Source organism: Xanthomonas sp. NCPPB 2632 (assembly GCF_041228075.2).
Taxonomy (GTDB): Bacteria; Pseudomonadota; Gammaproteobacteria; order Xanthomonadales; family Rhodanobacteraceae; genus Luteibacter.
This window is the reverse complement of record NZ_CM192979.1, coordinates 3834541-4060052: the sequence shown is the minus strand read 5'-3', so window position 1 is coordinate 4060052 and position 225512 is coordinate 3834541. Positions and strand designations below refer to the sequence as shown.

Sequence of the window (225512 nt, the reverse complement as noted above, 5' to 3'; positions counted from 1 at the left end):
CGTCGATCTTCACCGTGCTTACCTCGGCCAGCGACACGCCCGGCACGGCCAACATGGACTTCGTGATCTTCCCGCCGCGCTGGCTGGTGGCGGAGCATACGTTCCGCCCGCCGTATTTCCATCGCAACGTGGCTAGCGAGTTCATGGGCCTGATCGATGGTGCCTACGACGCGAAGGCCGGCGGCTTCGTGCCCGGCGGCTCCAGCCTGCACAACTGCATGAGCGGCCATGGCCCCGATGCGGCCAGCTTCGAGAAGGCCTCCGCGGCGGACGTATCGCACCCGGACCACATCATGGGCACCATGGCCTTCATGTTCGAAACGCGCAAGGTCATCCGGCCGACGCGACAGGCGCTGGCATCCGGCGCGCTGCAAGGCGACTATTACGCCTGCTGGCGCGACCTGAAGAAGCACTTCACGCCGCCCACGGTCTGATCGTTTAAAGGAAACGCATGAAACTCGCTTCGTTGAAGGAAGGCGGCCGCGACGGCACGCTCATCGTCGTCAGCCGCGACCTGTCGCGCGCCGTGAAGGCCTCGGGCATCGCGGCTACGTTGCAGGCAGCGCTGGACGACTGGAACACCCTGGCACCGCGCCTCAACGCGCTGTCCGAAGACCTCAATGAGGGCAGGGCGGACGGTGCCTTCGCGCTGGACATGGCGCGGTTGGCCGCACCGCTGCCGCGTGCGTATGAGTTCGTGGATGGCAGCGCCTACCTGCCGCACGTGGAGCGCGTGCGTCGCGCCCGCGGCGCCGAGGTACCCGCGTCTTTCTATACCGATCCGTTGATGTACCAAGCCACCAGCGCCGGTTTCCTCGGTCCGCGCGATCCCGTGGTCGTGCCCAGTGAGGATTTCGGCATCGACCTGGAAGCCGAGGTGCTGGTCGTCACCGACGATGTGCCCATGGGCGTGACGCCCGCGCAGGCCGCCGGCCATATCCAGCTGGTAGGGCTGGTCAACGATGTTTCGCTGCGTGGCCTGATTCCCGGCGAACTGGCCAAGGGCTTCGGCTTCGTCCAGTCCAAGCCGCGCTCCGCGCTGTCCCCGGTGTTTGTCACTCCCGACGAGCTGGGCGACGCCTGGAAGGACGACAAGCTGCACCTGCCCATGCGCACCTGGATCAACGGCCAGTGGTTCGGCGAGGCCGAGTGCGGCGTGGACATGCAGTTCGATTTCTCGCAGCTGGTTGCGCATGTGGCGAAGACCCGCCCGCTGACCGCTGGCACGCTGGTGGGCTCGGGCACCATCGCCAACGAGGACACCGGCAAGGGTGCGTCCTGCCTGGCCGAGCAGCGCACGGTGGAGACCCTGCGCGACGGTAGCCCGAGTACGCCGTTCCTGTCGTTCGGGGATACGGTGAAGATCGACGTGGTCGACCAGGCTGGCGTCAGTATCTTCGGGGCGATCGAGCAGGTGATAGAGCAGCGCTGATACTTGACATATTCAAGCTTTAATCACGGAAACGCCCCACAAGTTCTAAGGTGTAACTTGTGGGGCGACTTTCAGGTCTGGTCGATACTGTATGCCGAGTAGCAGGATATGCGGCGCATATGACTGCTTACCCGCAAGGGTATCCGTGCCATCTTCAGTGATTTATGAGCAGTGTTTGCGAGGTGTCGGTTCCCAACGCACCTATCGGGGTTGCGGCATGAACAAGATATTCCTGGAATGCCGAGCCCTTGAGTACATGAACCTCTGCACCATTCGTACCCACTTTGTTTAACCCAAACAGGTCTATTTTTCCGTCGTTGTCGTAATCTTTGACACCGAATACCCACTTCGAATCCGTTCCGGTAAGGCCAAGTGCTGTTGCGGTTTCCAATGAATAAGCCGTGTAACCACTCGAGCCACTGACGACGTGCACCTCAGTGCTAGCACCATTCTGCTTTGCGATGGCAACGATATCTGGCTTTCCATTGTTGCCTGCGTTAGCGGCCACGTGGAACTCCCAGGCATCGTCTGATCCGGTCGGCGCCATTGGCATAACTGCATCTAACAATCTGGTCGAGAAGCCATCGGCTCCATTGAAGATATGTACCTCTGTGTGCCCGCTTGCCCCTCCTGCCTTCTGAAAAACATAAAGGTCGGGCTTTCCGTCGTTGTTGTAGTCGCCAATGTCGAACGTAAAGGCAAGTCCCCCTTGGACTGCACCGAGTCCGGTGGAGTAGTGTCCGAGGAAAGTACTGTAGTTAGTCGACCCGTCCAGAATATGTACTTCAACGTTCGGTGTGCCGTTGCCGTACCTGCTTATTGCATAGACGTCGGTTTTTCCGTCGCCATTTGCATCCCCAAGGGCGAACGACCACTGATCGGTGTTGCCTAGTGCAAGTGCTGTCGCTGCATGAAGTTTGTATGTCGTGTAACCCGATCCAGCGTCGAGGACATGCACCTCCGTTCTGCCCGAACCCGTGTTGACTGTGTTTATCCAGTAAAGATCGGCAGGTTTCTGAGCCACGGGGGTGGTTGCAAGATATTGGCAGGTCAATCTTGCAGTTGATGACCAAGCGAAGCCGGATCCAACGGTTTGAAATGATGGGAAGCCGGTCGCCATGCCTTGGTTCAATGACCGGCACGCAAAGCCCGCTAAGGATGCGGCATTTGACTCTGCCGACGATGGTGAACTGCCACTCGCACTGGCGGAGACGGTGGTAAATGAAAGTGTCTGTGCGTTCGCAGAGCAAGCTACAGCAAGACCGATCAAGCCTGTCAAGAGAGAATGCTTCACTTAGTGCCCCTGATTCGAAAGCTCGCGTGGCGCGAGCTCAACGATCATCCTGCGACTTTTGTGTCAAGTCTGTCGGTAGATGCCGATTTAGCTGTAGGGGAATCCCTACAAAGTCGAAAGTTTTTAGGTTCATCGCGGATTACCGGCGAAGGCAGCTCGGATCTTCAGAAGGAACTGTCGACCCCCCGCTAATCAGTTCCACTGATAACTGGAATTTCCTGAAGTGTGACGTCGTCCCATTTTTCATACACGTTTAAACTAGAGTCGGGCCGCTGTTGACGTTGCTTCCTGACCTTTAAGTGCGTACTCGCTCGGGGTCATATGGCCAAGCGATCCGTGGGGTCGATGCTGGTTGTAGTCGTTGCGCCAGGCTTCCAGTTTGTGCCGCGCATCCTCGATCGATTCGAACGCATGGACGTTGAGGCATTCGTCGCGCAAGCGACCGTTGAATGATTCGATCATACCGTTCTCCGTCGGACGTCCCGGGCGGATAAAGTCCAAGTGGATGCCGTGGTTGAAGGTCCATTCGTCAACGACCTTGCAGGTGAACTCGGTCCCGTTGTCCACCGTGATCGCCCGGGGCAGCGGATGCTGCGGACCGAGCCGCTCGAAGGCCTCGATGAGACGTCGACCGTTCAACGAAAAATCGGCCTCCAGCAAGATACTCTCACGACTCCACTTGTCGATCACCGTCAGCACCCGAAACGGCTTTCCGCTGACGAGCTGGTCATAGACGAAATCCATCGCCCAGTATTGGTGAGCGGCCGTCGGCCCCCGATGCAAGCTGATGACCTTGCGCCGGCGACGACGCATGCGCAGCTGCAACCCTTCCAGGCAGTAGAGTCGATGCACGCGCTTGCGGCCGACGGCCCAGCCCTCGCGACGCAACATCACCGTGATGCGCTCGTAGCCGAAGCGAGGTCGGGCCTGAGCCAGGTCCCGGATGCGCATGCGCAGTGCCGACTGGTCCTTGGCCTGGCTCTTGTAGTACCACGTCGCGCGCTGAATCCCGGCCAGTCCGCATGCGCGTCGGGCGCTCACCTGAAATTGCTCATGGACCCAATCAGCAACGTCCCGGCGGCGGCCTGGCCTTAGATTTTTTTTCGAATGACTTCCGACAGGATTTGTTTGTCCAGGGTCAGGTCGGCGACCAGTCGTTTCAGGCGGCCGTTCTCCTCCTGCAGCTGTCTCAGTTGGCGAAGCTCGGCCACGCCCAGGCTAGCGTACTTCTTCTTCCAGACGTAGAAGGTGGCCTCGCTGATGCCCATCTGCCGACATACGTCCGTGACCAGCGTTCCCGACTCCGCCAGGCGCAACGCGTAGATGACCTGTTCTTCGGTAAACCGCGACTTCTTCATCGCTGCTCCGGGGCCCGATCGGGCCGGTGGGTGAAGCGACCTTACCTCTAGTTATGGGCTGTGTCGAAAAAGTGGGCCCACGTCAGGACCGAGCGCATCACTGACCCGCTTGAGGTCGTTTGCGTGGTCCTCGTCGGATTTGCCTGGATGCAAAATGTTCTCGGTGAATCCGCGGCCAAGGAGCAGGTCGTAACACACTGCGCGATAGTTGTTCACAAGCGACACGTTCGCAGGCATCCCTCGCACGGTGCGCCCCGCGGCATCACGGCTATACGCCTGGGAAACGACCGGATAGGCGTGTTCCATGCGCTCGAGCATGATGTCCAGCGGCCCCGCCGGAAGGCCAGCCTCTCGCTTGATCCGACCGGCCAGATAGATGGGGCTGAACGGTCGAGTCGGCAGGTCCATGCTTGCCCCGACATTGCTCCACACCAGCAACGGTACGCTGTGCATGTGCTCCTCGTCCAGGTCGCTCCACGCGCTCTGATTGCTACTGCCCAGCAGACCTGCCTGACGGTAGACCATGTAATGGTCGCCGAGGCTCGGCAGATGGTCGCCGAACATGACGACCATGGTCTTCCTACGGGATCTCCTGGCGTGGGCCACCACTTCATTGAACCCCTGTACGGCATCCCTGACACCTGACGCATACGTACTCAGCTGATCGATTGCGTCGTCGCTGAGGTGTCCGGTGTCGTCGTGCACGGCGACACGGCTGGCATAGCGATACATCCCGCCTGTGTACGGGGCATGCCCCTGCAGGCTCACGGCGAAGACGAAGTGTGGCCCCGTCCCTGAATCCAGCGTGGCATCGATCTCGCCAGCGAGGGCATGATCGTTGATGAAGGGGCCCGTCATATCGCGATGAAGGAAGGCGTCCTTGTCCCGGAACGCCTGAAAGCCGAGATTACGGTATACATTCCGTCGGTTCCAGAAGTTTCCATCGAATGGATGCAGGGCCGTGGTCGAATAGCCTGCGCGACGAAAGTCCATCGCGAGCGAGTTCATCGGGCGCCTTACGTACTGGACATAAGGGATGCTTCCCGCGGGAAGCGTCCCATTGGATATCCGCGTGAGCAGCTCGAACTCTGTGTTGGCGGTGTAGCCCCCGAAAACCGGCGAGAACATCGTGCCACGCTGGGTCGTATCCGCGGCGGCGAGCAGAGGATCCTCAAAGCGCAGACCGGGCAGCCTCGTCGGGTCCCAGAACGCTTCACTCATGATGATCACGACATCGGGCGCTTCATCCCGACCGAGGGACGGGGTCTCCTGTGTCGAATCGATGCCCGGTGTAAGCGCGGCCCTTATCATCGCCTCGCCGTAACCTAGGGGAGGATGGATCGTCGCGGAGCGCGCATTCATCAGAAAGCTGAGGAGTTGTCCGTTTGCGCGGGTGTTTGCCGCCGGGTCGAAATTCAGATTGTGGATGCCCCATTTGTCCAGACGGTCGGCGATCGGGCTGCGCCTGAAGCGCGTTCCATGGACGTTGTAGTCCGGAACTGCGACCACGAACACGACAAATATCAGGCACATCACGCGGAGTGCGATGGTCGCCCAGCGTCGCGCGGAGTGTCGGCCGGTGGTGCGTTTCCATGCCCAGACTAGGGCCGTCAGCAATAGGCACGCGGCTACAACCGCGACCACGTACGCGAACGGCCCCCACATCATGTACGACACTTCGAGATACTGCTGCGATAGCAGCAGGTCTGACGGCGTTGCCGGGATTCCGAGCTTTGCCAGCTTAGCCCCGTCCGCGAACGAGTACATCCAGAAGACCGCCGCCAGCAGGGAAAACGCGGTAGGCATGCTGCACAATAATTCTAGCGCGCAGCCGCACAACGCCACGTAGACGATGCTGGCAAGTAAGGCGGCGCCAGCGGACACGGCCCAGCTGGCGGTGTCCCGCGAGCCGCGAAAGATGGTCTCGCCGACGAGTACCACGCAGGTGCCAAGAAGGAGTCGCAACGCCACGGCGGCAACCCTGCGTCCCCATGTCCCGCTCGCCCGGCGAGCTTTTCCTGCTTTCACGTTTCAACGACTCCCTACAGCCCCGTCCCTGAGAACGCTCAACCATAGTGGGCGTTGACATAAAATTGTAACGGCCAATTCACATTTGACGGTATTGTCGTCATTGAAAAGGTCGTTCCCGGGGTGCTTGCACGAATAAGGCCCTGCACGTCGCCGTGCGGGCCTTTGGGAGCGTCGAGCACGGCATGCTCCCATGTACGGGAAGCATTCCGCGATACGCTTTACCTGGCGGCCATCAGTGCCTTGGTCATGTCCAGCATACGGTTGGAGAAGCCCCACTCGTTGTCGTACCACGAGAGGACCTTCACCAGGGTGCCTTCCATCACGCGCGTCTGCGTCGAGTCGTAGATCGACGAGTGCGGGTTGTGGTTGAAGTCGATCGACACCAGCGGCGCGCTGTTGACGGCCAGGATGCCCTTCATGGCGCCGTTGGCGGCTTCATGGATGGCAGCGTCTATCTCTTCCTTGGTCGTCGCGCGTGCGGCGGTGAAGGTCAGGTCGACCACGGACACGTTGATGGTCGGCACGCGCATGGCGAAACCGTCCAGCTTGCCGTTGAGTTCCGGCAGCACCAGGCCTACCGCCGCGGCGGCGCCGGTCTTGGTCGGGATCTGGCTGTGCGTGGCACTACGGGCGCGGCGCAGGTCCGAGTGGTAGACGTCGGTCAGCACCTGGTCGTTGGTGTAGGCGTGGATCGTGGTCATCAGGCCGTGCACGATGCCGATCTTCGTGTGCAGCACCTTGGCCAGCGGCGCCAGGCAGTTGGTGGTGCAGGAGGCGTTGGAGATCACTTCCAGCTTCGAGGTCAGCTTGTCGTCGTTGACGCCCATGACGAAGGTGCCGTCCACGTCCTTGTCGCCGGGCGCGGAAATGATCACCTTCTTGGCGCCGCCGGCGATGTGGGCGCTGGCCTTGGCCTTGGAGGTGAAGAAGCCGGTGGATTCCAGCACCACGTCGACGCCGTGCTCGCCCCAGGGCAGCTTGGACGGATCGCGCTCGGCGAAGACCTTGATCCGGTCGCCGTTGACGATCAGGTCGCCGTTGTCGACCGAGACTTCACCCGGGAAACGGCCGTGGGCCGTGTCGTACTGGGTGAGGTGGGCGTTGGTTTCCGCGTTGCCGAGATCGTTGATCGCGACGATCTGGATGTCCTGGCCGTTCTTCTTCGACTCATAGAGCGAACGCAGGATGTTGCGACCGATGCGACCGTAACCGTTGATGGCGACCTTGATGGTCATGTGCAGCCTCCGGGTGGGATTTGCTAACGAGGTAAGGGCAGGTGGCGTAAACCTCCATGGTAGCGGAACGTCGCAGGGGCCGGCTTGCTGCACCGCCGCGATTTGTCATCCGTGTGCTCGTCCGGCTGTGGCACACTTGGGCGTTCGCCCCGTCCGGAAACGTTTACCTGTCCATGAACGCCGTTCATAAGCGCCGCACCATCGCCACCCTGCTGGCCCTCGCCCTCCCGGCCTTCGCCAGTGTCCATGCCTGGGGCGACATCGGCCACCGGATCGTCGCCGAACTGGCCTGGCGCCAGCTGGACCCCACCGCCAAGGCGGAAATCCAGCGCCTGCTCGGGGATACCGGCACCGCCGATCCCCTTCCGGACATCGCCAGCTGGCCCGATCGCCTCCGCGACGACCCCGCCACCAAGGCGCTGGGCAAGGCCACGGGCCCGCTGCACTACATGGATTTCGTGGACGGTAAGTGCCACTACGTGCCCGCCCGCGATTGCGCGGACGGAAAATGCGTCGTGGGCGGCCTCGAAAAGTACGTCGCCATCCTGGGTGACCGCCACAAGTCGCAGGCCGAGCGGGCCGAGGCGCTGAAGTTCGTCGTCCATTTCGTGGGCGACGTGCACCAGCCGCTGCACGCCGGCAACCGTGACGACAAGGGCGGCAACGACTACCAGGTGCAGTTCGACGGCAAGGGCACCAACCTGCACAGCGTGTGGGACTCGAAGATGCTCTACACCCGCGACCTGAAATGGCCCGCCTACGCCGACCGCCTGGCCGCGCAGGGGCCGGTGCAGCTACCCAAGCCGCAGGCACCGCTGGACAATCCCTACGCCCAGTGGGCGGAGGAATCCTGCTCGATCGTGGCCACCGACGGTTTCTATCCCGACTCGCACAGCATCGACGACGCCTACGTGGCGAAGCAGCTTCCGGTCGCGGAGACCCGCCTGCGCGAGGCAGGCAAGCGTCTCGCCGACCTGCTCAACAAGACGCTGGACTGATCCGCGTCCCGAATTCGAAGACAAGGTAGATACGCAATGACCGATATCCAGGTTCGCCGCACCAAGATTGTCGCCACCCTCGGTCCCGCCACCGACGCGCCGGGCATGCTTGAGAAAATCCTCGAAGAGGGCGTGGACATCGTCCGCCTCAACCTCTCCCATGGCGTGCCGGACGACCACCGCGCCCGCGCCGCCGCCGTGCGCGCCGCCGCCGAGAAGGTCGGTCGCGAGGTCGGCATCCTGGCCGATCTGCAGGGCCCGAAGATCCGCATCGAAAAGTTCGCCGACGGCCCGATCGACCTCCTGGCCGGTGACAGCTTCACGCTCGATTGCCGTCCGGACGCGCCGGCCGGCACCCAGACCCATGTGGGCGTGAGCTATTACGACCTGCCCCGGGACGTGGTGCCGGGCGACGTGCTGCTGCTGGACGATGGCCTTATCGCCTTGTCGGTACTGGAAATTTCGGGTTCCGAAATCCGCACCCGCGTCGTCATCGGCGGTCGCCTCTCCGCGCGCAAGGGCCTGAATCGCCAGGGTGGCGGCCTCAGCGTCTCGGCACTTTCCGACAAGGATCGCAACGACATCAAGCTGGCCGCCGAGATGGGCGCCGATTTCCTCGCCGTGTCGTTCGTGCGCTGCGCCGACGATCTCCACGAGGCCCGCCGTCTCATGCGTGAAGCCGGTGGCGATGCCGCCATCGTTTCCAAGATCGAGCGCGCCGACGCCATCCCGGTGCTGGGCGAGATCATCGATGCCTCCGACGTGGTCATGGTCGCCCGTGGCGACCTGGGCGTGGAAATCGGCGACGCCGAACTTCCCGGTCTGCAGAAGAAGATCATCCGCGAGTCCGTGCAGCGCAACCGCTCGGTGATCACCGCCACGCAGATGCTGCAGTCGATGGTGCGCGCGCCCATCCCCACCCGCGCCGAGGTGCTGGACGTGGCCAACGCGGTGATCGACGGCACCGACGCCGTCATGCTCTCGGAAGAGACCGCCGCCGGTGCCCACCCGGACAAGGCCGTGGCCGCCATGCGCCGTATCTGCCTGGGTGCCGAGCGCCAGTTCGAGCCGCGCGGCGACCTGCGCCCGGACGTGCAGTCGCTGGATCGCAGCGACCAGGCCATCGCGCTGGCCGCCATGTCGCTCGCCGCCCAGGTGGGTGTCCGCGCCATCGTGGCGCTGACCGAGTCCGGTGCCACCGCACAGTGGTTGTCGCGCTATCGCTTCGCGGTCCCGATCTATGCGATGTCTCCCTCGGACATGGCCCGCCGCCGCATGCTGATGCTGCGCGACGTGCAGCCGGTGGACTTCGAGCAGGGCAACCTCGATCCCGCACACACCGCCCGCGCCGCGCTCCAGCACCTGTTCGCGCTGGGCAAGCTGGCCAAGGGCGACCGCGTCATCCTGACCCACGGCGACCACATCGGCCGCGGCGGTGGCACCAACACCCTGAAGCTGCTGGTCGTTGGCGACGACGGCATCGCCGACAGCCTGCGCGACCTCTGATCGACCCGCCGCGGACGCATGCCTCATACGCAGCGCATGCGTCCGCGGGGTTAAACTCGACGCCCTGGTTACCTACCGAGGGCGTCATGATCCGTATCTCCTCCCGCACCGGCGCCATTGCCGCCGCCGTCCTCCTCCTGGCCGCGGGCACCGCCCAGGCGCAGAACCTCCGCCGCGTCGCTCCGGAGCGACTGACCGGCTACTGGTATCTCACCAACAAGTCCGTCAGCCCCGATGTGCCGAACACCGGCAAGAACCTCAACCAGCCGACCTGCGTCGCCGTCAGCTACATGATCGGCTCGGACGGTCGCACGCAGAATGCAAGGATCGAGAAGGTCGAACCCCAGGGTGACCTCGGCCAGGTCGGCGTCAGCATCGTCAAGCAACTGGTCTACGTGAAGGGCAACCAGAACGGCACGGCCGTGCCCGTGCAGACCTACTACGTCACCGGGTTCAACCTTCCGGAAGACCCCGCCGCCAAGGCTGCCCTCCTGGCCAAGTGCAAGCTGCCGGGTTACGACCAGACCAGTTGATCGCAGCGCACAACGGCATTCACGGCGCGCGGCCCTATACTCCGCCGGTTTCAGTCATCGCTTCGCTCCTGATCAAGGGGCATACCACTACCATCATGGAGTTGTCATGAGCATCGAAAACCTCGAACAGATCGCGCAGGCGATGGTCGCCCCGGGCAAGGGCATCATTGCCATCGACGAGTCGACCAACACCATCAAGAAGCGTTTCGACAGCGTCGGCATCGAGAACACCGAGGAAAATCGGCGCGCCTACCGCGAGCTGCTGCTCACGACGCCCAACCTGGGCGACCACATCTCCGGCGCCATCCTGTTCGACGAGACGATCCGCCAGAAGACCAAGGACGGCGTGCCGTTCACCGAGATCATGAAGAAGAACGGCATCATCCCGGGCATCAAGGTCGACAGGGGTCCGGTGCCACTGGCCGGTTTCCCTGGCGATGTGATCACCGAAGGCCTGGATGGCCTGCGCGAGCGCCTGAAGGAATACGCCCAGCTCGGCGCCCAGTTCGCCAAGTGGCGCGCCGTGATCAACATCACCGACGACAATCCCAGCTCCACGGCCATCGAGGCCAATGTCCACGCGCTGGCCCGTTATGCGGCCCTGTGCCAGGAAGCCGGCATCGTGCCGATGGTCGAGCCGGAAGTGGTGATGGACGGCGCCGACAGCACGCACGACCTCGAGGTCAGCTACGAAGTGCACGAAGCCGTGCTGCGTAGCCTGTTCAACGCCCTCTACGAACAGAACGTCATGCTCGAGGGCACCATCCTCAAGATCAGCATGGTGATCCCGGGCAAGAACGCCCCGGAAGAAAGCCAGGTCGATGCCGAGGACGTGGCCGATGCCACCGTCCGCGTCCTCAAGACCACCGTGCCGGCGACGCTGCCGGGCATCGTGTTTCTCTCCGGCGGCCAGGAAGACACCCAGGCCACGGAAAACCTCAACGAGATCAACAAGCTCGGGCCGCACCCCTGGCCGGTCAGCTTCTCGTACGGTCGTGCCATGCAGGCTGAAGCCCTTGCGCTGTGGGCCAAGGACATCAAGGGCAACGTGGATGCTGCCCAGAAGATCGTGCTGGAGCGGGCCAAGGAGAATGGCGAAGCGGCCCTGGGGCGTTGGAAGAAACGCGCCTAACTCGATCCTGAACGAATAAAAAGAGGCGCCCTACGGGGCGCCTCTTTTTTTTTGTGGCGCGGCCGTTAAATGACGGAATCCACATATTCGGCAACTTTGTGCAGTTCCTTGCCGTATATGTGGCAGTCCTCAGCCTGGGGACGGCGGGTCTTCCCCCTGGAAGCCCGATCCAGCGGCAGCGGAGCAAGGTTGATGAATCGTAAGAAAGGGACCGCCTGGGCGGCGGTCATGGGTACCCTTGCATTGGCCGGGGTCATGGTTTGGCAGGCGTCAGGCGCGACCGATCCCCGTAGTCGTCCATCCATCGCTTCCGCGTCAACGGCTGGCGCCGCTCCCGTCGGAGCGCCCATCGTATCGACACCGCTTCGTCCCCTGGCTGCGAACGTCGCCCCCGGCGTCGTCGGCTCGGCCATGACGTCGTCCGCCAATGCGTCCGCCCCGACGGGCGAACTGTTCTCGTATTCGGCGACGGAGACGCCCCGCCGGGAAGGGCCGTACACGTACTATCCGGTCGATATCGACGTGGACCAGGTGCTCGCCTCCGCCTTGTCGGGCCACCTCGCGTTCACTGCGCCGGACGGTTCCCAGGTCGCCCTGGATTACGACAGGCACATCACCCACGAGGACGGTAACTGGACCTGGGTTGGCCGCAAGGACGGCGGTACGACGGGCCAGGACGCCGTGATCACCTTCGGTCCCGATGCCACCTACGGTGTGCTGCCGTCGTCGAACGGGCAGCAATTGCGCATCGCCACGATCGGCGGCAAGACCTACGTGAGCAGTGCGCCTTTCAGCCAGCTGCAGCAAGGCATTCGCGCCGGCGGCGACACGGTGGTCAAGGCCGCCGACGAGGCCGCCGAGACGACCGGATCGCAGGCACCCGTCACGGCTGCTGGCTCCTCGTCGACCGCGGCGCCCGTCGATGTCCTGATCGGCTACTCCAGCGGCTATCGCGCCTATCTGGGCAGCGCTTCGGCGGTGACGACGCGCCTGACCAACCTGATCGACGTGGCCAACCGCGGCCTGGCCAACTCGGGCGTCACCGCCGCGTCGTTTCGCCTGGTCGGCAGCCTCGAAGTGAACTATGCGGACAATACGGACAATGGCACGGCGCTGAGCGACCTGGCCTCGACCTCGGCGTCCTCGCCGCTGGCGGCCGTGCGTGCCGCCCGCAAGCAGTACGGTGCCGACCTGGTGTCCTTCATGCGTCGCTATGCCTCGGGCCAGAACGGCTGCGGCCTGGCCTATATCCCGCAGGCCCCCTACAACACCAATGGCCGCGACCAGACCTTCTCGGTCGTCGGTGACGGCAGCATCGACCTGGGCGGCGGCAGCTATTCCTATTGCCCGGACACCTCGCTGGCTCACGAAATGGGCCACAACCTGGGGGCGCAGCACAACACTCAGACCAACTCGACCGGCGCGCTGTATCCGTACTCGTACGGCTATCGGAACGACAGCGCCAACTTCTACGACATCATGTCGTACGGCCAGAGCGGCCAGGAAGCCGAGCTCATGTACTCGACGCCCGATGTGTCCACCTGCAAGGGCCTGCCCTGCGGCATCGCCAACGCCGCGGACGTGGCACGCACGTTCCGCGAGACCATGGCGACCGCCATGAATTTCCGCGCCACCGTGGTCGCCGATCCGACCTCGAATGCGCCCGGCCAGCTGACCCTGGCGAACGGTACGGGGCGCTGCCTGGATGTGTCCAACGGGAGCACCAACAATGGCGCTCCCATGCAGATGTGGGCCTGCAACGGGCTGCGGCAGCAGCAGTGGGGTTCGCAGGCCGATACCCGTGCCATATATAGCCTCGGCACATCCATGGTGCTTGATGCCGCAGGCTATGGCACGAGCAATGGCACCCCTCTGCAGTTGTGGAGCGAGTCGTCCACGACCAATCAGGCCTGGACGTTCACCCATGCTTCGCTGGTTACCAACGGCGGCCGCGTTGTGGACTCCATCGGATTCGGCACGGCCAACGGCTCGCTGTTCCAGTTGTACGACGACGGTGGTACGTCGAATCAGCGCTTCACCTTCGATCCCTCCGTTGGTGAGTTGATCAGTGACACGGGGCGTTGCCTCGACGTACAGGGGTATGGAACCGCTAACGGTACCCGCGTGCAGCTTTGGGATTGCACGCACACGGACAACCAGAAGTGGAAGCTTGGCCCGAACGGTAGCTTCGTGGGTTACGGCGGCAATTGTCTGGAAGCGGCCGATGGCGGCACCGCGAACGGCACGGTCGTCCGCATGTGGCAATGCAATGCCCAGCCCAACCAGAAATGGCGCATCCGCGGCGAAGTGCGCGGCACTCAGAGCAATCTCTGCCTCGATGACCCATCCGGCGGCCAGAACAACGGCTCGCGCCTGCAGCTGTACGCCTGCCTGGGCAACGACCACCAGCGTTGGGAATACCAGCCCAACTGATAGATAAAAGAAAAGGAGCCGCGACGGCGACGTCGCGGCTCCTTTGTTTTACGTGGATCTATATCTGAAACAGGTGCTTAGAAGCGGTATTCACCGGCAAGCGAAACGATGCCCGTGGAGCGCTTGATACCGCGGGAGACTTCACCCGTGGCGTTGTTACGCACCTTGCCTGCGTCGGCGTGGAAGTAGTCATACGCCGCACCCACGCTGAAGTGCTCGTTGATGTCCCAACCGGTACCGACGCCACCGTACCAGCTGCCGCGGGAGGCGCTGCCACCGCTCGAGAAGCCGAGGTCTTCGCTGACGCTGTTGTTGTAGTTCTGGTTGTTGTCGTTGGCGCGGAAGTAACCGCCGTGCGCGCTGAGGTACCAGCCCTGCACGAGGTTGATCTTGCCGTTCACACCGACCATCCAGCCGCGCAGCGCATTGCGCGTGCCCTTCTGGTCGACGTCCTGGCCGTTCTCGAAGACGTTCTTCACGCGGTAGTTGCCCAGATCGGCATAACCGGCTTCAAGGCCGAGACCCAGATCCGGGCCGACCTTCCAGCGGTAGCCGCCCAGCAGGCCGTAACCCGTGCGACGGTCCTTGTTCCCCTTGAGGAAGTTGAAGCCGCCGTTGTTGCCGTCACCGAAGCCACCGTTGTCGCTGCCGTTGGTACGGCCAGCCTGCGCGGCGATGAACCAGTTGCCGCTGCCCACGGACTGGCTGGGCTGGTAGTTGCCGCTGACGGCGGTGTTGGAATCCTGTGCGAAAGCCGGAATGGCTGCAAACGAAGCGCAAGAAACTGCAAGGGCAAGAGCTGCCTTTTTCATGGGGTATTCCTCTTATTGTCGGGGCGACCATCGTCGTGTGTGGGGAGGGGGCGACGACGGCTTGTCGCTATTAGAGGCCTTCGTACCTGAAGAAATTCAGAAACCAGTGTTAAAACATTAAGGCTTGGTTAACTTCCCTGCCGTGGCATGAACGTCCACGACAAGCTCATGCCCGATGCGCGACAATCATCGCTTTTCCGCCCTTGCTAACTGGAGAATGCCGATGACGACACGCCGCGAACGCGCAAACGCGATCCGCGCCCTGGCCATGGACGGTGTCCAAGCCGCCAATTCGGGCCATCCGGGCATGCCGATGGGCATGGCCGACATCGCCGAGGTCCTGTGGGGCGACTTCCTCCACCACAACCCAACCAACCCGCACTGGCCCAACCGCGACCGCTTCGTCCTGTCCAACGGCCACGGTTCCATGCTGCAGTACGCCCTGCTGCACCTGACCGGCTACGACCTCGGCATCGAGGACCTGAAGCACTTCCGTCAGCTCGGTTACCGCACCGCTGGCCATCCGGAATACCACCATACGCCCGGCGTGGAGACCACTACCGGTCCGCTGGGGCAGGGCATCGCGAATGCCGTGGGCTTCGCCATCGCCGAGGAAGTGCTCGCCGCGCGTTTCAATCGCCCCGGTCACGAGATCGTCGACCACCATACCTTCGTGTTCGCGGGCGACGGCTGCCTCATGGAAGGCATCTCGCACGAGGTCTGCTCGCTGGCCGGCACGCTGAAGCTCGGCAAGCTGGTCGCGATCTACGACGACAACGGCATCTCGATCGACGGCGAAGTCCACGACTGGTTCACCGACAACACCGCCGAGCGCTTTCGCGCTTACGGCTGGAACGTCGTGGTGGGCGATGACGACAAGCCGGTCGACGGCCATGACGGCGAGGCCATCAAGAAGGCCATCGCCGCAGCGACGTCGCAGCACGAGAAGCCCTCGCTGATCATCTGCAAGACCGTGATCGGCTTCGGTTCGCCCAACAAGGAAGGCAAGGAGTCCTCGCACGGCGCGGCCCTGGGCGCGGACGAGGTCAAGCTGACGCGCGAGCGCCTGGGCTGGAACTACGGCCCGTTCGAGATTCCGCAGGACATCTACGATTCGTGGTCCGCCAAGGACACCGGTGCGCAGAGCGAAAAGGCCTGGAACGAGAAGTTCGATGCCTACGCCAAGGCCTTCCCGGAACTGGCGGCCGAGTTCAAGCGCCGCACTTCGGGCGAGCTGCCGGGCAACTGGAAGAAGGATTCCGACGCCTACATCGCCAAGCTGCAGGCAGAGGGTCCCGTGGTCGCCTCGCGCAAGGCGTCGCAGATGGCGCTGGACGCCTTCGGCCCGCTGCTGCCCGAGCTGATCGGCGGCTCCGCCGACCTGGCGCCGTCCAACCTGACCATCTGGAAGGGCTCGAAGAACATCGCCGACGGCGGTGAGCAGGGCAATTACATCCATTACGGCGTGCGCGAGTTCGGCATGTCGGCCATTTCCAACGGCATCGCCCTGCATGGTGGCTTCTTGCCGTACGACGCCACGTTCCTGGTGTTCTCCGACTACGCGCGCAATGCCGTGCGCATGTCGTGCCTGATCCCGGCCCACGCCATCCATGTCTACACGCACGATTCGATCGGCCTGGGCGAAGACGGCCCGACCCACCAGCCGGTGGAGCACCTGGGCTCGCTGCGCCTCATCCCGAACAACCGCGTGTGGCGCCCGGCCGATGCCGTGGAGTCGGCGGTGTCGTGGCAGCAGGCCATCGAGCGCAAGGGCAACCCCTCGTGCCTGATCTTTTCGCGGCAGAACCTCAAGCACAATCCGCGTACGGAAGAGCAGGTGGCCAACATCGCCAAGGGCGGCTACGTGCTCTGGGAATCGGCGGAGAAATTCAAGGCGATCATCATCGCTACGGGCTCGGAAGTCGGCCTGGCCGTCGAGGCCGCCCAGGCCCTGGGCGATCAGGGCATCCCGGTGCGCGTCGTGTCCATGCCGTGCACCGAGGAATTCGATGCCCAGCCGGCCGAATACCGTGAAGGCGTGCTGCCCTCGTGGTGCCGCGCGCGCGTGGCGGTTGAGGCCGCCAGCGTCGACTTCTGGGGCAAGTACGTCGGCCTGGACGGCACGACGGTGGGCATGACCACCTTCGGTGCCTCCGGCCCGATCGACAAGCTGTACGAGCACTTCGGCATCACCACCACGGCGGTCGTGGATGCGGTGAAGCGCGTCACCAAGTAAGGCGACATTGCCTTTTAGAGCGAAGCCCCCGAAAGGGGGCTTTTCTTTTTCTATGCGGAGGCACCGCTGGTGATGCATGGCGCTGAGGAGTCGGTCATCGAATACTTCCGCTAAGGCCAGGGAGCGGCGGCTCAAGAGGCGAAATGACTCGTCGCGGCAGTTTGCCGATGTCTCCGGTGTCGTCATGCCCGGGACTTGTGGCGTGTCCTGTGGCCTCCAGAGCAAGCACGGCGACGCGCATCGCCCATTTGGTTGCCGCACCGTGGCGACGTGGTGCCGTGAATGCGCCAGCGATGGATCGCCGAGTGAGTTCTCTCGCCGATGTCGTGACTGGATACCGACGAGTTGGCAGGGAGCGCGAGGATGAACGCGCCCATGGGTGGTCAACGGGTACGTTGGCCGATGTCGTGACCACGCCGTCGGCCAGACAAGCGGCTGGGAAAAAGAGCGAGCTTGTCAGCACGCTGAGTACCACGGGGCGAAGTGGCATGGGGAACTCCTGGGAAGACGCTTGAGATCGTTGCCCCGCGAAACTAGCCAGCCTGTCGATCAAAGGACATCAGCGATGTCCTTTGTATCGCTTAGGAATATCGCCTGGCGGTGTAGGCAAAGATGCGCCTTGCGCGCTCCGTGTCTCTGATACCGCCCGTTGACTTAAATCGCTGCTGCGCTGCCTGCTAAGGCCACGATATCCATCGGCTTTTCGACGACTTTCCACGCCCCGGCTTTTTCCAGCTCCGCACGATCGCCGAAACCCCAGAGCACGCCGATGCCGCGCACGCCGTTGGCTACGGCGCCGTCGATATCGAAATGACGGTCGCCGACCATCAGCACGTCGTCGACGCCTTTTCCGAAATCGAGCACCGCGGCGCTGATCATTTCTGCCTTCTCGCTCTTCGCCGAGGACGGGTCGGGTGCGTATACCTTCTCGAACGCCTCGCCGAAGGGCAGGTGGGCGACGATGGGTTCGGCGTGTGGACGCACCTTGCTGGTGACCACGGCGAGCCGATGGCCGGCACCGACCAAGGCGGCGATCAGCTCCGGAATGCCCGGATACACGGTGTGTTCGGACCAGCCGATGTCGTGGAAGCGTTGCGAGTACGCCTCCACGGCTTTTTCGACGCGCTCGCTGTCGTGGTCGAGGAGTGGGCCGAAGCTCACCCGCAGGGGCGGCCCGATCCAGGAGCGCAGCGCATCGTCATCCGGTGCCTCGGCGCCGACGCTCGCCATGGCATGGCGAACGCCGGCGAAGATGCCGATCTGGGAGTCGATGAGGGTGCCGTCCAGGTCGAAAAGGATCAGCATTACTTCGTGTCCGCCCGTGCTTCCAGGGCGGCCACGGCCGGCAGTTCCTTGCCTTCGAGGAATTCGAGGAAGGCGCCGCCGCCGGTGGAGATGTACGACACGCCGTCTTCGATGCCGTACTTGTCGACGGCGGCGAGGGTATCGCCGCCACCGGCGATGGAGAACGCGCTGGATGCGGCGATGGCACGCGCGAGTGTCTCGGTACCCTTGCCGAAGGCGTCGAATTCGAACACGCCGACCGGCCCGTTCCAGACCACGGTACCGGCCTTGGCGATCAGGTCGGCGTAACGCTTCGCGGTGTCCGGGCCGATGTCGAGGATCATCTCGTCGTCGGCCACCTGGTCCACGGGCTTCACCGTAGCCTTGGCGTCGGCGGCGAACGCCGTGGCCACGACGACATCGGTCGGTACCGGCACCTCCGCACCCCGTGCCTTGGCGTCGGCCATGATCTTCTTCGCCGTATCGAGCAGGTCGGCCTCGACCAGCGACTTGCCCACCGTGTGCCCCGCGGCGAGGATGAACGTGTTGGCGATGCCGCCGCCCACGATCAGCTGTTCCACGCGGCCCACCAGGTTCTGCAGCAGTTCGAGCTTGGTCGATACCTTGGAGCCGGCGACGATCGCCAGCAGCGGCTTCTGCGGGTCTTTCAGGGCTTTACCCAGCGCGTCCAGCTCCCTGGCCAGCAGAGGGCCGGCAGCGGCAATGGGCGCGAAGCGGATTACGCCGTGGGTCGACGCCTGCGCGCGATGTGCGGTGCCGAAGGCATCCATGACGAAGATGTCGCACAGGGCGGCGTACTGCTTCGAGAGGGATTCGTCGTCCTTGCCCTCGCCGACGTTCATGCGGCAGTTCTCCAGCACGACGACCTCGCCTTCGGCCACGTCCACGCCGCCCAGGTAGTCACGCACGAGGCGCACGTCGGTGCCGAGCTTCTCGCCGAGCCACGCGGCCACCGGCTTGAGTGAGGAGGCTTCGTCGAACGCGCCTTCCTTCGGCCGGCCCAGGTGCGAGATGACCATGACCCGGGCGCCGGCGTCGCGTGCGGCCACGATGGTGGGCAGCGAGGCGTCCAGGCGCTGGGTGGAGGTGATCCTGCCGTTCTCGACGGGCACGTTCAGGTCTTCGCGGATGAGGACTCGCTTGCCCTTGAGGTCGAGGTCTTGCATGCGGATGACGGACACGATGGGTCTCCAGCTGGGGGTCGAGAAGAATTCCCCATTGTCCGCGTCCAGGGTGGATGGGCGCAAACGGCGGCGGGCTAGAATGCCCCCATCCCCGACCGGAAGCCCCCGCCATGGCCCTTGTTCTGTACACGTACTGGCGCTCCAGTGCCGCGTATCGCGTCCGCATCGCCCTCCAGCTCAAGGGCCTGGCCTATGAATCGCGGCCGGTGCACCTCGTCCAGGACGGCGGCGAGCACCTGAAGCCGGCCTACCGCGAGCTGTCGCCGCAGGCCCAGCTGCCGACGCTGGTGGACGGCGATCGCACGCTGCGCCAGTCCATGGCGATCCTGGAATACCTGGACGAGACCCGCCCGGATCCGGCCCTGATGCCGGCGGATGCGCAGGGCAGGGCGAAGGTGCGCGAACTGATGCAGGCGGTGGGTACGGATATCCATCCGCTGGGCAACCTGCGGGTGCTCAAGGCCATCGAAGCGGAGTTCGGTGCGGACCAGGCGGGGAAGGAGGCCTGGTCACGCCGCTGGATCGCACATGGCTTCGACGGGCTGGAAGCCCTGCTGGCCGAGGGGGACGCGGGGACATTCAGTTACGGCGACTCACCGACGCTGGCGGACTGCTGCCTGGTGCCGCAGCACTACAACGCCGTGCGCTGGGGCGTGGATCTGGAACCGTATCCGATGATTCGCCGGGTGGTGAGAGCTTGTCAGGGACTGGAGGCGTTTCAGAGGGCGGCGCCTGAGGTGCAGCCGGACGCTCCTGTGACCTGATTCGCCCACATCGTGGGCTCCTACCGGGGTCTGAGGGGGCGGGATCGCGCACATCGTGCGCTCCTACAAGGGGCTCCGTTGTAGGAGCGCACGATGTGCGCGATCCCGACCTGCCGCCAGGCTCCCGCTTAAACCCCAATCCCATACGGATCGCTGGAAGCGAACTCGTTCCCGGTCGCTCCCTCGGACAGGCGGATCTTCAATGCCAGGCCATCTCGCGAGTCCGCCTTGTTCAGGCATTCCTCGAGCGTGATCTTGTCGTCCTTGTACAGACGATATAGCGACTGGTCGAAGGTCTGCATGCCTTCCTGCAGGCTGCGGTCCATGGCGTCCTTCACCTCGTGGATCTGGCCGCGGCGGATCATGTCGCGGATCAGCGGGGTATTGAGCAGTACCTCGGTGGCGGGCATGCGGCGGCCGTCCTTGCCGGTCACCAGGCGCTGGCTGATCACGGCTCGCAGGTTCAGGGCCAGGTTCATCAGGACGTTCTTGTGCGCGGCTTCCGGGAAGAAGTTGAGGATGCGCTCCAGGGTCTGGTCGGCGTTGTTCGAATGCAGCGTGGCGAGGCAGAGATGACCGGTCTCGGAGAACGAGATGGCCGCCTCCATGGTCTCGGTATCGCGGATCTCGCCGATCATGATGACGTCCGGCGCCTCGCGCATCGCGTTCTTCAGGGCCTCGTGGTAGCTATGGGTATCGAGGCCCACCTCGCGCTGGTTGACGATGGAGCGCTTGTGCCGGTGCAGGTATTCGATCGGGTCCTCGATGGTGAGGATATGGCCCGAGCAGTTGGTGTTGCGGTGGTCGAGCATGGCGGCCAGGGTGGTGGACTTGCCCGAGCCGGTGGCGCCCACGACCAGGATGAGGCCGCGCGGCTCCATGATCAGTTCACGGAAGATGGTGGGTAGCTGCAGTTCTTCCAGCGAGGGGATCTCGTTCTTGATGGCACGGATGACCATGCCGATCTCGCCACGCTGCTTGAACACGTTGATGCGGAAACGCCCGGCTTCCTTCACGGCCAGGGCCATGTTCAGTTCCAGGTCGCGCTCGAACTGGGGCACCTGGCCCTCGTCCATCAGCGAGTAGGCGATCTTCTTCACCATGCCGGCAGGCAGGCCGGTGTTGCCCAACGGGTAGAGCTTGCCTTCCACCTTGATGTTCACCGGAGCACCCGTCGTCAGGAACATATCCGACGCGCCCTTGTCCACCATCAGCTTCAGGAAATAACCGATATCCACCTAAACCCCCGGACGTTCATTACAATCGAGTCGAGGTCAGCCCTTGACCCTATATATATCGACAATATCTCGCAAATCTGTAAGAGGAACGAGTGATGGTGCACAACTTGCCGTCGAAAACCCTTTCCAAGGGTCGCCGACTCCTTGCCCTGGCCGCTCTCGGCCTGGCAGTCATGACGATCGCCGGCTGTGCCAGTGTTCCTCCGCCCGATGGCTCGATGAACCAGGCCCTGGCCCAGTTGCAGGCCGCCCGGGACGCCGGAGCCGCCGATTACGCGCCTGTGGACCTGGATTACGCCCAGAGCAAGTTCCGTCAGGCGCAGGCCGCCATGGCCAGCCGTAAGTACGACGAGGCGGCGGTGCTCGCCGACGAATCGCGTGCGGACAGCGAACTGGCCCGTGCCAAGGCCCGCCTTGGTGCAGCCCGCGCGCAGAACACGACCAAGAGCAAGGAAAACTCCCGCATGCGCGTCGAGATGATCGACAACCATGCCAACGATACGGTGCCCATTCCGTCGAACGTGCAGGAGACCGAGTCGGTATTGCCCGAGCCTACGGCCACCACCCCACCGCCGGTCGGCGGGCAGACCCAGCCGCTGAACGACCCGTCGGGCAGCCAGATCCAGTCGTCCAACCCCCAGGGAGGCCAGTGATGAAGCGTTCCACCCTTCTTGCCTCGGCCCTTGCCTTCGCGCTCGCGGCCGGCAGCGCCATGGCCGCCACGGACGACCTGGACATCCGTCGTCTCAATTCCAGCCTGGACCAGCTCTCCTCCGACCCCGTGCTGGGCAGCTATGCGCAGGCCGAGCAGGCGCGCGCCCGCGAGGCCATCAACCAGATGGGCCAGTTCCGTCCCAAGGACAAGGAACACGCCCATTACCTCTACGTGGCCGAGCGCCGCGTGGATATCGCCAAGGCCATGGCCCAGTACCAGGACGCCCAGGCCAAGAGCGCCCAGCTCGATCGTGAGCACGATGCCATCCTGCTGGAGGCGAGCCGGCTGGATGCCGAGATGGCCCGCCGCCAGCTCGAACAGCAGCGCGCCCAGAACCAGATGATCCAGGAAGAGGCCGCCCGCCTTCAGCAGCAGGGCGTGGAGTACTCCCAGGCGCTGGACCAGGCCAAGGCCGAGGGTGACAAGGCCAGGCAGGTCGCTGCGGCGCAGGCCAAGGTGGCCAATGCCGCCAAGAAGCAGGCCGCACTGGCCGAGGCGGCCGCACGCGCCATGCGCGATATGAACTCCTCGGATGGCGGTGCACCGGCACCGACCCCGAAGAAGACGAAGAAGTCGAGCGGCAACTAAATCGCGTTTTTATGCGTTTTTAGGCGTGTAACGTGAGAAAAATCGCCCTTGCACGGTTCCGGTGAGCGGAGTAGCTTCGGTATCCCGTCACCGGAAAAACACGGTGGCGGTCCTGCCGGAGCCGTGCAACGCAGCGACCGCATGGCTCCCCTCACGACCGGCCCGCACCGCGGGCCGATCCCACCGCGAGGAGTTTGCAATGTTCGAAAACCAGCAGCGTGACGACGTCGAGAAGTTCATCCACGCCAACGCGGATACCCGTCGTCTTTTCTATCGCCACCAGGAACTCGATACCAAGTTGCATGACGCCAACATCGGCTGTCTGCCTATCGACGATGTCAGCCTGGCGGGTCTCAAGAGGGAAAAGCTGCAGGCCAAGGAAAAGCTCCAACGAATGTGGGATAGCTGGCAACAGTCTCCACACTGAGCCCTGACCCGGCTCCATCGACCGACGGGCGCCGCAAGGCGCCCGTTTTCGTTCCACCGACCGGGTCGGTGCGTAAGGGTTGTACCTACGCCATTACGGGTCGGCCGATCGGCCGGGCATCGGTTCACCGGCACACCCTTTATGATGGGCGCCCAGAGGGCGAGGTCGAAGGGGCCACGCCGCAAAAACACGATGGAGTTCCAATGACTGTTCATGACAGCGTCCTCGACCTGATCGGTCACACCCCGATGGTGCGCGCCCAGCGCCTGGACGCAGGTCCGTGCGAGCTGTTCCTCAAGCTCGAGAGTGCGAATCCCGGTGGTTCGGTCAAGGACCGCATCGGCATGTCGATGATCGAAGGCGCCGAGCGCGCCGGGAAGATCAAGCCGGGCGACACCCTGGTGGAAGGCACGGCGGGCAACACCGGCCTGGGCCTGGCGCTGGTCGCGCAGCAGAAGGGCTACCGGCTGGTGCTGGTGGTGCCGGACAAGATGAGCCGAGAGAAAATCTTCAACCTCAAGGCGATGGGCGCGGAGGTGGTGCTGACCCGTTCCGATGTCGCCAAGGGCCACCCGGAGTACTACCAGGACATGGCCGAGCGCATCGCGCGCGAAACCCCGGGTGCCTACTTCATCAACCAGTTCGGCAACCCCGACAATCCGTTGGCGCACATGCAGACCACCGGTCCTGAGATCCTGGAGCAGATGGACGGCGACGTGGACGCCATCGTGGTGGGCTGTGGGTCCTCGGGAACCGTGAGCGGGCTCACCGCCTACCTCAAGGAGCGCTCGCCGAAGACGCGGATCATCCTGGCCGATCCGGTCGGCTCCATCCTGGCGCAATACATCAACGAGGGCATCCTCTCGGAGAAGTCCGGCAGCTGGATGGTCGAAGGTATCGGCGAGGATTTCCTCCCCTCGATCAGCGATTTTTCGCTCGTCGAGAAAGCCTTCGCCATCACCGACAAGGAAAGCTTCCTGGCCGCGCGCGAGCTGCTGTCGAAGGAAGGTGTGCTGGGCGGCTCGTCCACCGGCACGTTGCTGGCCGCGGCGCTGAAGTACTGCCGCGAGCAGACCACGCCCAAGCGGGTGGTCACACTGGTCTGCGATACCGGCAACAAGTACCTGTCGAAGATGTATAACGACTACTGGATGCTGGACAACGGGTTCCTCGAGCGCGAGCGCTACGGTGACCTGCGCGACCTGATCCTGCGTCCCTACGCGCAGCGCGACACGGTGGTGATCAAGCCCGACGACATGCTGATTACCGCATACAACCGCATGAAGCTGTACGACGTGTCGCAGCTGCCGGTGATGCAGGGCGATCGCATCGTCGGCATCCTCGACGAATCCGACGTCCTGCTGCACGTGCATGCGGACGAATCGAAGTTCCGCGACCCGGTCTCCACCGCGATGATGGCGTCGCCCGAAATGCTCCAGGTCAGGGAGCCGATCGAGGCGCTCCTGCCCGTGTTCGAAAAAGGTCATGTCGCCATCGTCGTCGACGGGGAGCAGTTCCTCGGCCTGATCACGCGGATCGACTTGCTCAATTACCTGCGTCGCAAAGTCAACTAAGGCCAAGGGGAAGCGTCATGTGTGGAATCGTCGCCGCTGTTGCGCAGCGTGATATCGCGCCCATCCTCATTGCAGGCCTGAAAGCCCTCGAATACCGGGGTTACGACTCCGCGGGTATGGCCATCGCCGACGGCGGCCAGATCCGCCGCGTCCGCGCCAAAGGCAAGGTGCGTGAGATGGAAGCGTTGTACGACGCGGACCCGGTACCTGGCGGGACGGGTATCGCGCATACGCGCTGGGCCACGCACGGCGTGCCCAGCGAGCACAACGCGCATCCGCACGTGCAGGGCCGCATCGCCATCGTGCACAACGGCATCATCGAGAATTACGCCTCCCTGCGCGAGCGCCTCAAGGCGCAGGGCCGCGTGTTCCATTCGGAAACGGACACCGAGGTGATGGGTGCCGTGATCGATGAGCATGTGCAGTCCGGCAAGCCATTGCGCGAAGCGGTCACCGCCGCCGTGCGTGAACTGGAAGGTGCCTATGCCATCGCGGTGATGAGCCTGGACGAACCCGAGCGGGTCGTCGGTGCCCGTCGCGGTTGCCCCCTGCTGGTGGGCATCGGCATCGGCGAGCATTTCCTCGGCTCCGATGCACAGGCTCTCATCAAGGTCACCAACCGGATGATGTACCTGGAAGAAGACGACGTAGTCGAGATCACGCGGGAAACCGTGGAGGTGTTCGGCCTGGACGGCCAGCGCGTGGACCGCACGGCCCACGAAAGCGAGATCAGTGCCGATTCGGTGGAGCGGGGCGAATACCGCCACTACATGCAGAAGGAGATCTTCGAACAGCCGCGCGCCGTGGCCGATACCCTGGAAGGGCGCATCGGCCCGCATGGCGTGTTGCCGAACATCTTCGGCATCGACGCCGACCCGATCCTCGACAAGACCCGTGGCATTCATATCGTCGCTTGTGGCACCAGCTACCACGCCGGCATGGTCGCCAAGTACTGGATCGAAGAACTGGCACGCATCCCCGTGGTAGTCGAGGTGGCCAGCGAATACCGTTACCGCGACGTGGTGGTGCCGGAGAACACCCTGTTCGTCGCGGTGTCGCAGTCCGGCGAAACCGCCGATACCCTGGCCGCCATGCGCGAGTCGCGTCGTCGCGGCTACCTCGCCACGTTCGCCATCTGCAATGTACCCGAGTCCTCGGTGGTGCGTGAATCCGACCTGCGCCTGATGACCCGCGCAGGCCCGGAGATCGGCGTGGCCTCGACCAAGGCCTTTACCACCCAGCTCACCGCGTTCGCGCTACTGGCGTTGGATCTGGGTCGGCGCCGTGGCCTGGATGAAACCAAGTACCTGGCGCACTGCAAGGAACTGCAGTCGCTGCCGCGCTACATCGAGAACGCGTTGAAGAGCGAGCCCGAGATCATCCGGATCGCCGATCATTTCGCCGCCAAGCAGCACGCGTTGTTCCTCGGTCGCGGCGCGCAGTTCCCGGTGGCGCTGGAGGGTTCGCTCAAGCTCAAGGAAATCTCCTATATCCACGCGGAGGCCTATCCCGCAGGCGAGCTCAAGCACGGCCCGCTGGCGCTGGTGGACGAGAACATGCCGATCGTGGCGGTAGCGCCTAACGGTCCCTTGCTGGATAAGCTGAAATCCAACCTGCAGGAAGTACGCGCCCGCGGCGGCGAGCTGATCGTCTTCGCCGATGACCGTGCGGAGCTGGATGCGGATGCCGACCATATCGCCACGGTGCGTGTCGACGGCGGTGGCGATCTGATCGCGCCGGCGGTGTTTACCATCCCGATGCAGTTGCTGGCGTATCACGTCGCGGTGATGCGTGGCACGGATGTGGATCAGCCGCGGAACCTCGCCAAGTCGGTGACTGTCGAGTAGAAGACGTGCCTATAGGTCGTGTGATGCTCCTCAGTCAGATACCGAAGACTGGCTTCACTATTCCTAGACACTCGCTTTTTACCTTGTATCGGCCGCGAAAACGTCGGCGAGATGGTGGAATGAGTGTCCAGGAATCGGTAAAAATGGACCCTCGCCCTTCTCCGGACCAATTCCATGAAATGTTTCAAGGCCTACGATATTCGCGGGCGCGTACCCGACGAACTCAACGAGGATATCGCCTATCGCATTGGGCGCGCATTTGCGCGCACGGTCGACGATGGTCCGGTGGTGGTCGGTTACGACATCCGTCGAGACAGCCCGGCTTTCGCTGCCGCCGTCGTGCGGGGGCTCAATGATGAAGGCCGTGACTCGATCGACATCGGTTTGTGTGGCACCGAAGAGGTGTATTTTCAGACGTTCCATCGTCGCGTCGCCGGCGGCATCATGGTGACGGCCAGTCACAACCCGATCGATTACAACGGCATGAAGCTAGTCCGTGAAGAGGCTCGCCCAATCAGCGGCGATACCGGCCTGCGTGACATAGAGCGGATGGTCGAGGACAATGTATTCGATGGTGCTGTCCCGGCGCCGGGACGCGTCATCCACGAACACGACAAATCGGCATACATCGCCCACCTGCTCAGCTACATCGACACGAACGGACTGCGTCCTTTAAAGATCGTGTCCAACGCTGGTAACGGTGGCGCGGGCGTCGTCGTTGATCTATTGGAGGCTTATCTTCCTTTCGAATTCGTCCGTGTGAACCACGATCCGGACGGCAGTTTCCCCAATGGCATCCCCAATCCTTTACTGCCGGATAACCGGGATGCGACAGCTCGTGCCGTAGTCGCGCATGGCGCCGATTTGGGTATCGCGTGGGATGGCGATTTTGATCGCTGCTTCCTGTTCGATGCTCGGGGAGACTTCATTGAAGGGTACTATATCGTCGGCCTGCTAGCGGCGCAGTTGCTCGAGACGCACCCGGGTGCCAAGGTTATCCACGATCCCCGCCTGACTTGGAACACCATCGACATGGTTCGAAAGGCCGGTGGTGTGCCTGTCGAGAGCAAGACCGGTCATGCCTTCATCAAGGAGCGCATGCGCGCCGAAGACGCCGTCTACGGCGGAGAGATGAGCGCCCATCATTATTTTCGCGAGTTTGCTTATTGCGACTCTGGAATGATTCCATGGCTGCTGGTTGCTGAGCGTCTTTCCAAGACAGGCAAAAATCTCTCGAGCATGCTGGAGGAGTGCATGGGTGCTTATCCGTGTAGCGGCGAAATCAACTTCGTTGTAGACGACGCCAAGGCAGTTGTGGCTCGCGTCCTGGCTTATTACGAAAAGGAGGCTCCGCATCTGTCACATATCGACGGTGTTAGTGCCGACTTCGGTTCCTGGCGATTCAACCTACGGTCTTCCAACACGGAGCCGTTGCTTCGGTTAAACGTGGAGTCGCGCGGTGATGATGACGTGATGGCCGCGAGGGTGATTGAGTTGTCAGGACTGATCGAAGGTTGAGGGGTATCCAATCTGCAAGACGGCGGATCTATATCAATGCGTCGCGGAAGGTGGCTGTATCTTGCGCGCTACGATCTCGCCGTCCTGCATCAACTCGTAGTTCGCTTTATCCGGGCCTGCGACCTCCAGTGGCGAATAAATTGGCAGAAAGTTCGATACGAGCCTGTACTTGCCCATCCAGTCGAGCATGATTACGTTGGGGACCGTGTCTTCGAGAACGTATACGCCTGGGCGTCCTTCGAGATCTCGCGATGAACGGCGGAGGTTGCCTATGTAATCTTTGACTTGTTTTGCCCACGGATAAGCTGTCGCTTCGCTGCTATGCACTTGTACGTTGATCGCGATGATGCACGCTATAGCGACGATAGTAGCCTGAGCCGGCTTGGTCAGAGGGATTGCAGAAATGGACATGATCAGGGTGAGCACTAGAAAGGCGGAACCTTCTGCCGCGTAGCGCAGCGCTTTGGCAAGGTCGGGTATGTATACGGCACGATTTAAGCCGATAAGGATCGCGGCAATAACGACGTAGGCCACAAGCGCAAGCCACAGAATCAACAGGTCCCGATTTGCTCGAATTGCCACGAGCGCGGTTGCAGCGATAACGATCATGGGAAGGGCGGAAGTCCAGTGCAAACCAAACGCCCGACCAATGCCAAACGTTGCACCGATCGTGGTGTCGCCGACCATGACGGAGACGAATTCCCATAGTTCATGGGGCGATGGACGCGGAGGGTATCCAGTCGGGCCGATCCACTTGACGATCAGTAGGTAAATAGCCGTCAGGACAATGACGGGAACCATTTCCTTAATAGTGCCGGCGATCGCGTGCGCAACTGATTTACCTTCGCGGCGCTGACGCAGGTAAATGACGGCGCCAATGATGGCAGGCGCGCATACAGTCTTTGCGGTGAACGCCAAGGCGCAGCCATACAGTAACGGTACCGAGGCAATTCGTCCCTTCCACGACGAAGTGGCCGCCACCAGTGCCCACATGATAAACGCGAAGGAAAAAATTGTATGCACGGCAGCAGCCCACCACTGCTGCACGTGCGTAAATTGCGGCAAGGAAATGAACAGGATCACGCCGGCCACGATGCACCACGGGCGGGCGCCGAGTGCCTGGCTGACACGGATCAGAGCATACGTGCAGGACACGGAAAGTACCCCAACGATGATCATGGCCCATACGAAGCTCGGTCCAAAGAGTTCGTCGAACAACAACTGTACGGCGCGGTAGCCGGGCGCGACTTGACCGAACACGTCCTGAAATAGAAAGTGTAGGGAGAACCCATTTTGCCGGGAAAGCTGAATATTCAGAAAGTCATCGGCAAAGAGCCAAGACTCACGGACGCGTACGTAGAAGAGAAGCGCGTGGATGAGCAGAGCTAGCGCGATCCAGTAATTCTTCTTAGACATGGTGTGTATCATATGTCAACGTATTCGTTCTTCAAGAGTCAATTTTAGCACTCTTGCTGTACGCGGTTCTCCAGCCTGCTAACATCTTCACTCGGGAGGGTGCTGGGCGCCCGCATATAAGGTATTGCATGAAGACGGCGTGCTTCGCAGAAAAGCTGCTACCTAATCCGGGGAAGAACGTACCGTATCTCGATGCGATCCGGGGTGTTGCCGTAGTTTTCATCTTCGTTCGTCACTGCTGGGGAATCGCGGGATCGCCCAACTACAGCTTGTTCGAACACAGCATCAGTCCATTCTTAACGATGATGAGTTCGGGCGTGGATTTGTTTTTTGTATTGAGCGGCGTACTTCTGTCCGCACGTTTTCTTAAAGCGGATTCCCTTGGTAGGCCAGCGCCAGATTTCGTCGAGTATATAAAGTCGCGAGTACTGCGAATTGGGCCGCCTTATTGGATCGTTCTCGCAGTTGTACTAGTTCTTTACACGCCAAGTATGATCCCCAATGATCGTATATGGAGTAGCTACGGTGCCTTCATGGTGCTGGCTCATGCTTTATTTGCGCAGTCACTGTTTATCGTCTCTTTTGGAGCGTACATGGTTGCCGCTCCGTTTTGGACACTCACTGTCGAAATGATTTTTTATCTCATTCTACCGGCAATGGCTAAGTGCTTTTACAGCTTTCGTTGGTGGCAAGGGGTCGTGATCTCTTTCCTTACGGCAATTGCATGGCTCTATGCATGCAGGTATTACTTGTCAGATCTGAATATCCTAATTCGTAGCCATTCATTTGGTCTGGCATATTCCGAACCTGGGGTGCGTTTCTTTTTATCTCATCAGATTGTGGGATACCTTCCGCATTTCGCAATCGGATGTTCAATCAGCGCCATTCTTCAAAGAAGGTCCGGTAGCTGGTTTTCAGGCCGGGTCGCTGGCGTCGTCTACCTCGTGTCAGGGTTAATTTTGCTTTTTTGTGCCATGGGTGTGCTGGGGCGGCTGTCTATCATGGAGGGATTTACGAATCCTGAGCTCTTGCTTGCATCGAGCTCACCAGCTGCTCTTGTCTATTACTTTGGCGAGTCGATGCCCTTCGCTGTGGCTTACGGCCTTATTATCTTGGGGGTTTCTCTGGCTCCCCGGCGCGTGCAAAACTGGATTTCGAGGCCGACACTTTCATTATTTGGCGTGCTCGGTTACTCGATATATCTAATTCACATGCCCCTGCTTTATACTCTTAATCAGCACGCTATCGTGGCCGGGGCGAGTACGCAATCGGTTCATTTCCTGCGTTTACTCGCTATCGGATTCATTGTGATCGTTGCGGCTTCATTCGCTTTGTTCCAGGCGATTGAGCGTCCTTCGATGATATGGGCTGCCAGTGTTAGGAAGAAAGGCTTGCCTCCCCGCCACCTTTCGAGCGATGAACATGCGTAACTACTTCTTTGGCGATGATCGGCATTACTGACAGCCGAGCCTCAGCATGAACGCAAGAAGCGTGATGCGCTTTCGAGTGTCCTATTCAGCGTGGTCTGCCGAAGATCTCGTTCGCCTCACGCTTTAGCGAACGTTGCTCCTATATCGGGGATCATTTGACGCGGTTCTCAAGGCGCTCGTGCTGCCGATGCAGTGGCAATGCGATGACTCGATTTGCGAATAACAATCGATGCAGGCTCGCCGCAACGTCAGGTTGATCGTTGCGGTTAGGGATCTTTCGTTCAGCGCAAACACCATCACCAGCTCAGGCGCGACGCATGAGATGTATTGCGGTCAGGAGATATGGCTGCACGTTAGGTTCAAGCTCGACCATATACGTCGTCGAAACGGACGATGTCGTCCTCGCCCAGGTAGCTACCCGACTGGACTTCGATCAGTTCGACGGGAACCTTGCCCGGATTGCGCAGACGATGGCGAGAACCTAGCGGTAGGTAGGTACTTTGGTTCTCAGCGAGCAGGAACACTTTGTCGTCGCAGGTGACCTCGGCGACGCCCTTAACCACTATCCAGTGCTCGGCCCGGTGGTGGTGCATTTGCAGGCTGAGCGCGGCACCGGGTTTAACTACGATACGCTTGACCTGAAAGCGGTCGCCCTGCTCTAGCGAGTCGTAGCTGCCCCAAGGGCGGCGGACGACGCGATGCAGATCATGCTCGCTGCGTCCCGCCGACTTCAGGTCGTCGACGATCTTCTTGACATCCTGCGAGGCGCTGCGTCGGGCAACGAGCGTTGCATCCGGCGTGGTTACCACCACAAGGTCCTCCAGTCCGATGGTCGCGACTAGATGGCGCTCATGCGATCGTACCAGCGTTCCCTTTGTATCAAGAGCGATCACGTCGCCTTCTAGGTTATTGTCGTTGCTATCCTTATTGGAAGCCGTCCACAGTGCGTCCCACGAGCCTATGTCGCTCCAGCCACAGCTGACCGGTACGACGGCCGCTCGGGAGGTCTTCTCCATGACCGCATAGTCAATAGAGTCGTTAGGCGCGCCAGCGAATGCCTCGGCCTCCAGGCGGATGAAGTCCAGGTCGACGCGCGCGCTGGCGAAGGACGCTTCCGCGGCTTCGAGCATGCGAGGTGCGTGCTCGGCTAGTTCTTCTAAGTAGCGCGCTGCCTTGAATAAGAACATGCCCGAATTCCATTCGTATTCGTCGCTGGCAAGATAGCGTTCGGCTACTTCCTGCTTCGGCTTTTCCACGAATTGAGCGACGGAGAAGGTCCCTGCATTGATGGCTGTTCCACGACGGATGTAACCGAAACCTGTTTCGGCTCGATCAGGTCGGATGCCGAACGTGACCAGCCACCCCTGCGTCGCAAGCGGACGAGCCCGATCGACGGCTTCGGCGAACGATGTGTCGTCGCCGATCAGGTGATCGGCGGGCAGGACGAGGACCTGCGCTTCTGGGTCGTGTGACAACGCCTGGAGCGCTCCAACCGCAATGGCCGGTGCCGTATTGCGCGCGAAAGGTTCAAGCAGGATGCTGGCCCCACCGACGCCGAGTTCCTGCAACTGCTCCGCGGCAAGGAACCGGTGGTCGTCACTGGCGACCACGATGGGCGCGGCGGCGTCTTGCAACCGGCCGGCCCGCCGCACTGTTTGCTGAAACAGCGTTTCGTTGCCGGCGAGCGAGAGGAATTGCTTGGGCAGGTTGCGTCGCGAAATGGGCCAAAGGCGCGTACCGCTGCCGCCGCTGAGGATGACGGGGATGAGCATGTCGTTCAGTCCGAAGAGTGGGATAGCGCAGTGAGGATTCGATCAAGGCCGATCTGCCAGTCCGGCATTGCCATGTCGAAGGTGTGTGCGAATCGGCTGTTGTCTAGGACGGAATACGCGGGACGCTTGGCTGGCGTGGGAAAGTCAGCGGTGCCGATGGCGCGCACTACGGGAATGCGTGCCATAAGACCGTGGGTTGCCGCTGAGACAAAAATTCTTTCGGCGAAGCCGTGCCAGCTGGTTTGCCCGCTAGCGGTCAGGTGATACGTCCCCTCCAGCGCGGCGCGATCGCCGTCTGAAGCGCTGAGCCAACGATCGATCGCGGCTAACGTGCCCTCGACGATCAGGCGGGTGTCTGTAGGAGTTCCATGCTGGTCTGCTACCACACGCAATTCGTCGCGAGCGGCGCCCTGGCGCAGCATGGTGCGCAGAAAGTTGCTACCGACGGGGGAGTAGACCCACGCGGTACGGAAGATGAAATGCGCTGCACCACTCTCCCGCAAGCTTCGTTCGCCGGCAAGTTTGCTGCGTCCATATGCCCCGGCGGGCGCAACGGGCGCGTCGTCCGGATAGGGTGAGGTCGCGTCTCCGGCAAAGACGTAGTCGGTCGAGTAATGCACGACCAAGACGCGCCGTCCGGTCGCCCACCGGCCAAGCAGGCCGACCGCGTCGCCGTTGACGGCGGTGGCCGTGGCTTCATCCTGTTCCGCCCGATCGACTGCCGTGTAAGCGGCGGTGTTCACGATCAGGTCGGGTTTCTCGCGATCAAGCAGGGTGCTCAGGTCCTCCGGCGAAGTGAGGTCGCCGATCAAGCCATGCCCACCATCTAGCAAGACACCATCGCGACTGGCCGCAAGGAGGGTTCCGCGGGTAGCGAGGCCGCCATGGCCGAGGAAAGTACGTCCAAGCTGGCCATTGGCGCCCAGCAGAAGGATCTTCACGCGCGCAACCCCGGCAGCCGATCGACCGGCACGTCCGCCAGCAGCGGCGCTTTGCTGTCCTTGTCGGACAACAGTGGATCGGTCAGAGGCCAATCGATGCCCACGGCCGGGTCGTCCCAACGCACGGCGCCGTCGGCCTTGGCATCATAAAGATCGGTGCATTGGTAGGAAAAGGTCGCGTGTTCGGACACGACACAGAAGCCGTGGGCGAATCCTTCAGGGATCCAGAAGTGACGATGGTTTTCGGCCGTGAGCATCACGCCCGCCCACTGGCCAAAGGTCGGTGACCCTCGGCGGATATCAACGGCCACGTCGTATACCTCACCTTCGAGCACACTGACCAGCTTGCCTTGGGGGTGCGGCCACTGGTAATGCAGGCCACGCAAGACGCCACGGGCTGAGCGAGAAACGTTTGACTGAACAAAGCGACGGTCGATGCCCGCCTCGCGGTATTTCGCCTCGTTGTAGCTTTCGTAAAAGAATCCACGGCTGTCGCCGAACACCTGCGGTTCGATCACGATGCAGCCTGGCAGGGAGGTTTCAACAAACTTCATCCGACGTAGCCTTGCTTGATAAGGTTTTGGAGATACTGGCCGTAGCCTGTCTTGGAGAGCGGGGCCGCCAGCCTCAGCAACTGCTCGCCGTCGATCCAGTTATTGACGTAAGCGATCTCCTCAGGGCAGCAGACCTTGAGACCCTGACGGTTTTCGATCGTCTGGATGTACTCGCCAGCTTCCATGAGCGACTCGTGCGTGCCCGTGTCTAGCCAAGCATAGCCGCGACCCAATTGCTCCATGTGGAGCGAGGCGTCATCGAGGTAACAACGGTTCAGATCGGTGATTTCAAGTTCGCCGCGGGACGACGGCTTCAGGTCTGCAGCGAACTGCGGCGCACGATTGTCGTAAAAATAAAGCCCCGTTACCGCGTAGTTCGACTTTGGCGCCGCGGGCTTTTCTTCAAGGCCGATGACCTTGCCAGCGCTATCGAATTCCGCCACGCCGTAGCGTTCCGGATCCTTCACCCAGTATCCAAACACGGAGGCTCCACGCGTGCGCGCGGCCGCCCGTTTCATGCGCTCGGTCAGGCCTACACCGTAAAAAATATTATCGCCTAGGACAAGGCAGCTCGGATCGTTGCCGAGGAAATCCTTGCCGATGATGAAGGCCTGAGCCAGACCGTCCGGCGAGGGTTGTACAGCGTAGCGTATGGCGATACCCCACTGGCTGCCGTCTCCGAGCAGGCGTTGAAACAGTGCCTGTTCGTGCGGCGTATTGATGACCAGTACGTCACGTATACCCGCCAGCATCAGGGTGGCGAGGGGATAATAGATCATCGGTTTATCGTACACGGGCAGCAGCTGCTTGCTGACCGCTTGGGTAATGGGATAGAGCCGCGTGCCGGATCCACCCGCAAGAATAATACCCTTGTGTGTCGTCATGTTCCGAGCCGCTCGAGTCGATAGCTGCCGTCTAGCACTCGTTCGATCCATGATGTGTTGGCGAGGTACCAGTCGACGGTGGCCTGGATACCGCTTTCAAAGGTTTGTGCTGGCGTCCAGCCCAGCTCGTTCTTCAGTTTGCTAGCATCGATCGCATAGCGGCGGTCGTGCCCCGGGCGGTCCTTGACGAAGGTGATTTGCTCCTGGCGGCTTCGGCCATCGGCCAAGGGGCGCCGCTGGTCGATAAGGTCACAGATAATGCGAACTACATCGAGGTTTTTCCTCTCCGCGTTCCCGCCGACATTATAGGTTTCGCCGACACGGCCGGCGTCGAGTACCCGACGGATCGCGGCGCAGTGGTCACCGACGAAAAGCCAGTCACGGATGTTCTGGCCGTCGCCGTAGACGGGCAGAGGCTCGCCGGCCAACGCTTTGTTAATAATAAGCGGAATGAGCTTTTCGGGGAATTGGTACGGCCCGTAATTGTTGGAGCAATTGGTTGTTATTACCGGCAGCCCGTACGTATGGTGGAAAGCTCTTACGAGGTGATCGGACGAGGCCTTAGACGCCGAGTAGGGCGAATTAGGCGCGTACTGGCTGTCCTCGGTGAAATAGCCATGGTCACCGAGCGACCCGTAGACCTCGTCGGTAGATACATGTAGAAAGCGGAACGCTTGGCCTGCGGCTTCGTCAAGGCCTCTCCAGTAGTCGCGGGTTGCTTCAAGGAGGCCGAGGGTGCCGACGACGTTGGTTTCGATGAACGCGGCAGGGCCGTCAATGGAGCGATCAACGTGCGATTCCGCGGCAAAATTGACCACAGCGCTCACTTTGTGTCGCACGAGCAGATCGGACACCAGAGTCCTGTCGCCGATGTCGCCTTCGACGAAGATGTGGTGGTCGTCGTCATCCATCGACCTTAGGGTGTCGAGGTTTCCCGCGTACGTCAGCTTGTCCAAATTGACCACCGACAAGCCATCCGCAACTGCCTGGAGTACGAAGTTGGCGCCTATGAATCCCGCACCGCCCGTGACCATCACTGTCTTCATGCCGCCGCCCATTCTTAGCAAAGTCACATATTCTGGCATGGGCGTGGGAGCCCAGGCCACCTGAAGCTGAACGGAGGCCGATGAAACTAGGTACTCGTTTAATTAAAATTTAATGCGGTTGGTGTTTGTGGTTTATAATACTTCGTTTTTCCGCGCGCTCCGGCGCCCATACGCTTCCGAAGGTCCGTTTATGTCCAAAGCAAACCGTCCGCTCGGCCTCGGTACGCGGGCAATCCACGCGGGACAGCATCCCGATCCGTCAACGGGCGCCATCATGACGCCGATCTACGCTACCTCGACCTACGTTCAATCCAGTCCCGGCAAACACAAGGGCTACGAGTACTCGCGCACGCAGAATCCGACTCGTGGCGCATACGAGCGCTGTGTTGCAGATTTGGAAGGTGGCGTCGCGGGCTTTGCCTTTGCCTCTGGGATGGCAGGTTCCGCTACGATTCTGGATCTGCTCGACTCGGGTAGCCACATCATTGCCATGGACGACCTCTATGGCGGTACGTTTCGCTTGTTCGACAAGGTACGCCGCCGGTCGGCGGGGCTCGATTTCAGTTTTGTTGACCTGAACGACACGCCTGCTCTGAGGGCCGCGCTGCGACCCGAAACCTGCATGATCTGGGCCGAGACGCCGACCAACCCCATGCTCAAGCTTGTCGATCTGGCGAAGGTTGGGGCGTTTGCCAAGAAGCATGGTCTCATCTTCGTGGTAGATAACACCTTCTGCTCACCGATGGTGCAGCGCCCGATCGAGTACGGTGCCGACCTCGTGCTCCACTCGGCCACCAAGTACCTCAACGGGCACTCGGACATTGTAGGTGGCATGGTTGTCGCCGCGGAAGACGAGATGGCCGAGCGGATGGCCTTCCTGCAGAATTCCACCGGCGCGGTGGCTGGGCCATTCGACGCGTTCCTCGCTATGCGCGGACTTAAGACCCTGCACCTGCGGATGCGCCAGCATTGCGAGAGCGCCTTGGACTTAGCTAGATGGCTCGAGCGCCATCCAGCAGTCGAGCGGGTTATCTATCCCGGGCTCAAGAGCCACGCACAGCATGTGCTCGCCCGGCGACAGATGGATGGCTTCGGCGGCATCATATCGGTCGAGGTCAAAGGCGGTTTGCGCATGGCCCGTCGTGTCCTTGAGCGCTCGGAATTGTTCGCTTTGGCCGAATCGCTCGGCGGTGTCGAGAGCTTGATCGAACATCCTGCGATCATGACCCACGCGTCGATTCCGCCTGCGAACCGCAGGCGGCTGGGAATCGGCGACTCGCTAATCCGCCTCTCGGTGGGCGTGGAAGACATCGAAGATTTACGTAGCGAACTCGCGGCCTCCCTGGCTTGAATTCGGGCGCCCGCAGAGCACCCCCTCATTTAATAATCTTCATACCACGATGCCTTTAGACACGATGCCATTAGCGATGATCTCCGGTACCATCCCCTCTGGACTTAGCGGTGTAGACTTGGAACTAGTCAGTACCGACGTCGGCGACATGTGGTTTCCGATGCTCGACCTGGTTATGCGGGACCATATCCGCAACGCAGGCACCTGGGAGCCCGATATCGGTCGAGTCCTCAGTCAGTCATTGCCGCCGAATGGGATATTCCTCGATGTCGGTGCCAACGTCGGCTACTTTTCGATGCTGATCGCGTCACGGTTCCCTCACGCTACCGTTCATGCCTTCGAACCGCATCCACTTACCTCACAGGTGCTTCGGCTCAATACGTGGCCGTACGCAGACCGCGTGAAAGTTTGGCCGTGTGCTTTGGGTGACTGTCGCGGCACGGTCGCCCTGAGCACCGCTGAGAACAATTTGGGCGACACCAAGGGCGTCGTTGCTACGGATCGGCAGGTGGCCAACGTAATTGCTCCCGTCATTTCGCTGGATGAGCTACTTGGCGACCTGCGTGCGGACGTGGTTAAGATCGATGTTCAGGGCGCGGAACTTGCGGTTTTAGCGGGTATGTCGCAGCTCATCCAGCGTTCGCGCGGTATATGCATCGTGATGGAATTTTCGCCCGGCATGCTTCGCGCTGGGTATATCGATCCCCAGGTGGTTCTCGTTAACTTGCGTAATCAGGGGTTCGAGCTCACTTTGATTCGTCCGGATGCTCTCTATGCTGCCAACGACCACGAAATCTTGGATTTCTGCTATTCGGCTGGACCTTTCGGTCAGGCCAACCTCATGCTGCGTCCGCTGACCTGAACGACAGACATTCTTACGGAGAACACTCGATGCAGAAGGCCATCATTATTACGGGCGGTGCAGGATTCATCGGCAGCGCGCTTGCCGCGCGCCTCGGCGTCGAAGGACTGCCCATCGTCGCGATAGACAACCTGCACCCGCAAATCCACCCTGAGCGGACGCGACCGGATGCGCTGCCCGCGTTTGTAACGCTTCACGTCGGCGACGTCACCAAGGCCGCTACCTGGGAGGAGGTGCTGTCACACTGGCATCCCGAAGTAGTCGTACACCTTGCCGCGGAAACCGGGACGGGGCAGTCGCTCACCGAAGCCACTCGCCACGCCGACGTGAATGTCGTGGGCACGACTGCCATGCTCGATGCCTTTTCGCGAAGCGGCGTGAAGCCCACCCACGTGGTGTTAGCGTCAAGCCGGGCCGTCTACGGCGAGGGTGCTTGGAAGGATTTGGAGGGCAGCGTTTTCTACCCTGCGGCGAGGTCCCACGCTATTCTCGCAGCGGCGCATTGGGACCCGGCAGCTCCTGGTGGCAAGAGCAAGGCATCGCCCTTGCCACACTCGGCGACGACAGTGGTTCCTGCACCCACCAGTGTCTACGGGGCGACGAAGCTTGCGCAGGAACACATCTTGGCAGCCTGGTGCGGGGCCATGCAGGTGCCGCTTTCCATTTTCCGCCTGCAGAACGTCTATGGTCCTGGTCAGTCGCCTTTCAATGCGTATACCGGAATCATTACCTTGTTTATTCGCCTTGCCCGTCAGGGTCAGCAGCTTGAAGTTTACGAGGATGGCAGTATTGGTCGCGATTTCGTGTTCATCGACGACGTGGTCTCGGCGCTTGCCGCGGGGATGAACGCTCCTCCCGTCGACCGCCGCATCCTCGACGTGGGCCATGGCGTTGCGACGACGATCCACGACGCGGCACGAACGATCGCTGTACAGCATAATGCGCCTGAGCCGAAGATCTGCGGAAAGTTCCGCGATGGTGATGTTCGTTGGGCCGTGGCCGATCCCGGTCCGCTTGCCGACGCACTCGGCGTGCGTGCGCAGGTTTCGTTCGACGAAGGCTCTCGTCGCGTTGGTGAGTGGCTGATTGAGCGAGGTTACGCATGACGCGACTTCCCGCGACTTCGACCGCTGGTGTTGGCATCCTTGCCATCGTCAACGAGTCGCCGCGCGACTGGGCGGACGCTGTGCGTACGTTGGAACAACTGGCTGTGGAAGCCGAGGCCACGCTTCGCGTCTGCGCGACAGACAGCGTAACCATGCAGCGTGTCTTGGAAGGATCGCCGACCGTCTTGGCGCCCCAGTGGAACCTATCGGCTGCGGCTGCCATGTTGCTTGTCGAATGGCCGACCATTGATGCGCTGCTCATCGTTACCTCGCCTGTGGCTGTTCCGGCAAACTTGCTCGAGCGGGCGCTTGAATGGATGCGCGCCGATCCGCGCATCGCGACTGTTTCGTTTCTTTCCAATGCGGCTGGCTACTTGAGCTTCCCCTATCGGAACTCGCCGTCGTCCATGAGCATCGCGGGGCACGATGAGGCCACGGTCACTCGTCTGCTCCGTTCTTTGGAGCCAGACAGTGGACCCGTTCCCATCGCGATGCCCTCGGGCTCGGCGATCCTCGTCAACCGAGGCGTATTGTCAACCCTTGGCGGCTTCGATCCTGCGCTGGATGCCATGCCGAGGGAGTCGCTTGCGCATTTTGCCTTGCGGGCTGCTCGCCGTGGGTTCCAGCATCGCCTGGACGCAAGTTCCTATCTCACGGCGCAGTGGTTCGAAGGATTTCCGTGCCTAGACGCTGTGGACGACCCTGGTGCTCGTCATCGGCTGCATGAATACGATTCTTCGTTTCCCGCGCTTTACGATCAGCAACGGGAGGCCTCGGCCGCGTCCTTGTCCATTGCGATGGACGTCGCGCGCAGCAAGGTCGCCGGCTTGCGCCTCCTGATCGATGGATCTTGCCTTGGACCGATGGAAATGGGCACCCAGGTACAGACCCTTGAACTGGTGCGTGCCTTAGCCCGTCGACCAGACATCTGGTCGATCGCTCTCGCGGTGCCGCACGGCCGACTGCCGGCTTACGCTATAGACTTACATGGCGACGCCAAGGTCCGAATTGTCGACTCGCACAACCTCGAGTTCACCGGTGCCGAGATGGTCGACATCCTGCATAGACCTTTTCAGCCTGACAGACCTATTCCATGGGACCGATGGCGTGCCTTGGCGAAGCGCGTCGTGGTTACCTTACAGGATCTTATTGCATATCGAATAGGTGCCTATCATCCGACGGGCGAGGCATGGTTGGCCTATCGACACAACATAGCAGATGCGTGCGCGAAGGCTGACGCCGTGGTCGCCATCTCCGATGACACCCACGCTTCAATCGCGGAGGAATGCTTTGACATATCTCGAGACCAGATTCATACCGCGAAGAACGGTAGCAATCATCTGGATGAAAGCGCTCTCGATGAGGCTCCTCAAGAGCTCGTCGAGAAAGGAATGATTGCCGTCAGTTTCCTCCTTGTGCTCGGTGCGACCTATGCGCACAAGAATCGCGACCTGGCCATTCGCGTATGGCAGGAGTTGCGTCGCCGGGGACACAACGTCGCGCTGGTGATGGCTGGAGCCAACGTGCCCAAAGGCTCGTCCCGAGTCGAGGAAGCCGTTGCACGTCGCGGCGGAGATGACATGCTCGTCACCATGCCCGACGTGAGTAGCGGTGTGCGAACGTGGCTGCTACGGCATGCGGCCGTCGTGCTCTATCCGACGTCGGCGGAAGGTTTCGGGCTGGTACCGTTCGAGGCCGCAGCCATGGGCACGCCGACTGCTCACGTGAACTTCGGCCCGCTGCGCGAGCTCATCGACAATCCCGATGTCCCTCGCCAGTGGTCAGTGGATGCACTTGCCGATTTCACCCAACGCTTGCTGACCGACCCGTCGGCGGCGCGAGAAAACATCGGCGGAATCCTTCGCAGCGGAAATGTTCTCACGTGGGACGACACAGCTGCCAGCCTGGTCGATGCGTACCGCAAATCGCTCGCGCGCGCTGCGCGCACCTGAAAGAAATAACGAATGAACGACGACAGGACCAGTATGAACACGACCGATCTCGACGGCATTTCCCTGGAGCAGGCTCTGATTGACTTCGAGGTTGCCAACGCCCGTGTGATTGACCTCACGGCGCGTCTTACTTCGCTGAGTCAGGAATTGCTCCAGGCCCGTACTGAACTGGCTACAGTGAAGCTAAGGGGGGCTGCGCCTGAAGGATCCGCACCATACCGTGCGATCAATGTCGGCGACATGGGCGAACTGCAGTCGCTGCGCGACAAGATGCAACAGTTGCGAGCATCGCGCGCGCTGGGCTTGGTCAGCATCTTTAGCCCCAAGCTGCGTCAGGTTCTCGCGTAATGGCCAAGCCGAAGATCCTCCACTGCATCACAGTCTATAATGGCAGAGCCTTCGTGCCAGCGGCCATCGAAAGCGCTTTACGTCTGGACCAGACCGATGCGGAGATTGACATTCTTATCCTCGACGATGCCAGTCCGGAGCCGGGTTGGAGTGAGGAATTGGCCGCGTTCTGTAAAGAGCGCGGGGTAATGTACTACCGCACGCCGCGCAACCTTGGTATCCCGCGTAACGTTAGTCTTGGCATGGTGACCGCGCTCAAGCGCGGCTATGACTACGTGGTCATCAGTAACTCCGACGTAATCTATCCGCCGCACTTGATGGCCGCTATGTTGCCTGTCGCTGCTCAGCCGGGCGTTGGTTCCGTCACCGCTTGGTCAAACAACGTATCGATCTACTCGCTGCCGAACCTCGATCCGAATCGCCACCTTGCCTCGCAGCCTGTGGTTGACTGGCTGCATGCGACGCTGAACGGTCATTTCGGTGACGCGGCGATGGACATACCCGCGGGCATCTCGTTCTGCATCCTAATTCCGATTAGCGTAGTGAAGGATGTCGGTATTATGGATCCGTGCTTCGGCCGAGGCTATTGCGAGGAAACCGACTGGAGCTTGCGAAGCCTAGCCGCTGGCTATCGTATTTGCCTTGCCCCGGGCAGCTTCGTCTTCCATCATGGCCGTGGCTCAAATCTAGATGCGGGCATCGTCTCGCCCAACGCGACCACGGTCCCCGGCAACGAGGCGATTATCGACCTCCGTTATCCGCAGTTCCGCTCCCAAGTCGAAAGCTTTATACATTCTGGCATCTTGGCGCGAGCACACGCTGATGCCCTGGGTCATATCGTTCGCAGTGCCGCCCAGCGATTTGGTTACTCACTCGAGGTTGGTTGGGTCGCGCGCGATGTGAAAGACGAGAACGATGTACGCGTCTGTCTTTCACCGGATGGGTACAGTAGTAGCGCGCAGGTGGCTTTTCGAGGGTTTCGCTTAGATATCCCATTTGATGCTACGGATCCTGGTGGCAGTGTGCGCGATTACTTCACCCGTGAGCCTAGCAATATAAGTGTTTTCGACCGAGGTCGAAGCGCCAGCCAGATCGACGAGGCCTTTCCTGGGCAGGCTAGGTGGGCCCATTCGAATTATCCTTCGCGGATCTGAAATAGACCGACGTCGGGGGTGGGGGCTCCCGGCGTCAAAGACGAGCACACGTCGATCTGGCAGCGTTACGTAAATTAGAGAAACTCTAGCATGATTGAAACGCAGAACACGCATCGCACCAATAACTTCGACTTTGTTCGATTGATGGCGGCGTTATCCGTGCTTATCAGTCACCAGTTTGCTCTGCACAATCAAGGTGAGCCGCTCGTATTCCAATACCAAACGCTGGGTGGATATGCGGTCATGGTGTTCTTTGCTATCAGCGGGTATCTAATCACGAGTAGCTGGCATCACGATCCGAATATCTGGCGATTCGCGGCCCGACGTTTGCTAAGGATCTGGCCAGGACTCTTATGTACCGTGCTTGTTTGCGGTCTCGTTTTGGGACCTATAGTCACCGAAGTCTCGCTTGCTACTTACTTTGCTGATCCCACGACGCGAAGATTTTTCGGAACTGCATTTTTCTTCGTGAGTCCGTTTCTTCCGGGTGTGTTCCCGCATAGTCCGCTTGCTTATATCCCGAACGGAGTGCTATGGACTATTCCCATCGAGCTTCGTTGCTACGGCTACTTGGGGATCTTTGGAATTTTGGGCGTGCTTCGCTATCGATGGGTGATGCTCGCGCTGCTAGTCGCTACGTCGGCATGGTACTACGGTATCCACAGTGCTGAGGCGGTGTTCAATCAGACGCACCAACACCTTTTCGAGATCGAATACGCTACGTTCTTCTTTTCCGGCAGCTGCTTATATCTTTTCCGCGAGTACTGCATGGTGGGGACTCGCAAGCTGGTAGGACTGGTTATCGCCGTGGGGGCATGCCTCGTTGCGTATTACACAGGACATCTGCTGATCGCTGCGTTTGTCCTTACGCCTTTTCTGGTCCTGGCGCTAAGTACCGAGTCGTTCCCAATTCTGCATCGCTTTGGTCGCTTCGGTGATCTTTCCTACGGTGTATACATATATGCCTTTCCTGTACAGCAAACCACCATCTGGCTCACGCCGAACTTCGACATATACCAGCACTTCGCGATAGCTATACCTTCCACCCTGGTCATTGCGTGGCTGTCATGGCACCTGATCGAGAACCCAGCGCTTAACCTGAAGCCACGGCGTGCCACTCTGCCGAGCGATAATGTTATGCGAGCTGGGTCAGACTGAGCGCTTTCGCCGACGGAGATAGTCAAACGCCGCAAGGCAACGCGCAACCGCCGCCGGCAACCTAAGTGCCCGATTGAGAATGGACGCCAGTCGGAAGGCCGCACGGTGCTCCCTCGGAAGGAGTGCGAGGCTGAATTCGTCTATGCGCGTTAAGGTGTCGATCCGGCGCAGCCGGTCGACAATTACCCTGCTATTAGCCGTCGCCATCGTGGCGTCGATGGCCTGTGCGATCTCGCGAGCAGAGTGTGCCCAGCTGTGCACCGGCGTGGGTGCAACAACTTCCGACCACGTCGGTGTCGTTGCAAGCGCGGCCACCAGTTCGGCGGTAGTCGCATAAAAGTAGATATTGACGGATGTCGCGATGCGTGCGGCCAGTTCGCGATTTAGGCTCGTGTCGCGTACGAAGATCGGCCGTCGGCGTGCCAAAGCATGGAGAATTGGAAAGCCGAAGCCCTCGTAGTGGCTTGGGAACACGACGACGGCAGACTCGGCGTAGAAACGATCGAATGCGTCTTGATCGATATCTCCGGATGAATAGACAGTTACTTGGCTCGGCGTCGCGAAATCGGTCGAATAGCCCACGGCGGTGATGCGTTTTTCGGGCAATGCCGCGGCAATGGCATCGACCGTAGGAGCAACGAATTTATGCGCATAGTGGTTGCCGATGACGAGGATCCGGTCTTCGTCTGGCAGCGGACCGACAGTGGTCGGCGCGTACTCACCAGGATCGAGTGAGTGGCGGGATACCTGGGTTCCGACACGGTCACCCAGAGTGAATCGTGCTCGAATCCGCTCCAAGGTATAGTCCGAGTTAGTAAGGATAAGATCCGATAACTCTAGGACGATGCGCCAGACCTCCGGGTTGAAGTCCACGGCGATGTATCCGCAATCGTACGAAATCGTGTCGAGCATATATACCGCGACGACTGGCGCACGAGTGTAAATTCGAACAAGGTCCGATGTAGTAAAAGGTTGGCCGATTCGCAGTACGACGGCAGACCGCGCAGAATCGTCAAGGTCTATCCTGCGTATTCGCGGAAACCGATTCATTCCGTGAAAGGTCCACGCTCCCTCGGTCATTATCGCGTCGATCAACCATTCAGTCGACCATTCGTTAACCGCGCTTTCGAGAAGGCGGATACCCGCCTCGAATGTTCCATTATGATGCGCCGTAAATGCGGAGAGATCGAGTGTGACGCGGATCGCGGTCGCTGCTGGCACCAGTTCACCAAGCAGCGCCTCGGCTCGGTACTCCGGTGACGCTTCATGTCGATGACGCAAGCGATCACGTTCGACGAAATCCTTATCCAGGTGCCCAGTCCGGAAAGATGGCATAGGCGACGGTTGCCATGCATAAGCGTAATTTGCCAGCGCAATACGATAACCGCAGCGGTTCGCTCGCATCTGCAGGCCTTCCAGCCATCCTGGAAGCTGCACCCAGTCGATCGGGCCGAATTCGGCAAGAACCCTGCCGCTGACCCACAATGCGGAGGGCGTTACGAAGGGGACGAGGCCAAAACTTGGCAGGCGACGGGACAACTGGTCAAATCGCGCCTTGTCTCGGATCGGCTGCCCGCCGGCAGGCGACACGTGCGGTAATGTCGATATGCCCTCGCCATTCGTCCGGGGGGCGACGAACGCAATCATGGGATCCGACGCAGCGATCCGCAGCATCTCCGCCAGGGCACCCTGCGAGAGCAGTGTGCCGCCTAGGACGAAAACCAAATTGCTATCCGGGTCGAGCGTTATCGGGGTCGCATCCGGGTAGCTGGTGTCGACGATAACTATTTCGGCCGAGAGTTTCTCGGCCTCAGTTAAGGTATTGCCTAGCGAGGCCACACAAGTGTCCATTATCGTTCCGGGCTCGCCCGCCAGAACGACGCGAAGCCTGGATCTGGTGGATTTCATGTCGCGCCCCGGCCCAGTACGAAACGGATCGACAGGGATGGTGCACCCGAGATGCCGTGGACCACATTGTTGTTGATCGCCGTGATCACCAGGACATCGTGCATCCACTGGTGCTGTACGTGGTCGTCGCCGGGACCCTCGGCGAAAGCAACGTCGAGAGTGTACTCGCCGCGGACGAGCGAGGGAAAGCGCATTCGGAACTGTACCTCGATGTCCTCGTTGGCGCCGACCGTGATCGCTTCGTCGCGCAGGTAGCTATCGGTGCTTTCGGTGATGATGTACTGGCCTCTGCGATCCTTGAGCATAAATCCTATTGCCGGGAAGGTCATCGGCTTGCCGGCTCGGGCACGCACTACCAGCGTGATATCGTCGTCTGACGTGAACTCGGTAAGGATTTCACCATCGGCGCTGCTGAAATGCACGGAGGTGATATTGCCGCCGCCAGCGCCGAAGCTCTCGGCATCGGGCCTGAAAGGCGATGCGTGATACCGGGCCGGGCGAATATCAGTGACCGTGTATGCAGTGCCGTCGTCCCGGCGACGTTCCACCGCTGTCGCGCCGTGCGCAGATTCCGGCGGCTCTGCGTCGAACGCGACACTCGCGGCCGAAGCGCTCGTCCGTTCGTCATACAACTCACGTAGGTAGGTGGTGGAAATCGCTTTGGCGGTGCCTGTATCGCACAGGTAGCGATTGCCTAGCCTTCGCAGCAGCACCGCTGTCGCGCAAAGGGCGTTCACCGCTCCCATATCGTGACTGACGAAAAGCAGGGTCCCGCCGCGGCGCTGGAATTCCGAAAGGAAACGCATGCATTTTTGCTGGAAATAGGCATCGCCCACGCTTAGGGCTTCGTCGATCACGAGAATATCCGCGTCCACATGCGCGATGACGGCGAAAGCCAAGCGTACGAACATACCGCTTGAGTAGGTCTTGACTGGCTGCTCAATGAAGTCGCCAATGTCTGCGAACGCGGCGATGGCGGTAAGTCGCGCATTTACCTCGCCAGCGGTGAGTCCGTACAGCGAAGCGGCCAGATAGACATTTTCGCGACCGGTGAACTCTGGATTGAAGCCGGCACCAAGCTCCAGCAACGCGGCTACCTTGCCATTGACCTCAATGTCGCCCGATGTCGGATTAAGAGTGCCGCAGATCATCTGCAGCAAGGTCGACTTGCCGGCTCCATTGCGTCCGATGATACCGACCGTCTCGCCTTTGCGAATCTCGAAACTAACATCCTCGACCGCCCAGAACTCGCGAAAATAGTTTCTTCGCCCGCGCCAAAACATCTGCAGGAGCCGGTGCGCCGGTTTCTCGTAGACGTGATAGCACTTTCCAAGGCGACTGACGCGGATCGCGATTTCAGAGGACATCGGCGAACCCCTTGCGGACCTTCTGGAAGAAAGCGAATCCTGCCAGCATCAATGCTAGGGCCACGCCGAGGCTAACGCCGTAACTTGCCGGATCGATCCCTTGGCCCCACATGAGCACTCCGCGTACTTGTTGCACGATCGGTGCGAGTGGGTTGATGTCCAGAAAGCTCCGGAAGCGCTCCGGGATGGCATCGACCGGGAAGAAAATCGGGGTCAGGAACATAATTGCCGTGGTGACGATGGCGGTGATCTGGGCGATATCACGCAGATAGACGCCCAACGCGGCGAAGAGCCAGGACAGTCCCATCAGGAAAATGACCAAAGGCACGAGCGCTAACGGAAAAAGTAGCACCGAAACGTGCGGCACTCCGATCGCCACGGCGTAGAAGGCAAGCCATACGATCAGGCTGACCACCAGATTGAACAGAGCTGTGATGACACTAACGATCGAAAGCACTTCCAAGGGGAAGACAACGCGTTTGACGTAGTTCGCGTTGGAGAGGATAAGTTGTGGCGCCCGGTTGAAGACTTCCGCAAACATGTTGAAGACCAGCAAGCCGGCAAACAGAACCAGCGCGAATTCGGCCTTAGACCCGGTGCCGCCCGGCCAGCGGGCCTTGAAGACCTGACTGAATACGAAGGCGTAGATGGCGAGCATGAAGACCGGCTGCACCACAGCCCAGGCAAAGCCGAGGAGAGAACCGCGATACCGGGAGGCGATCTCGCGCACTGCCAGTACGCGGATGAGGCGTCGGTGCGCGATGATGCTGGAGGCGAGCCCACGGGGGCTGGCTGGGAATGATTGCATGGGTTTGGATGGTCCACAGAGCGACTGCACATGATATCGCAAGCCTCCCGGGGGTGCCCGGGAGGCGCCCGTTCAGCGAAACGACCAGCGTTTGTGGCCGATGTAGCTGGTCAATACAGGGATCATGACGCCGATGGCATGGGCGATATTATGGACATAGCTGGTGACGCCCATGGCGGGCAGGGCGTAGTCGGCCATTAGAATGCTGATAGCCCACGTCTGGGCGACTGCTATAAGGTTGACTAGAAAGAAGAACATGGCGGAGCGGGCGGTCGATTGCTGTCCACGGCCGAAGACGAAAGTTCGCGTCAACACGAACGCCGTGATCATGCCAACGACATAGGCAAGGATCACAGCGGCCGAGAAACCCATCCACTGGTTGAAAAAGATCCGCGAGACAAAATTAACGACGGCAGAGGTACCGCCGGCCAGGACGAAGCGCACTAATCGGTGGCCGGCGAGACGCTTGATCATCCGGTAACCTCGCGCGCGAGCATTCGTCCGAAATCGATGCTCTCCGAGATACCGCGATCCTCCGGATAGTAATGGGACGTGTCCGCGGCCCATAGGCCAGCCACGGGCAGTTGGCGTGGTGGGATGCACTCTAAGTAGCCGGGAGGACAGATTGGCTGTGCATAACGATAGCGGTGCGCGCGAATGTCAATGAAATCGTCATCGACCAGCTCCGGATTGATCTGCCTGATGTATCGTCGGACCTTGTCGATGAAGATTTCGTCCGAATCCTGGTATTTGGGGTGTTCGCCGGGCATATAGAACGGAACATATACGACGTGCTCTGCCAGTGGCCTCAGGTTCGTGTATTCCACCAGGCCTGGGATATCCATGTCGTCATCGTTGATGTTCAGCCAGAAGTTCTCAGTCACTTTCTTTTTGAGCTTGGCGATCACGCATACCACCGCGACGTTCTTTAATGCCCTGAACTTCCTCAACAGTTCTTGCGGAAGATCGGGTATCAGACGCGGAACGAACGGCAAAGGGATGGTGCTGACAACCTTGTCGAAAGCCTCGAAACCGGCGGCTGTTTCCACTCCCGATACCTTGTTATGCTCGATCAGCACCTTGCTGGCTGGCATGCAGAGGCGGAACTCTCCGCCGTTCGCCTCGATCCACGCCTTCATACCGTGCAGTAGCGTTTCCGAGCCCCCCTCGAGGTACCCCAGCTTCTCGCGAGAAAGATCGTAGCGCGAATTGCCGATCCGGCGAATGCGGCTCCATATCCAAGCCGCGGATAGGTTGTCGCTGTATTCGTAGAACTTGTAGTCAAATAGGCGCTGCCAGAGCACGCGGTAGGCCTCGGTACCGACCCACCGTCGTATCCAGTCCGTTGCTTCGACATTGTCCAGCGAACGCCAGTCCTTTCGCTTAGTCGACATGAAGGCATGCAGGCCATAGCGGAACTTGGCGACAAGGCTCAAGCCTTTGAACTTCAGCAGTGCGACCGGATTGCCCCACGCCTGCAAGCGTTTGCCGTACCAGTATCCCATCCGGGTCTCGGTCCAGCGCATGCGGTCGGCGAGCCCGAGTTCGTCAAGCATCCTCAGGAAACCGCTGTCTGAGATGCAATGGAAGTGATAATACCGCTCGATCTTCAGTCCGGAAAAATCAAACGAAGCGGTCATGCCACCCACGCGATCGTCGGCTTCAAAAATTACGGGACGGTGTCCGTCCCTAGCCAGCTGGTAGGCCACGGCGAGTCCCATCGGGCCTGCGCCGATAACGGCGACTCGTTGCGTATTCGTCATATGATGCATTCCGGTGATAGGTCGTTTAGCGCCTCAGCACAATGTCCGAATACCGCGAATCGCAATAACTTTCCTTCACGGCTTCGGCAAACGGCGTCTGCTTCACTCCGAACATGGCTACGGTATCGACGCCCTTGAAGTCGTCACCCGCGCTGAGCGCCTTCAGCTGGCTTTCGGTAAACGGCGGCTTGCCGCTGAAAAGGCCGTAAACGCGAAGCAGCATTCCGAACAACCCGTAGGGGATGTGCAATATGAAAGTCTTCAGGCCCTTGGCCTTCTTGATCGTATGGATGATGTCCACGTAGTCGATGCGTGTATCGCCGACCACGTCGTACACCTCGCCATTGCGCTCGCGCACGATGCAGTCGGCGATGCAACGGCAGAAGTCGCGCTCGTAGAGCGGCTGGCGCATGTAGCGGCCATCGCCGGGGATCGGGAACACGGGCGTCTTGGCCATGAAGCGCGACAGCCAGCCAAAATGTTTCGGATCGAACCAGCCGAACATCAGGGTGGGGCGCAGCACGGTATGGCGGATGCCCGACTCCACCACCAGTTTCTCCTGAGCCTTCTTGGTGTTGGTGTAGTCGTCGTTGGCGACCGATACCACCACCGAGGAGCTGATATGCACCATGTAGGGCACGTTATGGCGCTTGAACGCGTCCAGCACCACGCGTGTGGCATCGATGTTGTTGCGAACGAATTCCTCGGTGAACTTGCTGGTGATCTGCGCATGCAGCTGCACGACGCACGACGCACCGGCAAAGGCCTGTTCCCACGGGCCAGGCACCGCCACGTCGGCCTCGATCGTCACCACGTCCGGATGCAGGTCGCGCAGGATGCCCATGTTGTAGGCGTGCTTGTCGATCGCCACCAGCTGGGTGAAACCCTGGCTTTTCAGTTCGACGATGAGGTTCTGGCCGACCAGACCGGCCGCGCCCGTGATGACGATCTTGCTGTGCTTGTCTGCCATGGTCAGAGGCTGAGCCGCTTGAAGAGGAATTCGGGGATGCAGCGGATGATGGTCATGATGCCGAACCAGAACCACGGCAGGTAAGCCACGGCACGGCCCTTGTCCACGGCGGAGACGATGCCCTCGGCGACGGCCTCCGGCTTGGCCCAGAGGGCACCCTTCTTGAACTCGCGGGTCATCGGCGTGTCGACGAAGCCCGGCTTGATCGTGATGACGGCCACCCCGTGCTTCGCCATGCGCTGGCGCAAACCGCTGAGGAAGGCACTGACCGCGGCCTTGGCCGAACCGTACAGATAGTTGCTGGCGCGGCCCCGGTCGCCAGCCACCGACGAGATTACGGCGATGCTGCCGCGGCCGGCCGTCTGCATGCGGTTCGCGACCAGGGTCAGCAGGGCGATGGTGGACGTGCCGTTGGTGGCGAACTCCGCCAGGGCGGTCTCCACGGAGGCCTCGCAGGCCTTCTGATCGGGCAGCGTGCCGTGTGCGATCAGCACTACGTCGACCTCACCCAGCGCCGCCCAGGCCGCGTCGAGAGCGGCGCCGTGGGCGGCAAGATCGTTGATCTCCAGCTCGGCGCGTGTGACCTCGGGGGCGCCGCGGACCAGCAGGTCGTCGGCAATGGCATCCAGCCGCGCCCGGTTGCGGGCAACGAGATGGAGCCTTGCACCTCGTTCGGCGTACAGGCGGGCGGTGGCTTCGGCGATCGCCGAGGTCGCGCCGATAATCAGGACTCGCTGCATGTGTTACTCCGAATACGCGAAAGAGGCGCCCGTGGGCATGGCGCAGATGCGCAGGGAGGTGGTTGTCCAGCCGGCATGATCCACCCGCGGGTCGTCTACGAAGCCGCTGAAAGCGGGCCCGTCGACGCCATCGCCACGCTCCCGGGCCGCCTTTGGCCGGACCAGCGCCCAACCGACGATTATATCGTGCTCGTCCACGACCAGGGCCGCTCCGTCGGACGATTGGCTGAACGCGGTCTTCAGATGCCCATCGATACGGCGCTGCGGACGGCCCGAGGCGAGGACCTGTGACGTTTCGATACCGGCCTGGCACCCGTCAGTGGGCGCGCGTCTGCCCAGCCACCCTATCGCCGCCAGCAGATGGTTCCTCCCGAAGGCGGGGAGACGGGCCTTACCTGCCCTCTTGGCGACGTCGAGCACATGCGCCGTCTGTTCGGGCGGATACAACGGCGCGATGGCAGACGGATCGTTCATCTGCGTGGCGAGGGCCAGGGCGCCCAGATCACGCGAATAGAGGGTGGACGCCTGATTGCGGATGGCCCTGAGTTGCCAGGACATGAGACCGAGGAGCACCAGGGTGGCCGCCAGGGGAAGAGCACGCACGATGCGATCGCCTAGGGCAGGCGCCACCATGACCAGGCTCGCCAGCCAGGCCAGTCCACCCATCGTGGTGTATCGGCTGACGAACGCGCCGGCAAGCCCGTAAGGCAGGGGGAGACGGCCCAACGACGTTCCGAAGGCGCTGACGGCCACATAGGCCACCACGGCCACCATGGCCAACGACATCGGGTGGGTGCGGCGCGTGCGCCATGCCGTGGGCACGAACGCCAAGGTGCCCAGCAGCAGCAGCGCTGCGGCGATTTCCGTGATTCCAATGGCCCAGTTTGTCCTGCCGAATGCAAACCAGAGCGGACCGCCGACATAGCGCAGCACGAAGTGGACGACGTCCATCGGCCGATCCATCAGGACCGCCAGCATCGGCACATGCGTCTGTCCGCCGCTGAACCCCTGCCGGAACAGCAGCACGGCAAGTACGGTCGTCAACGCTGTGCCCGCCAGCCAGCGGGGGCCCAGACCCACGCAGGCACCGAGGACGAGCAGGATCGGCAGGGCAAAAATGCCGTTTGCCATCGCACCCAGTGCCAGCGCAGCACATGCCGTTGCTGCCGGTGCAAGATAACCGCGTGTCGGTTCCGACGCAGCGCGCGCCGAGAGGTAGAACGCGGACAGGGGCAGCCAGGCGACGAGGAAGAACTGCACCTGGAAAGCCCAGGTGAAGTTCTCGCGTTGTGACCAAAAAAACGTGCCGCCAAGAAGAAGGGCGCAAAGGGCTTTGCATGCCGCGGGTGTCAGTGCGTCCGATGAGCGCCTGGCAGCCTGGATGAAGATCGTCGCGATACCGGCCGTGATGGCCAGGCCTGCGGCGATCGGCAGGATGCCCCGCGCCCCGAACCAGGCAATATCGGCGTAGAAGAAGGGTCGCGACAGCACGATCCGGTGCTCGGCATGCCCATCCAGCCATGGCAACCAGCCGCCTTCCCTGGCTTGCAGGAAGAATCCGATGTACCCGTCCCACATGTCCCACCACGGTACGGGCGAATAGGCCCGAATGACGCCGATCAGGGTATACAGCACCATCACCAGGGCCAGGACAGTGGCCGCCGTCGCCCAATGCGGGCTCGTGAGGCGACGGCGGTGGGGCGGATCAGGCGGGGAGGCGAACGAAGCGTTCACTCCGTGCCACGCATCCCCCCTCATGCCGAAACACGCCGCCAGAAGCTGGACGACACACCGGGATCGACGAACGCCGAGAACGCCTCGTGCGCCGGAAAGTACGCCCGGAAATGGGTGGCCGACATCCGCGCGTCCTTGGCCGGATACACCGCGCCGCCCTTGTCCGCGACGATCGCGTCCAGGCGGTCGAGCAGCGAGAACACGCCCGCGCCGTCGTTCGGAAAATCCAGGGCCAGCGTCGTGCCTTGCCGCGAGAACGACAACATACCGGGCGAAGGCCGGTCGCCGAACTGCTTGAGCACGGCCAGGAACGAACCGCCACCGGCATCGGCGATCGTCTTCACCAGTTCGAACATGGTCGCTTCCGCGGCGGCGGGCGGCACCACGCACTGGTACTGCAGGAAGCCACGCGGGCCGTACATGCGGTTCCAGTGGGCAATGCTGTCCAGCGGGTAGAAGAACGGCTGGTAGTGCGTGGTCGCGTGCGCCACGCGTTGCCGCTGGCGGTGGTAATACAACTGGTTGAACGCCCGCAGGCTGAGCGAATTGACCAAGCTGACCGGCGGCGTCAGCGGCATGGCGAGGCGTCGCGACGACGGCGCCGGGCGCTGGTCCGGCCGCGACGGCGCATGGTTGGCCCGGCTGAACAGGCCGCGGCCAAGCGCCTTGCCCTTCGCCGCGCAGTCGATCCACGACACGGTGTATTCGTAGTCCCGGTCGGAGGCCTGCGACAGTTCGAAGAAGCCGGCCAGGCTTTCGAAGCGGTGGCTCTCCGTCGACATCCACGGCCCGGCGATGCGGCGCAACTGGATCGTGGCACGGATGATGACGCCGGTCAGGCCCAGACCACCCACGGTGGCCGCGAACCAGTCCGCGTTTTCGGTGGGCGAGCAGACCCGCCGTGAGCCGTCCGTACGCAGTAGCTCGAAGGCCAGCACATGGTGGCCGAACGTGCCTGCGCGATGGTGGTTCTTCCCATGCACGTCGTTGGCGATGGCGCCGCCGACGGTCACGAAGCGGGTGCCCGGGGTGACCGGCAGGAACCAGCCCTGGGGCACCACCAGGTCGAGGATGTCGGCAAACAGCACGCCGGCCTCGCAGGTCAGCACGCCGGTGGCCGGATCGAACGCGATGAAGTGGTCCAGGCCTCGCGCCGCCAGCAGCACGCCGCCGTCGTTGAGGCAGCTGTCGCCGTAGCTGCGTGCGTTGCCCAGGGCCAGCACGGGTAGGGCACTGGGCGGCAGGGGAGCATGCCGATCGCTCAGGGCGATCACTTTTTCCGTGGTAACGGGGTAACGGCCCCAGGAGCGTCCGTCGCGGGCCATCAGACGGCCGCTGCGACGATCACCGCCGCGATCACGCCGAGGATCTGGCTGGTGCGGTCCATCACGGCGAAGACCACCGGGTCGTCATGCATGATGCCGCGGTGCGCAATCGCCCAGGTGCGGCTGATCCAGTAAAGCAGCAGCGGGCACAGCATCCACAAATAATGCGGGTGGTCGTACAGCGACATGCTGGCCGTGCTGTCCACGTAGAGTGCCAGCACCAGCACGGCAAGGTAGCCGCTGGAGCCGCCCAGGGACTGGATCAGCGGAATGTCCTCGACATCGTAGCCACGCCCGCTGGCCTTCACCTGGCCCTTCTTCTGCAACGCCAGCAGCTCGGTGTAGCGCTTGACCATCGCCAGGCTGAGGAAGATGAACATCGAGAAGGCCAGCAGCCAGAACGACGGCTTGGTGTGGATCGCGGCCGTGCCGGCGAGGATGCGTGTCGTATAAAGCGTGGCCAGTACCACCACGTCGAGCATCATGATCCGCTTCAACCGGATCGAGTAGGCGGTGGTGAGGATGTAGTAACCCAGCAGCACACCGACGAACTGGTGCGAGACGAAGAAGGCCAGGCCGAAACCGGCGATCAGCAGCAGCACCGCGGCGATGGGGCCGGCGATCAGCGGCAGCGTGCCTGCCGCGAACGGGCGGTTGCGCTTGCGGTGGTGCTGGCGGTCCGACGGCAGGTCGAGCAGGTCGTTGGTCAGGTAGACGCTGGAGGCGCACAGGCCGAAGCAGACGAAGGCCAGCAAGGACGCGGCGACGCGATCGAGTTCCAGCACGCGATGCGAGGCCAGCAACGGCAGGAAGACCAGCACGTTCTTGATCCACTGGTGCACGCGCAGGGCTTTCGCCCAAGCCTTGATGCCCCCACTGCGCACCGTGAAGCGTTTTTCCACCGGGGCGACGCGTGCCGCGGCCTTCGATAGGGTCTCGCCCCGTTCCACGACGAGCGCAGCATGGGCGTGCTTCCACACGGCGAGATCTACGGGTGCGTTACCGATGTAATCGAAGGCTTTCTCGCCGAAGCGCTCCACCAGCGCCTTCGCCTTGTTGACCCCCGACAGGTTGATCTGGCCATCGCTAGCGATGACTTCGTCGAACACGGCGGCGTGGGACGCAACGGCCCTAGCGAGCGTTACGTCCGACGCCGTACACAGCACCACGTGACGATGGGCGCGTTGCCCATGCAGCCAGTCGAGCAACTCGTGGTTGTAGGGCAGAACGACCGGGTTCAACTGCACGCGCTGCGCGATTTTTCGCTTCAGATGTGCCTTGCCGCGAAGCAGCCATCCCAGCATGAAGAAAAGGGTCAGCGGATGCTGCGCGAGTAGCGCCAGCGCCGACTCGATCAGCAAATCGGAGCGGATCAGCGTGCCGTCCAGGTCGACGCAAAGCGGGATGCCCGTCTTTGCAGCGTTTTCCACCGCCATGTCCGGCATTGCTAGTCCCTGAATCAGAAAAATGGCCGCGGCGGACGCCGCGGCCTTGAACGTGACGGCCCGGGCGCCTGCCCGGGCCATGGGTCAGCCGAGGGCGGCTTCCAGCTCGGGCAGGATCTTGAACAGATCGCCGACCAAGCCGATGTCTGCAATCTCGAAGATCGGCGCCTCGCCGTCCTTGTTGATGGCGACGATGGTACCCGCGTCCTTGATGCCCGTCAGGTGCTGGATGGCGCCGGAGATGCCGATGGCGATGTACAGCTCCGGCGCGATGATCTTGCCGGTCTGGCCGACCTGCATCTCGTTGGGCACGTAGCCTGCATCGACCGCCGCGCGCGAAGCGCCCACGGCCGCGCCGATCTTGTCGGCGAAGGCGTAGACGATCTCGAAGTTTTCCTTCGAGCCCACGCCACGGCCCCCGGAAACCACCTTGGCGGCACCCTGCAGGTCCGGACGGTCGCTTTTGCCTTGCTGCAGCCCGACAAAGCGGGTGTGCGAGGGCAGTGTGGCCTCGACGGTCAGCGCCTCGACCGGGGCCGACCCGTTGGCGGCGGCGGCGGGCCACGACGCGGTGCGGATGGTGGCGACCACCGTAGAGGCGGCATCCACTTCCACGGTAACGATGGCGTTGCCGGCGTAGATGGGGCGCTTGAAGCTGTGCGGCCCCTCCACGGTCATCACGTCGCTGACCTGGGACACGCCCAGCAGGGCGGCCACGCGCGGCGCCAGATCCTTGCCGAAGGTGGTCGAGGGCAGGAACACGTGGCTGTAGCCCGCGGCGGCCTTGGCGATCTGCGGTGCGAGCACGGCGGCCAGCGCGTGGGTGTTCTCGGCGCGGGCCACGGTCAGCACCTTGCTGACGCCGTCGATCTTCGCCGCCTCGGCGGCAACCGCGTCGGGGGCGTCGGACAGCACGATGACGTCGATGGTGTCGGGCTTCACGGCCGAGGCGGCACTGACGGCGCGGGCGGTAGCACCGTTCAGCTTGCCGTCGAGATGTTCGGCGATAACGAGGATCTTGGACATGGGGTTCTCCGGTCGGCTGCCTTACAGCAGGCCCTTCTGTTTGAGGGCCGCGACGAGTTCGGCGGCGTCCTTCACCATGACACCCTTGCTGCGCTTGGCCGGGGCGGCGTAGTGCGTGGTCTTGATGTGGTCTGCCGTATCAACGCCCAGCGAGCCCAGCTCGATCACGTCGATGGGCTTGGACTTGGCTTTCATGATGTCGGGCAGCTTGATGAAGCGCGGTTCGTTGAGGCGCAGGTCCGTGGTGATCACCGCGGGCAGGTCGGCCTCGATGGTCTCCAGGCCGGCGTCGACCTCACGCGTGACCGTGGCCTTGCCGTCGGCGATCTCGACCTTGCCGGCGAAGGTGGCCTGCGGACGGTCCCACAGGGCCGCCAGCATCTGGCCGGTCTGGTTGGCGTCGTCGTCGATAGCCTGCTTGCCCAAGATGACCAGCCCCGGCTGCTCCTTCTCGATCAGCTTGAGGAAGGTGCGGGCGGCGGTCAGCGGCGCGATGGCCTCCGCGGTCTGGACGTGGATGGCGCGGTTGGCGCCCATGGCCAGGCCGTTGCGCAGGTGAGCGGTCAGGTCGGCCGGGCCGATGCCCACCACGATCACTTCATCGGCGACGCCCTTCTCGCGCAGGCGCAGGGCCTCTTCCAGGGCGATGTCGTCGAACGGGTTGGCGGAGAGCTTCACGCCGTCGGTCACGACGCCCGTGCCGTCCGGCTTGACCTGAATGCGGACGTTGTAGTCCACGACGCGCTTGTAGCCGACCAGAATCTTCATTCGGGGTTCCTGTGCGTAGGGGCGGCCGTCGTTGCGGTCGCCTCGGGTTGACTCCGTATTCTATCCAAACTTCAAACTGGCGTTTGGGATGGGTTGGATGAGCACTGGCCCATTTCGGCCTCGGAACGAAATCTGTGATAATTCAAAGCTATCCGACGGATTGACCTATTCGATGACTGATGTTCCACCCATCGCGCTACGCAATTTGAAGACAAGCGTGGTCATCTGCACCTGCAACGGTGCTTCCTACGTCGTCGAGCAGTTCCAGAGCATCCTGGGCCAGAGTCGCATCCCCGACGAGATCATCCTGGGGGATGACGCTTCTACCGACGAGACATGGAGCCTGGTCCAAGCGTTCGTCGCTCAGGCACGTAGTCGGGGCATTGCCATAAGCGCTACGCGGAACGCGGAACGTCTCGGCTACGTGGGCAATTTTTCCCGTGCGCTGTCTCGTGTGTCAGGGCAGGTGGTTTTCCTATGTGACCAGGACGACGCATGGCATCCCGACAAGATCGCTACCATGCTTGGAGACTTCGAGCGGGACGATGGGCTTACGTTTCTGCATTCAGACGCGCGACTTGTCGACCGGGAAGGTAATGATCTGGGATACGGATTGTTCGACGCTTTGGAGGTAACTCGGCGGGAGCGAACTGGTATCCGGCAGGGTAATGCTTTCGCGGTATATCTCCGCCGCAACCTCGCGACGGGCGCAGCGTCGGCGTTTCGTAGCTCGCTGCTTGAACTGGCATTGCCACTTCCTCCCGACTGGGTACATGACGCGTGGCTGGCTACGCTCGCCGCCGCTTCGGGCCGCTTGGCGGTAATCGACGATGCCCTGGTCGACTACCGCCAACACGGTGCAAACCAGATTGGTATCGCCAGGAGAACAGCAAAGCGGAGGCTTTCGGATATGTTTCGTTCGCGCAGCGAAGCGATTCGCAAGGATGCAGAACGAATGGACGTACTTATTAATCGCTTGCGAGCCGGTAACGTTCCGGTTGCCCGTATTGCTCTTGCAGAGGCCATGCGTGCGCATTTGCGGGTACGGCTTGTGTTGTCCGCAAGGCCGCTGGTTTCGAGATTGCCCAGCGTGGCCCGTGAGTGGGTTTCGGGACGATACGCGCGCTTCGGTACCGGTGCGAGGTCTGCCATACGTGATCTCCTAAGGGTCGGAGGATGAAGTCGGACATGACTAGAGACTCCCGGCATGTCGCCATCCTCCTGGCCACTTACAACGGCACCCGCCACCTCGCCGAGCAACTCGACTCCATCGTTGCCCAGACCCATACGGACTGGACGATCCACGCCTCCGACGACGGCTCCACCGACGCGACCCTCGCCCTCCTGCTGACCTATCGCGAGCGGCTCGGCGCGGAGCGCATGGTGCTCTGGCAGGGCCCCTGCGCCGGATACTCGCGCAATTTCATGTCGATGCTGCATCGCGATGGCATCGAGGGCGACTACGTGGCGTTCAGCGACCAGGACGACATATGGGATGCGCACAAGCTGGAGACCGCGCTTCGCGCGCTCGCCGCGGTGCCGCCGGACAAACCGGCCCTGTACGGCGGCCGTTCGCGGCTGATCGACGAGGCGGGCCGGCCGTTTGGCCTCTCGCCCTTGTTCGCACGCCGCCCCTCGTTCGCCAATGCCCTGGTGCAAAGCCTTGCTGGCGGCAACACCATGCTGCTCAACCGTCGCGCGCGTGACCTGACGTGTCGCGCACCGGCGTCCGCCCGCGTGGTCTCGCACGACTGGTGGGCGTACCTGGTGGTCTCGGGTGCCGGAGGCAGGGTGGTCTACGACCGAGAGCCGACGCTGGGTTATCGCCAGCATGCCGAGAACATCATCGGTTCGAATGCCGGACTGGGCGCTCGCCTGCGCCGCATGGCCGACATGGTGGGTGGCCGTCATCGCGAGTGGAACGAAGCCAACGTGGCCCTGCTGTCGAACATGCGCGATGCGCTGGGCGATGACGAACGCGCGCGCTTCGACCATTTCACGCGGGGCCGCGCCACCTGGTTGCTGCCGCGCCTGTGGCACTTCGCGTGCGCCGGCCTTTATCGGCAGACCGCCATCGGCAATGCGGGGCTGCTGCTGGCCGCGGTGCTGGGCCGGCTGTGAGCCGGCCCCCGCGTGAGCGCTACAGGTTCTGGTAGTTCGGGCCCGAGCCGCCTTCCGGCGTGACCCACGTGATGATCTCGTACGGGTCCTTGATGTCGCACGTCTTGCAGTGCACGCAGTTGGCCGAGTTGATCTGCAGGCGGCGCCCGCCTTCGTCCTGCACCATCTCGTAGACGCCGGCCGGGCAGAACCGTTCGCACGGGTTGCCGTATTCCGTCGTGCAGCGATCCACGCAGATGGACGTATCCAGCACCTTCAGGTGCACCGGCTGGTCCTCGTCGTGCTCGGTGGCCGCGAAATACACGCTGGCCAGGCGATCGCGCGGGGGCAAGGTGCGGTCGACATAATCCTTCTTCGGTGCCTCGTACTCGCCCAGCTTCTGCAGCGCCGACCAGTCGGCGTGGTTCTTCAGTGTCCAGGGCGAGCGGCCGCCGGTCACGGTTTCCCACGCGGCATTGATCAATCCCCACCACAGCCCCTTGTTGAAACCGGGTCGGATATTGCGGACCTTCTTCAACTCGCTCATGACGGCGGAATCGCGCAGCTTCGCGTCCCAGCCGGCCGGGCTGAGCGCATTGCCCAGGAGATGTTCGGCCGCGAGCATGCCGGAGGCGATTGCCTGGTGCGTGCCCTTGATCTTCGGGACGTTGACCAGTCCGGCAGAGTCGCCGATGAGCACGGCGCCCGGCATCTCCACCTTCGGCAGCGACTGGAAGCCGCCCTCGACGATGGCGCGCGCGCCGGCGGAGACGATGGTGCCGCCGTCGAGCAGGCCCTTGACGTTCGTGTGGTGCTTGAACTGCTGGAATGCCTCGAACGGCGAGAACATGGGGTCCGGATAGTCCAGGCCGGCGACGAAGCCGATCGCCACCCGGTCGTTTTCCATGTGGTAGAGGAAGCTGCCGCCGTAGGTGTCGTTGGCCAGCGGCCAGCCGGCGGTATGCACCACCTTGCCGGGTTGGCCGCGACCGGGTGGCAGCTGCCACAGCTCCTTGATGCCGATGCCGTAGGTCTGCGGGTCGCTGTCCTTGTCCAGGGCGAACTGCCGGACCAACGATTTGGTGATGTGTCCGCGGCAGCCTTCGGCCAGCACGGTGACCTTCGCGCGGATGTCGATGCCCTCGGTGTAGCCGGGCTTGTGCTTGCCGTCGCGCGCCACGCCCATGTCGCCGATGCGCACACCGGCCACCGCGCCAGCGTCGTCGAACAGGGCCTCCGCCGCCGCGTAACCGGGGAACACGTCGACGCCCAGCGCTTCGGCCTGCGGGGCCAGCCACGCGCAGAGCGCGCCCAGGCTGACGATCACGTTGCCGTGGTTGTTCATCTGCGGCGGCGTGACCGGGAGTTTCGTGCCGGAGGCGTGATCGCGCAACAGCCAGAATTCGTCGGTGGTCACCGGCACGCAGATGGGCGGCGGCGCCGTGCGCCAATCCGGCAGCAACCGATCCAGCGGCCCGGTTTCGATCACGGCGCCGGACAGGATCTGGGCACCGATCGTCGAGGCTTTTTCGATGACGCAGACCGACGTGTCGGGGTTGAGTTGTTTCGCACGCATCGCGAACGCCAGGCCGGCGGGGCCGGCCCCGACGACGACGATGTCGTATTCCATGGTCTCGCGGTCGCTCATGGCTGGCTCACTCGAACTCGGCTGGCGGGGTGGCTGACCCATCATTGTCAGGCTTCGTCGCAAGGGGGGCAAATCGCCGTTTCAAACGTCCTCACGCGACAGGGCCTTGCATGACGTTCACATATCGCGTTCATAATCGTGCCAAGCGCCAGGAGATTTCATGAATACGATGCCGCCGGTGGCCGACACCGACATGCGCCGCGCCACGCTCTTGCAGATACTGCATTGGCTGGCTATCGGCAGGGTGCAACCGCAAGCCCTGTCCGATGTCTACCAGAACGCCATCGAGCGCCTCAATCCGCGCCTGAATGCGTTCGTCGATTACAGCGTCTCGCTGATCCAGGAACAGGCCCTGGCTGCGGATCGCCGCCGCCGCGACGGCGTCATCGGTCGCCTGGACGGCATCCCGATCGCGATCAAGGACAACTTCGACGTGGCCGGCGTGCCTACGCGTGCCGGCATGCGGCGGCGCAGCGTCGTGCCCGACGAAGATGCGCACGTGGTGGCGCGCCTGCGCGCGTCGGGCGCCGTGCTGCTGGGCAAGACCAACATGGACGAGGGCGCGCTGGGCCTGACGACCAACAATCCCGTGCATGGCGCGACGCACAACCCGCACCGGCTCGGTTACACCGCGGGCGGTTCGTCCGGCGGTGCGGCGGCGGCCGTGGCCTCGGGCATGGCGGTGGCCGCCATCGGTTCGGACAGCCTCGGTTCCATCCGCGTGCCGGCCAGCTATTGCGGCATCTATGCGCTGAAGCCGACCCACGGCGAGATCTCGGCGCGGGGCCTGGTACCGGCGGCGCGTCGCCTCGACGCGGTGGGCCTGCTGGCGCGCGGGGTAGACGACCTTACCGTGCTACTGCAGACGTTGGCCGGCTACGACGCGGACGATCCGCGCTCGCGCCGCCGTCGCGTGGCGTTCTCGCCACCGGATTGGGAGCCGGGCAACCTGCGCGCGGGTTTCCTGCCCGACCTGGCCGCCATCGGCGTCGGGCGGGACGTGATCGACGTGTTCGAAGCGGCCCTGGCGCGCCTGCAGGGCGAACTGGGCGAGCGCCGCCAGGTCGATTTCTCGGACTGGGATTTTGCCCGGACGCGGCGGGCGGGCCTGCTGCTGATGGAAGCGGAGATGATCCATACCTTCGCCGCGGAACTGGCCGACGAGGCCTATCCGGTATCGGCGGGCTTCCGTGACATGGTCGGCTTCGCCACCCGCAAGTCGGCCGCCGACTATGCCGCCGCCGATGGCGTGCTGGATGCGGCCACGCTGAAGATGCGCCGCCTGTTCGCGCAAGTGGATGTACTGGTGTTGCCGACCACGCCGCAGGGTGCCTTCCCGCTCGATGGCCCGGTACCTGCTTCACAGGCCGACCTGTGTGGCTTTGCCAGCCTGGCGGGCTGTCCGGCGGTCAGTATTCCCATGGGCACCCTGGCCAACGGCATGCCGATCGGCATGCAGCTGGTGGGCGCGCGTGGCTCGGACCTGCGCCTGCTGGAACTGGCGGCGGTGTGTGCTTCGTCGCTCGATGCGGAGCCCGCCTATCCGGTGGAGCCCGCCTGACTTCCGCCTGGCAGCCGGTCGATCTGCCGGGTGCCGAGGTGGATCTCGCGCCGGCATGGCTGCCGCGCGATGAAGCGGATGCGCTGCTGGCGTCGCTGCTCGCCACCTTGCCGTGGGAAGTCCATCGCATCCGCATGTTCGGGCGTCAGGTGGACTCGCCTCGCCTGAGTGCGTGGATCGGTGACACCGACGCCGCCTATCGTTATTCGGGCACCCGCTTCGTTCCGCATCCGTGGCCGGAGTCACTGCACGCGCTGCGGGACCGCGTGGCGGCCGCATGCGGTACTTCCTTCAACAGTGTGCTGGCCAACCTCTACCGTAACGGTGCCGACCGGATGGGCTGGCACAGCGATGACGAACCGGAGCTCGGCCCCGAGCCGATCATCGCGTCGGTGAGCCTGGGCGCGCCACGGACGTTTCGTTTTCGCCCCAGGGCAGGTGGCCCGGCCGTGGCGGTGGACCTGCCGCACGGCAGCCTGTTGCGCATGGCCGGTGCGACGCAGCGCTTGTACAAGCATGAGTTGCCGCCCCGGAAACGCGTGGATGCGCCACGGATCAACCTGACGTTTCGCCATGTGGCACCGCGTGCTCCAGGGTCCAGGCGGTGACCTGGCGGGCCAGGGTGTCCATCGCCCGGCCGAACGCCTCGACCACCTGCGGTACGGCCTTGCCGTCGACCGGCTCGCGCACCTCGAAGCGGCGCGCGCCGACCATCTGGTGCTTGCGCGTGCCAGCGAGGATGGCATCGAAACGGATCACCACGGTCGGCTTGCCGTCGATGTACTCGGTCTGGAACGCGGCCAGGCTGCCATCCAGCTCGTAGTCGGCGCCGAGATTGCCGTCGTCGGTGCCGATGGCGCGCACGCGGCCGGTATCGCGGAAGGCATCGGCAAGCCGGTCGCGCACGAGGTGCGGCACGCTGTCGGCCCAGCGCGCGCCGGCGTAGACACTGATGGTATTGGCTTCGGGCACTACGGCGATGCGTGCGCTGTCGAGCGCGCGCGGTGCGGTGGGAGTGGCGATGCGTAACGTCCAGGCCACGCTCGTCGTGGTGGCCGGACGCGCCGCCGGTGCCGCGGGCAGCAGGTAGATACGGGGTGATTCGGCCTTGGGCAGGATCGAGCAGCCGGCCAGCAAGGCAAGGCATAGCGGAACGGCGAAGCGGGCCAGTCTCATGGCGTGAACTCCCTGGTCTTCTCGCGGCCGAGCAGGTAGCCGCTGGGGTTTTCGTCGAGGCGCCGGGTGATCGACCGCAGCGAGCCCAGGGTGTCGCGCAGCTCGTGAAGTGCGGGTGCCAGATCGCCCAGGCTGGCGGCACCGCCGTTGATCGCGTCGGCATTGTCGTTGAGCAGGCGATCGACCGATGCCGTGGCGCGTTCCAGCGACGCCATCGCCCGCTGCGCGCTTTCCAGCGTGGCCTTGCCCTGCGTGTCGATCAGGCCGTTGGCGTTGTGTACCAGGGCGCGGCTTTCCGCCAGCGTGTCGTCGGCCTGTCGGGTCACGCTCACCAGTTGCCTTATCAGCACGCGGATGTCCTCCCGCTCGTCGGCGATCACGGCCGTGGTCTTGTCGAGATGGTCGAGCGTGTTCTGCACCCGCTGCACGTTATCTTTCGACAGCAGTTCGTTGGCCTTCGCGGCGGCCTGGCTGATATTGGTCATCAGGTCTTCGCCATTGGCCAGCAAGCGTGCGAACGGCGACGGGTCGGCGACGATCACCGGCACCTGGCCGTCGTGCCCCACCATCAGCGGGCTACCCGGCGAGCCGCCGGACAACTGGATGATGGCGACGCCGGTGACACCGGTGAGGGCAAGCTTGGCGTGGGTATCCTTGCGCAGCGGCGTGTCGCCGGAAAGGCGCACACGGGCCAGCACACGACGCGGGTCTTCGGGGTCCAGCCGCAGCTGGGTGACGTCGCCCAGCCGGATGCCGTTGTACTGCACGGTGCCGCCCTTCGACAGGCCGGTCACGGCTTCGTTGAAAACGATGTCGTAGTAGTTCCATTCCTGGTCGGAATGCGCCCTGGCCAGCCACACGCCGAAGGCCAGGCCGAAGAGGACGACCAGGACCGCGAACAGTCCGATCAGTACGTGGTGGGCACGGGTTTCCATGGTTCATTCCTTGCCGCGGTGGGCGGCGAGCGTGGCGGCACGGCCGCGCGGTCCGTTGAAGTACGCCTGCACCCAGGCATCGTCGGTACGCGCGACCTCGTCGATGGGCGCGGCGGCCAGCACGCGCCGTTGCGACAGCACGGCAACGCGGTCGCATGTGGAATACAACGTATCCAGATCGTGGGTCACGAGGAACACCGTCAACCCCAGCGCATCCCGCAGGGTGACGATCAGGCTGTCGAACGCGGCCGCGCTGATCGGGTCCAGCCCGGCGGTGGGTTCGTCGAGGAAGAGGATCTCCGGGTCGAGCGCCAGCGCACGTGCCAGGGCCGCGCGCTTGACCATGCCGCCGGACAGCTGCGAGGGGTACTTGCGCCCCGCGTCCGCGGGCAGGCCGGACAGCGCCAGCTTCACGCCGGCAAGCCGTTGCGCGTCGCCGCGAGCCAGGCCGGCATGTTCGATCAGGGGCAGCGCGATGTTCTCGGCCACGGTCAGCGACGAGAACAGGGCGCCGCTCTGGAACAGCACGCCGAAGCGGCGCTCCACGCGCGAGCGTAGTTCGTCGGACAACGCCAGCAGGTTTTCGCCGAAGACGCGTACCTCGCCGGCCACCGGTCGCACTAGTCCGACGATGGTGCGCAGCAGTACCGACTTGCCGGTCCCCGAGCCGCCGACGATGCCGATGATTTCACCGCGGTAGACGTCGAGGTCCAGGTCCTCGTGGACGGTCTGCGCGCCGAAGCGGTTGACCAGCCCGCGCACGGCGATCACGGTCTCCTTGGCGCTCACCAGCCCATCTCCATATAGAAGAGGGCGGCCAGCGCATCCAGCAGGATCACCACGAAGATGGACTGCACCACCGCCGAGGTGGTGTGCTCGCCCACCGACTGCGCGCTGCCGCTCACCTTGAAACCTTCCATGCATCCGATGACGCCGATCATGAAAGCGAACAGGGGCGCCTTGACGATGCCCACCAGGAACTGGCCGAGCGAGATATCCGACTGGAACATCGACAGGAACATCGAGGGCGACATCTTCAGCACCGCCATGCAGACCACGCCGCCACCGGCGATGCCCGCGATCATCGCGATGAAGGTAAGCAGGGGCAGGGCGACCAGTAGCGCCAGCACCCGCGGCAGCACCAGCAGTTCCATCGGATCGAGGCCCAACGTGCGGATGGCGTCGATCTCCTCGCGAGCCTTCATCGAGCCGATCTGCGCGGTGAAGGCACTGGCGGTGCGACCTGCGAGCAGGATGGCGGTAAGCAACACGCCGAATTCCCGCAGGAAGGCGAAACCGATCAGGTCGACGGTGAAGACGCTGGCGCCGTAACTGGCCAGCGCCGTGGACCCGAGGAAGGCGACCACCGCACCGACCATGAAGGAGAGCAGGGCGAGGATGGGTACCGCATCCAGGCCGGTCTGTTCGATATGCGACACCAGGGACGTGACGCGCCAGCGCCGGGGCCGCCATGCCGTGGCGAGAAAGCCCTGCAGGGTGATGCCGATGAACGCCAGCAAGGTCGCCGTCTGTTTCCAGATGCCTTCCAGCGCGCGGCCGATCCGCTCCAGCATGACCACGAAGCCGGCGTCACGTTTTCGCTTCGTGCCGGTGCAGTAGGTGTCCATGGCGTCGCCGACGGTTTTCAGCAGGGCCCGGCGGGCGGCGGGCAGGGCATCGTCCTGGGCGAGTTGCCGCGTGCGTGCGCTGCCCAGCAACTCGGCGACGACGAAGGCGCCCGATGTATCCATCGCGCCGAGCCGGTGGGTATCGACCACGGTGTCGCCGTCGATCGCACCGGCCAGTTGGCCGGCGCGATGCTGCAGGTCCGTGTAGTGGGCGAGTGTCCAGTCGCCTGCGAGCATCAGCCGCTGGCCCGAGGCGTCGCGGGTAAGGGTGGCCGAGCCGGGGTGGGATGCCGATGCCATGGGCGGAACACTAGCAGGAGGCGGCGCCCTCGCGGCGATCATGCTGCGCCGCGATTGGCCTTCTGGACCGCCGCGGCCGATAATGCCGGGCTACTGCCTACCGCCATCTCCTGCAAGGTAAGACGATGACCGACAAGACCGAACTCAACGCCACCCACCGCGAACTCGGTGCCCGCATGGTCGACTTCGGCGGTTGGGACATGCCGATCGCCTACGGTTCGCAGATCGAGGAACACCACGCCGTCCGCAGGGATGCCGGCATGTTCGACGTCTCACACATGACCGTGGTCGACCTCACCGGCGAGCGCACCCGTGAATTCCTGCGCAAGCTGCTCGCCAACAACGTCGACAAGCTGACCAAGTCCGGCAAGGCCCTCTACACGTGCATGCTCGCCGAGAACGGCGGCGTCATCGACGACCTCATCGTCTACTTCCTGCGCGAAGATTTCTTCCGCCTGGTCGTCAACGCGGCGACGCGCGTCAAGGATCTGGCCTGGATTCAGAAGCAGGCCGCTGCGTTCGGCGTCACCGTGCGCGAGCGCCCCGAGTTCGGGATGATCGCCGTGCAGGGTCCCAACGCCCGCCAGAAATTCCTCGGCCTGTTGCCGGACGAGGTGCGCGAGAAAGCAGGCAAGCTGGGCAAGTTCGCCGCCCTCGAGGTGGAAGGGCCGAATGGCATGCCGCTGTTCCTCGCCCGCACCGGCTACACCGGTGAAGACGGCTTCGAGGTCGTGGTGCCCAACAGTCGTGTGGTCGAGCTGTGGAACCTGCTGCGCGAGGCGGGCGTCGCTCCGGCGGGCCTGGGTGCGCGCGACACGCTTCGCCTGGAGGCCGGCATGAATCTCTACGGCCAGGACATGGACGAGACGGTCAGCCCCTGGGAAGCCGCGCTCGCCTGGACGATCTCGCTCGACGAGGGGCGTGACTTCATCGGTCGCGCCGCGCTGGAAGCGATGAAGGCCGAGGGTGTGCCTCGCGTCATGATCGGCCTGGTGATGGACGACAAAGGCGTGCTGCGGCACGGCCAGAAGGTGCTCACCGCCCGCGGCGAAGGCGAGATCCTCTCGGGCGGCTTCGCACCCACGCTCGGCAAGTCGGTGGCCTTCGCCAGGGTTCCGGCGGGTGACCACGGCGAGGTTCGGGTCGACATCCGCGGCCGCGAGATTCCGGTGCGCGTGGTCAAGTTCCCGTTCGTCCGCGACGGCCAGCCCATGCCGGGCATCGTCGACTGATCCACAGCATGCTTTCGCGAAACGCGTGGACCGGCGACAATGGTCCGACCCGCTATCGCACCCCCGTCCCGAGCTAACGAGGAATACCCCCATGAGCGAAATCCCAGGCGATCTGAAGTTTGCCAAGTCCCACGAGTGGGTGCGCGTCGAGCAGGACGGCACGGTCACCGTCGGCATCTCCGACCATGCTCAAGGCGCCTTGGGCGATCTGGTGTACGTCGAACTGCCGGAAGTCGGCAGCAGCGTGCAGGCCGGCAACGGTACCGCCGTGGTCGAGTCGGTCAAGGCCGCCTCCGATATCTACGCACCGGTGTCGGGCGAGATCATCGAGGTCAACGCCAAGCTGAGCGACAAGCCGGAAACGATCAACGAAGACCCTTACGAGGCTGGCTGGATCTTCAAGCTGAAGGTCGACGACAAGAGCGAACTCGACAGCCTGATGACGGCCGACGAGTATGCCGAGCTCGCCGAAAACGGCGACGACTGATCGACCCTCTTGTGCTTCAACCCGATGCCGGTCGTCCTCGACCGGCATTTTTTTGTCCGCTGGGTGCCTTCGGCGAAATTTTTTTTTCGGCCCAGTCGTCTTCCGTTCATCCCCGGAATTCGGCCTGCGGCAGCCGCCGGCCGGCGCGGAATTATCGCGCGACGATCCTCGCCGCGCGCATGCTCTTTATATTGGCAAGTCGAGAAAAAACGCTTTATTTACGGTGTTTGCTGAACGGCTTGTCCGTTGCAGCGTGTTTCATTATGGAAGTCCATTAGTACGCCGACAGCTTCGACGGTAATGCCCACGGCCACCGTGCAATCCGTCAGATCGTCGGTTATGTGTCCGCAACGTCTTCAATTTAGAGCCAAAATTTATTGACAGCGGAAATGTTGAGGAATAGCTTTTGCGTCAATTGACGGGGAACCCGGAAATGGAAACAGAAAAATTCATCAGGCCGTACGTGGAGCATGGTTCGAAAGCGGGTGCGGTTCGCAAGATCACCGTCTCGATTCCGCTGCATATCCTCCGCCTGCTATCCGATGAACGTACACGCCGCCAGGTGAACAATTTGAGGCACGCGACGAACAGCGATCTGCTGGTTGAAGCGTTCCTCCATGCTTTTACTGGGCAACCACTGCCAACTGATGAGGAGCTGAGACGAACCATGGCCACTGCCAAGAAAGCCACTGCCAAGAAAGCCGCCGCCAAGAAGGCGACGAAGAAGTCCACCGTAAAGAAGACCACCGCGCGCAAGACGCCGGCCAAAAAGGTCTCGACCCGTAAGGTCGCGACCAAGAAGGCTTCGACCCGCAAGTCGCCGGTCCGCAAGACCACCGCCAAGAAGGCTGCGGTCAAGAAGACCTCGACCCGTAAGGTTGCCGCCAAGAAGGTGTCGACCCGCAAGTCGCCGGTCAAGAAGACCACCACCCGCAAGGTCGCGGTCAAGAAGACCGCCCGCAAGGCAGCAACGCCGCGCAAGGCCGCCGCACCGCGTAAGGCAGCTGCCCCGCGCAAGGCCGCCGCTCCGCGCAAGGCTGCCACCAAGAAGGTCGCCACTGCCAAGGTGGCTCGCGCTACCCGGACCGCCAAGGTCAAGTAAGCGTTACCTACTTATAAGAAAGTGCTTTGCGAATTATCTCCCCGCGGTGCCCAGCGCGGGGAGACGCTTCGAAACTTGACCCCGGCTTGCCGGGGTTATTCGTTGGTGGGATCGGATCGCTGGATTCACGCGGCCATTACGGTTACCTTGTCGCCACATCGCGCTGCGGGGGACGGGGGGTCCACCGCGTCAAGCCATAGGGGGCGCGCGTCTTGCGGAGTCCGTACGACCGCCATGGATAACCGTCCACTCACCATCGAACGCCGACGCCAGCGTGGCGCCGTCAGTCCCGTCACCCTTGCCGTCGTCGTCATCGTCGCCGCGCTTGCCGTCGCGGCCTGGTTCCTCATCATCAAGCCCTATCGCGATGCCCGCCAGGCGGAGTCGCCGGCGCCGGTCGCCGTGCAGAAGGCCGCCGCCACGCGTGACACCACGCCCGTGGCCAACGTCGATGCCCTGAGCGTCGACCAGCTGCTGGCCGAAGCGCGCACCGCCATGAACGAGCAGCGCCTGGTGGCGCCTGCCGGCAACAATGCGTTCGAGTTCTACATGAAGGTGCTGGAGAAGCAGCCGGGTAATCCCGTGGCCGCCGATGCACTGCGCGAGACCTTCTCCTACGGCTCGGCGGCCACCGAGCAGACGATCAACCAGCGCGACTTCAACGAAGCGCAGCGCGAGATCGACCTGCTGGCCAAGGCCGATCCGGAAAACTACACGCTGACCATCCTGCGCTCGAAACTGGACGCGCAGCGCAAGACGCTGGACCGCGAGCAGCAGCAGGCCCTGGACGCCCAGAAGGCCCAGCAGCTTGCCCAGCAGAACGCCGCGGCGACCCGTCAGCAGCAGGCCGAGCAGGCTGCAGCGGCGGCCGAAGCCCAGCGTTCGCAGGCGGCACGAGAGCAGGCGGCACGTCTTGCCCAGTCGCAGCAGCAGACCGCTCCGGCGTCCGCTGCCGCCACGCGTCAGGCCGCGACCGCGCCTTCGGCGCCCGCCTCGGCCGAAAGCGGCGCGATCAGCGATGCCGTGCTGGTACGCCAGGTGAGTCCGCGTTATCCCACGGCGGCCATGCGTGCCAACCAGGAAGGCTGGGTGGATGTCGAACTGACGGTGGGCGTCGATGGCGCCGTGTCCAATGTCACCGTCGTCGATTCGCAGCCCAAGCACGTGTTCGATCGCTCCGCCATGGACGCGGTGGGTCGTTGGGAATTCAAGCCGGCCATGCGCAACGGCGAGCCGATGGCCGTGACCCTGCGGCGCCGGTTGCAGTTCAACCTGGGTCGGTAAGGCGTGCGTCCCCCGGTGGGGGACGCGTCAGTTCGACGCTTTCTTTTTCTTCTTGGTCGGGGTGGCGGGCGCGGTCTTCTTTGCCGGCGCCACCTTGCCCTTCGCCTTGGTCTTCGACTTCGTGGGTGCAGCCGTGGCCTTGGCCACCGGAGCCGCGCGCACGGTGCCTTCCACGCCAGCCCAGTCGACGTGGTTGAGGCCGAGCAGGCTGTCGAACACCATCGGCATGAGGCCGGCCGGTATCGGGCCCGCACCGTTCCACATGGTCACCACGCCGGCGTGGTACTTCGGGAAGAAGCCGATCATGGTGCGATAGCCCGACACGGCGCCCGCGTGGAAGATCAGGTCCTCGTTGGCGTACTTGAACACACGCCAGCCCAGCGCATAGTGGGCTTCGGTCACGCGGGCACGGCGCCAGGGCAGCGAGTGCACCTCGGACGGGGTGTCCACTTCGGGCGCATGCAGCACGTCCAGCGACGGTGTCGGCAGGACGTCCGGACGTCCACCCATCTGGGCCATCAACCACTGCTCCATGTCGCGCAGGCTGGCGTTGACGCCGGCCGCAGGGGCGACCCGGTAGTAGCTGTCGTTGGGCTCGTAGGGAATCCAGTTGTGCGGCCCGCCACGATGTGGCCGTGCCCAGCTCTTGCTGGCCTCGAGGGCGTCGCGGCCGTAGCTGGCGGTGGTCATGCCCAGAGGTGCGAAGATGCGCCGCTCCACCTGGCGGAAGAAGTAGTCGCCAGTGGTGGCGTAGATCACGTCGCCGATCATGCTGAAGGCCACGTTCTGGTAGCCGTAGCACGCGCCGACCTTGCAGGACAGATCCACCTCGTCGAGCTTGCGGACCAGCTCCTCGTAAGGGGCGTCGGCCTCGAGCATGTTGTCGTAGGTGTTGCGTGGCAGGCCCAGTCGCTGGCCGAGGATGTCACGCACCGTGGCCTGCTGCGCGGCCTGCATATCCTTGAGCTTGAAGTACGGGATGGTGTCGATCAGCTTGGTGTCCCAGCTGAGGAACCCCTGGCGCACCAGCACCGCGGTGACGCCGGTGGCAAAAGCCTTGGACAGCGAGGCCAGACGGAATACGGTCTCCGGCGTGGCGGCTTCCTTCGTCTTCGCGTTGGCATAGCCGATGGCTCGCTCGTAGACCACCTTGTCGTCGACGATGATGGCCGTGACGATGGCCGGTGCCGCGTCGCGGGCTTCGGCGGCATCCATCCAGCGTTTGTAGTTTTCGATCGTGTCCTTGACCCGCTCGGCCGGCAGTTTTTCCGACGCGGGGTCCACATGGACCACCGGCGGTTTCTGCGGGGGCGGCGCCGCGAGGGCCACGGGAATGGCGGTGGCGCAGGCAAGGGCGCAGGCGAGCAGGGAGGCGGAACGAAACGACATGCTTATCTCGCGCGGTCGAGGCGTGGGGGCACGCCGCGGGAAGGGGGATGCCAGCGAGCGCGGCATCGTCCTCCGCATTGTCTTTCACTTCCGGGTTCGCCACAACGCATGCGTCTTGACCTCCCTGAACGAAGGCGGCGTGCTAGTCTCGACGCAGATTCCCGCGGAACGCCCGCCACCCGTGAACGTCCGTCGACGCGTCGCCCTGGGCGAGGGCAGGACCCTCGCGCTATCCGTCATCGCCTTCTTCTTCGTGATGACGTCCTATTACGTGCTGCGACCCGTTCGTGACCAGCTTGCCGGCGCCGCGGGGTCGCAATCGCTGCCCACGTTCTACGCCATCGTGTTCGTGGTGATGCTGGCGCTGACGCCCGTGTTCGGCTGGCTGGTCTCGCGCTTTCCGCGCAAGCGCGTCATCGGCAGCAGCTACCTGTTCTTTGCAGCCTCCATGCTGGCGTTCATCCCGGCCTTCATCGCCCAGGACCGGATCGGCGCGGTGTCGCTGGGGCGCATCTTCTTCGTCTGGGTCAGCGTCTTCAACCTGTTCGTGGTGTCGCTGTTCTGGAGCTTCATGGCCGACGTGTACCGCAGCCAGCAGGCGCGGGTCATGTTTCCGTTCATCGCCGCCGGCGGCATGGCTGGCGCGCTGCTGGGCCCCCTGCTGACCCGGCTACTGGTTCAGCGCCTGGGCGTGCCGGCCATGCTGGTGGTGTCGGCCACGCTCCTGCTGATGGCGCTGGGTGCGTTGCTGGCGCTGTCCGCGCGTCGCGACATCAACGACGACAGTGCCGGCGCGCCGGTGGGCGGTTCGATCCTGCAGGGCGCCAAGGCCGCGTTCTCGCAGCCGTTCCTGCGCTACATGCTGGTGCTGATGCTGCTGGGCGACGGCATCGCCACCATGGGCTACACGCTCATGGCCGACTACACCAAGGCCCACTTCGTGGACAACGCGGCGCGCACGGCCTTCTACGCCGACCTCGACCTCTGGACCAACTGCTTCGGTGCGATGCTGCAGCTGACGCTCACCCCGATGATCATGCGCGGCCTGGGCGTGGTCTGGGCGATGGTGCTGCCGGCGCTGGCCAACATGCTCCTGCTGTTGGGGCTGTCGCTGGTGGGTCTGGTCGACCTGCACTTCGGTGGCTGGACGATCCCGGTGATCGCCATCGTCCTGGTCGGCTCGCGCGGCATGACCTACGGGATGATCAAGCCGGCGTCCGATGCGCTCTACACCCGTACGCCCCGCGAGGTGCGATACAAGGGCAAGAACTTCATCGAGACCGCGGTGTGGCGCTTTGGCGACCTGGTGGTCACCACCGGTCTGGTCGCCCTGCGCGGCGCGGGCGTCGGCATCACGGCCATCGGCCTCACCGCGGCCGGGCTGGCCTGCGTGGCCGCGGAGATGGGGCGTCGGGCGGCGACGTCACCCGACCTGCTGCCGGAACAGCCCGACGATCAGCCGGTGATATAGCTCTCGAGCTGGTTGATGGTTTCCTTCTGCTCGGAAATCACCGCCTTGACCAGGTCGCCGATGGAGACGATGCCGATCATCGCTTCGCCATCGATCACCGGCAGGTGGCGCAGGCGCCCATCGGTGCACAGGCGCATGCAATCGTCCACCGTGTCGTCGACGGACACCGTGATGACGCTGGCGGTCATGATCTCGGCCACTGGCGTGTCGCGTGACGAGCGGTCCTTCAGGATGACCTTGCGGGCGTAATCGCGTTCGGACACGATGCCGACCAGCGTGTCGCCCTGCATGACCACCAGTGCGCCGACGTTCTTTTCCGCCATCTGCCGCACCGCGTCGTACACGGACGCGTCGGGCGCCACGGCGAAGACGGCCTTGCCCTTGCCTTCGAGAAGATGCCTGACCTGCTGCATGATCGTGACTCCGCTGCATGCGGCGTGCCGCCGCGGAAACAGCGAGTCTACGCCGGAGGCTGTCCGGCGGAGTCATGGCGAGGTGAAAGCGCCTGCCCGTGACGTGACTCCACGTAATACAGCGGGCGCCGTTTGGATTCCGCGTAGGTCCGTCCGATGTATTCACCGATGACACCCAGCGCCAGTAGCTGCGCGCCGCCCAGGAACAGGATGACCACCAGCAGGGTCGGGTAACCGCGTACCGGGTCGCCCCAGAGGCAGACCTTGAGCAGCACCCACAAGCCGTAGAGGAAGGCGAGCAAGGCCGCGGACACGCCAATCCATGTAGCGATGCGCAGCGGCGCGGTGGAAAACGAGGTGATGCCTTCGACGGCCAGGTTGCCCAGCCGCCAGTAGTTCCATTTGGTGACGCCGGCATGGCGGGCATCGCGGTGGTACACCACCGACGTCTGCCGGTAGCCGATCCAGGCAAACAGGCCCTTCATGAAGCGCTGGCGCTCGCGCAACCCACCCAGCGCCTCCACGGCGCGACGCGAGAGCAGGCGGAAGTCGCCCGTATCGCGTGGCAGCGGGGTATCGGCCACGCGCTCCATCACCCGGTAGAACGCCGCGGAAGTGAACCGCTTGAAGCGCGTTTCGCCGTCGCGTTCCCCGCGCGTGGCGTAGACCACGTCGAAACCTTCCTGCCAGCGCGCCACCAGCGTGGGGATCAGTTCGGGAGGGTCTTGCAGGTCGGCGTCGATCACCACCACCGCATCGGCGTCGGCAGCGTCGAGGCCGGCGGTCATGGCCGCCTCCTTGCCGAAGTTGCGTGACAGGCGCAGCGCCACCACGCGGGCGTCGCGCTGCGCGATGGCCTCGATCAGTGCCCAGGTGTCGTCGCGACTGCCGTCGTCGACGTAGATGATGCGTGCGTCCGCCGCCAGGCCGTCGAGCACGGTGCCCATACGCGCGTGGAATTCGTCGATCACCTGCGCTTCGTTATAAGCGGGGACGACGATCGCAAGGGAGTAGGTCATCGGCGTGCTCAGCGGACGCGTCCGGCTGCCGGTGCCGGTCGCGTGAGGTAGGCCGGTCCGCCGAGCTGGCCCATCTGCTGGGCGATCCACGCCGCGCGGCGCTGCACATAGGCACTGGGCGCGTCGGCGTGGAACCGACGGGGATTGGGCAGCACCGCGGCCAGGCGGGACGCCTGCGCCACGCCGAGCCTGTCGGGCGTGGTGTGGAAGAACGCCTCGCTGGCTGCACCGACGCCGTAGACGCCGTCGCCCAGCTCCACGGTATTCATGTAGACCTCGAGGATGCGCTGCTTGGACCACAGTGCCTCGATCAGCACCGTGTAGTACGCCTCCAGGCCCTTGCGAACGAAGCTGCGGCCGTTCCACAGGAACAGGTTCTTGGCGACCTGCTGGCTGATCGTGCTGGCACCGCGCAAGCGCTTGCCCTCGTCGGCGGCGTCGATGGCATCCTGGATCGCATCGACGTCGAAGCCGTGGTGGTAGGGAAATTTCTGGTCCTCGCCGGCGACCATGGCCAGGCCGACCTGTGGCGATACGTCTGCCCAGGGCACCCACCGGCGGCGATAGGTGAAATCGCTCTCGCCACCGAGCGCGGCCCCGACCCGGCGCTCCATGATCATGGCACTGGTCCAGGGCGGCACGAAGCGCAGCACCCCGACCACCAGGCACGACAACGCCACCCAGGAAACCACGAGCAATACGACGATGTGGGCGAGGCGGCGGGGCAGCGAGCGGGGCGTCGGGCTCATGGCGTCACGGCGAAGGAAGATGGCGCAGTATAAGGGCCGCGCGCGTGCCGGGCTTGTCGACGGCGCGCCGCATCCCCATCTTCCGTCGGATCACCAGGAGGCCACCGTGACCGATTCGCTCGTCGATACCCTTGCATCCGAAGACATCCTGCACCGCTTCCTGCTGGAGAAAGCCGGCGTGCGCGGGGTCTTCGTCCGCCTCGGCGCCAGCTGGCAGGACATCGCGTCACGGGGAGAGTATCCGCCGGCACTGCGCGACCTGCTGGGCCAGGCGATGGCGGCCTCCGCGCTGCTCACCGGCAACATCAAGTTCGAAGGTTCGCTGTCGCTGGAGTTCAAGAGCAAGGGCGCCCTGCGCCTGCTCTTTGCCGAATGCACCGACAAGGGCCGCCTGCGTGGGTTGGCACGGTTCGAACCGGACGAGCTTGCGCCCAGCGGTGAACTCGACTTCGGCGCGCTGCCGGAAGCGGCCCTGGCGATCACCATCGGCCAGGCCGAACGCGGTCGTTACCAGGGTCTGGTCGACCTCGACACGCCGTCGCTGGCCGAGGCGCTGGAAAACTACTTCGAGCGCTCCGAGCAACTGCCGGCCCGCATCCTCCTGGCCGCCGACGGCCAGCACGCGGTCGGCCTGTTCCTGCAGTCCGTGCCGGGCGAGGGCGGCCACGACGCCGCCGAAAACGACGACGATGCCTGGGAACGCGTCGGCCACCTCACCGCGACGCTGAGCGCCAGCGAGATGCTGACGACACGCCCGGAGGAGCTCCTGTTCCGGCTCTACCACGAGGAAACGGTGCGCCTCTACGAGCCCAGGTCGCTGGCCTTCGGCTGCACGTGCTCGCAGGAGCGCGTGGAAGGCATGCTACGCGCGCTGGGCCGCGAGGAAGTCGAGGCCACCCTGGAAGATCGCAACGGCGAGATCGAGGTCATCTGCGAATTCTGCGCCACCCGCTACGTCTTCGACCGCGTAGACGCCGAACGCCTCCTAACCCAAACCGACACCCCCCCCTCCCCCAAAACCCTACAGTAGGAGCGCACGCTGTGCGCGAAAAGCCAACGGAGCGATGAAGCGGTAAGCCCGCGAAAAGCCAACGGAGCGGCGAAGCGGCAAGCCCGCGAAAGCCAACGCAGCGACGAAGCGGCGCCGCCGCGAAAGCCACATTGCGACGACGCGGTAACCTCGCGTGACGCGGCAACCTCGCTTCGCGCACATCGTGCGCTCCTACATTGCCTTTTTGGCGATCAGGCATCCAACGACAGCGGCGCCGCCAGCCACTTGCTGGCCGGCTGCGGCTGGGCGAACAGGAACCCCTGGCCGAAGCGGCAGCCGATGCGCCGCAGTACACGCATCTGCGACTCGGTCTCGATGCCTTCGGCGATCACCTGCATCCGCAGCGAATCCGCCAGTGCCTGGATCGCGCGGACCACGGCGGTGCTGTGGGCCTGGTCGTCTTCGGCGGGTAGCTCGATCACGAACGAGCGATCGATCTTCAGCGTCTCGATCGGGTACTGGTGCAGGTAGCTCAACGACGAGTAGCCCGTACCGAAATCGTCCAGCGCGATACCCACGCCGTGATCGCGCAGGTTTTCCAGAATCCGTTTCACCTGGGCCGGGTTTTCCAACAGGGCGCGCTCGGTCACTTCCACGCGGATGCAACGGGCGGGGACGCCATGTTGGGCGAACAGGTCGAGCAGGCGCTGGTCGAGGTCGGGCGAACGAAAGTGGCTGCCCGAGACATTGATGCTGATGAAGCCCTCGTCGCGTGTGAGCGCGCGGGCCTGCCGTGCGACCTGCTCGAAGATCTGCCAGTCGATCGCCTCGGAGCAGCCGGTATCTTCGGCCACGGCCAGGAAGTCGCCCGGCGGCAGTAGGCCGCGCTCCGGGTGGCGCCAGCGCAACAGGGCCTCGTAGCCCACCACGCGCAGGTTCTCCAGCTCGACGATGGGCTGGAAGAACGGCACGAACTCGTTGCGCGTGATCGCCCGGCGCAGGTCGCCTTCCAGTTCGAGCAGCGACAACGCTTCGCGCCGTAGCCGATCGTCGAAGATGGCTGCGCGATGGCGTCCTTCGTCCTTCGCGCGATACATCGCCGAGTCGGCGTCGCGCAGCAGTTCTTCCGGCCGGGTGTACTCCGGCGTGGGCAGCGCGATGCCGATGGATGCGGAGGTGAAGATCTCCTTCGCCCCCAGTCGGAACGGCGTCTGCAACTGCGCGATGATCCGCTCGGCGATCTGCGTGGCGGCCTGCGGGTCGGTGATGCCCTCGACCAGCACGGCGAATTCGTCGCCGCCCAGGCGTGCCACCACATCGCGCGTCTTCAGGCAGGCGCGTACCCGACCGCCCACCTGGAAGAGCAGGTCGTCGCCGACGAGGTGACCCACCGAGTCGTTGATCACCTTGAACCGGTCCAGGTCGATGAACAGCACCGCGAACAGCTCGCCCGGGTTTTCCCGGTAATGGTTGAGGGCCTGTTCCAGGCGTTGCAGCAACAGCGTGCGGTTGGGCAAGCCGGTGAGCGAATCGTGCAGGGTTTCGTACTTCAGGCGGCGCTCGACGCGCTCGCGCTCGGCGATCTGTTCGCGCAGGTCGCGGTTGGCCAGGGCCAGCGCACGGGTGCGCTCGGTGACCCGGCGTTCCAGGCTGGCGTACGCCTGCTTGAGGGATTCCGTGGTGTATTTGCGCTGCAAGGCATTAGCGATGTGGTAGCTGACGAAGGTCAGCAGTTCCTGGTCGCGCGCGCTGTAGGTGTGCTCGGGCGAGTAGCTCTGCACCGCCAGCACGCCCATGGACTTCTCGTTCCAGATCAGCGGTACGCCCAGCCAGTGCAGCGAGCGCGCGCCGCTGGTGGAGAGCACGTGGTCACGGTTGAGGCGGTCGATCTCGTCGCGGTCCGCCAGCAGGGCCTTGCCGTTGCGCAGAACGAATTCGGTCAGGCCGCGGCCCAGTTCGCGCGGCTCGCGCGAGCCGTCCAGTTCGTCCACGGAGTAAGGGAAGGTCAGCTTGTTCTGGTCTTCCGAAAGCAGCGCGATATAGAAGTTGCGCGCGTACAGCAGGCCACCGATGACGCGGTGCACGGCGGCGTAGAAATTTTCGATGCTGTCGGACGTGTTCGCCAGCTCGGCGATGCGGAACAGGGCGGCCTGCAGGCGTTCGCCACGCTGGCGTTGCAGCACCTGCTGGCGCAACACACGGTTGGCCTCGCGCAGGGCGGCGGTACGCGTGGTGACGCGGCGCTCGAGCTCCTCGTGGGCCTGGCGGCGCTCGAGCGCCGTCTGCACGTGCTGGGCGACATAGGTGAGCAGGTCGCGGTCGTTCTCCGTATAGCGCGTATCGTCCCGGTAGCTCTGCACGACCAAGGCACCGACCACGTCGTCGCCGCGTTTCATCGGCACGCCGAGCCAGTCGTCGCTGGGCGGCCCGATGGCTACGCGCCTGCTGGGCAGGCTTTTTTCCAGCTCGTTGCTGGCGCCCATCATGGACCGACCGCTCATCAGCACGTGCCAGGTGAGCGAGTTCTCGATCGCGTCGATCAGCTGGATACCCTCGGGATCGGGGATGTCGTCGTCCAGCGTGTCCACGAAATACGGAAAGCGCACCGTCCGGTTTTGCGCGTCGTACAGGACGATGAAGAAATTTTCGGCGTACATGAGGCTGCTGACGATGCCGTGCAGCGCACTCATCATGTCCTTCATGTTGTGCTCGGCGCCTGCCTGCTCGGCAATGGCGTACAGCGCACGCTGCAGCCGCTCGGCGAGCGCCAGGCGCGAGATGGCTTCATACAGGCTGGCGGTCTCGGCCAGCTGGCGCAGGCGTGCGGATGCCAGGCGGCCCATCCAGGCGATGAGGTCGGCCCAGGCGGGGGCGTCGTCGTCGATAGCGAAGTCTAGGCTGCGTCCGGTTTGCGGATCGACACCCAGCTCGATCACGGTGCCGGCACGGGTCGGGGCGTCGTCGGTCGGGCGCCAGAACACCCGGGCGTCGGGCAGCAGGCAGCGCGCGAAGGATTCGCACTCGTCGCGGATGCCTTCAGGGTCCGCCGCCCGCAGCAGCCGTTCAACGGCATCGTGCAACGGCTCGACCTCCCCGAAACCGGGGGGCAATGTTGTCGGGCTATGGGATGGAGCTATGGTCATCGCCTGACATGGATTCCGGTCATGGTTGGGGTGAGTCTATATGCGTTAAGGCAGCCGTGCGATGGCCTCGCCCTGTGCCGAATCCGTTGCGCCCCACGCGCCCGGTCCCCCGCTCGTCATAAACGGCAGCTAAGCTTTTTCCTGAACCCCAGCCATCTCGGGGTGTTAGTAAAAAGTAAAACGGGGTATAGTCCAAACCGTCTCCGTCGGGCTGATGACGGGGGCACGGGGAGGTAACCATCAGCCGTCGACCACCAGACCTTTCATGCGCCGATCCGTACTCACCTTGCTACTGTTGATGCCGCTCGCCGCGGCAGGGCAGACCGCGTCGGTGGGCTCGGATGCCACGGCCACGCGTCTGTTGTCGCAGCAGCCGGATGCCTATGCCCGGACCAGTGCGGGTTCGCTGCCCCTGTGGCGTGCCCCCGACGGCCGCATGCTGGCCCTCCAGGCGGACGATCGTGCCGATCCCTCCAAGCCGCTCGCCCTGCATGCGGTGGATGCGGGCCCGTTCCTTTCCAGCGGTCTGCAATACGACCTCGGCCCTCGCCTCCAGGCGCATGCCAGCGTCAGCGGGCAGGGCTGGGCGAACACGGCCGCGTCCTGTGCCACCGCAGCGTCCAGCAGCCTCGACAGCCGCTGCTACACGCCCGGCGCACCGCCGCGTATCGTCGGCAGCGAAGTCGGCGCCACCTTCCGTGGCACGGGTTACAGCCTCGGCCTCGGCGTCGGTTCCAGCCGCCCCACGGGTGGCGGTGCCGCCTTGCCGCGTGTCTTGCCGGGCCTCGCGACCGCCTCGGGCCTGCCGGTCAATGCCTTGTCGTCCAGCACCGAACTCAACGCGCACGGCCGGGTCGACCTGGGCGCGCGCAGCGGTATCGACCTGGGCGCAAGCGTCGGTCGCATCCGGCTCCTGCCTGGCAATCTGCTCGGCATCGGTTCGGTCGACCAGAAGGCCCTGAGTTTCGGCGTCGACCGCGGCCCCATCTCGGGCGCGATCACCGGCCGCACCATGCAGCCGGAAGCGAACATCGTGAACGGTCTCAACCCGGACCGCCGCTGGAGCGCCGTCGACCTCGGCGTGACCTTCCGGCTGCCCTGGCGCGGCGAGCTGTCGGTCGGCGCACAGAACGTCTGGTCTTCCGGCAATGCCCCCACGGTGCCCGCCGGACCCGAGCCCGACCAGTCCCGAACACCCTACGTCCAATACCACCAGGACCTCTGAAAAACCCGCCCGATGAGGCGGGTTTTTCGTTTACACATGTTGGTTTATGCATACATGCGTTATCCGCGCATGCGTGTGTAGGAGCGCACGATGTGCGCGACATCTCTTCGCGATGATTTTGTTGTGTGGCGTGTGGCGTGTGGCAAGAGCCGGCGGGTAGCCCCCTCGGGTCCACGCCTACCGCGACCCGCTAAGGAAAGGCCGCTGGCGCGGCCGTTTATCTATTGCCCTGCGGGCGGCGGGTCGGGCTTCGAACGGAGGTTTCCGATTCGACATCCTGTCTCAGCGGAAACGGCCGGCCGTCCTGGCCGACCCCCTGCGGGCTTTTTCCGTTCGAATCCCTCGCCTGCGGCTACCGGCACCGAGGGGGCTACCCGCCGGCTCTTCCAATGACTGAGGCAGATTGTGACGCGAGCGACCGCAGAGGTGCAGGGTATGGCGTCGCCGCTTCGTTGGCTTTTCGCCCACATCGTGGGCTCCTACGCGGGAGCGCATGGCGTTTCTGCGAGATGTGGCGTTTTCCACGCGTCATGTGCCGGGCAGATCGTGGCGCCCTCAATGCGCGATGTGTTGATTGTTGTAGGAGCCGACGATGTCGGCGAACCCTCAACCCACCCAAAGCGAACGAAGCCATGCACAACACCAAAGCAAGCGTTCCCAGTAACCAAGCGAAACCAGGCTCTTCGCTCTCCCCACACGCAACCTCAGTCTTGGAAAGAGCCGGCGGGTGCCACCCTCGTGGCCGGTAGCCGCAGGCGAGGGATTCGAACGGATCAGGCCCGAAGGGGGCCGGCCAGGACGGCCGGCCGTTTTCGCGAGACAGGAAGTCGAGTCGAAAACCCCCGTTCGAAGCCCGACCCGGCCCGAAGGGCAATAAGCAAACGGCCGCGCCAGCGGCCCTTCCTTAGCGGGTCGCCGCAGGCGTGGCCACGAGGGTGGCACCCGCCGGCTCTTGCTCGAAGCCCCCAAGCCCCCAAGCCCTCAGCGCCCCTGCCCCCGAACCCGCACATCACCGCTGAACGACTCCACGTGGATGGTGCCGTTGCCGCCGCCGATCGTGGTTTTCAGTTCCTTGCCCGGGCCATCCTCCCCCTTGGACGGCGTGCCGAAATCGCTGCGCAGGTCGCCGCTGAAGGTCGATGCTTCCAGCCGGGCGGAGGTGTCGCCCGGAAGCTGGATCTGCACATCGCCGCTCATCGAATCGACGGTGAGCTTGCCGTCCCGGACCAGGCCGCCGGTGACCTGGGTGTCGCCCGAGACGGTGCTGAAGTTGGCCTCTTTCCAGGGGCCACCGCCGACGGTCATCCGGCCGGACACGGTCTGCGCCTCGATGCGGTCGGTGACCGAGGGGGCGGTGATGTCGCCGGAGACGGTCTGCAGATCGGCCTTGCCCGCGCGGCCAGCGAGGTCGATGGTGCCGCTGACGGTCTGCATGGTGACTTCGGGCGAGTGCAGGTTGGCGCGCACCCTTCCGCTCACGGAATCGACATCGATCTTGCCGCCGTCGAGGCCGTCGATGCTGACCGGTGCGCTGACCACGTTGATGGACACCGACACCGAGCGTGGCACGCGGACGTTGAGCACGGTGGGCTGCATGCGGGTGTCGTTGCCCCAGCTGAGCCAGTTGCCCTTCTTTTCATCGCCTTCGACGTGGATATCGACGTCGCGACCGTCGCCGTCGATCTCCAGCGGGCGGGCGCCGTCGCCGAGGGTGCCGGACACCTGGATCTGGTTCTTGTCCCAGGCGGTGACGGTGACCTCGCCCTTGACGTTGTCGATGGTGACCTTGGCGTCGGGTCGGATGTCTTTCGACAGGTTGATCGGGGTCGAGGCCATGGCCTGACCGATCGAGAACGCCAGCAGCAGGGGAGTGAGGTAGAGCATTTTCATGGGGGTGTCCTGGCTGTACGTGTTTAGCCGGCTTGCTTTTCGAGATTGCGCAGGCGATCGCGCTGGCGTTCTGTACGCAGCAGCAGTCGCTGCAGCGCAGGGGAATCGGGGGAATCCTGCATGGCCTGGGTGAGCTCCATGTGGGCGGCGTCGAGCTCGACCGCTGCACCGGACAGGCGGGGATCGCTGGGCTTCCAGACCTGCCTGCTGGCCAGGCCATCGCTACCTGTCGGACCGACCAGGTGCAGGCCGAGGCCGCCACCCAGTACGGCGACGCCGGCGATGGCGGCGGCCATCAGCCAGGCCTGCGCGCGTCGGCGCCGGGGGGCGATGGTGGCGCGCGCGTTCGACTCGTCCAGCTGCGCGTCGATGTCGGCCCAGAGGTCGCGATGCGGCGTGACCGGGCGGTTGAGCGAGCGCATCTGGCGCAGGTAATCGAGTTCGTTCATGGTGTGTCTCCCAGGACGCGGCGGAGCAGCCCGCGCGCACGGTGCAACTGAGCCTTGGAGGACCCCACCGCCATACCCAGCTCGATGGAGATCTCTTCGTGTTTCCAGCCTTCCACGTCGTGCAGTACAAGCACGGCGCGTGCGCGCGGCGGAAGCGCGGCGATGGCTTTTTCGAGTTCGTCGCGCTCGACGGCGCGCACGGGATTGTCGGTGGACATGATGTCCGGCAGGTGGTCGTCGTCCATGATGCTGACCGGATCGGCGTTGCGGGCGCGTATGGACATCAGCGCCACATTGACGGCCAGCCGGTAGACCCAGGTGCCGAAGGCGCTTTCGAAGCGGAAGCCGTCCAGTTTCTGCCAGGCCCGGACGAAGGCTTCCTGGGTGAGGTCTTCGGCACGGGCATGGTCGAAGGCGGCCAGCCGCAGCACGGCGCCGTAGACGCGATCGGCGTGGCGCCGGTACAGCGTCTCGAAGGCCTTGCGGTCGCCGGCGATCGCCGCGCGAACCACCTCGTCGTCGGTGGTGGCGACGACGGGCGGCTCAGACGGCATCAGGGCGGTGGCGGCGAGGCATAGGGCATTCATCTTGCCAGCTTGGATGCCGGCAAGGGCGAAACGGTTTAACGATCAGGCGACGCTGGTGGCCTTGCGTTCCAGTGCGGCATCGAGCGCGTCGCTGACGCGGGTGCGTTCGGCCTTCAGTCTCGCCGGCATGCGTTCGCCGAAGCCGTCCAGGTAGAGGCCGATGGCGCGAAGTTCCTCGGTCCATCCCTCTACGTCCACATGGAGCAGGTCGTCCAGCGCGCCGGGCTTGAGCGACAAGCCATCGGTGTTGAGTTCCCCAGCGGCGGGTACGACCCCGATCGCCGTCTCGACGCCCTGAGCGTTGCCCGTCACGCGCTGGATCATCCAGTCCAGCACGCGCATGTTCTCGCCGTAGCCCGGCCACATGAAGCGGCCTTCGGCATCCTTGCGGAACCAGTTGACGTGGAAGATCCGCGGCAGCCTGGCACCGGGCTTGTCGAACGACAGCCAGTGGGCGAAGTAGTCGGCGAAGTTGTAGCCGCAGAAGGGCTTCATCGCCATGGAGTCGCGGCGGAGCACGCCCACGGCGCCCGTGGCGGCAGCCGTGGTTTCCGAGCCCATCGCGGCCCCCACCAGCACGCCGTGCGCCCAGTCGCGGGCTTCGAACACCAGTGGCACCAGCGAAGGGCGGCGGCCACCGAAGACGATGGCCGAGATCGGTACGCCGGCGGCGTCCTCCGACTCCGGCGCCCAGCTGGGACACTGCCTGGCGCTGACGGTAAAGCGGGAATTGGGATGGGCGGCCGGACCGTGGGCGGCGTCGAACGGGCGGCCCTGCCAGTCGGTGGCCGGCTCGCCTTCGCCGAGGCCTTCCCACCAGGGACGCCGGTCGGCGGTGAGGGCGACGTTGGTGAAGATCGCATCGTGGCCCAGGGTGGCCAGTGCGTTGGGGTTGGTTCCCGCGCCGGTGCCGGGCGCCACCCCGAAGTAACCCGCTTCGGGATTGATCGCCCAGAGGCGTCCATCGGCGCCGGGGGTCATCCAGCAGATATCGTCGCCGACGGTCCAGACCTTCCAGCCCGCCTTCCGGTAGCCCTCCGCGGGAATCAGCATGGCCAGGTTGGTCTTGCCGCAGGCCGACGGGAACGCCGCGGCGATATAGTGCTTTTCGCCCTGCGGGTTTTCCACGCCGACGATCAGCATGTGCTCGGCGAGCCAGCCTTCACGACGCGCCTGGTGACTGGCGATACGCAGCGCATGGCATTTCTTGCCGAGCAGCGCATTGCCGCCGTAGCCGGAACCGATCGACTTGATCGACAGTTCCTCCGGAAAATGCATGATGAAGCGGCGCTCCGGGTCCAGGTCGCCCGTGGAATGCAGGCCCTTCACGAAGCGGCCTTCACGTTCGATGCGAGCCAGGGCGGGCGCACCCATGCGGGTCATGATGCGCATGTTGGCGACGACGTAGGGGCTGTCGGTGATTTCCACGCCGCAGCGCGAGAGCGGCGAGTCGATCGGGCCCATGCAATAGGGGATGACGTACATCGTGCGTCCGCGCATCGCGCCTTCGAACAGGGCATCGATCTTGGCGTGCGCGTCAGCCGGGGCCATCCAGTGATTGTTCGGACCGGCGTCGTCCTGCTCGGGCGTGCAGACGAAGGTGAGGTGTTCGACACGCGCAACGTCCGATGGGTGCGAGCGATGCAGGTAGCTGCGCGGGTTGCTCGCCTCGTTCAGCGGCAGCAGGTCGCCGCTGGCGAGCATGGTGCGGACCAGTCCGGCGTACTCGGCATCGGAGCCGTCACACCAGTGGATGGACGCGGGACAGGTGAGGCGGGCGGCCTCGTCGACCCATCGGTTCAATGCTTCCAGGGAACTGCCGTCCAAACGCATCCGTCGTGGTCTCCAGGTAAAAGTCCGTGGAGACAGTAGTTTGCGACGCGTGGTATTGGCAAGGCACGGTGCAGCAAAGCCGCAACGCGCCGTTCAGCCCCGATCAGTCGTTGACGTGTGCCGGTGTCAGCGTGGCGATCATGTGTTCGACATAGGCGTCGAATTCCTCATGGCTGAGGCGGGGCAGGCCGAGCGTGAAGTTGAGCTGCAGGAAGCCGACGTACGCCGCATAGGTGAGGCGCGAGCGATGCAGGGCGACGACCGGGTCCAGCCCGGCCTCGCTGTACAGCCGGGTCAGGAACTCCATGCGGCGCTGGGAGACGCGCGACATGACCGGGACGACCTGCGGGTGGTCCAGTGCCTTCAACAAGGCGGCATAGACGCGATGCGGCTGCATCTCGTGAGCCACCCGCCGGAACAGCTCGGGAAAGCGCTTGAGCGGGTCGGGAATGCGCTCGATCTCCGCGAGCACCTCGCGTTCGCCGTATTCCTCCCAGCGCTCCAGGGCCGCCTGCAGCAGCGCCTCGCGCGTGCGGAAGTGCCAGTAGAAGCTGCCCTTGGTGACGCCAAGCCGGCGTGCCAGGGCTTCTACCGCAAGGGCGCCCACGCCTTGTTCGGCGATAAGGGCCAGCGCGCCGTCTTCCCAGTCTTCGGCAGAGAGGCGGACTCGTTCGTTCTTGGCACCGTCGTTCATCGCCGCATGGTAGCGGAGCCGCCGCGGTTTGCAATCCAGGGGCCTTCGGAGGTGCTGCATAAGACCTTGACTTGGAAGCCATTGCATGACCGTACGCGGGCGTATTGACGCACCCGCCCGACGCCCACATACTCCACCGTATGGTTATCGATACCCTTTGTGCCTGCCCGACCCTGACCCGCCTCGTCGCCATGGACGGGGTGGCGCTGGCGACCGAGCGCAGGCCAGGGCACCGCTCGCCCGCCCTGCTGTTCGCCCATGGCTTCGGCCAGACCCGCCACGCCTGGACCGGCACTGCGGTGGCCCTGGCGGAACAGGGTTTCGACAGCACCACGTTCGACGCGCGAGGTCATGGCGAGAGCGACCGTCTGCCGCGCGGTGAATACCACATGCAGCAATTCGTGGATGATCTGCTGGTCGTGGCGCGGGCCTCCGCTTCGCCGGACGGCCGGCCTCCCGTGCTGGTGGGTGCGTCGATGGGTGGCCTGCTGGGCCTCGTGGCCGCGGGTGGATCGTCCGGGGCCACGCCGTTCTCGGCGCTCGTGCTGGTCGACATCACGCCAAGGTGGGAAACCGCGGGGGTGGAACGTATCCTCGGCTTCATGCGCGCACACCCCCACGGTTTTGCCAGTTACGACGAGGCGGCCTCGGCCATCGAGGCGTACCTGCCCCAGCGTCGCGAGCGCAAGACGGCGTCGCAGCTGGCGCCATTGCTGCGCCGGGGCGACGACGGACGGCTGCGCTGGCACTGGGACCCGGCATTGCTCGACGGCATGGTGGCCGAGAGCGAGCGCTACCAGCCGCAGTTGTTCGAAGCGGCGGAACGAGTGAGCGTGCCGGTGCTGCTGCTGTCCGGTGCCCGCAGCGACGTCGTTTCCACCCAGACGGTGGAGGAATTCCTCCGGCTGGTGCCGCACGCGCGGCATGTCAGCCTTCCCGGGGCGACCCACATGGTGGCGGGGGATGCCAACGATGCGTTCACCCGCGAGATCGTCCTGTTCATGGATACGCTCTGAAACGTTCCACGCCCTACCCGTTTTCCTTTTCCGTAGTTCGACTGTAACGAGGTGATTCCGATGTCTGCGATCCTGGTTGTGCTGGCGGCGCTCATCGCCTCCGGTGCCTGTGCCTACCACCGCACGTCCCTGAAGACGTGGGCCATCGCCACGGGCGTCACGATCCTCGTGGTCGGCGTGCTTGCCGGCGCGCCGGTGACCACCGTGGTCCTGCTCATCCTGCTGGCCCTCGTCGCCGTGCCGCTGATGATGGTGGACTTCCGGCGCAAGAAGATCAGCGCGCCGCTGCTGTCCCTGTTCGCCAAGGTCACCCCGAAACTGTCTGACACCGAGCAGACCGCGCTCGAGGCCGGCACCGTCGGTTTCGAGGGGCAGCTGTTCTCGGGCAAGCCGGAGTGGTCCGAACTGCTGCGCCAGCCGCGCCCGGAACTGTCGGTCGAGGAGCAGGCCTTCCTCGATGGCCCGGTCGAGGAACTGTGCAGCATGATCGACGACTGGCAGATCACCCACGAGCTGGCCGACCTGCCGCCGAACGTCTGGGACTTCATCAAGAAGAACAAGTTCTTCGGCATGATCATTCCCAAGAGCTACGGTGGCCTGGGCTTCTCGGCGCTGGCGCATTCCGCCGTGCTGCAGAAGCTGTCCAGCATGTCGCAGACGGTGGCCTCCACCGTCGCGGTGCCGAACTCGCTCGGGCCTGGCGAACTGCTGATGCATTACGGCAGCGATGAGCAGAAGAACCACTACCTGCCGCGCCTGGCCGATGGCCGTGAAATTCCCTGCTTTGCGCTGACCGGCCCCTACGCGGGTTCCGACGCCACCTCCATTCCCGATTTCGGCATCGTCACCAAGGGCGTGTGGAACGGCGAAGAAACGGTCGGCATCCGTCTCACCTTCGACAAGCGTTACATCACGCTGGCGCCGGTGGCGACCATCGTCGGCCTGGCCTTCCGCATGTACGACCCGGACAAGCTGCTGGGCGACAAGGAAGACCTCGGCATCACGCTGGCGCTGCTGCCGCGCGAGACCCCGGGGCTGCAAATCGGCCGCCGCCATTTCCCGCTGAACACGCCGTTCCAGAACGGCCCGGTGCACGGCAAGGACATGTTCGTGCCGTTGTCGGTGCTGATCGGTGGCCCGCACATGGCCGGCCAGGGCTGGCGCATGTTGGTCGAGTGCCTGTCGGTGGGTCGTGCCATCTCGCTGCCGTCGAACGCCACCGGTGCCTCGCGCATGGCGGTGTCGGCCACGGGCTCGTATGCACGCATGCGCAAGCAGTTCGGCCTGGCCATCGGTCGGTTCGAGGGCGTGGAAGAAGCCCTGGCCCGGATCGGTGGCCTCACCTACGCCATGCAGGCACTGTCGCGCGCCACGGCCGCTGCCGTGGATCGCGGTGAGAAGCCTGCCGTGCCGTCGGCCATCGCCAAGTACCACGCCACGGAATGGTGCCGCCAGATCGCTTCCGACGCGATGGACGTGCACGGTGGCAAGGGCGTCATCCTCGGCCCGAAGAACTACATGGGGCGCGGTTGGCAGTCGGTGCCCATCGCCATCACGGTGGAAGGCGCGAACATCATGACGCGCAGCCTGATGATCTTCGGCCAGGGTGCCATTCGCTGCCACCCTTATGTGCTGAAGGAAATGCAGGCCCTGGGCATCGCCGACTACCGCGAGCGCCTGAAAACCTTCGACAAGGCACTGTTCGGTCATATCGGCTTCGGCATCTCCAATGCGGTGCGCAGCTTCGTGCTGGGCGTCACGGCCGCGAAGATCGGTGACACCGCCGGCGACGCCTACACGCGCCGCTACTACCGCAAACTCAACCGCTACTCGGCAGCGCTGGCGCTGTGTGCGGACGTCGCCATGGGCGTGCTGGGCGGCAAGCTGAAGTTCAAGGAGAAGCTGTCGGCCCGCCTGGGTGACGTGCTGTCGTACCTGTACATCGCCAGTGCGATGCTCAAGCGCTACGAAGACACGGGCCGCCCGGAGGCCGATCGCCCGCTTCTGGCGTGGGCGTTCCACCAGTGCGTGTGGAACATGCAGATGGCGCTGGATGGCGTGATCCGCAACTTCCCCGTGCGTCCGGTGGCCTGGCTGCTGCGTGCCCTGGTCTTCCCGTTCGGTCGGCGCGAAGTGCCGCCGTCGGATCGCCTGGGCCGTCGTGTCGCCGCGCTGATCACCGCGCCCAGCGAAGCCCGCGACCGCCTCACCACCTGGAGCTACATGACGCCGACGCCGAACAACACCGTGGGTCGCATGAACGCGCTGTTGCCCGACGTGATCGCCGCCGAGCCGGTGGAGCGCAAGTTCGTCAAGGCGCTCAAGGGTGGTCAGCTAAAGGCGCACACGTACAACGAGCAACTTGCCGAAGCGGAGAAGATGGGCGCCATCAACGCCGCCGAGCGCGAACTGTTGCAGCGCGTGCGTGATGGCGTGGCGGAGTTCATCGCGGTGGACGATTTCGACACCGAGGAACTGCGCGCCAATGTGATTCGCAATGCCGAGCAGATGAAGGCGGTACGCGCGGCGTAACGCCCGCTAACGATCATTGCTGTTACGCGAAGGGGCCACGAGACATCGTGGCCCCTTTTTTGTGCGTCATGTACCTCATCGCAACACGGAAACGCATCAAGGCATCGCGGCCGGCACCCATCGCTACATGGGAATGCACCACGGCATGGTGCCGTGTGTAGGAGCGGACGATGTCCGCGAACCCTCAACACAATCGATGCCGAAGAAAGCCAAGCACCCCGATCGTGCAGGCGCTTTTTTCAGCGCAAAACGAGGCTAATGCCCGGACGTCGAAACGCTCGCCCGTGCAAACGGTCCTTCCTCATTCGCGATAGGTAGGTTGAGGGTTCGCCGACATCGTCGGCTCCTACAGTGTCAGACACGGTCGGACGTGATGCGGGTGTGGCGTCGTCAGTTTGACGGGCAGGCGTCCTGCAATGCCTCGACTTCGAGTAGCCTCGCCTCGACCTCGTCGCGCGTGTGCGCGCGGAACAATTGCGGCGCGGCGCGACGCAGGGCGCGGCAGTCCAGTTGCGTGAGCCGGTCGCGTACCTGGAGCAGTTGCCCCGGGTGCATGCTGAATTCTTCCAGGCCCATGGCCAGGAGCAGGGCGGTGAAGCGGGTGTCGCCGGCGATCTCGCCGCACAGGCTGACGGGCTTCTTCGCCCTACGCGCGCTGGCGATGACGTGCGCGATCAGGCGCAGGAAGGCCGGTTGCAGGGGATCGTAAATACCTTCCAGGGCATCGTTGTTGCGATCCGCCGCCAGCACGTACTGGGCGAGGTCGTTGGTACCGATGGCCAGGAAGTCGGCTTTCTCGAGGATGGAGGTGACGCCGATGGCGGCGGCCGGTACCTCGATCATGGCGCCCAGGTCGATCCGCTCGGGCAGTTCGTGGCCAGCGCGGGCCAGATCCTCGCGGGCCTTCTTGACCAGCCGCCGCACCTCGGTCATCTCGCCCAGGTGAGTGATCATCGGCACGAGGATACGCACGGGGCCATAGCACGCCGCGCGCAGGATGGCGCGCAACTGCACGCTGAAAATGTCGGGATAGCGCAGCGACAGACGCACGCCACGCACGCCCAGGGCCGGGTTGTCTTCGCCGCGAATGGCCAGGCCGGCGGAATCCGCCTTGTCCGCGCCCAGGTCCAGCGTGCGGATGGTGACGGGCAGGCCGCCCATGCCGAGCACGACATCGCGGTAGGCGACGAACTGTTCCTCTTCGGAGGGCAGGCCACGCTGGCGCAGGAACAGGAATTCGGAACGATACAGGCCGACGCCATCGGCGCCACGGGAGCGGGCGAGAGTGATGTCTGCGGTCAGCTCCGCGTTGGCATAGAGCCTTACGTGGGCGCCGTCGCGTGTATGTGTCGGCGCGGTGGCCAGCGCGGCCAGGCGGCGGCCTTCCGCGGCGGCCTGGCGCTGCCATTGCCGATAGCGGGCGAGATCCTGCGCGGTGGGGTGAACGATGACCTCGCCGTGCTCGGCGTCGATCAGCACGAGGTCGTCGTCGTTGATCGTCGCCAGCGCGTCCTTGGTCCCGACCACCATGGGCAGGTTGAAGCTGCGCGCCAGGATGGCGCTGTGTGAATAGATGCTGCCGGCGCTGGCGATGACGCCGAGCATGCCCTGGCCCGCCATGCTCGCCATATCGGCCGGCGCGACGGTGTCGCTGACGATGATTTCGCCGACGCGCGCGGCCAGCTTGCGCTCCTCCCGGCTGGACTGCTGGAGCAGCGCGGACATCACGCGTCCGATGACCTGGTCGATATCTTCGCCGCGACTCTTGAGGTAAGGGTCGTTCATCGCGTCGAACACGGCCGCGAGGCGATCGCGCTGCATCTTGAGCGCGGCGCTGGCGGTGTAGTGGCCGACGGATACCAGTTCGTCCAGGCCGCGCAGCAGTTCCTGGTCGTCAAGGAGCAGGCTGTGGGCGTCGATGAAGTCGCCGACCTCGCGGGCGAGTGCGCCGTGCAGTTTGCCGCGCAGCTCGCGCAGTTCCGTACGCGCGCTGTCGATGGCCTTGTGCAGGCGCTCGATCTCCGCGGCGACTTCGGTGTCCTCGAGCATCCGCGTGTCGACGGCGTAGATGCTCGGCTGGACCAGACGCGCACGACCCAGGGCCATGCCCCGGGCGGCTTGCGTACCGGTCAGCAGGTACCTCATGGGGGGCTGACGCTGCGCGCGCGATGGGTCATGGATCAGGCGCCTTCGTCGAACTTGCGCTCGAACAGGTCGACCACGGCGGCCAGCGCGGCCTCCGCGTCGTCGCCTTCGGCGCGCACGGTGAGCGAGGTGCCCATGCCGGCGGCCAGCATCATCACGCCCATGATGCTCTGCGCGTTCACTTCACGGCCCTTGCTGATCAGCCAGACCGTGGACTTGAAGCCCGCCACCAGTTGCACGAGCTTGGCCGACGCACGTGCGTGCAGGCCCAGCCGGTTGGATACCACGATGTCCCGTTCAAGCATGGTCGATGAAGATCCCGCCGCGACCGCCGCTGGCCGCTATCTCGGCCAGTTCGGTCAGCGACTTTTCCGAATAGTTGAGTACGCGCAGCAGCATGGGCAGGTTGAGCCCCGATACGCAGCGGAGGTGGACGCCCAGTTCGCTCAGCGACAAGCCGATATTGCATGGCGTGGCACCGTAGAGATCGGCCAGCACCAGCACACCGTCGCCGTGATCGAGATCGCGGGCGTGTCGGGCGGTGAGCGTGCGCATGACGTCCGGGTCGGAACTGGGCGGGACTTCGACCGCGTCGACGTCCATGGGCAGCTTGGGCATGACGTGGCGGGCAGCCGAGATCAGCGCCTTGCCGACGGCTTCATGGGTCATGAGGAGCACACCGACGCTCATGGCCCGGGTACTCGCACTGGCTTGGGCTGGGTCATGGGGTCACTCGAGCTCGCGATGGAAGGTAAGTACGTTGCCGCGTTCCGAGCGGAAATGCTGGGCCAGCTTCTCGACCATGTAGACCGAGCGATGGCGGCCCCCTGTGCAGCCGATGGACACCGTGACATAGCTGCGGTCCTCACCTTCGAAGCGTGGCAGCCAGGTGTCGAGCCAGCGGGCGACGTCGGCATAGTACTCGCCCACGAGTGGATTGGCGTCGAGGAATTCACGTACCGGCAGGTCACGGCCGGAAAACGGCCGTAGGCGGGGATCCCAATGGGGATTGGGCAGGCAGCGGGCGTCGAAGACGAAATCGGCATCCGACGGCAGTCCACGGCGGTAGGCGAAGGACTCGAACAGAAGGGTGGTGCCGTCCGAGGCGGCCGCGTAGCCGGTGGCGAACAGGCGGCGCAGCTGGTGGACGTTGAGGTCGCTGGAATCGATGACCTTTTCGGCGATGGACACGAGCGGGCGCAACAGGCGCCGTTCTTCCGCGATGGAGTCGGCCAGCGAGCGTTTTTCCGCCGCCAGCGGGTGGCGGCGGCGTGTTTCCGAATAACGCTTGATGAGGACGTCGTCGCGGCTGTCCAGGAAGATGAGGTGTACGTGTACCCCGGCCGTGGACAGCTCGGAAAGCACATGGGGCATGCGCGAGAGATCGATGCGGCGATTGCGCACGTCCACCCCCACCGCGATGCGCCGGCGGGGCCCATGCTCGCCCTGGCTGACGGCGGCGACCAGCTGGGGGATCAGTTCCGCCGGCATGTTGTCGACGCAGTAGAACTCGAGGTCTTCCAGCGCGCGCAGGGCGACGGTCTTGCCGCCCCCGGACATGCCCGTGAGCACCACGAGGTGGATGCCCTCGGGCTCGACGATGGGGCTCATGACGTCCTCGTTCATGTCGGTCACCATGGCGGTAGCCGGCGCATCTGGTGCGCCTGGCGGTCGATGAAGGTCTGTGCCGGATCGATGCCCTTGCTCTTGAGCACATGGTTGCGCACGGCGGCCTCGACCAGCACGGCGAGGTTGCGGCCCGGCGCGACCGGGATGGTGATCTTGGGGACGTCCACGTCCAGCACGTTGCGCCGGCTTACATCGCCGGTGAGGCGGGTCATGCCGTCGATGTCCTCGCCGGAGGTGAGCGGCTTGAGGTGGACGACCAGGCGCAGGTACTTGGAGGGCTTGACCGCCGTGTGGCCGAACATCTCGCGGATGTTGAGCACGCCCAGGCCGCGCACCTCGAGCAGATCCTGCAGGAGCTCCGGGCAGGCGCCGTCGATCACGTCCGGAGCGATCAGCGTGAACTCGGTGGCGTCGTCCGCCACCAGCCGGTGGCCGCGGCTGATCAGCTCGAGGGCGAGTTCGCTCTTGCCCGACCCGGGCTCACCGGTGATGAGTACTCCGATGGAGAAGACCTCGAGGAATACGCCGTGCAGGGTGACGCGGGGCGCCAGCGTGCGGGCCAGGTGGTACTGAAGGTAGGTGAGCAGCTCATGGCCGCGCTTGGTGCTCTGCCAGAGCGGGGTGTCGGTTTCTTCCGCGACCTCGCGGAGGTCGGGAGGGATCGACTGGTCTTTCGTGACGATCAGCGCGGCCGGCTGGTAGGCGGCGATCTTGTGGATGACCTCCCAGCGCTGGCGCGACTCCAGCCCGTCGAGGAAATTGAGCTCCTCGGTGCCGATGATCTGGATCTTGTTGGGATAGATGACGTTGAGGTAGCCGACCAGCGAGGGCCGACGGCTCTGCTTGGCGTTGGGCTCGAGCACGCGTGACTCGCCGCGCATGCCGGCGGCCCAGCGCAGCGCCATGCGGTCGTAAACGCCGTCGAAGAGTTGTCTGGCGGTGAGCCGGTCCACGCGTGAGATCCCTTTGGATGGCAAGACCGGCGCGAAGCGCCGGCCAGGGGTCTATTGTGCCATCAAACGCGCGGTGGCTTGCCCGGCGGCGCCTGCGGGCGGCCGCCGGGCGGTTGGGTCAGCTGGTGCTGGCGACGCGCGCGTCGCGGCCTTCGCTGTTGTGGTGGTCCTTCAGTTTTTCCTTGTGCTTGCGCAGCTGGTCGGCCAGTTTGCCGATCATGGCGTCGATGGCCGAGTACAGGGTGTCGCCCTTGTTGTCGTCTTCGAGGCGGGCAATCCCTTCGGCATGCAGGCGGGTGCCGGCGCAGTGCAGGGTGCCACCGGCCTTGTGTTCGTTCTTGTCGACGGAAAGGACCACGTCGAGGGCTTTGATGTTGTCGAAAAGGCGTTCGAAGCGGCTGACTTGCTGCTCCACGCGCTCGCGCAGGGCGGGGGTGATATGGATGTGCTGGCCGCTGATCTGGATTTGCATGACGCCTCCTTCTTACTGAGGGTGTCGCCGTGGGGCGACAAGATCGGAACGACGGGGATGCCGTTCCTCAAGCCTGAACTTCTGGGACCGTGGCGCGCCGAAGGGGTTCCCCCCGATGTTTCTCAACTTGCGCGCACACGTTCGCTGGAGCTGGGAATCCGCATCGCTTCCCGGTACTTGGCCACCGTACGGCGAGCGACCTGAATGCCGCGTCGATGGAGTTCTTCGGCCAGCGCCTGGTCCGACAGCGGGCGCCGGGCGTCTTCGGAGGTGATCAGCTTGCGCAACATGGCCTGGATGGCCGTGGCCGAGGCGCTGCCGCCGTCCTCGGTGGAGACGCCGCTGGAAAAGAAGTGCTTCAACTCGAAGGTGCCGCGCGGCGTGTGCATGTACTTGCGCGTGGTAACCCGGGAGATGGTCGATTCGTGCATGCCCACCTCTTCGGCCACCTCGCGCAGCACCAGGGGATGCATGGCTTCCGGGCCGTAATCGAGGAAGGCGCTCTGCCGGCGGACGATGACCTCGGCGACCTTGGTCAGCGTTTCCGCACGGGATTGCAGGCTTTTCAGCAGCCAGCGGGCCTCCTGCAACTGTCCCTTCATCCAGGTGGCGTCGTCGCCACGTGCCCGGGCGATCAGGTTGCAATAGTGCTGGTTGAGGCCCAGCCGCGGCTGGGAGTCGGGGTTGAGGCTGACGTGCCAGCGACCACCCTCGCGCCGGGCATACACGTCGGGCGCGACGTATTCCACGGGCGTGGCATCCAGGGCCGCGCCGGGGCGCGGATCGAGGCTGCGGATCAGTGCGGCGGCCGCGGCCACGTCGGCCTCGGCGGCCTTCAGCTTGCGGGCGATCTTGGCGCTGTCGTTGCGGGCCAGCAGTTCCAGTTCCTCGTTGACGATGCGGATCGCCAGGTCGCGATACGGCGTTTCCGCCGCGAACTGGGACAACTGGCAGAGCAGGCAATCGCGCAGGTCGAGGCTGGCGATGCCGGTGGGATCGAAGCGCTGCACCCGCTGGCGCACGGCCTCGATCTCGCCGACGCCCGGGCGCAGCTCGGGGGGCAGGGCGGCTTCCACCGCCTCCACGCCGTCGCGCAGGTAGCCGTCCTCGTCCAGCGCATGGATGATCGCCGTGGCGATCGCGTGATCGCGGGGCGAGAACTGGGACAGGTTGAGCTGCCACTCCAGGTGTTGCTGCAGGCTCTGTGGCGCGGCGTTCTGCGGTTCGAAGCCGTCTTCGTCACCCCCGCCGCTGGTTCGCGAGGAAGCGCCGCCACCGTAGTCGCTCGCCTCGCCGTGGAAGCGGTCGTCCTCCCACTCCGGTGCGAGTTCTTCGGACGGGGTGGCGGTGGACTCGTCGTCCTTGGCGGACTTGGGGGTTTCCTGGCGAGACGGGTAGTCGTTATCGAAGTCCGGCCCGTCCGTGGACTCGCCGTCCGGGTCGGCTTCCGCTTCCGCATCCTCGGCGAACTCCAGTAGCGGGTTGCCTTCGGCGATCTGGCGGAGCTCCGCTTCGAGCTCCAACTGCGACAACTGCAGCAGGCGGATGGCCTGCTGCAGTTGGGGCGTCAGCGTGAGCTGCTGGTTGAGGCGAAACTGGAGTCCGGGTTTCATGCCTGCGATGCGTTAGGGGTTCAATGGCATCCTAACCCCATGCGACGTGCACAACCAGCGTCTGCGCAGGCCGGCGGTTCCGGCCGAATTCGCGCCACGCCGGGGCCGCGATCAGATCCGGAATTCACGCCCCAGGTACACCTCGCGGACCTTCTCGTCGGCGAGGATGTGCTGCGGCGTGCCGCGGGCGAGCACCTCGCCGTCGTTGAGGATGTAGGCGCGGTCGCAGATGCCCAGGGTCTCACGGACGTTGTGGTCGGTGATGAGCACGCCGATGCCGCGTTCCTTCAGGTGGCGGACGATGCGCTGGATCTCGCCGACGGAGATGGGATCGACGCCGGCAAACGGTTCATCCAGCAGCATGTAGCGCGGTCGCGCGGCGAGGGCGCGAGCGATTTCGACACGACGACGCTCGCCACCGGACAGGCTGATGCCTTTCTGGTCGGCGATGTGGGCGATCTTCAGTTCGTCGAGCAGGCTGTCCAGTTCGTCGTCGCGCTGCTTCTGGGTCATGCCCTCGCGCAGCTCCAGCACCGCCATGATGTTGTCCGACACGCTGAGCCGGCGGAACACGGACGCTTCCTGGGGCAGGTAGCCGATGCCCAGCTTGGCGCGCGCGTGCATCGGCAGGCCGGTGATGTCCTTCTCGTCGAGCTTGATCACGCCTGCATCGGCCTGGATGAGGCCGACGACCATGTAGAAGCAGGTGGTCTTGCCTGCGCCGTTGGGACCGAGCAGGCCGACGACCTCGCCTTCGCTGATGGAAAAAGCGAAGTCGCGAACCACCTTGCGGGCGCGGAAACGCTTTTGCAGGCCTTGGGCTGAAAGCATCGGGTCAGGGCTTCTTCGGGGTGGGGGCGGGCGTGGCCGGCTTCGCGGGCGCAGCGCCCGGCGGCGGGTTTTTCGGCTGGAAGGTCATGTGCACGGGGGCGCCGCCCGAGCTTTCGCCGGTCATCGTGCTGTCCTTCGTGTTGTACGTGAGCTTGTCGCCCTCGGCGCTGCCCTTCACCGGCTGCTTGACCTTGGCGTTGCCCGTGAGCACGGCGTAGTCCTGGTCGACCTTGTAGTCGATGTTCAGGGCCTGGCCGTCCATCGGGTTGTCGTCGTCGTCCAGCTGGTGGATGGTGGCCGGCTTGCCGTCGACGACGATACGCGTGATCGAGTTGTTGGCGTCGAGGTAGCCCGTGGCCTTGTCGCCGGTGATCTTCAGCGTGCCCTGGGTGATCACCACCTTGCCCGTCCAGATGACCTTGCCGTTGGGCTGCTGCGAGCCGTCGAACGACGTGGAGTCGACGTTGGCCGGTTGCTGGCGATCGGACTGCTTGGCCGCCACGGGCAGGCTGGCCACCAGCGCCAGTCCGAGCACCGCGAGGAGAGCCTTAGCGCTTGGCGGGCAGGTACGTGCTGTGGACTGCATCGAGGAGCTCCAGGTGCTTGGTATCGAGATTGGCGCGCATGCCAACGCCGTTCATTGTAGAGGTTCCCTGGACGATCCGGGCTGCCTCGGCCGTCTCCAGGCGGTTCTCCTTGGGCCACGCGGTGACCTCGGAGGTGTCGATGCTGGCGGGCGGCGTCTGCGCGAAGGCCACGCGGTCCATATGGACCTTGCCCTGCAGTTTCAGCACGGTGCCATCCTTGTTGACCCAGCCGTATTGCGAATGGCCCTTCCAGGGCGGCACGTCCACTTCCTTGGTGGAGGGCAACACGAAGTCGGGCGCGTTGATGTAGAGCGAATCGTCGCCCTCGCGCCGTTCCAGGTGCGGGGCGATGAGGGTGAAGGCCAGCTTGCCCTGCTCGTTGTAGGAGTCCAGGTCGAAGTTGGTCAGCACGTAGCCCGAGCGAGGTGGGCCGACGAAGTCCTGCAGTTTCTTCTGCGGTGCCACCCAGTAATACAGCAGCACGCTGGCGCCCAGCGCCACGACGAGGATGCCGGCGATACCCCCGGCGCTGCGGTCCTTGAGCAGGTTGAGCGCACTCACAGCCAGCGATCCCGTTCGGCTTCGGCCTTGCCCTGGGCGGCCAGGATCAGGTCGGCGACTTCGCGGGCCGCGCCGTAGCCACCGGACAGGCGGGTGCGCCAGTGAGCGCGCTCCGCCACCCAGGGATGGGCATTGGCCACGGCGACGGATAGTCCGGCAATACCCATGGCCGGCAGGTCGGGCAGGTCGTCGCCGACGAAGGCGGCCTGTTCCGGTGTCAGGCGCAGGGCGCTGAGCAGCTCGTTGAGGCAGGCGCGCTTGTCCTTCTGGCCCTGGTAGACGTGGGGGATGCCCAGCTCCTCGGCGCGCAGGGACACCGGATGGCTGATCCGCGCGGTGATGATCGCGACCTTGACGCCGTTTTCCTGCAGGCGTTTCAGGCCGAGGCCGTCGTGCACGTGGAAAACCTTGGTCTCGCGACCGTCCTCGCCGTACCAGAGGCGACCGTCGGTCAGCGTGCCGTCCACGTCGAAGACGACGATGCGCACGCGTTCGGCGCGTTCGGCGATATCGGCGGGGATGTCGGTGTAATGCGTATAGGCCATGGGATCGATATGGGGACGAAAGGGCGCGTCGGGGAGTCGCGCCGGGTCCGGTCGTCAGACGACGCGGGCGCGAAGCAGGTCGTGGATGTTCAGCGCGCCGACCACCTTGCCGGAGGGGTCGGTGACCAGGAGCGCGTTGATCTGGTGTTTTTCCATCAGCTGGGCCGCCTCGACGGCCAGCTTGTCCGAGCCGATGGTCTTCGGGCCGCGGGTCATCAGTTGGCCCACGGTGGCGCTGCGCAGGTCCACATCGTCGTCGTCGAGCGCGCGGCGAAGATCGCCGTCGGTGAACACACCGAGCAGGCGGCCCTCGCCGTCGATCACCGCGGTCATGCCCAGGTGTTTGCGGGTCATTTCCACCAGCGCCTCGCTGACCGAGGCCTCTACGCCGATGCGCGGCACGTCGTCACCGGTGTGCATGACATCGGCGATGTGCAGCAACAGGCGGCGCCCGAGGCTGCCGGCCGGATGCGAACGGGCGAAGTCGTCCGAGGTGAAGCCGCGGGCCTCGAGCAGGGCCACGGCCAGGGCATCGCCCATGACCAGGGCGGCGGTGGTGCTGGAGGTGGGCGCCAGGCCGTGGGGGCAGGCTTCGGAGGGGACGTTGGCGTCGATGTTGACCTCGGCCTGCCGCGCCAGCGACGACCGCGGGTTGCCGGTGATGGCGATCAGCGGAATGCCCTGGCGCTTGACCGCGGGAAGGATGAAGAGCAGTTCGTCCGTTTCCCCGGAATAGGAGATACCCAGCAGGATGTCGTCCGGCTGGATCATGCCCAGGTCACCGTGACTGGCCTCGGCGGGGTGGACAAAGAACGACGGGGTGCCCGTGGAGGCCAGCGTGGCGGCGACCTTGCGGGCCACATGGCCCGACTTGCCCATGCCTGACACCACCACGCGCCCCTTGCAGGCCAGGATCATCCGGCACGCCTCCACGAAAGTGGCGTCGATCTTGGTTTCCAGCGCCCGGATGGCCGCGGCTTCCGTCACGATCACCGTGCGGGCGCTGCGCACGACGGCTTCGACGTTCACGGCGGAATGATCGGTGGGCGGGGCGGTGCGGGCGTTCATGCGGCCTCGGGAGTCCGGGTGGTGGCTTCTGACCCGGGATGTCCATTTCTGCGACACCGGATTTCCATTACCATTACATATTCTCATTTTATCGGCGCCGCCATCGACCGGTGGTTCAGGGTCCGTTTCGGAACCCTCCCGGGCGCGGCCCACCCCCTCATCGGAGAACCCATGGACGCTGCGCGCATCCAGGCATTGATCGAAGCCGGCCTGCCCGGTGCCAGGGTCGCCGTTCAAGGCGACGACGGCGTCCATTTCGAAGCCGAAGTCATCTCGGACCAGTTCGCCGGCAAGCTGCCGCTGGCCCGTCATCGCCTCGTCTACGCGACGCTGGGCGACCTCATGGGCGGTGCCATTCACGCCCTGGGCCTGAAAACCCTCACTCCCGACGAAGCCGCCGGCCGCCGCTGATTCCAGCGCGCCGGGCGACACGTTCGCTCTGTTTACCTTCCCAAGGCATCTCCTTCCATGGCCAAGATCCTGATCAGCGGCGGCCAGCCGCTCAACGGTGAAGTGGGCATCTCCGGCGCGAAAAACGCCGTGCTGCCCATCCTCGCCTCCTGCCTGCTCGCCGACGAGCCCGTCAGCATCGGCAACGTGCCGCACCTGCACGACGTCACCACCTTCATCGAACTGCTCGGCCGCATGGGCGTGCGCGTGGTGCTGGACGACCGCATGAAGATGCACATCGACCCGCGCCCGGAAAACTCCTGCGTGGCGCCGTACGATTTGGTGCGCACCATGCGCGCCTCGATCCTGGTGCTGGGCCCGCTCGTGGCGCGCCACGGCAAGGCCGAAGTGTCGCTGCCCGGCGGCTGCGCCATCGGTTCCCGGCCGGTCGACCAGCACATCCGCGGCCTGCAGGCGCTGGGCGCCGAGGTCACGGTCGAGAACGGTTACATCAAGGCCCGCGCCGGTCGCCTGAAGGGCGCCCGCATCGTGATGGACATGGTGACCGTCACCGGCACCGAGAACATCCTGATGGCGGCCACGTTGGCCTCGGGCACCACGGTGATCGAGAACGCCGCTCAGGAGCCGGAAGTGGTCGACCTCGCCCACTGCCTGATGGCGATGGGCGCCAAGATCGATGGCGTTGGCACGTCCACGCTGATCGTCGAGGGCGTCGAGCGCCTGCACGGCGCGCATTACGAAGTGCTGCCGGATCGCATCGAGACCGGCACCTTCCTGGTCGGCGCGGCGATGACCGGCGGCAAGGTGCGCGCCCGCGGCGCGCGTGCCGACACGATGGATGCGGTGCTGCAGAAGCTGGAAGAGTGCGGCGCGCATATCAGCACCGGTCCGGACTGGATCGAACTGGATATGGGCGGCCGTCGTCCCAAGGCGGTCAACCTGGTGACGGCGCCCTATCCCGCATTCCCCACCGACATGCAGGCGCAGTTCACCGCGCTCAACTGCATCGCCGAAGGCGTGGGCGTCATTACGGAGACGGTGTTCGAGAACCGCTTCATGCACGCGCTGGAATTGCAGCGGCTGGGCGCGGACATCCGCCTGGAAGGCAATACCGCCATCATCACCGGCGTGCCGAAGATGACGGGTGCGCCGATCATGGCCACCGACCTGCGTGCTTCGGCGTGCCTGGTGCTGGCCGGCCTGGTCGCCGAGGGCGACACCACCGTCGACCGCGTGTATCACATCGATCGCGGCTACGAGAACATCGAGGAAAAGCTGGGCGTGCTGGGTGCCCATATCCGGCGTCTGCCGGGCTGATCATAGGCGTCTCCGCGCAGCACCCTCATGACCGTAGGAGCGCACGCTGTGCGCGACATCTTTTCACGACGCCCCACATGTGACGCGACATTTTCGACGTGACGCGCAGGATTCGGTGCACAGCCTCAAAAGATGGCGCGCACAGCGTGCGCTCCTACGGGTCGAGGGTTATTTGCGGGTTATTTACCCTCGAACCGCACCAGCTCCAGCGTGAGGTCGCCACCGTCCTTCTGCGCCAGCTTGACCGGTACCGGGTATTTCGTCGGCGCATACCAGGCGTTGAAGCCGCGGTCGGCGTCGGTCCGGTCGACGCGCACGGTGTCGAACGTGCCCGCGGGCACCGTGACCTTCTCCTTGCCCGACACCTTGAACTGCTGGTTCTCTACCTCTTGCTTCACCGCCACCGGGAAGCCCACCTGCTGCTTGCCGTCACGCAGCGCGACGCCCAGGGCCAGGGGCAGTGTGTTGCGCTCGATCATTCCGTGCGCTGCCGGGTAGCTGAAACTCTTGCTGTTGTCCTTGACCTGCACGGTATTGCCTTGCACGGTCATGTCGCGGGTCTTCTGCTTGAACGACGCATCCAGCTGGTAGTGGTAGCTGAGCACCTGCGGCACGGTACCCGACCAGGTGAATCGCGAGGTTTCGGTCGAATTGGCACCCAGCGCCGCGGCCAGGCCGGCGGTGCCCTTGGTGGTGTTGGTGTATTCGTACTGGCCGTTGCCGGCCGCTTTCAGCACGATGGTGGCTTCGCCGAGCGGGCTGCCTCCCTGCAGGACGTTATAGGTGGCGGTGAAGGACTGCGGCACGCTGGCGGCGAACGCGGCGGCGGGCAGGGCGAGGGCCAGCGCGAAGCCGGCGCGGATCAGTGGGTTCTTCATGGTTCCGATTCTAGCCACGCCGGCTGAATGCGGGTCGACGCGCCGGCGGCGCAGGAAAGATTGGCAGGGCGGCGCGGGATAGAGCGGCCCGGGTCATGGCCTGGCGGTGGGTGGTGGGTCGTCGTAGGAGCGCACGCGTGTGCGCGAATTGCGGTCGGAAACGCCAGCAGGGGTGTGAGGCATGGCCTCATTCGCGGCAGGTGACATTGAGGGTTCGCGCACGTGCGTGCGCTCCTACCGTGCCCCGGCTAGGACGCGAGGAGGGCCGGGGTGAGGGGTGACGTCAGCGGCTGCCCGTCGAAGGTGGGCGTGCCCTGCCAGCACAGGCGGCCGGTGGCGATGGCGCGGACGACGGCGGGCAGCAGCGCGTGCTCTTCCCCCAGCAGGCGCTCGGCCAGCGAGGCTTCGGTGTCGTCCGGGCGCACGTCGATGCGGGCCTGCGCTACGACCGGGCCGCCGTCCAGTTCCGCCGTGACGAAATGCACGCTGGCGCCGTGTTCTGCGTCGCCCGCGTCAAGGCACTGGCGATGCGTGTGCAGGCCGCGATATTTCGGCAGCAGGGAAGGGTGGATGTTGATCGCGCGACCTTCCCAGGCGGCAACCACGGTGGCGTCGATGATCCGCATGTAGCCGGCCAGCACCAGCAGGTCGGCGCCAGTGTCCGCCACGTGGCCGAACAGGGCGCGGTCGAAATCGGCGCGAGTGGGGTAGTCGCGCGGGTTGAGCGCGAGCGTGGGAATGCCCGCCTCACGCGCCACGGTCAACGCCCCGGCGCCGGCCTTGTCGCTGCCCACCAGGACGAACGTCACCGGCAGCCTTGCGGCGATCAGAGCGGCGAGGTTGCTGCCGCGCCCGGAAGCGAGCGCGGCGACGCGCAGGGGGCGATCCACCGGCGCTTCAGGCAATGTGGACGCGCTCGTCGCCGCTGGCAGCGACCACCGAGCCGATCGTCCAGGTATCGAGGCCGTGACCGGCGAGCACGGCTTTCGCGGCGTCCACCTGGTCGGCCGCGAGCAGCACGGTGAAGCCGATGCCGCAGTTGAAGGTGCGCCACATTTCCTCGTGGGTGACGTTGCCTTCGCGCTGCAGCCACTGGAAAACAGGCGGCAGCGGCCAGGACGCGGCATCGATCGACAGGCCGAGGCCGTCGGGTACGACGCGGATGATGTTTTCCTTCAGGCCGCCGCCGGTGATGTGGGCCATGCCGTGCACGGCCACCTTGGCGATCAGCTCGAGCATCGGCTTGACGTAGATGGTGGTCGGGGCCATCAACGCGTCCACCAGGGTCGTGCCGCCGATGTCGCTGTCCAGCGGCGAGCCCGCACGCTCCAGGATGCGCCGGATCAGCGAGTAGCCGTTGGAGTGCGGACCCGACGAGGCCACGCCGAGGATGACGTCGCCAGCCGTGATGGACGAGCCGTCGTTCATCGCGGACTTTTCGACGGCACCCACCGTGAAGCCGGCCAGGTCGTACTCGCCCGGCGGGTACATGTCCGGCATCTCGGCGGTTTCGCCGCCGATCAGCGCGCAGCCGGCCAACTCGCAACCGCGGGCGATGCCGCCGATCACGGAGGCCGCGGTGTCCACGTCGAGCTTGCCGGTGGCGAAATAGTCGAGGAAGAACAGCGGCTCGGCGCCCTGTACCAGCACGTCGTTGACGCACATGCCCACCAGGTCGATACCGATGGTGTCGTGGCGGCCGAGCTGGTGGGCGAGCTTGAGCTTGGTGCCCACGCCGTCGGTGCCGGAGACCAGCACCGGCTCCTTGTAGCGTCCGGAGAGGTCGAACAGGCCGCCGAAGCCGCCCAGCCCGCCCATGACCTCGGGGCGGAAGGTCCGCTTGACCATCGGCTTGATGCGCTCGACGAGCGCGTTGCCGGCATCGATATCGACGCCAGCGTCGCGGTAGGTGAGGGAGCCCTGGTCGGAGGACATAAGCGGTTCCGGCGCGTATTGGAAACCGCGAATGATAACAGCAAGCGGGCGCCCGGCCTTGGCCTGCACGCGCTTTGGATGGACGGCGTGCCAAGGTTTGGGCAGACTTCCGTCTTCACAAAGCGACGCCACGACCATGCGCCCAGCCCGTCTCCTCGTCTTCCTGACGCTCCTCGTCGTGGCCTGCATCGGCCCCGCAGTGGCGCAGACCTCCATTTACACGGTGACCGTGCCCGTCGCCGACACCAGTGCGGCGGTACGCGACCAGGCCTTCGCCAACGGGCTGACCCAGGTCCTGGCGCGAGCGTCCAACGGGGCGGACCCCCGCGGCAAGCCGGGCTATGCCCAGGCGATGAAGCAGCCCGGCGGCCTGGTGCAGCAGTACCAGTACGCCCGCACCGGCGGCGCCAACGGCGCCCCGCTCAGCCTGGATATCGTGTTCGATCCCGGTGCGATCCGCCGCGTGCTGGCGGTGGGCGACGCGGCGGTCGCCGCGCCCAAGGCCCCGGTACTGGTGGTGGCACGCGATGCCAGCGGCAAGCTGCTCAGCCAGCAGGACCTCCTGCCCCTGGCGCAGATGGCCGACACGCGTGGCTACCAGATCGTGGTGCCCAAGCCCGACGCGGTGCCCGACGTCAAGGCGCTGGCCAGCGGCGATCCCGCCACGGTCGCCAACGCGGCCCGGCAGTACAACACCGGCGTCGTCCTGGTCGGCAACGTCGGTGACGACCAGACCGACTGGACCCTGGTCTCGGCCGGCAAGACCACCAGCTGGAAGGACAGCGGCGAAGCCCGTGCGGCCCTGTTGAGCAACGGTGCCAACGCCATGGCCGACAAGCTGGATCGCCAGTTCGCCGCCACGCAGGGCGGCAGCACGTCGGGCAAGGTGTGGGTGTCGGGCCTGCATTCGGCGTCCGACTACGCCGGGCTGCTGGCCACCTTCCAGAACGATCCCTCGATCAAGACGGTGGCGCCGATCGCCGCAAGTGCCGACGGCGTGCTCTTCAACGTCAATGCCGCCGCCCCGCTGGCCCGCCTGGTCGCCGGTTACGCCTCGGCCGGCCATGTGCTGGCCGCCGATCCCCACGACGGCGCCGACCTCGCCGTACGCTGGGTGCCCTGACGCCATGACCCACGACACCTCACGCCGCTGGCAGATGCTGGCGATCATCGCGGTTATCGTTTTCATCATCTGGCTGCTCGCGCCGGTCCTGATGCCGTTCGCCATCGCCGGCATGCTCGCCTACCTGGGCGATCCCCTGGCCGATCGCCTGCAACGCCTGGGCATGGGGCGTGGCTGGGCTGTCAGCATCGTTTTCACCGTCATCACACTCGTCTTCGTCGGGGTATTGCTCCTGCTGGTGCCCCTGATCGAGCACCAGTTCGAGAACCTGTCGGAGAACCTGCCGCGCTACGTGGACTGGGTGCGCACCACGGCCCTGCCGTGGATCCAGGTGCGCCTGCACCTGGACGCCAACGTCTTCGATACCGATCGCCTGCTGGCGACCATCCGCGAACACATCGGCTCGGTCGGCAGCATGGCCGCCGCGGCGATGACCAAGCTCACCCAGTCAGGCATGGGCGTGGTGATGTGGCTGACCAATCTCGTGCTGATCCCGGTCGTGGCGTTCTACCTGCTCCGCGACTGGGACACCATGATCGCGCACATCCAGCGCCTGCTTCCCCGTTCCATCGAGCCCACGGTGGTGCGCCTTGCGCGTGAGTCCGACCAGGTGCTGGGCGCCTTCGTCCGCGGCCAGCTGCTGGTGATGCTGGCCCTGGGCGTGTTCTACGGCCTCGGGCTGACCCTGGTCGGCATTTCGATCGGTCCGCTGATCGGCATGGTCGCCGGCCTGCTCAGCTTCGTGCCCTACCTCGGCTTCATGATCGGCTTCGCCGCCGCCCTGATCGCCGCGCTGGTGCAGTACGGCGACTGGACCCACGTGATCCTTGTCGGCGTGGTGTTCACCGTGGGCCAGTTGCTGGAAGGCTACGTGCTGGTGCCGCGCCTGGTCGGCGGCAAGATCGGCTTGCACCCGGTCGCGGTGATCTTCGCCGTACTGGCCGGCGGTCACCTGTTCGGCTTCCTCGGCGTGCTGCTGGCCCTGCCCGCCGCCTCGGTGGTGGTCGTGCTGCTGCGCTACGTGTTCGCGCGTTATCGCGAGAGCGACCTCTACATGGAGCCCGCACCGCCTGCACCGGTAGCGCACAAGCTCGATGTGGACGTGGATGTCGACGTGCGAGTGCGACCGCGGCCGGACGATCCCCTGCCGCCGGTCGATCGCGTTCCATGAGCACCCAGCTTCCCCTCGCCTTGCGCTGGCCGCGGCGCCAGCGCTTCGAGCACTTCCACGCGGGCGACAACGCGGCCGCCGTGGAAGCCGTTCGTGCGGCGGCGGTCGATGCATCGGCACCCTGGGTGTTCGTAGCGGGGCCGCTTGGCAGTGGGCGCACGCACCTGCTGATCGCGGCCTGCCAGGCCGCCATCGATGCGGGGCGCACCGCGCAGTACCTGCCGCTGGCCGGCTTGCGCGGGCCGCGGGCCGCCGCCATCCGCGGCATGGCCGGCAGCGATGTCCTGGCCATCGACGATATCGATACGATCGCGGGCGAGGCCGACGCCGAGCACGCCTTGTTCGACACGTTCAATGGCTATCGTGCCGAGGGCTGCACGCTGCTGTTCTCGGCCCTGGGTGCGCCGGTGTCCCTGGATATCGCGTTGCCCGACCTTCGCTCGCGGCTCGGGTCGCTGACCCAGGTGCTGCTCAAGCCGTTGGCCGATGCCGAGCGCCGCGCGGTGTTGCGCGAGCAGGCCGGTGCCCGTGGCATCGAGCTGGACGACGTGGTGCTGGACTGGCTGTTCGCACACCACGCCCGCGACCTGGGCACCTTGCTCGACCTGCTGGATACCCTCGACCGCGCGTCACTCGCCGCACAGCGACGGGTGACGGTGCCGTTCCTGCGCAACCTGCTGAAGAACGACTAGAGATCGATCTGGCCGATCAGCTCGCGGTGGGCGGGCGTGTTATCCCTCACGCCGTACACCTTCAGTTGCTTCGACTCGGGCCAGTGCTCGACGATCAGGTACGTGCGCTGCGAGGCCGAGCCGCTGAGGAACACCGGAATGTCGTCGGCACCACCCCTGTCGTAGCGACCCATGCGTTCGTGAAGGTGACCCGCGAAGATGGCCGCCACCTTGTGTCGCTTCAGCAGCTTCTGCAGGTCGTTCGACTTGCCCGACCATGAGGTGCGCAGCGTGTCGGGCTGATGGGTATGGACCAGGACCAGATCGCTCACGCGCGGGTCGCTGTACTCGGGCAGATGCTCCTCGAGCCACGGCACGCTGGACGTTACCCGGTAGTGGTAGCTGTAGGAGCCGAAACCCCAGTCCATGCTGGCCGAATACTCGGGAAAGTTATTGAGCTGGAACTGGATGACGCGGTCCCAGCCGTCGGCCGTGAACGCATACGACCAGCTGCCTTCCTTGCGAATGCCGCCTGAGGGGTAGGGCGTCGCCAGCATGTCGAAGCCGAGCACGTTGCTTCGGGTCCGATGCGAGTGCACGTGGTGGGCCAGGTTGTCCAGGGCCTCCATCGCGCAGTAAAGCAGGTTGCACACGGCGTTGGTCAGGTTGTTCTGGTAGTCGTGATTGCCCAGGCCGTAATACAGCTCGTTGCCCAGGGTCGCGAACAGTTCGCTGATCTTCTGCTGCTCGGATCGCTTGCTCTGCGAGGTGATGTCGCCGTTGACGATCACGGGGATCGACTGCCCTGGATACTGGCGGCGAAAGGCATCGATGCTCCGGTACTGTTCGCGGATCAACGACTCCGCCAGGGCCTTGTCGGCCTTGTCCGAATGTTCGCCCGCGTCGGTGGCGGGGGTCCATGGGTATTGCGGGTCCGAGGTGAGCACCATGATTCGGGGCTGTTCCGCATGGGCCGCGGCGACGGCAAGGAGCGCTGTCGCCAGCCATGAGGCGCGGGCTCCCGCCGCCCGGAAAGGGTTGCATTTTTTCATGACGACGTCCTTGTTCGTTGCGTGTGTCGGGGTCAGACGGTGTCGACGTCGACGGTAGCGATGAGTTCGCGTCCTTCCGGATCGTTGTTGCGTACGGCGAAGACGCGCAGCACCCTGGCCACGGTGTCGTGCTCCACGATGAGATAGGTGCGCTGGCTGGCGGACCCACTGAGGAAGACCGGCACGCCGTTGATGCTCCTGTACTGGCCCAACCGGAAATGCAGGTGGCCCGCGAAGACCGCGGCGACGTGGCCGGTGACCAGCGCTTCGCCGAAACCGTCCGAATAGCCATCCGCGGAATGCATATGCACGACGGCGAAATCGTAGGCCCGGTCGGCTGGTGTGCCGTACCTGGGCACGCCGAGGTGGGTGTCCAGCACGTTCTTCAGCCAGGGTAGCGACGAACCAATGTCGAAGCGTGCCGGACGGATGCCTTCGGTGGACGCGAAGGAGACCTCGTAGGTCGGGTAGTTGTTCAGCTGCACCTGGAGTACTCGCTCCCACCCCGGCGCCTTGATGGCGTAGGCGAGGCTGCCTTCATAGCGATTACCGGGAAAACCGGGATAGGCGCTGAAATCGAATGACACCTTGTCGGTTTTTGCCGTGACGTGCTGCACGAGCCCCAGCACGCTGTCGCGTGCGCAGCCGTTGTTGTAGCAACCCGATCCATCCTTGCCACGAATGTTGTTCTGGTAGTCGTGGTTACCCAGTCCCAGGTAAACATGGTCGCCCAGGATGCCCAGTAGTTCGTCCATAACCGCGCGTTGCCAGGCGTGCCCGTAGGCCGTGAGGTCGCCATTGACGAAGACGGGAATGGTCTGGTCGGGCCGCCTCGCGCGGTAGGCGGCGATGCTGCGGTATTGCTCCTCGATCAGTTGCCGGGAGCGGCTGTTGCGCACCTCGTCGGTTTCGCCCGACGTGTCTGTCCACGGGTACTGGGGATCCGAGGTGACGATCATGGTCTCGACCGTCGCATGCGCGGAAGGCCCATGAAACAAGGCGGTCAGGCCTGCTGCGAACGCGAACGCGAACCGGGTGCATGGTAAGGGGATAGGGAACATGCTGAACTCCTTGTCGGCCGAAGGCTGGCGAACGTCCTGTTCGCGACGACAAGGTACGCTGCCTAAGACGCCATGGTCTGTAGGGCAACGGGAAGCTGCGGCGAGGGATTGCCCTCGCCGCGTGTCGGATTATTCCCCGAGCAGGCGCGCCGTAGCGTTCGCCTTGATGACTTCGGTCATCGCGGCGGCCACCTTGTGGTTGCCGGCGATGATGTTGCCACTCTCGGGCAGGCCTTCGCGGCCGGCGAAGTCGCCGTACACGCCGCCGGCTTCGCGGACCAGCAGCGCGCCCGCGGCGATATCCCAAACGTTGAGGCCCGGCTCGAAGAAGCCGTCCATGCGACCGGCGGCCACGTAGGCCAGGTCGAGCGCGGCGGACCCCATGCGGCGGATGTCCTCGGCTTCCTTGAGCAAGGCCGAGGTCATGGCCAGCTGCGGCTCGAGGTGGTTACGCGCACGGTAGGGATAACCCGTGGCGAGCAGGGCGCCGGCGATGCCTTCGCGCTTGCCGACCCGGATGCGGCGGTCGTTGAGGTAGGCGCCATCGCCCTTGCTGGCGGTGAACAGTTCATCGCGCAGGGGATCGAACACCACGCCGTAGACCGGCTCGCCCTTTTCCACCAACGCGATGGACACGCAGAAGTGGGGGATGCCGCGCAGGTAATTGTGGGTGCCGTCCAGGGGATCGATGACCCACACCAGCGGGCCCTTGCCGATCTGCCCGGATTCCTCGCCGAGGATGGCATGGGTGGGGTAGGCGCGGCGCAGTTCCTTGATGATTTCGGCTTCGGCGAGGCGATCCACCTCGGAGGCGAAATCCATCCGCTGCTTTTCGACGACCGCAAGGCCTTCGAGACGATTCATGTAGCGCAGGATGATGTTTCCTGCGGAGCGCGCGGCACGCGACGCGACGTTGACGGCGGGTCTTGGCATGGATATCGACTTGGTAAAAGAACGGGGGAGGGCGGTCGGGCCGCCTCGGTCGACGAGTCTATCACCCGCATGCCCCATGCCCAAGTCATTGCCGTTGTAGACTTTCCGGCCCTCGTCCAGCCTGCCCGTCGCCCATGGCCCTTTCCGAACTCAACGATCGCTTCCGCTTCGTCCTGGTCCGCACCTCGCACTCGGGCAACATCGGCTCGGCGGCGCGTGCCATGCGCACCATGGGTTTCGACCGGCTCACGCTGGTGGCGCCGCATCGCTTTCCCGATCCCGAGGCCACCGCCCTGGCGGCCGGCGCCGACGACGTGCTCGGCCAGGCGGCCATCCACGACGATCTCGTGGCGGGCCTGGCCGGCGCCACGTTTTCGCTGGGGCTGTCGGCACGCCGCCGCGGCGTCAACCTGCCCGAGCTCGATCCCCGCGAAGGCGCCGCCCAGGCGATCGCCGCGGCACGACGCGGTGAGCAGGTCGCCCTGGTCTTCGGCAACGAGCGGACGGGCCTGGAGAACGACGAGCTGGCACGTTGCCATGCCATGGTGCGTATCCCCAGCGTCGACGATTTCAGTTCTCTGAACCTCTCGCAGGCGGTGCAGGTGGTGGCCTACGAGCTGCGTACGGCGCTGCTGGCGGACGAGGCGCCGGTCGTCGTGCCGCCGAGCCTCGATGCGGATGCAGCCCCCGCCGACGCCGAACAGCTCGAGCGCTTCTTCACCCACTTGGGCGAGATGCTCGACGACATCGAGTTCCACAAGGGACGCTCGCCCACCACGATCATGCTCAAGCTGCGCAAGCTGTTCCTTCGGGCCCGCCCCGAGCTGCGCGAGTTGCGCATCCTGCATGGCATCCTCGCCGATGCGCAGCGCATGGCGTCGATGGCGCACGGCAAGGACTGAGCCGCGCCATCCGGCGGCTAGAACAGGTCGCGGGCGAAACCCAGCAACGGGCGGCTGAACGTGGCCGAGGCGATGACGATCGCCAGCGTGCTCGTCCATACCGCCACCAGCAAGGCACCGTCGCGCTCCACCAGTGCAAAGGCGAACGCGATCAGCATGCCGCCGAAGACGTAATTGGTGAAGGGGATGGGCAGGGCGAGCAGGATCCCGATCAGGATCATGACGGCGCCCGACACCAGGGTGAACGGGCGCCGGGTCAGCCGTTGCAGGCGCGGCTGGCAAAGTCTCTCCAGGCGCCGGGTCACCGGTTCGATGCGGTCGAGGAACCGCAGCAGTCCGTCGCGGGAAAGCGTGCGGCGCCGCAGGAAGCCGGGTATCCATGGATGCTCCAGGCCGACCAGCATCTCCAGTCCCAGCGCCACCACCAGTACGCCCATGACCCCGCCGACGCCCAGCGGCACCGGGATGAAATTGGGAATGGCCAGCAGGAGCAGCAGGAACCCGAAGGCGCGCCGCTTCAGGGGCTCGAGCAGGTCTTCCAGCGTAATCCGCTCACCGGGTGCGGCATGCAGGGCCGCACGCAACAGGGCGGCAGTCTTTTCTTCGCGAGGTTCGGCGACGGTCATGCCAGGACTGTCGCGGGTCGGGTTTGAACCCGTGCTTTACGTGGCGTACCTCACGGGGGCTCAGTCCGCGCCAGCCGACGGCTCGTTGCCCGCGGGGCCGACCAGCACCTTGTCGATACGGGCGCCGTCCATGTCCATCACCTCGAAGCGGTTGCCTTGCCAGACGAACGACTCGCCGGCCCGGGGGATGTGCCCGAATTGCGTGGTCATCATGCCGGCGACGGTGCGGAAGTCGTGGTCTTCCTCGTTGGGCAGCTGGTCGTTCTGCAGCAGCTCGCGCAGGTCGTCGGCCGGCAGGCTGCCGTCGATCAGCCAGCTGCCGTCGTCGCGCCGCACGATGGGGCCTTCGTGTTCGTCGTCATCCGACGCGGGGGCGGTGGCGCCGATCACGGCGGTCAGCAGGTCGTTGAGCGTCACCAGGCCCTCGATGTCGCCGTACTCGTCCACGGCCAGGGCCAGCTGCGTATCCGCGTCGCGAAACGCCTCCAGCAGGTCGAGCGCCCGCGCGGTGGACGGTACGAAAAGCGGCTTGACCACCCGCGCGAACAGGTCGAACTCACCCCGCTCGAAGCCGGCCACCAGCGATTTCACCTCGACGGTGCCGATCACCTCGCGCTCGTCGCCGCGGTAGACCGGATAGCGGGAAAACTGCGATTCGCGCAGCACCTCGAGGTTGTCGTCCCGCGAGGCCGCCACGTCCAGCCAGGCGATCCGCATCCGCGGGGTCATCACCGAGCCCACGGCGCGATCGCCCAGCCGCAGCACGCGGTTGACCATGTTGCGCTCGTCGCTGTCGAGGATGCCTTGCTCGGCGCTCTCCGCCACCAGCAGCCGGATCTCTTCTTCGGTGGCGGCCGACGAGGTGCCGGCCCGGTTCAGTCGCAGCAGGTGCAGGATGCCGCTGGACAGGTGGTTGAGCAGCCACACCATGGGCAGGGTGATCCGCGAGATCACCAGCATGGGCACGGCGATCTGGCAGGCGATGCGTTCCGGCGCGGTCAGGGCGGCGCGCTTGGGCACCAGCTCACCGATCACGATCTGCACCAGCGACATGTAGATGAAGCCGGTCAGCCAGCCGGCTATGCGTGCGTACGGCTCGAGCCAGGCCGGACCGCCCCCGTGCAGCAGCTGGGCGAAGTGCTCGCCCAGCCGGTCGCCTGCGATGGCGCCGGTCACCAGGATGATGAGGGTCATCCCGACCTGCACCGTGGACAGGAAGCGTTCCGGGGACTCGGCCAGCTGCAGCGCCACCCGGGCGCGGCGGCTGTCGCGCGACATGGCCTTCAGCCGGCTCTTCCGCGAGGCGACCACCGACATCTCCGACAAGGCGAAGAAGGCGTTACCCAGGGAGAGCACGAGGACGAGCAGGAGTTCGGTGAGCATCGGGGGCTTATATAGCAGACCTGCCTGCTTCGGGTCGTGGACGGTAGAGGCATACCCCGCGCCGCTCCGGTAACATTAGCGTCACATTTCTCCCGTTCCCCCAGGCGACGCCATGTTTTCTCTCCAGACGATTTTCGGCAAGGGCGACAAGTTCTACGGTCTGCTCGAGGCCAGCGCGGAAGCCGCGCGCGAAAGCGCCCGGGCCATGCACGAGCTGGTCACCCAGACCGACCGCACCCCGGTGATGGCCGCCTTCAGCACGGCGCGCGCCCGCGAGAAGGCCCTTCACGGGCAGATCGGCGAGGAACTGGTCAACACCTTCGTCACCGCGCTGGACCGTGAAGACATCGAGGCGCTGAATTCCGCGCTCTACAAGATCCCCAAGACCATCGAGAAGTTCGCCGAGCGCTATGTGATCGTCGCCGAACGCCTGGGCGGCATCGATTTCGGCCAGCGTGCGGTGCTGCTGGAGCGCTCGGCCGAGGTGGTGGTGCAGATGATCGGCCAGCTGCGCCACGGCCTGAAGATCGACCCGGTGAAGAAACTGCGCGACCAGCTCCAGGCGCTGGAGTCGGAAGCCGACCGCTTGCTGCTCGACCCCTACCGCACCCTGTACGCCGAGGGCTCCGATCCGCTCAAGGCCATCCTTGCCAAGGATCTGTTCGAGCTGGTGGAGAAGGCGGTCGACAAGTGCCGCGATGTCGGCAACGTCGTCTATTCCATCGTGCTCAAGAACTCCTGACGGCGGCCGCCCCATGAGCATGGTTATCGCGGTCGTCCTGATCGCCCTGGCGTTCACGTATATCAACGGCTTCCACGACACGGCGAACTCCATCGCCACCGTGGTGGCCACCAAGGTGCTGACCCCGGGCCAGGCGGTGCTGCTGGCCGCCGTCACCAACCTGGCCGGTGCGCTGTGGGGCACGGCCGTGGCTGCGACCATCGCCTCCGGGCTGGTCGACTCGGGGGTGGTCGACGTCGGCTCGCACCTGCTGATCAGCGCGCTGCTGGGCGCCACCATCTGGAACCTCATCACCTGGTGGATGGGCCTGCCGTCCAGCTCCAGCCACGCGCTGGTGGGTGGCCTGTGCGGCGCCGCCCTGGCCGCGTCCGACGGTAACCTGCACGCGATCATCTGGTGGCAGGGTGGCGCGCACTGGTGGCTGGGCAAGGGCGTCGTGCCCAAGGTGATCGTACCGATGATCGTCTCGCCCTTCCTCGGTTTCGTCATCGGCTTCCTGCTGATGGGTGCGCTGTATGCCTTGCTGGGCTTCTTCTCCCGGCAGAAGGGTCGCCTGCACCGCTTCGGCCGCACGCCCTTCGTCAACAGCTTCTTCGGCAAGGCGCAGATCCTCTCCGCCAGCGCCATGGGCCTGTCGCACGGCATGAACGACGCGCAGAAGAGCATGGGCATCATCGCCCTGGCGCTGGCGGGTGCTACCGCCGCCGGCCAGTTCGATCACCTGCCCACCGTGCTGCACTTCCTGCGCATCCCGTACGACCCCGCGGCGGCCGGCGGTTTCCCGATCCCGGTCTGGGTGAAGGTGGTCTGCGCGCTGACCATGGCCGGCGGTACCGCGGGCGGCGGCTGGCGGATCATCAAGACGCTGGGCCACAAGATGGTGAAACTGCACCCGATCAACGGATTCGCGGCGGAAGGCAGCTCGGCGGCCGTGATCCTCACCGCCTCGATGCTAGGCGTGCCGGTGTCCACGACCCACAACGTTTCCGCGTCGATCATGGGCGTCGGTGCGGCCAAGCGGTTCAACGCCATCCGCTGGTCGGTGGTGGAGCGCATGGTCTGGGCATGGATTCTGACCCTGCCGATTACTGCGGTGCTGGGGTATGTGCTGGTGAAGTTGGGGCGGCTGTTTTACTGATTTTTCCGAATAGGCTTTTTCGCTGTTAGGGCTCGCCTTCGGCATCGCGATTAGCCTTGGAGCCTTGGGCGTTGGAGCAAGAGCCGGCGGGTAGCCCCCTCGGTGCCACACCTGCGGCGACCCGCTAGGGAAGGGCCGCTCCGCGGCCGTGCACCTGATTCGCGCACATCGTGCGCTCCTACCCGTGCCACATCCGGGTCGGGCTTCGCCCGGGGATTTTTGATTCGCCATCCATGGCTCAGCAAAAATGGCCGGCCGTCCTGGCCGGCCCCGCTACGCGGCCTTGTCCGTTCGAAGCCCTCGCCTGCGGCTACCGGCACCGAGGGGGCTACCCGCCGGATCTTCCCGAAACTGAGGTGGCGTGTTGGGCGAGCAGCGAGTGGCGGTGAACGATGTAGTGGTCAGGGTATGGCGTCACCGCGTTGTTGGCGTTTCGCCCACATCGTGGGCTCCTACGCTAGGGGTAGGGCAGGTTGTGGAACGCGTGATCCGCGGGCTGGGTAGGAGCGCACGCGTGTGCGCGAACCCTCAACACCACCCAAGGCGGCTGATGCCGTGCGCATCAGGCAAGCGAGCGTTCCCAACAACGAAGCGAAACCTGGCTCTTAGCTTTTCCCACACGCAACCTCAGTCCGTGAAAGAGCCGGCGGGTGCCACCCTCGTGGCCGGTAGCCGCAGGCGAGGGCTTCGAACGGACAAGGCCCGAAGGGGGCCGGCCAGGACGGCCGGCCGTTTTCGCGAGACAGGAAGTCGAGTCGAAAACCCCCGTTCGAAGCCCGACCCGCCCCGTAGGGGAATAGACATACGGCCGCGGAGCGGCCTTTCCTTGACGGGTCGCCGCAGGCGTGGCCGCGAGGGTGGCACCCGCCGGCTCTTGCTCCACGACCTAAGGCTCTTGCACCCTGCTTAAAGCGCGTCAGCTTCCCCATTGACCAACTGCTCCAACTGGTCCCCCGTCGTGCCCAGTTCTTCAACGATGCGCGCCAGTTCCCGTTCGTCCAGGTAGTCGTAGGGCCGGTTCTCGCACAGGTGCAGGTAGGGCGAACCATCGAGGTCGGCCTCGGCGAGGTAGCCGGTGCGCTGCTCCCAGTTGAAGCGCAGGCAGCGGCGCGCATCCACACCGGACAGCGGGCCGACGGGGGTGGACAGGCGCAGGAAGCGCTGGCCGTCGGCGTCTTCCAGTTCGGCCAGGTAGATGCCCTGGTGCCGGCCGTCCGGCAGTTCCAGGTCGAAGCTGATGAGGTAAGGCTCGTTGTGGCGCAGCTTGTGGATGCCGCCGACGTGAGAGCGAAGTGCTTCGAAGTGCCGCATGGTGGCCTTGTCGATCTGTCCTTGGGGATACCGATGGTACGCTCAACCTCCCCGGCGAACATGCACGAAACGACCATGACCGATGAACGGGACGACCACGCGGCACGCGCCCTTCGGGCGGCACGGATCATCGCGGCGGTCGCGGCCATTCCGCGTGGGCGGGTGGCCAGTTACGGTGCCATCGCGGCCCGTGCCGGCTACCCGGGCAGGGCACGGATGATCGGCCGTGTGCTGGGCGAGGCGCCCGACCGGGCCACGCTGCCCTGGCATCGGGTGCTCCGCGCCGACGGTCGCATCGGCATTCCGCCGGGCACGCGCGGCTTCCGTGAGCAATGCCGCCTGCTGAAGGCCGAGGGCGTTACCGTGAAGGACGGCCGGGTGCCGATGAGTGCCTTCGGCCTGGACCATGACCTGGACCGGGCCCTCTGGGGTGGCTGAGTCGCCTCAACGGTAGGTGGTGTCTACCACCTTCCAGTGAGCGGCGGGATCGCGCCGCAGCGCGTGGTCGAGCAGGGCGGCGTGGATATCGGCCAGCGCCTGCGGATCGTCGAGTACATGGACCGTCGCCGCGGCCGGGTGACCCGGCGGACAATCGGGGCGGTGGTCCCGCATGACGCACGTGGCCTCGATGATCGCGCCGGTGAAACCGATGAGCCCACCTTCGGCACGGGTGCCAGTCGTGAAGGCCATCAGGCAGACGGCCAGGGCGACCGGCAGGGTACGGGCGGCAATGGTGTGGTGCATGGGCGCTCCTCGTGGAGACACAGGGCCGGCGGATGCGTCGCGGGGCAACCGGCCTGGTGTCATTAGCTGCCCGACCGCTTGCCGGGACTATCACCTTCCTCCTGTAACGGCGTAGGCCTACCTCAGCTTTAGCTGCCGCCAACAGCCGATCGGGCGCGTCCGTTTGTTAGCATGTGCGGATGCAGTCCCAGGCCCTCGATCTCCTCAGCACCGTTTTCGGTTACCCCGGATTCCGCGGCCAGCAACAAGCCATCGTCGAGGAGGTCGCCGGCGGCGGCGACGCCCTCGTGCTCATGCCCACGGGTGGCGGCAAGTCGCTGTGCTTCCAGATTCCCGCCCTCATGCGCCCGGGCACCGGCATCGTGGTGTCCCCCCTGATCGCGCTGATGCAGGATCAGGTCGATGCGCTCACCGAGGCGGGTGTCCGCGCCCGCTACCTCAATTCCAGTCTCGACGCCGCCACCCAGCGCGAGGTGGAAGAACTGTTGCTCGCCGGCGAGCTGGACATGCTCTACGTCGCGCCGGAGCGCCTGATCACCGGGCGCTTCCTCGGCCTGCTCGATCGCATTCCCATCGCCCTGTTCGCTATCGACGAGGCGCACTGCGTATCGCAGTGGGGGCACGACTTCCGCCCCGAATACCGCGAACTGGCCATCCTGCACGAGCGTTTCCCCGAGGTACCGCGCATCGCGCTCACCGCCACGGCGGACGAGCGCACCCGTGAGGAAATCGTCGACCGCCTGGGCCTGCACGAAGCCCGCCGCTTCGTGTCCAGCTTCGACCGTCCCAACATCCGCTATCGCGTGGCGCCGCGCCAGAATGCGCGCCGCCAGCTGCTCGATTTCCTCGACGCGCATCGTGGCGAGGCCGGTGTCATCTATTGCCTAAGCCGACGCAAGGTGGACGAAACCGCCGCTTGGCTCGCCGAAGCCGGCGTGGACGCGCTGCCCTACCACGCGGGCCTGGATGGCGATGTCCGCATGCGCCACCAGCAGCGATTCCTGCGCGAGGACGGCATCGTCATGGTCGCCACAGTGGCCTTCGGCATGGGCATCGACAAGCCCGACGTGCGCTTCGTCGCCCATCTCGACCTGCCGCGCAGCATGGAGGGCTACTACCAGGAAACCGGGCGCGCGGGCCGCGACGGCCTGCCGGCGGAAGCGTGGATGATCTACGGCCTGGGCGATGTCGTGACCATGAGCCAGATGATCTCCCAGTCCGACTCCGGCGACGACCGCAAGCGCGTCGAGCGACTCAAGCTCGATTCGCTGCTGGGCTATGCCGAGGCCACGCGTTGCCGACGCCAGTTGTTGCTCGAGGCCTTCGCCGAGGTCTATCCGGAGCCCTGCGGCAACTGCGACAACTGCCTGGTGCCGCCGAAGACCTGGGATGCCACCACGGCGGCGCAGAAGGCGATGTCCTGCATCTATCGCAGCGGCCAGCGTTACGGCGCCGGGCACCTTATCGAGATCCTGCGCGGGGAGGCCGGCGAGCGCGTGCGCGACCTGGGCCACGACAAGCTCAGTGTCTTCGGCATCGGCGCCGACATGGACGCCACGCAATGGCGGTCGGTGTTCCGCCAGTTGCTGGCGGCCGGCCTGGTCGAGGCCGACCCGGAAGGCTTCGGCACCCTGCGCCTGTCCAGGGAGAGCGGCCCGGTGCTGCGCAGCGAGCGCCGGGTGTGGCTTCGTGAGGATGCCCGGCCGGCGAAGGGCCGTCGCTCCGGCTCGCGGCCGGCGCCTGCCGTGGCCGGCGGCTCGCTGGGTATCGAGGAAATCGAGATGCCCCTGTGGAACGAGTTGCGCCGCGTCCGCGCGGAACTGGCCAAGGCGCACGGCGTGCCGGCCTACGTCATCTTCCACGACGCCACGCTGCTGGCCATGCTGCGCGCGCTCCCGGAAAACGAAGACGAACTGGGCTCGATCAGCGGCGTGGGCGAGAACAAGCTCAAGCGTTACGGCAAGGATTTCCTGGCCGTGCTGAACGCGCCCGCCTGACATCCCTGCGCGGCACATCCGACATCGTCGCGCGCTTGAGGTTATGCTCAAGTGTGCGCCACGACTGAAAAAAATCCCGTGCGAGTGCTTGCGTGCCACCCTCGGCATCCCCAACTCCAGGGGGATTGCCCGACATCGCTACGTTCGCCAGTTCGACGTGACCAGACGAGGGTGCATGCCGTGATCCACGAGATCACGGCCAACGACGACTCAGGGAGCCGCCCATGCACGACGCCACGCCACTCATCGCCACCATCGTCGGTGGCCTCGTCCTCGCCTTCCTCTTCGGCGCCATCGCGCATCGGTTGCGCCTGCCCGTGCTGGCGGGCTACCTGCTGGCCGGCGTAGTGGCCGGGCCATTCACGCCGGGGTATGTCGCCGATGCGGGCATCGCACAGGAGCTTGCCGACCTCGGTGTCATCCTGCTGATGTTCGGCGTGGGCCTGCACTTCTCCCTGAAGGATCTTCTGGCGGTCAAGGCGATCTCCATTCCCGGCGCCGCGGTGCAGATGGGCGTGGCCACCGGCCTGGGCATGTTGCTGGGCTGGGGACTGGGCTGGCCGATGGCGCAGGGCTTCGTGTTCGGCCTCGCGTTGTCCGTGGCCAGCACGGTGGTGTTGCTGCGGGCCATGGAGGAACGTCGGCTGCTGGATACCGATCGTGGCCGCATCGCCGTGGGCTGGCTGATCGTCGAAGACCTGGCCATGGTGCTGGCGCTGGTACTGCTGCCGGCCATCGGCGGCTTCCTGGGCTCGGAGCAGGGCGACAATCCGCCCAGCATGGCGGCCCTGGCCGAGACGGTGGCCTGGACCATCGGCAAGGTGGTGGTGTTCGTGGCGATCATGCTGATCGTCGGCAAGCGTGTAATCCCGTGGACGCTGCAGGCTGTCTCCAGCACGGGTTCGCGCGAGCTGTTCCGGCTGGCGGTGCTGGCCATCGCGCTCGGCGTGGCCTTCGGCGCCGCGCACCTGTTCGACGTGTCGTTCGAGCTCGGGGCCTTCTTCGCCGGCATGATGATGGGCGAATCGAAGCTGTCGCAGCAGGCCGCGGAAGAAACGCTGCCGCTGCGCGACGCCTTCGCGGTGCTGTTCTTCGTCTCCATCGGCATGCTGTTCAACCCGCATATCCTGGTCGAGCACCCGTGGATCGTGCTGGCGGCCTGCCTGATCATCATCGTCGGCAAGTCCGTGGCGGCGTTCGGTATCGTGCTGGCCTTCGGCCGTCCGCCGAAAACCGCGCTGACCATCGCCACCAGTCTTGCCCAGATCGGCGAGTTCTCGTTCATCCTCGCCGGCCTGGGCGTGTCGCTCAAGCTGCTCAGCGAAGAGGCTCGCGACATCCTGCTGGCCGCGGCCATCGTCTCCATCCTGATCAATCCGCTGCTGTTCGGTGCGCTGGATCGCTGGATCGCCCGCCACGACAACGACGCCCCGGACGAGCACGCCGATCCCGCCCTCGCCGGGCACACCGTGCTGGTCGGCTTCGGTCGGGTGGGGCGTCGTGTGTTCTCCGAATTGCAGGCCACCGGGGCGCGCACGCTGGTCATCGAGACCGACGAAGACGCGGTGCGCGAGTTGCGCGAGCAGCACGGTGCGGAAATCCTCATCGGCAACGCCGCCGCGGCGCCCGTGCTGGCCGAGGCCAACCTCGCCGGCGCGCGCGCGCTCATCGTCGCCGTGTCCGATCCGTTCGAAGGCGGCCAGATCGTGCGCGCCGCCCGCGCCCTGCGCCCGGACCTGCCGATCGTGGCGCGTGCGCATTCGCAAGAATGTGTGGCTCATCTCGATGGCCTGGGTGCCACGCAGGTGATTTACGGCGAGCAGGAGGTGGCGCGCAGCATGTTCGCCGCGGCGGCACCGCCACAGCCCTCGTCAGGACACTGAGAGGGCGCGTCTCGTCCGTCCGGATACGTCGTTCTAACGCGCCGCTGGCTACCGTTGATGGGACTACCCGCCCGCAACGAGGAAACGATGGCATCCCGGATCGAAGATTACGCGATGCTCGGCAATTGCCGAAGCGCCGCGCTGGTGGCCATGGATGGATCGATCGACTGGCTGTGCCTGCCACGGTTCGACTCCGCCGCCTGTTTTGCCGCCCTGCTGGGCCATGAGGGCAACGGCCGCTGGCGCATCGCGCCGGCCGATCCCGATGCCACGGTGAGGCGCGGCTACGTCGACGGCTCCCTCGTCCTCGAGACCGAGTGGCGTACCGCCACGGGCGTGGCGCGTGTCATCGATTTCATGCCCTTCGCGGACGAGCAGGTCGGGGTCACGCGTATCGTCGAAGGCGTAGAAGGGCGCGTCGATTTCGAAGCCTCGCTGACCATCCGTTTCGACTACGGCAGCGCCGTGCCCTGGGTGACCCGCGTGGACGGCCAGACGCTGACGGCCGTCGCCGGCCCCGACATGCTGGTGGTACGCAGTCCCGTCGCCGTCGAAGGCGAGGGTATGCACAGCGTGGCGCGTTTCGCGGTGAGCAAAGGCGATTCCGTGCCGTTCGTGATGGCATGGGGAGCCTCGCACCTGGCGCCTCCCGAAGCGATCGATCCCTACGATGCCCTGGTCAAGTCGCTGGCTTTCTGGGAAGACTGGTCCGGTCGCTGCAACGACAGCGGCGAATGGAGCGACATCGTCCGTCGCTCGCTGGTGGTCCTCAAGGGCCTAAGCTACCTGCCCACCGGCGGCATCATCGCCGCGCCCACCACCTCGTTGCCGGAGCAACTGGGCGGCGAGCGCAACTGGGACTATCGCTACTGCTGGGCACGCGACGCCACGTTCGTCCTCTCCGCCTTCGTCAACGCGGGGTATCACGACGAAGCTACCGCCTGGCGCGACTGGGTACGTCGTGCGGTGGCCGGCTCGCCCGACCAGCTGCAGGTGCTGTACGGCATCGCCGGCGAGCGCCGGCTCGAAGAATACGAACTGGACTGGCTGGAAGGCTACGAAGGCGCCAAGCCGGTCCGCGTGGGCAACGCGGCTTCGCGGCAGTTCCAGCTCGACATCTACGGCGAACTGGTCGGCGCGTTCTCCCATGCCGTGAAGAACGGCGTGGCGCTGGAGCCCGAAGCCGACGATGTGCAGGGCGTGTTCCTCGAGCACCTTGCCAGCATCTGGCGCAAGCCGGACGAAGGCATCTGGGAGATCCGCGGCGAATCGCGCCACTTCGTGCACTCCAAGGTCATGGCGTGGCTGGCCTTCCAGCGCGCTTCAGAGCAGAACCGCGAAGGTCGCGACCCCGCGTTCGCCGCGCGCTGGCGGACGATCGCAGACGAGGTCAAGACCGACATCCTCGCCAAGGGCGTGGACCCGGAACGCGGCTGCTTCGTGCAGTCGTACGGTTCGAAGGAACTGGACGCCAGCCTGCTGATCGTCACGCTGACCGATTTCCTGCCGCCGGACGACCCGCGCATCGTCGCCACCGTCAAGGCGGTGGAAGAAGACCTCCTGGTGGATGGTTTCGTCCTCCGTTACGACACGAGCAGCGGCGTGGACGGCCTGCCGCCGGGTGAAGGCCAGTTTCTTCCCTGCAGCTTCTGGCTGGTCGAGAACTACGTGCTGCAAGGGCGCCTGGACGAGGCCCGCGAGCTGTTCGTCCGCCTGATCGGCCTGGCCAATGACCTCGGTTTGCTTGCGGAGGAGTACGATCCACGGTCGAAACGGCTGCTGGGCAATTTCCCACAGGCTTTTTCGCACGTCGCGCTGGTCAATGCCGCCTTCAGCCTGGCGCATGGTTCCAGCGCGACCGCCGACATCCACGCCACCCCAGACGCCCACCATCCCCAAGGAGTCCGTGCATGAGCCCCGCCCCCACGAAGCGCGTCACCTCCCGCGCTCACCCGGCCGACCCGTGTACCGTCGTGATCTTCGGCGCCGCCGGCGACCTCACCAGCCGCCTCGTCGTACCCGCGCTCTACAACATGCGCCGCACCGGGCTGCTGTCCGACAACTTCTCGATCATCGGCTTCAACCACGGCAAGATGACCGACAACGCGTGGCGCAAGGGCCTGCGTACCTCCCTCGAAAAGTACGTGGCCAACGGCGGCGGCAAGCTCGATGAAGAGGCCTGGGGCTGGCTCAGCGCACAGATGACCTACCACGCCGGCGACTTCGACGACCTCTCCGCCTTCCAGAGCCTGGCGGTGAAGTTGCGCGAGACCGAGCGCCGCCGCGGCACGCAGGGCAACGTCCTGTTCTACCTGGCTACGCCCGAGCGTTTCTTCGGCGACGTGATCGAACAGCTGCACGAAGCCGGCCTGGTCGAGGAGGGCAGCACCGAGGGCGCTGCCTGGCGCCGCGTCATCATCGAAAAGCCGTTCGGCCACGACCTCGCCTCGGCGCATGCGTTGAACGAGCGCATCCTCAAGGTGCTGCGCGAAGACCAGATCTACCGCATCGATCATTTCCTCGGCAAGGAAACCGTGCAGAACATCATGGCGTTCCGCTTCGCCAACGGTTTGTTCGAGCCGATCTGGAACCGCGACCGCATCGACCACGTGCAGATCACCGTGGCCGAGACTGTCGGCGTGGAGCGGCGTGGCTCGTTCTACGAGCAGACCGGCGCGTTGCGTGACATGGTGCCCAACCACCTCTTCCAGCTGCTGGCCATGGTCGCCATGGAGCCGCCCACGTCCTTCGATGCCGAGGCCGTGCGCACGCGCAAGGCGGAGACCATCGAGGCGATCCGGCCGATCCAGCCCGAGGACGCCGTGCGTGGCCAGTACGGCCCGGGCGCGGTCAATAACGAACTCGCCACCTCCTATCGCGAGGAACCCGATGTGGCGCCGGACTCGGTCACCGAGACGTTTGTCGCGCTGAAATTGTCGATCGACACCTGGCGTTGGTCCGGCGTGCCCTTCTACCTGCGCACCGGCAAACACATGGGGCGACGCACCACGGAGATCGCCATCCGCTTCAAGTCCGCGCCATTCGCCCCGTTCCGCGGCACCGGCATGGACGCGTTCGGTCCGGACTGGCTGGTCTTGCAGATCCAGCCCGACGAAGGCATCTCGCTGCAGTTCGACGTGAAGCGTCCAGGCCCGCGCGTGGAACTCGCGCCGGTGCGCATGGACTTCAAATACGCCGACTGGTTCCGCGCCGAGCCCAACGTGGGCTACGAAACCCTGCTGTACGATTGCATGACCGGCGACGCCACGCTGTTCCAGCGTGCGGACATGGTCGAAGCGTGCTGGCGCGCGGTGCAGCCCATCCTCGACGATTGGGCCCAGCGCACGCCGGCCGACTTCCCGAACTACGCCTCGGGCAGCGCCGGTCCGGCTTCGTCGGACACCTTGCTGGCGATGGGTGGCCGTTCCTGGCGCCCGCTGAACTCCGCCGCGGAGTTGAATGCGCGGCGCACGGCCAAGCCGCGAACCGACGTGTTGCCGTCCTCGACGAAGTCGGCCGGCGGCCGTGCCCCGACGAAGCGTGCCGCGGCGAAAAAGGCACTGCGGGCGACGTCGGTGAAGAAGGTTGTCGGGAAGAAGGCGGCAGTGAAGAAGACCGCGGTAAAGAAAGCAGCGGTAAAGAAAGCAGCGGTAAAGAAAGCCACCGTGAAAAAAACTGCGGTGAAAAAAGCCTCGACGAAGAAAACCGCGACGAAGAAAGTCGCCGCCCCACGCAAGCCGTCGACGAAAAAGTCCGCCTCCCGCCGCACGCGCGCGTAGGAGCCCACGGTGTGGGCGAACCCTCACCGCGACTAGCGCGAGTGAGGGCGCCCATGGCTATGGCCGGATGTCGGGTTCGGTGACACCGGCGTCAGGGTAGAGCGGCTTCGTTTTGCGTTTGGAAACGCCTTTGTCGGTGTGGGGTGCGGCTTCTTTCGACAGATACAGGTTCAGGGTTCGCGCACATCGTGCGCTCCTACGCCTGCGGTCGTTCGGCGTTCGGGTTGTCATCCTTCAACCATCGTGTTTGTCGTGGTCGTCGTGGTGGGGCGGGGCGTGGTTCTCGTGTTGTTGCTGACGCGGTGCCGGTCGCTCGTGCGCCTGGTCGTTGCGGGGCTGCGGTTGAGACGGCGGGCGCTGCTCGGGTCGCAGCGGGGGACGTGTCATCGACGGCTGGGCCACGCGGTTTTCCTCGCGCTCCGCCGGCATGCGCGATGGCTGCGTACGTTCTTGCTGCATGCGTTCGGGCTGCATATGCTCGGGCTGCATGCGCGCCGAGGGCTGCGCGCGCGTGGCCGCCTGTTCCTGGGCGGCACGGCCAGCATCGAAATTGTGGGCACGCTCGCCCACCTCGTGCACGTTGGCTACGCGGGGGTCCTGCACCTGCTGACGGTTGGCCTGCGGCGGCACATGCGCGATGGTCGGATTTTGCTGGCCCGCCCGCGCGGCACGTTCTTCCCCGGGGTTGGCGGCATGTGCCGCGGCGAACGCTGCCGCCGGCGGCTGGCCGGGGCGCGCTCCCACCGGAAGCGTACCGCGAGGGTCCGCACCCGGCACCGTTCGTTGCTGCTGAGGCAACGCGGGCCGCGCGTCGGCCGCCGTCGGGCGCGCCATCGCGGCCGTGAAGTTGGGCCGCTGCATGTGCTCGAAATCCGGGCGTTGCCGCACCTGCGCCGCCTGTGCCGCCTGTGCCGCCTGCGGGGCATTGCGCATAGCCAGGTTGCCGTTGTCGTGGCGGTTGTCCACGTTGCCGAAGTCGTGCCGGTTGTCGACGCGGTTATCGACATTGCCGTTGTCGTGCCGGTTGTCGATGTTGACCGACCGGTTGACGTAGTTGTTGTTCACGGTGCGGTTGATGGTGGTGCGATTCACCACATACGGGTGGTTGTCGTAGACGACGGCGGGGCGACCGCCGTAACCGCCGCCGTAACCGCCATCGCGCGGCCCGCCACCCCACGAGGTGTTCCACTCGTTCCATCCGCCGTGCGGACGGTCGTAGTGTGCGTGCGAGGCGAACAACTGGCCGACCAGGATGCCCGCGCCGAACGACACCAGCCCCGTGGCGACCACGTCGCCGGTGGTGGCGGGCGCCTGGTACCAGTGCGTTCGGTACACCGTCGAGTACACGGGTTCGCCGTAGACCACGTCGGGATCGTAGTGCGGCACGTAGACGACATCCGACTGGGCCGGTTCGATCACGATCGTGCGGGTGGGCGCGGGAACGATCGAGGTCTCCGTCGTGGTGGTCGTAGTGTATGTCCGCGGAGGCGGCGCCTGGTCGATCCTCACCACCTGCTGCTTGCTGCTCTTGAGCGTGCCGCGCGTGCATGCGCGCTCGCGCATCGCCTGGATGGCGTTGAGCACGTCGGTTGGTTCGTTTGCATAGGCGTCGCCCAGGGCGGCCGTCCAGTCGCGGTTGGTCGACAACTGGTCGAGCACCGCGGGAAAGGCGACCAGCGACTTCACGCTCGGGTCCCAGGGCTGCGCGTCCGCTGCATCGATCAGGGCACCGCCGGTCAGGTTGCGGTTGTCGCCCAGGAAGCTGCGCGCGGCATCGACCTGGTCGGGATGCGTCGACCCGGCCAGCGTCAGGGCGACCAGCTTGTCGGGAAAGAGGGCGATGGGCGAGACCAGCGCGTAGAGCTGGTCGGCCGTCGGCGGTACATAGCCAGGTGCCGGAGCGGTGCTGGCGTCGCTCGCCGGGCCGGCCGCCGGGGCCGGAGCATTGGCGGCGTTGTCGGCCTCGGCCGGCGGCGTGCGGTTGCACGCGCCAAGTACCGCGGCCAGCGATGCGGAAAGAAGGGTGGTGCGGACCACATGCAGGCTCACGCGTTTCATGGTGGAGCTCCTTGCAGACATCAGGGGCGGAGAAGTGATTCGCCCGCAGATTCGTTCCCTGCGGGTGACTGGTGGCTGTCTGTGGACCCCTGCGAGGCGTTGCGGCGCAAAGTCGTTCATCCCCGCGTCGGACTTCGCGAGAAGCTGCGAGGTGCGGCGACGTTCTTGCGTGAAACCAGGGCATTCGTGCGTTCCCCACGCGTAGGAAATGCAGGCGCCGATGCGCGAGCCGGCACGTTTCTGGTTGCAGTGCAGCAAAACACCCAGCTCGCTCCACCCTGCAGGTTTGCCGGTAATGCATGCCCCGTAAACGCGCGCATCGGCGCCGTTCCGTGCAGTACGCCATGCGAAGGAGTTCGCATGGATCGATCTAAGTGGCCTGTATTTTTTCCGCAGTGCAGTAAAAGGACGTTTACATAATTCCTGCGAATACATGCAGTTGTATTTACTTGTATGACTTTAGATCGAGTTAAAAAATCGGTTGACAACGTTGTCAGGCACCCCTAAAAATCCGCTTCGTAACATCGCTGCAATCGCGACGTAAGCGCGATACGCATGGCCGGAGGCCACCGCGATGGCCGCAGGCTTCAGGGCAAAGAACACACCAGCGCATCGACGGCGAGCAACGCAGGCACCCGCCCGCGCGATGCGTCACGTTGCGCGAAGAACAGCAGGCGACGTCAGGGGGCGAAGGCGCAAGGCGCAGATTCCCGGGCGGCGTTACCATCCCCGCAGGAGATCGATGTGAACCCCCGCATCAGCGCACTTTCCATGGCCATCCTCACTGGCCTCCTCGCCGCCGGCAGCGTATCCGCCCAGGACGCATCCAGCCCCGCTCCCTCGCCCGGTACGACCCCGCCCGCCGCGGCCAAGCCAGCCGACGCCAACGCCAAGCCGCAGGACGCGGCCAACCTCACCGGCGTCACCGTCACCGGCATCCGCGCCAGCCTGCAGAAGTCGCTGGACCTCAAGCGCAATGCGGACTCCATCGTCGACGCCATCTCGGCCGAAGACGTGGGCAAGTTCCCGGACACCAACGTGGCCGAGTCGCTGTCGCACCTGCCGGGCATCAGCGTCGATCGCAACTTCGGCGAAGGCGACAAGGTCAGCATCCTGGGCACCGATCCCGCGCTGAACCGCCTGCTGCTCAACGGCCAGACCGTGGCGTCCACCAACTGGACGTCCGATCCGAACAACCCCGACAGCCGCTCGTTCAACTACAGCCTGCTCACCTCGGAAATCATCGGTAACGCCCAGGTCTACAAGACCCCGCAGGCGAACATCGACGAGGGCTCGATCGGTGGCACCGTGATCGTCAACACGCGCCGTCCGCTGGATCTGAAGGCCAACACCCTCACCGGCACCGTCAGCTACGGTTACAACGACCGCGCCGACAAGGGCAAGCCGAACGCGTCCGTGCTGTACAGCTGGAAGAACCAGGACAACACGTTCGGTGTGCTGGGCTCGCTCATGCATTCGGACAAGATCATCGACCGCCAGGGCACCGAGGTGTTCGGTTACCAGCGGGTCAACGATCCGACCGATACCAACCCGGACCACCAGTTCAACCCGGCCGTGGTGCCGCCCAACCAGCAGGGCGTGTACCCGACGGCGGTCAACACCGCGTGGTTCCAGCAGCGTCGCAAGCGCGACGGCGTTTCCACCGGCCTGCAGTGGAAGCCGAACGACGCGTTCGAGCTGAACTTCACCGGCCTGTACGTCACCGAGAAGTTCAACAACTTCAACCAGAGCCACTACGGCGAATGGTCCGGCTCGGCCGCCGACGCCACCGCGCTGGGCTTCCAGAACGGCGTGGCCACCACCGGTAGCTACGGTCCGGGCACCTCGACCTACCTCGACGGCTACGAGCGCGACTCGACGGTCAACACCGGCGTCGCCAACCTGCGCGCCGACTGGTTCGGTGACGGCTGGACGGCCTCGAGCCAGGTCGGCTACACCGGTTCCACCGGCGGTTCCGACGGCATCTGGAACATGCAGTTCCAGAATTTCGGCGGCTTCAACTACAACCTCGATGGCCAGCATCCGCAGATCAACTACAACAGCCCGGACAACCCGTCGGCCGCGCTGGCGCACGGCGCCGGCTACAGCTATGCGCCCAGCTACGATCGTGAGCGCTATTTCCAGGCCGATTTCTCGCACGACGTGGCCTGGGGCCCGCTGAACCAGATCTCGGTGGGTATCAAGGCCACCAACCACCTGGACGGCCAGGATGCGTACAACGCGAGCATCCCGAGCACGGCCTATGCCGGTACGTCGCTGGCCAACCTGGCCGACGGCGGCACGCCGGGCGGTTACCTCGACGGCCTTAACTCGGCCGGCAACATGGGTGACTGGACCACGATCAATCCAGGCCTGATGAAGGCCTATGTCTCCAGCCTGGTCACCAGCACCGCGCTCGATCCGAAGGCCACCTACAGCATCGCCGAGCAGAACCGCGCCTTCTACATCCAGGGCGACTTTGCCGGCGACGGCTACCGCGGCAACATCGGCGCGCGTTACTTCCGCACGCGTGACACCGTCAACGGCTACAACAGCATCGGCAACAACAACTACACGCCGGTGAACAAGCGCAGCGCGTATCACGACTGGCTGCCGTCGTTCAACATCGCCTACGACGCCGCCGAGGACGTGACCCTGCGTTTCGCCGCCGCCAAGACGATCGCCCGCCCGCGCTACCAGCAGATGACCCCTTACGTGGCGCTGGATGACCGCAGCCTCACCGGTTCGGCGGGCAACACCGACCTGCAGCCGTACAAGTCGACCAACTACGACGCCTCCGCCGAGTGGTACTTCTCGGAGAACAGCGTGCTGTCGGCCGAGCTGTTCTTCCGCCGCATCTCCGGTTACATCCTCAACACCAACGTGGCGCAGACGCAGTACAACCTGACCGAACAGCGCGACGACGTGTACCAGATGCAGGTGCCGGTCAACGCCGGCGTGGCCAAGGTCAAGGGCCTGTCGCTCACCTACCAGCAGAACTTCGCCTATGGCTTCGGCATGCTGGCCAACTACACCTACTCCGACGCCGACACCAGCAACGACTTCCCGCTGCCGTACAACTCCAAGAACTCGTTCAACCTGTCGCCGTTCTTCGAGCAGGGGCCGTGGAGCGCACGCCTGACCTACAGCTGGCGTTCGTCGTACTTCACCTCGATCGCACAGCTGCAGTCGCAGCAGATCACGGGTATCTTCCGTCAGCTGGACGCCACGGTGGGTTACCAGGTCAACGACCACATCCGCCTTTCGCTCGATGCCACCAACCTGCTGGACGAGACGTACATGGTCTACAACAACACGCCCGCGCAGCCGCTCAATGCCTACAAGAACGGCCGCACCTACATGATGACCATGGGCTTCAAGCTGTGATGTCCCGCGGTTCGCTGGTGCTGGTGGCCTGGCTCGTCGCCGGTGCCGCCAGCGCGACCACGCCGACGGAGAGGGACCTCTCCGCCGGCTGGCGCTTCCGCCTCGCCCCTGAAGCCAAGCCAGCAACCGCCCCAATGGTCCATGTAGGTTCGGACGATGTCCGCGATCCCGGCGCCCCCAGCGATCCCGCCGCCACACTGGCCCACCTGAAACAATGCAAAACCTCCTGCGAGCGCCTGCACGACTGGCAACCCGCCACCGTCCCCGGCGCCGTGCAGACCGACCTGCTGGCCACGAAGCAGATTCCGGATCCGTTCTGGCGTGACAACGAATCCCGCCTGCAATGGATCGGGCTCTCCGACTGGGATTACCGGCTGGATTTCGACGTCGACGTGGCCACGCTCCGGCGGGGTCACGTCGATCTGGTTTTCGACGGCCTCGACACCTATGCCGAGGTCAGCCTCAACGGCAAGAAGTTGCTCTCGGCGGACAACATGTTCCGTCGCTGGCGTGTGCCGGTGAAGGGCACGCTGCACGCCGGCACCAACACGCTCACGGTGCACCTGCAATCGCCGATCGCACGCATGCAACCGTGGCTGCTCAAGCAGCCGTACGCGTTGCCGGGCGAATTCGATTCCTCCTTCGGTGACGAGCCGAAGGGCAAGCAGACCTCCAACTACGTACGCAAGGCCAACTACCAGTATGGCTGGGACTGGGGTCCGCGTTACGTCACCCTGGGCATCTGGCGCCCCGTGCACCTGCAATCCTGGGATACCCTGCGCGTCGCCGATTTCCACATCGCGCAGACCCAGGTCGACGCCACGGCGGCGAAGCTGGACAGCCAGTTCGACCTGCGTGTCGACAAGGCCATGGCGGCCACGCTGAAGGTGCAGTGGACCGCGCCCGACGGCAAGACCGGTACGGCCCAGCAGAACGTGACCCTGAAGGCTGGCGAGAACCACGTCGGCGTGCCGCTGACCATCGATCGTCCGCAGCGCTGGTGGCCGGTCGGTTACGGCGATCCCAACCTCTATCGCTTCCACGCCACGGTGGAAGCCGCCGGCGCGACGCTGGCCGAGGCCGATCGCGAGACCGGATTGCGCACGGTGGAACTGCGCCGCGACAAGGATCAGTGGGGCAGGGGCTTCGCCTTCGTGGTCAACGGGGTGCCCGTGTTCGCCAAGGGCGCCAACCTGATTCCCTACGATGCGTTCCCGTCGCGGGTATCCAGCGAGCGGCTGGAGGCGATCCTGCGCTCGGCGAAGGACGCCAACATGAACATGCTGCGCATGTGGGGCGGCGGTACCTACCAGGATGATGCGTTCTACGCCGCCGCCGATCGCATGGGCCTGATGATCTGGCAGGACTTCATGTTCGGTGGTGCCGTCACGCCGTACGACGCGGCCTTCCGCGAAAGCAGCCGCATCGAGGCGGAGGAACAGGTCACGCGCCTGCGCGACCATCCGTCCATCGTGCTGTGGGCCGGCAACAACGAAGTGCAGACCGGCTGGGAGGAATGGCCCGATCGCATCGATTTCCAGAAGTTCGTCAATGGCGACGAGGTGAAGAAGGTCGAAGCCGGCATGCGCACGCTGTTCGGCAGCACGCTGCGCAAGGTGGTGGCGGGCCTGTCGCCCCAGGTGCCTTACTGGGCCAGCTCGCCCAGCACCGACTTCGAAGGCCCGGCCAACGTCCAGAACGATGGCGACATGCATTACTGGAAGGTGTGGTCCGGCTCCGAGCCGATCTCGCACTACCTCGACATCACGCCGCGTTTCCAGTCCGAGTACGGCCTGCAGTCGTTCCCGGTCATGGCCACCATCAAGGCGTTCGCCGAGCCGGGCGACATGCAGCCCGAATCGACCGTGATGCGCGCGCACCAGAAGTTTGCCAACGGCGACGGCAACCAGCGTCTGCTCCTGTACATCCGCCAGGAATACGGCGAACCGAAGGACTTCCCCTCGTTCGTGTACCTCAGCCAGGTCATGCAGGCCGAAGGCATCGAACTGGCCGCCGAGCACCTGCGCAGCGCGCGCCCGCAGAACATGGGCACCTTGTACTGGCAGTTGAACGATGTATGGCCCGGCGCGTCGTGGGCCAGCGTGGATTACTTCAATCGCTGGAAGGCGTTGCAGTTCCACGCCAAGCGCTTCTATGCGCCGGTCGATGTGGTGCCGCTGCGCCGCGACGGCACCACCCAGGTGTTTGCCGTATCCGATCGCACCACCGATTTCGACGCCACGCTGCGCACCCGCGTCTACGACATGGCCGGCAAGATGCTGCGGGAAAGCAGCCAGCCCGTGCGTGCCGCGGCGCTGTCCAGCACCAAGACGCTGACGGCGGACGACGCCACCCTGCTCAAGGGTGCCGATCCGCGCAAGACGGTCGTTGCCTTCGACCTGCTGGAGCAGGGCAAGGTGGTCGCCCATCACCTGCTGTACTTCGGCGCGGCGCGCACGCTGGCACTGCCGGCGCCGGCACTGACCACCGCGGTGCGTGACGATGGCCACGGGCTCGTGGTGACGGTTACCGCGAAGCGTCTCGCCCGCGCGGTCTGGGTGGACACCGGCGACCTCGACCTGCGCCTGTCCGATAACGCGTTCGACCTGCTGCCGGGCGAAAGCGTGGACATCGCGGTCGAGGGCGCCACCGATACCGACGCCCTTCGCCGCGCGATCACGGTACGCTCGCTCGTCGATGCCCTGAAGGAGACCACGCCGTGAATCCCTCCCGTCGCAACCTCATGAAATGGCTGTCGCTGGCGCCGGGCGCGGCGATGATCGGTGGTGTCAGCCTGGGTGCCTCCGCGGCTTCGCGCTTCACCAGCCAGCGGCCGGCCGTGGACAAGCGCAAGTTCACCAGCCCCGCCGTGGAGGCGCTGATCGCCTCGACGAAGAAGAAGATCGCCGACCCCGAGCTGGCCTGGCTGTTCGAGAACTGCTTCCCCAACACGCTGGATACCACGGTGGAGGTGGGCCGCCTGGACGGCTACGAGGATACCTTCGTGGTCACCGGCGACATCGACGCGATGTGGCTGCGCGATTCCTCCGCCCAGGTCTGGCCGTACCTGCCGCTGGCCGCGAAGGACGAAGCGCTGCGCAAGCTGTTCCGCGGGCTGATCCGCCGCCAGGCCCGTTGCATCGCGATCGATCCCTACGCCAACGCGTTCCTGCCCGACCCCAAGGGCAAGAGCAAGCTCGAATGGGCGCAGTCCGACATGACCGACATGCGTCCCGGCGTGGCCGAGCGCAAATGGGAAATCGACTCGCTGTGCTATCCGGTGCGCCTCGCCCACGGCTACTGGCAGACCACCGGTGACCGCGAGCCCTTCGACGACGCCTGGCGTGCCGCCACGCGCGGCATCGTCACCACCTTCCGCGAGCAGCAGCGCAAGGAAGGCACGGGCCCGTATCACTTCCAGCGCCCGTCGCCCAACCCGACCGAGAGCCAGTTCCTGCACGGCTACGGGCAGCCGACGCGCCCGGTGGGCATGATCCACGCCATGTTCCGTCCGTCGGACGACGCCACGTTGTACCCGTTCAATATTCCCGGCAACCTGTTCGCGGTGGTCACCCTGCGTCGCCTCGCCCAGATGCACGGCACCCTGTTCGGCGACCAGGCATTCGCCAGCGAAGCCAGCGCGCTGGCCGACGAGATCGAGGCGGCGGTGGAGCGCCACGGCGTGATGCACGACGGCCAGGACGATTTCTGGGCCTACGAGGTGGATGGCTACGGCAACCAGCTGTTCATGGACGACGCCAACGTGCCCAGCCTGCTCGCGCTGCCTTACCTGGAAACCACGGCATACGATGCGCGTTATGCGCGCACGCGCCAGCGCGTGTGGAGCACGGCCAATCCCTATTTCTTCAAGGGCAAGGCCGGCGAAGGCATCGGTGGCCCGCACGAGGGCCTGCGCATGATCTGGCCCATGTCGATCATGATGAAGGCCTTCACCACGGACGACACGGCGGAGATCCGCCAGTGCCTGCATTGGCTGAAGACCACCCACGCCGGCAGCGGGTTCATGCACGAGGCCTTCGATCAGGACGATCCGAAACAGTTCACGCGCTCATGGTTCGCGTGGGCCAACACCCTTTTTGGCGAGCTGGTCGTCCATCTGGCCGACAAGCATCCCGACACCCTGCGTCGCGTCTGACGCGACACCCCGCTGGAGCGATTCATGGTTACCCGTCGACGTTTTCTGCAAGGGGTGGCCGCCGCCACCGCCATCGGTCAGCTAGGTTCCCTCACCGCGATGGCCGGTGGCGTGCAGCAAGGCCTGAAAGCCCCGTCATCCGGTGGCGCCGCCGCCAGTGACAGCATCCTGCGCTACGTCGATGTCTTCGTCGGCACGGGCGGCCACGGTCACACCTATCCCGGTGCGACGCGGCCCTTCGGCATGGTCCAGCTCAGCCCCGACACGAACAACGCCCAGTGGGACGGATCATCCGGCTACCACCAGGGTGACGGCTCGATCATGGGCTTCTCGCACACGCACCTGTCCGGCACGGGCGCGGCCGATATGCTCGACTTCCTGGTCATGCCCTCGATGGGTCCCGTGCTGCTGCAGCCGGGCGACCGCGACTTCGACGGCGTGAACTACGTCTCCCGTTTCGACGCCGCGAAGCAGGGCAGCGGCAAGCCCGAGAAAGGCTACCGCAGCGGCGTGAAGGGTTACCGCTCGCACTACACCGGCGAGCAGGCGCATCCGGGCTACTACCGCGCGAAGCTCACCCGTTTCGACATCCTGGCCGAGCTGACCGCCACGCTGCGCGCGGGCATGCATCGATATACCTTCGGCAAGGACGGCGACGCCCACGTGCTGCTGGACATGGCCCACGGCTATACGGATGCGATGGACCAGCCGGCCAGGGTCAGCGACGTGCAGCTGAGCGTGGTCGGCAACGACACGCTGGTCGGTGGTCGTCGGGTCTGGCAATGGGCCTCCGGTCGCGTGATCTACTTCGCCATGAAGCTGTCGCGTCCCGCCACGCATGTCACCCTGTACGACAACGACAAGGCCCTGCCCGCGGGCACCGCCACCGCCAAGGGCGACAACCTCAAGGCCGCGCTGCACTTCGACAAGGCGTCGTCGGCACCATTGCTGGTGAAGGTGGGTATCTCGGGCGTGGACATCGATGGCGCCATGCGCAACCTCGACAGCGAGATGCCGGGTTGGGATTTCGACGGCATCCGCGCCGCGGCCGAAGCCGAGTGGATCCAGGAACTGTCGAAGATCACCATCGAATCCGGTTCCGACAAGATCAAGCGCACCTTCTACAGCTCGCTCTACCACACCATGCTGGCGCCCACGGTGTTCAGCGATGCGGACGGCCGCTACCGCGGCATGGACAAGGCGGTGCACACGCTGCCGGACGGTCGCCATAACTACAGCACCTACTCGCTGTGGGACACCTACCGCGCCGAGCATCCGCTGTTCACGCTGTACCAGTCCGAACGCGTGCCCGACCTGGTCGACGGCCTGGTCCGGCTTGCCGTGGAAAGCCCCAGTGGTGCGCCGGTGTGGCCGTTGCAGGGCATCGAGACGGTCTGCATGATCGGCTACCACTCCGCGGTGGTGGTGGCCGAAGCCCAGGCCAAGGGCTTCAAGGGTATCGACTACGAGAAAGCCTGGCCGGTGTTCCGCCGTCGCGCCATGCAGGACGATTACTTCGGTCTGCCGTATTACCGCAAGCTCGGCTTCGTGCCCAGCGACAAGGAAGCCGAGGCGGCCAGCAAGACGCTGGAATACGCGTATGACGACTGGGCCGTGGCGCACATGGCCGAGGCCCTGGGTCACACCGACGACGCGGCGCTGCTGCGCAAACGCTCGCAGAATTACGCCCACGTGTTCGACAAGGACATGCAGTTCGTGCGCCCGCGTGCCGAGGACGGCACCTGGGTGCAGCCGTTCGATCCCATCGCCATCGGCCATTCCAAGCGGTGGCGCGATTTCACCGAATCGAACGCCTGGCAGGCCACGTTCCTCAACCAGCACGATGTGTACAACTACATGACGCTGTTCGGTGGCAGCCAGGCGTTCGAGACGAAGCTGGATGCCCTGTTCAACGCCGATCCCACGTTGCCGGAAGACGCGCCGCCCGACATCGCCGGCATGGTGGGCCAGTATGCGTTCGGCAACGAGCCGGGCCACCACATGCCCTACCTGTACGCGTACACAGGCGCGCACCACAAGACGCAGGCGCGCGTGCGCATGCTGCTGGAAACGATGTACCTGCCAGAGCCCGATGGCTTGCCCGGCAACGAGGACTGCGGCCAGATGAGCGCGTGGTATGTCATGAGCGCGATGGGCCTGTACGCGGTCGACCCGGTCAGCACCCACTACGTGTTCGGCAGCCCGTTGCTGGACCGTGCGGAGGTGCAGGTGGGCGGCGGCCGCACGCTGGTGATCGAGGCGAAGGACAACGGACCGGGTCGTCCCTATATCCAGTCGGTCACCTGGAACGGCCAGCCGTGGACGAAGAGCTGGATCGCGCACAACGACCTGGAAACCGGTGGCACGCTGGCGTTCGTGATGGGCGACCAGCCCAACATGGCGTTCGGCAAGGCCCTTGCCGACCGTCCGCCGTCGTTCGGGAGCGCGCCCGCCGCCTGATGGCGGCACGGCTGCCGTTTCACGGCGGCTAGACCCCGCTAGCGACACTCTCCACCCGCCGGGGGACGCCGGCGGGTCGGGGTGTCGCAACATGTCTTACGTCGGGCGCATGTACTTGCGGTTGTTCGTGCCGAGCCTTCTGGCGCTGGGCACGGGCGCGCTGGCGGCCGTCGCGACCAAGGCGGCCCAGCAGGTGCCCGGCCCCTTCGGCCTGGCCTCCCTGTATTCCAACCTGCCGGGCTGGCTGCTCGGCCTCGGCACCGTGGTGGCCGCGGCCCTGGCCGCCTTTCAGCTGGTGCGCCTTCGTCTATGGGAGCGCGGCGTGCTGGGTGCGTGTTACGTGTGCGGCTGCCTGCTGGGTGCGCCGCGTGCGGCGCGGCGCGGGCTGGGTACGACGCGGAAGTGCATGGGTTGCGGCAAGGTGCATGGCACCAATCACCGACTGATGTCGACCGTGGTACCGCTGGCGGTGGCCGTCAAGGACGGCGCCGGCGCGCCGGTCAGGAGCGTACGTTCGTCACCGTGATGCGGTGACCGATGCACTCCAGCAGTTCGCGCAATGCCTCGGCACTCTCGATGGTGGTGTCCGCCTCGAGCGACAGCCACAACGTGTCGCCCGAAAGACCATGGATCTTCTCGTTGAACTGGATCTCGATGGCGACCTTGCCACCGGGCTGGACCACCGATACCTCGAAATTGCGTGACTGCACGTGCTGGCTTCCCCTGGTGGACTGGCTGTCTGTCGGTATGCCGGCATTTTACCGGGCTGGCCGGGTAAATGCTGTCCGTATCGGGTGATGCGTGAACCACGGCACGTTCACCCGGCCGCTACGGGCCGACCGGTTACAAGGGCAGCACGAGGAGAAGCCTATGCTGCAACTGAATCCGCCGCTGCCCATGAACACGCCCAAAGGCGAGGGTTTTGCCCATTTCCTGATCGATTACGGCCCCGAATCCGACCTTTACTGGACCGTGTTCATCACGGACACGGGGGAGATCTGGACCTTTGCCAACCGCGAGGTGCGGGCGTCCAAGAACATCACCATCGGCCGTACCGCGCCTTCCGCGCCGACGCCCCGCCAGGCCCCGCCCGCACGCCGCCCGGCCGAGGCACGCGAGCCCGGCGTGCTGCCTTTCGCCGTGGCCGAGGCCCCGGTCTGACCTACCTCGTCCGCTCGGTATAGGTCGTCTGGCGATCTGTGCCTGACAGGAGCGGGGTGGCACATTGGCCCCCCAAGGGGCGCCATGCCGGCGTCATCCTCCCCGGGAGGCCAGATGCAGACGGAGCCGCGGTTGCCGGTGATCGTGATGGGACGTGGACCGACGGCGCTGGGCATCCTCCGCAGTCTGGACCTCGCGGGTATTGCCGCCTACGTGGCCTGCCCGCCCGACGATCTGGTCATCCGATCGCGTCATTTCCAGGCCGTACCGGGATGCCCGGACTGGGACGGCTCGCCGGGCCCGCAGGCGTTCGAAGCCCTGGCCGACTGCGCCCTTGCGCGCGCCGTGATCATCGCCGGCGCGGACGATGCGGCCCTGTGGCTGGCCGAACTGCCGCACACCGCCCTGGGCTGGCGCTTTCCCGTCAGCACCGCCAGTCGCGAGGTGCAACGCCTGTTGCAGGACAAGTCGGCCTTCGCCGGTTACCTCAAGGCGATCCACGTACCGCACCCGCGCACCTTCCGGCTGACCCACGCCGGCGACATCGACGTCATTCCGTTCGATACGCTCGGACGAGTCTTCCTCAAGCCGGTGAACTCACAGAAGTTCAGCGATGTGACCGGCGTCAAAGGCTTATGGGTCGAGGGCGCCGACGCGCTGCGCGAGACGTGGGCGCGTTTCCACGCGCAGGGCTTCCGGGTCATCGCGCAGGAATACGTACCCGGACCGCCCAGCGAACACTTCTTCGTCGACGGCTTCCGCGATGGGCAGGGTGGCTATGCGGGCCTGTTCGCGCGACAGCGCCGGCGGATGTCGCCACCGGACTTCGGCAACAGTTCCTGCTCACGCGCCGTACCGCTGTCCGCCGTGCCGGAGGCGGTGGACAGCATTCGCCGCGTGCTGGACGGGCTGGATTACCGGGGTATCTTCAGCGCCGAGTTCAAGCGCGATCCGCGCGACGGCGCATGCCGCCTGATCGAGGTGAATACGCGCGCCTGGACCTATGTGGAGTTCGCCGCGCGTTGCGGCGTCAACGTCTGCGCCATGGCCTGGGCAGATGCCCAGTGCCTGCCCGTGACACGCGCCGCATCCGACTACGACACCGGCGGCAGCTGCATCGACCTGTACCATGACATCGCCAGCGTGCGTTGTTCGCCCGCGGCGCGGCATCCTGGATGGATACGCCTGGTGATCGAATGGCTGCGCGCCGACCTGCACGTGTTCCGCCGGGACGATCCCGCGCCCGCCTGGCATTTCATCCAGGGCCTGCTGCGTAAGCGCTTAGGTGGGTCAGTCCGCCCGACCCAGCGGCGCGGCGACGTCTTCGAGGGAGCGTCGCTCGGCGGAGATACCAAGTAGGCCCGCTGCCAGCGCGCCGACCAGCATCAGCGACGCGCCCAGCGCGTAACCCCAGCCGATCGCGGCACGCTCGCCGCTGCCGATGAGGTGACCGAACAGCCACGGGCCGGCCACGCCACCCAGCGCGGTGCCGAACGCATAGAAGAGGGCGATGGCCAGCGCGCGTAGCTCCAGTGGAAAGCTTTCGCTCACGGTGAGGTACGCGGAACTGGCCGCCGCCGACGCGAAGAAGAACACCACGCTCCACGCCATCGTCTGCGTGCGCGCATCCAGGTAGCCGTGGACGAAGAGCCATGCCGTGACGAACAGCAGCAGGCCCGACAAGGTGTATGTCGCGACGATCATCGGTCGCCGTCCCAGTGTGTCGAACAGCCGCCCGAGCAACAGCGGGCCGAGAAAATTGCCCGCCGCGAACGGCAACAGGTAAAGGCCCACATCGGCGTCGCTGACGCTGTAGAAGCGCCCCAGCACCAGCGCATAGGTAAAGAAGATGGCGTTATAGAAAAACGCCTGCGTGGCCATCAGCACCAGCCCGAGCACCGTCCGCTTCGGATAGACGCGGAACAGGGTGGTGGCGACGTCGCCCATCGACAGTCCGCGTGGACGGAGGCGCAGGCGGGGTAGCGGCTTGTCCGGCGGCGGCGCGTCCAGCCGGCGCTCGATGTCGGCTACCACGGCCTCGGCCTCGGCGACCCGGCCGTGCAACATCAGCCAGCGCGGGCTTTCCGGAATCCACTGCCGCAGGAACAGGATACCCAGGCCCAGCACGGCGCCCAGCCCGAAGGTCAGCCGCCAGCCAAGCTCCGCGGAAACCCAGCCCGTGTCGAGCAGGCCCACGGCGGCCAGCGCGCCCATGGCCGCGCCGATCCAGAAACTGCCGTTGATGACCAGGTCGGTGTGGCCGCGGTAGCGCGCGGGGATCAGCTCCTGGATCGCCGAGTTGATCGCCGCGTACTCGCCACCGATGCCCGCGCCGGTGAGCGCGCGGAAGATCACGAACGTGAGGAAGTTGGGCGAGAAGGCGGTGGCCGCGGTCGCCACGAGGTAGAGCCCCAGGGTGATCGTGAACAGCTTCTTCCGTCCCAGGCGGTCGGTCAGCCAGCCGAAGAACAGCGCGCCGACGACGGCGCCGACCAGGTAAAGGCTGGCCGCCAGACCGACCTGGCCATCGGTCAGGTGCAGCACCGGGCTGGACTTGAGCGCGCCGGCGATCGAGCCGGTGATGGTGACCTCCATCCCGTCGAGCACCCAGGTGATGCCCAGGGCGACCGCCACCAGCGTGTGGAAGCGGCCCCAGCGCAGGCGGTCCAGCCGTGCGGGGACGTCGGTATCGACCAGGCCGTGGTCGACGGCCCCGTGCGTTGCGCTTGTCATGTCAGGCGTGCCTCAGCAGGGCGCGGGCGATCATCAGCCCGGTAATGGTCAGGCCGATGGAGCCGACCACGTTCACGGCCACGTTCGCGGCAAACCACCCGTACTGCTGGCGCAGCAACAGCCCCGCGGACTCCGCGGAGAAGGTCGAAAAGGTGGTCAGGCCGCCGAGGAAACCGGTGGCGACCAGCAGGCGCGCTTCGGCCGGCAAGGTCTGGAAATGGTCGAACAGCCCCAGCATGACACCCATCAGCAGGGCGCCGGCCAGGTTGGCGCACAGCGTGCCCAGCGGCACGTCGGGAAACAGTGGATGGAGCGCCAGCGCCAGCCACCAGCGCAACAGGCTGCCCACGGCACCGCCGATACCCACGGCCAGGAAACCGGTGTAAGTCACATCACCCCCGCTACGTTAGGACACCCCGATTATGGGTGCCTTTGCCGCGGAAGGGGGAGGGCCGCAGGACCTTGCCGGTATACTCGCAAGTCCCTGCACGTATTGGCTGCCGAATGAATCCCGCGACGCGCGATCCGAGGCGTTACCTGCCGTTCCTGCTCGCGGCCCTCTCGATGATCGGGCCGTTCTCGATCGACGCCATCTTCCCCGGCTTCCCCGATATCGGCCGCGATTTCCATGTCGGCGACGTGGCGTTGCAGCAGCTGCTCAGCGTCTACCTGTTGGCCTACGCGGTAATGAGCCTCTTCCATGGCGCGTTGTCGGATGCGTACGGGCGCAAGCCGGTCATCGTGATCTCGATGGCGATCTACACCGTGGCCTCGGTCGGCGCCGCCATGGCGCCCAGCTTCGCGTTCCTGCTGGGCTGCCGCGTGTTGCAGGGCCTGTGCGGTGGCGCGGGCATCGTCGTCGGGCGTGCCGTCGTACGCGACAGCATGCACGGCGAGGAAGCCCAGCGGATGATGTCGAAGGTGATGATGATCTTCGGCGTGGCCCCCGCCATCGCACCCATCGTCGGCGCATGGCTGCTGGGCATCGACGGCTGGCGCGGCATCTTCTGGGCCCTGACCGGCTTCACCACGCTGCTGACGCTGGGCGTGGCGTATTTCCTCGTCGAATCGCACCCTGTCGAGCATCGCACCGTGTTCCGGCCGCGACCGCTGCTGCGCGGCTACGCCGCCATCCTCGGCGACCTGCCGTTCTGGCCGCTGGCCATTGCCGCATCGGTCAACTTCTCCGGCCTGTTCCTGTACATCGCCTCCGCGCCCCACCTCATCCGCGATCTGCTCGGCCTGGGCGCGAGTGGTTTCCCGTGGCTGTTCGTGCCGGTGGTCAGCGGCATGGTCGTCGGCGCATTCATTTCCGGCCGCGTGGCCGGCCGGGTGAGCGCGGCGCGCACGGTGTCATGGGGCTACGTGTCGATGCTCTCGTCCTGCGCGATCAACCTCGTCCTCGCGCTGACGCTGGATCACCCGCGCGTGCCATGGTCGACGCTGCCGCTGGCGCTCTACGGTTGCGGCGTGCAGCTGGCCTTCCCGACGCTGACGCTGTTGCTGCTGGACCGTTTCCCTGATCAGCGCGGTGGCGTGTCCTCGGTGCAGGCGTTCGGCAGCCTGATCCTCACGGCGCTGGTCGCCGGCGTGCTCTCGCCCGCACTGTCGGCCAGCATGCTGACGCTGTCCATCGGCGCGACATCGATCTGCCTGATCGGGTTGGTGGCGTGGCTTTGGTATGCGTCGCTGGAGCGCAGGCGGCTGGCGCTTGCGAAAGCGTGCGCAGCGTCGTCGGTGGTGTCGCAGATCGAGCGGAATGAGCCGGGGTGAGGGGCCCGCTTTGCTGCTGGCAGGCGATATCAGCCCACCGGCAACCCACGCTCCACAAGAAACGCCCGCGCTTCCATCGCATCCTGCTCGAACCACGCCCGCGTCGATCCGAGGCGATAGGTATATCCCCAACGATCCATGTCTTCCATGATCCTCGCACTGCCCACCGAGGGCAGCTGCCCGCCGAGCACGATCTGCAGGTAGCAGGTCGCGTCCTCTTCCTCGATGGAATCGGTGGCGTCGGTATGCACGAGTGCACGCTTCTGCGCCGGCAGCACGATCAGGTGGCAGGCTTCGTGGAGGAGGGAATGGACCGGGGTGTCGGCGCGGGCGTAGACCGTCGTGCCGATGATGCCGGCTTCGGTGTCGCCCCAGAAACTGCCGGGAATGGCTTCGCCGTCGGCGACCTCGATGAGGGTAAGGCCGAAATCGAGCAGGCGTTGCCGTGGTTCGTCGAAGCCGATGTCGCCGACGCGGAGGACCGCGTCGACGGGATCGGACGAACTCATATGGCGGACTTGCCGTCCGGCAGGGCGACGGAGAGTTCGAGCACTTCGTGGCCGCTGTCGCGCTCGAGCGTGACGTTGACCGCCTCGACATCGACGTTGACGTACTTGCGGATGACTTCGAGCAGCTCGTTGCGCAGCAGCGGCAGGTAGTCGGGACCGCCGCGCGTCGAGCGCTCCTGGGCGACGATGATGCGCAGGCGTTCCTTCGCGACGCCGGCACTCGCCTCGGGTTTACGCTTCAGGAAATCGAGGATACCCATGCTCAACCTCCGAACACGCGCTTGAGGAAGCCCTTCTTGACCGGCTCGAGGAAGCGAAGCGGGCGCTCTTCACCGAGGATACGCGCCACGGTGTCCTTGTAGGCGGCACCGGCGTTCGAGTTGTCGTCGAGGATCACCGGTACGCCGGCATTGGAAGCGGCCAGCACGTTTTCCGATTCCGGGATGACGCCCACGACGTTGATGCCGAGGATATCCTCGACGTCTTTCACGCTGAGCATCTCGCCGGCTTCGACGCGATTGGGGTTGTAGCGGGTGAGCAACAGGTGCTGCTTGATCGGGGCCTCGCCCTTTTCCGCGCGGCGCGTCTTGCTCGACAGCAGGCCGAGGATGCGATCGGAGTCGCGCACCGAGGACACCTCGGGGTTGACCACGACCACGGCATGGTCGGCGAAGTACATCGCCAGGTGGGCGCCTTTCTCGATGCCCGCCGGGGAATCGCAGACGACGAAGTCGAAGTTTTCCTTCGCCAGTTCGTCGAGCACCTTTTCCACGCCTTCCTGGGTCAGCGCATCCTTGTCGCGGGTCTGCGAGGCGGCCAGCACGAAGAGGTTCTCGTGGCGCTTGTCCTTGATCAGCGACTGCTTGAGCGTGGCCTCGCCGTGCACGACGTTGACGAAGTCGTACACCACGCGGCGTTCGCAGCCCATGATGAGGTCGAGGTTGCGCAGGCCGACGTCGAAGTCGATGACCGCGACCTTCTTGCCCTGCATGGCGAGGCCGGTGGCGAGGGAAGCACTGGTGGTGGTCTTGCCGACTCCGCCCTTGCCGGAGGTGACGACGATGATTTCTGTCAAGAGATGTCTCCGAATGTTACTGCGACGGACGGCATCAGAGCCGCGCGACCATGAGTTTTCCACTGTCGAGCCAGCATTGCACGGGCTGGCCCTCGAATTCTTTGGGCATGTCTTCGAACACGCGGTAGTGCCCGGCGATGGCGACCAGTTCGGCGCGGAAATCGGAGCAGAAGATGCGTGCCGATTCGTCGCCCTGGGCACCGGCCATGGCCCGTCCGCGCAGGCTGCCGTAGACATGGATGGAGCCGTCCGCGATCACTTCCGCGCCGTTGGCCACGGCGGCGGTGACCACGAGGTCGCGATCGCGCGCGTAGACCTGCTGGCCGGAGCGGACCGCGCTACCCGTGTGGTGCTGCGCGGTGATCGCGCCGGTGGCATCGGTGTCGTTGTCGTCGAGCGGCGCGCGGGCGGCTTCCACGCGGCCGGGCGCGGGCGGCGCGACCTGCACGGCGGCATCGCCGGAGGCGGGCTCGTACTGCGCGCGGAACTTGGCGATCAGCGGCAGGTTCATGCGCTCGGCGAGGGCCTCGGTCTCGGCAGTGCCGTAGGCGATGCCCACCGGCAGCATGCCCGCACTGCGGATGGCCTCGAGCAGGGCATCGACCATGCCGTCGTCCGGCAGCTTGGGCAGGTGCGAGAGGTCGAGCACCACCGCGGCGCGGTTGAACATCTGCGGCGCGGCGCGCACGCGTCGTTCCAGTTCCTCGACCAGGGCCGCGGCATCGACGCGGCGCAGGCGCACGCAGGCGATGCCGACTTGGCCGAAGCGCAGGTCGCAGGCGCTGTCGAGGGTTTCGGCGCGGGCGTTCATGCGTTCACCTGCGCGGCGGCCGGCGGCTCGCGCTCGCTCAGCCATGGCACGGCGGGCAGGCCGTCCTGTTCGAGATAGCGCTCGCGCACGAAGGGAAAGCTGGGCAGCTCGCGGGCCAGCAGGCTGACCTTCGGGCCGTCGTGGCCCATCTTTTGCTGGCCCACTTCCTGGAAGCCCATCGTGCCGTGGAACAGCACGGTCTGGTCGTTGCGGGGTTCCAGGAAAACTTCACAGGTCAGGAGCGGCACACGTACCTCGGCGTAACTCTGCACATCGCAGTAGAAGATGCGGCCCAGGCCATGGCCGCGCAATTCGGAAGCGATCACGATGCGATCGATATACACGAAGCTTTCGTAATGGGCCTGGAACCAGCGGAAGTTGGGACTGGCGTAATCGGCGTCCTGGCGCATGGCGATGAGGAAGCCGACGATGCGGCTGTCCTGTTCGGCCACGCGGAAATAGTGCGCGACATCGTAGAGGTGCCGCAGGCGGGACATGTCCGTGGCGAGGATGCCGGTGCCTGCCTCGTTATTGAGCGCTAGCACGGCATCCAGGTCGTGCTCGCGCACGTCGCGGATGGCAAGGGCCATTCGTTGCTCCGCTTGAGTGTTCTTGGAAAGCGACCCCCGGGTCGCGGATGACCCACATTATGGCATGGGGAGCGTCGGTCGGCGCTGTACGCATGCCGGTCGCGACGGCCCGTCGTCCGCTGTTAACCGTTAGTTAAAGGGCGGCCCATGCCATCGGTCAGGTTACGGCCTCGTCCTGTGCCGCCCTATGATGCGGTCATGTCCAAGCTCCAGTTCAACCATGTGCGGCTGCTGCGCTACGCCACTTATCTGGCCTACCTGTGCGCCGGGCTGCCGTTGTCGATCCAGCGCGCCGGCAACCAGCCCGGCCAGATCGGCGACATGGCCCTGCTGGCCTGGATCGCCTGCTACCTGGTGTTCGGTGTCGTCTACGGCCTGCTGACCCGCCAGCTGGGTTCCCGGGTGGACGGCTTCACCCGCGTGGCGGTGTTGTTGATCCTCACCGGCACCGCGCTGGCGGTGGGCGGGCTCAGCAAGAGCGGGGTCAGCGCGTTGCTGCTGGTCATCGTGGCCGCGGTGGTGCCATGGATCATCAGCTTGCCGCTGGCCATGGCCTGGATGGTGCTGGCGCACGTGGCACTGATCCCGCTGTTCTATGCGGCCGTCGGCTGGCCCCTGGTGGCCTCGGTGATGCAGGCGGTGCTGTATTTCGGGTTCTCGGCACTGATGTTCATCGCCTCCCTGATCGCCAGCCAGCAGGCCGACGAGCGCGAGGAGTTGCGCCAGCTCAACGCGGAACTGCGTGCCACCCGCGCGCTGCTGGCCGAGTCCACCCGCATCGCCGAGCGCATGCGCATCGCCCGCGACCTGCACGACCTGGTCGGCCACCACCTGACCGCGCTCAGCCTCAACCTGGAAGTGGCCAGCCACCTCACCAACGACACGGCCCGCGAGCACGTGCTGAAGGCGCAGAAGACCGCGAAGCAGCTGCTGGCCGACGTGCGCGAGGTGGTCAGCGAGCTGCGCCAGGACGATGCCATCGACCTCACCCAGGCGCTGCGCAGCCTGACCGAGGGCGTGCCCGGGCTGGCGGTGCACCTGAGCGTGCCGCCGCGTTTCGGCGTGGAAGACCCTCGCCGGGCCCAGATGTTGCTGCGCTGCGCGCAGGAAATCCTCACCAACACGGTGCGCCACGCCCATGCACGCAACCTCTGGCTGGTGTTCCGCCATACCGGACCCGATGAGCTTTGCCTGGACGCGCGCGACGACGGGCGCGGCAACCATCAGTTCCACCCGGGCAACGGCCTGAACGGCATGCGCGAGCGGCTGGCCGAGTTCGGCGGCACGCTCCGTTTCGGTGCCGATCCTGCGGGCGGTTTCGCCCTCACGGCGCGCCTGCCACTGGGCGAGGAGCCCGCGCTGGCGCATGCGCCGACGCGTCACACGCTGGAGGTCCCGGATGACGCCGAGGCCGTCCCGCGTGCCACACTTTCCGTTCCTTCCGAGGGCCATCCATGATTTCCGTCTGCCTCGTCGACGATCAGAACCTGGTACGCCAGGGCATCCGCTCCTTGCTGGACCTGGCCGGGGATATACGGGTGGTGGCCGAATGCGCCGATGGCGCGCAAGCGGTACAGATGATTCCCCAGGTGCGCCCCGACGTGGTGTTGCTCGACCTGCGGATGCCCAACATGAGCGGCCTGGACGTGCTGCAGACCCTCGGCGCACGCAACGAACTGCCGCCGACCATCATCCTGACCACCTTCGACGACGACCAGCTGGTGCTCTCGGGCCTCAAGGCCGGCGCGCGGGGCTACCTGCTCAAGGACGTCTCGCTCGACCAGCTGGTGGAAGCCGTGAGGACGGTGTCGGCCGGCGGCTCGCTGGTGGCGCCGATGGTCACCCAGCGCCTGCTGGCGGGGGTGGGCCGGATACAGAACCAGTTCTCCAGCCTGGAACAGCCCGACCCGCTCACCGAGCGCGAAACAGAGATACTGCGTCTGCTTTCGGGGGGCTACAGCAACAAGGAGATCGCCAATTCGCTGAGGGTGGCGGAGGGCACGGTGAAGAATCACGTCTCCAACATCCTGTCCAAACTGGGCGTGCGCGACCGCACCCGTGCGGTGCTGAAGGCCCTGGAAATGGGCATCGTCTGACCCTGTCCGGGCGCGAGTGCGGTGGCTGGCCGGTTTCCGGCCGAAAATCCGCTTGTGCAGGCTTGCGAAAAAGGGCAGGGGACCCAATGGCGTTCCCCGCCGGGAGCAGCTACCATCGGCTCTTTCGGCACTGGCTAACCCCAAGCCACGGGCCGATTCTTCAGGGGTGACCATGCGGCAACCGTCCGTGTGCGGAGCCTGTTCGTAAGACGTTCGGAGAACCGTGGAATGACGCGTCTGTTAGAATTTATCGTTGCCCTCGTCATCGTCGCCATTTTGGGCGTCGTTGCCGGTGTGGCTATGCCCTCGACGGGACACGTCGAGCGCGAAATGCTGATCAGCAAGGACTTGCGCCAGGTTTACGACGTCTTCAGCAACTTCCGTCGATTCCCGGACTACACAGCCCTTCGCTCCCTCGATCCCAAGGTCCAGTTCGAACTTTCCGGCAAGGCCTATGGCCCGGGCGCAAAGATCTCCTGGAAGGCCGGCGATCCCAAGATGGGTGACGGCTCGCTCGAAGTCGCCTCCATCGACCCGGATTTCTCCAAGATATCCGATGCCGGCAAGGGCACCATTGTCTGGAACGTCGACAATGGCTGGCGCGGTAACGACAAGAAGTTCACCATCAACCTCGAGCGCAGTGGCCGCAGCCAGAAGCTCGTCAAGGTGAAGTGGGCCTACGATGTCGATTACGGCTTCAACCTGGTCAATCGCTTCTCCAACCTCTATATCCACGGCGATCCGGACGCGCTGATCCAGTTCAGCCTGTCCAACCTGCAGAACCTGATGGCGGCGATCCCGAACATCGACTACAGCAAGATGATCCCGGCCATCGCCGAGCAGCCTGCCAAGCCGATCCTGTTCGTCTCCACCACCGCCCCGCGTACGCTCGACGACGTCGATGCGGCCTCGGACAAGGCGATGGGCGAACTGCAGGCCGCGGCGAAGAAGCTGGGCGTGAACATCGTCGGCCCGCGCATCACCTTCACCACGAACTGGGGCGACCAGAACTACAACTTCGACGTGGCCGCCGAGATCGACGCCACCACGCTGAAGATCAACGGTCAGGACGTGCAGCTCACCGCCGCGCAGCGTCCGGCACTCGACACCACGGCTCCGGCCGAGGCATCGACCGCCGCCGCTCCCGCCGCGGGCGACACCGCCGCCGCGCCGGGCAGCAAGGACAAGCTGGGTCGCGTGATCGTGGACGGCAACGTCAAGGCCGTGCTCGCCTTCGGTGGCAAGGCCCTCAAGGCCGAGTGGAACGGCACCGGTGCGGGCCTCCCGCAGACCCGCCAGATGCTGGAAGCCTACTCGCAGACCCACGGCTACAAGTTCGACGACGTGTCGTTCCGCGCCTATGACATCCAGGTCAAGGCGCCGGTCAACAACAAGGGCACGGTCGAGGGTTACGACGAGCAGAAGTTCGAGGTCTACCTGCCGCTGCAGGGCGACAACCTGCCGGACCAGACCCCCGAGCAGGAAGCCGGCCTGAAGCAGCCGGGCCTGGAAGCATCGGCTCCCGCCGGCTCGTCCTCGGCTCCCGCCCCGGCCAGCACCGCCGCGGCCCCGGCCGAAGCCGGCACCGCGCCGACGATGGCCAAGTAAGCCTCTGGCTTAAAGGTCACACGAAAAACCCCGCTGGAGACAGCGGGGTTTTTTATGCGGTGAAGCAAGAGCCGGCGGGTAGCCCCCTCGGTGCCACGCCTGCGGCGACCCGTCAAGGAAGGGCCGCTCCGCGGCCGTCTATCTATTCCCCTTCGGGGCGGGTCGGGCTCCGAACGGGGATTTTTGATTCGCCCTCCATGGCTCAGCAAAAATGGCCGGCCGTCCTGGCCGGCCCCGCTACGCGGCCTTGTCCGTTCGAATCCCTCGCCTGCGGCTACCGGCCCCGAGGGGGCTACCCGCCGGCTCTTCCTGAAACTGAGGTGGGGTGTTGGGCGAGCAGCGCGTGGGGTGAGCGAGCAGGGGTCGGGGTACGGCGTCAGCGCTTTGTTGGCTGTTCGCCCACATCGTGGGCTCCTACGCCGGAGGTAGGGCCGGTCTATTCAACGCGTGATTCGCCGGCCGTGTAGGAGCGCACGCTCGTGCGCGACCCCTCAACACCACCCAAGGCGGCCGACGCCGTGCACAACAGGCAAGCGAGCGTTCCCAGCAACGAAGCGAAACCCCGCTCTGCGCTCGACCACACGCCACCTCAGTCGTCGAAAGAGCCGGCGGGTGCCACCCTCGTGGCCGGTAGCCGCAGGCGAGGGTTTCGAACGGACAAGGCCCGAAGGGGGCCGGCCAGGACGGCCGGCCGTTCTCGCGAGACAGGGATGTCGAGTCGAGAACCCCCGTTCGAAGCCCGACCCGCCCCGAAGGGGAATAGATAAACGGCCGCGGAGCGGCCCTTCCTTAGCGGGTCGCCGCAGGCGTGGCCACGAGGGTGGCACCCGCCGGCTCTTGCTCCAAGGCCCAGGCTCTTGCTCCAAAGCCCCCAGGGGTGGTTGCAACCGCCCCGCCGTGCGTTAATTGTGGGAATGATCGAGACCGACCGACTGACCCGTTGTTATGGACCGCTGATCGCGGTGGATGCGCTGACGCTGCGGGCGGAGCCGGGGCAGGTGCTGGGCCTGCTGGGCCCCAACGGCGCGGGAAAGTCCACCGCCATGCGCATGATCGCCGGCTTCCTCGCGCCCACTTCCGGTACCGCGCGTGTCTGCGGCTACGACGTGCGGCGGGAGCCGCTGTCGGCCAAGCGGGCGCTGGGTTACCTGCCGGAAGGCGCGCCCAGCTACGGCGAGATGACCGTCCGTGAGTTCCTCACCTTCATGGTGCGCGTCCGCGGGCTGGATCGCGAACTGGCCTATCGCCGTTTCGACGAGGTGGTGGCGCGCCTGGAACTGGAAGGCGTGCTCGAACAGACCATCGGCACCTTGTCCAAGGGGCTGCGTCGCCGCGTGGGCCTGGCGCAGGCGATCCTGCACGATCCGCCGGTGCTGATGCTCGACGAACCCACCGACGGCCTGGACCCCAACCAGAAACATTCGGTACGCATGCTGATCGACGCCATGGCGCGCGAGCGCACCATCCTCATTTCCACCCACCTGCTGGAAGAAGTGCACGCCCTGTGCAACCGCGTGGCGATCATCGCCAACGGCAAGCTGCTGGCCGATGCCACGCCCGCCGAACTGGAGGCGCGCTCGCGGTACCACGGCGCGGTGTCGTTCAGCGCGCAGGGCAGTGCGGTATCGCGCGAGATGCTGGCGCGCATTCCCGGCGTGGCGACGGTGGAGGTCGATCCGCTGGATGGCCGGGTCACCGTGTTCCCGCGGGAAGGCCGGCCGATCCTCGACGAGGTGCAGGCCCTGCTGCGCACCCAGAACCTGCAGGTGTCCGAGATCCAGCTGGAGCAGGGACGCCTGGACGAAGTGTTCCGGCAGATCACCACGCAGCCGCGCGGAGGCCACGCATGAACGGTGTGATGGCAATCGCCCGCCGCGAGCTGTGGAGTTATTTCGTCACGCCCGTGGCCTATGTGTTCATGGTCATCTTCCTGGTGCTGGCGGGCACGCTCACTTTCTACACCGGCGATTTCTACGACCGTGGCCTGGCCGACCTGCAGCCGTTCTTCGACATGCATCCCTGGCTTTACCTGGTGCTGGTACCCGCGGTGACGATGGCGATGTGGGCGGAAGAACGGGCCTCGGGCACGCTGGAGCTGCTGTTCTCGCTGCCGGTATCCATCTCGCAAGCCGTGCTGGGCAAGTTCCTGGCCGCCTGGGGCTTCATCGGGATCTGCCTGGTGCTCACATTCCCTATCTGGATCACCGTGAACTACCTGGGTGACCCGGACAACGGCGTGATCCTGGCCGGCTATGTGGGCAGCTGGCTGATGGCCGGTGCGTTCATCGCCATCGGTACCTGCATGTCCACCATCACGCGCAGCCAGATCATCGCTTTCATCCTCACCGCGTCGGTCTGCTTCCTGCTGTTGCTGGTGGGCCAGCCGCAGGTGCTGGATTTCTTCCAGGATGCGGTGCCGCCCAAGCTGGTCGGCGCGATGGGCCAGCTGAGCATGGCGCGGCACGCCAACGCCATCGCGCGTGGCGTGCTGGACCTGCGCGACCTGGTGTATTTCTTCGCCACCATCGTGGCCTGGCTGGGCGCCAGCGTGGTGATGCTCGACCTGAAGAGGACGCGCTGAGATGGCCCGCCGCTTCCGCATCACCCGTTCGCTGCGCCTTCGCGCCGCCCTGGTCGCCATCGCGGCGCTGTTCCTCGTCGCCATCGCGATCAGTGCGTTGTCGCTGCGCACCGCGCGCGTCGACCTCACGTCCGATCGCATCTACACGCTGACGCCGGGTACGTTGCAGATCGTCGATGCGCTGACCAAGCCGTTGACCGTCACCCTGTATTTTTCCGACCACGCCACGCGTGACCTGCCGCAGCTGCGCAGCTACGAGCAGCGGGTGCAGGAGATGCTGCGCGAGATCGCCGTGCGTGCGCACGGTCGCGTGCGCTTCCGGGTGATAGATCCGGTGCCGTATTCCGACGACGAGGATGCCGCCGAAGGCTATGGCCTCACGCCGGCCAGCGGCGGCAGCAACGGCGAGCGGGTGTTCTTCGGCCTGGTGGGCATGGACGGCTCCGGCGAGGTGGCACCCCAGGCCATTCCGTTCTTCGACCCCGCCCGCGAGGCGTTCGTCGAATACGACATCGCCAAGCTGCTCTACGAACTGGGCATGCCGCGCAAGCCGCGGCTGGCCGTGGTCAGCTCCTTGCCGGTGGAAGGCAACCCGGTGATCGGTGAAGCCGCCTGGACGGTGTTCCGGCAGCTCGACCAGATCGCCGAGGTGACCACGCTGGACCCGGACGGCCTGACCCGCATCGACCCGGCTATCGAGGTGCTGCTGCTGGTGCATCCCAAACGGTTGTCCGACGATGCGCAGTACGCGATCGACCAGTACGTGCTGCGTGGCGGCCACCTGGTGGTGTTCGTCGATCCGGATTCGGAAATGGACAGCGCGCCGCTGATCGACTCGCACGGCATCGTGGACGACCACGACTCCGACCTGCATCGCCTGTTCGCCGCCTGGGGGGTGGTGTACGACCCGAGCCAGGTGGTGCTGGACCGCTCACAGGCGCTGACCATCGACCTCAACGGCAACAGCATCGGGCATCCGGCCATGCTCGGCCTGGGCACGCAGGACCTCAACCACGACGACGTAGTGACGGCCAGCCTGCAGCGGGTGAATTTCTCGACCGCCGGCCACTTCGAACTGGCACAGGAGACGAAGGCGCGGCTGGTACCGCTGGTGCAGTCCTCCGACGAAGCCACGGTGATGCCCGCCCAGCGCGTGCGCGACGCGGCCAACGATCCGTCCAGCCTGATGGCTAACTACGAGCCGACCCACGATCGCTACGTGCTGGCTGCGCGCCTGCGCGACACGTTCCATTCGGCGTTCCCCGAGCGCGCCGGCGAGGGCCATCTGGCCCGGGCGGCGGCACCCGGCGAGATCGTGCTGGTGGCCGACACCGACCTGCTCTCCGACCGGCTGTGGATCGATGTGCAGCCGCTGCTGGGCCAGCAGCAGCTCACGCCGTTCGCCAACAACGGCGATTTCGTTTCCAACATCGTCGACAACCTCAGCGGATCCACCGCCCTGTTGTCGATCCGCGGCCGGGTCAATGGGCAGCGTCCGTTTACGCGGGTGCGCGCCCTGCAGGCCGCCGCCGATCGCAAGTTCCTGACCAAGAAACGCGAGCTGGAAAACGAGCTCTACGAGACCCAGCGCCGCCTGGCCGAGCTGCAACCGGCCAAGGGCGCCACGGGCGGCACGGCCACGGCCGAGCAGCGCCGCGAGGTGGAGCAATACCTGCAGCGCAAGCTGGCCATCGGCAAGGAGCTGCGTGACGTGCAGCATCAGCTCAACGCCGAGATCGACGCGCTGGGGCTGCGCCTGAAGTTCATCAACATCGTGCTGGTGCCCGGCCTGGTTGCGCTGATCGGGCTGATCTACGGCTGGCGGCGTACGCGCCGCGCCCGTCGTTCGACGTGACGGTGACCGACACGATCCTGAAATGGGTGGTGCCCTGGGAGTTTTCCTGGGTGTTCCTGATCGTGTTCGCCGGCGCCGCGCTCGCCTACGCGCGCGGCTGCCGGCGCCTGCGGGTGCCGCTGGCGCGCCGGGCCGCGTTCTGGGCCGGCATGGCGATGATCTACCTCTCGCTGCACACCTATTTCGATTATTTCGCGGAGCACGAGTTCTTCATGCACCGCATCCAGCAGGTGCTGCTGCACCACCTGGCGCCGTTGCTGGTCATCGCGTCCTATCCGGGGACGATCCTTCGTGCCGGTTTGCCGCTGGCGTGGCGTGTTCGCCTGCGTCGCGCGCAAGGCGGCGTGGTCTGGCGCGCGTTGAGCGCAGTACTGCTGCAACCCGTGGTCGTCACCCTGGGCTTCGTCGCGTTGATCCTGGTCTGGCTGGTGCCCGACCTGCAGACGCTGGCCATGCTGGACTGGCGGATCTATCGCGCCATGAACTGGTCGATGGTGGTGTCGGGGCTGGCGTACTGGTGGCTGGTGCTGGACCATCGACCGAAGCCACCCGGGCGGATGTCGCCGGGCTGGCGGGTGCTGTCGCCGGGCATCACCATGACGCCGCAGATCGTCGCCGGCGCCATCGTCACCTTCTCGAAAACCGACCTCTACCCCATCTTCGAGATTTGCGGCCGCGCATTCACGCTCAACGTGCTGACCGGGCAACTGATCGGCGGGGTGATCATGTGGGTGCCCGCGGCCATGATCGAATCCGCGGGCGGCCTGCTGGCCCTGCGCCAGTGGCTGCGGTTGTCACGCAACGGACGCCTGCCGCGCAGGGCGCCCGTGCGCCGCACCAGGACGGCTCAGTAGACCTTCGGCACCTTTTCCGCCTTGTCGGTGACCTTGTCCTTCTTCGGCTTGCCCTTCAGCGGCGGCAGGTGCACCTCTTCGCTGGGAACCTGCTTGTCGGGCACCTGGTCGAGCAGGTGGCGGATCAGATCCAGTCGTCCGGTCTTCTGGTCGTTGTAATCGGCCACGAACCACGGCGCATCGGCGGTGTGCGTGCGCTTGATCATGGTGTCGCGCAGGTCGCCCATCCGGGCGTACTTGTCGCGGCCTTCGAGATCCACCGGCGAGAGCTTCCAGCGCTTCAGCGGATCCTGCGCGCGCTCGGCGAAGCGTTCCTCCTGTTCTTCCTGGTCGACCGTCAGCCAGTACTTGAGCAGGATGATGCCGTCGTCGGTCAGCAGTTTCTCGAACGTCGGGCAGGCCTTCATGAAGGCGTCGTACTGGTCTTCGGTACAAAAACCCATGGCGGGTTCGACCACGGCGCGGTTGTACCAGCTGCGGTCGAACAGCACGAGTTCGCCGGCCGCGGGCAGGTGTTCCACGTAGCGCTGGAAGTACCACTGGGTCTGCTCGTCCTGCGAGGGCTTGCCGAGCGCGACGACGCGGGCGGCGCGGGTATCGAGCTTGTCGGTGATGGCCTTGATGGTGCCGCCCTTGCCGGCGGCGTCGCGCCCTTCGAACAGCACGACCATGCGCTTGCCGCTACGGCGCAGCCAGCGGGTGAGACCGACCAGTTCGACCTGCAGCGCTTCGAGGTCGTGTTCGTAGGCTTTCTTCTTCTTGCCCATCGTTAGCTTCCATCGGGGGTCGGGAAGCCGATTGTGCGGCACGCCATGTCGCCGCGGCGTGCCCGCAGGGCAGGGCGGTTACGCCGCCGTCAGGCTTTGCAGCTCGTCCGCCTGGGCCTCGCGGGTCAGCGTGTCGATCAGTTCGTCCATGTCGCCCTGCATCACCTCGGTGAGGCGGTAGAGCGTCAGGTTGACGCGATGGTCGGTGATCCGCCCCTGCGGGAAGTTGTAGGTGCGGATGCGCTGGCTGCGGTCGCCGGAGCCGACCTGCAGACGTCGCGATTCGGCCTGGGCGGCGCTTTGCTTGCTGCGCTCGGCGTCCAGCAGGCGTGCCTTGAGCAGGCTCATCGCGCGGGCGCGGTTCTTGTGCTGGCTGCGTTCGTCCTGGCATTCCACCACGGTGCCGGTGGGCAGGTGGGTGATGCGGATGGCCGAGTCGGTCTTGTTGACGTGCTGGCCGCCGGCGCCGGACGCGCGGAAGGTGTCGACCTTGAGGTCGCCGTCGCGGATGTCGATCTCGGCGATGTCGTCCTGTTCGGGAAGGATGGCCACGGTGGCGGCGGAGGTATGGATGCGGCCCTGCGATTCGGTTTCCGGCACGCGCTGCACGCGGTGGGTGCCGGATTCGAACTTCAGCTTCGAATAGGCCCCACGGCCCTCGATGCGCGCCACCACTTCCTTGTAGCCGCCATGCTCGCCCTCGTTCGCGTTGAGGATCTCGACATGCCAGCGCTGCCGCTCCGCGTAGCGGGCGTACATGCGGAAGAGGTCGCCGGCGAAGATCGCCGCCTCGTCGCCGCCGGTGCCGGCGCGCACTTCGAGGAACAGGTTGCCTTCGTCGCGCGGGTCCTTCGGCAGCAGCAGGATCTGCAGCTCGCCGTCCAGGTCCTCCAGGCGCGCCTGGATGCGTGCCACGTCGTCCACCGCCATGTCGCGCATTTCGGGATCGTCGAGCATGGCCCGTGTCTCGGCCAGCTCTCGCTCCGCCTCGTCGTGCTCGCGCAGGGAGGCGGCCACGGGCTCCAGTTGGGCGTATTCACGCGAAAGATCGCGGAAGCGCTGGTTGTCGGCGAGCGCGTCCGGCTGGGCGAGCAGGCGGCCGACCTCCTCGTGGCGTTCGGCGAGGGTTTCGAGCTTGCGACGGATGGAAGGGGTCATCGACGGTACGACGTGGGGCGAGGGCAATCACGCATCATGCGGAAACGTCGTCGTCCGGGTCCAGTCCGTAGAGACGGCCGGCGGCGTGCAGCAGGTCCATGTCGCCGGACAGGGCGGCGTCACGCAGCCGCGCGCTGGGCGCATGTAGCAGCTTGTTGGTCAGCGTGTTGGCCAGGAAGGCCAGGGCTTCGTCCGCGGAGCGGCCCCTGGCCAGCATGGCCTGGGCCTTCGCCAGCACTTCGTCGCGCTGGGCCTCGGCGGCCATGCGCATGTCCACCGCCGGGTTGCGCAGGGTGAGGGCGCGGCGCCAGGACATGTAGCGCTCCACCTGGAGGTCGATGATGGCGTCGGCCTCGCGTGCGGCCATTTCCCGGGAGCGGCGGTTCTCGTCGATGACCTGCTTGAGGTCGTCGATGCCGTAAAGGTACACGTCGTCCAGCTGGGCCACTTCCGCCTCGATATCCCGCGGCACGGCGATATCCACCATGAACATCGGCCGGCGTCGGCGGGCGACGATCGCGTCGGCCACCATCGAGCGGGTGACCACCGGCTGCCGCGAGGCCGTGGAGCTGATGACGATGTCCGCCTCGGCGAGATGGCGGGGCAGGTCGGCGAGGGAAATGGCGTAACCGCCGTAGCGGCTGGCCAGTTCCTGGGCGTTTTCCGGGGTGCGGTTGGCCACGATCAGCCGGCGCACCTTCTTGTCGGTGAGGTGGCGGGCGGCCAGCTCGATCGTCTCACCGGCGCCGATCAGCAGCACGCAGGCCTGGCGCAGGTCGGTGAACACCTGTTCGGCCAGGCGCACCGCCGTGTAGGCGACCGATACCGTGTGCGCGCCGATGCGGGTATCGGTGCGGACGCGCTTTGCCACGGCGAAGGTGTGCTGCAGCAGCCGCTCCATGGGCGCGCGCAGCGACTGCGCGGAGCGGGCCTGCTGGTAGGCGTCCTTCACCTGGCCGAGGATCTGCGGCTCGCCCAGCACCATGGAGTCCAGCCCCGTGGCCACGCGGAACATGTGGCGGACGGCTTCGTGCTCGTCGTGGCGGTAGAGGAACTCGTCCAGCCGCTGCGGGGTCATACGGTGTTGCCGGGACAGCCACAGGCCCGGCGCGCCCTCGAAGCCCTCGGCCACGCTGCAATAAAGCTCGGTGCGGTTGCAGGTGGAGAGGATCATCGCCTCCTCCACCCCCGGCTGGCGGACGAGTTCGTCCAGCGCCTCCGGGGCTGCCGCGGCGTCGAATGCCACCTGCTCGCGCAGGCTGACCGGCGCGGTGAGGTGATTGAGCCCGAGGGCGATGAGTGGCATGACGGGCTGCGGTCGGCTTCGGTGGCGTCGGCTAAGCTAAGGGCGCATTGTGCGCTCACAAGGGCCGGGCTTCGTGCATCGGCGTGTAGGACGAATTCGGAGAGTAGTGTGCTGAGCGGTCGGTCCAAGTTCAAGCGAGTGCGGCATTTTGTGGCCCTGGGCACCCTCGCGGTGCTCGCCGGCTGTGCCACGACGCCCCCCGGCCCGGGCACCGCGCCCAGGGCCGTGCGCACGGGCGCGCAGCCGCTGGACCGGATGCAGGTGGCCATCGTGCCGCCGGAGCGCGACCTCCAGGCCCAGCTGATGGCGGGCGACTTCGCCCTGGCCGCCAACGATCTGAAGGCCGCCTCCGATGCCTATGGGCGCGCGGCCCCCCTCACCGACGATCCCCGCGTGGCCGCGCGCGCCACGGAACTGGCCCTGGCCGTGCACGACCAGGACGCCGCGGCGCGGGGCCTGGCCCGCTGGGCCCGCCTGGGTGCCGGGCCGCTGGAACTGGCCGAGACCCGCGCACGCATGGCGCTGGACCGCGGCGACACGGCCGAGGCCCAGCGCCAGCTGGAGATCATGGCGGGCACGGGAAGTCCGGAGGCCTGGCGCGAGATAGGTCGCACCCTGGCCTCGGGCCGCGATGCCGCGCAGGCCGGCCAGTTGCTCGAGCGCGTGGCCACGCCGCAGCGCCTGCCCAACGATTCCGCGATCTGGCTGGCCATGGCCGAACTGGGCGAAACCCTTGGCCGGCACGATTACGCCAAAACCATCGGCGATGGCGCGCAGGCGCGTTTCCACGACGGGGTGACCTACGGCTGGGCGGCGCAGCAGCACTTCCGCGCCGGCGACAAGGCGGGGGCCAAGGCCCTGTTCGCCAAGGCCGTGGCGAAGGATCCGGCGAATACGCGGCTTCGCCTGGCCTACGCCACGGTGCTGGCGCAGGGCGACGACGAAAAGGGTGCCGCACGGGTACTGGCCGGTGGCAAGCAGGACGTCGATACCTACATGATGCGGATGACCCTGGCCGCGCGTGCCCAGGACAAGAAGGCCGTGGCCGGGCTGTACGCGGAGATCCGCCGGCAGTCCGACGACGTGCAGGCGGAGAACGCGTTCACGCTGGGCCAGCTGGCCGAGCTGCTGGGCCAGCAGGAAGACGCCCTCGACTGGTACGCCGCAGTCGGCGACGACGACCCGCACATCTTCGATGCCTCCGTGCGCAGCGCCGTCATTCTCCATCTGCAAGGCAAGGACGACGACGCCCACGAGATCGTCGGCAGCCTGCAGACCCAGTACGCCGATCGCCCCGATGCCCTGCGCAAGGCCTTCGCGCTGGACGGCGAGCTGTACATGGATGCCCGGCGCTACGCCGCCGCCGTGGATGCCTACGACAAGGCGTTGCGCGTGAAGCCGGACGATCCGGACATGCTCTACGCCCGCGGACTGGCCAACGCCGAAGCCGGCAAGGTGGACCAGGCGGTGGCCGATTTCCGCCAGGTGCTCACCCTGAAACCGGGCGACGTGGAGGCGAGCAACGCGCTGGGTTATACGCTGGCCGACAACGACCGCGACCTGCCCGAGGCCCAGGCCCTGTTGCAGGTGGCCCGGGCCGCGCGCCCGGATGATCCTTCCGTGGCCGATTCCTGGGGCTGGCTGCAGTTCCGCCAGGGTCGCCTGGACCAGGCCGAGACCACACTGCGCGGGGCCTGGGGCCGCCACAAGGATGGCGACGTCGGCCTGCACCTGGCCGAAGTGCTCTGGGCACGGGGTGCGCACGACGAAGCGCGCAAGCTGCTGGACGAGGTGCGCCGCATCGACCCGAAAAACGCCGCGCTGCCACGGGCCGAACAGAAGCTGCGCCCGCAGGGCTAGGGCGCCTGCCGGCCGTCTCCGCCGTGCGCCATCGCCTCGCCCTTCCTCCCTCGCCGGATCGATCCATGCACCGTCTCGTCAGAACGTCCCTCGTTTCCCTCGCCCTGCTGCTTTCCGCCTGCGCGACCACCCGCCCGCCGGTCCGCCAGCCGGGCGATGCCGCCACGCTGGGCCGGCAGGCGCAGCGCGAGCGCAACCTGGCCGATACCGATCACTGGACCCTGCAGGGCAAGCTGTCCGTCTCGGACGGCAAGGACAGCAACTCGGGCACCCTTACCTGGCGACAGGACGGCGACCGCTACGAATTCACCGTGCGTGGGCCGATCACGGGTCGCACCTTCCGTCTTACCGGCGGGCCCGACGGGGCCGACCTGGAAGGCCTGGACGGGGGCACCCGGCACGGCACCGATGCCGAATCGCTCATGGCCGCGACCGTCGGCTGGCAGATTCCCCTGCGTGAACTGAAACGCTGGGCACTGGGCCTGCGTGCGGACACCGGTGCCGCCGACATCGCCTTCGGCGGGGATGGCCTGCCGTCCCGCCTGGTCCAGGACGGCTGGACGGTCGACTACAAAACCTGGGACACGACGCGCCAGCCGGCCATGCCGTTGCGCGTGTTCGCCGAGAAGGCGCCCTACAAGGTGCGCCTGGCGATCGAGGACTGGTCGTTCGCGAAATGAATGTCGAGATTTTTCCCGCCGTCGCGGACCATGCCGACCTTCTTTGCCAGATCGAACGCGCCGCGGTGCAGCTGTTCCGCGGGCATCCGGCCTGGCCGTCGTATTCGTCGATGGTGCTGCCGCGCGAGATCGTCCACGAGTTGATCGCGCGCGGTCGGGTGTGGGTGGCGACGGTGGACGAGGATGTGGTCGGATTCGTCTGCCTCGACACCGACGGCGCCCCCGACGCGATCGGCATCGCCGAGATCGATGTGCTGCCGGCCTTCGGTGGCCGCGGCATCGGCGCCGCGCTGCTCGAGCACGCCTGCGCCTGGGCACGCGAAGCGGGGTTCCGCCGGGTGGACCTGGGCACGTTGGCGGACGTGCCGTGGAACGCGCCGTTCTATGCGAAACACGGCTTCACGGTGGTCGACAAGCACGCACCCGGCTTTGCCCGGGCGCTCGCCCGGGACCGCGAGAACGGCTTCCCCGATCACCTGCGGGTCTTCATGAGCCGCGAGCTGGCACCGCTGGGGCCGGCCGACTGGACCCGCTGGCCGGCGCCGGCCAAGCTCAACCTGTTCCTGCGCATCGTGGGTCGCCTGGATAATGGCTACCACGCCTTGCAGACGGTGTTCCGCCTGCTCGACTGGGGCGACGAGGTACGCCTGCGCGTACGGGCCGACGGGCTCGTCACCCGTCCGGCCGCTGTGCCCGGTGTTCCCGAGGACAGCGACCTGACCGTACGCGCAGCCCGCCTGCTGGCTGCGGAAACCGGCTGTCCGCTGGGTGCGGAGATCGCCATCGCCAAGCGCATACCCATGGGCGGTGGCCTGGGCGGCGGCAGCTCGGATGCGGCCAGCGTGCTGGTCGGCCTGAATGCCCTGTGGGGCACGGGACTCGACGAGGACGCCCTGGCGGCACTGGGCCTGCGCCTGGGGGCCGATGTGCCGGTCTTCGTCCGCGGGCGGTCGGCCTGGGCCGAGGGCGTGGGCGAGCGACTTACGACCTTGCGCCTGCCGCGGCGTTGGTACGTGGTGGTCGATCCGGGCGAACACGTGCCCACGGCTGCGCTGTTCGCCGCGCCCGAATTGACACGCCATGCCCCGCAAGCGACAATTTCGGCCTTTGTTTCCGGGGAAGTTGCGGAGAACGCCTTCGAACCGGTGGTTCGCGCGCGGCATCCGCGCGTGGCGGCGGCACTGGACTGGCTGGGCGGCTTCGGTAGCGCGCGCCTTTCCGGCAGTGGCGGCTGCGTGTTCCTGGAAACGAGAACGCACGAGGCGGCGCTTGCCGTCGCTTCACGCTGTCCCGCGGGCTTTACGGTCCACGTGGCGGCAGGCATCGATCCCTCGCCGCTGCAACTCATGCGGCAACGGATCGACGCCGCTGGACACAGGTCGTAAGGACGGGAAGGGCCGCGGGCTGCGGCAGAGCCAGGCGGGCCACATGGCTCGCCGGAACGAATTGTTGGGGCGTCGCCAAGCTGGTTAAGGCACGGGATTTTGATTCCCGCATGCGCAGGTTCGAATCCTGCCGCCCCAGCCACCTCACGGTGGCATACACCCGGACCCACCCATCTCACGCCAGGAGTTTCCGTGGATACGTCCACCCCGATGTTGTTTACCGGCAATGCGCACCGCGCACTGGCCGAAGATGTCGCCGCCCGCCTGGGTATTCCCCTCGGCAAGGCACTCATCGGCCGGTTCAGCGATGGCGAGGCGCAGATCGAGATCGAGGAAAACGTCCGCAAGCAGGAGGTGTTCGTCATCCAGCCGACGGGCGCCCCCAGCGCCGAGAACCTGTTCGACCTGCTGGTGCTGATCGACGCGCTCAAGCGCGCGTCCGCCGGTAGCGTCACCGCGGTCATGCCGTATTTCGGCTATGCCCGCCAGGATCGTCGCCCCCGCTCGGCGCGCGTGCCGATCACGGCCAAACTGGCGGCCAAGATGATCGCCACCGCCGGCGCCGACCGCGTGCTCACGATCGACCTGCACGCCGACCAGATCCAGGGTTTCTTCGATATCCCGGTGGACAACGTGTACGCCTCGCCGGTGCTGCTGGCCGATATCTGGCGCCACCACAGCATGGACGACCTGATCGTGGTCAGCCCCGACGTCGGTGGCGTGGTCCGCGCTCGCGCGCTGGCCAAGCGCCTCGACGATGCCGACCTGGCGATCATCGACAAACGCCGTCCGAAGGCCAACGTGGCCACGGTCATGAACATCATCGGCGACGTGGACGGCAAGACCTGCGTCCTGGTCGACGATATCGTCGACACGGCCGGCACCCTGTGCGCCGCCGCGGCGGCCCTGAAGGAAAAAGGCGCCCGCAAGGTCGTCGCCTATTGCGTCCACCCGGTGTTGTCGGGTGCCGCCATCACCAACATCGAGGGCTCCCAGCTCGACCAGCTGGTGGTAACCAATACCCTGCCGCTGCGCGACAACGCGCGCGAGTGTGCGAAAATCCGTCAGTTGTCGGTCGCGGAACTGCTCGCCGAGACGATCCGCCGCATCGCCTTCGGCGAATCGGTGAGCTCCCTCTACATCGACTGACCTACCGTTTTTCGGGCTTTCCTGGTCGCGGGGAAGCCCTTTACCACCGCCGTAAGGCGGTTTACCTGAGGCAACACCATGGCTACCAATCATCAGCTCACCGCCACGAGCCGCAAGATCGAAGGGAAGGGTGCGAGCCGCCGCCTTCGTACCGCGGGTTTCGTGCCGGGTATCGTCTACGGCGCCGGCGAGGCTCCGCAGGCTATCCAGGTCGTGCACAACGACGTGCTGCTCGGCTCGCGTTTCGAGTCGTTCTACTCGTCCGTCATCGACCTCACCGTCGACGGCAAGAAGCAGAAGGTCCTGATCAAGGACTGGCAGAAGCATCCGTACAAGCAGCTCATGCTGCACATGGACTTCCTGCGCGTGAACGAGAACGAGGCCGTCAAGGTCGCCGTGCCCATCCACTTCCTCAACCAGGAAAAGTCGCCGGCCGGCAAGACCTCGGGCCTGGTCATCTCGCACAACCTGACGGAAGTCGTGGTCTCGTGCCTGCCCAAGCACCTGCCCGAGTTCATCGAGCTGGACCTGGCTTCGCTCGACGCCGACTCCATCATCCACCTGTCCGACCTCACGCTGCCGGCCAACGTGGAAATTCCTGAGCTGGCCCTGGGCAAGGAACACGACGTCGCCGTCGTCACCGTTGCCGCCATCCAGGAAGAAGTCGATCCGGAAGCGCCGGCCGCCGAAGGCGACGCTCCGACCGAAGAGAAGAAGTAATCGGCTCACGACCCGCGTGCGCCCTGGCGCCGCGGGTCGTGTCCGCTTCGGCACATGGCGACACTACGTCTCATCGTCGGCCTCGGTAACCCCGGGGCCGAATACGTCAGGACCCGGCACAACGCCGGGTTCTGGTGTGTCGACGCACTGGCCATGGACCAGGGAGAGCGTTGGGCCTTCGACGGCAAGCTGCATGGCGAAACCTGCAAGCTGCGCATCGGTGGCGAAACGGTCTGGCTGCTCAAGCCCGCCACGTTCATGAACAAGAGTGGCATCGCGGTGGCCTCGGCGCTGCGCTACTACAAGATCGCGCCGGAGGAGTGTCTCGTCGCCCACGACGAACTGGACCTCGCGCCCGGCACCGTCCGCATGAAATTCGACGGCGGCCACGGCGGCCAGAACGGATTGCGCGACATCATGGCCCACCTGGGCCACGGCAAATTTCATCGCCTGCGGGTCGGCATCGGCCACCCGGGGCACAGGGACAAGGTCACCCCCTGGGTGCTCGGCCGACCCAACGCGGCCGACGAGGACGCCATCATGCACGGCATCGGGCGCGCGTTCGACGTGCTGCCGCTGGCGCTGGACGGCAAGTTCGACGAGGCGATGAAGCGCCTGCACACGGTCGCCTGACCGCACCACTCACCTTTACCGGACACATCGCCATGGGCATCAAATGCGGCATCGTCGGCCTGCCTAACGTCGGCAAGTCCACCCTTTTCAACGCGCTCACCAAGGCCGGCATCGCCGCCGCCAACTTCCCGTTCTGCACGATCGAGCCCAACACCGGCATCGTTCCCGTGCCCGACCTGCGCCTTGGCGCGCTGTCGGAGATCGTGAAGCCGCAGCGCGTGATTCCCACCACCATGGAATTCGTCGACATCGCCGGCCTGGTCGCCGGCGCGTCCAAGGGCGAAGGCCTGGGCAACAAGTTCCTCGCCCACATCCGTGAGACCGACGCCATTGCGCATGTCGTGCGTTGCTTCGAGGACGGCAACGTCATCCACGTTGCCAACAAGGTCGACCCCATCGCCGACATCGAGACGATCGACACCGAGCTGGCGCTGGCCGACCTGGAAGCCGTGTTGAAGGCGCTCGATCGTGCCACGCGTTCGGCCAAGGCCAACGACAAGGACGCCATCGCGAAGAAGCCGGTGCTGGAAAAACTCCGTGTCGCCCTCGACCAGGGCAAGTCGGCCCGCTCGGCCGGGCTGGACGCGGAAGAAAAGGCGCTCGTGCGCGACATGTTCCTCATCACGATGAAGCCGCTGATGTACATCGCCAACGTGGCGGAAGACGGCTTCGAGAACAACCCGCACCTGGATGCCGTCCGCGCGCGCGCCGTGGAAGAGGGCGCCGAGGTGGTAGCCATCTCGGCCGCCATCGAGGAAGAACTCTCGCAGATGGAAGAGGCCGACCGCGACGAGTTCCTCAAGGATCTCGGGCTCGACGAGCCGGGCCTGAACCGCGTGATCCGTGCGGGCTACAAGCTGCTTGGCCTGCAGACGTATTTCACCGCCGGCGAGAAGGAAGTTCGCGCCTGGCAGGTCCGCGCCGGTTCCACCGCGCCGCAGGCCGCCGGCGTCATCCATACGGACTTCGAGCGCGGGTTCATCCGTGCGGAAACGGTCGCCTATGACGACTTCATCAAGTTCAAGGGCGAGCAGGGCGCAAAGGAAGCCGGCCGGCTTCGGCTGGAAGGCAAGGACTACCTGGTCAAGGAAGGCGACGTGCTGCACTTCCGGTTCAACGTCTGAGCACATGCGTTAAAGGGTGAAACGAAAAGCCTCGCTCGTGCGAGGCTTTTTTTGGTTCTTCACGCATGACCGTGGCCCTCCGAAGCCGAAGCCAAAGCCAGAGCCCGTTGCTCGTATGGTGCGGCGAGGAGGCGCCGGGTGGTCACACTCTGCGCTCGGCAGCGGCCGCAAGCGGCCGAGCTCCAACTGACGCTCCATGAAGGCGATCGCGCATGGAAGGGTTTCGACTGGAAAGTTCTCAATCGCCTGCACGAGAAAGGTCTCATTTGCGACCCGATCAACCATGCGAAGTCGATCAGGATGACCGAAGAAGGATTGACAGCATCGACGCAATTATTTGAAAAGCTTTTCGTTGTTCGTTCTCAAGAAGGTGATCGCAGGGAATGATTGGTTGCAACGGCCTGCGTCCGGTCTTTTGGATCCGTGTTGCTGCACACTTTCTCGCGACGGCATTGTTGGGTCTGAATACGCGTCGGATGATTCGTCTGGAGACGATAGAAATTCCAGTTTGCTCTGTCTCATTGCTGATGCACGGACCTGGGAGAGGCAAAGTGAATTCGACGGCCATCCTGGCTGCGAGCGTTTCTTCGCCTGGCGATTAAATCGCTTGCAATTGAATAGTCGCGTCCCTACATTTCCGTCATGAGCAAGCCCTCCCTCCCCGAAGGCGTCGAAGCCCCGCGCACGCTCGACGGCCAGCTCTGCTTCGCGCTCTATTCGGCCAACCTGGCGATGGGCAAGCTCTACCGGCAGTTGCTGGCCAGGCTTGACCTCACGTACCCGCAGTACATGGTCATGCTGGTGCTGTGGGAGCGCGATGGCGTCACGGTGTCCGGGCTGGGCGAGCGCCTGTTCCTGGATTCGGCCACGCTGACACCCCTGCTCAAGCGCCTCCAGGCTGCCGGCCTGGTCGAGCGCACGCGCGGCACGCAGGACGAGCGGCAGGTGATCGTGACGCTGACCGCACAGGGCAGGGCATTGCGGGAGAAGACGGGCGACGTGCCTGTCCACGTCTTCTGCGCCACGGGGTGTGAACTGGACGAGCTGGCCGCGCTCAAGCGGCAGCTGGAAGCCTTGCGCGCCAGCGTGCTCGAAACCGCGAAGGGCTGACACCAAGGCCGGGCATGCCCCCCCCGGTGACGGGCAGGGTACCTCGGCACCTCAGCCGGTGATCTTCCGCTGCATATGGTCCAGGTACTGGTCCAGTTCCGCCACGCTGGCGAACACCTCGGCCACCGGCACCGCCTTGACGATCTCGAACACCTTCTTCACCTGCGGCTGCGGGTTGAGCAGCAGCACGCGTCCGGCCCGGTCGTGCATCTGCTTGCGCAACTGCGCCAGGCTGCGCAACCCCGCGCTGCTTATGTAGTCCAGCGCGGAAAGATCGACGATCAGCGTGCCGCCGTTGTCCACCATGGGTGTGATATCCCGCAGTGCGTCGTCGAACTCGCCGAAGGACGCGGCATCCAGGCGGCCTTCGAGCCAGACGGTGCTGCGTTCGGGGGAGGGGGATTCGCTGCGGACGATCAGGGTCATCGGGTGGACTCGTCGGACAGGGAGGGATCGAAGCGGATGACGACGCGGTTGCCGTCGTCGTCGCGAGCATAGTCGAATTGGCTGGCGATGCTGCGCGCGAGGTGCAGGCCGAGGCCGCCGATGTCGCGCTGGGCGATGTCGCCCGGCAGCTCCGGCGAAGGGAGTTCCATCGGATCGAACGCGGCACCGTCGTCGCGCAGTTCCAGGCTGACGCTGGCGCTTTCGATCTCCATGCGGATGTCGATGCGGCCCTCGCGGCCATCGGGGTAGCCGTGACGCACGGTGTTGACCAGGAGTTCCTCCAGCACCAGTCGTACGTCGGCACGGCAGGCGATGTCGATGTCGCTGCGCTCGAGGATGTCTTCGGCGCGATCCAGCGCAAGGAAGACATCCTCGAGCCGGTTAGAAATGCGCAGCCGCATCGAGGTGCGCTCCCTGGGTCTCGGCGTCGTGCCAGGTGAGCGCGAGCAGGGCGATGTCGTCGTAGGCCGGCGCGCCCTCGACATAGGCGTCCACGTCGCCGAGAACGCCTTCCACGTAGGCCTCGGGCGTCGCACCTTCGGCGACGCGCGCCACGCTGTCCAGCAGCGAATGGGCGCCGTAGAGGCGCTGGTCGCCAGCATGTGCCTCGCTGACACCATCGGTGTACATGAGCACGGTGTCACCCCCCAGCAGCGTGAGTACCCGGACAGGGTAGCGCGCTTCACGGTCGAGGCCGAGCGCCGGGCCGGTTTCCACGTCGATCAGGATGGCGGAGCCGCCCGCCCGCAGCACGGGCTGTTCGTGGCCGGCGCTGGCCATCGAGAGCATGCCGGTTTCCGTTTCCACCACGCCGCACAGCAGGGTCACGAACATGCAGGTGTCGTTGCCCTTGCACAGTTCGCGGTTCAGGGCGCCCAGGATGTCGCTGGGCGAGCGGGCATGGGTGGCAAGGGTGCGGGCCAGCGTGATGGTGCGGGCCATGAACAGCGCGGCCGGCACGCCCTTGTCGGACACGTCGCCGACCATGACGCAGACATGCCGGGCCCCCAGGGCGAAGTAGGTGTAGAGATCGCCACCCACGGCCTGGGCCGGCCGCAGGGCGGCATAGAGCTCGAGCCGGCCGTCCTCCGCCAGCCAGTGCGGCTCGGGGATCAGGGCGAGCTGGATCTGCCGGGCGATTTCCAGTTCGCTGGCGATGCGCTCCTGGTCGCGTGCCGTGCGTTTGGCCAGGTCGATATGGCCGGCCAGTTCGTGGCGCATCTGGTCGAAGGCGCGGGTCAGGCGACCCACCTCGTCGTCCCGTCGGACGCGGGGCAGTACGAAGTCCAGGTCGCCCCGCGCGACGTTCTCGGCGCGCTCCGCGAGCACGCCCAGCGGTGCCATCAGCCGGCGCGTGATGAACAGCGCGATCAGCGAGACGCCGGCCAGCGCCAGCACGCCGAGCAGGATATCGACCAGGTAGGTGCGTCGCAGATCGGCCAGCACGGCCCGCTCGGGCATGCTCAGGCCGAAGGTCCAGCGGGTGCCCTGGATGGGTACGAGGTAGACCCACACCGGCTCGCTGACCCGTGCGCCCATCTCCGGAGTGAGGCGGGTGGCCGGCTGGCCGGACGCGATGGCTTCACGCAGCGGATGGCTCGCGCGGCTGCCGATGTAGGAGGTCCAGTCGTGCGCCAGGAATACCCCGTCGCCGTCCACGACGAAGCCGGAGGCATGCCCCGGCTTGTTCAGCTGCGACACGACGCGCTGCAGCCAGTCGAGGCTGATCGTGGCATCGGCGACGCCGACCACCGGCACCCGGTCGCCGCCGGGGATGGCGACCGAGTAGCCGATCAGCGTGCGGCTTTCGCCGGCGGCATGGAATGGCGGCTGCCAGCAGCCGCCATCGCAGTTCAGGCCGCGGATGAACCACGGTGAGCGCCAGTAGGGCTCGGGGTCCGCGCGCCGGCTACCCATGACCAGGCTGCCGTCCGCGGCGCGGCGGGCCACGGGGGCATCGTCGTTCCGGGGTGCGGATGTGTTGCGCGGCACGAACGCGGCGCTGATGTCGACGATGTCCGGGTGGGCGGCCAGCGTGTCGCGAATCAACGGTGCGGCCTGGTCGCGCCGGTCGCGCAGGAGGAAAGCCAGTGTGCGCGCCACCGTGCCGACCCCGTCGATGCGGCCCTGGATGCGCAGTGCGGCCGAGTCGGCGATGGCGGCGGCCTCGCGCTGGGTCTGGGCGAGGGTCTGTTCGCGCGTGTGGGTCAGCAGCAGGCCGCCGGTGACGACCATGACGATCGCCGATCCCAGGAGCACGGCCAGGGCAAGCCGTGAGGCGACGCTGCGAAGGACCATCGATGGCTCCATGGGATGACGGTTCCGAATCTATGCCGGGCAGGGCGGTACGACAAGCGGTCCAGCGGCCATAATGCGGCTTTCCCCAGCAAGGTTGCGGCATGTCCGGCACCCAGCGAGAAGTCGAGTTCCGTTTCCTGGCGCAGCCGACCGACGTGAACTTCGGTGGCAAGGTCCACGGCGGCATGGCCATGAAGTGGCTGGACCAGGCCGGTTACGCCTGCGCGGTCGGCTGGAGCGGCGCCTATTGCGTCACCGTATCGGTCAGTGGCATCCAGTTCCTGGCGCCCATCCTCATCGGCGACCTGGTCACCGTGCGGGCCCGCCTGATCCACACGGGCACCTCCAGCATGCACCTGGCCGTGGACGTGCTGGCGCGTGACCTGCGCAGCGGTCAGGAGCGCCTGGCGACCAGTTGCGTCATGGTTTTCGTGGCGATGGACAAGGCCGACGGCGGCAAGCCCACCCCCGTGCCGTCCTGGAAGCCGGTAGACGAGCGGGATCTCCGCCTGCAGGAATACGCCTTGAAACTCATGGAGATGTCGCGCGCGATGGAACCGCTGGTACAGGCCACCCGCGAGGCCTGAGACGCCGGCTCTTCCCATTCCCGATCGGCATCGCTACACTGCGCGGCTCGCTCACCGACTACCCGTATCGGTGGGCTGTCCGGGCCGTCGGAAGTCGTCATCGCATGTGAACTCAACGTGCGGAAGTTATTGACAGTTTCCGGGGCGCTCGCGACAATAGGCGTTCTATGTTGGAGGAATACCCAAGCGGCCAACGGGGGCAGACTGTAAATCTGCTGGCTTACGCCTTCGGTGGTTCGAATCCACCTTCCTCCACCAGACGAGTTCCGCGCAGTGCGGGAGTAGTTCAATGGTAGAACTTCAGCCTTCCAAGCTGATTGTGCGGGTTCGATTCCCGTCTCCCGCTCCATTGTCCTAACACGCGCTGCGTTCGTGCTCATGTAGCTCAGTCGGTAGAGCACTTCCTTGGTAAGGAAGAGGTCGCTGGTTCGATTCCAGTCATGAGCACCATCTTCGTCGCCTGCGGCGGTTCCTTTTTTACTATCTCATTGGCTCCAGCGGAGTTTAGCGCTCATGGCAAAGGGTAAGTTCGAACGTAAGAAGCCGCACGTCAACGTCGGCACCATCGGTCACGTCGATCACGGCAAGACCACGCTCACGGCTGCCCTGACCAAGATCGGCGCCGAGCGCTTCGGTGGCGAATTCAAGGACTACGGTTCGATCGATGCGGCGCCGGAAGAGAAGGCACGCGGCATCACGATCTCGACCGCGCACGTGGAATACGAATCGCCGATGCGCCACTACGGCCACGTCGATTGCCCGGGCCACGCCGACTACGTGAAGAACATGATCACGGGTGCCGCGCAGATGGACGGCGCGATCCTGGTCTGCTCCGCTGCCGACGGCCCGATGCCGCAGACGCGTGAGCACATCCTGCTGTCGCGCCAGGTGGGCGTGCCGTACATCGTGGTCTTCCTGAACAAGGCGGACATGGTGGACGACGCCGAGCTGCTCGAGCTGGTGGAGATGGAAGTCCGCGAACTGCTGTCGAAGTACGAGTTCCCGGGCGACGACACCCCGATCGTGCACGGTTCGGCCCGTCTCGCCCTCGAGGGCGACCAGTCCGAGATCGGCGTGCCGTCGATCATCAAGCTGGTCGACGCACTCGACAGCTGGATCCCGGAGCCGGAGCGCGTGATCGACAAGCCGTTCCTGCTGCCGGTGGAAGACGTGTTCTCGATCTCGGGTCGTGGCACGGTGCTGACCGGTCGCGTCGAGCGCGGTATCGTCAAGGTGGGTGACCCGGCCGAAGTGATCGGCCTGAAGGACACCCAGCAGACGACGGTCACGGGCGTGGAAATGTTCCGCAAGCTGCTCGATCAGGGTCAGGCCGGTGACAACGTCGGCGTGCTGGTTCGCGGCCTGAAGCGTGAAGACGTGGAGCGTGGCCAGGTGCTGGCGGCTCCGAAGTCGGTCACGCCGCACACCGAGTTCGAGGGTGAGGTGTACATCCTGTCGAAGGACGAGGGTGGCCGTCACACGCCGTTCTTCAGCAACTATCGTCCGCAGTTCTACTTCCGTACCACGGACGTGACCGGTTCGATCAAGCTGCCGGAAGGCGTCGAAATGGTGATGCCGGGTGACAACGTGAAGATCTCGGTGACCCTGGGCTTCCCGATCGCCATGGACGAAGGCCTGCGCTTCGCGATCCGCGAAGGCGGTCGTACCGTCGGCGCCGGCGTCGTCGCCAAGATCGTCAAGTAAGAAAAGTGATGCCCGCCCTTCGGGTCGGGCACCCGGTCGCGGGGCGGGTCGGTCTTCGGGCCGCCCGCCCCGCGGTTCAACGGTTTTATTTGTACGCCAGTAGCTCAATTGGCAGAGCAGCGGTCTCCAAAACCGCAGGTTGGGGGTTCGAGTCCCTCCTGGCGTGCCACTTTCGAGGAACCACGGCGGTTGACGTCGGACGCAGGCAGGCGGTCTCGCTGGCCACGTTCGTAAGGCACCCTGCCAAGCGCGCATGAACACCAAGGCAGAACAAGCCAGGACTATGGGCCCGGCCGATTTCGGCAAGCTGGCGCTCGCGCTGGTCGTGCTCGTCGCCGGCATCGTCGGCTTCTACTATTTCAGCGATAACCCGAGCGTGCCGTCCTTCGCGCGCGTCGTCGGCGTTATCGCCGCGGTCGTCGCCGCCATGGCGATCGGTGCCTTCACGGTACCCGGCCGCAAGCTGCGCGGTTTCGTCTCCGAATCGCAGTTCGAGTTGCGCAAGGTCGTCTGGCCGTCGCGCGACGAAACGTTGAAGACCACCGGTATCATCATCGTGGTCGTCATCATTCTCTCGCTGCTGATGGGGCTGATCGACTGGTTGTTGAAGACCATCGTGCTCGATTGGCTGCTTAAACTCGGACATTGAGGTAAGGCATGAGCAAGCGCTGGTACGTGGTTCACGCCTATTCGGGTTTCGAACAGCAGGTTCGCAAGGCTCTCAACGAGCGCGTCGTGCGCGAGGGCATGGAAGAAAAGTTCGGTGAGATCCTGGTTCCGACCGAGGAAGTCATCGAGATGCGCGGCGGCCAGAAGCGTCGCAGCGAGCGCAAGTTCTTCCCCGGTTACGTCCTGGTCCAGATCGAGACGGATACGAACGGCAAGGTGCCGCGTATCGACGACGAATGCTGGCATCTGGTCAAGGAAACTCCCAAGGTCATGGGGTTCATCGGCGGCACCGCCGATCGTCCGCACCCGATCCGTGACACGGAAGCCGAGGCCATCCTCAGCCGTGTCCGCGAGGGTGTCGAGAAGCCTCGCCCGAAGGTCCTCTTCGAGCCCGGCGAGATGGTCCGTGTCACCGAGGGTCCGTTCAACGACTTCAACGGCGTCGTCGAGGAAGTCAATTACGAAAAGAGTCGCCTGCGTGTCGCGGTGCTCATTTTCGGTCGTTCTACCCCGGTCGAACTCGAGTTCGGCCAGGTGGAGAAGGCCTGACGGCCTCCTGGCGGGGTCGCTCCCGCCCCTCCGGCACGGGGTTTGCTTAACCCAGGTCGGACGCCTATAATGCCCGGTCCACGCTGGAGTTTTTTGCTCCGGCGTGTCCGTGTTTAAGGGGTTCGCAGGCGCGGATCCCACCACCACCAGGGAAGGCCAACAGCGAGGAGCCGCAAGGCGCCAGCACTCGCGAGGAACGTAAAATGGCAAAGAAAGTCATTGGTTACATCAAGTTGCAGGTCAAGGCCGGTCAGGCCAACCCGTCGCCGCCCGTGGGTCCTGCCCTCGGTCAGCGCGGCCTGAACATCATGGAGTTCTGCAAGGCGTTCAATGCCGCCACGCAGAAGCTCGAGCCGGGTCTCCCGATCCCGGTCGTGATCACGGCGTACTCGGACCGTACCTTCACCTTCATCACGAAGACCCCGCCGGCCTCGATCCTCCTCAAGAAGATCACGGGCGTGGCCAAGGGCTCGCCGAAGCCGAACACCGACAAGGTCGGCAAGGTCACGCGCGCCCAGCTCGAGGAAATCGCCAAGGCGAAGGAACCGGATCTCACGGCTGCCGATCTCGAAGCCGCCGTGCGTACCATCGCCGGCAGCGCGCGTTCCATGGGTCTGGTAGTGGAGGGTTAAGACATGGCAAAGCTCACGAAGCGTATGAAGGCCGCATCGGCCGCCGTCCAGCCCGGCAAGACCTACGGTCTCGACGAAGCGCTGAAGATCGTCAAGGACAACGCCAAGGCCAAGTTCGGCGAGTCGGTCGACGTCTCGGTCCGTCTGGGCATCGACGCGAAGAAGTCCGACCAGGGCGTTCGCGGATCCTCGCTGCTGCCGCACGGCACCGGCAAGACCGTTCGCGTGGCCGTGTTCGTGCCGCCGGGTGAGAAGGCCGATGCCGCTCTCGCCGCGGGCGCCGACGCCGTCGGTATGGACGACCTCGCCGAGAAGATGGCCGCTGGCGATCTCAACTACGGCCGCGTCATCGCCACCCCCGACGCCATGCGCGTCGTCGGTAAGCTCGGCCAGGTGCTCGGTCCCCGTGGCCTGATGCCGAACCCGAAGGACGGCTCGGTCACCGCCGACGTCGCCACGGCGGTCAAGAACGCCAAGGCCGGCCAGGTCAAGTTCCGCAACGACAAGGGTGGCATCATCCACGCCACCATCGGCAAGGCGACGTTCGAAGCCGCCCAGCTGGCCGACAACCTCAACACGCTGATTGCCGACCTGCTGAAGGCCAAGCCTTCGGCTGCCAAGGGTCAGTACATCCAGCGCGTGTCGCTGTCGAGCACCATGGGCGTGGGCGTGCCGGTCGATACCTCGACTGTGAACACCTCGACCAAGTAATCGGTTTTACGGCCCCCGCCGGCTTGCCGGTGGGGGAACGTTTTTGAGGGCAGCCCCGGTCGCAAGGCCGTGGTAGCCGTCAAAGACCGTAGGCGCGTACAGCGCGCGACGGCGACGAGCAGGGAGCTCGTGTTGGCATGGATACGCCGTCGTCGTTAGCGGGTTCGCTTAATCGGATGCCTCGCGGTGTCCGGCCTGCGTAGATGGTGTAGCCCCTTCCGTATTCGTTTCGAATGGGGAAAGGCCACCACCCGGGACACGTCGTGTCCCCGACGTCAGGACGATGTCGCCCAGGACCGCAAGCGGCAGGAGTCGCAAGCGGAGTTCAATTGGAGGAGTGCAATGGCTCTCAATCTGTCCCAGAAGCAAGAAGTAGTCGCCGAGCTGGCAGAAATCGCCGCGAAGGCTCACTCCCTGGTCGCTGTCGAGTACGCAGGCACCACGGTCTCTCAGATGACCGCGATGCGCAAGAAGGCTCGTGAGTCGGGTGTTTTCTTGAAGGTTGTCAAGAATACGCTCGCCGCGCGCGCCGTGGCCGGTACCGAGTTCGAGGTCGTCAAGGACGCCCTGGTCGGTCCGCTGCTGTATGCGTTCTCGCTGGAAGAGCCCGGTGCTGCCGGGCGCGTGATCAAGGAGTTCGCGAAGGCGAACAACAAGCTCATCCCGAAGGTCGTTTCGGTGGAAGGCAAGCTGCTTCCCCCGGCGCACGTCGACGTGCTCGCGTCGCTGCCGACCCGTCAGGAAGCGCTTGCGATGCTGGCCCGCGTCCTGTCCGAACCGGCTGCGATGTTCGCACGCGCCGTCAAGGCAGTGGCCGACCAGCAGGGTGGTGGCGAAGCCGCCGCCGAGGCCCCGGCCGAAGCCGAACCCGCCTAAGCTCGCCGACTTTTCTCATCGAAACCATTTAAAAGGTAAGAAACAATGTCCACCCTGACCACCGAACAGATCGTCGAAGCCATCAAGGCCAAGTCCCTGATGGAAATCATGGAACTGGTGAAGTCGATCGAAGACACCTTTGGCGTCTCGGCCGCTGCCCCGGTTGCCGCTGCTGCTGCCGGCCCGGCCACTGCCGCTGTCGAAGAGCAGACCGAGTTCGACGTCATCCTGAAGTCCGCCGGCGACAAGAAGGTCGACGTCATCAAGGCTGTCCGCGCCATCACCGGCCTGGGCCTGAAGGAAGCGAAGGACCTCACCGAAGCCGGTGGCGTCGTGAAGGAAGCCGCATCGAAGGACGACGCTGCCAAGTTCAAGAAGGATCTGGAAGCTGCCGGCGCCACGGTCGAACTCAAGTAATCGGCGCCTTGCGCGCCAGTAGTTCGACATAGCGTCAAGTGAGCCTGGGGGCGTAAGCCCCCGGGCTTTGGCCGTTCAATGGCCTGTTCCGCGCACCACGCACCATGTTCCCCGCGCCATGCACGTGCAATACGTCGTCCCTGTCGGAAATGGGACATCGGGAGTCGAGGGCAGCGATGCCCTGCGGTACGAATCTCGATCTCCGATTTTCGATTCATCCGATTTTTGATCGACCCATTACTGAGCCGAGGCGGTACCCACCATGACCTACTCGTTTACCGAGAAGAAGCGCATCCGTAAGGATTTCGGCAAGCGCCCGCCCGTCCTGGGCGTGCCCAACCTGCTGACCATCCAGACCGACTCGTACAAAGAATTCCTGCAGGAGCAGGTCAGCTCCAAGCATCGCGAGGAGAAGGGCCTGCACGCCGCGCTGAAGTCGGTGTTCCCGATTTCCAGCTACTCCGGCAATGCCGCGCTCGAATACGTCGACTACAGGCTCGGCGAACCCGCGTTCGATGAACGTGAATGCCGTAACCGTGGCATGACCTTCGGTGCGCCGCTGCGCACGACGGTCCGCCTGGTGATCTACGACAAGGACAGCCCGGCCTCGAAGAAGGCCGTGAAGTACGTCAAGGAGCAGGAGGTCTACATGGGCGAGATCCCGCTCATGACCGACACCGGCACCTTCATCATCAACGGCACCGAGCGCGTCATCGTCTCGCAGCTGCACCGTTCGCCGGGCGTGTTCTTCGACCACGACCGCGGCAAGACGCACAGCTCGGGCAAGCTGCTGTTCTCGGCCCGCGTCATTCCTTACCGTGGCTCGTGGCTGGACTTCGAGTTCGACCCGAAGGACGCTCTGTTCACCCGTATCGATCGTCGCCGCAAGCTGCCGGTGACGGTGCTGCTGCGCGCGCTCGGTTACGGCAACGAGGAGATGCTCGACATCTTCTTCGAGCACAACGTGTTCCACCTCGGCAAGAAGGGCGGCGTCATGCTCGACCTGGTCGCCGAGCGCCTGCGTGGTGAAACCCTGTCCTTCGATCTGTTGATCGACGGCAAGGTGCTGGTGGAAGCCGGCAAGCGCATCACCGCGCGCCACGTGCGCCAGCTGGCCAGCGAGAAGATCACCACGCTCGAAGTGCCGGACGATTACCCGGTCGGCCGCATCGTGGCCGTCGACATGATCGACAAGGACACCGGCGAGATCATCGCCGCGGCCAACGACGAGCTGACGCTCGAGCACCTCGAGAAGTTCCGCAAGGGCGGGATCGAGACCGTGCCGACGCTGTACGTCAACGACCTCGATCGCGGTGCGTACATCTCGAACACGCTGCGCATCGACAACACGCGCACGCAGCTCGAGGCCCTGGTCGAAATCTACCGGATGATGCGTCCGGGCGAGCCGCCGACCAAGGACGCCGCGCAGAACCTGTTCTTCAACCTGTTCTTCACCTTCGACCGCTACGACCTCTCGGGCGTCGGCCGCATGAAGTTCAACCGTCGTGTCGGCCGCAAGGACGTCGTCGGTCCGGGCGTGCTCTACGACCACAAGTACTTCAGCGAGCGCAAGGAAGAGGAATCGCAGCGTCTGGTCGCCGAGCAGGGCGAGACCTCCGACATCCTCGACGTGCTCCGCGTCCTGATCGACATCCGCAACGGCACCGGTACGGTCGACGATATCGACCACCTGGGTAACCGTCGCGTGCGTTCGGTCGGCGAAATGGCGGAAAACACCTTCCGCATCGGTCTGGTCCGCGTCGAGCGCGCGGTTCGCGAGCGCCTGTCGCTGGCCGAGTCCGAGGGCCTGACCCCGCAGGAACTGATCAACGCCAAGCCCGTTGCGGCGGCGGTGAAGGAGTTCTTCGGTTCGTCGCAGCTCTCGCAGTTCATGGATCAGAACAACCCGCTGTCCGAAGTGACCCACAAGCGCCGCGTGTCTGCGCTCGGACCGGGTGGCCTGACCCGTGAGCGCGCCGGCTTCGAAGTGCGCGACGTGCACCCGACCCATTACGGCCGCGTCTGCACCATCGAAACGCCGGAAGGCCCGAACATCGGCCTGATCAACTCGCTGGCCGTGTATGCCCGCACCAACGCCTACGGCTTCCTCGAGACGCCGTACCGCAAGGTCGAGAGCGGCAAGGTCACCGACAAGGTCGATTACCTCTCCGCGATCGAAGAGGGCGACCACGTGATCGCCCAGGCGAACTCGCCGCTGTCGAAGGAAGGCAAGTTCCTCGAAGATTTCGTGTCCTGCCGCTTCCGTGGTGAGTCCGAGCTGCGTCCGTCGGCCGAGATCAACTACATGGACGTCTCGCCCATGCAGACGGTGTCGGTGGCGGCGGCGCTCGTGCCCTTCCTCGAGCACGATGACGCGAACCGCGCCCTGATGGGCGCGAACATGCAGCGCCAGGCCGTTCCCACCCTGCGCAGCCAGAAGCCGCTCGTCGGCACGGGCATCGAGCGCGCCGTGGCGCGCGACTCGGGCGTCACCGTGTCCGCCAAGCGCGGCGGTGTCATCGACCAGGTCGATGCCGCCCGTATCGTCGTGCGCGTCAACGAAGTGGAAGTGGACGAGAACGACGCCGGCGTCGATATCTACACGCTCACCAAGTACACCCGCTCCAACCAGAACACCAACCTCAACCAGCGTCCGCTGGTGAACGTCGGTGACGTGGTGGCCGTGGGCGATACCCTGGCGGACGGCTCCTCGACCGATCTGGGCGAGCTTGCGCTCGGCCAGAACATGCTCGTGGCCTTCATGCCGTGGAACGGCTACAACTTCGAAGACTCGATCCTGATCTCCGAGCGCGTGGTCCAGGAAGATCGCTATACCTCGATCCATATCGAGGAGATGACCTGCATCGCCCGTGACACCAAGCTGGGCGCCGAGGAAATCACGGCCGATATCCCGAACGTCGGCGAGCAGGCCCTGGCCCGCCTCGATGAGTCCGGCATCGTCTACATCGGTGCGGAAGTGAAGGCCGGCGACATCCTGGTCGGTAAGGTCACGCCCAAGGGCGAAAGCCAGCTGACCCCGGAAGAAAAGCTCCTGCGCGCCATCTTCGGCGAGAAGGCCTCGGACGTGAAGGACAGCTCGCTGCGCGTGCCCCCGGGCATGGACGGCAACGTCATCGACGTGCAGGTCTTCACCCGCGACGGCATCGAGAAGGACAAGCGCGCCAAGCAGATCGAAGAAACCGAACTGAAGCGGATCCGCAAGGATCTGGACGACCAGTTCCGCATCCTCGAGGGCGCGATCTACGCCCGCATGCGCTCGCAGCTGGTCGGTAAGTCCGCGATGAGCGGTCCGGGCGGGCTCAAGCGCGGCGTGGTCATCGACGACGCCTACCTCGATACGCTCAAGAAAGACGACTGGTTCAAGATCAACGTCAAGGAAGAGGAAGTCTCGGAGTTCCTCGAGCGCGCGGCCGACCAGGTCAAGCGCCATCGCGAGGCCTTCGACAAGCGTTTCAAGGAGAAGCAGGGCAAGATCACCCAGGGCGACGACCTCGCCCCGGGCGTGCTCAAGATGGTGAAGGTGTACCTCGCCGTGAAGCGCCGCATCCAGCCGGGCGACAAGATGGCAGGCCGTCACGGTAACAAGGGTGTGGTCTCGATGATCGTCCCGGTCGAGGACATGCCGTTCTCCGCCGACGGTCGTCCGGTCGACATCTGCCTGAACCCGCTGGGCGTGCCGTCGCGTATGAACATCGGTCAGATTCTCGAGGTCCATCTGGGCTGGGCCGCCAAGGGCCTGGGCCACAAGATCTCGGCCATGATCGAAGCCAACGAGAAGCCGGCCAAGCTGCGCGAGTTCCTCGACGAGGTCTACAACCACGGCAACGCCGGTGCGGAAGGTGCGGTGCGCCATGTCGACCTCAAGTCGATGACGGACGCCGAGATCATCCAGCTGGCCGACAACCTGCGTGACGGCGTGCCCATGGCGACGCCCGTCTTCGACGGTGCCGAAGAGACCGAAATCAAGCACATGCTGAAGCTCGCCGATCTGCCGGAATCCGGTCAGACGACGCTCTACGACGGCCGTACCGGCGAGGCGTTCGATCGCCCGGTCACCGTGGGCTACATGCACATGCTCAAGCTGAACCATCTCGTCGACGACAAGATGCACGCGCGTTCCACCGGTCCGTACTCGCTCGTTACCCAGCAGCCGCTGGGCGGCAAGGCGCAGTTCGGCGGCCAGCGCTTCGGCGAAATGGAAGTCTGGGCGCTCGAAGCCTACGGCGCGGCGTACACCCTGCAGGAAATGCTGACCGTCAAGTCGGACGACGTGCAGGGCCGTAACCAGATGTACAAGAACATTGTCGACGGCAACCACGAGATGGCCGCGGGCATGCCGGAATCCTTCAACGTGCTCGTGAAGGAAATCCGCTCGCTCGCGATCGACATCGAGCTGGAAGAGATCAAGTGATCGTCGCGGCTACCGGAGATTACGCATGAAAGACCTGCTCAATCTGTTCAACCAGCAGCGACAGACGCTGGATTTCGACGCGATCAAGATCGCCCTGGCATCGCCGGAGCTGATCCGTTCGTGGTCGTACGGCGAAGTGAAGAAGCCGGAAACCATCAACTACCGCACGTTCAAGCCCGAGCGTGACGGTCTGTTCTGCGCGGCCATCTTCGGCCCGATCAAGGACTACGAGTGCCTGTGCGGCAAGTACAAGCGCATGAAGCACCGTGGCGTGGTCTGCGAGAAGTGCGGCACCGAGGTCACCCTGGCCAAGGTCCGTCGCGAGCGCATGGGCCACATCGAGCTGGCCAGCCCGACCGCGCACATCTGGTTCCTGAAGTCGCTGCCCTCGCGCATCGGCCTCATGCTGGACATGACGCTGCGTGACATCGAGCGCATCCTGTACTTCGAAGCCTTCGTGGTGATCGATCCAGGCCTGACCGCGCTCGAGCGCGGCCAGCTGCTCAGCGAAGACCAGTACCTGGAGGCGACCGAAGAGCACGGTGACGAGTTCGATGCCCGCATGGGTGCCGAAGCCGTCTACGAGCTGCTGAAGAGCCTCGACCTGCCGGGCGAAGTCATCCGCCTCAAGGAAGAGATCACGGCGACCAACTCCGAGACCAAGCTCAAGCGCCTCACCAAGCGCGTGAAGCTGATCGAGGCGTTCCTGGAGTCCGGCAACAAGCCGGAGTGGATGGTCATGACCGTCCTTCCCGTGTTGCCGCCCGACCTGCGTCCGCTGGTGCCGCTGGATGGCGGTCGTTTCGCCACGTCCGACCTGAACGACCTGTACCGCCGCGTCATCAACCGTAACAACCGCCTGAAGCGCCTGCTCGAACTCGCTGCGCCGGACATCATCGTCCGCAACGAGAAGCGCATGCTGCAGGAATCGGTCGATGCGCTGCTCGACAATGGCCGTCGCGGTCGTGCCATCACCGGCACGAACAAGCGCGCGCTGAAGTCGCTGGCCGACATGATCAAGGGCAAGCAGGGCCGCTTCCGCCAGAACCTGCTCGGCAAGCGCGTCGACTACTCGGGCCGTTCGGTCATCGTGGTCGGCCCGACGCTGCGCCTGCACCAGTGCGGCCTGCCGAAGAAGATGGCGCTCGAGCTGTTCAAGCCCTTCATCTTCGCCAAGCTGCAGGCTCGTGGCGAAGCCACGACCATCAAGGCCGCGAAGAAGCTCGTCGAGCGCGAAGAGGCCCAGGTGTGGGATATCCTGGAAGACGTGATCCGCGAACATCCGGTCATGCTCAACCGCGCCCCGACCCTGCATCGCCTGGGCATCCAGGCGTTCGAGCCGGTCCTGATCGAAGGCAAGGCGATCCAGCTGCATCCGCTCGTCTGCACGGCGTTCAACGCCGACTTCGACGGTGACCAGATGGCGGTCCACGTGCCGCTGTCGATCGAGGCGCAGCTCGAAGCCCGCGCCCTGATGATGTCGTCGAACAACATCCTGTCGCCCGCCAACGGCGAGCCGATCATCGTGCCGTCGCAGGACGTCGTGCTCGGCCTGTACTACATGACCCGCGAGCTGATCAACGCGAAGGGCGCCGGTATGGTGTTCGCGAACGTCGGCGAAGTGCGTCGTGCGTACGACAATCGTGCCGTCGAGCTGCACGCCAAGGTCAAGGTTCGCGTGCACATGACCGAGCAGGACTCGGAAGGTGCCACGTCGTCGCGTACGGCCATCGTCGATACGACGGTCGGTCGCGCGCTGCTCATGGAGATCATCCCGGACGGCCTCCCGTTCGCGCTGGTCAACACCGAGCTGACCAAGAAGAACATCTCGCGCCTGATCAACCAGAGCTACCGTCTGCTCGGCCTGAAGGAATCGGTCGTGTTCGCCGACAAGCTGATGTACACCGGCTTCCGTTTCGCGACGCGCGCCGGTATCTCCATCGGCATCGACGACATGAAGATCCCGGCCGAGAAGAAGGGCATCCTCGAGGAAGCCGAGAAGGAAGTCGTCGAGATCCAGGAGCAGTACCAGTCGGGCCTGGTCACCGCCGGCGAGCGCTACAACAAGGTCGTCGACATCTGGAGCCGCACCAACGAACTCGTCGCCAAGGCGATGATCGACGGTATCGGCACCGAGAAGGTCGAGGACGCCGACGGCAAGACGGTCAACCAGAAGTCGATGAACTCGCTGTACATCATGGCCGACTCCGGCGCGCGTGGTAGCGCGGCGCAGATTCGCCAGCTGGCCGGCATGCGCGGCCTGATGGCCCGTCCCGATGGCTCCATCATCGAGACGCCCATCAAGGCGAACTTCCGCGAGGGCCTCAACGTCCTGCAGTACTTCAACTCGACCCACGGTGCCCGTAAGGGCCTCGCGGATACCGCGCTGAAGACCGCCAACTCCGGTTACCTCACGCGTCGTCTCGTCGACGTGGCGCAGGACGTCGTCATCACCGAGCACGATTGCGGCACGGAAGACGGCGTCATGATGTCCCCGATCGTCGAAGGCGGCGACGTGGTCGAGCCGTTGCGCGATCGCGTGCTCGGTCGTGTCGTGGTCGAGGACGTCTACGCCCCCGGCGACGACGACCAGCCGATCGTCACCCGCGACACGCTGCTCGACGAGTACCTGGTCGACAAGCTCGACAAGGCGTCGGTGCAGCTGATCAAGGTGCGTTCGCCGATCACCTGCCGTGCCAGCCACGGCGTGTGCGCCCTGTGCTACGGCCGCGACCTGGCTCGTGGTCACCTGGTCAACATGGGTGAGGCCGTGGGCGTCGTCGCTGCACAGTCCATCGGTGAACCGGGTACCCAGCTCACCATGCGTACGTTCCACATCGGTGGTGCGGCGTCGCGTGCGGCTGCGGTCGACAACGTCACCGTGCGTACCACCGGCGCGCTGAAGTTCAACAACCTGAAGTCGGTCGAGCACAACCAGGGTCACCTGGTCGCCGTCTCGCGTTCGGGCGAAGTGAGCGTCATCGATGCCAACGGTCGCGAGCGCGAGCGTTACAAGGTGCCTTACGGCGCGACCATCTCCGTCAAGGACGGCGATCCGGTCAAGTCGGGCCAGACGGTCGCCAACTGGGATCCGCATACCCATCCGATCGTCACGGAAGTGGCCGGTGTGGTGCGCTTCATCGACTTCATCGACGGTATCACCGTGCAGTCGCAGACCGATGAGCTGACCGGTCTGGAGTCGGCGGTGGTTACCGATCCGAAGCGTCGCGGTACGCAGGCCAAGGATCTGCGCCCGATCGTCCGCCTGGAAGACAGCAAGGGCCGTGAGCTCAAGCTGCCGGGTACGGACATCGCGGCCCAGTACTTCCTGCCGGCCGGCGCCATCGTGTCGATCCAGAACGGTACGGAAGTGGGCGTGGGTGACGTGGTCGCCCGTATCCCGCAGGAAACCTCGAAGACCCGCGACATCACGGGTGGTCTGCCGCGCGTGGCCGATCTGTTCGAAGCCCGCAAGCCGAAGGAGCCGGCGATCCTCGCGGAGCGCTCGGGTATCGTCAGCTTCGGCAAGGACACCAAGGGCAAGCAGCGCCTGATCATCAAGGACGTGGACGGCAACGAGCACGAGGAGCTGATTCCCAAGTGGCGTCAGGTCATCGTCTTCGAAGGCGAGCATGTGGAGAAGGGCGAGACCGTCGTCGACGGCGAGCCGAATCCGCACGACATCCTGCGCCTGCTGGGTGTGGAGCCGCTGGCTTCGTACCTGGTCAAGGAAATCCAGGACGTCTACCGCCTGCAGGGCGTGAAGATCAACGACAAACACATCGAAGCGATCATTCGCCAGATGCTGCGCAAGGTCGAGATCACCGAGGCGGGTGACAGCACCTACCTGCGCGGTGAGCAGGTCGAGCGCGTCCGGATCAACGAAGAGAACGACCGTGCCGAGGCTCGCGGTGAGCGTCGTGCCGGGTTTGAATCGGTCCTGCTGGGCATCACCAAGGCCTCGCTGGCCACCGAGTCGTTCATCTCGGCGGCATCGTTCCAGGAGACCACCCGCGTTCTCACCGAGGCGGCGGTTCGTGGTACCCGGGATACGTTGCGGGGCCTGAAGGAAAATGTTATTGTTGGGCGGCTAATCCCTGCAGGTACGGGTCTGGCATACCACGCTTCGCGTCGTAGCCAGGGCGGTCTGACGGCTTCGGAGCTCGAAACCCTCTCGGGTTCGGCGCCGGCCGTTTCGTTCGCCGAAGCCCCTGCCGGGTCCAACGATAGCGCTGAGTAAGGCCCGTATTCCGGGTTTTGCTCGTACATACGAAATGAGGCGCAGGGACGCGCCTCGTGTTCGGATTCAGGGACGATGGGCGCCGGCTCGCTTCGTGGGCGGCGCACGTCAACAACGTTTCTCTGGCGGGCCGATCTTTCGGTCTGCCTTTATGTTTCTCAGGAATAGCTTCGCATGACGACAGTCAACCAGTTGGTGCGCAAATCCCGCAGCCCGAAGGCGTACAAAAGCGCCTCCCCGGCCCTGCAGAGCAGCCCGCAGCGCCGCGGCGTCTGCACGCGCGTGTATACGACCACCCCGAAGAAGCCGAACTCGGCACTGCGTAAGGTTGCCAAGGTGCGCCTGACCAACGGTTTCGAAGTCATCAGCTACATCGGTGGCGAAGGTCACAATCTCCAGGAGCACTCGGTGGTCCTGATCCGCGGCGGTCGCGTCAAGGATCTCCCCGGTGTGCGTTACCACACGGTTCGCGGCAGTCTCGACTGCGCCGGCGTGACCAAGCGTCGCAAGTCGCGCTCGAAGTACGGCGCCAAGCGCCCGAAGAGCTGAGTAAAGGACAAGAATTATGTCGCGTAAAGGTTCCCATCCCGCCCGTGTGGTCCTCCCGGACCCGAAGCACGGAAGCCAGCTGATTGCCCGCTTCATCAATATGGTGATGAAGTCCGGCAAGAAGTCCGTCGCCGAATCCATCGTGTACGGCGCTCTCGAAGAAATCGGCAAGAAGCACGCTGAAGCCGTGCAACTCGTCGAGAAGGCCCTGGGCAATATCGCCCCGGCCGTCGAGGTGAAGTCGCGCCGTGTCGGTGGTGCCACGTACCAGGTGCCGGTCGAAGTCCGTCCGGGCCGTCGTATGGCGCTTGCCATGCGCTGGGTGATCGACGCAGCGCGCAAGCGCGGTGAGACGTCCATGCCGCGCAAGCTGGCCGCCGAACTGCTCGAAGCCTCGGAATCCCGTGGCGGCGCCGTCAAGAAGCGCGAAGAAACGCACCGCATGGCGGAGGCCAACAAGGCCTTCTCGCATTACCGCTGGTAATTTCAGCTCCAGATTGAGGAAAGACCGTGGCACGCACTACGCCCATCGAGCGCTACCGCAACTTCGGCATCATGGCTCACATCGACGCCGGCAAGACCACGACCACCGAGCGTATCCTGTTCTACACCGGTGTCAGTCATAAGATTGGCGAGGTGCATGACGGTGCCGCTACGATGGACTGGATGGAGCAGGAGCAGGAGCGCGGCATCACCATCACTTCCGCTGCCACCACGGCATTCTGGAAGGGCATGGACCGTTCGCTGCCCGAGCACCGCTTCAACATCATCGACACCCCGGGACACGTCGACTTTACCATCGAGGTGGAGCGTTCGCTCCGCGTGCTCGACGGTGCGGTGTTCGTGCTCTGTGCCGTCGGTGGCGTGCAGCCGCAGTCCGAAACCGTCTGGCGTCAGGCCAACCGTTACAAGGTGCCGCGTCTCGCGTTCGTCAACAAGATGGACCGCACCGGCGCCAACTTCTACAAGGTGGTCGATCAGCTGAAGGCTCGCCTTGGCGCCAATCCGGTGCCGATGCAGGTGCCGATCGGTGCCGAAGACAACTTCGAAGGCGTCGTCGACCTCCTCAAGATGAAGGCTATCAGCTGGGACATGGAGTCCCAGGGCATGAAGTTCGATTACAAGGACATTCCGGCCGAACTGCTCGAGAAGTCGAAGCAGGCTCGTACCGATATGATCGAAGCCGCCGCGGAAGCGACGGAAGAGTACATGGACAAGTACCTGGGTGGCGAAGAGCTGACCGAGGCCGAGATCATCGAAGGCCTGCGTCTGCGTACGCTGCGTAGCGAGATCATTCCGGTGTTCTGCGGCACGGCGTTCAAGAACAAGGGCGTCCAGGCCATGCTCGACGCGGTGGTCAACCTGCTTCCGTCGCCCCTCGACCGCCCGCCGGTCGAAGGCATCGACGAGAACGAGCAGCCGGATACCCGCGAAGCGAAGGACGATGCTCCGTTCTCCGCGCTGGCGTTCAAGATCATGACCGACCCGTTCGTCGGTGCGCTTACGTTCTTCCGTGTCTATTCGGGCACGCTGAATGCGGGCGACCCGGTCTACAACCCGGTCAAGTCGAAGAAAGAGCGCATCGGCCGCATGCTGCAGATGCATGCCAACGAGCGTCACGAACTGAAGGAAGTCCGCGCGGGCGACATCGCCGCCGCGGTCGGCCTGAAGGACGTCACGACCGGCGATACGCTCTGCTCGCAGGACAAGATCATCACCCTCGAGCGCATGTCGTTCCCGGAGCCGGTGATCTCGATGGCGGTCGAGCCGAAGACCAAGTCGGACCAGGAAAAGATGGGTGTCGCCCTCGGCCGCCTGGCCGCGGAAGATCCGTCGTTCCGCGTCAAGACGGACGAAGAGTCGGGTCAGACGATCATCTCGGGCATGGGCGAGCTTCACCTGGACATCCTGGTGGACCGCATGCGTCGCGAGTTCAACGTCGAGGCCAACGTGGGCAAGCCGCAGGTCGCTTACCGCGAAACGATTCAGGCCGCGGACGTCAAGTCGGACTACAAGCACGCCAAGCAGTCGGGTGGTAAGGGTCAGTACGGTCACGTCGTGATCGAGCTGTCGCCGATCTCCGATGCCGATCGTGCCGATCCCAAGATCGCACCGTCGATCAAGGACGACTTCCTCTTCATCAACGACATCTCCGGTGGCGTGATTCCGAAGGAATTCATTCCTTCGGTCGAGAAGGGTCTCCGTGAGACGATCACCAGTGGTCCGCTCGCGGGCTTCCCGGTGGTGAACGTGAAGGTCAAGCTCGTCTTCGGTTCGTACCATGACGTCGACTCCTCGGAAATGGCGTTCAAGCTCGCCTCGTCGATGGCGTTCAAGCAGGGTTTCGCCAAGGCGAAGCCGGTTCTGCTCGAGCCGATCATGAAGGTCGAAGTCGTGACGCCGCCGGACTACGTCGGTGACGTGATGGGCGATATCTCGCGCCGTCGCGGCATGCTGACCGGTCAGGAAGAAACGCCGTCGGGCAACACGATCAACGCGATGATCCCGCTTGGCGAGATGTTCGGTTATGCGACGACGATCCGCTCGCTGTCGCAGGGTCGTGCCACGTTCACGATGGAATTCGATCATTACGAGCCGGCGCCGAGCAACATCGCCGAAGAGGTCATGAAGAAGTCCTGATCGGGCTTCTTCATTAAAACTTTCAACGATTTTTCAGAGGTTTCAGAGTCATGGCAAAGGGTAAGTTCGAGCGCAAGAAGCCGCACGTCAACGTCGGCACCATCGGTCACGTCGATCACGGCAAGACCACGCTGACGGCCGCGCTGACCAAGATCGGCGCCGAGCGCTTCGGTGGCGAATTCAAGGACTACGGTTCGATCGATGCGGCGCCGGAAGAGAAGGCACGCGGCATCACGATCTCGACCGCGCACGTGGAATACGAATCGCCGATGCGCCACTACGGCCACGTCGATTGCCCGGGCCACGCCGACTACGTGAAGAACATGATCACGGGTGCCGCGCAGATGGACGGCGCGATCCTGGTCTGCTCCGCTGCCGACGGCCCGATGCCGCAGACGCGTGAGCACATCCTGCTGTCGCGCCAGGTGGGCGTGCCGTACATCGTGGTCTTCCTGAACAAGGCGGACATGGTGGACGACGCCGAGCTGCTCGAGCTGGTGGAGATGGAAGTCCGCGAACTGCTGTCGAAGTACGAGTTCCCGGGCGACGACACCCCGATCGTGCACGGTTCGGCCCGTCTCGCCCTCGAGGGCGACCAGTCCGAGATCGGCGTGCCGTCGATCATCAAGCTGGTCGACGCACTCGACAGCTGGATCCCGGAGCCGGAGCGCGTGATCGACAAGCCGTTCCTGCTGCCGGTGGAAGACGTGTTCTCGATCTCGGGTCGTGGCACGGTGCTGACCGGTCGCGTCGAGCGCGGTATCGTCAAGGTGGGTGACCCGGCCGAAGTGATCGGCCTGAAGGACACCCAGCAGACGACGGTCACGGGCGTGGAAATGTTCCGCAAGCTGCTCGACCAGGGTCAGGCCGGTGACAACGTCGGCGTGCTGGTTCGCGGCCTGAAGCGTGAAGACGTGGAGCGTGGCCAGGTGCTGGCGGCTCCGAAGTCGGTCACGCCGCACACCGAGTTCGAGGGTGAGGTGTACATCCTGTCGAAGGACGAGGGTGGCCGTCACACGCCGTTCTTCAGCAACTATCGTCCGCAGTTCTACTTCCGTACCACGGACGTGACCGGTTCGATCAAGCTGCCGGAAGGCGTCGAAATGGTGATGCCGGGTGACAACGTGAAGATCTCGGTGACCCTGGGCTTCCCGATCGCCATGGACGAAGGCCTGCGCTTCGCGATCCGCGAAGGCGGTCGTACCGTCGGCGCCGGCGTCGTCGCCAAGATCGTCAAGTAAGAAAGGACGGCCGGGCAGGGTGATCTGCCTGGGTGTCCCGAAGAGGCGGAGGCGAAAGCCTCCGCTTTTTTTTATGGCACGCCTCTTCCCTTTTTCTGATCGATCCGCTATAGTCGCCGAGTTATATCAGCCAGATCGCCTTCAAGGCGACGGCTCACAGCGAAATGAGGCGCACGGAATGTGCTTCGAGTTCGCAGGCATGGATGCCGAATGGAGTGCCGACTGGGTCACCGAGCGAGAGCTCTGTTGATCCGTATCGTTGTGTATTCTATACTTTTCTGTCTTGGCGGATCGTTTATGCGGTCCGCCTCGACTTTTTCGGGTCGCCCGGGTGGCTTCGTGCCACGCCACGGCGGCCCGTCGCGACACCTGCAAGTAGCTACATGGGTTGTGCGGGGCGGCGAGAAGCCACTCCGAATCACAAGAACGTTCTTTCGATAACAGGACACGGTTTTATGGCGAACCAAAAGATTCGCATTCGGCTCAAGGCCTTCGATCATCGCCTGATCGATCGTTCGGCCAGCGAAATCGTCGAGACGGCCAAGCGCACTGGCGCCACGGTCCTCGGCCCGATCCCGCTGCCGACCAAGATTGAGCGCTACACCATTCTGGTGTCGCCGCACGTCGATAAAGATGCCCGCGACCAGTACGAGACCCGTACGCACAAGCGCGTTCTGGACATCATCGACCCCAACGACAAAACCGTGGACGCGCTCATGAAGCTCGACCTCGCGGCTGGCGTTGACGTGCAGATCAAGCTCGGCTGAGCGGATAAAAGGATACGAAGATGAGTATCGGACTGGTTGGCCGCAAGTGCGGCATGAGCCGGCTCTTCACCGAAGACGGCCGCTCGATTCCGGTGACGCTGATTGAAGCGACCCCGAATCGTGTGACGCAGGTGAAGACCGAAGAAAACGACGGCTACAGCGCCGTGCAGGTAACGACGGGTGCCAAGCGCGCCTCGCTCCTGACCTCGCCGCTGAAGGGTCATTACGCCAATGCCAAGGTCGAGCCGGGCCGCGGTCTGTGGGAATTCCGCGTTTCCGCGGAAGACGCAGGCAAGTACGCGATCGGCACCGAGATCAAGGCGGATGACGTCTTCACCGTCGGTCAGACGGTCGACGTTGCCGGCGTGTCGAAGGGTAAGGGTTTCCAGGGCACCATCAAGCGTCACCATTTCAAGATGGGCGATGCCACGCACGGTAACTCGCTGTCGCATCGCGCCCCAGGCTCGATCGGCCAGCGCCAGACGCCGGGCCGCGTGTTCCCTGGTAAGAAGATGTCGGGCCACATGGGCGCGGTCAATCGCACCCAGCAGGGCCTCGAAGTGGTCAAGGTCGATGCCGAGCGTCACCTCATCGCTGTCAAGGGCGCTGTCCCTGGCGCGCCGGGTGGCGATGTCGTGATCCGTCCGACGACCAAGGGCTGAGGAGAGACGCCATGGAACTCAACGTTATTGGCGCCAAGGCGCTCACCGTGTCGGACGACGTGTTCGGCGGCGAGTACAAGAAGGCCCTCGTGCACCAGGTCGTCACCGCCTATCAGGCGGCTGGCCGTGCCGGCACGAAGGCTCAGCTGTCTCGCGGTCAGATGTCCGGTACGACCAAGAAGTTCAAGAAGCAGAAGGGTGGCGGTGCTCGCCACGGCGATTACCGCGCCCCGATCTTCGTCGGCGGTGGTGTGACGTTCGCGGCCAAGCCGCGCAGCTTCGAGCAGAAGGTCAACCGCAAGGCGTATCGCGTCGCGATTCGTTCCATCGTTGCCGAGCTCAACCGTCAGGATCGCCTGAAGGTCGTCACCGAGCTGTCGATGGAAGCCCCGAGCACCAAGGGCATGATCGCGAAGCTCGCCGAGCTCGAAGTCAAGGGTCGCGTGCTGCTGGTGTCGGAAGACGCCACCGAAGCGCTGTACCTGTCCGCCCGCAACATTCCGTATATCCACGTCGTCGACGTGCTGGCCCTGAATCCGGTCAGCCTTGTCGGTAGCGACTACGTCGTCATGACGGTGGACGCGGTCAAGAAGGTCGAGGAGTGGCTCGCATGAGCACCGAACGCACGCTCAATACGCTTCGCGCGCCGCACATCTCCGAGAAGTCGGCTCGCCTTGCTGAGAACAACCAGTACGTTTTCGTCGTGGCGCCTGAGGCGACCAAGGCCGATGTCCGTGCAGCGGTGGAACACCTTTTCGACGTCAAGGTCGAGAACGTGAACCTCGTGAACACCAAGGGCAAGGTCAAGTCGTTCCGCAATCGCACTGGCAACCGCCAGGGCAAGCGCAAGGCCTACGTGCGCCTCGCCGACGGTCATACGATCGACGTGTCGGCCAAGGCCTGAGCCAGGAGTTGAATTGAGATGGCACTGATCACTCACAAGCCGACCTCCCCGGGTCGTCGCGACGCAGTCAGCGTACGGACCGAAGGTCTGTACAAGGGCGCTCCTTATGCGCCCCTGACCGAATCGCAGTCGAAGACCGGCGGTCGCAACCATTACGGTCGCATCACCACCCGTCATCGCGGCGGCGGTCACAAGCAGGCGTACCGCATCATCGATTTCAAGCGCGACAAGGAAGGCATTGCCGCCGTTGTCGAGCGTCTTGAATACGATCCGAACCGCACCGCGCACATCGCGCTGCTGTGCTACGCCGACGGCGAGCGCCGCTACATCATCGCGCCGAAGGGCGTGTCGGTGGGCGACCGTCTCGTGTCCGGTTCCGACTCCCCGATCAAAGCGGGCAACTGCCTGCCGCTTCGTTCGATCCCGGTCGGTTCCACGATCCACTGCATCGAGATGAAGCCGGGCAAGGGTGCGCAGATCGCACGCTCCGCCGGTGCCTCGGTCCAGCTGGTCGCTCGCGAGCAGGGCTATGCCACGCTGCGTCTTCGCTCCGGCGAAATGCGTCGCGTACCGGTTGAATGCCGCGCCACCATCGGTGAAGTCGGCAACTCCGAACACAGCCTGCGCAAGCTCGGCAAGGCCGGTAAGAAGCGTTGGGCCGGCATTCGTCCTACGGTTCGCGGCGTCGTCATGAACCCGGTCGACCATCCGCATGGCGGTGGTGAAGGCAAGACCTCGGGTGGCCGTCATCCGGTCTCGCCGTGGGGCACGCCGACCAAGGGCTACAAGACGCGTAACAACAAGCGCACCGAGCAGTTCATCGTGCGTCGTCGCAAGTAATTAGGAAACGATCATGCCGCGCTCTCTAAAAAAAGGTCCGTTCGTCGACCTGCACCTCGTGAAAAAGGTGGAAGCCGCCGTTTCCGCCAATAACAAGCGTCCGATCAAGACCTGGTCGCGTCGTTCGATGATCCTGCCGGAGATGGTCGGTCTGACCATCGCCATCCACAACGGCCGCCAGCACGTGCCTGTGTTGATCAACGAGAACATGGTCGGGCACAAGCTCGGCGAGTTCGCGGTGACCCGCACGTACAAGGGCCACGCCGGCGACAAGAAGGGCAAGTGATGAGCACCGAAGCCAAAGCGATCCTGCGCAGCGCCCGCATCTCGGCGCAGAAGGCACGCCTGGTGGCTGACCTGGTCCGCGGTATGCCCGTGGGCCGAGCCAGCGACGTGCTCGCCTTCACCAACAAGAAAGCCGCTCACCTTGTTCGCAAGGTGCTGCTCTCCGCCGTCGCCAACGCCGAGAACAATCTCGGTGCGGACGTGGACGAGCTGAAGGTCGCCCGCATCTTCGTCGATGAAGGTCCGGCGATGAAGCGCATGTACGCCCGCGCCAAAGGCCGCGGTTCGCGCATCCTGAAGCGCACCAGCCACATCACTGTGGTTGTTGGCAACTGACTGGGGTAAGAGACGATGGGTCATAAAGTTCATCCCACCGGTATCCGCCTCGGCATTGCCAAGGACTGGAACTCGAAGTGGTACGCAAACAAGGGTGAGTACGCGGTGTATCTGCAGGCCGATCTCAAGGTCCGCGAGATGCTCCGCAAGAAGCTCGCCGCCGCCGGCATCTCGAAGATCCAGATCGAGCGCCCCGCCAAGACCGCCCGCGTGACGATCTACACCGCCCGTCCGGGCGTGGTGATCGGCAAGAAGGGCGAGGACATCGAGAAGCTGCGTAAGGAAGTCACCGACATGATGGGCGTTCCGACGCACATCAACGTCAGCGAAGTCCGTAAGCCGGAGCTCGACGCCCAGCTTGTCGCCGAATCGATCGCTCAGCAGCTCGAGCGTCGCATCATGTTCCGCCGCGCGATGAAGCGCTCGGTCGGCAACGCGATGCGCCTTGGTGCCCTGGGCATCAAGATCAACGTCTCCGGTCGTCTGAACGGCGCCGAGATCGCTCGCTCCGAGTGGGCCCGTGAAGGTCGCGTTCCGCTGCACACCCTGCGTGCGGACATCGACTACGGCACCGCCGAAGCCAAGACCCAATACGGCATCATCGGTGTCAAGGTGTGGGTCTACAAGGGTGAGATCTTCGATCTGGCGGCTGCCACGGCCGAGTCGAAGGAAGACCAGCAGCCTCAGCAGTCGCGCCGCGATGGTGGTGAAAACCGCCGCGAGCGGACGGCCAAGTAAGGAGTGTTGCCATGTTGCAACCTAAGCGCACCAAGTTCCGCAAGCAGTTCAAGGGCCGCAATGACGGCCTGGCGTTCAACTCCAACCTCGTGAGCTTCGGCGAGTACGGCCTCAAGGCGACGACGCACGGTCAGCTGACCGCGCGCCAGATCGAAGCGGCCCGTCGTTGCATCACGCGCTTCGTCAAGCGTGGCGGCAAGCTCTGGATCCGCGTGTTCCCGGACAAGCCGATCACCCGCAAGCCGATCGAGGTTCGAATGGGCGCCGGTAAGGGTAGCGTCGAGTTCTGGGTCGCTCCGATCCAGCCCGGTCGCATGCTTTATGAAATCGAAGGTGTCGACGAGACGACGGCACGCGAAGCGTTCCGTCTGGCCGCAGCCAAGCTGTCCGTCCAGACCCAGTTCGTCTCCAGGGCGGTGATGTAATGGCCAGCAAAGATATCAACCAGAAGTCGGCGGAAGAGCTTAAGCAGGATCTGCTGGACCTTCGCAAGGAGCAGTTCAATCTGCGCATGCAGAAGGGCTCCGGTCAGCTCACTCAGCCGCACCAGCTGCGCCGCGTTCGGCGTGACATCGCCCGCACGAAGTTCGTGCTCGGCGCTAAGAAGTAAGGACGGCGGACATGAGTGATAACACGAAGACGGCGCGCACCCTCACGGGACGTGTCATCAGCAACAAGATGGACCATACCGTAACGGTACTGATCGAGCGCCAGGTGCAGCATCCGCTGCTCGGCAAGATCATCCGCCGCTCCACGAAGCTTCACGCACATGACGACACCGGTGCGAACGAGGGTGACCTGGTGCGGATCGCGGAATGCCGTCCGCTGTCGAAGACCAAACATCACCGCGTGGTCGAAATCGTCACGCGCGCTGAAGTCTAAGGAGAAGAGCAGCCATGATTCAGGTGCAGAGCTCGCTTTCCGCCGCGGACAACAGCGGTGCGAAGGAAATGATGTGCATCAAGGTGCTGGGCGGCTCGAAGCGCCGTTATGCCAGCGTCGGTGATGTGATCAAGGTGACCATCAAGGACGCCATTCCTCGCGGCAAGGTCAAGAAGGGTGAGGTGTATAACGCCGTGGTGGTTCGTACCGCCAAGGGTGTGCGCCGCGCCGACGGTTCCGTGATCCGTTTCGACGGTAACGCGGCCGTGCTCCTCAACAATAAGCTCGAGCCGATCGGTACCCGTATTTTCGGGCCGGTTACTCGCGAGCTGCGCAACGAGAAGTTCATGAAGATCGTCTCGCTCGCGCCCGAAGTGCTCTGAGCGGAGGCCAGACATGAACCGTATCCGCAAGGGTGATAACGTCGTCGTCATCACCGGCAAGAACAAGGGGCAGCGCGGCGACGTGCTGCGCGTCGATGGCGAGCGCGTCGTCGTCTCGAACGTCAACCTGGTCAAGCGTCACACCAAGCCGAACCCCCAGGCCAACCAGCCGGGTGGGATCGTCGAACGTGAGGCCTCGATCCATATCTCCAACGTACAGCTCTTCAACTCCGCCACCAACAAGGGCGAGCGCGCTGGCACCAAGACGCTCGAGGACGGGCGCAAGGTGCGCGTGTTCCGCTCCGGCGAAGAAGTCGACGCGTAAGGAACCGAAGTCATGACCCGTCTTGAAACGTTTTACAAAGAGTCGGTAATGCAGAAGCTCACTGAGCGCTTCGGTTACCAGAACGTCATGCAGGTGCCCCGCATTACGAAGATCACGCTCAATATGGGCGTCGGCGAAGCCGCCGGTAACAAGAAGATCCTCGACAATGCGGTCGCCGACATGACCAAGATCGCCGGCCAGAAGCCGATCACGACGAAGGCCCGCGTGTCGGTCGCTTCGTTCAAGATCCGCGACGGTTGGCCGATCGGTTGCAAGGTCACGCTGCGTCGTGCCCAGATGTGGGAATTCCTGGACCGCCTGATCAACATCTCGCTGCCGCGTACGCGCGACTTCCGTGGTGTCTCGGGTCGTGCCTTCGATGGCCGTGGTAATTACAACTTCGGCGTCAAGGAACAGATCATTTTCCCGGAAATCGACTTCGATCAGGTTGACGCGCTGCGCGGTATGGATATCTCCATCACCACCACCGCCAAGACCGACGAAGAAGCCAAGGCGCTGCTGGAAGCTTTCAGCTTCCCGTTCCGCAACTGATCACAGGTAGAACATGGCCAAGACCTCGATGGTCGAGCGCGACCTCAAGCGCACCAAGCTCGTCAAGAAGTACGCTGCAAAGCGTGCGGAATACAAGGCGATCGTTCTTAGCGCGACCGCTTCGTACGACGAGAAGATGGAAGCCCAGACCAAGCTGCAGAAGCTTCCCCGTGATGCGAGCCCGTCGCGCCAGCGTAACCGCTGTGCACTGACCGGTCGTCCGCGCGGCGTCTACAGCAAGTTCGGCCTCGGTCGCAACAAGCTCCGTGAAGCCACCATGCGTGGTGACGTCCCGGGCCTGCGCAAGGCCAGCTGGTAAAACCAGCCTCCGCTTCGGCGGGGCAGGGCGCTCCTGGACAAAACTTGTCCGGGGCGTCTCATGCTGCTATAGTCGTTGGTCTGCGCAATGCAGACCGACGATGTGTCGGCACTACAATTTAAGATTTCCGGTCATACGGATATCGGTACTCTCAAGGGTTTTTCTTATGAGCATGACTGATCCCATCGCCGATCTGTTTACGCGCATCCGTAACGGCCAGGCATCTGGCAAAGCGGTTGTTCGTATGCCGTCGTCGAAAGTGAAGCTGGCCCTGGCCAAGCTTCTGCAGAACGAAGGCTACATCCTCGACGCCCGTACCGCTGACGAAGCGGGCAAGCCGGTCCTCGAGATCAAGCTGAAGTACTTCGAAGGCCGTCCGGCCATTGAAACCATTTCCCGTGTCAGCCGTTCCGGTCTCCGCGTCTACCGCGGCAAGGACGAACTGCCGAAGGTCCTCGGTGGCCTGGGTATCTCGATCATCTCGACTTCCGCCGGTCTCCTGACCGACGCGCAGGCCCGTTCCAAGGGTCTGGGCGGCGAAGTCATCGGCCAGGTGGCGTAAGGAGTACCGACATGTCACGTGTAGCCAAGCTCCCCATCACCCTCCCGAAGGGCGTTGAACTCTCCGTTGCCAATGGCACGGTCTCGGTCAAGGGCCCGAAAGGCACCCTGACGACCCACGAGCTGCCGGGCGTTTCGCTCTCGCAGGAAAACGGCGTCGTTTCGATCGTTCTCGCCGATGGCGCCGACGACAAGTTCGGTGGCACCGCCCGCGCGATCATCGCCAACATGGTCACCGGTGTTGCCAACGGCTTCGAGAAGAAGCTCGAACTGGTCGGCGTCGGTTATCGCGCGCAGCTCCAGGGCAAGGCCGTCAACCTGTCCCTCGGCTTCTCGCACCCGGTCGTCTTCGACGCGCCGGAAGGCATCACCATCGAAGTCCCGACGCAGACGGAAATCCTTATCAAGGGTGCCGATAAGCAGCTCGTGGGCCAGACGGCCGCCAAGATCCGTGCTTTCCGTTCGCCGGAGCCCTACAAGGGCAAGGGCGTTCGCTACGCCGGCGAGAAGATCATCCTGAAGGAAGCCAAGAAGGCCTAATCGGCCTATCCGCTTTCTGGAGACGAGAAGATGAACAAGAATACATCCCGCCTGCGCCGCGCCAAGTCGACCCGTGCCCACATCCGTGAGCTCGCCGTCGCCCGCCTGAGCGTGCACCGCACCGGTCAGCACATCTACGCCCAGGTCTTCGCACCGAACGGCACCGTCGTGGCAGCCGCCTCGACCGTGCAGAGCTCGGTTGCCGAGGGTCTCAAGAGCAAGAAGAACGTCGAGGCCGCCATCACGGTGGGTCGCATCGTTGCCGAGCGCGCCAAGGCCGCCGGTATCGAAGCCGTCGCGTTCGACCGCTCGGGTTTTCGTTATCACGGTCGCATCAAGGCTCTGGCCGACGCGGCGCGTGAGGCCGGCCTCAAGTTCTAAGAGGCGTCAGGCCACGGCATCGGCTCCTCGGAGCCGGTGTCGCCCGATGTACCTACAACACCAAGCGGCGACCAAGCCGTAAACAGAAGTCCCGGCTAACCACCATTCCGGGCTATCAGGAAAAGAGATGTCCTCGACAGATCGCGAAAATTCGGACGGCATGCTTGAAAAGCTTATCGCCGTCAACCGCGTGGCCAAGACCGTCAAGGGTGGCCGCCAGATGAGCTTCACCGCGCTGACGGTCGTCGGCGACGGCGAAGGCCGCGTCGGCTTCGGTTATGGCAAGGCACGTGAAGTGCCGGTCGCCATTTCCAAGGCCATGGAACGCGCCCGCCGCAACATGGTGTCCATCGAACTCAACAACGGCACGCTTTGGTACGCCATCAAGGCCAACCACGGTGCGGCTCGCGTCTACATGCAGCCTGCCTCGCAGGGTACCGGCGTCATCGCCGGCGGCGCCATGCGCGCTGTCCTCGAAGTGGTCGGCGTGAAGGACGTGCTCGCCAAGGCCGTCGGCTCGCGCAACCCGATCAATCTCGTTCGCGCGACGATCAAGGGTCTGCAGGCCGTCGCCTCGCCGAAGCGCATCGCCGCCAAGCGTGGCAAGACGATCGAAGAGGTCCTCGGCAATGGCTAAGAAGAATGAAACCGCCGCTGGCGGTACTGTCCGCGTGCGCCTGGTCAAGGGTCTGCGTGGCGTGCAGGGTCGGCATCGTCTGAGCGTCAAGGCCCTGGGCCTGAGCAGGATCAACGATGTCCGCGAACTGAAGGATAGCCCGCAGGTCCGTGGCCTTATCAACACGGTCTACTACCTGGTTCGGGTCGAGGAGTAAGTCATGCGTCTTAACGATCTCAGGCCCGGCAAGGGCGCTCGCAAGACCCGTACCCGCGTCGCGCGCGGTATCGGCTCCGGCCTCGGCAAGACCGCCGGCCGCGGCCACAAGGGTCAGCACGCCCGTGCGGGTAACACGCACCGCGTCGGCTTCGAAGGCGGCCAGATGCCGCTGCAGCGTCGCCTGCCGAAGGTGGGCTTCCGCTCGCTGAAGAAGGCCGACACGCAGCAGGTCATGCTGTACCAGCTGGCCACCATCCAGGCCGACACGATCGACCTGATCGCTCTGCACGCCGCCGGTCTCGTGACCAGCCGCGCGAAGAAGGTCAAGATCGTCCTGAAGGGTGAAATCAATCGCGCGATCAAGCTCTCGGGCGTGCTTGCGACGGCCGGCGCCAAGGCGGCTATCGAAGCCGCCGGCGGCAGCGTGGAGTAATCAGGTGGCAGCAGCGCAGGGCACAACGCTCGGCTCGCTGGGCAAACTGACGGAACTGCGTCAGCGCATCTTCTTCTTGATTGGTGCGCTGATCGTCTTCCGCCTCGGTTCGTTCATTCCCGTTCCGGGCGTGAATCCCGAGGCGATGACGAGCCTGGTTGAGGGTGGTGGCGGCCTGCTGAACATGGTCAACATGTTCTCCGGCGGTTCGCTCTCGCGTTTTTCGGTGTTCGCGCTTGGTGTGGTGCCGTATATCTCGGCGTCGATCGTGGTGCAGATGATGGGCTCGGTCGTACCGTCGCTCATGGCTCTGCGCAAGGAAGGCGAGGCGGGTCGTCGCAAGATGACCATGTACACGCGTTTCGGCACGGTCGGCCTGGCGGCATTCCAGGCCTTCGGCATCGCGGTCGCCCTGCAGAAGCAGGTCGGCGCCAGCGGTCCGGTGGTCTACATGCCGGGTGCCGGCTTCGTCATGGCATCGGTCGTCGGCCTTACCGCCGGCACGATGTTCCTGATGTGGCTGGGTGAGCAGATCACGGAGCGGGGTATCGGCAACGGTATCTCCATGCTGATCTTCGCCGGTATCGTCGCGGGTCTCCCGGGTGCCATCGCGCACACGCTGACCATGGCGAACAACGGCGAGCTGTCGGTCCTGAAGCTGCTCATGGTCACGGCACTGATTCTCGCGGTCACCGCCTTCGTGGTGTTCATGGAGCGCGCCCAGCGGCGCATTACCGTGAACTACGCGAAGCAGGGCAGCCAACGTCAGTTCCAGCGCCAGACCTCGCACCTGCCGCTGAAGATCAACATGGCGGGTGTCATTCCGCCGATCTTCGCGACCAGCCTCCTGCTCTTTCCGGCAACCGCCGCTACCTGGTTCGGCTCCGCCCACCAGTCGCGCTGGTTGCAGTGGCTGACCACGGCGCTGAGCCCGGGTGAGCCGGTCCACGACATCGTGTTCGCGGTGCTGGTGATCGGGTTCGCCTTCTTCTATACGGCGATCGTGTTCAACTCGCAGGAAACGGCCGATAACCTCAAGCGTTCGGGCGCGCTGATTCCGGGCATCCGTCCGGGTCGCGCCACGGCAGACTACATCGATGGCGTCATGACCCGGCTTACCGGTGTTGGCGCGATTTACATCGTACTGGTCTGCCTGGTGCCCACGTTCATGCAGAACGCCTGGCACGTACCGTTCTATTTCGGCGGCACTTCGCTGCTGATCGTGGTGGTGGTGGTGATGGACTTCACGGCTCAGGTCCAGGCCCATCTCGTGAGCCACCAGTACGAGAGTCTGCTCAAGAAGTCCAATCTTCGCCGTGGCTGAGATTGGACGTTAAGCCCCCAAGTAGGGGAGGCCTTGGCGCCCAGCGCCGCAGGACTTCCCGTTTAGGTTAATTCAGGTTAGAATTGCGCGTTTACCGCGCACGAAACGCATCGGAGACAGTACATCATGGCGCGCATCGCGGGTGTCAATTTGCCGGTCCAGAAGCATGTCTGGGTCGGCCTGCAGAGCATTTTCGGAATCGGCCGTTCGCGGGCGAAGCAGGTTTGTGTGGATGCCGGCGTGGTTCCGACCACTCCCATCAAGTCGCTCAGCGAAGGCGAAGTGGAGAAAATCCGCGCCGAAATCGCTAAGTACACGGTCGAAGGCGACCTCCGCCGCGAAGTCGGCATGGCGGTCAAGCGCCTTATGGACCTGGGTTGCTATCGTGGCCTGCGCCATCGTCGCGGCCTGCCGGTGCGCGGCCAGCGCACGCGTACCAACGCCCGTACCCGCAAGGGTCCGCGTCGTCCGATCAAGAAGTAACGGATACCGATTATGGCTAAGCCGGTTAAAACCAAGAAGAAGATCAAGCGCGTCGTTACGGATGCCGTGGCCCACGTGCAGGCTTCTTTCAACAACACGATCGTCACGATCACCGATCGCCAGGGCAACGCCCTGTCGTGGGCGACTGCCGGTGGCGCGGGTTTCCGCGGTTCCCGTAAGTCCACCCCGTTCGCTGCCCAGGTTGCCGCTGAAAAGGCTGGCCGCGCTGCAGGCGACTACGGTGTGAAGACGGTTGAAGTTCGCATCAAGGGCCCCGGCCCGGGCCGTGAGTCGGCCGTGCGTTCACTGAATGCGTTGGGCTACAAAGTGCTCAACATTATCGATGTCACGCCGATTCCGCATAACGGCTGCCGTCCCCCCAAGAAGCGTCGCGTCTAAGGAGCATACCCATGGCCCGTTATCGTGGAGCTACCTGCAAACTTGCGCGTCGTGAAGGTGTCGACCTCGGTCTGAAGAGCCCGGCTCGCGCGCTCGATTCCAAGTGCAAGCTCGAAACCAAGCCCGGTCAGCATGGCGCCAACAAGCGCGCCCGTCTTTCCGATTACGCAGTGCAGCTGCGTGAGAAACAGAAGGTCAAGCGCATCTACGGTGTGCTCGAGCGTCAGTTCAGCAACTACTACACCAAGGCTTCGACCCAGAAGGGCAACACGGGTGAAAACCTGCTGCGCCTGCTGGAAAGCCGTCTCGACAACGTCGTGTTCCGCATGGGTTTCGCGGTTACCCGCGCCCAGGCTCGTCAGCTGGTGGCCCACAAGGCTGTCACGGTCAATGGCAAGAAGGTCAATGTGCCTTCCTACCACGTCCGTCCGGGCGACGAAGTCTCGCTGACCGAAAAGGCCCGCACGCAGTTGCGCGTCCAGGAAGCAGCGACGGTTTTCGACACGATGGATCTTCGTCCGTCGTGGGTCGAGGTCGACAGCAAGAAGTTCGCAGGCACGTTCAAGGCTGTGCCGGATCGCGGTGATCTGCCGGCCGATATCAACGAAGCCCTGATCGTCGAGCTTTACTCGAAGTAATCTTCACCGGAGCCTTGCATGGCAGTTTCGTCAACTAGTGTGCTGCGGCCTCGTGGCCTCAGCGTCGAGCAGCTCGGCGCCAACCGCGCCAAGGTGGTGGTCGAGCCGCTCGAGCGTGGCTTTGGTCACACCCTGGGCAACGCGCTGCGTCGCGTGCTGCTCTCTTCGATCCCGGGTAGCGCGATCGTCGAGGTCGAAATCGACGGCGTGCTGCACGAGTACACCACTCTGGAAGGCCTGCAGGAGGACGTGATCGAAGTCCTGCTGAACCTCAAGGATGTCGCCATTCGTCAGCACAGCGGTGACGAAGTCACCCTGACGCTTTCGAAGAAGGGCAAGGGCGTGGTCACGGCAGGCGATATCGCCGTCGACCACTCCGTTGAAATCGTCAACCCGGACCATGTGATCTGCCACCTCACCAAGGATGTGGCCCTGAACATGCGCCTGAAGGTTCGTCGTGGCGTCGGCTACCAGCCGGCCAGCGCGCGCCAGCATCCGGATGACGAGACGCGGCCGATCGGCCGTCTGCAGCTCGACGCGTCGTTCGCGCCGGTCCTGCGCGTGGCTTACGAAGTGGACGCCGCTCGTGTCGAGCAGCGCACCAACCTCGACAAGCTCGTGCTCGACATCGAGACGAACGGCACGATCGGTGCTGAAGACGCTGTTCGCAAGGCGGCTGAAATCATCAACGACCAGCTGTCGGTGTTCGGCGATTTCTCGCGCCGCGAGAGCGATTCGACCAAGGCGGAGAAGGGCGGGTTCGATCCGCTGCTGCTGCGTCCGATCGACGACCTCGAACTGACGGTCCGTTCCGCGAACTGCCTCAAGGCCGAAAGCATCTACTACATCGGCGACCTGGTCCAGAAGACCGAGGTCGAGCTGTTGAAGACGCCGAACCTTGGCAAGAAGTCGCTGACGGAAATCAAGGATGTCCTGGGCGGGCGTGGTCTCGCACTGGGCATGAAGCTCGAAAACTGGCCGCCGCCGGGTCTTTCTCACGGCATGCAGCTGGGTTGATTCACACGGGGCGATCGCTTTTCGATCGCCCCGTTCCTTTGCGCCATCCGGTGGATGCCCCGAGCACTTCCATCGTGAATCGACAGCGGTCCATAGAGGCCGCCCTCTTATAACGAGGCGTACTGACAGCCTCGCATCAGCGGGTAACCGCGGAACGTCGGTCCATCCCGGCCGGCTTTTCATAACAACAGACTTAGAGAGTACACGTCATGCGTCACCAGAAATCCGGTCGCAAGCTCAATCGCACGAGCAGCCATCGCGAAGCCATGTTCAAGAACATGGCCTCGTCGCTGATCAAGCACGAGCTCATCCGTACCACGCTGCCCAAGGCCAAGGAACTCCGTCGCGTTGCCGAGCCGCTCATCACGCTCGCCAAGACCGATGGCGTCGCCAACCGTCGCCTCGCCTTCGCGCGTCTGCGCGACAAGGTTGCCGTGGGCAAGCTGTTCGTCGAACTCGGCCCCCGTTACCGCGAGCGTCCCGGTGGTTACCTGCGTATCCTCAAGTGCGGCTTCCGCCCGGGCGACAACGCCCCGATGGCATATGTCGAGCTGGTGGATCGCCCGACCGCCGGCGAAGCCGTCGACGCCGAGTAAGCGCCAAGGTTGTCCCAAAGAACCCCGGCCGGGTGACCTGCCGGGGTTTTTTTTATGCAAGTGATTGAATTACGGTTACAAACGAAACTTCACGTGCTTGCTGACAAATGCATGCACATCGGGTTAACGTGGTTGTCCTGACACCTATCCGTTACCCATGGCTCTCTCCTCCCTGACGTTCCGTTCGCGCTACCTGCTGGCCTTCCTCGTCTGCGTCGGCCTGATGGCCTTCGCCTTGTATTCGCAATACGTGATGCACCTGGATCCGTGCCCGCTGTGTATTTTCCAGCGCATCGCGGTGTGCATCATGGGCCTGTTCTTCCTGTTGGGTGGCCTGCACGCGCCGGCGACGCGACGCGGCCGATCCATGTATGCGGGCCTCATCACCCTGGGTGGTCTGTGGGGCATTGCCACGGCGGGTCGTCATCTGTGGCTGCAATCGCTGCCTGCCGACCAGGTTCCCGCCTGCGGCCCCGGCCTGGGTTACCTGTTCGACGCCTTCCCCTTCATGAAGATGCTGAAGCTGGCCTTCACCGGCTCCGGGGAGTGCGCGAAGATCGAACCCATCCTCGGGCTGCCCATGCCGGCCTGGACCCTGCTCTGGTTCATTGCCCTGATCGTCTGGGTGCTTCTCGCTCTCCGTCGCACCGTTCGCTGATTTCTCCCGCGCCGCTCCAGGCGCCATTACGAAGGCACCACCGTCATGCAGCACTCCCTCAAAGCCGTAGTTCCCTCGTCCGCCGACTGGACGCCGGGTTCGTGGCGTTCGAGGACCGCCCTCCAGCAGCCGACGTATGAAGACGCGGCGGAGCTCAACCACGCCTTGACCCAGCTCGGCGAATTGCCGCCGCTGGTCACCTCGTGGGAAGTCCTCACCCTGAAGCAGCGCATTGCCGAAGCGCAGGATGGCGAGCGATTCCTTTTGCAGGGCGGCGATTGCGCCGAAAGCTTCGCGGACTGCAACAGCCCGATCATTTCCAATCGGCTGAAGGTGCTGCTGCAGATGAGCCTGGTGCTGGTGCATGGCATGAAGAAGCCCGTGCTGCGCGTCGGTCGCTTTGCCGGCCAGTACGCCAAGCCGCGCTCCGCCGATGCCGAAACGCGTGACGGCATGACCCTGCCGGCCTTCCGCGGCGACCTAGTCAACAGCCCCGAGTTCACGCCGGCCGCGCGTCGCGCCGATCCGCAGCGACTCATCAAGGCGCATGCCCGCTCCGCGATGACGATGAACTTCGTCCGCGCGCTGATCGACGGTGGTTTTGCCGACCTGCATCACCCCGAGTATTGGGACCTGGCCTGGGTGGACCACTCGCCGCTGGCCGCCGAGTACAAGCGCATGGTGGCCACCATCGGCGATTCGCTGCGCTTCATGGAAACCCTGGCCGGCCAGTCGATCTCCAGCTATTCGCGGGTGGATTTCTACACCTCGCACGAAGCGCTCCTGCTCCACTACGAGGAAGCGCTGACCCGTCAGGTGCCGCGCCAGGACGGCTGGTTCAATCTCTCCACGCACTACCCGTGGATCGGCATGCGCACGGCGGCGCTGGACGGCGCGCACACGGAATACTTCCGCGGTATCCGCAACCCGATCGCGGTGAAGGTCGGCCCGACCGTGCAGCCGGACGAACTGCTGCGCCTGATCGACGTGCTCAACCCCAACGAGGAGCCGGGTCGGCTGACCCTGATCCATCGCATGGGCAACGACAAGATCGCCACGCAGCTGCAGCCTCTGCTGGAGGCGGTCAAGCGGGAAGGTCGCCGCGTGCTCTGGGTCGCCGATCCGATGCATGGCAACACGGAGAGCACCAGCAACGGCTACAAGACGCGGCGCTTCACCAACATCGCGGGCGAGCTGGACCAGGCGTTCGACATCCATGCCGCGGCCGGTACCCGCCTCGGTGGCGTGCACCTCGAGCTTACCGGCGAAAACGTCACCGAGTGCCTCGGCGGTGCCCGTGGCCTGGTGGAGACGGATCTGGATCGCGCGTACAAGTCGATGGTCGATCCCCGGCTCAACTACGAGCAGTCACTGGAACTGGCGATGCTGATCGTGAAGAAGTCGGGCGGTATGGCCTGAGCTTTTTTCATGAGGCAGCCGTCTCGCGGTTGTTCATCGGCGGCACTCCCACTGGGTGTCGCCGTCGCTCTTGGCTTTGCGCTCGCCACACCTGTGGCGAGCGCAAAGGATATGACCCACGCGGCTTCACGCGTGCGCAGCTCCGCTACAGACGGCGCCACGCCATCCGGCCGGATCACGGCCACCCAGGCGCTCGAGGGGGTCATGGCGCTGATCCGGTCGCACAAGACCGTGGCGGAACTGACCCCGCAGTCCATGGGCCAGGCCCTTGGGGTACCTGTAACGCGCGTAAGCGCCGACCACTTCGGCTACGCCCAGCAACTTCCTGGCGACTGGTCGTTCAGCGTGCAACGCCAGTTGGTGCCCTCGATCGGTCTGCGGGTGGACCTCACGTTCTCGCCCGTCGACGAGGCTGAGCCATCGCCGCAGGGCATCTGCTCGCCAGACTTCGCCCATTTCACCGGAGCGCTGGAGCAACTGGGTTTCACCCGCCAGACCTCGCGCGGCGAGCATGGTCGATGGAACTTCGATGCGTTCGATCGACCCGGCCAGCATGTCGAGGTCTATCCACTGGTCCATGCGGGTGACACGCGGGGCACGGACCTCGCGTGCGTCGGAAGGGTCTCGATCCGGTAATTTTCGACGCGGTAAGTCGTGTCGGTGTCGCGCGCCTGGGACGATTGGGAGGTGTGCGCTCAGCCGTCTGCGGCATGCCGGGCCAATGCCCAGGCCACGTGTTCGCGCACGATGGGTGACGAATCGTCCGCGCGCGCGCGGAGTGCGGCGACGATTTCGTCGGAGGTGGGCGCGTTGCCGAGGCCCACGGCCAGGTTGCGCAGCCAGCCTTCGTAGCCCGTGCGGCGTATCGCCATGCCCTCGGTGCGGGAAAGGAAGTCCGCTTCGCTCCAGGCGAACAGGTCGATCAGGCGCGGGCCGTCCAGGCTATGCCGCGGAGCGAAGTCGGGCTCGGTGGCTTCCTGCGCGAACTTGTTCCACGGACAAATCAGCTGGCAGTCGTCGCAGCCGAAGATGCGGTTGCCGATCGGCGCGCGCAGAGCCTCGGGAATACTGCCCTTGAGCTCGATGGTCAGGTAGGAAATACATTTGCGTGCATCCAGCCGATAGGGCGCGACGATCGCCTGCGTCGGGCAGATGTCGATGCAACGCCGGCAGCTGCCGCAGTGCGCACTGGCCGGCTTATCGATGGGCAGGGGCAGGTCGGTATACAGCTCGCCGAGGAAGAAATACGAGCCCGCCCGTTTGTTGATCAGCACCGTGTGCTTGCCGATCCAGCCGAGGCCGGCATTGCGGGCCAGGGCCTTTTCGAGCACGGGAGCGGAGTCCACGTAAGCGCGGTAACCGAAGTCACCGATGCGCTCGCCGATCCGTGCCGCCAGCTTCTGCAGCCGGTTGCGCATCACCTTGTGGTAATCGCGACCGAGCGCATAGCGCGCGACGTAGGCTTTTTCCCCGTCCTCGATCACGTCCCAGGCATTGGACGTGCCGGGCGGTATGTAATCCATCCGTACCGAGACCACCCGCAGCGTTCCCGGCTCCAGTTCGGCCGGCCGGCTGCGCCGCGTGCCGTGGCGCGCCATGTAATCCATTTCGCCGTGGTGGCCGTCGTCCAGCCAGCGCTGCAGGTAGGCCTCGTCGTTACCCAGGTCGGTACCGGCGATACCGACGTCCGCGAAGCCGAGTTCGCGCGCCCAACGCTTGATGTCGTCGGCGAGGGCGGCGTAGTCGGTGTCGGGGGGTGCGGGCATGCGTGCATTCTACTTGCCCCTCCTATAATCCTCCGATGACCTCGTCCAACCCCGATATCGCTCTTTTCACGTCCGCGCAGGCCCGCACGATCGACCAGCGCGCCATCGGCGACCTCGGTATCCCGGGCTTTGCGCTGATGACGCGCGCGGCTGCCGCGGCGTTCGGCATGCTGCGCCAGCGCTGGCCCCAGGCCCGGCGCCTCCGCGTGGTCTGCGGCGCCCGCAACAACGGCGGTGACGGCTACCTCGTGGCTCGCGACGCGCTGGATCTCGGCCTCGCCGTCGATCTCGTCGCGCTGGAAGCCCCACGGGGGACGGACGCCATGCAAGCTCGCGACGCCTTCGTCGCCGCGAGTGGCACGGTGTTGTCGTGGGACGCCTGGGCCGGACTCGCTCCCGCCGATGTCATCGTCGATGCGATTTACGGCACGGGCCTGAACCGGGCGCCCGAGGGCGCGGCGGCGGTCGCCATCGAGGCGATCAACGCTACCGGCCTCCCCGTACTCGCGCTGGACGTGCCCTCGGGGCTCGACGCCGATACCGGCGATTGCCCCGGCGTCGCGGTGCAGGCCGCGGCAACGGCCACGTTCATCGTGCACAAGCGCGGCCTGCATACCCATCGCGCTGCGCTCGCCGGCGACGTCGAACGGCATGGCCTGGACCTGCCCGGTAGCCTCCTGGAGGCGCCCGACGCGCGCCTGCTGGTCGAAGCCTCCCTCCCGCGACGCCCGCGGGATTCGCACAAGGGCAACAACGGGCACGTCCTGGCCATCGGTGGCGACCACGCCACCGGCGGTGCGGTACGCATGGCCGCGGAGGCCGCCTTGCGTACCGGCGCGGGACTGGTCAGCGTCGCCACGCGCGAAGCGAACGTGCCGGCGATGAACGCGGCGCGCCCGGAACTGATGGCGCATGGCGTCGACGGTCCGCAGGCGCTGCAGCCCATGCTGGACAAGGCATCCGTGGTCGCGCTGGGGCCCGGCCTCGGCCAGGCCGCCTGGGGTCACGCGCTGTGGACCACGGCGCTGGACGCCGGCCTGCCGACGGTGCTGGACGCGGACGGCCTCAACCTGCTGCGTACCCATGCGCGCGCGCTGCCGGAGAAGGTCGTGCTGACGCCGCATCCGGGCGAGGCGGCCCGTCTGCTCGGCCGGGATACCCGGGCCGTCCAGGCGGATCGCTTCGCAGCGGTCCGCGAGCTGGCGCAACGCTACGGGGCGGTCGTGGTGCTCAAGGGCAACGGCAGCCTGATCGCCTCGCCGGACGGCCAGGTCTCGGTCTGCCCCTGGGGTAACCCGGGCATGGCCAGCGGCGGCATGGGCGATACCCTCACCGGCATCGTCGCCGGCTTGCTGGGGCAGGGTTGCGATCCCTACGAAGCCGCCTGCCTGGGAGTGGCGCTGCACGCCCGTGCGGCGGACGTGGCCGCGCGGCAGGGCGAGCGGGGGCTGCTGGCCGGCGACCTGCTGGAGCCCCTGCGCCGGCTGGTCAACGGGTTACCTGCATGAGTAGCAGCGAAGAACGCATCCTTGCCGACGAGGACGCCACGCTGGCCTTTGGCCGCGAGCTGGCCGCAGGCCTGGCCGGTGGCCTGGTCGTGTTCCTGCATGGCGACCTGGGGGCGGGCAAGACCACGTTCGCCCGGGCCTTCCTCCGCGCCCTTGGCGTGGGCGAGCGGGTGAAGAGCCCCACCTACAGCCTAGTCGAGGGCTACGACATCGGCGACCGACGGGCCTTCCACCTCGATCTGTACCGCATCGCCGATCCCGGCGAACTGGAGTGGCTCGGCCTGGACAGCCTGGCGGAGCCCGGCGCCATCGTGCTGGTGGAATGGCCGGAGCGGGGCGCAGGCGCTTTGCCGCCAGTGGACCTGGAACTCCATTTCCGGCACCGCGACGGCGGTCGTGCCGTACGGCTGGAGGCCCGCTCGGTGTCCGGCCAGCGCGTGCTCGCGGCACTGCCGCGCTGACGCACATGTCCTCGTTTGGACGACATTCCTGTACGTGCGTTGACGAAGGTTTCGCAGGTTATGGATTATCAAGGGAAAACATATTGCATTCGTCGGACGCATGGAGTTCAATCCGGGCCGTATGAGGGGAATCATCTTCAAATTCCGTGGATTCGTGTGCGCGATCGCCCTCGCGACGCTGGCGCCTGCCCTGGCTTTGGCCGCCGACGTCAAGTCGGCGCGGGTGTGGGCCGGCCCTGAATACACCCGTGTGGTGTTCGATCTGTCCGGCCCCGCCACGTACAAGATGTCCCAGGGCGACACGCCGGGCAGCGTGGTGCTGGATATCGCCGGCAGCACCGTGGCGGGCAACTTCGCCGCACCGGGCAAGCAGGGCCTGTTCCAGTCCATGACAGCGGCGAAGCAGGGTGGCGGCGCCCGTGTGGTGGCCACGGTCGACGCACGCGCCAAGCCCAAGAGTTTCCTGCTCAAGCCGGCCGGCGACTACGGCTACCGGCTGGTGCTCGATCTGTACCCCGGCGGCCAGAGCGATCCGGGCGACAACAGCCCGTCGGATGCGCCGGCGCTGGCCACCGCCATTGCCGAATCCCCCACCGAGGCGCCCGCCGTGGCTCCCCTGCGTGGCAGGCGCGGCAAGGCGGGCAAAACGATTCCGGCAGGGTCGCCGCCGATGCTCGGTGGTGAGCGCAAGGTGGTCGTGGCCATCGATGCCGGGCACGGTGGCGAAGATCCGGGCGCCCGCGGCGCCACCGGCCTGCGCGAGAAGGACGTCACCCTGCAGGTGGCGCGCGAGCTGGCCGACCAGATCAACCGCCAGCCCGGCATGCAGGCCGTGCTGACCCGCAACGGCGACTACTTCATTCCGTTGAAGCGCCGCTACGAGATCGCCCGCGAGCACAATGCCGACATGTTCGTGTCGATCCACGCGGATGCGTTCAAGAACGGCGACGCCAAGGGCTCGTCGGTCTGGGTGCTGTCGCCGCGCGGCAAGACCTCCGAGGCCTCGCGCTGGCTGGCCGATCGCGAAAACCGCGCCGACCTGGTCGGCGGCGTGTCGCTGGACGACAAGGACGACTCGCTGGCGGCGGTGTTGCTTGATCTCCAGCAGGGCTACGCCATGCAGGCCAGCGAATCCATTGCCGGCAACGTGCTCAAGGCGCTGGGTCGCCTGGGTCCGACGCATCGCGGCTACGTGGAGCGTGCCAACTTCGTGGTGCTGCGCTCGCCGGACGTGCCGTCCATCCTCGTGGAAACGGCCTTCATCACCAATCCCGAGGAAGAGCGCCGCCTGCGCGACGACGGCCATCGCCGCGAACTGGCCACCGCGGTGCTCGGTGGTGTGCGCAATTATTTCGAATCCATGCCGCCGCCGGGCACCTGGTTCGCGGCGCAGGCCGCGCGGCGCAACGGCACCTCGCTGGCCGCCACCGCCGCGTCCGCACCGGCGGCGCCCGCCGTGGCGTCCGACGCCGGTGCAGTGGCTTCCGATGCCGTCAAGGCGGCTTCGCGCGTGACGACGTCCGGCCGTAAGGCCCTGGCCAAGGCCGAGGCCTCCCCGTCGCCCGCACGAGGCCGGGTCGAGACGCCGTCGGGTCGTGCCGACGAGAACGTGCGCGACCTCCACCGCGTCAACCGCGGCGAAACCCTGACCGGCATCGCCCAGCAGTACGGCGTATCCGTCGGCGCACTCAAGATCGCCAACAAGATGAACGACAACAACGTCCGCGTCGGCTCGGTCATGGTCATTCCCGCGAGCTGACGCCGCGCCCTTGGGCTATGCTTTCGACCTGAACGCAGTCAGGTTGTCATCCATGCCCATCCGCCCCCTGCCGCCCGAGCTGATCAACCAGATCGCGGCCGGCGAAGTCATCGAGCGACCCGCCTCGGTGGTCAAGGAACTCGTCGAGAACAGCATCGATGCCGGTGCGCGCCGGATCGAGGTCGACATCGAGCAGGGCGGCTCCCGGCTGATCCGCGTGCGCGACGACGGTGGCGGCATTCCGCGCGATGAACTGGCGCTGGCCGTCGCCTCGCATGCCACCAGCAAGATCGGCAGCTTCGACGACCTGGAGCGCGTGGCCAGCATGGGCTTTCGCGGCGAGGCGCTGGCCTCCGTATCCTCCGTGGCGCGCTTCTCGCTCACCTCGCGGCATGCGGGGCAGGACGCCGCCTGGCGCATCGACGTGGACGGCGGTCGCCTGCAGGATGCGCGGCCCGCGCAGCATCCGCCGGGCACCACCATCGAGGTGCGCGACCTGTTCTACAACGTGCCGGCCCGACGCAAGTTCCTCCGCGCCGAGCGCACCGAGTTCGCGCACATCGACGACCTGCTGAAATCGCTGGCACTGGCTCGCGAGGGTGTCGATATCCGGCTCTCGCACAACGGCAAGCCGGTGCGCCTGCTCAAGCCGGCACGCGACGAACACGCGGCGCTGGCGCGCGTGGCCGAAGTGCTCGGCCCGGAGTTTCCCGGCCAGGCGCTGCGCGTGGATCACGAGGCCGCTGGCCTGAGCCTGTCCGGCTGGGTCGGCCTGCCTACCGCGTCACGCTCGCAGGCTGATCAGCAATATTTCTACGTCAACGGCCGGCTGGTCCGCGACCGCATCGTCGCCCACGCCGTGCGCCAGGCGTATGCGGACGTGCTGTTCCACGGCCGCCATCCGGTGTTCGTGCTGTTCCTCACGCTCGATCCGGTCGGCGTGGACGTGAACGTGCACCCGGCGAAAAGCGAAGTGCGCTTCCGCGAGCAGCGGCTGATCCACGATTTCCTGTTCCGCACGCTGCACGAGGCACTGGCGCAGACGCGTGCCGGCGTGGGCGCAGCGTCCTCGACGGATGCGCCGTCAGGCATGGCCGGCGGCATCGACGCGGGGCACGGGACAGCGGTGGGAACGTTTGCGAGCGGTGGCGCGGGATCGCGCATGGCATCGATGCCCGCCTGGCCGCAGGCAGGCAGCCAGTCGCGACTGGGCCTGGGCGTGCGCGACGAACCCCTGGCCGACTACAAGACCCTGTTCGGCGCCACGACGTCCCTGTCGACGCCGCGGCCGTCGACTTCCTGGACGCCGCCGGCCGCCGGCGATGAACCGGACACGGAGGGTGGCATTCCCCCGCTGGGCTACGCCATCGCGCAGCTGAAGAGCATCTACGTGCTGGCCGAGAACGAACACGGCATGGTGCTGGTCGACATGCACGCCGCGCACGAGCGGATCACCTACGAAAAACTGAAGAACGGTCGCGTCACCTCCAGCCTGCGCTCGCAGATGCTGCTGGTGCCGCTGTCGATCGCGGTCAGCGCGCGCGAGGCCGCCGCGGCGGAAGAACACGCCGAGGCGCTCGCCGACTGGGGCCTGGAGCTGTCGCGCAGCGGCCCTTCCGGCGTCGTGGTGCGGCGCGTGCCGTCGTTGCTGGAAAGCGCCGATGTGGCCCAGCTCACCCGCGACGTGCTGGCCGAACTGGCCCAGCACGGCAGCTCGCGCCGGCTGGAAGAACTGGAAAACGAACTGCTCTCCACCATGGCCTGCCATGGCTCCGTGCGTGCCGGCCGACGCCTGGGCCTGCCGGAAATGAACGCGCTGCTGCGCGAGATGGAAGCCACCGAACGCTCGGCGCAGTGCAACCATGGCCGTCCCACCTGGGTGCAGCTGTCGCTGGGGGAGCTGGACAGGCTGTTCCTGCGCGGTCGCTGAATCGATGTATGCTGGACGGATAGACGTCCAAACCGGGGTTTCGCCATGATCCGTTCGCTTGCCTTCGCCTCCGTCGTAGCGGTCACCACCGGCAACGCCATCGCCGGCGACGCCTACACCGCCGCCATCGAGAAAGTGCGTGCCGCACGCATCGACGCACTGAAGGCGCCGGACGGCTGGCTGAGCCTGGTCGGTCTGGACTGGCTGCAGCCCGGTGCCAATCGCATCGGCAGCTCGGCCGACAATGACATCGTCCTCAAGGCCGGTCCCGCCCATCTTGGCGTGGTCACGCTGGACGACGGCGGCACGGTCACCATCGAGCTGGCGCCCGGCAGCGGTGCGCTGGTCGACGGTCGCGAGGTGCAGCGCGCCACGCTCGTCGACGATGGCGGCACCGGCGGCAAGCCCACGGAAGTCCGCTTCGGCTCGGCCCGGTTCTTCGTGATCGCCCGCGACGGCAAGAAAGCCCTGCGCGTGAAGGACGACAACGCCGCCACGCGCACGCACTTCGCCGGCCTGGATTACTTCACCGTCGACCCGACGTGGCGCGTGGAAGCCCGCTGGGTGCCGTTCGATCCGCCGCACGAGCTGGAAATCGGCTCGGTGCTCGGCACGATCGACAAGGAGAAGGTGCCGGGCAAGGCGGTGTTCACGCGCGACGGCCACACCTTCGAGCTCTACCCCATCCAGGAAGAACCCGATTCGCTGTTCTTCGTTTTCGCCGACCGTACCAGCGGCAAGGAAACCTACGGCGCGGCACGGTTCCTGGATACGCCGCTGGCCAAGGACGGCAAGCTGGTGCTGGATTTCAACGAGGCGCGCAACCCGCCGTGCGCGTTCACGCCGTATGCCACGTGCCCGCTGGCGCCGCCGGAAAACCGGCTGGACGTGCGCGTGACCGCGGGCGAGAAGAAATACGCCGGCGGCCACGACTGACGCGCCACGGGCGCCGTATCAGGCGCCCTTGAACACCGGCTTGCGCCGTTCCAGGAACGCGCCGGTGCCTTCACGCATGTCCTCGGTGGAGAACGCGATGGCGAAGCCCTGTGTCTCGAAGGCCAGGCCCTGGTCGATCGCGCATTCGCCGCCTTCGATCACGGCCTCCAGGATGCCCTTCAGGGCCAGCGGTGCCGCGGCCGCCAGCTGGTCGGCCAGGGCATCCACGGTGGCGTCCAGTTCGTCCGCGGCCACCACGCGGGTGACCAGGCCGGTGCGCTCGGCGCGGGCCGCATCGATCTGCTGGCCCAGCAGGCACAGCTCCAGCGCCAGGCCGCGACCGGCGAGCCGGGTCAGGCGTTGCGTACCGCCGAAACCGGGAATCAGACCCAGGCCGATCTCAGGCTGGCCGAAGCGCGCCTTTTCGCTGGCTACGCGAAGATGGCACGCCATGGCCAGCTCCATGCCGCCACCCAGCGTGTAGCCCTGGATCTTCGCGATCACGGGCTTGCCCAAGCGCTCTACCGTCAGCATCAGGTCCTGCCCGGCGCGTGACGCGGCCTGCGCCTTCACGGGCGACCAGTCGGACATTTCGGAAATGTCCGCGCCGGCGACGAATGCCTTGTCACCCGCACCGGCCAGCACCACGACGCGGATGGCGTCGTCCTGCGCGGCCTGCCGGAAGGCCAGGGTCAGCTCGACGATGGTCTCGCGGTTGAGCGCATTGAGCTTGTCGGGGCGGTTGACGGTGATGTGACGGACGGCGCCGCGATCGGCGGTGACGAGGGTACGAAAGGCCATGGCGGCTCCTGGCGGTGGGGCAAGGCGGCGGATGGTAGCAGGGGAACCTTTACCCCTTCTTCGGCGTCTGAGGGTGTACGGACGGGGCAGCGGCCGATGGATTATCCTCCACGCACGCCCAGGGTTCCGGGTTCTTGGAGAACGGGATGCCATCCTCGCGTTTGCTGGTCACGATCGCCGCCTTGCTGTGCCTGCCCGCCGTCCCGGCGTTGGCCCAGGGGCCGGCCACGGCAAACGCGTCCGCCGCACCCGCCATCGACAAGACCAGGCTGTCGTACGCCATCGGTTACCAGATCGGCACCCAGTTCGCCAACAGCGCCCAGCCCGATGTCGACATCGCGGTGCTGGTCAGGGCGCTCCAGGACGGTTACGCCAAGCGCGCGCCGGGCGTGCCCATCGATGTCATGCAGCAGCAGCTGGTGAACTTCGACGCCAAGGTGCAGCGCGATTCCGTGGTGGAGTTCCGTCGTGTCGCCGCCGCCAACGCGAAGCGCAGCAGCGATTTCCTCGCCCGCAACCGGGTGCGGCCGGGCGTCACCACCTTGCCTTCCGGTATCCAGTACGCCGTGCTCAACAAGGGCAGCGGGGCGCAGGCCAGTGTCACCAGCACCGTGGTGGTCAATTACCGCGGTGCGTTGATCGACGGCACCGAGTTCGACAGTTCCTACGCCCACGGCAAGCCCGTCACCTTCACGGTCAACCGGGTGATTCCCGGCTGGCAGGACGTGATCCCGCGCATGCGCGTGGGCGACAAGTGGAAGGTGGTGATTCCCCCGGCGCTGGCCTATGGCGAGCGCGGCGAGCTGCCCCGCATCGGCCCGAACGAGGCCCTGGTGTTCGACCTCGAGCTGATCGACGTCAAGCCCTGAGGGTCGCGCTAGAATGACCGACGGTATGTCCCCGGTCCCATCATCCTCGCTCCCCCTGACACCGTGCACCGGCGTGTGCCGCCTCGACGCGCGCGGCCTTTGCGTGGGTTGCCTGCGCACGGGCGACGAGATCGCCTGCTGGTCGTCGCTGGACGACGACCGCAAGCGCTGGTTGATGGATGAGATCCTCCCCACCCGACAGGCCGGGTGATGGACGACCTCCTGGCCCGTTTGCGCGGCGCGCTGCTGCCCCTGGACACACCGCCGGGTCCGCGCGGCTGGAACCACCACGACATGGCCGAGCTGATCGGCGACGGCCCGCGCCGCAAGGCGGCCGTGCTGATCGGCATCCGCGACGACCGCGAGCAGAACGTCGTGCTCACCGTCCGCACCGATACGTTGCAGCAGCACGCCGGCCAGGTCGCCTTTCCCGGCGGCAGGGTGGAAGACCACGACGCGGATGCCGTGGCCACGGCGCTGCGCGAGAGCCACGAGGAAATCGGGCTGGATGCGCGCAAGGTCACGCCGCTGGGCTTCCTGGATGCGTTCGAGACGATCAGCGGCTACTCGGTGACGCCGGTGGTCGCGCGCATCGACGCCGACGCCGTGCTCCGGCCGGACCCCGGGGAAGTGGCCGAGGTGTTCGAGGTGCCCTTCGCGTTCTTCCTCGAGCCCGACAACCTGCGTCGCTACACCATGGAGTTCCGCGGTCACCGTCGTGACATGGTCGAATTCCTGCATGCCGGCTACCGCATCTGGGGCGTCACGGCGGCCATCCTCCTCAACCTGCTGAAACGGATGGGACACCACCCATGCTGATCTCGCGCACGCTCGTCGATGCCGGCACCGCCGCCCACCTCTCCGCGCACGACGTGTTGTTCGTCGATGCCCGGTTCGACCTCGCCCATCCCGCCCAGGGCGACGAGGACTATGCGCGGGCGCATGTCCGTGGCGCCGTGCGTGCCGATCTCGACCGCGACCTGGCCGACATGGCGACGCCCGCGAACGGTCGTGGTCGTCATCCGTTGCCCTCGCCCGAGCGCTTCCAGGCGTGGCTGGCGCGCTCGGGCTGGCGGCCGGACCTGCAGGTGGTCGTCTACGATGCGGCCGGCGGGGCCCTGGCGGCCGCGCGTTTCTGGTGGCTGGCGCGCCTTGCCGGCCTGGACAACGTGGCCGTGCTCGATGGCGGCTGGGCCGCCTGGACGCGGGCCGGGTTGCCCGTGGATGCCGAGGTGCCGAGGCGCGAGGCGACGGCCGTGCATGTGGCCTTCGACGCGGCCGGCACGGTGGATGCCGACACCCTGGCCGAGGGCGTGGCGTCGGGGCGACTGGTCCTGCTGGACGCGCGTGCCACGCCGCGCTATCGCGGCGAGGTCGAGCCGCTGGACCCCGTGGCCGGGCACGTGCCCGGTGCACGCAACCGGCCTTTCGCGGACAACCTCGACACCGACGGCGTGTTCCATTCTCCAGAGACCCTGCGTCGTGCGTTCGAGGGCGTGATCGGTCCGCACCCCGCGGACGATGTGGTGCACATGTGCGGTTCCGGCGTTACCGCGTGCCACAACCTGCTGGCCATGGAGTACGCGGGCCTGTGCGGTTCACGCCTTTATGCACCGTCATGGAGCGGCTGGGTCAGCGACCGCTCCCGTGGCGTGGCCAACGGCGATGCGCTATAGCATTACCGTGCGTCGTTCGCGTGCGCTCAACTGCGCCGCCTCGATCACCCGAATGACGTCCCGCGATTCGCGCGGGTCCACCGGCACGGCGGATTCGCCGCGGATGGCGGCTGCGACGCCGTCGTAGTAGGCGGTATAGCGGCCGGGCAGGGTGTCGATCACCGTGGCGCTGCCATCGGCATCGGTGAAGCGTCCGAACAGCGTGGGGTCGTCGTCGCCCCAGTGCTCACCGCCCGGTCGGCGACCTTCGCGCAGGGCGGCCTCCTGGCCGTCGATGCCGTACTTGACGAAGCTGCCGCCATCGCCATGCACCAGGTAGCGCGGTCCCGGGGCGCGGACCAGCGCCGATGCGTGCAGCACCGCGCGGCGGTGACCGTAATCCAGCACCAGGTGGAAGTAGTCGTCGGTCCTGGCGGCCGCGCGCTGGCGAATCACATCCGCGGTGATCGCACGGGGCAGGCCGAACAGCACCAGTGCCTGGTCGATCAGGTGCGCGCCGAGGTCGTACAGCACGCCCGATCCGGCCACTTCGGTTTCCCGCCAGCCCGGCTTGATCTCGGGCCGGAAACGATCGAAGTGGGTTTCGAAGTAGACCACCTCGCCCAGTCGGCCGTCTTCGATCAGGCGGCGTACCGTCAGGAAATCGTTGTCCCAGCGACGGTTCTGGAAGACCGACAGGCGGCGGTCCACGCGGTCGGCCAGTTCGATCAGCGCATCGGCTTCCGCCGCGTCCAGGGTGAACGGCTTGTCGACCACCACGTGCTTGCCGGCTTCCAGCGCGGCACGTGCGAGCGGGGCATGGCTTTCGTTCGGCGAAGCGATGACGATCAGTTCGAGCGACGGGTCGGCCAGCAAATCATGAGGATTTTCGTAGGCCTTGGCCTCGGGAAAGTCACGGGCGATCTGGTCGGCGCGGCGGCTGCCGATGGCGGCAAGATGCAGGCCCTCCGCGGCGGCGATCAGCGGTGCATGGAAGAAGGCGCCTGCGGTGCCGTAGCCGATGAGGCCGGTGGGGATCGCGTGCATGGTCACTCCTTGGGCTGTCGAATGACCAAGCGTAACGCGGCGCGCCTGAGCGTTTCGTTTAGCATCCGGCGCTTCTTCGTAAGCCGCGGAAACGCCCATGCCCATCGCCGATGCCGCCAGCCCGCCGGAGCGCATGCCGCGGCAGATCGCCTACATCATCGGTAACGAGGGGTGCGAGCGCTTCAGCTTCTACGGGATGCGCAACATCCTGACGCCGTTCCTGATCACCTCGCTGCTGCTGTACCTGCCGGAGGCGGATCGGGCGGGGGCGGCCAAGGACGTGTTCCACACCTTCGTCATCGGCGTGTATTTCTTCCCGCTGCTTGGCGGCTGGCTGGCCGACCGCTGGTTCGGCAAGTACCGCACCGTGCTGTGGCTGAGCCTGGTCTACTGCCTGGGGCACCTTTGCCTGGCCGTGTTCGAGCACAGCGTGGCAGGCTTCTACACCGGCCTTGCGCTGATCGCCCTGGGCGCGGGCGGGATCAAGCCCTGCGTCGCGGCGTTCGTCGGCGACCAGTTCGATGAGGGCAACCGACGCCTGGCGAAGGTCGTGTTCGACGCGTTCTACTGGATCATCAACGTCGGCTCGTTCCTGGCGTCGGTATCGATGCCGTTCTTCCTGCGCCATTACGGCGCGGCCGTGGCGTTCGGCATTCCCGGTGCGTTGATGTTCGTTGCCACCGTGGTGTTCTGGTGCGGTCGGCGTCACTACGTGATGGCACCACCCGCGGGGAACGATCCCCACGGTTTCATGAAGGTGGTGCGCACCGCGTTGCTCACCCGTCGCGAGGGGCAGGGCCGGCCGGGCCTGTGGGTCGCTGCGGGGTCTGTCGTGCTGGCGCTGGCGGCACTGGCGACCACCCCGGTGCTGGGCATCGTCGCGGCGCTGTGCCTCGGGCTGGTGGCCATCCTGGTCGGGGGCGGCATCGGCACGCGCATGCAACTGGAACGAGCGCGCGGTGTTCATCCCGACGAGGCGATCGACGGCGTGGCCGTGGTGCTGCGCGTGCTGGTGGTGTTCGCCCTGGTCACGCCGTTCTGGTCGCTGTTCGACCAGAAAGCCTCGACATGGGTGCTCCAGGCCGGCGTGATGCGTGCGCCCGACTGGCTGCATCCGGCGCAGATGCAGGCGATCAATCCGCTGCTGGTGCTGCTGCTGATCCCCTTCAACAACCTGGTGCTGTTTCCGCTGCTGCGGAAGGCCGGCATCGAGCCGACGGCCTTGCGTCGCATGACGGCGGGCATCGTGTTTTCCGCGCTGGCCTGGGTGGTGGTCGGTGTATTGCAGCTGGGGCTGGACGGTGGCGATGCGCTGTCGATCGCCTGGCAGGTGCTGCCTTACGTGTTGCTGACCATGGGCGAGGTGCTGGTCTCGGCGACGGGCCTGGAATTTGCCTACAGCCAGGCACCGCCGTCGATGAAGGGCACGCTGATGAGCTTCTGGACGTTGAGCGTCACTGTCGGCAACCTCTGGGTGCTGCTGGCCAACGCAGGCGTGCGCAACGAGGCCGTGCTGGCGGGCATCGCGGGCACGGGCATGGGGGCCACCGCGTTCCAGATGTTCTTCTTCGCCGGCTTTGCCGCCATCGCCGCGCTGGCGTTCGGCCTGTACGCACGCGGCTATCGCCCCGTGGACTATTACCGCGCCGCGTGACGTTCCCTGCACGGCGGCGCGTGGAGCATCGAGGCCTTCCGGCAGGAGACACGACCCATGGCGGCAGCGAACAAGGCAGCACCCTTTCCGTCGATGGGCAACGGCGAGTGGCCCGGCAAGGTGGTGCTGGTGACCGGCGGCGCGCAGGGCATCGGCAAGGGCATCGCCGAGGCGGTGCTGGCCGTCGGTGGATCGGTGCTCATCGGCGATGTGGATGCCGACGCCGGCAGGGCCTGCCTGGAGGCATGGGACGTCGCCGAGCGTGCCGCTTTCCTGGTGCTGGACGTGTCGAAGGAAGCCAGCGTGAAACGCTTCGTGGCCGCGGCGCTCAAGCGCTTCGGCCGCATCGACGGCCTGGTCAACAACGCGGGCATCGCCGATCCCACCAGCGGTCCGCTGCACAAGCTTGACTGGAGCGAATGGAAACGCCGCATCGATACCAACCTGGGCGGTACCTTCCTGTGCAGCAAGCATGCGTTGCCGGCGCTCACGCGCAGCAACGGCGCGATCGTCAACATCGCATCGTCGCGCGCGCACCAGTCGGAGCCGGACACGGAGGCCTACGCCGCCAGCAAGGGCGGCATCGTCGCCTTCACCCACGCGCTGGCGATCAGTGCCGGGCCGGTGCGCGTGAACGCGATCAACCCCGGCTGGGTGGTCGTGGACGCGTGGAAAAAGCCGGGCCTGCGCCGCAAGTCGCGACTATCCGCGGCGGATCATGCGCAACATCCCGTCGGGCGCGCCGGCCTGCCACCGGATATCGGTGCGCTGGCCGTGTTCCTGCTGTCGTCGCAGGCCGGCTTCATCACCGGCGAGAACATCACGGTGGACGGCGGCGTCGCGCGGAAGATGCACTACGTGTGACGGTCAGCGCTGCAACGGAATGGTGGTCTTGCCACCGGGGTCGAACCGGCCGTTGGCCTCGTTGTAGTCCCAGTGTTCCACCACGCAGCTGCCCGGATCGTTAGCGGGATCGTGGTGGATCACGTTGAACGAGTTGCTGATGCCGTCACGGATGCGCGTGGACAGCGCCGTACCGGCCTGCACGGACCACAGTTCGCTGGCCAGCGCACGTTTTTCCGTGTTCAGCGGCCTGACGTAGGGCAGGTGGATATGCCCGCCCAGGACAAGATCCGCACCCGCCGCGGCCCAGGCGGCGATGGCGCGCTCGTGGTTGATCAGCAGGTTGGCCACATCCGATTCGCGGATCACATGCACGGGTTGGTGGGTGACGACGATACGCAGTTGCGCGGTGCTGGCCTCGCGCAACCGTCGCCCGACTCGCTCGATCTGCGCGTCGGATACTTCGCCGTTCTTGTGGCGCGCGGCACGCACGGTGTTGACGCCGATCACCAGCAGGTCGTCGCTGGCGTGCACCGGCTCCAGGTCGTGTCCGAACGCACGACGGTAGCCACCGAACGGATCGAACGCACGCGCGAACACGTTCAGCAGCGGCACGTCGTGGTTTCCCGGGATGACCAGGGACGGGCGGCCGCAGGCATCAATGAAGCGCCGCGCCGCGTCGAACTGGCTACGCCGCGCACGCTGCGTCACATCGCCGGAGAGGATGACGAGGTCCGGCCGCAGCGAGGCGATCAGGTCACCCAGCGCGGCGACCACGGGAGGGCGTTCGGTACCGAAATGGGTATCGGAAATCTGGACCAGCAGGCTCAACCCGGATCCTCCCCGGGCTGGCGTTCGCCGTCGGTGAGAAGCACGAGGGGACGCGGCGCGGCGCGGAACACGATGGGCGGGGCGAGCCAGACGATTTCGCCATCGATCGCCACCTTGATCTTCGTGTGCCGGCGCCGCGGCGTCACCGTGATCTCGCGGAACGGAAAGCTCACCACATGCTCGGCTTCGCCCAGCTTGCCCAGCGCACCGCTGAGGATCAATCGCAACATGGTCAGCTTGCCGATGGGCTTGAGGACCAGCCCGGCCAGCGTGCCGTCGTTGCGATGCACGTCGGCAGCCTCGTCCAGGCCGATCTTTTCCAGTTGCAGGGCGTTGTTGCCGACGAACAGCGTGGGCGTGCGCAACTGGCGCGCCTGCGCTCCGTCGGTGACCGCGATACGCAGGGGCCGGTAGTCGCGCATCAGGGTGGCCAGGCCCGACCACAACGCCACGATGCGGTGACGGCCGAAGCGCTGCTTCCAGGTTTCGCGATCTTCCAGCACCTGCGGGTAGAGCCCCAGGCTGGCGTTGACCATGAACAGCCGGTCGTTGACCATGCCGATCTGCGCATCGATCGGCGTCGACCGGACCAGGGCTTCGGCAGCGCCACGCGTGTCGGTGGGAATGCCGTGCGTGCGCCCGGTGAAGTTGAACGTGCCCTGCGGCAGGATGCCCATGGTCAGTTGCTCGCGCCAGGCGGTCTGCGCCACGCAGTTGATCGTGCCGTCGCCGCCCGCCGCCACGATGGCGCCCTCGTGCTGTTTCGCATAGGCGGCCGCTTCGCGGACCGCTTGCTCGATCGGGTGCCCGTCGTCGATCAGGAAAAACGCATGGCGGCGACCGGCGGCGTCGAGGATCGAGGCGATCTCGTCGCGCGCGGCGTCGGCGTCCTGGCGGCCGGAGCCGGCATTCATGACGATGGCAAAAGCGAGTGGGGTGGGCATGGGCGAGGATCGAAGCACTCGCCTCGTCACGGTCGCATGAATTTACGTGGTGGCACGGCGGCCTTCGCGGAGGCGCAGGTATTCGGCGCTGCCCACGCAGAGGGTCACCCAGGCCAGGCCCGTGGCGTAGCCGGCCATCACGTCGCTGAAATAATGCACCTGGAGCAGGATGCGACTGATCCCGACGACGGTGATCATGGTCACCGCGCCGATCACGATGGCGCGATGCCAGCGTGGCGGGCAGAGCACCAGCAGCACATAGGCCAGCATGCCGTAGAAGACCATCGAGCCGGAGGCGTGCCCGCTGGGAAAACTGTAACTGCGCTCGACGATGAAACCGTGGTCGTGCAGGGGGCGCTCGCGATGGAACCACGCCTTGAGGGCGCTGTTGATGAGGGCAGTGCCGACCAGCGTGACGATCCAGGTCGCGGCGAGGCGGAAGTGGCGGCGCAGCAGCAGGGCCACGAACACCACGCCGGTGGCCGCGCCCACGACGACCGGGTCTCCGCTGTGCGTTACCCAGGCGACGACCCGCAGCACGGGCAGGGGCAGGTTGGCCCGCAGGTCGGCCGCCAGTCCGGCGTCGAATACCGTCAGCCCGGCCTGCTCGCGCACTTCCACCGCGATCACCGTGGCGACCAGCAGCATGGTCACCACTACGACCAGCGCTGTGGTCGGCCGAAGGAAGGCGCGTGCGGCGGGGTCGACGCCTTCGCGCCGGCGCACGGCGCGCCGCCAGGCGATGTCCGAGCCGACCAGGGCCACCGCCAGCAGGAGGGCCCAGATCGACAGGGCGTGTGTGCTGATCCAATCCAATGGCACTCGGTTCACCTCGCGTATCGTGGCAGGATCGGCCATGTTGCCACGCCGCGCGTCGCGGCCGATAAGGGGAAACACATGTCCATCGGTTCACCGTTCCTCGCGGTTCTCGCGCTGGCCCTGCTCGCGGGCGGCTTCGATGCCGTCCATGCGGACGCGGCGCCAGCGGTCCATCGCATCGTCCGGGTGGGATTGCCCGCCGCCAGCCCGGGCACGTCGGGCCGCCTGCTCCTGTTCGCCATGCCGGCCTCGGCCGCGAAGGACGGCAAGCCCGAGGCCGTCGACACCAACCCGTTCCGGCCGACCGCAGTCTCCGTGGCCGCCCGTGACGTCACCTGGATCGGCGGCGGCCAGACCGTCGACATCGATACCGACGGCGAAGCGTTCCCCGCCGGATTCTCCGCGCTGCCGCCGGGCGATTACCTGGTCCAGGCCGTGCTCGATGTCGGCCACGACTACAACTACCACGGCCGCGGCGCGGGCGATCTGCTCAGCGAGGTGACGGCGGTGAAGCTGGCCCCGGGCGCCACCGTGCCCACCCTGGTGCTGGACAAGACCGTTCCGGCGAAAGATCCCTGGTTGCTGTCGCCGCGGGTGCCGCAGGCGGTCCGCGATGCGTTGCCCGAGGCGCGCAAGCATGCGCACGCCGAGATCATGCCCAGTGCCGCGCTGACCGCCTTCGCCGGGCGCCCGCTGACGATCCGCGCCTGGGTGCTGACACCGCCCGGCTACGACGCCAAGGCGAGCACGCGTTATCCCACCGTCTACGTGACGCACGGCTTCGGCGGCGGCTTCGACGAATACGCGGGCACGATCGCCTCGCTGTGGTCGGCCATGGCCAACCGGCAGATGCCGCCGATGATCTGGGTGCTGCTCGACGAATCCGGCCCCACCGGCACGCACGAGTTTGCCGACTCGGTGAACAACGGGCCCTGGGGCCAGGCGCTGACCACCGAGTACATTCCCTGGCTGGAAGGCCGCTACCGGATGGACGCGAAGGTGGGTGGCCGTTTCCTCAACGGGCATTCCTCCGGCGGCTGGGCCACGCTGTGGCTGCAGACGCGTTACCCGAAGGTGTTCGGCGGCACGTGGTCCACCTCGCCCGATCCGAGCGACTTCCACAACTTCACCAACATCGATCTTTATGCACCGCACGCCAACGCCTACAAGGCGCCCGACGGCACGGCCTATCCCCTGGTGCGCGACGACGGCAAGGTGATCGCGACGTTCGAGACCTTCGCCCGCCTGGAGCGGGTGCTGGGTGCCTACGGCGGTCAGTTGGCCTCGTTCGATTGGGTGTTCTCGCCCCGGGGCAAGGATGGGCGTCCGCAGCCGATGTTCAACCGCGACACCGGCGCGATCGATCCCGAGGTGGTGGCCTACTGGCGCGACCATTACGACATCGCCCAGCGCCTGCGCACGCAGTGGCCCACGTTGAAGCCCGACCTCGACGGCAAGATCCACCTGATCGTGGGCACCGCGGATACGTTCTACCTCGATGGCTCTGCGAAATTGCTC

General features: G+C 65.1%; 212 protein-coding genes, 5 tRNA genes and 1 pseudogene (2 of these 218 only partly in view). 133 read left to right on the top strand and 85 right to left on the bottom strand.

Annotation, left to right across the window (positions count from 1 at the left end; all coding sequences use genetic code 11):
- On the top strand, positions 1-434 hold the final stretch of the coding sequence (gene hmgA / locus AB8808_RS17415; RefSeq protein WP_369930815.1) for a homogentisate 1,2-dioxygenase. It extends 877 nt beyond the left edge of the window; 434 of the gene's 1311 nt are visible here — the last part of the coding sequence; its start codon lies off the left edge, out of view; the stop codon is at positions 432-434.
- 17 nt (positions 435-451) lie between these two features.
- Positions 452-1432: a fumarylacetoacetate hydrolase family protein gene (locus AB8808_RS17410; protein WP_369930814.1), complete on the top strand. Its 981-nt coding sequence runs from the start codon at positions 452-454 to the stop codon at positions 1430-1432.
- A 154-nt stretch (positions 1433-1586) separates the two neighbouring features.
- Here the strand turns inward: AB8808_RS17410 and AB8808_RS17405 are convergent, their stop codons facing one another.
- From AB8808_RS17405 to gap, 4 genes are all read right to left on the bottom strand, one after another.
- Positions 1587-2552 (bottom strand): FG-GAP repeat domain-containing protein, encoded by a 966-nt coding sequence (locus AB8808_RS17405; RefSeq protein WP_369930813.1) that lies wholly within the window; start codon positions 2550-2552, stop codon positions 1587-1589.
- 432 nt (positions 2553-2984) lie between these two features.
- A protein-coding gene (locus tag AB8808_RS17400; RefSeq protein WP_369930812.1) for an IS3 family transposase occupies positions 2985-4084 on the bottom strand; the annotation gives its coding sequence in 2 pieces (ribosomal slippage) (positions 2985-3823 and positions 3823-4084; 1101 coding nt in all).
- A gap of 51 nt (positions 4085-4135) precedes the next feature.
- Positions 4136-6055, bottom strand: a complete 1920-nt coding sequence (locus AB8808_RS17395) for an LTA synthase family protein (RefSeq protein WP_369930811.1) — start codon at positions 6053-6055, stop codon at positions 4136-4138.
- A gap of 278 nt (positions 6056-6333) precedes the next feature.
- Positions 6334-7350: a type I glyceraldehyde-3-phosphate dehydrogenase gene (gene gap, locus AB8808_RS17390; RefSeq protein ID WP_369930810.1), complete on the bottom strand. Its 1017-nt coding sequence runs from the start codon at positions 7348-7350 to the stop codon at positions 6334-6336.
- Positions 7351-7523: 173 nt separating this feature from the next.
- Between gap and AB8808_RS17385 the strand changes: the two genes are divergently transcribed.
- The 4 genes from AB8808_RS17385 to AB8808_RS17370 all read left to right on the top strand — a co-directional run bounded on the left by AB8808_RS17385 (position 7524) and on the right by AB8808_RS17370 (position 11519).
- Positions 7524-8348 carry a S1/P1 nuclease gene (locus AB8808_RS17385; RefSeq protein ID WP_369930809.1) on the top strand — a complete coding sequence of 275 codons (825 nt, stop codon included), beginning with the start codon at positions 7524-7526 and terminating at the stop codon, positions 8346-8348.
- Positions 8349-8384: 36 nt separating this feature from the next.
- Entirely contained in the window at positions 8385-9854 is a 1470-nt protein-coding gene (gene pyk, locus AB8808_RS17380; protein ID WP_354514679.1) for a pyruvate kinase, read from the top strand.
- An 86-nt stretch (positions 9855-9940) separates the two neighbouring features.
- Entirely contained in the window at positions 9941-10387 is a 447-nt protein-coding gene (locus AB8808_RS17375; RefSeq protein ID WP_036139900.1) for an energy transducer TonB, read from the top strand.
- Between the two features lie 106 nt (positions 10388-10493).
- The gene (locus AB8808_RS17370) at positions 10494-11519 is read left to right on the top strand and encodes a class I fructose-bisphosphate aldolase (RefSeq protein ID WP_369930808.1); all 1026 of its coding nucleotides are present in this window, start codon (positions 10494-10496) and stop codon (positions 11517-11519) included.
- 65 nt (positions 11520-11584) lie between these two features.
- On the opposite strand, the gene AB8808_RS17365 is transcribed toward AB8808_RS17370, so the two are convergent.
- Positions 11585-11749, bottom strand: a complete 165-nt coding sequence (locus AB8808_RS17365; RefSeq protein ID WP_506193231.1) for a hypothetical protein — start codon at positions 11747-11749, stop codon at positions 11585-11587.
- Positions 11750-11930: 181 nt separating this feature from the next.
- Between AB8808_RS17365 and AB8808_RS17360 the strand changes: the two genes are divergently transcribed.
- The gene (locus AB8808_RS17360) at positions 11931-13952 is read left to right on the top strand and encodes a ricin-type beta-trefoil lectin domain protein (protein ID WP_369930807.1); all 2022 of its coding nucleotides are present in this window, start codon (positions 11931-11933) and stop codon (positions 13950-13952) included.
- A 77-nt stretch (positions 13953-14029) separates the two neighbouring features.
- On the opposite strand, the gene AB8808_RS17355 is transcribed toward AB8808_RS17360, so the two are convergent.
- A complete protein-coding gene (locus AB8808_RS17355) occupies positions 14030-14764 on the bottom strand; it encodes an outer membrane protein (protein ID WP_285405864.1) in 735 nt (244 codons plus the stop codon).
- Positions 14765-14987: 223 nt separating this feature from the next.
- On the opposite strand from AB8808_RS17355, the gene tkt reads away from it, so the two are divergent.
- Positions 14988-17000, top strand: coding sequence for a transketolase (gene tkt, locus AB8808_RS17350; protein WP_369930806.1), 2013 nt, complete (start codon positions 14988-14990; stop codon positions 16998-17000).
- Between the two features lie 654 nt (positions 17001-17654).
- Here tkt and AB8808_RS17345 read toward each other — a convergent pair.
- Both AB8808_RS17345 and AB8808_RS17340 read right to left on the bottom strand, forming a co-directional pair.
- Complete coding sequence (locus tag AB8808_RS17345) at positions 17655-18305, bottom strand: HAD hydrolase-like protein (protein WP_369930805.1); 651 nt, start codon at positions 18303-18305, stop codon at positions 17655-17657.
- Positions 18305-19486, bottom strand: coding sequence for a phosphoglycerate kinase (locus tag AB8808_RS17340; RefSeq protein ID WP_369930804.1), 1182 nt, complete (start codon positions 19484-19486; stop codon positions 18305-18307). The genes AB8808_RS17345 and AB8808_RS17340 overlap by 1 nt, the downstream gene beginning before the upstream one ends.
- 113 nt (positions 19487-19599) lie before the next feature.
- Here AB8808_RS17340 and maiA point away from each other — a divergent pair, with 113 nt between their 5' ends.
- Positions 19600-20253, top strand: a complete 654-nt coding sequence (gene maiA, locus AB8808_RS17335; protein WP_369930802.1) for a maleylacetoacetate isomerase — start codon at positions 19600-19602, stop codon at positions 20251-20253.
- A 128-nt stretch (positions 20254-20381) separates the two neighbouring features.
- On the opposite strand, the gene AB8808_RS17330 is transcribed toward maiA, so the two are convergent.
- Positions 20382-21491: a PilT/PilU family type 4a pilus ATPase gene (locus AB8808_RS17330; RefSeq protein WP_369930801.1), complete on the bottom strand. Its 1110-nt coding sequence runs from the start codon at positions 21489-21491 to the stop codon at positions 20382-20384.
- A 95-nt stretch (positions 21492-21586) separates the two neighbouring features.
- On the opposite strand from AB8808_RS17330, the gene AB8808_RS17325 reads away from it, so the two are divergent.
- From AB8808_RS17325 to AB8808_RS17300, 6 genes are all read left to right on the top strand, one after another.
- Positions 21587-22144, top strand: coding sequence for a DUF4398 domain-containing protein (locus AB8808_RS17325; protein ID WP_369930800.1), 558 nt, complete (start codon positions 21587-21589; stop codon positions 22142-22144).
- The gene (locus AB8808_RS17320) at positions 22144-22794 is read left to right on the top strand and encodes a DUF4398 domain-containing protein (protein WP_369930799.1); all 651 of its coding nucleotides are present in this window, start codon (positions 22144-22146) and stop codon (positions 22792-22794) included. Before AB8808_RS17325 ends, AB8808_RS17320 begins: the two co-directional genes overlap by 1 nt.
- 199 nt (positions 22795-22993) lie before the next feature.
- Positions 22994-23221 (top strand): HP1242/YdcH family protein, encoded by a 228-nt coding sequence (locus AB8808_RS17315; RefSeq protein ID WP_036139926.1) that lies wholly within the window; start codon positions 22994-22996, stop codon positions 23219-23221.
- A 203-nt stretch (positions 23222-23424) separates the two neighbouring features.
- Positions 23425-24795, top strand: coding sequence for a pyridoxal-phosphate dependent enzyme (locus AB8808_RS17310; RefSeq protein WP_369930798.1), 1371 nt, complete (start codon positions 23425-23427; stop codon positions 24793-24795).
- Positions 24796-24812: 17 nt separating this feature from the next.
- A complete protein-coding gene (glmS, locus tag AB8808_RS17305) occupies positions 24813-26642 on the top strand; it encodes a glutamine--fructose-6-phosphate transaminase (isomerizing) (protein WP_369930797.1) in 1830 nt (609 codons plus the stop codon).
- 174 nt (positions 26643-26816) lie between these two features.
- Complete coding sequence (locus tag AB8808_RS17300) at positions 26817-28160, top strand: phosphohexomutase domain-containing protein (RefSeq protein ID WP_369930796.1); 1344 nt, start codon at positions 26817-26819, stop codon at positions 28158-28160.
- A gap of 33 nt (positions 28161-28193) precedes the next feature.
- Here AB8808_RS17300 and AB8808_RS17295 read toward each other — a convergent pair whose 3' ends face one another.
- The gene (locus AB8808_RS17295; RefSeq protein WP_369930794.1) at positions 28194-29576 is read right to left on the bottom strand and encodes a glycosyltransferase family protein; all 1383 of its coding nucleotides are present in this window, start codon (positions 29574-29576) and stop codon (positions 28194-28196) included.
- A gap of 128 nt (positions 29577-29704) precedes the next feature.
- Between AB8808_RS17295 and AB8808_RS17290 the strand changes: the two genes are divergently transcribed.
- Positions 29705-31006, top strand: a complete 1302-nt coding sequence (locus AB8808_RS17290) for an acyltransferase family protein (protein WP_369930793.1) — start codon at positions 29705-29707, stop codon at positions 31004-31006.
- A gap of 359 nt (positions 31007-31365) precedes the next feature.
- Here the strand turns inward: AB8808_RS17290 and AB8808_RS17285 are convergent, their stop codons facing one another.
- Genes AB8808_RS17285 through rfbB form a run of 5 tightly spaced genes read right to left on the bottom strand, consistent with a single transcriptional unit; the run spans position 31366 to position 36203 of the window.
- Positions 31366-32787 carry a mannose-1-phosphate guanylyltransferase/mannose-6-phosphate isomerase gene (locus AB8808_RS17285; RefSeq protein ID WP_369931284.1) on the bottom strand — a complete coding sequence of 474 codons (1422 nt, stop codon included), beginning with the start codon at positions 32785-32787 and terminating at the stop codon, positions 31366-31368.
- Entirely contained in the window at positions 32784-33719 is a 936-nt protein-coding gene (rfbD, locus tag AB8808_RS17280; RefSeq protein WP_369930792.1) for a dTDP-4-dehydrorhamnose reductase, read from the bottom strand. The genes AB8808_RS17285 and rfbD overlap by 4 nt, the downstream gene beginning before the upstream one ends.
- The gene (gene rfbC / locus AB8808_RS17275; protein ID WP_369930791.1) at positions 33716-34273 is read right to left on the bottom strand and encodes a dTDP-4-dehydrorhamnose 3,5-epimerase; all 558 of its coding nucleotides are present in this window, start codon (positions 34271-34273) and stop codon (positions 33716-33718) included. The genes rfbD and rfbC overlap by 4 nt, the downstream gene beginning before the upstream one ends.
- On the bottom strand, positions 34270-35157 hold the full coding sequence (gene rfbA / locus AB8808_RS17270; RefSeq protein WP_369930790.1) for a glucose-1-phosphate thymidylyltransferase RfbA: 888 nt from the start codon (positions 35155-35157) through the stop codon (positions 34270-34272). Before rfbA ends, rfbC begins: the two co-directional genes overlap by 4 nt.
- A complete protein-coding gene (gene rfbB / locus AB8808_RS17265) occupies positions 35154-36203 on the bottom strand; it encodes a dTDP-glucose 4,6-dehydratase (protein ID WP_369930789.1) in 1050 nt (349 codons plus the stop codon). The genes rfbA and rfbB overlap by 4 nt, the downstream gene beginning before the upstream one ends.
- Before the next feature lie 190 nt (positions 36204-36393).
- Between rfbB and AB8808_RS17260 the strand changes: the two genes are divergently transcribed.
- The 7 genes from AB8808_RS17260 (at position 36394) to AB8808_RS17230 (ending at position 44134) form a co-directional block, all read left to right on the top strand.
- Positions 36394-37554, top strand: a complete 1161-nt coding sequence (locus AB8808_RS17260; protein ID WP_369930788.1) for a trans-sulfuration enzyme family protein — start codon at positions 36394-36396, stop codon at positions 37552-37554.
- A 76-nt stretch (positions 37555-37630) separates the two neighbouring features.
- Positions 37631-38416, top strand: coding sequence for an FkbM family methyltransferase (locus AB8808_RS17255; RefSeq protein ID WP_369930787.1), 786 nt, complete (start codon positions 37631-37633; stop codon positions 38414-38416).
- Positions 38417-38445: 29 nt separating this feature from the next.
- Positions 38446-39522 (top strand): NAD-dependent epimerase/dehydratase family protein, encoded by a 1077-nt coding sequence (locus AB8808_RS17250; protein WP_369930786.1) that lies wholly within the window; start codon positions 38446-38448, stop codon positions 39520-39522.
- Positions 39519-41474 (top strand): glycosyltransferase, encoded by a 1956-nt coding sequence (locus AB8808_RS17245; protein WP_369930785.1) that lies wholly within the window; start codon positions 39519-39521, stop codon positions 41472-41474. The genes AB8808_RS17250 and AB8808_RS17245 overlap by 4 nt, the downstream gene beginning before the upstream one ends.
- 12 nt (positions 41475-41486) lie before the next feature.
- Positions 41487-41822 carry a hypothetical protein gene (locus AB8808_RS17240; RefSeq protein ID WP_369930784.1) on the top strand — a complete coding sequence of 112 codons (336 nt, stop codon included), beginning with the start codon at positions 41487-41489 and terminating at the stop codon, positions 41820-41822.
- The gene (locus tag AB8808_RS17235) at positions 41822-42976 is read left to right on the top strand and encodes a glycosyltransferase family 2 protein (RefSeq protein ID WP_369930783.1); all 1155 of its coding nucleotides are present in this window, start codon (positions 41822-41824) and stop codon (positions 42974-42976) included. Before AB8808_RS17240 ends, AB8808_RS17235 begins: the two co-directional genes overlap by 1 nt.
- A gap of 90 nt (positions 42977-43066) precedes the next feature.
- Positions 43067-44134, top strand: a complete 1068-nt coding sequence (locus AB8808_RS17230) for an acyltransferase family protein (protein ID WP_369930782.1) — start codon at positions 43067-43069, stop codon at positions 44132-44134.
- On the opposite strand, the gene AB8808_RS17225 is transcribed toward AB8808_RS17230, so the two are convergent.
- The 12 genes from AB8808_RS17225 to AB8808_RS17170 all read right to left on the bottom strand — a co-directional run bounded on the left by AB8808_RS17225 (position 44126) and on the right by AB8808_RS17170 (position 57988).
- The gene (locus AB8808_RS17225) at positions 44126-46042 is read right to left on the bottom strand and encodes a glycosyltransferase (protein WP_369930781.1); all 1917 of its coding nucleotides are present in this window, start codon (positions 46040-46042) and stop codon (positions 44126-44128) included. The genes AB8808_RS17230 and AB8808_RS17225 overlap by 9 nt on opposite strands.
- Positions 46039-47409, bottom strand: coding sequence for an ABC transporter ATP-binding protein (locus AB8808_RS17220; protein ID WP_369930780.1), 1371 nt, complete (start codon positions 47407-47409; stop codon positions 46039-46041). Before AB8808_RS17220 ends, AB8808_RS17225 begins: the two co-directional genes overlap by 4 nt.
- Positions 47399-48217, bottom strand: a complete 819-nt coding sequence (locus tag AB8808_RS17215) for an ABC transporter permease (protein ID WP_369930779.1) — start codon at positions 48215-48217, stop codon at positions 47399-47401. Before AB8808_RS17215 ends, AB8808_RS17220 begins: the two co-directional genes overlap by 11 nt.
- A gap of 72 nt (positions 48218-48289) precedes the next feature.
- Positions 48290-48691: a GtrA family protein gene (locus AB8808_RS17210; protein ID WP_369930778.1), complete on the bottom strand. Its 402-nt coding sequence runs from the start codon at positions 48689-48691 to the stop codon at positions 48290-48292.
- Positions 48688-49980, bottom strand: coding sequence for an NAD(P)/FAD-dependent oxidoreductase (locus AB8808_RS17205; protein ID WP_369930777.1), 1293 nt, complete (start codon positions 49978-49980; stop codon positions 48688-48690). Before AB8808_RS17205 ends, AB8808_RS17210 begins: the two co-directional genes overlap by 4 nt.
- 25 nt (positions 49981-50005) lie before the next feature.
- Positions 50006-50950 carry an NAD-dependent epimerase/dehydratase family protein gene (locus tag AB8808_RS17200; protein WP_369930776.1) on the bottom strand — a complete coding sequence of 315 codons (945 nt, stop codon included), beginning with the start codon at positions 50948-50950 and terminating at the stop codon, positions 50006-50008.
- A gap of 2 nt (positions 50951-50952) precedes the next feature.
- A complete protein-coding gene (locus tag AB8808_RS17195; protein WP_285405835.1) occupies positions 50953-51690 on the bottom strand; it encodes an SDR family oxidoreductase in 738 nt (245 codons plus the stop codon).
- A 3-nt stretch (positions 51691-51693) separates the two neighbouring features.
- On the bottom strand, positions 51694-53181 hold the full coding sequence (locus AB8808_RS17190) for a hypothetical protein (RefSeq protein WP_369930775.1): 1488 nt from the start codon (positions 53179-53181) through the stop codon (positions 51694-51696).
- Between the two features lie 263 nt (positions 53182-53444).
- The gene (locus AB8808_RS17185) at positions 53445-54749 is read right to left on the bottom strand and encodes an FAD-binding oxidoreductase (protein WP_369930774.1); all 1305 of its coding nucleotides are present in this window, start codon (positions 54747-54749) and stop codon (positions 53445-53447) included.
- Positions 54749-56185: a UbiA family prenyltransferase gene (locus AB8808_RS17180; protein WP_369930773.1), complete on the bottom strand. Its 1437-nt coding sequence runs from the start codon at positions 56183-56185 to the stop codon at positions 54749-54751. Before AB8808_RS17180 ends, AB8808_RS17185 begins: the two co-directional genes overlap by 1 nt.
- 93 nt (positions 56186-56278) lie before the next feature.
- The gene (locus AB8808_RS17175; protein ID WP_369930772.1) at positions 56279-57220 is read right to left on the bottom strand and encodes an electron transfer flavoprotein subunit alpha/FixB family protein; all 942 of its coding nucleotides are present in this window, start codon (positions 57218-57220) and stop codon (positions 56279-56281) included.
- Positions 57221-57241: 21 nt separating this feature from the next.
- The gene (locus AB8808_RS17170; protein ID WP_369930771.1) at positions 57242-57988 is read right to left on the bottom strand and encodes an electron transfer flavoprotein subunit beta/FixA family protein; all 747 of its coding nucleotides are present in this window, start codon (positions 57986-57988) and stop codon (positions 57242-57244) included.
- A gap of 172 nt (positions 57989-58160) precedes the next feature.
- Here AB8808_RS17170 and AB8808_RS17165 point away from each other — a divergent pair, with 172 nt between their 5' ends.
- Positions 58161-59168, top strand: coding sequence for a glycosyltransferase family 2 protein (locus AB8808_RS17165; protein WP_369930770.1), 1008 nt, complete (start codon positions 58161-58163; stop codon positions 59166-59168).
- Between the two features lie 8 nt (positions 59169-59176).
- Positions 59177-60109, top strand: coding sequence for a glycosyltransferase family 2 protein (locus tag AB8808_RS17160; protein ID WP_369930769.1), 933 nt, complete (start codon positions 59177-59179; stop codon positions 60107-60109).
- 19 nt (positions 60110-60128) lie between these two features.
- Here the strand turns inward: AB8808_RS17160 and AB8808_RS17155 are convergent, their stop codons facing one another.
- The gene (locus AB8808_RS17155; RefSeq protein ID WP_369930768.1) at positions 60129-61736 is read right to left on the bottom strand and encodes an electron transfer flavoprotein-ubiquinone oxidoreductase; all 1608 of its coding nucleotides are present in this window, start codon (positions 61734-61736) and stop codon (positions 60129-60131) included.
- A gap of 160 nt (positions 61737-61896) precedes the next feature.
- Here AB8808_RS17155 and AB8808_RS17150 point away from each other — a divergent pair, with 160 nt between their 5' ends.
- Entirely contained in the window at positions 61897-63297 is a 1401-nt protein-coding gene (locus AB8808_RS17150; RefSeq protein WP_369930767.1) for an amidase, read from the top strand.
- A 38-nt stretch (positions 63298-63335) separates the two neighbouring features.
- The gene (locus AB8808_RS17145; RefSeq protein WP_369930766.1) at positions 63336-63905 is read left to right on the top strand and encodes an alpha-ketoglutarate-dependent dioxygenase AlkB family protein; all 570 of its coding nucleotides are present in this window, start codon (positions 63336-63338) and stop codon (positions 63903-63905) included.
- Here AB8808_RS17145 and AB8808_RS17140 read toward each other — a convergent pair.
- Genes AB8808_RS17140 through AB8808_RS17125 form a run of 4 tightly spaced genes read right to left on the bottom strand, consistent with a single transcriptional unit; the run spans position 63853 to position 67336 of the window.
- On the bottom strand, positions 63853-64473 hold the full coding sequence (locus AB8808_RS17140; RefSeq protein ID WP_369930765.1) for an ABC-type transport auxiliary lipoprotein family protein: 621 nt from the start codon (positions 64471-64473) through the stop codon (positions 63853-63855). The two genes, AB8808_RS17145 and AB8808_RS17140, sit on opposite strands and share 53 nt — an antisense overlap.
- Positions 64470-65408, bottom strand: a complete 939-nt coding sequence (locus tag AB8808_RS17135) for an MlaD family protein (protein WP_285405825.1) — start codon at positions 65406-65408, stop codon at positions 64470-64472. The genes AB8808_RS17140 and AB8808_RS17135 overlap by 4 nt, the downstream gene beginning before the upstream one ends.
- A 3-nt stretch (positions 65409-65411) precedes the next feature.
- Complete coding sequence (locus AB8808_RS17130) at positions 65412-66197, bottom strand: ABC transporter ATP-binding protein (protein ID WP_369930764.1); 786 nt, start codon at positions 66195-66197, stop codon at positions 65412-65414.
- On the bottom strand, positions 66194-67336 hold the full coding sequence (locus AB8808_RS17125; protein ID WP_369930763.1) for an MlaE family ABC transporter permease: 1143 nt from the start codon (positions 67334-67336) through the stop codon (positions 66194-66196). Before AB8808_RS17125 ends, AB8808_RS17130 begins: the two co-directional genes overlap by 4 nt.
- A gap of 125 nt (positions 67337-67461) precedes the next feature.
- Here AB8808_RS17125 and gcvT point away from each other — a divergent pair, with 125 nt between their 5' ends.
- The 4 genes from gcvT (at position 67462) to AB8808_RS17105 (ending at position 71441) form a co-directional block, all read left to right on the top strand.
- The gene (gcvT, locus tag AB8808_RS17120; RefSeq protein WP_369930762.1) at positions 67462-68568 is read left to right on the top strand and encodes a glycine cleavage system aminomethyltransferase GcvT; all 1107 of its coding nucleotides are present in this window, start codon (positions 67462-67464) and stop codon (positions 68566-68568) included.
- A 91-nt stretch (positions 68569-68659) separates the two neighbouring features.
- Entirely contained in the window at positions 68660-69055 is a 396-nt protein-coding gene (gcvH, locus tag AB8808_RS17115) for a glycine cleavage system protein GcvH (RefSeq protein ID WP_369930761.1), read from the top strand.
- Between the two features lie 433 nt (positions 69056-69488).
- Positions 69489-70157, top strand: a complete 669-nt coding sequence (gene metJ / locus AB8808_RS17110) for a met regulon transcriptional regulator MetJ (protein ID WP_369930760.1) — start codon at positions 69489-69491, stop codon at positions 70155-70157.
- Positions 70158-70391: 234 nt separating this feature from the next.
- Complete coding sequence (locus AB8808_RS17105; protein WP_369930759.1) at positions 70392-71441, top strand: energy transducer TonB; 1050 nt, start codon at positions 70392-70394, stop codon at positions 71439-71441.
- A gap of 27 nt (positions 71442-71468) precedes the next feature.
- Here AB8808_RS17105 and AB8808_RS17100 read toward each other — a convergent pair whose 3' ends face one another.
- On the bottom strand, positions 71469-72830 hold the full coding sequence (locus AB8808_RS17100; RefSeq protein ID WP_369930757.1) for a serine hydrolase domain-containing protein: 1362 nt from the start codon (positions 72828-72830) through the stop codon (positions 71469-71471).
- A 115-nt stretch (positions 72831-72945) separates the two neighbouring features.
- Between AB8808_RS17100 and AB8808_RS17095 the strand changes: the two genes are divergently transcribed.
- Positions 72946-74301 (top strand): NTP/NDP exchange transporter, encoded by a 1356-nt coding sequence (locus AB8808_RS17095; protein ID WP_369930756.1) that lies wholly within the window; start codon positions 72946-72948, stop codon positions 74299-74301.
- Here the strand turns inward: AB8808_RS17095 and AB8808_RS17090 are convergent.
- The 3 genes from AB8808_RS17090 to mtgA are packed head-to-tail and all read right to left on the bottom strand — an operon-like array spanning position 74286 to position 76482.
- Entirely contained in the window at positions 74286-74714 is a 429-nt protein-coding gene (locus tag AB8808_RS17090) for a CBS domain-containing protein (RefSeq protein ID WP_369930755.1), read from the bottom strand. The two genes, AB8808_RS17095 and AB8808_RS17090, sit on opposite strands and share 16 nt — an antisense overlap.
- Positions 74715-74761: 47 nt before the next feature.
- Positions 74762-75733: a glycosyltransferase family 2 protein gene (locus tag AB8808_RS17085; protein WP_369930754.1), complete on the bottom strand. Its 972-nt coding sequence runs from the start codon at positions 75731-75733 to the stop codon at positions 74762-74764.
- Positions 75734-75741: 8 nt separating this feature from the next.
- Positions 75742-76482, bottom strand: a complete 741-nt coding sequence (mtgA, locus tag AB8808_RS17080) for a monofunctional biosynthetic peptidoglycan transglycosylase (protein WP_369930753.1) — start codon at positions 76480-76482, stop codon at positions 75742-75744.
- Between the two features lie 106 nt (positions 76483-76588).
- Between mtgA and hslO the strand changes: the two genes are divergently transcribed.
- On the top strand, positions 76589-77512 hold the full coding sequence (gene hslO / locus AB8808_RS17075) for an Hsp33 family molecular chaperone HslO (RefSeq protein WP_369930752.1): 924 nt from the start codon (positions 76589-76591) through the stop codon (positions 77510-77512).
- A gap of 212 nt (positions 77513-77724) precedes the next feature.
- Here hslO and AB8808_RS17070 read toward each other — a convergent pair whose 3' ends face one another.
- Positions 77725-80616 (bottom strand): bifunctional diguanylate cyclase/phosphodiesterase, encoded by a 2892-nt coding sequence (locus AB8808_RS17070; RefSeq protein ID WP_369930751.1) that lies wholly within the window; start codon positions 80614-80616, stop codon positions 77725-77727.
- 265 nt (positions 80617-80881) lie between these two features.
- Here AB8808_RS17070 and AB8808_RS17065 point away from each other — a divergent pair, with 265 nt between their 5' ends.
- Complete coding sequence (locus AB8808_RS17065; RefSeq protein ID WP_369930750.1) at positions 80882-81841, top strand: hypothetical protein; 960 nt, start codon at positions 80882-80884, stop codon at positions 81839-81841.
- A gap of 981 nt (positions 81842-82822) precedes the next feature.
- Here AB8808_RS17065 and AB8808_RS17060 read toward each other — a convergent pair.
- The 5 genes from AB8808_RS17060 to AB8808_RS17040 all read right to left on the bottom strand — a co-directional run bounded on the left by AB8808_RS17060 (position 82823) and on the right by AB8808_RS17040 (position 87294).
- Positions 82823-83731 (bottom strand): DUF4097 family beta strand repeat-containing protein, encoded by a 909-nt coding sequence (locus AB8808_RS17060; protein WP_369930749.1) that lies wholly within the window; start codon positions 83729-83731, stop codon positions 82823-82825.
- Between the two features lie 23 nt (positions 83732-83754).
- Entirely contained in the window at positions 83755-84180 is a 426-nt protein-coding gene (locus AB8808_RS17055; protein ID WP_369930748.1) for a hypothetical protein, read from the bottom strand.
- Positions 84177-84734, bottom strand: a complete 558-nt coding sequence (locus AB8808_RS17050) for an RNA polymerase sigma factor (protein WP_369931283.1) — start codon at positions 84732-84734, stop codon at positions 84177-84179. Before AB8808_RS17050 ends, AB8808_RS17055 begins: the two co-directional genes overlap by 4 nt.
- Before the next feature lie 75 nt (positions 84735-84809).
- Complete coding sequence (locus tag AB8808_RS17045) at positions 84810-86600, bottom strand: phosphoenolpyruvate carboxykinase (GTP) (RefSeq protein ID WP_369930747.1); 1791 nt, start codon at positions 86598-86600, stop codon at positions 84810-84812.
- A gap of 103 nt (positions 86601-86703) precedes the next feature.
- Complete coding sequence (locus AB8808_RS17040; protein ID WP_036140014.1) at positions 86704-87294, bottom strand: TetR/AcrR family transcriptional regulator; 591 nt, start codon at positions 87292-87294, stop codon at positions 86704-86706.
- Between the two features lie 140 nt (positions 87295-87434).
- Between AB8808_RS17040 and AB8808_RS17035 the strand changes: the two genes are divergently transcribed.
- Positions 87435-88310, top strand: a complete 876-nt coding sequence (locus AB8808_RS17035) for an alpha/beta fold hydrolase (protein ID WP_369930746.1) — start codon at positions 87435-87437, stop codon at positions 88308-88310.
- Between the two features lie 60 nt (positions 88311-88370).
- Positions 88371-90842 (top strand): acyl-CoA dehydrogenase, encoded by a 2472-nt coding sequence (locus tag AB8808_RS17030; protein WP_369930745.1) that lies wholly within the window; start codon positions 88371-88373, stop codon positions 90840-90842.
- Between the two features lie 390 nt (positions 90843-91232).
- Here AB8808_RS17030 and ptsP read toward each other — a convergent pair whose 3' ends face one another.
- The 12 genes from ptsP to AB8808_RS16970 form a co-directional block, all read right to left on the bottom strand.
- Positions 91233-92987, bottom strand: a complete 1755-nt coding sequence (gene ptsP / locus AB8808_RS17025; RefSeq protein WP_369930744.1) for a phosphoenolpyruvate--protein phosphotransferase — start codon at positions 92985-92987, stop codon at positions 91233-91235.
- A 35-nt stretch (positions 92988-93022) separates the two neighbouring features.
- Positions 93023-93292, bottom strand: coding sequence for an HPr family phosphocarrier protein (locus tag AB8808_RS17020; RefSeq protein WP_036140020.1), 270 nt, complete (start codon positions 93290-93292; stop codon positions 93023-93025).
- Positions 93285-93677: a PTS sugar transporter subunit IIA gene (locus AB8808_RS17015; protein ID WP_369930743.1), complete on the bottom strand. Its 393-nt coding sequence runs from the start codon at positions 93675-93677 to the stop codon at positions 93285-93287. Before AB8808_RS17015 ends, AB8808_RS17020 begins: the two co-directional genes overlap by 8 nt.
- A gap of 39 nt (positions 93678-93716) precedes the next feature.
- Complete coding sequence (gene rapZ, locus AB8808_RS17010) at positions 93717-94613, bottom strand: RNase adapter RapZ (protein ID WP_036143939.1); 897 nt, start codon at positions 94611-94613, stop codon at positions 93717-93719.
- A 5-nt stretch (positions 94614-94618) separates the two neighbouring features.
- Entirely contained in the window at positions 94619-95521 is a 903-nt protein-coding gene (gene hprK / locus AB8808_RS17005; RefSeq protein ID WP_051939046.1) for an HPr(Ser) kinase/phosphatase, read from the bottom strand.
- Between the two features lie 166 nt (positions 95522-95687).
- On the bottom strand, positions 95688-96041 hold the full coding sequence (hpf, locus tag AB8808_RS17000; protein WP_285406307.1) for a ribosome hibernation-promoting factor, HPF/YfiA family: 354 nt from the start codon (positions 96039-96041) through the stop codon (positions 95688-95690).
- 122 nt (positions 96042-96163) lie between these two features.
- Positions 96164-97654, bottom strand: a complete 1491-nt coding sequence (locus AB8808_RS16995) for an RNA polymerase factor sigma-54 (protein WP_369930742.1) — start codon at positions 97652-97654, stop codon at positions 96164-96166.
- A 111-nt stretch (positions 97655-97765) separates the two neighbouring features.
- The gene (lptB, locus tag AB8808_RS16990; protein ID WP_036140027.1) at positions 97766-98485 is read right to left on the bottom strand and encodes an LPS export ABC transporter ATP-binding protein; all 720 of its coding nucleotides are present in this window, start codon (positions 98483-98485) and stop codon (positions 97766-97768) included.
- A gap of 4 nt (positions 98486-98489) precedes the next feature.
- A complete protein-coding gene (lptA, locus tag AB8808_RS16985) occupies positions 98490-99071 on the bottom strand; it encodes a lipopolysaccharide transport periplasmic protein LptA (protein ID WP_506193230.1) in 582 nt (193 codons plus the stop codon).
- The gene (gene lptC, locus AB8808_RS16980) at positions 99034-99633 is read right to left on the bottom strand and encodes an LPS export ABC transporter periplasmic protein LptC (protein ID WP_051938635.1); all 600 of its coding nucleotides are present in this window, start codon (positions 99631-99633) and stop codon (positions 99034-99036) included. Before lptC ends, lptA begins: the two co-directional genes overlap by 38 nt.
- A complete protein-coding gene (locus tag AB8808_RS16975) occupies positions 99630-100178 on the bottom strand; it encodes a KdsC family phosphatase (RefSeq protein ID WP_369930740.1) in 549 nt (182 codons plus the stop codon). The genes lptC and AB8808_RS16975 overlap by 4 nt, the downstream gene beginning before the upstream one ends.
- 54 nt (positions 100179-100232) lie before the next feature.
- A complete protein-coding gene (locus tag AB8808_RS16970) occupies positions 100233-101246 on the bottom strand; it encodes a KpsF/GutQ family sugar-phosphate isomerase (RefSeq protein ID WP_369930739.1) in 1014 nt (337 codons plus the stop codon).
- Between the two features lie 171 nt (positions 101247-101417).
- Between AB8808_RS16970 and AB8808_RS16965 the strand changes: the two genes are divergently transcribed.
- Together AB8808_RS16965 and murA are read left to right on the top strand one after the other, a co-directional pair.
- Positions 101418-101657, top strand: coding sequence for a BolA family protein (locus tag AB8808_RS16965; RefSeq protein ID WP_369930738.1), 240 nt, complete (start codon positions 101418-101420; stop codon positions 101655-101657).
- 57 nt (positions 101658-101714) lie between these two features.
- Positions 101715-102974 carry a UDP-N-acetylglucosamine 1-carboxyvinyltransferase gene (murA, locus tag AB8808_RS16960; protein WP_369930737.1) on the top strand — a complete coding sequence of 420 codons (1260 nt, stop codon included), beginning with the start codon at positions 101715-101717 and terminating at the stop codon, positions 102972-102974.
- A 179-nt stretch (positions 102975-103153) separates the two neighbouring features.
- Here the strand turns inward: murA and AB8808_RS16955 are convergent, their stop codons facing one another.
- The 3 genes from AB8808_RS16955 to purM all read right to left on the bottom strand — a co-directional run bounded on the left by AB8808_RS16955 (position 103154) and on the right by purM (position 105787).
- The gene (locus tag AB8808_RS16955; RefSeq protein WP_369930736.1) at positions 103154-103852 is read right to left on the bottom strand and encodes a DUF3108 domain-containing protein; all 699 of its coding nucleotides are present in this window, start codon (positions 103850-103852) and stop codon (positions 103154-103156) included.
- A gap of 248 nt (positions 103853-104100) precedes the next feature.
- On the bottom strand, positions 104101-104742 hold the full coding sequence (gene purN / locus AB8808_RS16950; RefSeq protein WP_369930735.1) for a phosphoribosylglycinamide formyltransferase: 642 nt from the start codon (positions 104740-104742) through the stop codon (positions 104101-104103).
- Positions 104743-104749: 7 nt separating this feature from the next.
- Positions 104750-105787 (bottom strand): phosphoribosylformylglycinamidine cyclo-ligase, encoded by a 1038-nt coding sequence (gene purM / locus AB8808_RS16945; protein ID WP_369930734.1) that lies wholly within the window; start codon positions 105785-105787, stop codon positions 104750-104752.
- 136 nt (positions 105788-105923) lie between these two features.
- Here purM and AB8808_RS16940 point away from each other — a divergent pair, with 136 nt between their 5' ends.
- Genes AB8808_RS16940 through hda form a run of 3 tightly spaced genes read left to right on the top strand, consistent with a single transcriptional unit; the run spans position 105924 to position 108773 of the window.
- Complete coding sequence (locus AB8808_RS16940) at positions 105924-106910, top strand: DUF8605 domain-containing protein (RefSeq protein ID WP_369930733.1); 987 nt, start codon at positions 105924-105926, stop codon at positions 106908-106910.
- A 4-nt stretch (positions 106911-106914) separates the two neighbouring features.
- Complete coding sequence (locus AB8808_RS16935; RefSeq protein ID WP_369930732.1) at positions 106915-108081, top strand: AI-2E family transporter; 1167 nt, start codon at positions 106915-106917, stop codon at positions 108079-108081.
- Positions 108078-108773, top strand: a complete 696-nt coding sequence (hda, locus tag AB8808_RS16930; protein WP_369930731.1) for a DnaA regulatory inactivator Hda — start codon at positions 108078-108080, stop codon at positions 108771-108773. The genes AB8808_RS16935 and hda overlap by 4 nt, the downstream gene beginning before the upstream one ends.
- Here the strand turns inward: hda and AB8808_RS16925 are convergent.
- From AB8808_RS16925 to AB8808_RS16915, 3 genes are all read right to left on the bottom strand, one after another.
- Complete coding sequence (locus tag AB8808_RS16925) at positions 108770-109804, bottom strand: metallophosphoesterase family protein (RefSeq protein WP_369930730.1); 1035 nt, start codon at positions 109802-109804, stop codon at positions 108770-108772. The two genes, hda and AB8808_RS16925, sit on opposite strands and share 4 nt — an antisense overlap.
- A 32-nt stretch (positions 109805-109836) precedes the next feature.
- Positions 109837-110865: a metallophosphoesterase gene (locus AB8808_RS16920; RefSeq protein ID WP_369930729.1), complete on the bottom strand. Its 1029-nt coding sequence runs from the start codon at positions 110863-110865 to the stop codon at positions 109837-109839.
- Positions 110866-110994: 129 nt separating this feature from the next.
- Entirely contained in the window at positions 110995-111798 is an 804-nt protein-coding gene (locus tag AB8808_RS16915; protein ID WP_036140046.1) for an inositol monophosphatase family protein, read from the bottom strand.
- 134 nt (positions 111799-111932) lie between these two features.
- Between AB8808_RS16915 and AB8808_RS16910 the strand changes: the two genes are divergently transcribed.
- A complete protein-coding gene (locus AB8808_RS16910; RefSeq protein WP_369930727.1) occupies positions 111933-112700 on the top strand; it encodes an RNA methyltransferase in 768 nt (255 codons plus the stop codon).
- A gap of 17 nt (positions 112701-112717) precedes the next feature.
- Here the strand turns inward: AB8808_RS16910 and AB8808_RS16905 are convergent, their stop codons facing one another.
- Positions 112718-113326 (bottom strand): exopolysaccharide biosynthesis protein, encoded by a 609-nt coding sequence (locus AB8808_RS16905; protein WP_369930726.1) that lies wholly within the window; start codon positions 113324-113326, stop codon positions 112718-112720.
- Positions 113327-113386: 60 nt separating this feature from the next.
- Complete coding sequence (locus tag AB8808_RS16900) at positions 113387-114709, bottom strand: hemolysin family protein (RefSeq protein WP_369930725.1); 1323 nt, start codon at positions 114707-114709, stop codon at positions 113387-113389.
- A 112-nt stretch (positions 114710-114821) separates the two neighbouring features.
- Between AB8808_RS16900 and AB8808_RS16895 the strand changes: the two genes are divergently transcribed.
- Positions 114822-115451 carry a DUF47 domain-containing protein gene (locus tag AB8808_RS16895; protein ID WP_036140049.1) on the top strand — a complete coding sequence of 210 codons (630 nt, stop codon included), beginning with the start codon at positions 114822-114824 and terminating at the stop codon, positions 115449-115451.
- A 13-nt stretch (positions 115452-115464) separates the two neighbouring features.
- Positions 115465-116589 (top strand): inorganic phosphate transporter, encoded by a 1125-nt coding sequence (locus AB8808_RS16890; protein ID WP_369930724.1) that lies wholly within the window; start codon positions 115465-115467, stop codon positions 116587-116589.
- Positions 116590-117495: 906 nt separating this feature from the next.
- On the opposite strand, the gene AB8808_RS16885 is transcribed toward AB8808_RS16890, so the two are convergent.
- The gene (locus AB8808_RS16885) at positions 117496-117900 is read right to left on the bottom strand and encodes a hypothetical protein (RefSeq protein WP_354514575.1); all 405 of its coding nucleotides are present in this window, start codon (positions 117898-117900) and stop codon (positions 117496-117498) included.
- Positions 117901-117975: 75 nt separating this feature from the next.
- On the opposite strand from AB8808_RS16885, the gene AB8808_RS16880 reads away from it, so the two are divergent.
- On the top strand, positions 117976-118338 hold the full coding sequence (locus tag AB8808_RS16880) for an MGMT family protein (protein ID WP_369930723.1): 363 nt from the start codon (positions 117976-117978) through the stop codon (positions 118336-118338).
- Between the two features lie 6 nt (positions 118339-118344).
- Here the strand turns inward: AB8808_RS16880 and AB8808_RS16875 are convergent, their stop codons facing one another.
- The gene (locus tag AB8808_RS16875) at positions 118345-118644 is read right to left on the bottom strand and encodes a fimbrial protein (RefSeq protein ID WP_369930722.1); all 300 of its coding nucleotides are present in this window, start codon (positions 118642-118644) and stop codon (positions 118345-118347) included.
- A 179-nt stretch (positions 118645-118823) separates the two neighbouring features.
- Here AB8808_RS16875 and recQ point away from each other — a divergent pair, with 179 nt between their 5' ends.
- The 4 genes from recQ to zwf all read left to right on the top strand — a co-directional run bounded on the left by recQ (position 118824) and on the right by zwf (position 126303).
- Positions 118824-120641: a DNA helicase RecQ gene (recQ, locus tag AB8808_RS16870; RefSeq protein ID WP_369930721.1), complete on the top strand. Its 1818-nt coding sequence runs from the start codon at positions 118824-118826 to the stop codon at positions 120639-120641.
- Between the two features lie 224 nt (positions 120642-120865).
- Positions 120866-122524, top strand: a complete 1659-nt coding sequence (gene ybaL, locus AB8808_RS16865) for a YbaL family putative K(+) efflux transporter (protein ID WP_369930720.1) — start codon at positions 120866-120868, stop codon at positions 122522-122524.
- Between the two features lie 87 nt (positions 122525-122611).
- The gene (locus tag AB8808_RS16860; protein WP_369930719.1) at positions 122612-124438 is read left to right on the top strand and encodes a glycoside hydrolase family 15 protein; all 1827 of its coding nucleotides are present in this window, start codon (positions 122612-122614) and stop codon (positions 124436-124438) included.
- Positions 124435-126303, top strand: coding sequence for a glucose-6-phosphate dehydrogenase (gene zwf, locus AB8808_RS16855; protein WP_369930718.1), 1869 nt, complete (start codon positions 124435-124437; stop codon positions 126301-126303). The genes AB8808_RS16860 and zwf overlap by 4 nt, the downstream gene beginning before the upstream one ends.
- Before the next feature lie 234 nt (positions 126304-126537).
- On the opposite strand, the gene AB8808_RS16850 is transcribed toward zwf, so the two are convergent.
- Complete coding sequence (locus tag AB8808_RS16850) at positions 126538-128361, bottom strand: DUF3300 domain-containing protein (RefSeq protein WP_369930717.1); 1824 nt, start codon at positions 128359-128361, stop codon at positions 126538-126540.
- 771 nt (positions 128362-129132) lie between these two features.
- Between AB8808_RS16850 and AB8808_RS16845 the strand changes: the two genes are divergently transcribed.
- The 5 genes from AB8808_RS16845 (at position 129133) to AB8808_RS16825 (ending at position 138890) form a co-directional block, all read left to right on the top strand.
- Positions 129133-131748, top strand: coding sequence for a TonB-dependent receptor (locus tag AB8808_RS16845; RefSeq protein WP_369931282.1), 2616 nt, complete (start codon positions 129133-129135; stop codon positions 131746-131748).
- The gene (locus tag AB8808_RS16840) at positions 131748-134471 is read left to right on the top strand and encodes a beta-mannosidase (protein WP_369930716.1); all 2724 of its coding nucleotides are present in this window, start codon (positions 131748-131750) and stop codon (positions 134469-134471) included. Before AB8808_RS16845 ends, AB8808_RS16840 begins: the two co-directional genes overlap by 1 nt.
- Positions 134472-134491: 20 nt before the next feature.
- Complete coding sequence (locus tag AB8808_RS16835; RefSeq protein ID WP_369931280.1) at positions 134492-135904, top strand: glycoside hydrolase family 125 protein; 1413 nt, start codon at positions 134492-134494, stop codon at positions 135902-135904.
- Positions 135905-135928: 24 nt separating this feature from the next.
- Positions 135929-138364: a GH92 family glycosyl hydrolase gene (locus AB8808_RS16830; RefSeq protein ID WP_369930715.1), complete on the top strand. Its 2436-nt coding sequence runs from the start codon at positions 135929-135931 to the stop codon at positions 138362-138364.
- A gap of 91 nt (positions 138365-138455) precedes the next feature.
- Positions 138456-138890: a hypothetical protein gene (locus tag AB8808_RS16825; RefSeq protein ID WP_369930713.1), complete on the top strand. Its 435-nt coding sequence runs from the start codon at positions 138456-138458 to the stop codon at positions 138888-138890.
- On the opposite strand, the gene AB8808_RS16820 is transcribed toward AB8808_RS16825, so the two are convergent.
- Entirely contained in the window at positions 138865-139074 is a 210-nt protein-coding gene (locus tag AB8808_RS16820) for a hypothetical protein (RefSeq protein ID WP_036140068.1), read from the bottom strand. The two genes, AB8808_RS16825 and AB8808_RS16820, sit on opposite strands and share 26 nt — an antisense overlap.
- 160 nt (positions 139075-139234) lie before the next feature.
- Between AB8808_RS16820 and AB8808_RS16815 the strand changes: the two genes are divergently transcribed.
- Together AB8808_RS16815 and AB8808_RS16810 are read left to right on the top strand one after the other, a co-directional pair.
- Positions 139235-139525, top strand: a complete 291-nt coding sequence (locus tag AB8808_RS16815; RefSeq protein ID WP_369930712.1) for a hypothetical protein — start codon at positions 139235-139237, stop codon at positions 139523-139525.
- 114 nt (positions 139526-139639) lie between these two features.
- Positions 139640-140884: a carboxylate--amine ligase gene (locus AB8808_RS16810; protein WP_369930711.1), complete on the top strand. Its 1245-nt coding sequence runs from the start codon at positions 139640-139642 to the stop codon at positions 140882-140884.
- Here AB8808_RS16810 and AB8808_RS16805 read toward each other — a convergent pair.
- Entirely contained in the window at positions 140816-142258 is a 1443-nt protein-coding gene (locus AB8808_RS16805) for an MFS transporter (RefSeq protein WP_369930710.1), read from the bottom strand. The two genes, AB8808_RS16810 and AB8808_RS16805, sit on opposite strands and share 69 nt — an antisense overlap.
- A gap of 1 nt (position 142259) precedes the next feature.
- Positions 142260-142649 (bottom strand): fluoride efflux transporter CrcB, encoded by a 390-nt coding sequence (gene crcB, locus AB8808_RS16800; protein ID WP_369930709.1) that lies wholly within the window; start codon positions 142647-142649, stop codon positions 142260-142262.
- 113 nt (positions 142650-142762) lie between these two features.
- Here crcB and AB8808_RS16795 point away from each other — a divergent pair, with 113 nt between their 5' ends.
- Positions 142763-144031 carry a multidrug effflux MFS transporter gene (locus AB8808_RS16795; RefSeq protein ID WP_369930708.1) on the top strand — a complete coding sequence of 423 codons (1269 nt, stop codon included), beginning with the start codon at positions 142763-142765 and terminating at the stop codon, positions 144029-144031.
- A 29-nt stretch (positions 144032-144060) separates the two neighbouring features.
- Here the strand turns inward: AB8808_RS16795 and AB8808_RS16790 are convergent, their stop codons facing one another.
- The 5 genes from AB8808_RS16790 to AB8808_RS16770 are packed head-to-tail and all read right to left on the bottom strand — an operon-like array spanning position 144061 to position 147016.
- On the bottom strand, positions 144061-144540 hold the full coding sequence (locus AB8808_RS16790) for a hypothetical protein (protein WP_369930707.1): 480 nt from the start codon (positions 144538-144540) through the stop codon (positions 144061-144063).
- Positions 144537-144800, bottom strand: a complete 264-nt coding sequence (gene minE / locus AB8808_RS16785; protein WP_036140078.1) for a cell division topological specificity factor MinE — start codon at positions 144798-144800, stop codon at positions 144537-144539. The genes AB8808_RS16790 and minE overlap by 4 nt, the downstream gene beginning before the upstream one ends.
- Positions 144801-144802: 2 nt before the next feature.
- On the bottom strand, positions 144803-145615 hold the full coding sequence (gene minD, locus AB8808_RS16780; protein ID WP_036140080.1) for a septum site-determining protein MinD: 813 nt from the start codon (positions 145613-145615) through the stop codon (positions 144803-144805).
- Positions 145616-145649: 34 nt separating this feature from the next.
- Positions 145650-146426, bottom strand: coding sequence for a septum site-determining protein MinC (gene minC, locus AB8808_RS16775; RefSeq protein ID WP_369930706.1), 777 nt, complete (start codon positions 146424-146426; stop codon positions 145650-145652).
- Positions 146423-147016 (bottom strand): GNAT family N-acetyltransferase, encoded by a 594-nt coding sequence (locus AB8808_RS16770; RefSeq protein WP_369930705.1) that lies wholly within the window; start codon positions 147014-147016, stop codon positions 146423-146425. The genes minC and AB8808_RS16770 overlap by 4 nt, the downstream gene beginning before the upstream one ends.
- Before the next feature lie 198 nt (positions 147017-147214).
- On the opposite strand from AB8808_RS16770, the gene AB8808_RS16765 reads away from it, so the two are divergent.
- From AB8808_RS16765 to AB8808_RS16735, 7 genes are all read left to right on the top strand, one after another.
- The gene (locus tag AB8808_RS16765) at positions 147215-148474 is read left to right on the top strand and encodes a sensor histidine kinase (RefSeq protein ID WP_369930704.1); all 1260 of its coding nucleotides are present in this window, start codon (positions 147215-147217) and stop codon (positions 148472-148474) included.
- Positions 148471-149112 carry a response regulator gene (locus tag AB8808_RS16760; protein ID WP_036140086.1) on the top strand — a complete coding sequence of 214 codons (642 nt, stop codon included), beginning with the start codon at positions 148471-148473 and terminating at the stop codon, positions 149110-149112. The genes AB8808_RS16765 and AB8808_RS16760 overlap by 4 nt, the downstream gene beginning before the upstream one ends.
- A 228-nt stretch (positions 149113-149340) precedes the next feature.
- Positions 149341-150720, top strand: coding sequence for an SRPBCC family protein (locus AB8808_RS16755; RefSeq protein ID WP_369930703.1), 1380 nt, complete (start codon positions 149341-149343; stop codon positions 150718-150720).
- A 914-nt stretch (positions 150721-151634) separates the two neighbouring features.
- Positions 151635-152570, top strand: coding sequence for an ABC transporter ATP-binding protein (locus AB8808_RS16750; protein WP_369930702.1), 936 nt, complete (start codon positions 151635-151637; stop codon positions 152568-152570).
- Positions 152567-153301 carry an ABC transporter permease subunit gene (locus AB8808_RS16745; RefSeq protein ID WP_036140095.1) on the top strand — a complete coding sequence of 245 codons (735 nt, stop codon included), beginning with the start codon at positions 152567-152569 and terminating at the stop codon, positions 153299-153301. The genes AB8808_RS16750 and AB8808_RS16745 overlap by 4 nt, the downstream gene beginning before the upstream one ends.
- 1 nt (position 153302) lies before the next feature.
- Positions 153303-155156: a GldG family protein gene (locus tag AB8808_RS16740; protein WP_369930701.1), complete on the top strand. Its 1854-nt coding sequence runs from the start codon at positions 153303-153305 to the stop codon at positions 155154-155156.
- A gap of 2 nt (positions 155157-155158) precedes the next feature.
- Positions 155159-156010, top strand: a complete 852-nt coding sequence (locus tag AB8808_RS16735) for a cytochrome c oxidase assembly protein (RefSeq protein WP_369930700.1) — start codon at positions 155159-155161, stop codon at positions 156008-156010.
- Here AB8808_RS16735 and ppk2 read toward each other — a convergent pair.
- The 3 genes from ppk2 to hemA all read right to left on the bottom strand — a co-directional run bounded on the left by ppk2 (position 156004) and on the right by hemA (position 159241).
- On the bottom strand, positions 156004-156777 hold the full coding sequence (gene ppk2 / locus AB8808_RS16730; protein WP_369930699.1) for a polyphosphate kinase 2: 774 nt from the start codon (positions 156775-156777) through the stop codon (positions 156004-156006). The two genes, AB8808_RS16735 and ppk2, sit on opposite strands and share 7 nt — an antisense overlap.
- A gap of 78 nt (positions 156778-156855) precedes the next feature.
- Complete coding sequence (gene prfA, locus AB8808_RS16725; protein ID WP_369930698.1) at positions 156856-157935, bottom strand: peptide chain release factor 1; 1080 nt, start codon at positions 157933-157935, stop codon at positions 156856-156858.
- A 34-nt stretch (positions 157936-157969) separates the two neighbouring features.
- Positions 157970-159241 carry a glutamyl-tRNA reductase gene (hemA, locus tag AB8808_RS16720; protein WP_036140103.1) on the bottom strand — a complete coding sequence of 424 codons (1272 nt, stop codon included), beginning with the start codon at positions 159239-159241 and terminating at the stop codon, positions 157970-157972.
- A 108-nt stretch (positions 159242-159349) separates the two neighbouring features.
- Here hemA and AB8808_RS16715 point away from each other — a divergent pair, with 108 nt between their 5' ends.
- From AB8808_RS16715 to AB8808_RS16670, 10 genes are all read left to right on the top strand, one after another.
- A complete protein-coding gene (locus AB8808_RS16715; protein WP_369930697.1) occupies positions 159350-161101 on the top strand; it encodes a tetratricopeptide repeat protein in 1752 nt (583 codons plus the stop codon).
- A gap of 65 nt (positions 161102-161166) precedes the next feature.
- On the top strand, positions 161167-161781 hold the full coding sequence (lolB, locus tag AB8808_RS16710) for a lipoprotein insertase outer membrane protein LolB (protein ID WP_369930696.1): 615 nt from the start codon (positions 161167-161169) through the stop codon (positions 161779-161781).
- The gene (gene ispE, locus AB8808_RS16705; RefSeq protein WP_369930694.1) at positions 161778-163166 is read left to right on the top strand and encodes a 4-(cytidine 5'-diphospho)-2-C-methyl-D-erythritol kinase; all 1389 of its coding nucleotides are present in this window, start codon (positions 161778-161780) and stop codon (positions 163164-163166) included. The genes lolB and ispE overlap by 4 nt, the downstream gene beginning before the upstream one ends.
- A gap of 65 nt (positions 163167-163231) precedes the next feature.
- Positions 163232-163308, top strand: a tRNA-Gln gene (locus AB8808_RS16700).
- 68 nt (positions 163309-163376) lie between these two features.
- A complete protein-coding gene (locus AB8808_RS16695; RefSeq protein WP_036140109.1) occupies positions 163377-164315 on the top strand; it encodes a ribose-phosphate diphosphokinase in 939 nt (312 codons plus the stop codon).
- 78 nt (positions 164316-164393) lie between these two features.
- A complete protein-coding gene (locus AB8808_RS16690) occupies positions 164394-165035 on the top strand; it encodes a 50S ribosomal protein L25/general stress protein Ctc (RefSeq protein ID WP_369930693.1) in 642 nt (213 codons plus the stop codon).
- Between the two features lie 54 nt (positions 165036-165089).
- Positions 165090-165668 carry an aminoacyl-tRNA hydrolase gene (gene pth / locus AB8808_RS16685; protein ID WP_369930692.1) on the top strand — a complete coding sequence of 193 codons (579 nt, stop codon included), beginning with the start codon at positions 165090-165092 and terminating at the stop codon, positions 165666-165668.
- 32 nt (positions 165669-165700) lie between these two features.
- Complete coding sequence (gene ychF / locus AB8808_RS16680) at positions 165701-166792, top strand: redox-regulated ATPase YchF (RefSeq protein WP_369930691.1); 1092 nt, start codon at positions 165701-165703, stop codon at positions 166790-166792.
- Positions 166793-166930: 138 nt separating this feature from the next.
- Positions 166931-167179, top strand: a complete 249-nt coding sequence (locus AB8808_RS16675) for a DUF6429 family protein (RefSeq protein ID WP_369930690.1) — start codon at positions 166931-166933, stop codon at positions 167177-167179.
- Positions 167180-167434: 255 nt separating this feature from the next.
- Positions 167435-167902, top strand: a complete 468-nt coding sequence (locus AB8808_RS16670) for a MarR family winged helix-turn-helix transcriptional regulator (protein ID WP_369930689.1) — start codon at positions 167435-167437, stop codon at positions 167900-167902.
- 51 nt (positions 167903-167953) lie between these two features.
- Here AB8808_RS16670 and AB8808_RS16665 read toward each other — a convergent pair whose 3' ends face one another.
- From AB8808_RS16665 to AB8808_RS16655, 3 genes are read right to left on the bottom strand one after another with little or no spacing between them, the layout of a single operon-like run.
- A complete protein-coding gene (locus tag AB8808_RS16665) occupies positions 167954-168328 on the bottom strand; it encodes an STAS domain-containing protein (RefSeq protein WP_369930688.1) in 375 nt (124 codons plus the stop codon).
- Positions 168325-168750, bottom strand: coding sequence for an ATP-binding protein (locus AB8808_RS16660; protein WP_369930687.1), 426 nt, complete (start codon positions 168748-168750; stop codon positions 168325-168327). Before AB8808_RS16660 ends, AB8808_RS16665 begins: the two co-directional genes overlap by 4 nt.
- A complete protein-coding gene (locus AB8808_RS16655; protein WP_369930686.1) occupies positions 168731-170647 on the bottom strand; it encodes a SpoIIE family protein phosphatase in 1917 nt (638 codons plus the stop codon). Before AB8808_RS16655 ends, AB8808_RS16660 begins: the two co-directional genes overlap by 20 nt.
- Positions 170648-170748: 101 nt before the next feature.
- On the opposite strand from AB8808_RS16655, the gene AB8808_RS16650 reads away from it, so the two are divergent.
- The 48 genes from AB8808_RS16650 to AB8808_RS16415 all read left to right on the top strand — a co-directional run bounded on the left by AB8808_RS16650 (position 170749) and on the right by AB8808_RS16415 (position 206807).
- Positions 170749-171234: an acyl-CoA thioesterase gene (locus tag AB8808_RS16650; RefSeq protein WP_369930684.1), complete on the top strand. Its 486-nt coding sequence runs from the start codon at positions 170749-170751 to the stop codon at positions 171232-171234.
- 172 nt (positions 171235-171406) lie between these two features.
- Positions 171407-171492: transfer RNA gene (locus tag AB8808_RS16645), tRNA-Tyr, on the top strand.
- Positions 171493-171509: 17 nt separating this feature from the next.
- Positions 171510-171583: transfer RNA gene (locus tag AB8808_RS16640), tRNA-Gly, on the top strand.
- Positions 171584-171608: 25 nt separating this feature from the next.
- Positions 171609-171684 (top strand) — tRNA-Thr (locus AB8808_RS16635).
- Positions 171685-171747: 63 nt separating this feature from the next.
- A complete protein-coding gene (tuf, locus tag AB8808_RS16630) occupies positions 171748-172938 on the top strand; it encodes an elongation factor Tu (protein ID WP_036140122.1) in 1191 nt (396 codons plus the stop codon).
- Between the two features lie 93 nt (positions 172939-173031).
- Positions 173032-173107: transfer RNA gene (locus AB8808_RS16625), tRNA-Trp, on the top strand.
- Between the two features lie 84 nt (positions 173108-173191).
- Complete coding sequence (gene secE / locus AB8808_RS16620) at positions 173192-173587, top strand: preprotein translocase subunit SecE (RefSeq protein WP_051938643.1); 396 nt, start codon at positions 173192-173194, stop codon at positions 173585-173587.
- An 8-nt stretch (positions 173588-173595) separates the two neighbouring features.
- On the top strand, positions 173596-174156 hold the full coding sequence (gene nusG / locus AB8808_RS16615; RefSeq protein WP_036140127.1) for a transcription termination/antitermination protein NusG: 561 nt from the start codon (positions 173596-173598) through the stop codon (positions 174154-174156).
- Positions 174157-174359: 203 nt separating this feature from the next.
- Positions 174360-174788: a 50S ribosomal protein L11 gene (rplK, locus tag AB8808_RS16610; RefSeq protein ID WP_036140129.1), complete on the top strand. Its 429-nt coding sequence runs from the start codon at positions 174360-174362 to the stop codon at positions 174786-174788.
- A gap of 3 nt (positions 174789-174791) precedes the next feature.
- The gene (gene rplA / locus AB8808_RS16605; RefSeq protein WP_036140131.1) at positions 174792-175499 is read left to right on the top strand and encodes a 50S ribosomal protein L1; all 708 of its coding nucleotides are present in this window, start codon (positions 174792-174794) and stop codon (positions 175497-175499) included.
- Positions 175500-175841: 342 nt separating this feature from the next.
- On the top strand, positions 175842-176375 hold the full coding sequence (rplJ, locus tag AB8808_RS16600) for a 50S ribosomal protein L10 (RefSeq protein WP_036140132.1): 534 nt from the start codon (positions 175842-175844) through the stop codon (positions 176373-176375).
- A 45-nt stretch (positions 176376-176420) separates the two neighbouring features.
- On the top strand, positions 176421-176792 hold the full coding sequence (rplL, locus tag AB8808_RS16595) for a 50S ribosomal protein L7/L12 (RefSeq protein ID WP_369930682.1): 372 nt from the start codon (positions 176421-176423) through the stop codon (positions 176790-176792).
- 262 nt (positions 176793-177054) lie between these two features.
- Positions 177055-181224: a DNA-directed RNA polymerase subunit beta gene (gene rpoB, locus AB8808_RS16590; RefSeq protein WP_036140136.1), complete on the top strand. Its 4170-nt coding sequence runs from the start codon at positions 177055-177057 to the stop codon at positions 181222-181224.
- 25 nt (positions 181225-181249) lie between these two features.
- Complete coding sequence (gene rpoC / locus AB8808_RS16585; RefSeq protein WP_285405905.1) at positions 181250-185464, top strand: DNA-directed RNA polymerase subunit beta'; 4215 nt, start codon at positions 181250-181252, stop codon at positions 185462-185464.
- A 174-nt stretch (positions 185465-185638) separates the two neighbouring features.
- Positions 185639-186013: a 30S ribosomal protein S12 gene (rpsL, locus tag AB8808_RS16580; RefSeq protein ID WP_036115505.1), complete on the top strand. Its 375-nt coding sequence runs from the start codon at positions 185639-185641 to the stop codon at positions 186011-186013.
- 16 nt (positions 186014-186029) lie between these two features.
- Positions 186030-186497, top strand: a complete 468-nt coding sequence (gene rpsG, locus AB8808_RS16575) for a 30S ribosomal protein S7 (protein WP_036140138.1) — start codon at positions 186030-186032, stop codon at positions 186495-186497.
- 26 nt (positions 186498-186523) lie between these two features.
- Complete coding sequence (gene fusA, locus AB8808_RS16570; RefSeq protein ID WP_369930681.1) at positions 186524-188653, top strand: elongation factor G; 2130 nt, start codon at positions 186524-186526, stop codon at positions 188651-188653.
- Between the two features lie 50 nt (positions 188654-188703).
- Positions 188704-189894, top strand: a complete 1191-nt coding sequence (gene tuf / locus AB8808_RS16565; RefSeq protein WP_036140122.1) for an elongation factor Tu — start codon at positions 188704-188706, stop codon at positions 189892-189894.
- A gap of 455 nt (positions 189895-190349) precedes the next feature.
- Complete coding sequence (gene rpsJ, locus AB8808_RS16560) at positions 190350-190661, top strand: 30S ribosomal protein S10 (RefSeq protein ID WP_036140140.1); 312 nt, start codon at positions 190350-190352, stop codon at positions 190659-190661.
- Between the two features lie 20 nt (positions 190662-190681).
- Positions 190682-191323 (top strand): 50S ribosomal protein L3, encoded by a 642-nt coding sequence (rplC, locus tag AB8808_RS16555; protein ID WP_036140141.1) that lies wholly within the window; start codon positions 190682-190684, stop codon positions 191321-191323.
- 11 nt (positions 191324-191334) lie between these two features.
- Positions 191335-191937 carry a 50S ribosomal protein L4 gene (rplD, locus tag AB8808_RS16550; RefSeq protein ID WP_036140143.1) on the top strand — a complete coding sequence of 201 codons (603 nt, stop codon included), beginning with the start codon at positions 191335-191337 and terminating at the stop codon, positions 191935-191937.
- Positions 191934-192227 carry a 50S ribosomal protein L23 gene (gene rplW / locus AB8808_RS16545; protein WP_036140147.1) on the top strand — a complete coding sequence of 98 codons (294 nt, stop codon included), beginning with the start codon at positions 191934-191936 and terminating at the stop codon, positions 192225-192227. Before rplD ends, rplW begins: the two co-directional genes overlap by 4 nt.
- Before the next feature lie 18 nt (positions 192228-192245).
- Positions 192246-193067, top strand: coding sequence for a 50S ribosomal protein L2 (gene rplB / locus AB8808_RS16540; RefSeq protein ID WP_036140150.1), 822 nt, complete (start codon positions 192246-192248; stop codon positions 193065-193067).
- Positions 193068-193080: 13 nt separating this feature from the next.
- A complete protein-coding gene (gene rpsS / locus AB8808_RS16535) occupies positions 193081-193353 on the top strand; it encodes a 30S ribosomal protein S19 (RefSeq protein WP_029213892.1) in 273 nt (90 codons plus the stop codon).
- Positions 193353-193688 (top strand): 50S ribosomal protein L22, encoded by a 336-nt coding sequence (rplV, locus tag AB8808_RS16530; RefSeq protein WP_029213891.1) that lies wholly within the window; start codon positions 193353-193355, stop codon positions 193686-193688. Before rpsS ends, rplV begins: the two co-directional genes overlap by 1 nt.
- 15 nt (positions 193689-193703) lie before the next feature.
- Positions 193704-194426, top strand: coding sequence for a 30S ribosomal protein S3 (rpsC, locus tag AB8808_RS16525; protein WP_036140152.1), 723 nt, complete (start codon positions 193704-193706; stop codon positions 194424-194426).
- 11 nt (positions 194427-194437) lie between these two features.
- On the top strand, positions 194438-194851 hold the full coding sequence (rplP, locus tag AB8808_RS16520) for a 50S ribosomal protein L16 (RefSeq protein ID WP_036115475.1): 414 nt from the start codon (positions 194438-194440) through the stop codon (positions 194849-194851).
- Positions 194851-195036, top strand: coding sequence for a 50S ribosomal protein L29 (gene rpmC, locus AB8808_RS16515; RefSeq protein WP_036115473.1), 186 nt, complete (start codon positions 194851-194853; stop codon positions 195034-195036). The genes rplP and rpmC overlap by 1 nt, the downstream gene beginning before the upstream one ends.
- Before the next feature lie 11 nt (positions 195037-195047).
- Positions 195048-195308 carry a 30S ribosomal protein S17 gene (gene rpsQ, locus AB8808_RS16510; RefSeq protein WP_369930680.1) on the top strand — a complete coding sequence of 87 codons (261 nt, stop codon included), beginning with the start codon at positions 195048-195050 and terminating at the stop codon, positions 195306-195308.
- 14 nt (positions 195309-195322) lie between these two features.
- Positions 195323-195691: a 50S ribosomal protein L14 gene (gene rplN / locus AB8808_RS16505; protein WP_036115467.1), complete on the top strand. Its 369-nt coding sequence runs from the start codon at positions 195323-195325 to the stop codon at positions 195689-195691.
- 13 nt (positions 195692-195704) lie between these two features.
- Complete coding sequence (rplX, locus tag AB8808_RS16500; RefSeq protein ID WP_036140155.1) at positions 195705-196016, top strand: 50S ribosomal protein L24; 312 nt, start codon at positions 195705-195707, stop codon at positions 196014-196016.
- 12 nt (positions 196017-196028) lie between these two features.
- Complete coding sequence (rplE, locus tag AB8808_RS16495; RefSeq protein WP_036115460.1) at positions 196029-196568, top strand: 50S ribosomal protein L5; 540 nt, start codon at positions 196029-196031, stop codon at positions 196566-196568.
- A 13-nt stretch (positions 196569-196581) separates the two neighbouring features.
- The gene (rpsN, locus tag AB8808_RS16490; RefSeq protein WP_036115457.1) at positions 196582-196887 is read left to right on the top strand and encodes a 30S ribosomal protein S14; all 306 of its coding nucleotides are present in this window, start codon (positions 196582-196584) and stop codon (positions 196885-196887) included.
- A gap of 166 nt (positions 196888-197053) precedes the next feature.
- Entirely contained in the window at positions 197054-197449 is a 396-nt protein-coding gene (rpsH, locus tag AB8808_RS16485; protein WP_036115455.1) for a 30S ribosomal protein S8, read from the top strand.
- 11 nt (positions 197450-197460) lie between these two features.
- On the top strand, positions 197461-197988 hold the full coding sequence (rplF, locus tag AB8808_RS16480) for a 50S ribosomal protein L6 (protein WP_036140156.1): 528 nt from the start codon (positions 197461-197463) through the stop codon (positions 197986-197988).
- 30 nt (positions 197989-198018) lie between these two features.
- On the top strand, positions 198019-198369 hold the full coding sequence (gene rplR / locus AB8808_RS16475) for a 50S ribosomal protein L18 (RefSeq protein ID WP_036140157.1): 351 nt from the start codon (positions 198019-198021) through the stop codon (positions 198367-198369).
- Between the two features lie 127 nt (positions 198370-198496).
- Entirely contained in the window at positions 198497-199006 is a 510-nt protein-coding gene (rpsE, locus tag AB8808_RS16470) for a 30S ribosomal protein S5 (protein ID WP_029213879.1), read from the top strand.
- Complete coding sequence (gene rpmD / locus AB8808_RS16465; protein WP_036140158.1) at positions 198999-199202, top strand: 50S ribosomal protein L30; 204 nt, start codon at positions 198999-199001, stop codon at positions 199200-199202. The genes rpsE and rpmD overlap by 8 nt, the downstream gene beginning before the upstream one ends.
- A gap of 3 nt (positions 199203-199205) precedes the next feature.
- On the top strand, positions 199206-199637 hold the full coding sequence (rplO, locus tag AB8808_RS16460) for a 50S ribosomal protein L15 (protein ID WP_036140160.1): 432 nt from the start codon (positions 199206-199208) through the stop codon (positions 199635-199637).
- 4 nt (positions 199638-199641) lie between these two features.
- A complete protein-coding gene (gene secY / locus AB8808_RS16455; protein ID WP_036140161.1) occupies positions 199642-200961 on the top strand; it encodes a preprotein translocase subunit SecY in 1320 nt (439 codons plus the stop codon).
- A gap of 126 nt (positions 200962-201087) precedes the next feature.
- Positions 201088-201444, top strand: coding sequence for a 30S ribosomal protein S13 (gene rpsM / locus AB8808_RS16450; RefSeq protein WP_036115440.1), 357 nt, complete (start codon positions 201088-201090; stop codon positions 201442-201444).
- A 12-nt stretch (positions 201445-201456) separates the two neighbouring features.
- On the top strand, positions 201457-201843 hold the full coding sequence (gene rpsK, locus AB8808_RS16445; protein ID WP_007513384.1) for a 30S ribosomal protein S11: 387 nt from the start codon (positions 201457-201459) through the stop codon (positions 201841-201843).
- An 11-nt stretch (positions 201844-201854) separates the two neighbouring features.
- Entirely contained in the window at positions 201855-202481 is a 627-nt protein-coding gene (gene rpsD / locus AB8808_RS16440; protein WP_036140163.1) for a 30S ribosomal protein S4, read from the top strand.
- An 18-nt stretch (positions 202482-202499) separates the two neighbouring features.
- The gene (locus tag AB8808_RS16435; RefSeq protein WP_036115434.1) at positions 202500-203498 is read left to right on the top strand and encodes a DNA-directed RNA polymerase subunit alpha; all 999 of its coding nucleotides are present in this window, start codon (positions 202500-202502) and stop codon (positions 203496-203498) included.
- Between the two features lie 209 nt (positions 203499-203707).
- Entirely contained in the window at positions 203708-204094 is a 387-nt protein-coding gene (rplQ, locus tag AB8808_RS16430) for a 50S ribosomal protein L17 (RefSeq protein ID WP_036140166.1), read from the top strand.
- Positions 204095-204251: 157 nt separating this feature from the next.
- Positions 204252-204752 (top strand): disulfide bond formation protein B, encoded by a 501-nt coding sequence (locus tag AB8808_RS16425; protein WP_369930679.1) that lies wholly within the window; start codon positions 204252-204254, stop codon positions 204750-204752.
- Positions 204753-204797: 45 nt separating this feature from the next.
- Positions 204798-206171 (top strand): class II 3-deoxy-7-phosphoheptulonate synthase, encoded by a 1374-nt coding sequence (locus AB8808_RS16420; RefSeq protein ID WP_036140170.1) that lies wholly within the window; start codon positions 204798-204800, stop codon positions 206169-206171.
- Positions 206172-206303: 132 nt separating this feature from the next.
- Positions 206304-206807, top strand: a complete 504-nt coding sequence (locus AB8808_RS16415; protein ID WP_369930678.1) for a hypothetical protein — start codon at positions 206304-206306, stop codon at positions 206805-206807.
- Between the two features lie 59 nt (positions 206808-206866).
- On the opposite strand, the gene queG is transcribed toward AB8808_RS16415, so the two are convergent.
- Positions 206867-207937: a tRNA epoxyqueuosine(34) reductase QueG gene (gene queG, locus AB8808_RS16410; RefSeq protein WP_369930677.1), complete on the bottom strand. Its 1071-nt coding sequence runs from the start codon at positions 207935-207937 to the stop codon at positions 206867-206869.
- 35 nt (positions 207938-207972) lie between these two features.
- Here queG and AB8808_RS16405 point away from each other — a divergent pair, with 35 nt between their 5' ends.
- The 5 genes from AB8808_RS16405 to AB8808_RS16385 all read left to right on the top strand — a co-directional run bounded on the left by AB8808_RS16405 (position 207973) and on the right by AB8808_RS16385 (position 214531).
- A complete protein-coding gene (locus tag AB8808_RS16405) occupies positions 207973-209445 on the top strand; it encodes an NAD(P)H-hydrate dehydratase (protein WP_369930676.1) in 1473 nt (490 codons plus the stop codon).
- Entirely contained in the window at positions 209442-209906 is a 465-nt protein-coding gene (gene tsaE / locus AB8808_RS16400; protein WP_369930675.1) for a tRNA (adenosine(37)-N6)-threonylcarbamoyltransferase complex ATPase subunit type 1 TsaE, read from the top strand. The genes AB8808_RS16405 and tsaE overlap by 4 nt, the downstream gene beginning before the upstream one ends.
- Before the next feature lie 121 nt (positions 209907-210027).
- Positions 210028-211665 (top strand): N-acetylmuramoyl-L-alanine amidase, encoded by a 1638-nt coding sequence (locus AB8808_RS16395; RefSeq protein ID WP_369930674.1) that lies wholly within the window; start codon positions 210028-210030, stop codon positions 211663-211665.
- A gap of 52 nt (positions 211666-211717) precedes the next feature.
- Complete coding sequence (gene mutL / locus AB8808_RS16390) at positions 211718-213595, top strand: DNA mismatch repair endonuclease MutL (RefSeq protein WP_369930673.1); 1878 nt, start codon at positions 211718-211720, stop codon at positions 213593-213595.
- 45 nt (positions 213596-213640) lie between these two features.
- Positions 213641-214531, top strand: a complete 891-nt coding sequence (locus AB8808_RS16385) for a DUF1684 domain-containing protein (RefSeq protein WP_369930672.1) — start codon at positions 213641-213643, stop codon at positions 214529-214531.
- An 18-nt stretch (positions 214532-214549) separates the two neighbouring features.
- On the opposite strand, the gene AB8808_RS16380 is transcribed toward AB8808_RS16385, so the two are convergent.
- On the bottom strand, positions 214550-215332 hold the full coding sequence (locus AB8808_RS16380; protein ID WP_369930671.1) for an enoyl-CoA hydratase/isomerase family protein: 783 nt from the start codon (positions 215330-215332) through the stop codon (positions 214550-214552).
- 146 nt (positions 215333-215478) lie between these two features.
- Between AB8808_RS16380 and AB8808_RS16375 the strand changes: the two genes are divergently transcribed.
- From AB8808_RS16375 to AB8808_RS16365, 3 genes and pseudogenes are all read left to right on the top strand, one after another.
- On the top strand, positions 215479-216201 hold the full coding sequence (locus AB8808_RS16375; RefSeq protein WP_369930670.1) for an FKBP-type peptidyl-prolyl cis-trans isomerase: 723 nt from the start codon (positions 215479-215481) through the stop codon (positions 216199-216201).
- A gap of 25 nt (positions 216202-216226) precedes the next feature.
- Positions 216227-217020: pseudogene (locus AB8808_RS16370) on the top strand (CoA pyrophosphatase).
- The gene (locus AB8808_RS16365) at positions 217014-217877 is read left to right on the top strand and encodes a sulfurtransferase (RefSeq protein WP_369930669.1); all 864 of its coding nucleotides are present in this window, start codon (positions 217014-217016) and stop codon (positions 217875-217877) included. Before AB8808_RS16370 ends, AB8808_RS16365 begins: the two are co-directional and overlap by 7 nt.
- Here the strand turns inward: AB8808_RS16365 and AB8808_RS16360 are convergent.
- Positions 217872-218903 (bottom strand): oxidoreductase, encoded by a 1032-nt coding sequence (locus AB8808_RS16360; protein WP_369930668.1) that lies wholly within the window; start codon positions 218901-218903, stop codon positions 217872-217874. The two genes, AB8808_RS16365 and AB8808_RS16360, sit on opposite strands and share 6 nt — an antisense overlap.
- A gap of 97 nt (positions 218904-219000) precedes the next feature.
- Between AB8808_RS16360 and AB8808_RS16355 the strand changes: the two genes are divergently transcribed.
- Both AB8808_RS16355 and AB8808_RS16350 read left to right on the top strand, forming a co-directional pair.
- Positions 219001-220557 (top strand): POT-type proton-dependent oligopeptide transporter, encoded by a 1557-nt coding sequence (locus tag AB8808_RS16355; RefSeq protein ID WP_369930667.1) that lies wholly within the window; start codon positions 219001-219003, stop codon positions 220555-220557.
- A gap of 57 nt (positions 220558-220614) precedes the next feature.
- A complete protein-coding gene (locus AB8808_RS16350; protein WP_369930666.1) occupies positions 220615-221421 on the top strand; it encodes an SDR family oxidoreductase in 807 nt (268 codons plus the stop codon).
- Positions 221422-221424: 3 nt separating this feature from the next.
- Here the strand turns inward: AB8808_RS16350 and AB8808_RS16345 are convergent, their stop codons facing one another.
- The 3 genes from AB8808_RS16345 to AB8808_RS16335 are packed head-to-tail and all read right to left on the bottom strand — an operon-like array spanning position 221425 to position 224033.
- Entirely contained in the window at positions 221425-222231 is an 807-nt protein-coding gene (locus AB8808_RS16345; RefSeq protein ID WP_369930665.1) for a metallophosphoesterase family protein, read from the bottom strand.
- On the bottom strand, positions 222228-223175 hold the full coding sequence (locus AB8808_RS16340; protein ID WP_369930664.1) for a diacylglycerol/lipid kinase family protein: 948 nt from the start codon (positions 223173-223175) through the stop codon (positions 222228-222230). Before AB8808_RS16340 ends, AB8808_RS16345 begins: the two co-directional genes overlap by 4 nt.
- A 42-nt stretch (positions 223176-223217) precedes the next feature.
- Entirely contained in the window at positions 223218-224033 is an 816-nt protein-coding gene (locus tag AB8808_RS16335; RefSeq protein ID WP_369930662.1) for a phosphatase PAP2 family protein, read from the bottom strand.
- A gap of 39 nt (positions 224034-224072) precedes the next feature.
- Here AB8808_RS16335 and AB8808_RS16330 point away from each other — a divergent pair, with 39 nt between their 5' ends.
- Positions 224073-225512: the 5' portion of an alpha/beta hydrolase gene (locus tag AB8808_RS16330; protein ID WP_369930661.1), read on the top strand. It continues 159 nt past the right edge of the window; 1440 of the gene's 1599 nt are visible here — the first part of the coding sequence; it begins with the start codon at positions 224073-224075; its stop codon lies beyond the right edge, outside the window.

What these genes read in the sequence shown, in the direction of transcription:
- AB8808_RS17245 (WP_369930785.1), top strand. Translation starts at nt 39,519, where the DNA reads ATGACGCGACTTCCCGCGACTTCGACCGCTGGTGTTGGCATCCTTGCC.
- AB8808_RS16830 (WP_369930715.1), top strand. Translation starts at nt 135,929, where the DNA reads ATGGTTACCCGTCGACGTTTTCTGCAAGGGGTGGCCGCCGCCACCGCC.
- AB8808_RS16805 (WP_369930710.1), bottom strand. Translation starts at nt 142,258, where the DNA reads ATGACAAGCGCAACGCACGGGGCCGTCGACCACGGCCTGGTCGATACC.
- hemA (WP_036140103.1), bottom strand. Translation starts at nt 159,241, where the DNA reads ATGCCACTCATCGCCCTCGGGCTCAATCACCTCACCGCGCCGGTCAGC.
- AB8808_RS16335 (WP_369930662.1), bottom strand. Translation starts at nt 224,033, where the DNA reads ATGGCCGATCCTGCCACGATACGCGAGGTGAACCGAGTGCCATTGGAT.
- AB8808_RS17160 (WP_369930769.1), top strand. Translation starts at nt 59,177, where the DNA reads ATGACTAGAGACTCCCGGCATGTCGCCATCCTCCTGGCCACTTACAAC.
- ppk2 (WP_369930699.1), bottom strand. Translation starts at nt 156,777, where the DNA reads ATGGGCAAGAAGAAGAAAGCCTACGAACACGACCTCGAAGCGCTGCAG.
- AB8808_RS16915 (WP_036140046.1), bottom strand. Translation starts at nt 111,798, where the DNA reads ATGCCAAGACCCGCCGTCAACGTCGCGTCGCGTGCCGCGCGCTCCGCA.
- AB8808_RS17065 (WP_369930750.1), top strand. Translation starts at nt 80,882, where the DNA reads ATGCGCCGATCCGTACTCACCTTGCTACTGTTGATGCCGCTCGCCGCG.
- AB8808_RS17020 (WP_036140020.1), bottom strand. Translation starts at nt 93,292, where the DNA reads ATGCTTGAACGGGACATCGTGGTATCCAACCGGCTGGGCCTGCACGCA.
- AB8808_RS17355 (WP_285405864.1), bottom strand. Translation starts at nt 14,764, where the DNA reads ATGAAAAAGGCAGCTCTTGCCCTTGCAGTTTCTTGCGCTTCGTTTGCA.
- rplJ (WP_036140132.1), top strand. Translation starts at nt 175,842, where the DNA reads ATGGCTCTCAATCTGTCCCAGAAGCAAGAAGTAGTCGCCGAGCTGGCA.
- prfA (WP_369930698.1), bottom strand. Translation starts at nt 157,935, where the DNA reads ATGACCCCTTCCATCCGTCGCAAGCTCGAAACCCTCGCCGAACGCCAC.
- AB8808_RS16355 (WP_369930667.1), top strand. Translation starts at nt 219,001, where the DNA reads ATGCCCATCGCCGATGCCGCCAGCCCGCCGGAGCGCATGCCGCGGCAG.
- AB8808_RS16860 (WP_369930719.1), top strand. Translation starts at nt 122,612, where the DNA reads ATGGCATCCCGGATCGAAGATTACGCGATGCTCGGCAATTGCCGAAGC.
- rfbB (WP_369930789.1), bottom strand. Translation starts at nt 36,203, where the DNA reads ATGAAGACAGTGATGGTCACGGGCGGTGCGGGATTCATAGGCGCCAAC.
- AB8808_RS17240 (WP_369930784.1), top strand. Translation starts at nt 41,487, where the DNA reads ATGAACGACGACAGGACCAGTATGAACACGACCGATCTCGACGGCATT.
- AB8808_RS16890 (WP_369930724.1), top strand. Translation starts at nt 115,465, where the DNA reads ATGAGCATGGTTATCGCGGTCGTCCTGATCGCCCTGGCGTTCACGTAT.
- rpsS (WP_029213892.1), top strand. Translation starts at nt 193,081, where the DNA reads ATGCCGCGCTCTCTAAAAAAAGGTCCGTTCGTCGACCTGCACCTCGTG.
- AB8808_RS17220 (WP_369930780.1), bottom strand. Translation starts at nt 47,409, where the DNA reads ATGTCCTCTGAAATCGCGATCCGCGTCAGTCGCCTTGGAAAGTGCTAT.
- ybaL (WP_369930720.1), top strand. Translation starts at nt 120,866, where the DNA reads ATGCACGACGCCACGCCACTCATCGCCACCATCGTCGGTGGCCTCGTC.
- rpsC (WP_036140152.1), top strand. Translation starts at nt 193,704, where the DNA reads ATGGGTCATAAAGTTCATCCCACCGGTATCCGCCTCGGCATTGCCAAG.
- AB8808_RS17150 (WP_369930767.1), top strand. Translation starts at nt 61,897, where the DNA reads ATGAATACGATGCCGCCGGTGGCCGACACCGACATGCGCCGCGCCACG.
- rpmC (WP_036115473.1), top strand. Translation starts at nt 194,851, where the DNA reads ATGGCCAGCAAAGATATCAACCAGAAGTCGGCGGAAGAGCTTAAGCAG.
- AB8808_RS17360 (WP_369930807.1), top strand. Translation starts at nt 11,931, where the DNA reads ATGACGTCGTCCGCCAATGCGTCCGCCCCGACGGGCGAACTGTTCTCG.
- AB8808_RS17125 (WP_369930763.1), bottom strand. Translation starts at nt 67,336, where the DNA reads ATGGCATCGGCATCCCACCCCGGCTCGGCCACCCTTACCCGCGACGCC.
- maiA (WP_369930802.1), top strand. Translation starts at nt 19,600, where the DNA reads ATGGCCCTTGTTCTGTACACGTACTGGCGCTCCAGTGCCGCGTATCGC.
- AB8808_RS17230 (WP_369930782.1), top strand. Translation starts at nt 43,067, where the DNA reads ATGATTGAAACGCAGAACACGCATCGCACCAATAACTTCGACTTTGTT.
- rplD (WP_036140143.1), top strand. Translation starts at nt 191,335, where the DNA reads ATGGAACTCAACGTTATTGGCGCCAAGGCGCTCACCGTGTCGGACGAC.
- AB8808_RS16405 (WP_369930676.1), top strand. Translation starts at nt 207,973, where the DNA reads ATGACCTCGTCCAACCCCGATATCGCTCTTTTCACGTCCGCGCAGGCC.
- AB8808_RS16375 (WP_369930670.1), top strand. Translation starts at nt 215,479, where the DNA reads ATGCCATCCTCGCGTTTGCTGGTCACGATCGCCGCCTTGCTGTGCCTG.
- rpoC (WP_285405905.1), top strand. Translation starts at nt 181,250, where the DNA reads ATGAAAGACCTGCTCAATCTGTTCAACCAGCAGCGACAGACGCTGGAT.
- nusG (WP_036140127.1), top strand. Translation starts at nt 173,596, where the DNA reads ATGAGCAAGCGCTGGTACGTGGTTCACGCCTATTCGGGTTTCGAACAG.
- lptA (WP_506193230.1), bottom strand. Translation starts at nt 99,071, where the DNA reads ATGCAGTCCACAGCACGTACCTGCCCGCCAAGCGCTAAGGCTCTCCTC.
- AB8808_RS16665 (WP_369930688.1), bottom strand. Translation starts at nt 168,328, where the DNA reads ATGACCCTGATCGTCCGCAGCGAATCCCCCTCCCCCGAACGCAGCACC.
- AB8808_RS17235 (WP_369930783.1), top strand. Translation starts at nt 41,822, where the DNA reads ATGGCCAAGCCGAAGATCCTCCACTGCATCACAGTCTATAATGGCAGA.
- AB8808_RS16755 (WP_369930703.1), top strand. Translation starts at nt 149,341, where the DNA reads ATGACGCGTCTGTTAGAATTTATCGTTGCCCTCGTCATCGTCGCCATT.
- AB8808_RS17215 (WP_369930779.1), bottom strand. Translation starts at nt 48,217, where the DNA reads ATGCAATCATTCCCAGCCAGCCCCCGTGGGCTCGCCTCCAGCATCATC.
- AB8808_RS16965 (WP_369930738.1), top strand. Translation starts at nt 101,418, where the DNA reads ATGGACGCTGCGCGCATCCAGGCATTGATCGAAGCCGGCCTGCCCGGT.
- AB8808_RS17205 (WP_369930777.1), bottom strand. Translation starts at nt 49,980, where the DNA reads ATGACGAATACGCAACGAGTCGCCGTTATCGGCGCAGGCCCGATGGGA.
- rpsJ (WP_036140140.1), top strand. Translation starts at nt 190,350, where the DNA reads ATGGCGAACCAAAAGATTCGCATTCGGCTCAAGGCCTTCGATCATCGC.
- AB8808_RS17325 (WP_369930800.1), top strand. Translation starts at nt 21,587, where the DNA reads ATGGTGCACAACTTGCCGTCGAAAACCCTTTCCAAGGGTCGCCGACTC.
- AB8808_RS17090 (WP_369930755.1), bottom strand. Translation starts at nt 74,714, where the DNA reads ATGCAGCAGGTCAGGCATCTTCTCGAAGGCAAGGGCAAGGCCGTCTTC.
- AB8808_RS17405 (WP_369930813.1), bottom strand. Translation starts at nt 2,552, where the DNA reads ATGGCGACCGGCTTCCCATCATTTCAAACCGTTGGATCCGGCTTCGCT.
- AB8808_RS16920 (WP_369930729.1), bottom strand. Translation starts at nt 110,865, where the DNA reads ATGTTCCCTATCCCCTTACCATGCACCCGGTTCGCGTTCGCGTTCGCA.
- AB8808_RS16905 (WP_369930726.1), bottom strand. Translation starts at nt 113,326, where the DNA reads ATGACCGTCGCCGAACCTCGCGAAGAAAAGACTGCCGCCCTGTTGCGT.
- AB8808_RS16845 (WP_369931282.1), top strand. Translation starts at nt 129,133, where the DNA reads ATGGCCATCCTCACTGGCCTCCTCGCCGCCGGCAGCGTATCCGCCCAG.
- AB8808_RS16765 (WP_369930704.1), top strand. Translation starts at nt 147,215, where the DNA reads ATGTCCAAGCTCCAGTTCAACCATGTGCGGCTGCTGCGCTACGCCACT.
- AB8808_RS17100 (WP_369930757.1), bottom strand. Translation starts at nt 72,830, where the DNA reads ATGTCGTTTCGTTCCGCCTCCCTGCTCGCCTGCGCCCTTGCCTGCGCC.
- rpsG (WP_036140138.1), top strand. Translation starts at nt 186,030, where the DNA reads ATGTCGCGTAAAGGTTCCCATCCCGCCCGTGTGGTCCTCCCGGACCCG.
- rplO (WP_036140160.1), top strand. Translation starts at nt 199,206, where the DNA reads ATGCGTCTTAACGATCTCAGGCCCGGCAAGGGCGCTCGCAAGACCCGT.
- AB8808_RS16790 (WP_369930707.1), bottom strand. Translation starts at nt 144,540, where the DNA reads ATGAGTTCGTCCGATCCCGTCGACGCGGTCCTCCGCGTCGGCGACATC.
- AB8808_RS16435 (WP_036115434.1), top strand. Translation starts at nt 202,500, where the DNA reads ATGGCAGTTTCGTCAACTAGTGTGCTGCGGCCTCGTGGCCTCAGCGTC.
- AB8808_RS16395 (WP_369930674.1), top strand. Translation starts at nt 210,028, where the DNA reads ATGAGGGGAATCATCTTCAAATTCCGTGGATTCGTGTGCGCGATCGCC.
- AB8808_RS16695 (WP_036140109.1), top strand. Translation starts at nt 163,377, where the DNA reads ATGTTGTTTACCGGCAATGCGCACCGCGCACTGGCCGAAGATGTCGCC.
- tsaE (WP_369930675.1), top strand. Translation starts at nt 209,442, where the DNA reads ATGAGTAGCAGCGAAGAACGCATCCTTGCCGACGAGGACGCCACGCTG.
- rplW (WP_036140147.1), top strand. Translation starts at nt 191,934, where the DNA reads ATGAGCACCGAACGCACGCTCAATACGCTTCGCGCGCCGCACATCTCC.
- rpoB (WP_036140136.1), top strand. Translation starts at nt 177,055, where the DNA reads ATGACCTACTCGTTTACCGAGAAGAAGCGCATCCGTAAGGATTTCGGC.
- AB8808_RS16655 (WP_369930686.1), bottom strand. Translation starts at nt 170,647, where the DNA reads ATGGTCCTTCGCAGCGTCGCCTCACGGCTTGCCCTGGCCGTGCTCCTG.
- AB8808_RS16360 (WP_369930668.1), bottom strand. Translation starts at nt 218,903, where the DNA reads ATGCACGCGATCCCCACCGGCCTCATCGGCTACGGCACCGCAGGCGCC.
- AB8808_RS16885 (WP_354514575.1), bottom strand. Translation starts at nt 117,900, where the DNA reads ATGCGGCACTTCGAAGCACTTCGCTCTCACGTCGGCGGCATCCACAAG.
- AB8808_RS16740 (WP_369930701.1), top strand. Translation starts at nt 153,303, where the DNA reads ATGGCCCGCCGCTTCCGCATCACCCGTTCGCTGCGCCTTCGCGCCGCC.
- rpsD (WP_036140163.1), top strand. Translation starts at nt 201,855, where the DNA reads ATGGCCCGTTATCGTGGAGCTACCTGCAAACTTGCGCGTCGTGAAGGT.
- minC (WP_369930706.1), bottom strand. Translation starts at nt 146,426, where the DNA reads ATGAACGCCCGCGCCGAAACCCTCGACAGCGCCTGCGACCTGCGCTTC.
- AB8808_RS16840 (WP_369930716.1), top strand. Translation starts at nt 131,748, where the DNA reads ATGTCCCGCGGTTCGCTGGTGCTGGTGGCCTGGCTCGTCGCCGGTGCC.
- AB8808_RS16900 (WP_369930725.1), bottom strand. Translation starts at nt 114,709, where the DNA reads ATGCTCACCGAACTCCTGCTCGTCCTCGTGCTCTCCCTGGGTAACGCC.
- gcvH (WP_369930761.1), top strand. Translation starts at nt 68,660, where the DNA reads ATGAGCGAAATCCCAGGCGATCTGAAGTTTGCCAAGTCCCACGAGTGG.
- AB8808_RS17170 (WP_369930771.1), bottom strand. Translation starts at nt 57,988, where the DNA reads ATGAAGATTCTGGTCGGCTACAAGCGCGTCGTGGACTACAACGTCCGC.
- rpsK (WP_007513384.1), top strand. Translation starts at nt 201,457, where the DNA reads ATGGCTAAGCCGGTTAAAACCAAGAAGAAGATCAAGCGCGTCGTTACG.
- rpsN (WP_036115457.1), top strand. Translation starts at nt 196,582, where the DNA reads ATGGCCAAGACCTCGATGGTCGAGCGCGACCTCAAGCGCACCAAGCTC.
- AB8808_RS16750 (WP_369930702.1), top strand. Translation starts at nt 151,635, where the DNA reads ATGATCGAGACCGACCGACTGACCCGTTGTTATGGACCGCTGATCGCG.
- AB8808_RS17140 (WP_369930765.1), bottom strand. Translation starts at nt 64,473, where the DNA reads ATGAGACTGGCCCGCTTCGCCGTTCCGCTATGCCTTGCCTTGCTGGCC.
- AB8808_RS16650 (WP_369930684.1), top strand. Translation starts at nt 170,749, where the DNA reads ATGTCCGGCACCCAGCGAGAAGTCGAGTTCCGTTTCCTGGCGCAGCCG.
- mutL (WP_369930673.1), top strand. Translation starts at nt 211,718, where the DNA reads ATGCCCATCCGCCCCCTGCCGCCCGAGCTGATCAACCAGATCGCGGCC.
- rplF (WP_036140156.1), top strand. Translation starts at nt 197,461, where the DNA reads ATGTCACGTGTAGCCAAGCTCCCCATCACCCTCCCGAAGGGCGTTGAA.
- AB8808_RS17300 (WP_369930796.1), top strand. Translation starts at nt 26,817, where the DNA reads ATGAAATGTTTCAAGGCCTACGATATTCGCGGGCGCGTACCCGACGAA.
- AB8808_RS16670 (WP_369930689.1), top strand. Translation starts at nt 167,435, where the DNA reads ATGAGCAAGCCCTCCCTCCCCGAAGGCGTCGAAGCCCCGCGCACGCTC.
- AB8808_RS16880 (WP_369930723.1), top strand. Translation starts at nt 117,976, where the DNA reads ATGACCGATGAACGGGACGACCACGCGGCACGCGCCCTTCGGGCGGCA.
- AB8808_RS17210 (WP_369930778.1), bottom strand. Translation starts at nt 48,691, where the DNA reads ATGATCAAGCGTCTCGCCGGCCACCGATTAGTGCGCTTCGTCCTGGCC.
- rplN (WP_036115467.1), top strand. Translation starts at nt 195,323, where the DNA reads ATGATTCAGGTGCAGAGCTCGCTTTCCGCCGCGGACAACAGCGGTGCG.
- AB8808_RS16340 (WP_369930664.1), bottom strand. Translation starts at nt 223,175, where the DNA reads ATGCCCACCCCACTCGCTTTTGCCATCGTCATGAATGCCGGCTCCGGC.
- AB8808_RS17175 (WP_369930772.1), bottom strand. Translation starts at nt 57,220, where the DNA reads ATGTCCAAGATCCTCGTTATCGCCGAACATCTCGACGGCAAGCTGAAC.
- lptB (WP_036140027.1), bottom strand. Translation starts at nt 98,485, where the DNA reads ATGCTTTCAGCCCAAGGCCTGCAAAAGCGTTTCCGCGCCCGCAAGGTG.
- AB8808_RS17070 (WP_369930751.1), bottom strand. Translation starts at nt 80,616, where the DNA reads ATGACCATAGCTCCATCCCATAGCCCGACAACATTGCCCCCCGGTTTC.
- AB8808_RS16895 (WP_036140049.1), top strand. Translation starts at nt 114,822, where the DNA reads ATGTTTTCTCTCCAGACGATTTTCGGCAAGGGCGACAAGTTCTACGGT.
- AB8808_RS17040 (WP_036140014.1), bottom strand. Translation starts at nt 87,294, where the DNA reads ATGAACGACGGTGCCAAGAACGAACGAGTCCGCCTCTCTGCCGAAGAC.
- ychF (WP_369930691.1), top strand. Translation starts at nt 165,701, where the DNA reads ATGGGCATCAAATGCGGCATCGTCGGCCTGCCTAACGTCGGCAAGTCC.
- rfbC (WP_369930791.1), bottom strand. Translation starts at nt 34,273, where the DNA reads ATGAAGTTTGTTGAAACCTCCCTGCCAGGCTGCATCGTGATCGAACCG.
- AB8808_RS16420 (WP_036140170.1), top strand. Translation starts at nt 204,798, where the DNA reads ATGCAGCACTCCCTCAAAGCCGTAGTTCCCTCGTCCGCCGACTGGACG.
- AB8808_RS17410 (WP_369930814.1), top strand. Translation starts at nt 452, where the DNA reads ATGAAACTCGCTTCGTTGAAGGAAGGCGGCCGCGACGGCACGCTCATC.
- rpsQ (WP_369930680.1), top strand. Translation starts at nt 195,048, where the DNA reads ATGAGTGATAACACGAAGACGGCGCGCACCCTCACGGGACGTGTCATC.
- pth (WP_369930692.1), top strand. Translation starts at nt 165,090, where the DNA reads ATGGCGACACTACGTCTCATCGTCGGCCTCGGTAACCCCGGGGCCGAA.
- AB8808_RS16425 (WP_369930679.1), top strand. Translation starts at nt 204,252, where the DNA reads ATGGCTCTCTCCTCCCTGACGTTCCGTTCGCGCTACCTGCTGGCCTTC.
- AB8808_RS17185 (WP_369930774.1), bottom strand. Translation starts at nt 54,749, where the DNA reads ATGGCCCGCGACGGACGCTCCTGGGGCCGTTACCCCGTTACCACGGAA.
- AB8808_RS16850 (WP_369930717.1), bottom strand. Translation starts at nt 128,361, where the DNA reads ATGAAACGCGTGAGCCTGCATGTGGTCCGCACCACCCTTCTTTCCGCA.
- rplC (WP_036140141.1), top strand. Translation starts at nt 190,682, where the DNA reads ATGAGTATCGGACTGGTTGGCCGCAAGTGCGGCATGAGCCGGCTCTTC.
- AB8808_RS17310 (WP_369930798.1), top strand. Translation starts at nt 23,425, where the DNA reads ATGACTGTTCATGACAGCGTCCTCGACCTGATCGGTCACACCCCGATG.
- AB8808_RS16875 (WP_369930722.1), bottom strand. Translation starts at nt 118,644, where the DNA reads ATGCACCACACCATTGCCGCCCGTACCCTGCCGGTCGCCCTGGCCGTC.
- AB8808_RS17035 (WP_369930746.1), top strand. Translation starts at nt 87,435, where the DNA reads ATGGTTATCGATACCCTTTGTGCCTGCCCGACCCTGACCCGCCTCGTC.
- rplL (WP_369930682.1), top strand. Translation starts at nt 176,421, where the DNA reads ATGTCCACCCTGACCACCGAACAGATCGTCGAAGCCATCAAGGCCAAG.
- AB8808_RS17290 (WP_369930793.1), top strand. Translation starts at nt 29,705, where the DNA reads ATGAAGACGGCGTGCTTCGCAGAAAAGCTGCTACCTAATCCGGGGAAG.
- rpsE (WP_029213879.1), top strand. Translation starts at nt 198,497, where the DNA reads ATGTCCTCGACAGATCGCGAAAATTCGGACGGCATGCTTGAAAAGCTT.
- rpsM (WP_036115440.1), top strand. Translation starts at nt 201,088, where the DNA reads ATGGCGCGCATCGCGGGTGTCAATTTGCCGGTCCAGAAGCATGTCTGG.
- tuf (WP_036140122.1), top strand. Translation starts at nt 188,704, where the DNA reads ATGGCAAAGGGTAAGTTCGAGCGCAAGAAGCCGCACGTCAACGTCGGC.
- AB8808_RS16955 (WP_369930736.1), bottom strand. Translation starts at nt 103,852, where the DNA reads ATGAAGAACCCACTGATCCGCGCCGGCTTCGCGCTGGCCCTCGCCCTG.
- AB8808_RS17385 (WP_369930809.1), top strand. Translation starts at nt 7,524, where the DNA reads ATGAACGCCGTTCATAAGCGCCGCACCATCGCCACCCTGCTGGCCCTC.
- AB8808_RS17060 (WP_369930749.1), bottom strand. Translation starts at nt 83,731, where the DNA reads ATGAAAATGCTCTACCTCACTCCCCTGCTGCTGGCGTTCTCGATCGGT.
- AB8808_RS17250 (WP_369930786.1), top strand. Translation starts at nt 38,446, where the DNA reads ATGCAGAAGGCCATCATTATTACGGGCGGTGCAGGATTCATCGGCAGC.
- AB8808_RS16385 (WP_369930672.1), top strand. Translation starts at nt 213,641, where the DNA reads ATGATCCGTTCGCTTGCCTTCGCCTCCGTCGTAGCGGTCACCACCGGC.
- AB8808_RS17195 (WP_285405835.1), bottom strand. Translation starts at nt 51,690, where the DNA reads ATGCAGCGAGTCCTGATTATCGGCGCGACCTCGGCGATCGCCGAAGCC.
- zwf (WP_369930718.1), top strand. Translation starts at nt 124,435, where the DNA reads ATGAGCCCCGCCCCCACGAAGCGCGTCACCTCCCGCGCTCACCCGGCC.
- AB8808_RS16770 (WP_369930705.1), bottom strand. Translation starts at nt 147,016, where the DNA reads ATGGCCCTTGCCATCCGCGACGTGCGCGAGCACGACCTGGATGCCGTG.
- gcvT (WP_369930762.1), top strand. Translation starts at nt 67,462, where the DNA reads ATGACCGACAAGACCGAACTCAACGCCACCCACCGCGAACTCGGTGCC.
- AB8808_RS17225 (WP_369930781.1), bottom strand. Translation starts at nt 46,042, where the DNA reads ATGAAATCCACCAGATCCAGGCTTCGCGTCGTTCTGGCGGGCGAGCCC.
- ispE (WP_369930694.1), top strand. Translation starts at nt 161,778, where the DNA reads ATGAATGTCGAGATTTTTCCCGCCGTCGCGGACCATGCCGACCTTCTT.
- hprK (WP_051939046.1), bottom strand. Translation starts at nt 95,521, where the DNA reads ATGGCGCTGCGCTGGGCCGCCGGCATGCGCGGCGAGTCACGCGTGCTC.
- AB8808_RS16810 (WP_369930711.1), top strand. Translation starts at nt 139,640, where the DNA reads ATGCAGACGGAGCCGCGGTTGCCGGTGATCGTGATGGGACGTGGACCG.
- AB8808_RS16350 (WP_369930666.1), top strand. Translation starts at nt 220,615, where the DNA reads ATGGCGGCAGCGAACAAGGCAGCACCCTTTCCGTCGATGGGCAACGGC.
- lolB (WP_369930696.1), top strand. Translation starts at nt 161,167, where the DNA reads ATGCACCGTCTCGTCAGAACGTCCCTCGTTTCCCTCGCCCTGCTGCTT.
- AB8808_RS17320 (WP_369930799.1), top strand. Translation starts at nt 22,144, where the DNA reads ATGAAGCGTTCCACCCTTCTTGCCTCGGCCCTTGCCTTCGCGCTCGCG.
- AB8808_RS16970 (WP_369930739.1), bottom strand. Translation starts at nt 101,246, where the DNA reads ATGAACGCCCGCACCGCCCCGCCCACCGATCATTCCGCCGTGAACGTC.
- AB8808_RS17055 (WP_369930748.1), bottom strand. Translation starts at nt 84,180, where the DNA reads ATGAACGAACTCGATTACCTGCGCCAGATGCGCTCGCTCAACCGCCCG.
- AB8808_RS17155 (WP_369930768.1), bottom strand. Translation starts at nt 61,736, where the DNA reads ATGAGCGACCGCGAGACCATGGAATACGACATCGTCGTCGTCGGGGCC.
- rplV (WP_029213891.1), top strand. Translation starts at nt 193,353, where the DNA reads ATGAGCACCGAAGCCAAAGCGATCCTGCGCAGCGCCCGCATCTCGGCG.
- AB8808_RS17255 (WP_369930787.1), top strand. Translation starts at nt 37,631, where the DNA reads ATGATCTCCGGTACCATCCCCTCTGGACTTAGCGGTGTAGACTTGGAA.
- AB8808_RS16815 (WP_369930712.1), top strand. Translation starts at nt 139,235, where the DNA reads ATGCTGCAACTGAATCCGCCGCTGCCCATGAACACGCCCAAAGGCGAG.
- rpsH (WP_036115455.1), top strand. Translation starts at nt 197,054, where the DNA reads ATGAGCATGACTGATCCCATCGCCGATCTGTTTACGCGCATCCGTAAC.
- AB8808_RS16835 (WP_369931280.1), top strand. Translation starts at nt 134,492, where the DNA reads ATGAAATGGCTGTCGCTGGCGCCGGGCGCGGCGATGATCGGTGGTGTC.
- AB8808_RS16365 (WP_369930669.1), top strand. Translation starts at nt 217,014, where the DNA reads ATGCTGATCTCGCGCACGCTCGTCGATGCCGGCACCGCCGCCCACCTC.
- rplQ (WP_036140166.1), top strand. Translation starts at nt 203,708, where the DNA reads ATGCGTCACCAGAAATCCGGTCGCAAGCTCAATCGCACGAGCAGCCAT.
- AB8808_RS17085 (WP_369930754.1), bottom strand. Translation starts at nt 75,733, where the DNA reads ATGACCTACTCCCTTGCGATCGTCGTCCCCGCTTATAACGAAGCGCAG.
- rplX (WP_036140155.1), top strand. Translation starts at nt 195,705, where the DNA reads ATGAACCGTATCCGCAAGGGTGATAACGTCGTCGTCATCACCGGCAAG.
- queG (WP_369930677.1), bottom strand. Translation starts at nt 207,937, where the DNA reads ATGCCCGCACCCCCCGACACCGACTACGCCGCCCTCGCCGACGACATC.
- AB8808_RS17135 (WP_285405825.1), bottom strand. Translation starts at nt 65,408, where the DNA reads ATGGAAACCCGTGCCCACCACGTACTGATCGGACTGTTCGCGGTCCTG.
- AB8808_RS17375 (WP_036139900.1), top strand. Translation starts at nt 9,941, where the DNA reads ATGATCCGTATCTCCTCCCGCACCGGCGCCATTGCCGCCGCCGTCCTC.
- rpmD (WP_036140158.1), top strand. Translation starts at nt 198,999, where the DNA reads ATGGCTAAGAAGAATGAAACCGCCGCTGGCGGTACTGTCCGCGTGCGC.
- tkt (WP_369930806.1), top strand. Translation starts at nt 14,988, where the DNA reads ATGACGACACGCCGCGAACGCGCAAACGCGATCCGCGCCCTGGCCATG.
- secE (WP_051938643.1), top strand. Translation starts at nt 173,192, where the DNA reads ATGAACACCAAGGCAGAACAAGCCAGGACTATGGGCCCGGCCGATTTC.
- metJ (WP_369930760.1), top strand. Translation starts at nt 69,489, where the DNA reads ATGGAAACAGAAAAATTCATCAGGCCGTACGTGGAGCATGGTTCGAAA.
- purM (WP_369930734.1), bottom strand. Translation starts at nt 105,787, where the DNA reads ATGTCCTCCGACCAGGGCTCCCTCACCTACCGCGACGCTGGCGTCGAT.
- gap (WP_369930810.1), bottom strand. Translation starts at nt 7,350, where the DNA reads ATGACCATCAAGGTCGCCATCAACGGTTACGGTCGCATCGGTCGCAAC.
- AB8808_RS17365 (WP_506193231.1), bottom strand. Translation starts at nt 11,749, where the DNA reads ATGACCGCCGCCCAGGCGGTCCCTTTCTTACGATTCATCAACCTTGCT.
- glmS (WP_369930797.1), top strand. Translation starts at nt 24,813, where the DNA reads ATGTGTGGAATCGTCGCCGCTGTTGCGCAGCGTGATATCGCGCCCATC.
- minE (WP_036140078.1), bottom strand. Translation starts at nt 144,800, where the DNA reads ATGGGTATCCTCGATTTCCTGAAGCGTAAACCCGAGGCGAGTGCCGGC.
- AB8808_RS16660 (WP_369930687.1), bottom strand. Translation starts at nt 168,750, where the DNA reads ATGCGGCTGCGCATTTCTAACCGGCTCGAGGATGTCTTCCTTGCGCTG.
- ptsP (WP_369930744.1), bottom strand. Translation starts at nt 92,987, where the DNA reads ATGAGGTACCTGCTGACCGGTACGCAAGCCGCCCGGGGCATGGCCCTG.
- rapZ (WP_036143939.1), bottom strand. Translation starts at nt 94,613, where the DNA reads ATGAACGAGGACGTCATGAGCCCCATCGTCGAGCCCGAGGGCATCCAC.
- mtgA (WP_369930753.1), bottom strand. Translation starts at nt 76,482, where the DNA reads ATGAGCCCGACGCCCCGCTCGCTGCCCCGCCGCCTCGCCCACATCGTC.
- rplK (WP_036140129.1), top strand. Translation starts at nt 174,360, where the DNA reads ATGGCAAAGAAAGTCATTGGTTACATCAAGTTGCAGGTCAAGGCCGGT.
- AB8808_RS16825 (WP_369930713.1), top strand. Translation starts at nt 138,456, where the DNA reads ATGTCTTACGTCGGGCGCATGTACTTGCGGTTGTTCGTGCCGAGCCTT.
- AB8808_RS16745 (WP_036140095.1), top strand. Translation starts at nt 152,567, where the DNA reads ATGAACGGTGTGATGGCAATCGCCCGCCGCGAGCTGTGGAGTTATTTC.
- rplA (WP_036140131.1), top strand. Translation starts at nt 174,792, where the DNA reads ATGGCAAAGCTCACGAAGCGTATGAAGGCCGCATCGGCCGCCGTCCAG.
- hpf (WP_285406307.1), bottom strand. Translation starts at nt 96,041, where the DNA reads ATGCAAATCCAGATCAGCGGCCAGCACATCCATATCACCCCCGCCCTG.
- AB8808_RS17030 (WP_369930745.1), top strand. Translation starts at nt 88,371, where the DNA reads ATGTCTGCGATCCTGGTTGTGCTGGCGGCGCTCATCGCCTCCGGTGCC.
- AB8808_RS17165 (WP_369930770.1), top strand. Translation starts at nt 58,161, where the DNA reads ATGACTGATGTTCCACCCATCGCGCTACGCAATTTGAAGACAAGCGTG.
- AB8808_RS17200 (WP_369930776.1), bottom strand. Translation starts at nt 50,950, where the DNA reads ATGGCAGACAAGCACAGCAAGATCGTCATCACGGGCGCGGCCGGTCTG.
- AB8808_RS17370 (WP_369930808.1), top strand. Translation starts at nt 10,494, where the DNA reads ATGAGCATCGAAAACCTCGAACAGATCGCGCAGGCGATGGTCGCCCCG.
- AB8808_RS17015 (WP_369930743.1), bottom strand. Translation starts at nt 93,677, where the DNA reads ATGAGCGTCGGTGTGCTCCTCATGACCCATGAAGCCGTCGGCAAGGCG.
- AB8808_RS17105 (WP_369930759.1), top strand. Translation starts at nt 70,392, where the DNA reads ATGGATAACCGTCCACTCACCATCGAACGCCGACGCCAGCGTGGCGCC.
- AB8808_RS17260 (WP_369930788.1), top strand. Translation starts at nt 36,394, where the DNA reads ATGTCCAAAGCAAACCGTCCGCTCGGCCTCGGTACGCGGGCAATCCAC.
- rplE (WP_036115460.1), top strand. Translation starts at nt 196,029, where the DNA reads ATGACCCGTCTTGAAACGTTTTACAAAGAGTCGGTAATGCAGAAGCTC.
- AB8808_RS17180 (WP_369930773.1), bottom strand. Translation starts at nt 56,185, where the DNA reads ATGGCGGTGGAAAACGCTGCAAAGACGGGCATCCCGCTTTGCGTCGAC.
- rplB (WP_036140150.1), top strand. Translation starts at nt 192,246, where the DNA reads ATGGCACTGATCACTCACAAGCCGACCTCCCCGGGTCGTCGCGACGCA.
- AB8808_RS17295 (WP_369930794.1), bottom strand. Translation starts at nt 29,576, where the DNA reads ATGTCTAAGAAGAATTACTGGATCGCGCTAGCTCTGCTCATCCACGCG.
- AB8808_RS16380 (WP_369930671.1), bottom strand. Translation starts at nt 215,332, where the DNA reads ATGGCCTTTCGTACCCTCGTCACCGCCGATCGCGGCGCCGTCCGTCAC.
- AB8808_RS17345 (WP_369930805.1), bottom strand. Translation starts at nt 18,305, where the DNA reads ATGCTGATCCTTTTCGACCTGGACGGCACCCTCATCGACTCCCAGATC.
- AB8808_RS17045 (WP_369930747.1), bottom strand. Translation starts at nt 86,600, where the DNA reads ATGCGTTTGGACGGCAGTTCCCTGGAAGCATTGAACCGATGGGTCGAC.
- tuf (WP_036140122.1), top strand. Translation starts at nt 171,748, where the DNA reads ATGGCAAAGGGTAAGTTCGAACGTAAGAAGCCGCACGTCAACGTCGGC.
- AB8808_RS16910 (WP_369930727.1), top strand. Translation starts at nt 111,933, where the DNA reads ATGGCCCTTTCCGAACTCAACGATCGCTTCCGCTTCGTCCTGGTCCGC.
- AB8808_RS16940 (WP_369930733.1), top strand. Translation starts at nt 105,924, where the DNA reads ATGCGCCCAGCCCGTCTCCTCGTCTTCCTGACGCTCCTCGTCGTGGCC.
- AB8808_RS16935 (WP_369930732.1), top strand. Translation starts at nt 106,915, where the DNA reads ATGACCCACGACACCTCACGCCGCTGGCAGATGCTGGCGATCATCGCG.
- rplR (WP_036140157.1), top strand. Translation starts at nt 198,019, where the DNA reads ATGAACAAGAATACATCCCGCCTGCGCCGCGCCAAGTCGACCCGTGCC.
- AB8808_RS16975 (WP_369930740.1), bottom strand. Translation starts at nt 100,178, where the DNA reads ATGGCCTATACGCATTACACCGACATCCCCGCCGATATCGCCGAACGC.
- rfbA (WP_369930790.1), bottom strand. Translation starts at nt 35,157, where the DNA reads ATGACGACACACAAGGGTATTATTCTTGCGGGTGGATCCGGCACGCGG.
- AB8808_RS16690 (WP_369930693.1), top strand. Translation starts at nt 164,394, where the DNA reads ATGGCTACCAATCATCAGCTCACCGCCACGAGCCGCAAGATCGAAGGG.
- pyk (WP_354514679.1), top strand. Translation starts at nt 8,385, where the DNA reads ATGACCGATATCCAGGTTCGCCGCACCAAGATTGTCGCCACCCTCGGT.
- rpsL (WP_036115505.1), top strand. Translation starts at nt 185,639, where the DNA reads ATGACGACAGTCAACCAGTTGGTGCGCAAATCCCGCAGCCCGAAGGCG.
- recQ (WP_369930721.1), top strand. Translation starts at nt 118,824, where the DNA reads ATGCAGTCCCAGGCCCTCGATCTCCTCAGCACCGTTTTCGGTTACCCC.
- AB8808_RS16925 (WP_369930730.1), bottom strand. Translation starts at nt 109,804, where the DNA reads ATGAAAAAATGCAACCCTTTCCGGGCGGCGGGAGCCCGCGCCTCATGG.
- AB8808_RS17050 (WP_369931283.1), bottom strand. Translation starts at nt 84,734, where the DNA reads ATGCCGTCTGAGCCGCCCGTCGTCGCCACCACCGACGACGAGGTGGTT.
- murA (WP_369930737.1), top strand. Translation starts at nt 101,715, where the DNA reads ATGGCCAAGATCCTGATCAGCGGCGGCCAGCCGCTCAACGGTGAAGTG.
- AB8808_RS16995 (WP_369930742.1), bottom strand. Translation starts at nt 97,654, where the DNA reads ATGAAACCCGGACTCCAGTTTCGCCTCAACCAGCAGCTCACGCTGACG.
- AB8808_RS16795 (WP_369930708.1), top strand. Translation starts at nt 142,763, where the DNA reads ATGAATCCCGCGACGCGCGATCCGAGGCGTTACCTGCCGTTCCTGCTC.
- hda (WP_369930731.1), top strand. Translation starts at nt 108,078, where the DNA reads ATGAGCACCCAGCTTCCCCTCGCCTTGCGCTGGCCGCGGCGCCAGCGC.
- AB8808_RS16760 (WP_036140086.1), top strand. Translation starts at nt 148,471, where the DNA reads ATGATTTCCGTCTGCCTCGTCGACGATCAGAACCTGGTACGCCAGGGC.
- AB8808_RS17315 (WP_036139926.1), top strand. Translation starts at nt 22,994, where the DNA reads ATGTTCGAAAACCAGCAGCGTGACGACGTCGAGAAGTTCATCCACGCC.
- rplP (WP_036115475.1), top strand. Translation starts at nt 194,438, where the DNA reads ATGTTGCAACCTAAGCGCACCAAGTTCCGCAAGCAGTTCAAGGGCCGC.